Source organism: Corynebacterium renale (assembly GCF_002563965.1).
In the GTDB taxonomy this organism is placed as follows: Bacteria; Actinomycetota; Actinomycetes; order Mycobacteriales; family Mycobacteriaceae; genus Corynebacterium; species Corynebacterium renale.
Genome location: NZ_PDJF01000001.1, coordinates 1,205,630 through 1,436,315, shown reverse-complemented (window position 1 = coordinate 1,436,315; position 230,686 = coordinate 1,205,630). Strand labels below are relative to the sequence as shown.

Genomic DNA, 230,686 nt, shown 5'->3' with positions numbered 1-230,686 from the left:
CGCCAGCTGGGGCCGCATGCTGCAATCGGCGCAAGCCTCGCTTGGTTCGAATCCACAGCTTGCGGTGTGGCCCGGCCTAGCCATTGCTTGGGCGGTGCTCGGTTGCACTTTGCTTGGCGACGGCCTCCGGACCGCCCTCCACCCCACGGAAAGGAAGACCCGGCCATGACACCCATCCTAGAATTCGAGGACTTCCACGTGGCAGGCATCCTCGACGGTGTCTCTGTACATGTGAACCCGGGTGAAACGGTCGCACTGATCGGGGCCTCCGGTTCAGGAAAGTCGGTGCTAGCGCTCTCGGCGGTGGGGTTAGGTGTCGCAGCGCGCCGCCCCACAGAGGGTGCGCTGCGGATCTCCGGGCGCGATTTCAGCAACGCCACAGAAAAACAGTGGCGCACAGTTCGTGGGAAAGCGGTGTCCCTGGTTTTCCAGGAACCGATGACTGCGCTTGATCCTCTGATGAAGGTGGGTAAGCAGCTGCGGCTCGTCGTCAAGCAGAAAGAAAGAGTCTGCGCACTACTGAAATCTGTTGGGCTGCCTGAGCACGTGGAAAATTCTTTCCCGCATCAGCTCTCGGGTGGACAGCGGCAGCGCGTGCTCATAGCGATGGCCATCGCGCACAACCCGGACGTGATTATCGCCGACGAGCCCACGACCGCGCTCGACGCAACGGTGCAGGATTCCATCCTGAAACTTCTCGCGCGCGTGGTCCAGGAGCATGGTAGTGCGTTGCTCATGATCACCCATGACCTCTCCCTGATTAAAGACATGTGCGAGCGCACCTATGTCATGGACCGGGGCAGGGTCGTCGAAGAGGGACCCACGCGCGACATCATCACGAAGCCGCAGCATCAGACAACCCGCGAACTCATTGCCGCGGCCGCCCCGGCGCCCGATGCGCCGCACACCCCAACGAACGCGGACATCCTGTGGAAAGGTACCGACCTCACCCAAACTTTCGGACCAGTGCATGCCCTGCGAGGCGTCAACCTCACCCTACGAAAAGGCGAGAAACTGGGGATCGTCGGCGAATCCGGGTCGGGAAAATCGACCCTGCTCTCTTTGATCACCGGGCTTGCGCAACCAACGTCGGGGGCGATGACGCGGAAACCTGGGCTGCGGTGCCAGATGGTGTTCCAGGACCCGGCGACAGCGCTCAACCCCAGGATGCGCATTGGGGACTCCATTGCCGAAGCCATGGCCGCACCTGACCGAAATGAGGTGATACGGCTCCTCGAATCGGTAGGCCTGACCGCCGAGGATGCTTCCCGATTCCCGCACGAATTCTCCGGTGGCCAGCGGCAACGGATCTCTATCGCCCGGGCACTGGCCGGGAAACCGCACGTGCTCGTCGCCGATGAGGCGGTCAGTGCATTGGACGTCGTGAGGCGTGCCCAGATCGTGGACCTCCTCAACGAGGTCACCGCCGACACAGGCGTGGCCTTGGTCTTCGTGTCCCATGATCTTGCGACAATTCGCCAAACGTGCGATAACGTGGTTGTTCTACAGAACGGTTCCATCGTCGAGCGCGGGCGCGTCACCGACGTGTGGGACTCCCCACAGCAGCCGTACACCCAACAACTTTTGGGCTCAGTGCGGCACATATAGAAAGAGGACCTTATGGCAGGTGGACTTGCTGCGCTACTCGACGACGTTGCCGTACTCGCACGAAAGGCGGCCGTCACGCTTGACGACGTCGCCGCGTTGACAGGCCAAACAGCCACCAGGTCAACGGCACTCATCATCGACGACGCAGCCGTGACCCCGTCCCTTGTCCAGGGAGCCTCCCCCGCCCGCGAACTCCCCGTCATCTGGCGCATCACCAAGGGCTCGCTGCGCAACAAGCTGCTGATCGTCCTGCCGATTATTCTCCTGCTCGCGTGGCTTGCCCCGTGGGTGATGTCCCCCATCCTTATGGTCGGCGGCGCCTACCTAGCTTTCGAAGGCGCCGAAAAGATTTGGGAATACGTCTCCGGCAAGGGGCACGGCGAACACCGCGACGAAGAAGGCCCAGCGGCCGAGGGGGAGCAAGCAGAGCCGTATAACGAGGACAAGATGGTGAAAAACGCCATCACCACGGACCTCATCCTGTCCGCAGAGATCATGGTCATCTCCTTCAACGCGGTATCCGACCAGCCCTTCTGGACCCGCCTGCTCACACTGATTGCGGTGGGCGTCATCGTCACGGTAGGCGTGTACGGCGTAGTAGGCCTCCTGATCAAGATCGACGACATGGGCCTTTCCCTGATCAAGAAGAACAACAACGAAGGCGGAGCCGCAGCATTCGGCCGATTCATGGTCAAAGGCATGCCCTACGTACTGACCACGCTGTCCGTCATCGGCACCGCGGCGATGCTGTGGGTCGGCGGGCACATCCTCATCTCGGGGGCATCGGACCTGGGCTGGCATTGGCCGGCAGATGTTCTGCACTCTTTCGCAGAGCTAGGGGGCGACAACGGGTTCATGACCTGGCTGCTCGACACCGTGGGGTCCGCAATCGTTGGCCTTATCGTGGGCTTAATCATCACCGCCATCGTCATGGCCGTACACAAGGTCAAAGCTAGCTCCCAGGTGGAGCAGCACTAGCAGAGCAGTACCTGGCCCACCTCTTCATACCGTGGGCCACCGCCACGCCCCTGCCCCAGGTAGGAGGCCATAATCGCGATGTAATTGGCGGTGAACGTGGGCCCTTCGTAGACGGATAGGGCGTGGGCGGCGTCGCGAAGCACTAACTCCGATTCATAGTTGCGCGGGTCTCTGGCCCGCGCAACAGTCATATGCGGACGGCGCTTGCTGTCCGGATGCGAACTCGTGCCATCCGAATACGGCAACGCGGCGCGCGCCATCATCTCCCCCACATCCTTCGACCGGCCACCGACCCCCAGCCACAGGGTGCGTCCCGAAAAACAGCCCGCACCTTTCAGAGAAATATCTAGCGGCCCCATCGTGGCGGCATAGAGCAGGTGGTGGCACACGTCGTCGATGCAGTCATCCGGCTGTTCACCGTAGAAACTCAAAGTGATGTGCCAGTTATCGGGATCCGTCCACCGGAGAGCCCGGTCATGGCTGTGGTGGATAGGCCGCAGCGCAGTGACAGCGTGCTCGCGGACCTCATCGGGTATCGGTAGTGCGGCAAACAGTCTCACAGGCTCAAGTTCTAGCACGGGCGCGCGCACTATGCTCGGCGATATAGTTACCCTGGATATCAAGTTCAGTATTAAATTCAGCCCCCACACAAGGAGAATCGTCCCGTGGCACACACTCTCGCCGACATCGTCGTCGTCGGTTCCATCAACGCAGACTTGACCGCACGCGTCGCCCGCCATCCCAAACCGGGTGAGACACTCCTGGGCAGTGGTGGGACCATTACCGCTGGTGGAAAGGGCGCAAACCAGGCTGTTGCGGCGGCACTCCAGGGTGCGTCTGTCGCGCTAGTCGGGGCCGTGGGTTCTGACGCGTACGCCGCACCGGCGTTGACGCACGTGCGTTCCTCCGGCGTGAACCAGGATTACATCGCTCAGACGCAAGAGACCACGGGCCTTGCTGTGATTACGGTGTCCGACGACGGCGAAAACTTCATCATCGTGATTCCAGGGGCGAACGCGACCGTCGATAAGCGATACGTGGAAGGCCACGAAGACCTCATCGCGGGTGCAAAGATTGTGCTGCTACAAGGCGAGATTCCGGCCGATGGTTTCGCAGCGGCTGTGGCTTTGGCGCGCAAGCACGGGGTGCGCGTGATTACAAACTTGGCGCCCGTCATTGAGGTAGACCGTGAGGCGCTGCTGGCGGCTGATCCGATCATGGCCAATGAACACGAGGCGGGGCTCATCCTCGAACAGTTGGGTACCCCCATCGACTCCGAAGACCCGCACGAACTCGCCACCGCCCTCTTGAATTCCGGTTTTCATTCAGTGGTCCTCACCCTTGGATCCAAGGGCGCCCTAGTGGCGTGCGATGGCGAACTCACCGACATCCCCACCCCGAAGGTGGAGGCTGTGGATACCACCGGCGCTGGCGACAGTTTTGCGGGCGCCTTCTGCGCGCGTGTCGTTGCAGGTGATAGCGATATTGCGGCCGCTTCGCACGCAGCTCGCGTCGGCGCGTTCGCCACCACCAAGGCGGGCGCACAGGCATCCTACCCGTCGCGTGACGACGTCCTCCCGGCGCTCAGCGAATAACTGGAAGGGGTGTGCCCCCGACACATGATTCTTTAGACATCAGTTGTCTTACCGCCGTTCGACACACACTCTTTGGACGGGTAAAGTAGCACCATGAAAGGCCCGCTGCTTTTAAAGGCCACCGTAGGCTCCCCGTTGGTGGGGGTGCCCAGCGAATACGTGGTTAATGAAATGTGGGAATGGGTAGCTGTGGGCCAAGATTTATTTTTGGTTTTGTACATAGCTCACGGAAGGACTTACCCCGTTCATGACCACCGTGTCCCCTACTTCTGCTCGCAGTCAAGAAAAGGCCTGGGAAGGATTTGCGCCCGGCCACTGGCAGGAAGCCATCGACGTCCGCGACTTCATCCAGCGCAACTACACCCCCTACGAAGGCGATGCAGAATTTCTCTCCGGCCCCACCGACAAGACACTGCGCGTGTGGGACCACCTAGAGAAGAACTACCTCTCTGTTGAACGTGAGCGTCGCGTTTATGACGTCGATACCCACACCCCCGCCGATATTGACGCTTTCGGCGCAGGTTTCATCTCTGACGATGATGACGTGATCGTCGGTCTGCAAACCGATACTCCACTCAAGCGCGCGATGATGCCTTTCGGTGGCTGGCGCATGGTCCAAACCGCCATCAAGGAAGCTGGCAAGGAGCCCGAGGAGCAGGTCAAGGAGATCTTCACCCGCTACCGCAAGACGCATAACGACGCCGTCTTCGACATCTACACCCCACGTATCCGTGCGGCACGCTCCTCCCACATCATCACCGGCCTCCCCGACGCCTACGGCCGCGGACGCATCATCGGCGACTACCGCCGCGTTGCTCTCTACGGCGTGGACGCCCTCATCGCGGAGAAACAGGCAGCCAAGGATGCGGTGGCTGACCAGCCGTTCTCCGAGCACTGGGCACGCTACCGTGAGGAGCACGCAGAACAGATTAAAGCCCTCAAGAAACTGAAGACGATGGCCGAATTCTACGGATTCGACATCTCCGAACCGGCACGCACCGCCCAGGAAGCTGTCCAGTGGACCTACTTTGCCTACCTCGGCGCAGTGAAGTCCCAGGACGGTGCTGCGATGTCGATTGGCCGCCTGTCCGCATTCTTCGACATCTACTTCGAACGTGACCTTGCAGCCGGCATCATCACTGAGGAAGACGCTCAGGAAATCATCGACGCGTTGGTCATCAAACTGCGCATCGTCCGCTTCCTGCGCACCATCGACTACGACCAGATTTTCTCTGGCGACCCGTACTGGGCAACCTGGTCCGACGCCGGCTTCTCCGAAGACGGCCGCACCCAGGTCACCAAGACGTCCTTCCGCCTCCTGCAGACCCTGCGCAACCTGGGCCCTGCCCCGGAGCCGAACATTACGATCTTCTGGGACCCGAACCTGCCACAGGGATACAAGGACTTCTGCGCTGCAATCTCCATTGAGACGTCAGCGGTCCAGTACGAATCCGACAAGCAGATTCGTGACCAGTGGGGCGACGACGCCGCCATCGCATGCTGCGTCTCCCCGATGAAGGTGGGCAAGCAGATGCAATTCTTCGGCGCCCGCGTCAACGCTGCCAAGTCCCTGCTCTACGCCATCAACGGTGGACGCGACGAAGTCACCGGCAAGCAAGTCACTGAAGAAGGCTTGTTCGAGCCGATTAAGGGCGACGGCCCGCTGGACTTCGACGAAGTATGGCAGAAGTACGAGGAAATGTTGGACTGGGTCGTTGGCACCTATGTGGAGGCCTTGAACATCATCCACTACTGCCACGACAAATACGCGTACGAGGCCATCGAGATGGCACTGCACGATTCTGACATCATCCGCACAATGGGCTGCGGCATCGCAGGTCTTTCCATCGTCGCGGACTCCCTCTCCGCAATTAAGTACGCGAAGGTCACCCCCGTCCGCGATGAGACCGGCCTGGTCGTGAATTACATCACCGAAGGCGACTTCCCCGTCTACGGCAACGACGACGACCGCGCGGACGACATCGCCGCCACGATCGTCCACACCGTGATGGCCAAGATCAAGGAGATCCCGCTCTACCGGGACGCGATCCCCACCCAGTCCGTGCTGACGATTACTTCAAACGTGGTCTACGGCAAGGCGACCGGCGCCTTCCCATCTGGCCACGAGGCCGGCACCCCGTTTGCACCTGGTGCTAACCCGGAGAACGGCGCGGATAACCACGGCATGGTCGCTTCGATGCTGTCGGTGGGCAAGTTGGACTACCACGATGCTTTGGACGGCATCTCGCTAACCAACACGATCACCCCGTCTGGTCTGGGCCGCGACAAGAATGAACAGGTCAGCAACCTGGTCGGCGTCCTCGACGCAGGCTTCATCATGGACATTCCAGAAGAGAACTAAACACACCAACCCCTTAAGGAGATACACAATGAGCACCAAAACTTTCGACGAGCGCCTGAACGACATGAAGACCGCACGCGCTTCCCGCAACCAGGACTCTGGCCTGTACCACGCCAACATCAACGTCCTCGACGAGAACACCCTCAACGATGCGATGGAGCACCCAGAGAACTACCCGAACCTGACCGTTCGCGTGTCCGGTTACGCTGTGAACTTCGTGAAGCTGACTAAGGAACAGCAGCGCGACGTCATCTCCCGCACCTTCCACCAGGGCCGCTAACTATATGGCTGCTGATGGTGTCAGCGGCGTCGTCACCCTCTCCCCGGAAGCCGGCGAGAGGGTGCGCGGCGTTGCGCAAGGTTTGGGCTACGAGTCCGACGCAGACGATATGACCCGCCCCGAGCTCATGGAAGCTCGCCGCACGGGTGATGTCGCCCTAGTCCACTCGTGGGAATTGGTCACAGCTGTCGACGGCCCGGGTACCCGGATGACAGTATTCCTGTCTGGCTGCCCGTTGCGGTGCCTGTATTGCCACAATCCAGACACCATGGAGATGAAAACCGGCACCCTGGAAACCATCGAAGATGTAACCAAGAAAGTCAAGCGGTATAAGCGTATCTTCGCAGCGTCCGGAGGCGGGCTCACGATCTCCGGCGGGGAACCACTGTTCCAGATCGCGTTTACCCGCCGGCTGCTCAAGAACGTGCACGACGCCGGCATCCACACCACGATCGATACGTCCGGCAATCTGGGCTCCCGGCTCACGGACGACGACCTGGAGAACATCGACTTGGTGCTTCTCGACGTCAAATCCGGCGACCCCGACACGTACCGCAAGGTCACCAGCCGTGAGCTGCAACCCACGATCGATTTCGGCGACCGCCTCCACAAGCTGGGCAAGCCGGTGTGGGTGCGCTTCGTCCTAGTACCCGGGCTGACGGATGATCCGGACAACGTCGATAAGGTCGCCGACATCGTGTCCCGGTGGAAGGGCACGGTTGAGCGCGTAGAGGTCCTCCCCTTCCATAACATGGCCGCAGATAAGTGGGCTGAGTTGGGTTTGAACTACACGTTGGAGGACGTGCAACCGCCGTCGAAGGAGTCTGTAGAGGCCGTGCGCCAGGTCTTCCGCGACCGCGGATTCGAGGTCCGTTAGGGGGCGTGCGTGCTAGCGTGAGTGTATGAATATCACTTCGCTTCACGACGACATCGTGGCCGCCTCCCAGGCCGTGCGTGACCACAATCCGCTGGTCCAGTGCATCACAAACACTGTGGTGCAGCAATTTACAGCAAACGTTCTGCTGGCGATCGGGGCTTCGCCAGCGATGGTCGACCTGCCCGGCGAGGCAGGTCCTTTCGCTGAGGTCGCCGACGGCCTCCTGATTAATCCCGGTACTCCGAGTTCAGAGCAATTCTTGGGCATGCGTGAGGCAGCGACCCGCGCGGCTGCGACCGGTACCCCGTTCGTCGTCGACCCGGTCGCGGTCGGTGGCTTGAAGCTGCGTACCGCAGTGGTCTCTGACATCCTGGTCGAAGGCCCTACCGCGGTGCGCGGTAATGCTTCGGAGATCGGCGTGATTACCCAGGCCACAGCCGGAGGGCGTGGCGTTGATTCCCAGAACGCGGTGGCCGACGTGCTCGCTAGTGCCAAGGAGTACGTGGCAGAGACCAGCCAGCCGCTGACCATTTCGGGGCCGTCGGATGCAATCGTGCACCCCGAGGGCGCAGTGTGGGTCGATGGTGGCCACGAACTACTCACCAAGGTGATTGGCACCGGGTGTTCCTTAGGCGCGATGTGTGCGGCGTACCTCGGGGCGGCAACGCACGCCGGCGTGGGCGAACTTCCAGCGCTGGTGGGCGCGCATGCGCACCTGAAAGCAGCCGGCACAGTTGCCGCCCAGAAGGCGCAGGCTCCGGGCTCTTTTGCGGTGGCTCTGCTAGATGCGCTGTACGAGCTTAAACCAGAAGAGATCGTCAGTACTGTGACGATCCGGGAGGCCTAACGTGGCTGTGGATTACACGTGCTACCTCATCACCGACCCCGATCTTGCGGGTGGGCGTGAGCGCGTTGTCGACGTCGTGGAGCAGGCTGTCGCTGGTGGCGTCACGGTAGTGCAATTGCGGGACAAGACCGCCCCTGACGAGGCCATCGAGGCCCAAGCTCGCGAAATCCTGCGGCGTGTGGACGTGCCGCTGATCATCAACGACCGCGTAGAAGTCGCCGCCCGCTTAGGCGTGGGCGTGCATGTAGGCCAGGGAGATATGCCCTTAGACCAGGTACGCAATCTCGTGGGACCGAACGTGCCGATTGGGCTATCGGTAGGAAATATGGCAGAGCTTGCCACCATCACGGACGTCATCCCTGACGTCATCGGCATCGGACCGGTATGGGATACGGCTACGAAGAAGGACGCCCCCGCCGGTATCGGGGTTGCGGGCCTGCAGGATGTTGCCAATGCAGCCCACGAACGTGGGATTGCTTCGGTGGCGATAGGCGGGGTGAACCAGGGTAACGTCGCAAAGCTGGCAGGCACTGGCGTGGCGGGATTTTGTGTGGTTTCTGCAATCATGGCCGCGCCTGACCCGGCGCGTGCAGCTGCCGAACTGCGGGCGGCTTTCGAAGGCGCCTAGGCCCGCGGCAGGGTCGGGGGGTCGAGGGCGTCCAAAATCTTGCCCAGCGAGGTACCGAGGGCGCCAGCTTCTTCGGGGGTGAGCGGGTCAAAGATGTAGGAGCGGGCGCACTCCACGTGGCCGGGAGCGGCCTGGTCCAGGAATTCCTGGCCTGCAGGAAGTAGGACGGCGATGTTGGTGCGGCGGTCGGTCTCTGATTGTTCGCGGGATACCCAACCGCGCTTTTCTAGTCGGGCGACGGTGTGGGAAAGCCGCGAAGGGCTCATGTCGGCGACGGCGGCGAGGTCGCTCATGGTCAGGCGCGCGTCCGGGGCTAGGGAGATTTGGGCGAGGACGAAGTAGTCGCTTAAGGAAACCCCGGAGTCCTTTTTCAACTGTTCGTCGAGGCGGGTGGTCAGCCATTGGGTAACACCCCACATGTTTAACCAGGTTTGGGTTTCCTCTGGGTTAAGCCACCGCGTATCTGCCATGAGACGTAGTCTAATCACCTGCTCCATAACCGGTTAAATGAGACGAAGAATTATCGTCTCCTGGCCAGCCCCCTAACCAGCCCACACCTGGTCGAAGGTTTAAGCTATAGTTATGCAAGCCTTAGTAACTTATGACGTCGTGGGAATCGGCCTGGGGCCCTTCGGTTTGGGGCTGGCCGCACTGACTCAACCACTCGTCGATTCCGGCGAGATCACTGCAGCTTTTTATGACCAACGCGATGGCTTCTGCTGGCATCCCGGCATGATGTTCGACGAAGCCACGATTCAGGTGCCCTTTCTCGCCGACTTGGTCACGTTGGCTGACCCCACCAGCCCTTACAGTTTTCTGAACTACCTCAAGTTGTCAGGGCGGATGCACCGCTTCTATATCCGCGAAGACTTCTACCCCCTGCGCCGCGAATACTCCGACTACTGCGCGTGGGTAGACGGCAAGCTCTCCACCACACACTGGAATACTCAGGTCACCGCGGTAAAACCGGCTCCCCAGGCGCTTGTCGACGACTCGGGCGCCAGGTGGGTCGTCGAATTCCACGATAAGACCGCTGTCGCTGCGCGCCACCTGGTCAGCGCGGTAGGAACCACTCCGTTCGTTCCGGAAGACCTAGCAGGGGCCGTGAGCCAGCCACATGTTGTGCACTCGGAGGACTTTTTGGAACACCGGGACGAGCTGCTGGAGCTGGATTCGGTGACGATCGTAGGCTCCGGGCAGTCCGCCGCAGAGATTTTCCAGGACCTTTTGCCGATTGCGGTCGAGCAAGAAAAGCAGCTGAACTGGGTGACCCGTTCACCTCGGTTCTTCCCTATGGAGTACACGAAGTTGACGTTGGAAATGACGTCGCCGGAGTACGCGCAGTACTTCGCTTCCTTGCCGGAAAGCCAACGTGACCAGCTCAACCGTGAGAACCGCGGGCTGTACAAGGGCATCTCGGAAGATTTGATCAACGATATTTATGACGCCCTTTACCGGCTCAGCATCTCCCACGATGTCGAAGCCCACACCACGCTCAAGGCCGGCGTTTCTGTGAGTTACGAAGACTTCCACGACGGAGCACACACGGTGCGCCTGCACCACGGTGAGACCGGCACCGAAAGCACCCTGGATACCCAAGGCCTGGTGCTGGCTACCGGGTACCGCGCCCCGCAGATACCTGCTTACCTGGAGGATGCGCGCGACCTCATCAACTTGGATTCGCAGGGCCGCTACGACGTAGCCGGAGACTTCAGCGTGGATGATGCTCACTCCATGTTCGTTCTCAACGCGGAGGAGCACGTATTCTCTCTCAACGCCCCGGACCTGGGTATGGGACCGTGGCGCAACTCGATTATCGTGAAGCAGATCACCGGCCGAGAGGTCTACCCAATTGAGCGGGCATTCGCGTTCCAGCACTTCGGAGGCCTGAAATAAAGTGGCACGCCTCTTCAGTACCGCCGGTAATTTACGCGTCCGCCCGCTCGTATCCAGTGACCGGGATACTCTGCACCGATGGGTGACGGACCCGCACGCGAAGTTTTGGGGTGAACTGGATTCCACGCCTGACGACGTCGCACGTGAAATCGCCCGCCTGGCCACCGCACCGGATGAGGCCGGGTGGATTATTGAACGCGCAGGCACCCCGCTTGCTCTTATCGAGGTCTACGATCCCGCGAATTCCCCGCTGGCCACGCACGTCAATCTGCAACCGGGCGACATCGGAATGCACCTGCTCTGCGCACCTCCTACCGGTGCCCGGGAAAAGGGGTTGACCTCAGCGCTCATGGCGGCCACCCTGGCGTGGATTTTCGCGATTCCACGTGTGGCCGGCGATTCGGTGGCCGGTGCAGTTATCGGCGGATCTATCCCCCAGCGCGTCATCGTGGAACCAGACGTGCGCAACACCAAGATTCATGCCAAGAATGCGCTTGGGGGCTTTCGGGTTCTACCCGGGTGCGAATCCGTTGACTTAGGCGACAAACACGCGCGCCTAGAGGCGGTGAGTGCGTCTGGTTTCGTGGCGAGCGTGTTGGGGGCGCAGGCGGGCGTCGAGAAGCAGGGCAATGACGGCGGCCACCTTATTGCCCCGGGTGCGCAGCGGGCGCACCGCGATCTGCTGGCCAAAGCATTGCGCGAGTTCATCCACGAACGCCTCATCGGCGTCTCCCCTGCTGGTGAGGGCCGTTTCCGCACGGAGCTGGGCGGTTTCACCATCGAGTTCACCGCGACAGTCCACCCGTTGGAGCATTACCGGATTGACCCGGATTCGATCACTGCCGTTGACGGTTCGCTGCCGGACTTAGTGGACCTTATCGCACGCGGATCGCAGCAACTAGGAATTCCACCGGAATTCGTGCACACGTATGTGGAAGAAATCGCGTCCACCCTCGCAGGTCGCGCGCGGGTGGAGTCAATGGAGCGCCCCACCGTCACTGAGCTTGTCGACGCCGCCACCTTCTTAAGTCCCGGCGACTATCTCAACTTCCTGGAATCGGCCATGTTCGAGGGCCACCCCGGATTCGTGGCTAATTCAGGGCGCGCCGGCATGAGCGAAGAACAAATGCGCGCCTACGTCCCAGAGGTTGGGTCTTCAACAGTACTAGTGTGGGTTGCTGCGCGACGCTCGATGACCACCCTCGCGGCCGTATCCGGGTTGGACGCGGACGCCCTGATCAGCGAACACATTCCCGGGTGGGAAGACACACTCCGCCGCCTAGACCTCGACCCTGCGGATTACGTGCCGCTGCCCTTGCACCCATGGCAGTGGGAAAACAAGGTGCTCACCGCTTTCGCGGCCAGCATCCTGCGCAAGGACCTGGTCTACCTGGGCACCGGCCCCGACGTGATGCACCCGCAGCAGTCGCTACGCACGTTCTTCAACCTGACCCGACCGGAAGCACCATACGTGAAGACTGCAATTGCGGTGCGCAACATGGGATTTACCCGTGGCCTCTCACCGGAGTACATGCGTGTCACCCCGGCAATCAACGAGTGGTTGGGCCGGTACCTCGACGAGGATGAAGACTACCTGCGCTGCAACGTTCGGCTGCTCAAGGAAATCGCGTCGATTGGGTTCACCGGCGACATTTACCACCGCAGCACCGAAGCCGGCGTGGCGGAAAAGGGTCCGCACCACAAGATGATCGCTGGGCTGTGGCGCGAGTCCCCTATCCCGATGTTGGGCGAGGGATCCCTTGCCGTCACCCTGGCCGCCGTACTCCACGTGGATGCGGATGGAAATTCCCTGGCCGCCGAATGGATTCGCCGCAGCGGTCTGGGCGCACAGCAGTGGGTCCGCCAATTGTTGCGTGTCTACCTGCGCCCCAATGTGCGCGCGCTGGCCGAATACGACATCGCATTTATGCCGCACGCTGAAAACACGATCCTGGAGCTGCACGATAACGCCCCGGTGGGTGCCTTCTTCAAGGATTTGGGCGAGGAGGTCGCCGTGGTGCGCGCCTCCATCGAATTACCGGAGGAGGTTTCACGTATCCAGGCGGACTTCGGTTCCTTCACCGACGAAACCCGCGCCCTATCCATCCACACCGATATTTTCGACGGCGTACTCCGCCACCTCGGCGGAATCCTGGCCGATGCTGGGCTGCTTGACGACGCCACCTTCTGGGCCTTGGTGCGTGAATGTATTGAAGAATACTGGGACGATTATCCCGACTCCGGGCGTCACCTCCCCCTGCTGGCAGAGGATTTCGAGCACTCCTGCCTCAACCGCCTGCAGCTGCGTAACCCGCACACGATGGTGAACCTGGCGGACCAGAATTCTTCCCTGTTGTATGCGGGCCGGATTGCTAATCCTGCCGCCGCACCACACCACGGGGAACAATAACGGGCCCTTGGCCCTTGGGGTCCTCCCATACGTCAGCATCCAACCCGTAGGTTTCTTCCAGAACCTGCGGGTTCAGTGCTTCGTCAGGGTGGCCTTCGGCGATGACGGTTCCAGACTTCATGACCACCAAGTGGTCTGAGTATTGGCCGGCCATCATGAGGTCATGCAAAACCATGACCACGGCTTTGCCATTGCGGGCCTGGTCGCGGGCCAATCCCAGCATTTCTATCGCGTGGGCGGGGTCGAGGAAGGTGGTCGGTTCGTCGAGAAGCAAGACTGGAGTGTCTTGGGCTAGCGTCATGGCCAGCCAGACGCGCTGGCGCTGCCCGCCGGATAGCGCGGCGATGTCGTTCTGAAGGAGCGCGGCGACGTCGGTTGCGGTGCAGGAGTTCTCGATTGCGTGTTTGTCCGCCTGGCTCAGGCCTTGGAAACGGCCACGGTGCGGGTGACGTCCACGCGCGATGAGTTCACCCACGGTGAGGCCTTCGGGCGCCATGGGATGCTGCGGTAGTAACGCAATGCGCAGCGCCGCTTCCCTAGCATTCAAGCTGTGCAAAGGCTCGCCGTGGATGGTTACTTCCCCACTACGTGGCGAAAGTAGGTGAGACATAGTTTTCAGCAGCGTGGACTTGCCACACCCATTGGGGCCGATCAGCGTGGTGACCGTGCCGGCGTAGGCTTTAACGCTCACGCCGTGGAGGATGTCAGGCCCCTTATCGTAGCCTGCGGCCACGTTGTGGACTTCGAGGACGGGCTGGCTCATAAGTTGTGTCCCTTCTTGTGTGTACGCGCCCAGACCAAGATTGCCAGGGCGACGCCGCCGATCAGTGCAGTCACCGATCCGACAGGCGCATTCACCGGCAGTGCTGCCGCGATGACTGCGCACGTGGTCAGCAATGCGGCACCCGCCGCCGCCGAGACCACCGGGCTGGGGACCGGAGTGCGGGCGATAAGACGCGCCACGTGCGGTGCCAGCAACGCGACGAACCCGATCGGGCCCACCGCAGAGACCACCACGGCTGATACGCCCGTGGCCGCGACGAGCAGGAGTGTGCGCTGCCGGCGAATATTCACCCCGAGCATGGCAGCCGATGCGTCGTCGTGAGCAAGCAATGGCAGGTCACGCCCACACCACAGGCCGATGGCGATGAAAGGTGCTAGCCCTACGAGGAGCGGCACAATCGCGTCCATACGCACGAATCCGGTGGAGCCCGCGAGCCAGGTTTGGGCGTCGGCGGCGCGGAGCAGATCAGCTTTGAGTATCAGATAGCTGACCACAGCTTGCAGCATCATGGACAGCGCAAAACCCATAAGCACGATCCGGTTGCTGGTACCCACCCCGCCAAGCAGCGTGAGCACAAAGACCACCACGCCGGCGCCGATGAGCGCGAGTACCGCCCGCCACCAGAACGTGGGCATACCTTCCGTGAAGCCGGGCCGCCACGTAACTGTGCCCATGACCACGAGCACCGCAGCACCCGAGGTCACACCCAAAATATCCGGCGAGGCTAAGGGATTGCGCGCCATCGTCTGCGTCCACGAACCTGCAATACCGAGCGCCGCCCCGACGACAACGGTGGCAAGTGCCACCGGGATGCGTAAGTCCCAAATCACGCTAATTTCCTGCCGGGTGCCACCGCCGGTGAGCACATCGAAGACGTGGGCAGGACTCATCTTCACTGTGCCTTGGCCCAAGAGAATGACGTACGCCGACACGGCTAAGGCCGTTAATAGGACGGTGGCTAAGACGATGGCACGCACACGTGCGCGCCGCTGGCGGGCCAGTAGAGTTATCGTTTCCATCCCACACCCCTATGTACCGCGTAGATCAGTAGTGGCGCACCAATGATGGCCAGGACAATCGACATTTCCAATTCTCCGGGGCGCATCACGACGCGGCCGATGACGTCGGCAAGCAAGACCAGGTTCGCGCCCAGCAGTGCCGTCGGCGCCAGCAGCCGGGCCACCGAAGGGCCGCAGAACCGGCGCATGAGGTGCGGTGCAGCGAAACCGACGAAAGCCAGCGGGCCCGTCGCGGCGGTCGCAGTGCCAGCCAGGATGATGACGCCGGCAGCTGCCAACCTGCGCGCAACCACCGGGGAGCTGCCAAGCGCACGCGATGTTTCCTCCCCCATCGCCAAGAGGTCCAAGGGGCGGGCAGCCAGAATCGCGCACACTGCCCCCACGGCCAGGCCCATGCCCGCAAGCGCGACGTCTTCGGTCCCCCGACCAAACGTAGAGCCCACGGTCCAGCGCCGCATCGCATCAAGTACGTCGGTGGAAAACAACCCGATCAGGGTTGCCCCTGCGCGCAACGACGCATCAATGCCCACCCCCACCAGAATCAGGGTCAGGGGTTGGGTGGATCTGCGCGCGACAGCGAGCACAACCACCGCTGCGAAAGTCGCACCCAGCAAGGCGAATACCGTGCGCATGCCAAGTGTGGTCGCCCACCCTGTCACCATGCCACACGCCACCATGAAAGAAGCACCCGAGGTAATCCCGATGAAACCGGGATCGGCTAGTGGGTTACGCGTCCACGCCTGCGCTAGGAGGCCGGCGACAGCTAGCGAAGCCCCGGCGAAGGCTGCGAGGAAGGTGCGTGGGATGCGCAGGTTCCAGACGATGCCGTGCAGTTCGGCGTCGTCAGCCGAAAACAGTGCGTTCCAGATTCCTGCGGGCGCGACGAGGCGTGAACCGATAAACAGTGACCCCACCAGCAGCAGGACCAAAAATAGGGAAAGCCCCACCACCAGTCGGGGTGGAGCTTGACGTACCTGCATTAAGCCAGTTGCTCAGCGAACTTGTCCGCAGCCCACGGGATGGTCACCGGGTTTGGCATGCTCATCGCGTTTCCGACGTCGGTGTGGAAGTAGCGCACGCGCCCGTCCTTGACAATCTCCAGGTTCTGGAAGGTAGCGTCTTTCTTCAGCTCATCGACGGCACCGTTGTAGTCGAGGACGAAGAGGTAGTCCACGTTATTCAGGTCCGCGTAGTTCTCTGGCGAGTAGTCGACGAAGAACTGGGAGCCGTCGCCCTGCAATTCCTTCGGGATGACAAAACCTAGGTTCTCCACGAACTGGCCACGCCCATCACCGGAGGTGTAGAGGCCGAACTTGCCTGCGTACGGCATGCCGATGGCCACGCGCTTGCCCTGCAATTCAGGGTGGTCTTTCTTAAACTTTTCGAAGACAGCCTTGGTGTCAGCGATGAGCTGCTCGCCCTCTTTTTGCTTATCGACGGCACCCGCAATCTGAGTAACCTGCTCATCCCAAGGGATCTGCCAATCTTCGTAGCCCTCTGGCTTGACGGTCGTCGGCGCAATGGCTTCCAGCGAGCTCTTAGCTTCGGAATCCACGGCCTGGTTCACGGCCACAATGGTGTCCGGGTTTTGCGCCGTGACCTGCTCGAGGATGTCGGCGGTGAAACCGTTGGCCACGTTGTAGATGACGGTCGGCGTGCTATCGCCGAGCAGGTCCTTGGCCCAGGGTCCGACACCGGAGGGGTCGCCGTCACCTTCGGCACCCCAGGTAGCCAAGGCGACCGGGGTGACGTCGAGAGCAAGGAGTGTGTCTGCGTCACCGTAACCTAGGCTGACCACGCGTTCTTTGCCGGTGCTTGCGGCGGTGTCGGTGTCGCCGTCACCGCGTGAGCAGCCGGTGAGTACTAGTGCAGATGCGGTAAGCGCCGCGACGGCGGCTGTAAGACGGCGTGGTAAGAAAGCCATATGAGTGCTCCCAGGTTCTATACGAAAGTTCGATACTTGAAGCAAGCCTAATACCCCGGTATCCTATTAGGCAAGCCTTTCCTTTGAGTTCCTCAATGTCCGTTAAACATGTGAGTAGGTGGTTTCTTGAGCCCGCACGCGTTGCATCCCATCACCCTGGTGTCTAACGTCCAACTGCAACCGCGCCTCCATCGCCTGACTTTCACGTCCGAGCATTTCGCCGACTATCCCCTGACCGGCCCGGACGAATTTTTTGGGCTCGTCATGCCAAAGAAGGGCACAGAATTTCAGCCTTTTGAGGTAGACGGCATAAACATCCGCGCCGCTGTCGCCGCAATGCCGGAGCAGACCCGCCCGGATTTACGCTGGTACACGATCCGCCGCTTCGATCACGGTGCCCGCCGCATGGACGTGGACGTGGTCACCCATGGCGATTCCGGCCCTGGCTCCCGGTGGATCAGACAAGCTAAGCCTGGAGATGTTGCCGGCATGTTCACCTGTAACGCCCTCTGGGTGCCGCCAACGGATTCGCAGCTCCTCGTCGCGGACGCCTCCGCCCTCCCGGCCCTGCGCCACATCCTGGAATACCAAGAAGCCAACGCACCCCACGCGTTGGAAGAAACCCTAGTGACCGCCGTCGTAACAGCGCACGAAGAAGTCGAACATGGACTAGTAGACCGGTGGGCTGACAAGGTTGCCGGATTCAATGTTGTGGAAACCTCCAAGACTCTGGAGGCGGCCGCAGTCGCAGACTTTTTGCGTCAGCAGTACAGCCACCAGATTCCGCGTTCGGTATGGGTTTCTGGGGAGGGTGACCTGACCAAATCCGTGCGGCGCGTGGCGGTCAAGGAATGGGGCCTGGACCCCAAGGATGTTATTTGGGTTCCGTTCTGGTTCCATGGGCGCGCCCGCCCGTGACGTAGAGTGCCCAGCCTCACGGGGATAAAAATTTAGGTCTTCGTCGATAAGCAATCGACGAAGACCTTTTTCTAGCTCAACCGCTTAATGGCGTCTATGACGAGGTCCCAGAACTTGCGGTGATCCAACTTCGTGGCCGCGGATGTGTGGCAGTCATCTGGCGCTGGGGCGCGCAGGTCCGCAACAGTCATGCCGACGGTGAGTTCGCCGCGCAGTTCGACGTCGAGAGGCATCTTCTGCGTCTGCACCACGGACGGGTCGATGAGGTACGCGATGGTGCACGGGTCGTGGACGGGTGGGTCGTCGAAGCCTTGGGCTTCCTTGTACGCGTCGCGGAAGAACCCGAAAAGACCGACGACCATGTGCGCAATGTCGGTGTCGAGCGCCTTGATTTCTTCCTCAATCTCCTTGGTGGCAAGCGCCTGGTGCGTCAAGTCAAGGCCGACCATGACGAGCGGCCACTTCTCGTTGAACACCATGTGTGCGGCCTCTGGATCGACCATGATGTTGAACTCGGCGGTCGCCGACCAGTTCGCGGTATGGTAGCCACCGCCCATGAGGACGACTTCCTGGACGCGGTCGACAATACGCGGTTCCAGGCGAGCTGCCAGGGCAATGTTGGTCAGTGGCCCGGTCGGGACAAGCGTGACGGTTCCGGGTTCTTCGTTCATGATCGTGTCGATGATGAACTGCACGGCATGCAGGTCCTGGACCTCTACCTCCGGGTCTGGGAGGGTGTAGCCGTGAATCTCCATTCCGGTCTCGCCGTGAATGTCCGGGGCTACCTCAACCTCGCGCACAAGTGGGCGGGTTGCGCCGGCGTAGAGGGGGACGTCGTGAAGCCCAGCTACGGTCATGACCTGCTGAGCATTGCGGGTGACCTTGCTCAAGGTTTGGTTGCCGCCAACGGTAGTCACACCAAGGAGTTCAATCTCGGGACTACCTGCAGCGAGCAGGATGGCGACGGCGTCGTCGTGGCCAGGATCGCAGTCGAGGATGATTTTGCGAGCCATAATCACTTCACTTCCTTACTAGTAGGGTCTGGGTCCCAGGATAGGGATTTTTATGCAGCCTCGGCAGGTGCCTTGGTGTCGTCCAAAGAATCGGGGTTTGGGATGAACATGGAGGTAACGAACGCAAGGGCCACGATCACGGCGCCGGTAATCATCGCGCCGGTGTAGCCGCCAGCGGTGGCACCGTCGGGGCCGGAAATGCCTGTGAGTACGGCAAACAGAATCGCAAAGGAAACGCCCGCACCCAGGTTGAAAGCGGCGGCGTTCATACCCGGCAGGTACCCCTGGTTATCGGCGGGGCTTAAGACCACGCCCAAACCGTTGAGCATGATGTTGGAGATACCCGCGTACGTCACACCCACGAACAGGGAGACGAACAATAACCACCAGCCGGTCGGGTTGCCCACCACAAAGATGCCGATAAGCAGGCCAATCGCCGTACCGATCAGGCCGATCTGCAGCACGGTCTTGTAGCCCAGCTTCGCGGCCATCGTACCGGCAATCGGGCCAAAGACTAGGCCGGCCAGGGCGTACGGGGTCAACGTGAACCAGGAGACCTGATCGGCGGCCATGCCCGCACCCACGGCCTCATCTTGGCCCAGGTTCGGGATCAGGCCGTTCATGACGGCGAATACGCCGGTCATGGTGAGAAGCGTCGTCGACAAGAGTGCCCAAGTGCGGCGCTGCTTCATATACGCAACTGGGACCAGTGGGTGCGCAACCTTCTTCTCCACGTTCCAGAAGACAGCAACGCCACCGAAGCCCACGATGAGCAGGATAATAACCAGCAGCCAGTTCGCCGCCCCGAGCTTGCCTGCCTCGTTGAACGCGGTGAGCAGCGCGGCGAGCGCGATGACGGCAGGTACAACGCCTTTCCAGTCCATCGGTGGGGTTTCCGTGGCGGTGGATTCCTGGGTGCCGAAGCGGATGGTCAGCACCGCTGCCGCAGCCAGGACCGCCATGACCCAGAACAGGGAACGGAAGCCCCAGTTCTGTGCCAACCAGCCACCGGCGAGGGCGTCTACGCCCGCGATACCACCGTTGACCGAAGTCACGATCGACATGAGGAGCGCATACTGCTTCTCATTGGGCACCTGCTGACGAAGCATGATCAACGCCATGGGGACCGTCGGTCCCGCCACACCCTGGATGACGCGGCCGATAAACAGCACAGTCACGTTTGGGGCGAGAGCTGCAACGATACAGCCGATCAGCATGACGGCCATCATGCCGGTGAGCACTTTACGACGCCCAATCAGGTCAGCCCAACGTGGAAGGAACAAAGAAAAGAGGGCAGCTCCGGTAAAGAATGCGGTCTGGGTGACGCCGATTTGGGCGTCCGTGGTCTCGAGTTCACGAGCCATGGTGGCAAGCGCTGGTGAGAGCATCGACGCGTTGAGCTGGAACGCGAAGACGGCCACCATGAGTGCGAGCACCAGACTAGTGGCCGCGCCAGCTGAAATGCGCGGCCCATCGGCTGGTGCTCCAGCCTGGGAGGTTTCCGGGGAGGTCATGAAACTAACCTTTCTTCAAAACAAGAGGAGGCTGCGCATGCACGTGAGATGCATGCGCAGCCTCGATGCCGTGTGCACCTCGGATGGTGCGGGCTGGGTGCCCCAGGAAGCGCATCAACCGAAAGTTCATGCCCTCAGCTTAACGCACTACACGACTAGCGCCAGAACCAAAAGTGATATTTTTAGGCTTTCTCCCCCTGAAAGGCACCCCCAACCGGGCGCGTTACTGTACCCGGGTAGGTTCCGAAGCGGACTTCTCCGCTGGCGCAACTGCGGCGGGCCGGGGCTTTTCCAGCGGACGGGAACGCATCACTGCGGCATAAATTGCGCCGGTGATATTGTGCAGGACCGCCGCGACGGCACCGGGAATTGCAGCCTCGGGGCTGAAGAATCGGCCCGCCATCGCAGACGCCAGGCCAGCGGACTGGGTGCCAATTTCTACTGCCATAGTGCGGTTAGAGGCTTCCGGTAAGCGGAACAGTTTGCCGGTGAAATAGCCCAAGACGTATCCCAGGAGATTGTGCAGCAAGACAGCAACAAAGACGATGAGCCCAACCTGCGCCAAGCGCTCAGCGTTCGCGCCGACAGCGCCGAAGACCACGCCACCGATACCGATGATGGAGATCCACGGCAGAGCTGGTTCGATCCTTGTGACGAAGCGATCCGCGTAGAAGCGCAGGATCAGGCCGGCGATAACGGGCAGCAGGACGGTTTCCAGGAGGGACCACGCCATGTCCGCGCCGTTGACCTCAGTGCGTTGGCCGGCCAGCCACAGCATAAGCAGGGGCGTCATCAGCGGGGAAACCATCGTAGAAACGGAGGTCATGGCGACCGACAGGGCGACGTCGCCACGCGCCAGGTAAGTAATCACGTTCGAGGCCGTACCGCCGGGGACAGAGCCCAGCATGAGTAGACCAACAGCAAGCCCAGGCCCGAGCCCCAGCAGCCAACCGACGAACAGCGCCAGACACGGCATGATCACGAACTGCGCAAGAACACCAAGGAACACGGGTAGTGGGCGCTGCGCGATGACCTTAAAGTCGGGAATCGTCAGGGTCAGCCCCATGGCGAACATGATGCCCATGAGGAAATAGGTGGTGTAGTTCGTCAGCGGGATAAACGTCGCAGGCGACATAAATGCAAGGCCGGTACCCGCGAGGATGAACAGGGGGAAGCCGAGGACGACCAGCGTGGAGGATTTATCTTTTTCTGCGGTTGCGGGAGACTTGAGTGCGCCCGCGTCTGGAATCTGAGAGGACATGATTGATCTTTACGGAATATATGGAAAGAAGGATTCAACAGTCCGCCATGGTTATGCGGGCGACACCGAGAGCACGACATGGGTCCTCGCACTAGCGATGTGGACAAAACTATAGCGCGCATAGGAATAATCAACAAAGCGAACCTCTGGACCCCGACGAACCGGTTAGGCTAGAGCCCATGGCTATTGAACGAATTTCTGCCCCGAACATGGAATTAAGCCCACATGGTGGTCAACTTCTTTCCGTACCCGGCCACAGCGCGGACCTGCTCTACCTCTCCCCCTCCGCTGATCCCGAGCACGGCGCGATACGTGGTGGGATGCCGATCATCGCCCCCTGGTTTGGCGGTTTGCTGGATCTAGAACCTTCGCATGGGTGGGCTCGTCGCCGGCCGTGGAAGTTGGATGTGCGCGATAACGGCGTGATCGCAACGTGCACCTGGCGCGGTTTAGCACTGGCCATGACCGTGGAGGCGAAGGCCCCGACCGGCGTCAATGGCGCTTTTTCGGTCGTGCTCAGCGCCACGAATAAGACCGATTCGCCCAAGATGCTGCAGCTGGCGATGCACCCGTACTTCCGCGTTTCTGATGCGACGACGGTGATGGTCACCCAGAGCGAGCACGCTACCGGCTTTAATGGTTCGCTTTACGACGAAATCTGGTCCCTTCCCAACCCGGAAGCCGATAGTGAAACGGCCCGCCCAGACGCTATCGCCACGATCACGGACCCCGGGTTGGGCCGTGCGATCCACATTCGCTACATCGGGGCTGACCATACCGTCGTGTGGAATCCCGGGGCGGATGCCGCCCGCAAGATGGTTGATTTGCCCGATGAGGATTGGAAGAAGTTCGTGTGTGTGGAGCCCGCATTTTTGGGCCCCGAGCTGCAGGGCGGCCTGCTGGGGCCGGGCCAGCAGGTCCGGCTGATTATGTTGGCACAGGAATCGCCGCTGCAGTAGGCGTCGAGAAGCGGGCTCGTACTAGGCGCCCTTCTTGACCGTCATGGTCCAGGAAGCGTCGTCGAGCTGTTCAAAGTCGGTGACGGTGTGACCGTCCTCGGCTGCCCAGCGTGGAATAGCCTCGGTGGCCTGGGTGCAGTCGAACTTGATGATGAGTTCGTCGCCGGGGTCCAGTTCCTTCATGATCGTCTTGGTGTCGATGAGTGGGAACGGGCACACAGCACCCATGGAGTCCAGATAGTAGGTGTGCGGGGCCACCTGCTTGGCCTTGGTGGTCTTAGGGTTGTCCAAGGTGATGACGCCGACCGCACTGGTAATCGCGGGGCCCGTCTGCGGTGTGGCCTGCGGTGTAGTGGCAATACGTGCCGGCGCACCTGGATCTGCCTGGGGTTCCGGCGCATCGTGGACCGTGGGCTTGAGCCACAGCTTGCCACCAGCCCACACACCGAAGGCGATGAACGCCAAGGCGATCCAGCCCTGGAAGCTAAACAGCGAGGTCTGCACCATACCGTTACCGACGGTGCAGCCACCGGCTGCTGCGGCGCCGACCCCCATCATCGTGCCACCAGCAACCGAGCGCACGGCCTGCACTGCGGACGGGACGCGGACGCGAAATTCGCCGGTGGCCTTCGCTGCGATGAACGCGCCGACCAGGATGCCCAGGACGAGCATGACGCCCCAATCCACGCGGGCTCCCTCACCGGTGGTGACGTAGGTTGTCAGGTTGGCGGTCGGCGAGGTGATGCCGAGGCCGTCATTGCGCCCGGTGGCCGCAGAAAGCGGCCAGGCAATCACGCCGAGTACACCGATGAGTACCGCCGCGAGGTAAACATGCAGGGGCCGCTTCCATCCTGAGTACAAGGACGCAGGCTTAGGCGACGATGCTTCCTTCTTGAGGAAGCGGTTCGCGGCCACCAGCGTGGCAAGACTCAACGCAATGGTGAAGATCCACGGGGAAAGCCCGGTGGCCTGTGGCAAGGTGGTCCACCCAGTGTCCCAGGAGCGCAAGGCCGAATTCAGCCAGTCCAGGGCACCACCTTTCATTGCCGCAGCGGAGAGACCGTAAAAGACAAGCGCAATCCACGAGCCGACAAGGCCTTCCGCGGAGCGGTACCAGGTACCGGATGCGCAGCCACCGGCCAGAATGATGCCCATGCCGAAGATGGTGCCACCGATGACCACTGCCAGCGGGCGGAAGGTGGTGTCTTCGGGGCTGATGATGCCCGTCTGTGTCAATGCTGTTAAACCAATCGCATGGACGGAGATGACGATGAGCAGGGCAATGAATGTCCGCCACGTCTTGTTCAGGAAGATGTCGCGTAAGAATCCGGTGACGCAGAATCGTCCGCGCTGCATGACGACGCCCAAGAGTGCGCCGACAACTAAGCCACTGAGAAGCATGGCCAGTCTCTCCAATCTGGTAGTTGGTAGGTTTCGCGCACACACTAACACCCGTAGACAATTCGGTCTAGAATCGTTGGACCGAATTGTCTACTACGTACCCCTGGCCGGGCTTTTCACCCCAAACCATGCTGAATATTTATAGGGTGCATAATAGACAGATCTGTCAACTTCACAGACCCTAAACCCCAACCCGAAAGGACTATAAGGAACTGCTGTGACCGAAGAAGCAATGCCCAAGCAGCCACACCCGTGGCGATTGTTCACCGCGTTCAACGCTCCCGGCCCCCGCTGGCCCGGCGCGCTACGTGCTGCAACGTCCCTAGCAATCCCCGGCATCTTGGCCCTGAGCTTGGGCTACGGCTCCCACCTGCTGCTCATCGCGGCGGGTTGTTTCACCGTCATCTATGGTGAGGGCCACCCGTACCGAACCCGGTGGCGTGTCATGCTCACCGCCGGTCTGCTCATTGCGCTGGGCGCGTTCGGAGGCGCTTTCGCTGGTTCGTTGGCGCTACCCCGTATCGCGGAGGGCGCCTCGCACTGGTGGCTGCTGGTGCCGGCGCTGTTCACAGTGCTCGCGGCGACGGTGGGCGCGTTTGTGCAAAACGCTTTGCGTCTCCCGCCACCGGGATCGTTCTTCATCGTCATGGTTGCCGGCGGTTCCACGATGACTGCACGCCTGGGTATTGACCCGATTGAGGTGGCGGGCTGGTCCCTGCTTGGCGTGTGCTCGGGCATGGTGTGTGGCATGGTGCCGTACTTCTACGCCCCGCATTCCCCGGAGAAGCAGGCGGTGCGCACGCTGGATAAGGCGGTCGCAGACTTTGCGGCTGCCCCGCTGCCTGCTGTGGCGAAGAACCACCAGGCGGAGTCGGCGCTCCAGTCCGCGTGGTGGGCGCTTGCCGACGCCGGCATCATTTCCGGTGGCCGGGTAGTACGCCCCCAACACCGCGATTTGGTCCACCGCACGGTCGCCGCGCAGCACAAGCTAGCGATGCTCAGCAAGGCTGCGCGCCAGGGTGATGACGCCACAATCCAGGAAATCCAGCAACGGATCTCTGACTCTCCGTTGGATATCGACTTGGAGCGCAGCGCCATCCCGCACTCACGCCCGACTGTCCTGTACCGCATCTACCGTTCACTATCCCTGTATTCGCATGCCACAATGACCGCGCTGCGTGTGTTCGTGGCGACGACCCTGGCTGGCGTCGTCGGCATTGCCCTCGGATTAGGGCGCCCGGACTGGGCGATCGTGTCTGCGCTCCTGGTGCTGCAGTGGGGGCCAGACCGCATCCCGGGTACGATCCGCGGTGTGCACCGCTTTGTGGGATCAATCGCCGGTGTTGGCCTGTATGCGCTTATCGACGTCATCAACCTGGGCCCCTGGTTCATCCTGGGCGCGCTGGTGATCTGCCAATTCTTCGCTGAAGTCTTCGTGGTGCGCAACTATGCGTTCTGCGTTATCTTCACTACCCCACTTGCTTTACTCATGGGTGGGTCTACCGAAAATCCGCTGCCTGAAGTAGTCGGTGACCGCATCGCCGAGGTCGTCTTAGCCACTGTGTTCTCCATGGCGCTGTTGTGGGTATTCATCCCGAACGCGGAGCCACGCCACCACCAACGATTAGTGCACCGCTCGTATGCTGCGATGGGTACCTTGCTGGGCAGCCTGCTGACGATGAGCCCGCGCGAGGCGATTGCTCAGCGCCGCGACCTGCAGTACGAACTCCTCGCGGAGCGGCGCGCCGCCCAATCACTTGCGGTCAATAACCCGGACGTTGCGGCCCGGCAGTGGTCGCAGCACCTTGATATACAACATGCCGGGTACAACATCCTGGATGAATGTACCCGGCTCAATGATCGTGAATTCACGATGGAAGAGATTATGGAGATGGCCCGCGAGGTGCGTTCCACCGCCCGCTAAACCTTAGTGTTGTGGTGGCGGAGGGGTGTCGTCGTACTCCTTGCCCTCGACGTGGATCGGCCCCGGCGTGGAAGCGTCGGGGTCTTCTGCTGCCACGGCTTCTGCTTCCTCACGAGCTTCCGCGTGTTCTGTGTACCACTCGGACAGCTCGGGGTCCTCGGACTCGTAGCGTGACTTCGCTCCAGCGCCTTCTTCGGGATCTACCCCTTCGGCACCGAAGACGAAGTCGTCGCCGTGTTCTTCAATACCTCGACGCACACCCTGCGCAATCGCGCTCTTAGCGTAATGGCGGCGGATCATGTACGGGTCGTTGCGCAGGTCAACGAACCAGCACCACATCACGCCCAGCAGAATAATCGCGAATGGTAGCGCGGAAGCCACCATGATTGCCTGCAGGCCAGATAGTGCGTTTTGCCCGCCGATGAGAAGCAGTGCCAGGGACACGGAACCAAGGGCCACACCCCAAGTGACTGTTGCCCATCGGGAGGGCTCGGGGCGGCCGTGCTGGCTCATTGTTCCCATCACGAGGGTGGCGGAGTCCGCTGCCGTCGTGAAGAAAATCAGGACTGCCAGCAATGTGATGACCTGCATCACCGAAGCGAGTGGCAGTTCGCCGAGTAGGTCGAACATGACGTTCTCGCCAGAGCCCTTGATCTCTAGGCCGAAATCGTTGAGCACCTGGTAGATGGCAGTGCCACCGAAAATCACGTACCAGACCACGGAGATAAGGCCCGGCCCGAGGATAACGGTGAAGGTGAATTCGCGGATAGTGCGGCCACGGGAAATCTTCGCGATGAACATGCCCACGAATGGTGACCAGGAAATCCACCACGCCCAGTACATGGTGGTCCAGGCGGTCATGATCTCAGCGGTCTCTTCACCCTGCGACGGCGAGATTGCAAACATGTCTGGGAAGGTGCTCAAGTAATGCACCAACGACGTTGGAATCAGGTCAAGGACGAAGAGGGTGGGGCCGGTTACCAGCACGAACAGAGCCAGGAAGATAACCAGGAACATGTTCATGTTGGAGAGGATGCGCAGGCCCTTCTTCACACCTGAGACCGCAGAGTAGATGAACACGCAGGTCAAGATCGTAACCGCACCGATTAAGAATTTGTTTCCGGCAACAGACCAACCCGTGACAATCTCCGTACCGGCCTGAATCTGCAGCGCGCCAATGCCCAAGGAGGTTGCAGTACCGAACAGGGTGACCAGGACAGCGAAGACGTCGATAATCTTGCCCAACAAACGGTTCGGACCATCCGGGAATACGGGTTCAAAAAGCCCTGAGATCAAGGGCAACCGGCCGCGACGGTAACTGGCGTACGCAATCGCACCGCCGACGAGAGCATAGATGCCCCACGTAAACAGGGTCTGGTGCAGCAGTGCCTGCGACATTGCGGGCAACACGTTCGCTGAATCGCCACTCGGCGCGTCGGAAGCCGGGGGTGCGTCGATGAAGTGCTGCATCGGCTCCATCGGACCGTAGAAGATCAGGCCGATGCCCAGGCCTGCGGCGAACAGCATGGAAATCCATGTGGCACGCGAATAGTCGGGTTCCTCATCGTCTTCGCCGAGTTTGATATTGCCTGTCGGGGCAAGTGCGATGACGAACATGAACACCATAATCAGCAGGATCAATGCGGTAAAGAACCAACCAAAATTACTGGTCACGCCCTCGCGCATAGTGGTGCCAACATCAAGCAGGTTCTGCGGCGCGATAACCGCCCACGCCAGCACACCCAAGGAGGCCGCTAGGGCGATGCCGAACACAATCCAGCTGGTCTTGTACACCACCCCGGTTTTCTCCACCCCGATACCGGGGATGAGACCCGGGTGGGTGGTACGCCTGCCAGACGTAGCTTGGCCAACGAAACGCATGCCACGGGCCATGGTGGGGTTGGCGGGCTTGCGCCGATACTCCACGGTGACGGGCGCGCGCTCCGCGTCCGCGTTAGGCTCACCCTTGGAAGGTTTCCTTTGTTTATGTTTCTGGGGTTGGTTCTTATCCACGGGTACAGACACCTTCCCTTTCTTGTAACTGACGTGAGTACAGCGGACAAGAATAACATGCTAAGCCTGTGCGCTGCAGGTTTATGAATTTTTTCGCCACCCCCTTTCTCTGGTTCGCCTGGGCTTACACCGATTTTTAAGGTTCGTTCCAGTTGCTTTTACAACAGTTTCCGGGCACGATGAACGTTCCGCTCTTGTTTTCTACGATGCACCCCGCGGCAGTGCGCAGAAATGGATTTTCGCTGTGGCAAAGAAGCCCCGAAAACAACTGTCCGATACTTATCCCACCAGCAGCCAGTACCCGCATAATCTGCACCCGGGTCTTGTCCCAGGCATTAGTGTGGACCAGCAGCGCAACACCTTTGGCCTGGATAAACCGGTGTTTGCGGTGACCGCAACACTGATTGTTGGCTTTATTCTCTGGGGTGTGATTTCCCCTGAGTCCGTCTCCTCGGTGGCCTCCGCCAGTTTTGATTGGGCGATGCTCAACGCCGGCTGGTTATTCAACATCGTCATGATTGCCGGCATCATTATCATGGTTGTTCTGGCGTTTTCCCGCTATGGGCGGGTGAAGTTGGGCACGGATGATGAGGAGCCAGAATTCTCCCGGTTCAGTTGGATCGCCATGATGTTCGGCGCCGGTATCGGCGTGGGTATCTTCTTCTTCGGCCCATCGGAACCGCTGTCTCACTTCCTGACCCCTCCCCCACACACGGTGGAGGCCGGTACTCGCGAGGCGGTGCACCAGGCGATGGCGCAGTCGCACTTCCACTGGGGTCTCTCGGCCTGGGCACTGTACGCGCTGGTCGGAGGAGCGCTGGCGTATAGCTCTTATCGACGTGGTCGTGTCTCCCTCTTTTCGTCCGTGTTCCGGAGCATCTTCGGTGCCCGAACGGAAGGTGTTGCTGGCCGGCTAGTGGATATCACCGCGATTATCGCCACGGTCTTCGGCACCGCGGCTACCTTGGGCCTTTCTGCGATTCAGATTGGCCAGGGCGTGGAAATTGTCTCCGGCGTAGGTCCGCTGGGCAATAACGCGCTGATCATCATTATGTCGGTGCTGACCATTGGGTTTATCATCTCCGCGGTCTCCGGTGTTTCACGTGGCGTGCGCTACTTGTCCAACCTGAACATCTCCTTGACCTTGGGTGTAGTGCTCTTCGTATTCATCGTTGGCCCCACACTTTTCCTGCTTAACCTCATCCCGTCGGGTCTGCTGCACTACGCCGACCAATTGCTGGCAATGATGGGTAAGTCCATGTCCTGGGGCCCGGAGGCTGTGGAATTCCAGGCCGCGTGGACCGCATTTTATTGGGCGTGGTGGATTTCGTGGACCCCGTTCGTCGGTATGTTCATTGCACGTATCTCTCGTGGCCGCACTTTGCGCGAGTTCGCCTTGACGACGATGGCTGTACCCACGTTCATCCTGGCTATCGCTTTTACCGTGTTCGGTGGCACCGCGATTTCGCTGTCTGCAGACGGCACAGCAGGTTTCGATGGCTCCGCCACGCCTGAGCAGGTGCTCTTTGCGATGTTCGACACGCTTCCCCTGAGCTCGGTCATGCCGTTCGTCCTGATTTTCATCCTGGCGGTCTTCTTTATCACCTCGGCGGACTCTGCCTCGGTGGTTATGGGCACGCTTTCTTCTAAGGGCGATACGGCGCCGTCGAAGGTAGTGGTGGTGTTCTGGGGCCTATGCATGATGGGCATTTCTGTGGTCATGCTGCTAGCCGGCGGAGAAAATGCCCTGTCCGGCCTGCAGTCTCTGACCATCCTCATCGCACTACCGTTCTCTGTGGTGCTGCTGGTGATGATCGTGGCATTCCTCAAGGATTTGAGCACAGATCCGGCAGCGATTAGGCGCACTTATGCTCGCGCGGCCGTCGAGAATGCCGTGATGACCGGCCTGGAGCGCCACGGCGACGACTTTGAGCTTGCGGTCCGCAAGTCCAAGGAAGGCGAAGGCGCCGGTAAGGACTTCGACTCCACCGACGAAACGTTGACCGACTGGTACCAGCGCACCGACGAGGAAGGGAACGACGTGGACTACGACTACTCGTCCGGCACCTGGGGCGACGGCTACGTCCCCGAAGAGTCGGAGGAAAAATAGCCCTTCCTTTTCCGGGGCAGCTCCGCTAGGTTCTTTATATGCATGAACTTCGCGGGGCTTCCCGCATTTATGGGCTCGACCTGGCACGCGGCCTAGCTATCATCGGGATGATCGTCGCGCACACCGGCCCGCACGTCGCGCCTTTTAACGAGATCTCGGCAGGCTACCCCTCCACCCTGTTCGCGGTTCTGTGCGGCATAACCATCACGCGTATGCACATGCGTGCCGACGCCTCCGGCGGAACAGACCTAGCCCACCTACGGTTCCGAAACGTGGTTCGCGGTCTGCTTCTGATGGGCCTGGGCATGATTCTTACTCCGCTGACCAGCATCGCCGTAGTCCTCGGCCCGATTGGCTTGCTGTATATGGTCTTGGGTTACCTCACCCGGCTGCGGATGCGCTGGCTGGTAACCACCGCACTGGTCCTGTTAGCTGTGCAGTGGTTGGTCGGAAGTATGGTCACCACCGGCTTCTTTGTGCTCGCCCTGACAGCAACCGCATCAGTGTATCCGCCGTTGGCGTGGCTGGCGTACGGGATCCTCGGGGTGATCGTGTTCCGCACTTTCTCCTTCCTGCGCACGAAGGCTGCAGCCTGGTGGACCGTCGCGATTGTTGCGCTGGCAGTCAGTGCGGCGTGGCTGCGGGTAGTGCTTCTCGACGACTTCTCCTCCGCCACAGATCCCGAGGGCTATTCCGGGGCCGCCGGTTTTTCGGCCTTACACGGGATGAGCATCATCCCCCATTCTGGAGGCCTACTGGATATCGCGGTGACGGCCACGGTTGCGGTAGCGGTGTTCTTGGTCTGCATGTGGGTCTGCCGTATTCCCTCCGCGACCCGCATTACACTACCCCTGCATTCTTTCGGTTCGATGGCCTTGACCGTCTACATCGTGCACGCGCTGACGCTCTTTCCCCTCTTTGCTTTTGGTTACACGAGCAGCCCGCAACCGGACTTTTCGGCTGAAAAGACCTCCAGCTTCTCGGACCCACGCTCAGTGATGAGCCCGTCCGAATGGTTAGCCCAGTTTGAGCACATTGAAACCTGGCCGGAGATGATTGCAGCTGAAGAGGAAGCGTGGAATAAGGTCTACGAAGATCCTGCGAACGATTACTTCGAGAAAGATCTATCCACACCGACGAATCCCGTGGGCATAGGGCTGATCGTGGCAGGCCTAATTTTTGCGCCGCTGTGGAAGAGCCGGTTCCGCCGGGGCCCAGCCGAATGGGCGCTTGCGATGAGCGTGGCACGGCTCACCTCTGTTAGAGCGGACGCTGGTACGAGTACGCCAGATACTGCAAAATAGCTTTGACCCGCCGGTTCGGTTCTGCTGCGTCAAAACCGAGCTTCTGGAAGATCGAGGCAATGTGCTTAGAAACGCCCGCTTCAGATAGGTACAGCTCCGCTGCAATATCAGGATTCGACTTGCCCTGGGCCATCGCTTCGAGCACTTCGCGCTCGCGGTCGGTCAGCATTTCTATAGCGCGGCCCTGGTGGTCGTGGCGAGCTAAGCTTTCAGCAATCTCCGGACCGAGGATGACCTGCCGGTTAGCTACCGCGCGCAGGGTTTCTAGAAACTCGGCAATATTTGCCACAGAATCTTTAAGCACATAACCCACCCCGCCGGCACCGGCGCTCCCATACGTCAGTTCAAGTGCACTGCGCGCATTAGGTTCCTTTGCAGGTGGGGCGTTCATCAACACGAATGACTATCACCTTGACAACCCTCAATCCGTGGGAGGGCCATTAGTGATTGTCAGCGCCATCATTATCGGTACCGTTCTTCTTATTGTGGCGCAGTCGCTCAGCGTGCCGGTATTCAAGAGGATCTTCCATAGCACAAACGCGATCCGCGCCTAACGTTGTGCAAGACCACGAAAGCCCAGGCCCTTTTCAGGACCTGGGCTTTCGGGTTCGCAGACGCGTTACTTCTTTTCTTCGTCCGTGGACAAGGCTGCCACGAATGCTTCCTGCGGGACGGTGACCGACCCGATGGACTTCATGCGCTTCTTACCGGCCTTCTGCTTTTCCAGCAGCTTGCGCTTACGGGAAATATCGCCGCCGTAGCACTTGGAGAGCACGTCCTTGCGCAGCGCACGGATGTTCTCACGGGCGATAATTTTGGAACCGATTGCAGCCTGAATCGGCACCTCAAACTGCTGGCGAGGGATAAGTTCGCGCAGCTTCTTGGTCATCTTGTTGCCGTACCACTGGGCGTTATCGCGGTGCACGATCGCAGAAAATGCGTCGACCGGATCGCCCTGGAGGAGGATATCCACCTTGACCAGGTCAGCGGTTTGCTCACCGGAGATTTCGTAGTTGAGCGACGCGTAGCCCTTAGTGCGCGACTTCAAGATATCGAAGAAGTCGAAGATGATCTCGCCCAACGGCATGGTGTAGCGCAATTCCACGCGGTCCTCGGAGAGGTAATCCATGTTCTTCATTTCGCCGCGGCGGGATTGACACAGTTCCATTGTTGGACCGACGAATTCGCTGGGCACGATCAGAGACATGTCGACGATCGGTTCGTAGACTTCCTGCAGTTTTCCGCCGGGCCAGTCCGAGGGATTGTGCACGATTTTCTCCGAACCGTCTTCGGCTACCACGCGGTAGGTCACCGATGGCGCGGTGGAAATCAGGTCGAGGTCAAATTCGCGCTCCAGACGAGCGCGCGTGATTTCCATGTGCAGCAAGCCCAGGAAGCCACAGCGGAAACCGAAGCCCAAAGCTACAGAGGTTTCCGGTTCGTAGGTCAGGGAGGCGTCGTTAAGCTGTAACTTTTCCAGCGCATCCCGCAGTGCCGGGAAGTCCTCCTGCGAGATTGGAAATAGGCCGGAGTACACCATCGGCACGGGGTCAGCGTAGCCTTCGAGCGGTTCCTCGGCGCCGCCCTTTGTCCAGGTGACGGTATCACCGACGCGTGTTTCGCGGACATCCTTTGCGCCGGTGATGAGGTAGCCCACCTCGCCCGGGCCCAGGCCCTTGACCGGTTTCGGGGTCGGGCTCACGATGCCTACTTCGAGGAGTTCGTGGTCCGTACCGGTGGACATCATGCGCGCTTTTTGGCGTGGCTTCAGGGTGCCGTCAACCATGCGGACGTAGGTGACTACGCCACGGTAGACGTCGTAGACGGAGTCAAAAATCAGGGCACGCGCGGGGCCTTCAGCGCCGTACGCGGAGGTCGGCGCAGGAATCATTTCGCAGACCTTGTCCAGCAGCTCAGGCACGCCTTCACCAGTTTTGCCGGATACACGCAGAACGTCCTCTGTTTCACAGCCGATGATGTTGGCGATTTCCAGGGAATACTTCTCCGGATCCGCAGCTGGTAGGTCAATTTTGTTGAGGACCGGAATAATCTCCAAGTCCTTATCCATCGCCAGGTATAAGTTCGCAAGGGTCTGCGCCTCGATGCCCTGGGCGGCGTCGACAAGCAAAATTGCACCCTCGCAGGCTTCTAGAGCACGGCTGACCTCGTAGGTAAAGTCAACGTGGCCGGGGGTATCAATCATCTGAAGGACGAACTGATCGCCGGCGTCGGTGGTCCAGGGCAGGCGCACGTTCTGCGCCTTAATGGTGATGCCGCGTTCACGCTCAATATCCATGTTGTCCAGGTATTGATCCCGCATGTCGCGTTCAGAGACGACGTTGGACAGCTGGAGGATACGGTCGGCGAGTGTGGACTTGCCGTGGTCGATGTGAGCGATGATGCAGAAATTACGGATCTGCGCTGGATCCGTAAACGTGGTTTCCGCAAAATTGGTGGCCTTGCTGGGCATAAAGTAAGAACCCCTTTTCCTGACTAATCGTAAACACCCTACCATCTATTAGACTGCCTTCCATGACGCCCAAGCCACCACTTCACGACGAGCCGCCGGCACCCTGGCCCACCCGCCTAAAAAACAACCTCATCGGGCATATCCGGACCCGCCCGATAGATGCCGCGATGAACACTCTGACTGCGCGTTTGGGTTTAAGCCCGGAGAACACATTTACTGACGACGAAGTGGCGTCCTACCGGTGGATCGAAACCTCGTCAATGAGCAGGCCCCTTTACTACGCCCCCGCGATGGACGGCCAACCCGAACCCGGCGAAGTGATCACCTTGTACGCGGACCTCACCGGTAACGGCCCGGCCGAGCATTCCGCCCTCGTCGTGGGCCACCGGCGCGCCTTCCTGCTGTGCCTGGTCATCTCCCCCGACCCGGCACACGCCAACGACGACAACTGGTTGGCCATCGGCGCCGGCGACTGGGACCACACCGGAAATCCCGGATGGATTCGCTTGGACCAGGTGCTCGGCTTAAGTATTCGCGATATTCGGCGCCACGGCGCCGTATTCACGCGCCAGCAGTTTCACCGGGTAGCCAGCCGGCTCCGACACAACTACGGGTGGAGCTAGGAAGGATTGGTTTTTAGGGCGTGTGGCTGGTAAGGTTTGGCGAGTTGTCTATGCAGGTTCACTGTGTGGTGCCCCGCGGCTAGCAAGACCTTGGGTTAGCCCACATCACACGCCAAAAGGTGGCTGGCATAGGGTCCGAAACTACAACCTAAGAGGTATTTAACGATGGCAAACATCAAGCAGCAGAAGAAGCGCGTCCTTACTAACGAAAAGCGTCGTCTCCGCAACAAGGCTGTCCGTTCCCACGTCCGCACCGAGATCCGCAAGTTCCGCGAGCTCGTTGAGGCTGGCGACAAGACCGCTGCAGAGGCACAGCTGCGCGTAGCATCGCGTGCTCTGGACAAGTCCGTCACCAAGGGCGTCTTCCACCGCAACAACGCGGCTAACAAGAAGTCCAAGATGGCTACTGCTTTCAACAAGATGGCATAAGACCATTCGGTTGTTCACAGGCCGCCTTCCTTTTCGTCAAGGAGGCGGCCTTTGTGTATTCGGGGAGCGCCTAGGTGCAGACCGGGGTGGGTTAAGTAAAGAAAAGTGTGTCCGGCAGCGTCGAAGCTTGCCTCATGCACTGGCTTTCGTTTACTGCGTCACTCAGGCGCGTCTCGGCCATTCGCTGACTGTGTCACGTGATATGAAAAAGACATTCTGCCAGTTAAGGCAAGTTAAACCGCCAGGTGAATATTTCCAGATTTTCACAGAATGTCTTTTTAATCTCATTGCCAGGCCCATGTTCCCTGGCTGCGGGCACCACGCTTTCTGAAGATAAGGGGTGTTGTAGTTCCTTGTTGCTGGCTGGACACGCGAGTAGGTGAATCGTTTATAGCTCACGGGGAACACGGCAGTGCTCTGGGCTTATTCCGAAGTGGAGAAACACGTTTCTTTACTTAAGCCCTCAGCGCCCCTAGAAAAACTCCCCTACCCCACGGACCAGCAGGACAACGCCCATGACGAGGAAGAATACGCCGGCGCCCACGTCGATCCAGGAACCGTAGCCTAGCACGCGCTGGCGCACCACCTTCGCCGAGAGCAGTACCGAGATAAGCAGGAAGTACAGCAGCGAAGGGAAAAACAGGGCGGCCACGATAATCGCCGTCTGCCCCAGGCTTGGCGAAGCCGGCAGGACCGGCGCGACGATAGCAGTCAGGAAGAGCACAATCTTTGGATTCGCCAGGTTTGTGAACAACCCAGTACGGAACGCCTTGGCGGGGGTACCCAGGACCGAGGTGACGTCGTCGCCCTCACCCAGCGGCGTGTGCCGATTCTTCCAACCGCTACGCAGCATGGAATAACCCATATACAGGATGAACAGGCCACCGAACACTTCCACGAAGCCAATTAGCTGCGGGTACACGGTGAACAAGGCTGCCGCGCCGGCGACGGTCAGGATTTCCCACATCAGCACCCCGATATGGATGCCTAACGACGCCGCTACCGCATGCACGCGACTACGCGTAGCGGTTCGGATGATCAGCATCACGTCTGGGCCTGGCGACGCCACGCCCACGAGGTTGAGCGCCGCGACAGAAAGCAGGGCGCTCGGTGTCATGAAAGGCGCTCCACCAGGTCATCTCGGCCGAACATTTTGGCGGTGTCGATGGAATTCGGTTGGCCGGCTCGGGGGTCAGCGCCGGCGTCGAGAAGCACATCCACGATGGCGTCTTCCTTCTTGAAGATCACACCGGCAAGCGGGGTCTGGTTGCGGTCGTTAGTCTTATCGACGTCCGCGCCACGCTCAATAAGCCCCTTGACCAGGTCTAACTGCCCGGCGTAGGCAGCGAGCATGAGGAACGTGTTGCCGTCCTGGTTAGTCAGATCCACGTTCACGCCCTGGTCGATGTAGTCCAGCAAAGTGGTGTCGCCGGTGCGGGCGAAGTTGAAGAGCTTGGTGATCAGTTCTTGGACGTCTTCGGGAAGTTCGTTGGAAGTGCTCATAGAAAAGGTATCTTAGCCTGCCATCTCCGCAATGGCGCGCACTGCTGCTTCCAACGCGTATTCGGGTTCACCGCCTTGGCCTTTGACCGCAGCGTCGAGGTCTGCCATGAGGATGACAGCGCGGCTGACGTTCTCCCCGCTCCACCGGCGGGCAATTGGGGCGGTCTTTTCAATAACGAAAGGGTGCCCACCCACCTGGCTGGCCAACGCACGCCCGTCGACACGCCCACGCAGCGAATACAGACGCGCGATAAGAGAAATCTTGTTGCTCAGCGCCGCTGCGATGGCGACCGGGGATTCACCGAGCTGGAGGGCCCGGCGCGCGGCTGAAACCGCCCGGCCGGTCTGACCGGAGACTGCCCAGTCGGCGATGTCGAAGGAGGAGACTTCGGCAACACCCGAGTAGTAGGCGCGCACGTCGCTGACGGTGATGTCGCCGTCGACGTCGCTGTCCAATTGTTCGACGGCAGAGGCGAGTTCGCGGAGGTCAGAGCCCACGCCTTCAAGTAGGGCGTGGACGACGTCCGGGGTGACGTTGCGGCCGTGGCTGTTGAATTCGGCGCGCACCCATCCAGGCAAGTCTTTGGGGCGTAGTGGCGAGGCGTCGTAGAACTGGCCAAGTTTCTTCAGCGGGGCGACGAGGCGTTTGGCTCGCCCGCCGCCAGTGTGTTGGATGATGACCACGATTCCGGGGGCCGGATCTTTAGCTGCTTCCAGAGTCAGGTCAGCGCCTTCTTTACCTGTGGTGTCCGCAACATTGATAGCTACGACGCGGTCCTCGCTAAACAGGGAGGGGCTCATAACTTCGATCAATTCAGACGGGCTGAGATCGGAGGCGTTCATCGAGGTCACGGTGAGTGCTTGCGGGTCTGGCGATTGTTCCCGCACGGCGGCGATGATGGCGTCCTTGTGGCGTTGCCGGAGGAATTCGTCGCCACCAATAATCACGTGCACCTGTTGCATGCCCACTATCGTGCCACATCGATATACCAAGCGCCGTCGGCAGTCTGGGAGAGTTTCGAGTCCGGGCTGATGATAGGAATTCCGCCCGCAGTCTTTGTAGGCTTCTCGACGCCCACTTCAACCACCCACACTTTTATACCGGGCGGGGCGTCCTTGGAAACCTGGTCGAGCGTAGCAACGACCCCCACATCCTCAGGACGCAGCTGCACAGGATGCAACCCGCTTGTGAGCTGCCGCCATCCCAGTGTGGCCAGGAAGATAACGCTGATCGCACCCGCTGTCCCGAGAACTATGCGGGTGCGATCAGTCCCGAAGAGATAGAGGACCCAGCCGTAGACTACGAGCACCCACAAGGCGGTTGCCGCGACCGGTTGGTGCAGCTCCGCTACGGAGTGCGCCACAGTGTAGATCCACCACGTGCACGGGTACGTGGGCCACAACACCACCGATTCGAGGCCGCCGGGCAGTAGCATGAGGATCACCGCGCACATGCCCAGCACGGTCACAGGGGTGACGGCTGCAGCAACCAGCACGTTAGCGAATACGCCAGTCAGCGGTACGTGACCTGCCATCGCAGCGACGACGGGTGCGGTGGCGGCGTCGGCAGCAAGAGCCACCGCAACAGCTGCCGTAAGAATATCCGGCCACCCGAACGCCCCGAGTGCGCGATACATCAGCGGGAAAAGCACCACGATCCCCACCGTCGCCGCGACAGAAAGCGCGAAACCCCACTGCACCGCTAGCTGGCAGTCCCACAACACTAATCCGATGACGGCAAGACAGACACCGTGGATAGGTTGCATGCGGGTGGAATACACCACAGCGAGGAGCCCGACAGCCCCCATTACGGCCGCGCGCAGGACCGACGGTTCCACACCGATGAGGACGACGAATCCACCCAACGCCACCGCCGCGCCAGCTAATTGGGCGCGGGGCCCGCAGCCTACGGCGCGTAGCACGAGCGCGACCGCGGTAGTCACCACCGTCACGTTTGCCCCGCTCACCGCGCTCAGATGTGAAAGGCCGGTATCGATATACGCCTGTTTTTCTGCGGCGGATTGCAAAGAAGTATCGCCAAGAACCATGCCCGGCAGCAGACCCTGGGCAAAATCCGGGGCGTGGGCAACCACGACCCCCTGAAACTGCTCCCGGACGCTTGCTGCCCATCCCGCCAGGCCTTCCGGAGGTTGGAGAACCTGAATATCCCCGCGGACAGTGAAAGTTTCCAGGCCAGGGCGCTCACTAGGCTTGGCTGCACCCGCTACGCGCACCACCGCGCCTGGTTCAAGACCCGTGGCGTCCTTGACGAATACCGGGATGGTGCCCGGATGGTCGTCGATAGCCACGCGGACTAACCAGCCATGCCGCCCTTCGCGAGGTTGCCCGCCGACCGTACCCACCGCGCTCCCGGACCACCGGTAAGCCTGCGCACGCGCCATGCGCATCACCGCGACCACGGCTGCACTCGCACCGGCAGCGGTACTCAACCAGACCTGGCCGGTTTTGCCGAACCACAGCCACACCGCCACGTTAAGTACTAGAATTACAGCCGCAACCAGCGAAAAGCCGCATAATACGCACCACGTGCACGCCCACACGAGCACCGCTGCGGGGACGAGCCTGAGATCACTCATAGCGTGACGGAATCTTTGATTGCTGCGAACTTGGCCGGGCCGATACCGGACACGTTGAGCAGGTCATCCACCGTGCGGAATCCGCCGTTTTGCTCCCGGTACGTGATGATCGCCTGGGCGGTGGCAGCGCCCACGCCCTTCAAGGTTTCCAGTTCAGCGGCTGTCGCGGTGTTCAAGGAAACTCCTCCCCCGCTCCCGCCTCCGCTCCCGCCTCCGGGGGCGGGCTCGCCAGGTGGTAGGGCTGGTTCTACCGGGGCTTCCCCGACCCGGTAAACCACGATTTGTTCCCCGTCGACCAGTTTGCGTGCCTGGTTCAGGGCGTGGAAGTCGGCGTCAGGAAGCGGTCGGGCTTGCTCCAGGGCGTGAAAAATACGATCACCGGGAGCTAGGGTGACCAGGCCAGGATTTTCTACGTGTCCGATGACTGAGACCACCACGGTCTCTTCCCCGCTTGCTGGCGGAGATGTTCCCGCTGACAAAGAGGCGCCAGCGCTGCTGACCAGTGCGGTGTCGATGGGCTCCTCGCCGGGAGAAGTCATAAAGAACCAGCCGACGACCGCTACCGCAAGGCCTGCCAGGAGCCCTGCTGCGATCCGCCCTTGCTTAGCGCCCACTCCAATTCGGGGTGCGGTATAGCTGACGGTTAGGAGGTCTTCTTGGCCTGTTGGGGCGGTGAGGTCGCGGAGTCTGTCCAGTGGTAATGGTGCCATGCCCTCACGCTAGACATTTCGGCCATGTCGGCGAGCGGAAGCGCGAAAAATCTGTGGATAATGGTACGAAGACCCTAGTTATCCACAGGTAGGTCGTCTGGGTGGGTAGAAAATACTACGGAAATTCCCAATGCGCCGGTCCCGGTGTGTACAGCGAGCACATCAGTAAGTGGCACGCGCATGTAGCTGGTGCCTGATGGCATGGCTGATTCCAGAATGTCTTGGAGGTGGTGAGCAGATTCCGGCGCGAAAGCATCTTGAATGGCTACAAAAGCGGGTTCGCCACCAGCGCGTTCCACGATCATTTCAACAAGCCGGGAGAAGGCCTTGGTTTGGGTGCGGGTTTTGGCCGCAAGTTCCAGCTTGCCGTCGTGAATGGTCATAATCGGCTTGGTTGCCAGAGCGGCAGACACCATGGCGGTCGTTGCGGAAATCCGCCCGGATTTGCGCAGATCATCAATCTTGTTGAGGTAAAGCCACGTTTGGGAGCGGTCGAGCGTGTCCCGGGCCATGGCGTAGACCTCGTCTAGCGTGGCGCCGTCGGCGGCGATTTTGGCGGCGGCCATAGCTGCTGCGCCCATGGTCATGCCGGCCGTCCCGCTGTCTATGACGCGCACGGATCCGTCGAAGATAGCAGCCGCGGTGTCTGCGGCAGACCAGGTTGAGGACAGTTCACGGGAGAGGTGCAACGCCACAACGCCTTCGTCGCCGCCGCGTTCGAGTTGGCGGGCATAGGCGGCGCACAGTTCCAGCGCAGACAGCCCAGAGGTAGATCGCCCCTCTTCACCGTCCATGACGTGGAGGTCAATGACGGTAATACCCAGGTCTTCTGCAAGTTGTGCCGGAAGCCCGGAGGAAGAGTCTGTGACCACACGTACTGGCATTATGCCCCCAGGTTCCACCCGTCGAGGTACCACTGGGCAGGTGCACTTTCGAAGGTGGGTGCTACGGACTCAGCACCATCGCGCAGGGAGGCCTCTAGTGCTTCACGGTTAAAGGCCGGACGCGCCGTCAGCTGCGCAAACCGGGTATTCCCCATACCGGAGAGCAGCGGAATCTGCCCGTGGTCTAGCCCCAACAGTGCCGAAGTCAGAGCAATGATTGTGCCCGAATGAGCGACGATGAGAAGGGCGCCGGAATCCCAGCCATCTTCGGTGGCCATGTATTCCTCGACGACCGGCAGCGCGCGGCGTGCCACATCGACGCGAGATTCGCCGCCTGGTGGTGCCCAGGTGGCGTCGTGACGCCAGATTGCCCGCTGGCCAGGGTAGGTGGAGTCAACCTCGGTGTGTGCCATACCTTGCCACGTGCCCAGGTTAGTTTCGCGGAGGCGTTCGTCTAACTGGACCTCAAGGTCAAGATGCTTCGCGACGATCCGTGCGGTGTCGGCCGCCCGCATGAGATCAGACGAGACGATGCGGGAGACACGTGGGGTGTGCTGCGCGAGAAGTTCGCCGACGGCGTTGGCTTGGTTGCGCCCGACGTCGGAAAGCACACTATCCAGGTGGCCTTGCATCCGGCCGCTAGCGTTGTAGTCCGTCTGCCCGTGGCGGAGCAGCAGTATCTGGCGGGGTTTCACGGGAGTCTACAGCTCGCCTTCGATGGGGCTGCCTTGGGCGAGTGGGATGTCGTCGATGCTGTCGACTGTGCGGGTGTCAACAGTTTCTTCCCATTCGCCGGGGCGCTGTTGCTCGGGGATGCCCTCAACTTCGATGAGCGGGCAGTCACGGTAGAGGCGGTCGAGGCCGTAGAATTCGCGTTCTTGTTCGCGTTGGACGTGGACGACAAGTCCGCCGTAGTCGAGGAGGACCCACCGGTTTTCGCGGTTGCCTTCGCGGCGTAGTGGTTCTTCGCCGGCCGCGGTGAGGTCGTCTTCGATTTCTTCAACGATGGCGCGTACTTGGCGTTCGTTGGATGCAGAGACGATCACGAAGGCGTCGGCAATGGCCATGACGTTGGAAACGTCGATGGCTACGATATTTTCGCCCTTGCGTTCGTCGGCAGCACGTGCCGCGATGCCTGCCAGGGTGCTGGATTTCTCCGAAACAGTCACACAGTTCCTTTATTGTTTGTGCCCGGGCTCATCAGTTTTCCTGCCCGGGTATGCGTCATTAGTCAGTGACAGTCTAGCGCTCCGCATTCGCACTGTACAACCGATGTTTGGCTATGTACTGGACCACACCGTCGGGGACCAAGTACCACACCGGTCGGCCTTGGGCGGCGCGGTTGCGGATGTCGGTGGATGAGATGGCGAGCGCGGGGACATCAATCAGCGTGACACGTTCGCGGGTGACTTCGGGCAGGATTTCTTCGCTTAATCCGTATCCGGGGCGAGTGACGCCTACGAAGTGGGCTTGCTCGAACATTGCTTCCCAGTCGCGCCAGGTGACGATGCTGGAGATGGCATCAGCACCGGTGATAAAGAAGAGTTCGGCGTCTGGGTACAGAGCCTGTATGTCGCGCAGGGTATCCACGGTGTAGGTGTCTCCCCCGCGGTCGATGTCTACGCGGGAAACCGTAAACCGCGGGTTAGAGGCGGTGGCGATGACCGTCATGAGGTACCGGTGTTCGGCGGGGCTGACGTGCCGGTCCGCTTTTTGCCAGGGTTGTCCGGTCGGTACGAAGATGACACGGTCAAGGTTGAACCGGTCGGCTGCTTCGCTGGCAGCGACGAGGTGGCCGTGGTGAATTGGGTCGAAAGTTCCGCCCATGATTCCGATTCGTGGCGTACTCACGATGTCCACTCCTCTAGCGTGTCGACGACCACCTGATCCGATTCTCGCGGGGTGGTGAAGTATTCAGCGTGCACTCCTGATGCGTTGGCCAAGGCCTCAAGGGCGTGACCGAGAGTGGCATCGCACACGAAGTCCCCTGGGATGCAGTAATTCAGGCGTGGGACATCCCATGCTGCTTCTGTAGTGGGCAGGCCGGGGATGTGTATTCCGGTCCACCCTGCAAGTGCACCATTTCCGTTTGCGCCCCCGACGCGAGATTCGCCGGGGCGCAGCAGTGGGTTTCCTACGTACACCACACCACGGAGGCGTCCGTGGGTGCGGTCGCGGATGGTTTTTTCTTGCATTTGGGCAAGCACGGCCCCTTGGGAGTACCCGATAATGACGTAATTGGGCCGGCAACCAGTCGCTTCGACAGCGTCAACCTGGGCAACCAAACCTGCTGCTCCGCGTTCTAGGGAGCGTCGCGTGGCTTCGAGGGAATACGCCAGGTAGCCTTCTGCGGGCCGGTTGCGTATCACCTCGCCGATGCGTAGCGCCGCGCTGGATAGTTCTACCTCTTCTTCGCCCTCGAAGAGAGTGGGTAGTTGCATATCTGCTGGGTAGGCGTCTGCGTCGAGCGGGAGAATGCGGGTTCTAGGACCCCAGCGGACTGTGTCTACGAGGGCGCGCAGGTTTTCGCCTTCGTAACCGTTAGAGTATCCGGCGCTGGTCTGGCGTGGCAGGATATCTTTTCCGTCAGTGTTTTGGTCAGAACCACGGGCCACCAGGACTACCGTCTGGGCGCACGTGTGAGTTCGCTCTATTTCGGGGGATGCCGCGGACGCCGCTGCGACGCCACCGGTCCCCACTCCCGCTGCGACAAGGAATGCAGCCGAAAGAGCTGTTATGTGACGGATCATGGGCGCGTCTGCCCCGTGCCCTCGAGGATCCATTTGGTGCTGGTCAGCTCTGGGAGCGCCATGGGCCCACGGGCGTGTAGCTTCTGCGTAGAAATGCCGATTTCTGCGCCCATACCGTACTGCTCACCGTCGGTGAAGGCTGTAGAGGCGTTGATCATGACAGCAGCGGCGTCAACTTCCTGGGCGAAGGTGCGGCAGACCTCGTAGTCGGAGGCTACGACTGCTTCTGTATGCCCGGAGCTGTATTCGCGTATGTGCTCGATTGCACCGCTGAGCCCGTCGACCAGAGCCACTGCAATATCCATAGACAGGTATTCTTCTGCCCAGTCTTCTTCAGTAGCAGGCACTACCCGGGAAAACGCGGATAACTGCTGTACGTCACCGTGGATGGTCACGCCCTTTGACTGCAGCGCGGAAACGATGGAGTACTGAGAACTCAGCGGAAGTGCTGCATCCAGCAGGAGGGTCTCGGTCGCGTTGCACACAGAGGGGCGGCGGACCTTGCCGTTAATCACGATCTTGGTAGCCATAGCCACGTCAGCGGAAGCGTCCACATAGACGTGGCAGTTGCCTGTACCGGTCTCGATTGTAGGGACAGTGGCATTTTCGACCACCGCGTTAATCAGGGCAGCCGAGCCACGTGGAATGACTACGTCTACGAAGCCTCGGGCGGTAATCAGGTCCTGAACAGAGTCGTGCGATTCTGAAGGAAGCAGCTGCACCACTTCGCGTGGTAAACCATGTTTTTCTACGACATCCTGCATGATGCGCACTAGTGCCGTATTGGATTCCGCTGCGGATTTCGAGCCTCGCAAAAGAGCCACGTTGCCGGATTTCAGGGCGAGCGCGAAGGCGTCGACAGTAACGTTGGGGCGCGCCTCATAGACCATGCCCATGACCCCGAGCGGTACGCGTACCTGTTTCATCGTAATGCCGTTATCCATGGTCCGCCCGCGCAAGACTTCGCCGACCGGGTCGGCGAGAGTAGCTACCTGCCGGGTGCCGTCGGCAATGCCGGCAATGCGGGCTTCATCAAGCAAGAGCCTATCGACGAGCGACTCCCCCATTCCGGCCGCGCGCCCAGCGGCGACATCGCGCGCGTTTGCAGCGATGATCTCTTCTTGACGCGCAATCAGCGAATCTGCCACTGCGTGCAGAACCGCGTTCTTTTCGGGGGTGGTCAAAGTGGCGACAATGGGCGCAACCTGCTTGGCTGCACGGGCAAGTACCAGTACCTGTGAAGTCATAAAAAGCAGTGTAGGACATCGGTCGGACACGGGTGTTCGAATACGTACCCCCGGAGCTCAGCCCCGATGTCTGGGGCCCACCCTATAGTTGTGTTCATGCCTGATAGCCCTGTATCTGCTTCACTGTCGATTATCACGCCTACCAGTAGGGATGACTATTTTGCGCGCCTTGCGCAAACGATCGCACGCGCGCAGCTCGACGCCCCGCTTGATCATCCGGTAACGATTGTGTGTGCTCCTGGCGCCCGTGATGACCTCATTGCAGGTTTAGTACAGCACGCCTCCGCTCAGGGCATTGCCCGGCCGCTCATTGGAGTCCAGGTATTCACAGTGGAGGGTTATATTCTTCACCGCGCAGGCGAATTGCATCCTCGGACAATGCTGCAGCGCCGACAGTTAACACCGTATGTGTTGCGCGCGCTCGCGGAGCACCCGGCGGCTGAACCATTACGGCAGAAGAAGCTGGATTCAGAACCAGCCACGCGCAGTGCAGTCATCAGCGCAGTTGCAGAGCTAACCCGTTTACCTGAAAGTGTTCGTCATGAGACGCACGGTCGCGAACTGCCGGGAATCGTCGCGGACATTGCAGACAGTGTCCTCACAGAGTCCAAAGCAGACTTCTTCACGCCTGCGCATGCGTGCGTGCACGCAGCGACCTCAGACGGAACTTTCCGGATTGTGGCAGGTGTGGTGGCGGATTCGCCGCAGCAGGAAGAGTGGCTCAGCCAGATTGCGGACGTTAGGGTGTCCGCCCCGCAGCACTCCCAGGGAGAGGTGAGCGCGCACACGTATGTTCACGACGAAGATGAGGTCGTGGCGGTGCTGCGCACGATTCGAAAGAAGTTGGCGGGTTACGGCGGAAAGGATCCTGTGCCGGCGCATCGGATGGCCGTCGCGCTTGCCGATGTCACGTACCTGCCTACAGTTTCGCGCATATTCACCGCTGCTGGATTGCCGTTCCGCGCACTCGCCGATGGCACCTTAGCCACACATCCAGTGGTCCAGGCGGTACGTTTACTCACCCAATCGCGTCCAGGGAATGTGTCTAGACGTGCAATTGCGGATGCCCTCGGTTCGGGGGTCGTGCAGTGCCCGGTGTCGTTATCAGCTTTTGATTCCCTTACTCGCGGCTGGACAAAGGCTTCAACACTCGCGGATCTTCGCGCAGTGGGCGGCCAAAATAATGCAGCATCAGAGATACGTTACGGGGAGCTCGCTGAATGGTGGAGCGAACTCAATGATGCGACACTTCAGGTGGCGAATTCCGCAACGTGGTCCGATTTAGCCACGAACGTGCGGGCCCTGTGCGAGCGCTTCATCAATGCAGGTCAGCACCAGTCTGGATTAACCGCACTTGTCGATGCCACCGAGTCTTGGTCACGGTGGGACGGAGTGACGGCGCCTCCAACCCACCACGACCTCACGGAATTACTCACAGAGTTCGCAGGGAACCCGGATGCTTCAACCGCAGTTGATACTGGCCCCCTACGCGTAGGCACGCTGGACGAAGTCGTAGGCCGTGACCTCGACATTTTGTTCATTGTGGGTGCACATTCGGCAGCGCTTCCCCCGGCGCGTACCCCTGATCCGTGTATCACCGACGGCCAGCGTGGCACTACCGCAAAGGAAGCGCTCGTTGCATTCGAGGAGGTATGGAATGCCGCGTTGGCGAGTGCCGATCAAGTGAAGATCTCTGCCCCCAGAACGCTTATCGACGGCACCGTATGTCACATATCGGGGTGGGTACAGCACATCACCGACGATATTCCAGTGCGCTACGGCCTCGATTCGGCGATCCGGGCAGAGGGTACGGCGTTTATCCCCTACAACGATGCTGAGGCACGGTGGGTGAAAACGTGGATTAAGGGCGACCAGGATTGCGATGGTCGCATGAATCAGATTCAAAGCCTCCGCGTGTCAGGCGCCGCCGCAAACAATCCGGGCGCGCAGTTCAACGGTTTCCTTGGCCCCGAAGCAGGACGCAAGGCAGCAGAGAGCTTCTTTAGTAGGGAAATTTCTGCTTCTGCTTTGGAGTCTTACCTGCGTTCCCCACTGGTGTTTTATATAGAGCGGATTGCTGGCGCTCGTCTTCTCGAGGACCCGGACCCGGCGGTCGATATCGAAGCCCGCGACCGAGGCACTATTTATCACTCTGTACTTGAGGAATGGACTCGCCGCGTGTGGTTGGATGCACAGCCACGTCCGACCTCACACGTAGACATTGATTGGACCCGTGCACTAAACATTCTGAACGACATTATCTCGGACCACCTGGACACGGTGCCACATGGTAGGTATAGCGCTGCTTCATGGTCCGCATTCGAACGAGATGTGCGTGAGGTGTGCCACCGCTGGTTCGCAGTGGACAAGGCGCAAGCAATGCAAGGATGGGTCCCACTCGCAGCCGAGGCTGCTTTTGGGACTCTGAACAGGAATGATGGCACGAGGCCTTCGGGGCGCATGGAGATTACAGACCTCGATGGCAACCCCCGACAGGTGCGCTTCCACGGTTCGATTGACCGGATTGAATACAACCCGCAGACCAATACTCTGCGCTTGGTGGATTACAAGACGGGCAGAGCGAAACCCAAGCAAGATTCCATAAAACAAAGCCCGATTGGTGACGTGAACAAGGGGTGGGAGTTGCAGTTGGCACTCTACGGCCACGTCGTGCGCACCGTCTTGGACGGTGCTGCAGAAGATGGACTTCTTCCTGAAGTAGAGGCACTGAAGGGCGCGAACCCCATTTTGGAGACACGGTACTGGTTCATCACAGACAATCCACCGACACCTGATGAAGTCACCCAAGCAGCCGAGGCCGGCGAAGATACGGATGCACTAATCCAGCAGGCAGGCACCCAATATTCACAGCTCACAGACGACCTGATTCATTCTGCAGTGACGGAAATATATCAGCACGTGCAGCAAGGCCATTTTATGGCCTATCCGGATTGGTTCACCGACCGCTTTGGGCCAACGGAAAAGATGCTTGCGTTAGGCGCCGGCCAGATGAGGAGGGCACAGCACCATTTCGCCGAGTACATGCAGTTTGATCTTGCCCGCCATGTCCGACCTCAAGAGGACGCTGATTCCCAGGATTCCACCACGACAGGAGACGTACGATGAGCACATTGATTGACGCGGCTTCGCGTGATGAGATTACCTACGAGGTTGACCGGTCCCTATTCGTCGAAGCAGGTGCTGGTTCGGGAAAGACACATCAGCTCGTGCAACGGTTGCTCACACTGCTTATCGACCGTGAAGAGCCAATCCAATCCATCGCTGCGATTACGTTTACCAAGAAAGCTGCCGGCGAATTGAAAGACCGCCTACGCAGCCATTTAACAGAGATCGCAGCGCAAGGGCGTACGGAAATTCTCACCGGCCAATTCCGCGAATTCGGGGACACGGACCGCGCAAAGAAAGTCGCTCTCGATGCCCTCACGGGCTTGCCCAGTGCTGCCATTGACACCATTCACGCTTTCTGTTTGCGTCTGCTCAAACTGTATCCATTGGAAGCGTGCGTCTCCCCCGGCGCGGAAGCAGTATCCGGCATGGAGGAGGCCGTTGCGGGTGCTCAGCGCTCTGATGAGCTAGCGGAGATAATAATGGACCTCATTGCAGGTGATACGTCTTCCCTGCCAGCGGAGATTCTCGAAGCTAGCGGATTGACCGTCGAGAAGCTGCAGGCTGCCGTGGCACACTTAGACGCGCACGATTTCACCCTGCGCCACTACGGCGAGATATACCAGAAGTTCGATGAGCATTGGGGCGAGCTCACTCCGACAATGAATGCACCCATCCCCGCAGGTCAACTGGCTGACCGCGAATACCTGAACACCGTTGTGATCAAGCTACAGGACATTCTGCAGCAGTGTACGAACCCGGACGACGCCTTGTACGTCCGTCTCGAAACCCTGGTGGGAATAATCCGCCAGACTAGCCGCGCTGCGGGCCCCGGGGCTAATATCGCTCCGCCGGAATACAAACTCGGTAGCGCCGGCTCGAAACCGAATTGGGGACGACCGGGCAAGGAGGTTCGCGACGAAGTCAAAGAAATATTAGACGAATGGGCGCAGCGTTACGCTTCTCCCACCGTGGCAGCCGCCGCGACGATCCGCCGTTTCCTGGCTGCCTATGCGGTAGATCATGCGCGTGCACGAGCCCGCACAGGCACGTTGGAGCACTATGACCAGCTGTATTTGGCAGAGGAATTGGTTCGCGATACAGCCATCGCTCGGCACATCGGCGAGCAATTTAGGTACGTGCTCATCGATGAATTCCAGGACACCGACCCCACCCAGCTGTCCATGGTTCGTTCCATCGTTGAAGCTACAGGAAATCGCCCGGGCCATGTGTTTACCGTCGGCGATCCGAAGCAGTCGATTTACCGGTTCCGGCGGGCGGATGTGAATTCCTATTTACGTGCCCGCGCCCAGACCCCTGCCGCCGATATCGTGCAGTTGCAGACGAATTTCCGCAGCCGCAGTGGCGTTCTTTCTGTGATTAATGCGGTGTTCCGAGAAGCATTCGCCAACGAGTGCGCCGATATTGAATTCGCGGAGCTTGTTCCGCGCCCGAATAACGACGGTGGCAGCGTGGAGTTTTACCGCCACCCAGATGTGGAGGAGACAAGCCCCGCCGCAGAGGCTGCTGACATCCTCACCGCGATCACCACTGCCCTGGCTCAGGGCATCCCGTTGGAGGACATTGCCGTGCTGTGCACAACGCACGCGGTCGCACGCGATGGCATGGAGCTACTCTCTCAGCATGGTATTCCGTATGTTTCAGAGGGGTCATCGATGGGCTACCAAGAACCGGACATAGAGGACTTACACACGCTCATCCGTGCGATCGCTGATCCGTCGAATACCTTCACCCGCGCCGCAGCCCTGCGCACTTCCCTACTGGGTGTACCTGACTCAGAACTTTCCGGGGACACTTCTTCACAGCTTATCGACGACCTCCGGCAAGAAACCCGAGGCCTCTCCGCTGACCAAGTGTTAGAGCACGTTGCTCAGCGCACGGATCTGCGTGCTGGTATCGCTTACCGAAACGCTGATACGGAGAACCGTTTACACCGGCTGGATTGGGTGATAGCCCAAGCCCGTGAATTCGCTCGTACTACGGGCGGAGGCTTGCGTGCTTACCTGCGCTGGGTCGACGGGATTATTGATAATCGGGATTCGGGTGCTACACCGAGCTGGTCCACGGACAGACCCGGCGTTCGATTCCTGACGATGCATGGTGCGAAGGGCCGGGAATTCAAGGCCGTGATCCTGGCTGGAATGTGTCGCTCGCACACCCCACGCGCTGATAGCGTGCTTTTCGATTCCGGTACAGGGATCGCCGAGTTCAGCCTAGGTGGGGTAGCTACGCCGAAGTATAAAGAATGCGCAGATTATGAGAAGGAAGAGCTGCAGAAGGAAGATGTGCGCCTGCTGTATGTGGCGGCAACGCGTGCCGAAGACTTTTTAGCCGTCCCGCTGGAGATCGGGAAAAAGAAAGACGGCAAATTTTACAAAACTCGTGGGAAGGTTCTTGCAGAGACCGTCGAGGCCCTCGCCTACAACACAGCGGCGGGCGACCAACCACAGATCTCGCACGTAGAAGCCCCAACGTTGATCAACGAGCTGGACATCGACTACGCCCACATCCAGGCCAACAAGGAGATTTTGGATGCCGCGCAAAGTGCAGCCTCGAAGCGGGTCCGCGTATCGGCCACGTCCCAGGCACACCTCGATAACCCGGCCACACGTGAGGCTGCCCAGCGCTACGAGCCGGTCGCTGCCATCCCCCGCGAAGCCCACGGCACGGAGTTCGGGACGGCGGTACATGCGGTCATGGAGTTGGCGGGCACCGCACCTGTGGAGGAGCTCGCGGAGACGCAAGCTTCCCTCTTTGAGCTCGAAGCAGACGAAGTCTTGGCGCTGTGCCAGGCCTATCTCAACAGCGACATAGTCACACAAGCCTTCGCCACCGAGCACCACCGCGAAGTACCCGTTTTCGGGACTCTCGACGGCCAAGTGATCGAAGGCGTGGTAGACCTCCTCTACCGGGAGGGCGACCATTGGGTCATCGCTGACTACAAGACGGATGTATCCGCCACTGCCCAGGTCGTTGCTGAATACTTCACCCAGTTAGAGTTTTACGCACGGATCTTGCAAGGCCACTTGGACGCCCCAATTGCCCGCCTTGAACTGCTCTTCTCACGGGAGGTGCGCAGGAGTGAAGTAGCGCAGTAAAAACCGTGATTTAGGTTTCGGAGCCGAGCTAATACGTTGGATCTCCATACGTTCACAGAAGCTGTTTATTAGCTTGGGCTAACCTGCGAAATGATTCTCAAACAACGTATAGTTCTCTCATTGGAATTAGCGTTGTGAAGATTTCTTTTCATTGAAGAAAATGGTTGCCTTGAGCGAAGTAAATGCACCAACGAAGCAAACCGTTGCTTTTGTCGGGCTTGGTTATATTGGCCTGCCTACTGCCGTAGTTCTTGCCCAACACGGTGTTGAAGTTACCGGTGTGGACATCAACCCGGAGACAGTGGACGCTGCTAACAGCGGCAACGTCAACATCGTTGAACCAGGTCTTGAAACTGGTCTGAAGAAAGCTCTTGAATCTGGCCACTTCAAAGCTACGACGGACATGGTCCACGCTGACGCTTACATCGTCGCGGTTCCCACGCCCTTCGATGAAAACCACAATGTGGACATGAAGTACATCTACTCGGCTGTAGAATCCATCGCGCCCCAACTCCAAGGTGACGAACTTGTCATCCTGGAGTCCACCTCCCCTCCCGGTACCACGGCCAAGATGGCAAAACGCATCCTTGAGTTACGCCCTGATCTTGTCGCCGACGGCGCCGAAAATCCTAACAACGCCCCCGTCCTCTACTTCGCGCACTGCCCGAAACGCATCCTGCCGGGCAACGCTATGGAGGAACTGAAGACGAATGACCGCATCATCGGTGGCCAGACACCAGAGGCAACTCGTCGTGCCACCGAGATTTATCGTTCCTTCTGCTCCGGCGAGTTGTTGCCTACCGACGACAAAACCGCCGAAATGGCCAAGCTGACCGAGAATTCGTTCCGTGATGTGAACATCGCTTTTGCCAACGAGCTCTCACTAATCTGCGACGGTCTGGGCATTGACGTGTGGGAGCTCATTGAGCTGGCTAACCACCATCCGCGCGTGAACATCCTGCAGCCTGGTCCTGGTGTTGGCGGCCACTGCATCGCAGTTGATCCGTGGTTCATCGTGGCTGCCGACAAGGAAAACGCAAAAATCATTAAGACTGCCCGCGAGATCAATGACGGCAAACCTGAGTGGGTTGTCAACAAAGTTGCCGAGGCAATCGAATCCACTAAGGCAAAGAGCGTGGCAGTCTTGGGCCTGGCGTTTAAGGCTAATATCGACGACCTGCGCGAATCCCCATCCCTGCACATTGCGGAGATGGTTGCGCAACGTTTCCCATCCGTCAATGTACTTGCTGTAGAACCAAATGTTGCAGAGCTGCCAGCCGCGCTGGCTGGGTACTCTAACGTTTCTCTCACGGACACTGCCGAAGCCATTGAAAAAGCACCTGTGGTCCTCCTACTCGTCGATCATGACGAGTTCAAGGACGTCCGTGCAGCACAGCTACAGGGTAAAAAGATTGTCGATACCAAGGGGCTGTGGAAGTAGCTCCACAGAGCTAGCCTTAGTATCCCGCCTCCACATCGACTTCGGTGGCCATCTTCTCCCCTGCCTCGAAGAGCCGAGCATTCTCCACAGTCAGCGGGCCCACGGTGCGTTTCATGTTCGGCACCGTGTTGGCCACGTGCGGGGTAATCAGGCAATTGTCCAAGGACCATAGCGGGTGATCGTCGGGAAGTGGTTCTGGATCGGTGACGTCGAGGCCAGCACCCGCGATCTCACCGTTGCGCAACGCGTCCACTAGAGCGTCCGTATCCACCAGCGGGCCACGCCCCGTATTCACCACAATCGCGGAAGGCTTCATCGCGGCCAGCACATCGGCGCCAACAATATGCTTCGTTTGCTTTGTCAACGGCGCCAAGGCCACCACAATGTCTGCCTCCGTAAAGGCGGGATCATCCGCGCCGGAAAGGTCGTTGAAGGCCACGGTGCGTTCCGCGCCGTCCACTGGGGTACCCGAGTTGTTCACGGCGACTACGCGGACGTCGAAAGGCGCAAGCATACGGATCAATTCTTTGCCGATACCGCCAGCACCCAGGATTGTCACCTGGGCTCCTCCTTTAAGGAACGCCTTCTTCTCCTGCAACTGACTGTTCAGGTCCCAGGTGGCTTTCCGAATCGTGGGCACAAACTGATGCCGCACGCCCAGGATCAAAGCCAAGGTGGATTCGGCGACCGTGTCGGCATAGAGGCCGGCGGCGTTCGCCCACCGCACGTCAGAGGTAAGCACGCCCTGGGCGGCCAGGCCGTCAAGACCGGCGAAGGCGGTCTGTACGAATTTGATTGACGGCGGCAGTTCGGGGAATCCGTCGGCGTAGCCGGTGAAGATGAGGAAGTCGGCGTCGTGAAGCGAATCTACATAGTCGTGGCCTGCTTCGGTGACGTCGCGGACTACGGTGTCCCACGGCTCGGGGAGCATGGTGAATTTCATTAGTAACCTGCTTTCACATCGATTTCGGTAGGCATCTTCTCGCCATGGGCGCACGCGCGGGCGTTCTCGACCACCTGAGGTGCTAAGAGATGCTTGGCGACGCGACCCGTCGCCGCGATATGCGGGGTAATAATCGCGTTCGGCAGCGCGTATAGCGGGTGGCCACTTGGGAGCGGCTCCGGGTCTGTGACATCCATGCCGGCGGCCGCGATCTGCTTGGTACGCAGGGCTTGGACCAGTGCCTCGGTATCTACCGTCTCCCCGCGGCCCACATTGATCACGATCGCATGATCGGGCAGCGCCGCGAAGAAAGAAGCGTCCATGAAGCCGCGTGTCTCTTCGGTCAGAGGCAGGGAGTTAATCACGATATCTGTTTGCGGCCAGAGCTCGGCGGCATCGGCTTGGCGGACGGTACGTTCCGCGCCCTCGACCGGATTGCCCGAACGGTTCACAGCCACGAAACGGCACCCAAACGGGGAGAGCATACGCATGATTTCTTGCCCGATGCCACCCGCCCCCACGATGGCCACCGTCTTGCGTCCCGTTAACCCGAAAAGCCATTGTTGGCGGGCGTCTAGCTCCCAACGGTTGGCAAAAGCTTCTTCGACAGACGCGGCCTTGACCTCATGCATCGCGGAAAGCAATAATGTCACCGCAATTTCTGCAACGGGGGTTGCGTACACGCCAGCAGTGTTTGCCCATCGCACGGAACCATCAAACACTCCGGCAGCAGCAAGCTTTTCGACGCCCGTGAACGCGAACTGCACAAACTGAATATTGTCCGGAAGGTCCGGCACATCGTGTGGCCCGCCATTGTAAATGAGGAAATCAGCAGCGCCGAGGTCGTGGACCAGTTCGAAGCCTTCGTCTGCGAGCTGTTCCACAGTTTCCGGCCAAGGGTTGGGATAAAAGGCGTATTTCATGCCACAACCCTACCGGCCTTGCTCAGGCTTGGGTGGCCGAGTTGCTCAAATAATCGGCGTGCACCACCGGGCGTTGTTGATCAACGGGCAACTCATGGGTGTGCTTACCGAGCATGGTTTCTAAGACGGTGGAGTCGTATGCTACTTCGCCGCGGCCGACGATCTGGCCTGCTGGGCCCAAGATGTCCACAATCTGGCCGGCGTGGAAATCGCCACCTAGCTCCGTGATGCCCACCGCCAACAGCGAAGTTCCGCCTCTGGTAACAGCTTTCATCGCACCCTCATCGATGCGCAGCCACCCACCGGTGTCCGCCGCGTAGAGGGCCCAGAATTTCCACGCCGAAAGCCGGTTTTCCTCCGGGTGGAACACGGTACCTACGCCAGCGTTCGTCAACGCTGGGCCAATAGAACTTGCCGACGTCAACAGCACCGGAATACCGCCGCGCGAAGCTAAACGCGCCGCCGATACTTTCGACGCCATTCCACCCGTCCCCACTGCGCCACCTTCGCCGGCGACAACTCCCTCGAGGTCGGCAGCGTCGCGGACCTCGGAAATAAACTTCGCGTCAGGGTCTGCGGGGTTGCGGTCATAGAGGCCGTCGACGTCGGAAAGCAATACCAGTGCATCGGCTGAAACAAGGTGGGCCACCAGTGCCGAAAGGCGGTCGTTATCGCCGAAGTTCAACTCCGAGGTTGCGACCGTGTCATTTTCATTAATCACCGGGACAGCACCCAGCTGACGTAAGCGATCGATAGTGCGCTGGGCGTTGCGGGCACGTGCACGGTCGCCAATGTCACCAGCGGTGAGCAGCACCTGGCCCATCACCCGGCCATAGCGTGCAAAAGAACGGCCCCACTCATACGCGAGATTGAGCTGGCCCACCGCCGCAGCAGCCTGCTTCGAGGCCAAACTGCGGGGACGACGATCCATGCCCAGGGGCTGCATGCCCGCGGCCACCGCACCCGAAGACACTACGATCACGTCCGAACCACGCCCCATGCGGGACTGCAGAGCATCCACAATGTGGTTTATCCGCTCCGCGTCTGCGGCAAAAGAATCCGGATTGGTTACTGATGAAGAACCCAACTTCACCACGATGCGCTTCGCGCTGGCCAGGTGCTCGCGCAGCTGGGACTCGTGCCCAAACGCGGGGCCGTTGGCACTCGTCAAACCACCGGAGAGCATTCCCGACTTCGTATTCGTAGTATCAGCCACGAGTTACCCCTCCCAGCGGATGCGGCTAGCTTCTTCATTCTCCTCGTACTGGTCTTCGTCAATGAGACCACGGCGCACCTGCGACGCGCGCTTGCGCTCCGCGGCCGTAGCACGCGTCGAACGCTCCAGGCGTGGGTCGGTGCCGCGTGCGGTGAGGGTGACGTCGTCGCCAAGCGAAGTCAGTGGCTCCCAGTCGAAGCCAATACCACCGATGAATACGGTGTCGCCCTCGCGGGCACCCGCGTCGAAGAGTGCTTTCTCCACCCCGGCTTTGGCCAGGCGATCGGCCAGGTAGCCGACGGCCTCATCATTTTCGAAGTCCGTCTGGTTAATCCAGCGTTCTACCTTGCGGCCTTCCACAATGTAGGCCCCACTGCCCTCCGGATCCGGGAACACGGTGAACTCTGGCGCATTCTTCGCGTCAACAGCACGTGGACGCAATACCTGCGGCTCTGGCTGTGCCTCCTCCGCGGGGGCTTTCTTGCGATGCTCCTGAACAATCTCCATGAGCGCGTACTTCAGCGGATCCAAACCCTTGCGCGCTACGGCGGAGATCGTGAAGATTGGCCAGCCGTACTTTTCCTTCAGCTCCGGGGTCACAAACTCCGCGAGCTCCTCCGCTTCGAGGACGTCCGCCTTGTTCAACACGATGACGCGAGGACGCTCGCGCAGATCGCCCAGACCGGTGTCTTCCTGCAGCTGATCTTGGTAGGCGTCGAGTTCGGCCTCGAGTGCTTCAATATCAGACAGCGGGTCGCGGCCGGGTTCCATCGTCGCGCAATCCACCACATGCACAAGCACTGCAGTGCGCTCAATATGGCGCAGGAATTCCAGGCCTAAGCCCTTGCCCTGCGACGCACCCGGAATCAGGCCTGGTACGTCGGCCATGGTGAAAACGTCATCGCCGACCGATACCACACCGAGGTTCGGCTGCAGGGTAGTAAATGGGTAATCGCCAATCTTCGGTTTCGCTGCCGACAACACAGAGATCAGCGAGGACTTACCCGCCGACGGGAAGCCCACAAGGCCCACGTCTGCCATGGACTTCATCTCCAAGATGAGGTCCTTCTGCTCCCCTGGCTCGCCTTTCAGAGCAAAGCCTGGCGCCTTGCGGTGCGCATTTGCTAAAGCAGCATTGCCCAGGCCCCCGAAGCCGCCTTCTGCTGCAATGAAACGGGTACCGGGAACAGTGAGGTCCGCGAGCATCTCGCCCTTGTCATCACGGACCACGGTGCCGACAGGAATCTCCAAGACCAAGTCTTCACCGCGGTAACCATTGCGATTCGAGCCCGCACCGTTACCACCGCGCTGTGCTTTCACGTGCGGACGGAAGTGGAAGTCTAAGAGCGTGTGCACGTTCGTGGACACCTCGAGCACAATGTCACCACCGTGACCGCCATTGCCGCCGTCGGGCCCACCGAGCGGCTTAAACTTCTCTCGGTGCACCGACGCAGCCCCATGTCCACCGTCACCGGCGGTCAAGTGGAGCACTACGCGGTCAATAAAACGTGCCATAAGGAACCACTCCTAAGTGTGCTAAATACAGTGCTGCCAAGGATACCAACGAGGTGGTAGGTTCCGAGAACCTACCACCTGGCCTACCGTGGTTCTTCCGACTGCACGGTCTTGACCCGCTGGCCGGTTTCCGGGCGGTGGAGGAAGAACGTGGCAACCGCGGCGACGGTCAAGAGGATAGCCCCGATGAGGAAAGCGCTACCACCACCGTGCCCAATCGCTTCTTGGGTGTTGCCGCCACGATGGCTAACGACGTCGAACACCGCAATCATCACCGCGGTACCCGCCGCACCGGCAAGCTGCATGAGCGTGTTCATGATCGCCGAGCCATGGCTGTAAATATCAGCCGGAAGTGACCCCAGTGCCGTGGTCATGAGCGGTGTAAGAACCATAGCAAGCCCGAAGGAAAAGACGGCGTACATGACCATTATTGTGGCGACGCTCGTGGTGTGGTCGGCAGTTGCCATCCAATACAGTGATCCAGCGCCGATGATCGTGCCGGGGATGACCAGCGGCCGGGGCCCGATACGGTCGAACAGCGCGCCTGACACCGGGGAAAATACTGTCTCCACGAGGCCTCCGGGAAGGTTAGCTAGCCCCGCCAGCAGGACCGAAGCCAGCAGCGCGCCCTGCAAGTACAACGGCAACGTGTTAGAGATACCCAACATCGTGCCCTGGAAAAGCAAGATGACGATAACCGCCACCACGAAGTTGCGTACCGTCAACGGCTTGAGGTTCAACAACGCACGCCCCGAGGAGCGCAGCGCCAACTGGCGCCACACGAATAGAGCCAAGCCCACGGCACCAATGCCCAAAACGATCCAAGCGACCGCGGCGCCATCTGTTCCACCGATGATTGCTCCGACGGAAGACAGGCCGTAGACCAGCCCGCCGAATGCGAAAGCGGACAAGATGACCGAGAGGACGTCGAGAGGCGACTTCTTCATCTGCCCAATATTGGTGAGCTTCCAGGCCCCGAGCAGGCCTGCGACGGTAACCAGAGCGGCCATAATCCAGAACGTCATGTGCCATGTGGACACGGACATGACTGCGCCGGCGAACGTCGGGCCCAAGGCTGGGCCGACCGCCATCACGATGGAGATTACGCCCATCACCGTGCCGCGGCGCGCGGACGGGACGATTGTCATCACGACCGTCATTTGGAGAGGCATCACGATTGCTGTGCCCACCGCCTGGAGAACGCGCCCGACCAGCATGATGGTAAACGACGGCGAAAGCGCCGCCACCGCCGAACCTGCCAGGAAGAACACGGCGGCGGTGAGGTACACCTGCCGGGTGGTGAAGCGGTCGAGGATCCAGCCGGTGGTAGGCATCATGATCGCCATGGTCAGCATCACGCCGGTGAGCGCCCACTGCGCCGTCGCCGCGCCAATGCCGAATTCCGCCATGATGTCCGGCAGAGCCACCGCGAGGGCAGTTTCGTTGAGCATCATGATGAACGTAGTAAAGACCAGGATGCCGATGATCAGGATCGCCTGGCCGGAAATCTTCTGATCCTGTGGCGACTGGTGGTCGGGCTGCGGTGAGTGCGCTGCGGACATAGTGGAAAATCCTAAAAACAAAAAAGAATTACCGCTGTTGAGAGACCACAGCGGTAATTACAATATGGCGGGAAAACCCGATTTCTATACGGTAATACTTTTAAAGCACCGTAGTTGACTTGTCAACTCTTATTAAATCGAGCTTTGTTCCCCACTTTCCGGGAGGCAGTTTGCCAGCAGTAGTCCGCCTGCGAGTAAACCATAGGCAATCATGCCGGCCGCTCCGAGTGTCTGCTGCACCTGCGGGCTATTTAGGCTCGCATTGAGTTGCGCAACCCACGACGCCAACTGTGGACTAAAGATTCCAAGATCTTGTTGCAGCTGAGTGTTGGCATTCTGAATCTGCTGCGAAATCTGCGCCTGAATCGCGTCCAGACCTGGAATGTGGATAGTAGATGCCAGGCCCAGCGGGATGAGTGCAAGCAGTGGTACGCCGACGCCAAGTCCAGTTGCCAGGCACTTGTCGCTTATCGACGATCCATCCGGCTGCGGAACCGGCAACGGTGTTACGGTCACTGTAATGGTGGTCTGCTGTGGCTCCCCCTCTGGTGATTGTGCTGTCACGACCACGCTGTAAGAACCTGGAGTTGTGTCTGCCGGCGGATTCATCGTCACCGTGCCATCGGCACCAACGGCGACCCAATCGGAACCTTCCGTTTTGCTCACATTTGCGCCGCTGACGAGTCCACGTTGCGGCGTGAGGATTCGTGCCCCACCTGCAATCACGGTAACCTCAGTCGTCCCATAATCCAGAGGAACGTCTTGAACAGGCGCTTCAGGTTCCGGCTCCGGCACAACGAAGGTAACCCTGCTCAAATGCGGTTGCCCTTCAGGGGACTGCGCCACAATCTCCACTGGATAACGCCCAGCGGCAGTTCCAGCAGGCGGGGTCGCGGTGATTTCGCCCGTGGCAGGATCAACTTTCACCCAGTCTGGACCGGACTGCATAGTCACGGTCGCCGTCTCCACTGGAGGTGTTAGCGGCTCAAGCACCTTTTGTGCACCTGGCTCAATATCGACAATGTTGGTTCCATAGTCCAGCGGAGTATTCTGCTTCAGCTTCTCTTCGGGGTTGACCACGATGGTCAATCGAGTTTTCTGAGGCTGCCCCTCTGGCGATTGTGCCACCACAACTACTTCATGACGCCCCTTGGGCTGGTCACCAGGAGTTGTAATTGTAATTTCTCCGGTGTCCTCATCGACTACGACCCAGTCGAGGTCAGAATCCACCTTGACCTTCGTACCTTGTACCGGTGGTGTCTCAGGTGCCAAAGACTTGACCTCGGCAGGAGCGACCTCAACTATGTTTGTACCGTAATCTAGCGGCGTAGTTTGCTGTTCCACCTCCACTGGGGTGACGATTACGGTCAGACGAGTCCGTTGTGGTTCACCGTCCGGGGACGTAGTTACTACAACGACATTGTGGCGGCCGGCAGGTTCTGTTGCTGGCGGGTTCGCTGTCACTGTGCCGTGGGTGGGATCGACTGTCACCCAGTCCGGTCCGGATTCTTTTGTGACCGTCGCTTCTGAAGCGGGTGCAGCGTTCGGCTCAACGGTTTTCTCGGTGCCTGGCTGCACGTCGATAATGTTCGTCCCGTAGTCCAGTGGAACATCTGGCTCGGGAGTGCCCACTACAGTCGCCGTCACAGTTATATATACACCTTCAGCTGGGTAGGCGTACACAACTGGATACTGGCCAGGAGTATTGATATCAACCTTGGACGTATCCACGGTGAGCCCTGCTGCTTCACGAGTCGTTGGCACGGCAGCGTAGTTATCTTCTGGTCCGCCACGCTTCATTACCTTAGAAACGCCTTGCCACTGATCGTAGCCGGCATACCCTTGAGGAATGCTGAAGTCTTGCGCTCCGAGCATCTGAACAAATGACACCCAAATCGGGGCTACTTCCTCGGGGACAGTTTGCCCTTCAGGAATAGAGGCACTCGGGATGGGAACGTCGTTGTTTGGGGTATCGAACGCGTTCGACTGTATACCGCCGGATGTGAAGGAGTAAGCGTCGGCAAGTTTACCTGCCGCATAGCCATCAAAACGAGTGGTGTATCCAAGGTGGTTGACCGCTAGGCGCAGCGGGTACGTATCTACGTAATAAATGCCAGAGTTATAGAACGTGCCTGAAGTCGCTTCCTGGTAACGGTCAAATTCTGCGTGCCCTAAGTTATTAACCCGCAGGTGCTCAGGCTGTACCTTAGGTACTGCAGCTTTGAGTGCATCGGGTGCCTCAAGAAGGGTGTTGGTATAACCGTCATCACCCTTCGTATATTCCACGACGCGAACCCGGTACGGAAGTGCGGTATCGAGTTTTTCAACGCCATCCTCGGTTCTCTCGGCGCGAGCCGGATACAAGTTCACCCGTTGTGCACCGAAGCGGGTAAAGGTATTCCAGTCTGCGCGCTCAGCAACAAGGGCAGCGTTATTCCACGAACCTTCCGCGACTCCAACTCCCATTCCAGGTTTCACGGCAGAGATATCCAGTGGAAGACGCAGGTTGAAGGACTTCCCTTTAGGAAGCACGCCATTGGCGAACCCGATGCCTTTGAGCTGCGACCAATCAAAGTTAGGGTGCTGCTCTTTAAGCTGCATTCCTTGGGTCCAGTGAGCGAGAGCAGCGATATTGTTTTTCTCAGGGTCAAGGCCAGTGAAAAATAAGAGGTTATCGGGATCGATCCCGGAAGCGTGTGCTGCATCTACTATCTCCCGCGGGTAGAATTCCTCACCTGCGGTGAACTGGAGTTTTGCGTCTTTGAGCTTATCCAGATGAAATAGCTGATATCCGGACTGGTATTCGTCGGTTTCTGCCTGCAGGCTCAGAATAAGTGCGAGGGCTTTAACGTTGTCCATGTCAAGAACCGAGCGATCGCGAATTTGCCCTGCGCGCCAGCTATTAGCGTCGATCGAAGTCGTGATTTCGCCGGCCCCATTCTTAGCTTCGAAATAGACCCGTGCGGTTCCAATACGCTGAGCGTTGTTATCGAACCATCCTGGAGCCTCTTGCTCTCCATACCCGGAGAAAATAGCTTGCGTTCGATCAAAAACAACCTCTGTTCCCCGATGCCCAACGTTATCTTTTTCAGTGGTGGGATCTACAAAGCGGAAAGTTGCGTTTTCTGGCGGAAGCGCCTGCACTGGTTCAGCATGACCTGCTTCTGCACCGGCCTCTACCGCATATGCAGACGCAGCTGACTCCTCCACCGCAACGGCTGCCCCGCTAACCAGACTGGTCGCGACAAGAGCGCTGAGCACTCTACGACCGATCTTCTTCGTGCGGCCGCATGTTTTAGCCATGAGAAACTCCTCAGATAGAACAATATTTCTTTATATCAATCTATCCATACATAGGAGTTTCCACAAACTAATTATTTGTTTATCCATTCAATCTATTTGATGTGAATTTCAGGGCTTCTTAAGTTCAGAGGGTCGTTGCAACACTTTCCCTAAGGAGTGTGGCAATGACTACCAGTTATGGGCCTTATCATTCGTTATCCGAGTCTGATCGTGTACGACTAATCGCGTTAGTGACACGCGGTCGCAGCGTGCGTTCCTCCGCCTATGAAATCGGCTGTAACTACGGACATGCGTTAAATTTTTGCCACGCCCACAAACTCATCGAACCACGCAAGAGACAACGACCACTTAATCACAACACCCCGGTTATCAAAGAGTTCCTGACACGTGTTCGACATGGACAATCAGTCCACGCCGCGGCAGTTCAATGCGGAATCAATGACACTGCTGCGTATGCGATTGCAATGGATGCCGGCTGTCATATCCGCTTAAGCAGGTACCAGCGCAGGGTTCGGCAGACTCAACTTCGTGTGGAATACCTCCGGCTACGTTTAGCAAGTGTGCCTTCTGGTGATGCTGGGCGTGCACTCGGTATTGAGAGATCGATGAGGCAAGATTTCGAACGCGGTCTGTTTAAAACAAACGGCTCACGCAAAGAGTTCGTCGGTGTTGGTATCGATGCCATCACGTATAAAAGACTTATGATCACGCTGCGCCAACGCCATGATCTCGTTGACTCTGGACGATTGCGTCCACCGGCATTGCCACATGGGGTTGATCCATACAAACCTATTAGCGCTCGCTATATCTGCTTCGAAGAACGAGTACTTATTGCTGATTTGCTGCGTGAGCATACCTCGGTTCGTGAAATCAGTCGCCGACTTGGGCGAAGTGCTTCATCAATTGCTCGAGAAATTAGACGCAATCGCAGTGCGGAAGGCCCGTATCGTGCAGAAACTGCTCAGTTGAAAGCGTGCGCACGTCGGCTGCGTCCTAAACTACCCAAGTTATTAGCAGATAAACGATTATGGGAGTACGTGTGTAATGGGTTGCGGGCACAATGGTCGCCTGAACAGATTGCTCATCGACTCCCTGTTGATTTTCCCGATGACAAGGACATGCGTATTAGCCACGAAACTATCTACGATGCTTTCTACCTGCAGTCGAAAGGTAAGCTCAGTGAGCTAGGTTTGACACTGCCTCGGGGTAGGAAGAAACGCAAGAAACGACTCCCCCGGGTTGACACTCCTACTCAGCAACGATTCGTTGATGACATGATCATGATCGATGAACGACCTGAAGAAGTCGCTGAGCGTATTTTGCCTGGACACTGGGAAGGGGACCTCATTTTAGGCAAAAATAACAAATCAGCAGTGATCACTTTGGTGGAACGTGTCAGCAGGTTCGTCGTGTTAGGTCACCTGCCTGGGCGCCATAGCAGTGATGAGGTACTTGCAGCGTTAAAGAAAACAGTTGGCACGATCGACGAAGCGATGTGGTCATCGATTACCTGGGATCAGGGAAGCGAGATGGCTGGTCATAAGGCTTTTACGATGGCTACAGATATACCCATTTATTTCTGTCATCCTGGTTCACCATGGGAACGTGGAAGTAACGAGAATACTAACGGGCGACTCCGGCGGAATCTTCCGAAAAGTAGTGATTTGTCAGTCTACAGCGCACATGATCTTGAAATGATTGCCAATATCCACAACCACACACCACGTAAAGCATTGCAATGGAAGACTCCGGCGGAAGTTATGGCAGAGGCTCTGGCACAAACCGGTAGCATTAGACGGGATTAATCGTCGTTGTTGCAACGACCCCTAGAATTCAAGAGCTTCGCTAGACAACAAAAAACCGCGCCCCCACTTGGGGACGCGGCTTAGTAAAAACCGTGTTATGCGGTTGCAGCCTCGGTGGACTCTTCAACCTCAACGATGTTGACCACGCGACGGTTCTTCTTCACTGCGAACTGGACGTTGCCAGACTTCAGAGCGAACAAGGTGTCGTCACCACCACGGCCAACGTTCTCGCCTGGGTGGAACTTGGTGCCGCGCTGGCGGACCAGGATCTCACCTGCGTTAACGAGCTGGCCACCGAAACGCTTGACGCCTAGACGCTTGGCGTTCGAATCGCGACCGTTGCTAGTGCTGGATGCACCCTTCTTGGTTGCCATTTGTTTCCCTCCCTACAAGGAAAATATGAATCGAAGCCTTGCGGCTATTACTTAATACCGGTGATCTTCAGTACGGTGACTGGCTGACGGTGGCCCTGGCGGCGCTTGTAACCAGTCTTGTTCTTGTACTTCATGATCTTGATCTTGCGAGCCTTGGTCTGCTCAACGATTTCCGCGTTCACGGAAACACCTTCGAGCTCAGAAGCCTTAGCCTTGACGGTTGCACCATCAGCGAGCAGAACCGGGGTGAGAGCCACGGCGTCGCCTGGCTCACCCTCGATCTTCTCGACCTTGACGAGGTCACCTTCGGCAACCTTGTACTGCCTTCCGCCGGTCTTGACGATCGCGTACATCGGAGGGCTACCCCTTATCTAAATCTCGGTCTCAACCCCCACAAAGGGTTGATATGGACAAGTTCTTACACAGTGTTTGTGGAGCTATCCCGAGGCTGGCTTGCACATGGCGTGCCACCTGGCGCAACAACCGTGAAGAACGGTGCCGCGAACTAGCCCCAAAACAGCGACTGTCCAAGACTACCCCACGGCACCGCCAAAACACAAACTCCCTACAGCGCTAGTTACTGCGGCGGCGAACAACACGCCGACGCCGTCCACGACGCTGCGGAGCCTCCTCCTTCTGCGTGGAAGACTCAGGTACCTGCTGCGCCGAACCCTGCGAGCTTCGGCTCCCGCGCGAACGACGAGCACCGCGGCCACGGGACTGCTCGCCCCGCTTCGCTGTACGACGCACGACACGGCGACGGCCACGACGGCGTCCACGCGTTATGCCCTCGTCCTCGGGTTCGCCGGAGTCCAGGGAGGCGTCGTCACGCTCTGTGGGCTTTTCTTCGAAGTCCTCCTTGCGCGGACGATGATCCGACTTGGAGTTTCCGCGCGTCTTGCGGCGGCGGCGTGGCGAAGCTTCAAAATCGTCGAGCGCAGACTGGTAGTCGCGTCCCGACGGCTCGTCAGGGTCCTCTTCCTCCGCCTTCTCCAGCGCGCTGGACACTATGTCCGCAATATCACTGGAGTCTTCATGAGTGTCACGGCGCGAGCGGTTGCTGCGACGTTGCCCTCGGCGACCCCTGCGCGAACGTCCGCCACGGTCTTCACCGGATTCGCGGTTGTCGCGCTCGTCAGTGGCTTCCTCTTCCTTTTCTGACTCTTCCTCACCATCGGTGACAATGACACTAGCTGCCAGATCCTCCAGTTCCTTCTTACTGGAGCGCTTACGCTGTGGATTGTCGGACTTTTCACGCTTGCTCTTGCTCTCGGCGTCAGCGTCCGCATATTCCTGCGTGCCTTCCTTTTCCACGGGATCCTCGTGGATGACGACGCCACGGCCATCGCAGCATTCGCACGTAGTGGAGAAGGATTCCAGGAGGCCAGTGCCCAGACGCTTGCGCGTGAGCTGCACTAGGCCCAAAGAGGTAACTTCGGAAACCTGGTGGCGGGTACGGTCCCGACCCAGGGCCTCCTTGAGCCGGCGCAGCACTAGGTCCCGGTTTTCGGGCAGCACCATGTCGATGAAGTCGATGACAACCATGCCACCAATATCGCGCAGACGTAGCTGGCGAACGATCTCCTCGGCAGCCTCCAGGTTGTTGCGCGTGACGGTCTCTTCCAAGTTGCCTCCGGAGCCAGTGAATCGGCCGGTGTTGACGTCGATCACGGTCATGGCCTCGGTACGGTCGATGACCAAGGAACCGCCAGAGGTCAGCCACACCATGCGTGAGAGCGCCTTGTGAATCTGCTCGTCGATGCGGTACGTAGCGAAAGCGTCTTCGCCGTCGTGGGCGGACCGGTCGTACTTCTCCACGCGGTCCAAGAGGTCTGGTGCCACGGAGGAGACGTAGGATCGCACGGTGTTCCAGGCTTTCTCGCCGTCGACAACTAGCGACGAGAAGTCCTCATTGAACACGTCGCGAATAACCTTGACCAGCATGTCTGGCTCTTCGTAGAGGGTCACGGTGTCGTGCCCCTTCGGGTTCTTTGCCTTCCGGGCGCGCTCCTGGATGTCCTCCCACACGGCATGCAAGCGAGCCACATCGCCGCCGATTGCCTCCGCGGAGACTCCCTCGGCGGCGGTGCGGATGATGGAGCCGCCGTCGTCAGGCATGACCTGCTTCAGGATATCCTTCAGGCGCTTGCGCTCCGGGGCGGGCAGCTTGCGGGAAATGCCCGCGGTCTTGCCGCCGGGCACGTAGACCAAGAAGCGCCCTGCTAACGAAATCTGGGTGGTCAGACGCGCACCCTTATGCCCGATCGGATCTTTGGATACCTGCACGATGACCTGGTCACCGGACTTCAGCGACTTCTCGATGCGCCGTCCCGAGCCCTTGAACTGCGGCTTGCGCCAATCTACGTCACCGGCGTACAGAACACCGTTACGGCCCTGTCCGATGTCGATGAACGCAGCTTCCATGGAGGGCAGCACGTTTTGGACGCGGCCCAAGTAGATGTTTCCGATCATCGAGGCCTGTGCCTCAGAGGTGACAAAGTGCTCCACGAGCATGTCGTCTTCGAGCACTCCGACCTGCGTCACGTTGCCCACATGGTCGGTGCGCTCACGCTCGCGGACAACCATCACGCGCTTGACTGACTCCCGGCGCGCCAAGAACTCTGCTTGGCTCACGATGCGACGCTCCTTGCGTACTTCCTCGCGACGCTCATTACGGCGGCGCCGGCGCGCCTCCAAACGGGTCGAGCCCTTCAAAGCAACCGGCTCATCAATCTGCTTCTCGACGACCTCCGGCTCCTCAGCCTGCTCTGGAGCAGGCTGCGCAGCGTTGTCCTGCGGTACGTCCTGGTTGCCGCGCCCACGGCGCGTTCCCCGGCGGCCCCGGCGACGTGGCCTCGAGACCGTCTCATCTTCGGAATCAGTAGCCTGCGGCGCCTGGAATACTGGAGTATCTACCGCCTGCGCCTCTATCTCCTCGGCTTGGGTTACTTCCTGGCTGCCCTGGTTTTCGGCTTCCTCGGCCAGTTCCCGCTCCACCTTCTCTTCGATCTGGTGGATTTCATTTTTCACGTTGGCCTCAACGCGACGGCGGATTTTCTCCACATCCTGCGGAGTCGTTTCTTCCTGCTGCGGCTCGTCTGCCTTTTCCGCTGGCTTCTCCTCCGCCTTCTTCGTTACCTTCTTGGCGGTTTTCTTTGTCGTCTTCTTGGCCGGCTTCTTAGCTGGTTTTTTCTTTGGCTTCTCGCTGTCGGAGGATAGGGCGTCGAGAAGCTGTTCTTGTTCCTCCACCGACAATGTGGACTGCGCGACCTTCTTTAACCCCAGCTCGGCGAGCTGTTCCACCACAATTCGGGAGGTGGTGCCCAGTTGCTTAGCAAGCGCATGAACGCGGGTCTTCGGTTTTAATTCGCTGCGGTCTATGGGTTGGATAGTGGGCTTTTCCGCCACTGCGTGCTCCTTTTAAGTATGTGCAGCCCGCTGGAGCCCGGGCGCACGCCAAAAGAGGATGCAGCCACACAGGCGCAGGCTGGATGAAATTTTTCAAAACTGTGTCACTTCAAAGTGCACCGGGAAATGCATCAGTGCTCCGCCCATTGTTGCACAGCCGAAGAAAACCATTGACACCGGCATACGCCCCGCCTACCGTTCCTGCTATGACCAAGCGCACACTATACCGCCAGTTTTCCCGGCCGATTGCACTTTTGTGGGGCCTGGCCGCTGCGGTGATTTACCTAAGCATTCTGCACGGCTACTGGTACGTGGGCCTCATACTCTGGGTTGTTCTCTTAGCTTGGTCAGCAAAGAACATGCAGTCGCCCTACTACACCAATGAGATTCCAGAGCTTCGCGGGTGGCATAAGTACTTACCTGTGCTCATACCTTCGGTGATGATTTTCGGGGTACCGCTACTTCGCAACCTCCCCGGCCCAGACTGGCTGGTTACTATCACACTTCCTGCATTGGCTTTAGTAATCACAACGGTGGTCGCGTACTCCATAAACTCCGCTTCACCGCGCAGGGATTTCCCGCCCCTAGATCCAGCGGAGCCGTCCGAAGAGCAGTTGGCCTCGGCACGCGAGCACACCCCTCTCCTAGCCGCGTTGAGCGACCTGGAAGCCATCGAACCCGTGCGTATTCGCCTCTGGGGTCTGGCACGGAGCACCGGAAGGGACGTCGAGAAGCTTGCCTCCGACGCCTCCGCAATCGCCCAGGCCGGCCTAATTACCCTGTCCACTTTGGATGCCGGCCCGCGGAAGAAGGACTGGCTTGTTGCGCTTTCTGCACATGGGCTCGGCGCTCTTGCTACACTGCAGAACTATGATTCACAACACAACAGAACTTAAACTTAACGACGGACACACCATGCCCCAGCTCGGGTTCGGAACATTCCTCGTTGACCCCGACGAAGCCCACCGCGTTGTCACCGACGCACTCGAAGCCGGATACCGGCACATCGACACCGCCGCCTTCTACGGCAACGAAGAAGGCGTCGGCGCAGCTATCCGCGATTCTGGGATCCCCCGCGAGGAAATCTTTGTCACCACCAAGCTATGGAACGACCGCCACGATGACGCCCCAGATGCCCTGAACGAATCCCTCACTAAGCTCGGCCTGGATTACGTTGACCTCTACCTCATCCACTGGCCAGTCCCTAAACAGGACAAGTACCTTGGGGCCTGGGATTCACTGATCCAGTTGCGCGAAAAGGACCTGACCTGCTCCATCGGGGTGTGCAACTTCCTCCCCGAACACATTGACCGCCTCGTCGCCGAATCTGGCGTGGCACCCGCAGTGAATCAGGTGGAGCTTCATCCGTGGATACAGCAGAAGGATACGGTCGCAACGAACCAACGCCATGGGGTTGCCACCGAGGCATGGGCACCACTGGGCCAGTTCAAGTACGACTTCACCCAGTTCCCCGCCCTCGTCGACACTGCCAAGGCCCACAACGCCACCGAAGCCCAGGTCGTGCTGCGCTGGCACCTACAAAACGGCACCATCGTTTTCCCCAAGTCGCGCGTGCGCGAGCGCATGGAGGAAAACTTGGGCGCTCTGGACTTCACACTTTCCGACGAAGAAATGGCCGCAATCAACTCCCTGGACCGTGGAGAAGATGGCCGGTTAGGCTTCCATCCCAACGAACGCAGCTAACCGAAAACACGTGAAAGCGGGCCACCCCTTTGTGGGGGTGGCCCGCTTTCGTGTGCCGTTCTACCGACCGTTCACCAGAGCGTTGTGTTAAGCGACGGTGTATTCAGCACACTCTGCAGTGCTGCCAGTGATGGTGATAGAAGCGTTCGTGCACATGAGGTCTTTGTTGTGTGCACATTCGAGGCGGTGGCAAGCGCCGACCTGACCTTCTGCTGGGCGGTTGCTGCGAGCATCCAGGGTGGTGAAGGTGCCACACGCTGCCTTGTTCGCATCGCCTGCGATGGTGATTGCGAGAGCGGTGCAGCCGCCGTTATTGAAAGCGCATTCAGTAGTAGCGCAGCTTGCGATCTTGGTTGCAGTAGCCATTGGTGTGCTCCTTGTTAGTGATTGGCCGGGAGGTGTTTTCCTTCCCTGTTGACATTCACTATATGGATACTTAATGTTGCCAACAAGCAAGGTAAACCTACCGTGACCTGCACAAATATGGACATGATAATGTTGCGTAATTACTTTTCAAAAACAGGTTTAATGCAACCTAGCTGGTTTTCTTTGGTCTTCCTAACATGGACCACCGATAGCCTCCGAGGGCTTGAATGCGCCCGAATATCCGATGAATATAAATAGGAAATTATGCATCTTCCAGCCCTAAAACGGAGAAAAGCCGCGCCCCAGACGGGGCACGGCCAGTGCTTAAAGCGAAGCGCTTTAGAGATTCGGGAACCAGATTCCGATTTCGCGAGCTGCGGATTCCTCAGAGTCGGAACCGTGGACCACATTCTCACCAACGGTCAAGCCGAAGTCACCACGGATGGTGCCTGGGGTTGCCTTGGAGACTGGATCGGTACCGCCAGCTAGCTGACGCCAAGCTTCGATTGCGCGCTCGCCCTCGACAACGCCCGCAACGAGTGGTGCGGAGGTGATGAAGTCTACGAGCTCCCCAAAGAATGGCTTGTCCTTGTGCTCTTCATAGTGCTTCTCAGCGGTCTCACGGTCGGTGACGCGCAGGTCCAGGGCAGCAAGCTTCAGGCCCTTAGCTTCGATGCGGGAGATAATTTCACCGACGAGGCCACGCTTGACACCGTCTGGCTTAATCAGAATAAGAGTACGTTGAGTCATGGTGAACACCATACCGGAAGTTTTAACGTGGCGAGAACCCAACAAAACGGCCATCATAGAACCATGGATTACACCCAAGACAAGCATGGAAACCCAGTCACGGTAGAGCACTTCCCCGAGGAAAATCTCTATGCCGCGTTATACCGCGGTTCTGCATCACACGACTACGCCTCCGCCGTGCACTACAAGGACCACGACGGCGAACGCATCTTCTACAGCGTCCAAACCCCTGACGAATTCGCGGGCCGTGGCCTCGCCGGCATCGCTACAGAATTCGCGCTACGCGACACCGCCGAAGCGGGCTTGCGCGTCGTTCCCGTGTGCCCGTACGTGGTCAACTATGTAGCCAAGCATGAGTTCGCCGGTGAACTCCGTGAAGCAGACGAACACGACCGCGAATGGGTCTCACTGAATTAGATACAAGACGCGAGTACCGTGGCGGCCATGAGTACTTTTCTTGATCAACAGTTCCCCGAAACCTACAAGAAGTTCCTTGCAGCAGCAGGCACCATCAACGATGTCGCCGCAGAAGCAGGCTTGAGCCCTGAGCTCATTGAGTTAGTGATGGTTCGGATCAGCCAGATCAACGGCTGCCCTACCTGCCTATCCGTCCACGGCCCGCAGGCCCGCGAGGTTGGCATCTCCCAGTTGAAGCTTGACGTCCTACCAGCGTGGCATAACGCCGAAATCTACTCCGAGGAAGAGCGCGCCGCACTCCAACTGGCGGAAGCCCTCAACGGTTCCGAGCGTGGCCCAGTGGATGTGGCTGCGCGGGAGGCTGCTGCGAAGGTATTCAACGAAAAGCAAATCGCCGCCCTGCAGTGGGCGGCGGTCACCATTGAAGCTTTCAACAAAATTTCTATTGCGTCCGGCCATCCGGTGCGCAAGTAAGTTACATGTGCTGCGTGGTAAGCAGGCCACGCTCCATGCGCGCCACCAGTCTGGAGCGCAGGTGCATCAAGTACCACCAGACTGCGCAGAAGATAATCGCAATGATTCCCATTGAAGGGTGGACAAAGAATCCACCCAGGGAAATGACTTGAAGCACGAGGGCTGCGGGCAGCCCCCACGAGAACCGCTGCAGAAACGCCAGAACTAGGTGGACCACAGCGACTGCGATGACAAACGTCGCGTTGCCCGCTGTCCAGTAGGCTCCCGAATCAATACGCCCAATGACGGTAAGCACAAGGCCCATAGTGATGGCTTCCATCACGAGAGTGCCAGAGGCCACGCCACGGAAACCCTTGAGTGGATCCTTTTCCGGGGCGTGCCCTGGCCCGAGGGGCCCGTATTCTGGTTCGGGCTTACGTGGCGTGTTTGTCACGCGGGGTCCTTTCCAAAGAGGGTGCGGGCTTCACCGGCTGTGACCACAGATCCTGTGATAATGATTCCGGAACCGGACTGGATGTCGGCATCTTCGGCTAACTCTACAGCAGTTTCGATGGCTGCCGGCAGGTCGTCGTCGACATGCACTCGTTCTTCGCCGAAAATATCGCGGGCGAGTTCGGCCAGTTCGTAGGCGTCTAGGGCACGCGGCGAACTATTTTGGGTACACACGATCTCAGAGACGTGCGGCTCCAGCTCGCGGAGAATTCCAGTGACGTCCTTGTCGCCGAGGATTCCTACGACAGCGATAAGGCGCTGGAAATCGAAGTCACGCTCGAGCGCCTCCCCAAGCGCATGCATCCCGTGGGGGTTGTGGGCAGCGTCGATGAACGTAGTCGGGGTTGCGCGCACGCGCTCAAGGCGGCCTGGGTTAACCAGTTGGGCGAATCCGCGTCGAACGGTTTCGACATCGAGTTGCCGTCCGGGTCCTGCACCGAAGAATGCCTCCACGGCGGCCAGCGCGGTGGCAGCGTTTTCTGCCTGGTGCACGCCTGAGGCGGGCAGGAAGATCTCGGTGTACTCGCCGGCCAGGCCGCGCAGAGTAAGTTGCTGGCCACCGACGGCAACACGTGATTCCACCACGCCGTACTCGCTTCCAAAGCGGGCAACCTGCGCGTCTACGGAGACTGCGCGCTCCAAAAGCACCTGCATGGCCTCCGGCTCTTGGGAGCCAACGATTGCGACGTTGTCCGGCGGGGAAAGGAGGTCTTCTTTATCCCAGCGGGATTTAATGATGCCAGCCTTCTCCCCCGCAATCTCTGCGAGAGTGTCGCCGAGGTAATCAGTGTGGTCCATCCCGATGGGAGTGATCACGGCGATGTCAGCATCGATGACATTTGTAGCATCCCAGGTACCACCCATGCCGGTCTCTACGACTGCGACATCGACGGGCGCGTCCGCGAAGGCTGCGTACGCCATCGCTGTGAGGACTTCAAACTTGCTCATCGGGACATCAGATTGGGCGTCGACCATCTCGACGTACGGCTTAATCTCTTCCCATGTGTCCGCGTAGACGCGTGGGTGGACCGGGAGGCCGTCGATAGCAATGCGCTCCGTAGCCCACTGCAGGTGCGGGCTTGTGGTACGCCCGGTGCGGCGGTGGAAGGCGCGCAGCAGCGATTCGATCATGCGCACCGTCGAAGTCTTGCCGTTTGTACCAGCGACGTGAATCGCCTGGTAGTTGCGGTGCGGGGACCCCAGAATGTCCAACAGCTTCTCGATGCGCTCGAGGCTCGGATCAATCTTCGTCTCCGGCCAGCGCTGGTCGAGTTCCGCTTCCGTGGCTGCCAGGCGCTGCATGTCCTCCGGAGTGACGGGATCCTCAATCGGAGCATCCAAGTCACCTTTGTCCGCGCCCATGTCGATGGGCAGGCTCAAGCCGGTTTCGTCGAGGCGTACTTCCTCTTTACTCACCGAGTGCCTCCAAGCGGGCAGTCAGGCGCTCAAATTCTTCCTGGGCTACCTGCTGACGGTTCTTAATGTCGTTGACCACGTGCTCCGGGGCCTTGCCCACGAAGTTCGGGTTGCCCAGCTTGTTCGCTGCATTGTCCAATTCCTTCTGGGCAGCCGCTAGGTCCTTTTCTAGGCGCTTGCGTTCTGCTTGCTTATCGACGGTCCCCGAGGTGTCCAACGCCACCTCAATCGTGGCCTGACTCAAGCGAATCTCCAGGGAAGCGGAAGCCTCGAAGTCTTCAGCTGGAACCTCGGCGCGGGCCAGCGAACGGATTACGTTCTCCTGGGCTTCGAGGTCAGCGGCAGCGAAGTCGATGCGTGCCGGCACTTTCTGGGAAGGCTTCACACCCTGGTCGGAACGGAAGCGGCGCAGTTCGGTGACAAGTTTTTCTACGTCAGCGATACGCCGAGCTGCGCGCTCGTCTGCCGCTGCCCCACCGTTGGTGTCTTCCTGGGTTGGCCAAGGAGCAATCGTGACGGACTCCTTACCGGTGAGCGCGGTCCACAGAACCTCGGTAACGAACGGCATCGCCGGGTGCAGTAGACGCAACACAACGTCGAGGACACGGCCTAGAACGATCTGAGTGTTGCGGCCACGCTCATCCATACCATCGCGTGGAATCTGGGTCTTGGCAATCTCCAAGTACCAGTCGCAGAACTCGCCCCAGGTAAAGGAATACAGCTCCTCATTTGCGCGGGAGAAGTGGTATTCGTCCAGGTAACCGTCGACCTTTGCGCGTACTTCTTCCACGCGGTCCAGGATCCAGCGGTCAGCGTCCGTCAAGTCCTCACGGGCCGGCAGCTCGCCCACCTGCGCGCCATTCATCAACGCGAAGCGTGCCGCGTTGAACAGCTTGGTGGCAAAGTTGCGGGAACTCTGCGCATGGTCCTCACCGACGGGCAGGTCCACGCCTGGGTTCGCGCCACGGGCCAGGGTAAAGCGCAGTGCGTCGGCACCGTAGCGTTCGACCCAGTCCATCGGGTTGATGCCGTTGCCCAGGGACTTACTCATCTTGCGGCCGTGCTCATCGCGGACCAAGCCGTGGAGGAAGAGATCAGTGAACGGAATCTGGGGTCGGCCATCCTTGCCTTCGCCCAGGATCTCCGGGGTGTGCTTGGCAGCAAAGGTGCCGAACATCATCATGCGGGCAACCCAGAAGAACAGAATGTCGTATGCGGTCACCAGGACAGAAGTTGGGTAGAACTTCTCTAGTTCAGGGGTCTTGTCGGGCCAACCCATCGTGGAGAACGGCCACAGCGCAGAGCTAAACCAGGTGTCCAAGACGTCCGGGTCCTGTTCGTAGCCGGCTGGCGGTTCTTCGTCAGGGCCACAGCAGACCACTTCCCCGTCCGGGCCGTACCAGATTGGGATGCGGTGGCCCCACCACAGCTGGCGCGAAATTGTCCAGTCATGCATGTTGTCTACCCAGTCGAAGTAACGGGGTTCCAGGGACTTCGGGTGGATAGTCGTATCGCCTTCGCGGACGGCGTCGCCAGCCATCTTGGCTAGCTCGTCGACCCTTACGAACCACTGCAGCGAAAGACGCGGCTCGATTGGTTCGCCGGAGCGCTCCGAGTGGCCCACCGAGTGGACGTACGGGCGAATCTCCTTGACGATGCGCCCTTGCTCGCGAAGCGCTTCGCGCAATGCTTCGCGTGCTTCCTCGCGGGTGAGGCCGTCAAACTTGGTGCCGGTGTCGGCGATGCGGCCGGACTCGTCAATAACCTGTGGCATGTCCAAGTTGTGGCGTAGGCCCATTGCGTAGTCGTTCGGGTCGTGGGCTGGGGTGATCTTCACCGCGCCGGTACCGAATTCGGGGTCCACGTAGTCATCAGCGATGATCTGGATTGTCAGATCGTCACGGAATGGGTGCGGCAGCGTCTTGCCCACCATGTCCGTGTAGCGTTCGTCATCTGGGTGGACGGCGATGGCGACGTCGCCAAGCATCGTCTCAATACGGGTCGTGGCCACGATCATGTGCGGCTCATCGTCGTTGAGGGAACCGTAGCGGAAGCTGACCAGCTCGCCCTCAACGTCCTTGTACACCACCTCGATATCAGAGACCGCGGTGCGCAAGTTTGGCGACCAATTCACCAGGCGATTGGCGCGGTAGATCATGCCTTCGTCGTAAAGCTGCTTAAAGATCGTCTGCACTGCGCGCGACAAGCCCTCGTCGAGGGTGAAGCGCTCACGGGACCAGTCGACGGAATCGCCGATGGCACGCATCTGCTGCAGAATCGTGCCCCCGTACTCTTCCTTCCACTCCCAGACCTTGGAAATGAATTCCTCGCGACCATAATCGTGGCGGTCCTTGCCCTCAGTTTCCTTTAGGCGTGACTCCACCTTTGTCTGCGTTGCGATGCCCGCGTGGTCCATGCCCGGCAACCACAGGACCTCGAAGCCCTGCATCCGCTTACGACGTGCGATCGCGTCCATCAGCGTGTGGTCCAAAGCATGACCCATGTGCAACTGGCCCGTCACGTTCGGCGGAGGAAGCACGATGGAGAACGGTGGCTTCTTGCTCGCCGTATCAGCCGTGAAATAGCCGCGATCCAGCCACTGCTGGTACAGCTTGGCCTCATGCTCATGAGGATCCCACGACTTGGGCAAATTATTTACACGATCAGTTGCAGCATCTTGATTAGTCACGCGCACTATCATAACCGCCATAGAGTTCGCGGGGAGATAGCACCTTTGTCTGGGGGTAGGCGTAGCATAAATGCGCTATTACATTGTGTGCGGTGAATAAGGAGAGAAGTGTCAGAAGAGGTTTATAAGCCCACAGTCGCAAAAAATGATCCGAAATGGATTTCCGTCGTCGGCTCGTCACGACGCTACAACCGCAACAAGATTCTCGCGGTTCTGCTCATCGTGCTCGCCATGTCGCTCATCCAGGTCAGCTCCGTCAACGTGGCTTTAAGCTCCATCGGGCACGCCACCGGCGCCACCCCTGCTGAAATCCAGTGGGTTCTGGCCGGATACGCCCTCGCTATTGGCATCGCGCTTGTGCCTTCCGGACGTCTGGGTGACATCTTCGGCCGCGCCGAGCTCTTCATGATCGGGCTGGCCGCCTTCACGCTGGCATCCACCGCCTGTGGCCTTGTTTCTGATGCCTTGTGGCTCAACATCCTCCGCATCGTCCAGGGTCTGGCCGCAGGCGTGTTTTCGCCCCAGGTCACCGGCATTATTCAGCAATACTTCTCCGGGCAGGCACGCGCGAAGGCATTCTCACTCTTCGGCTTTGTTATTTCGGTATCGGTTGCCCTCGGCCCTGTCCTCACGGGCCTCCTTATCACCTGGTTCGGCGGCGACCTCGGGTGGCGCTCCTCATTCCTGATCAACCTTCCACTCGGCCTCATCGGGCTCATCGCGGGTGCTTTCTGGTTGCCGTTTAATGCCGAAGGGAAACGTCGCAAAGCGGGCAAGGGATCACACCTCGTGGCAAAGATGGACCTCGACCCCGTGGGCATGGTCACCCTGATCCTCGCCGTCCTGTGCATTATGCTGCCTTTCGCCTCCCACGGCAGCGCCTGGCGCTGGGGCCTCTTGCCCATCGCGGTGGTCCTCGGCGTGGGCTTCGTGTGGTGGGAAAACCGGTACGCCAAGCACGGCAAGCAACCTATGGTTGACCTGCGCTTGTTCACACTCACGAGCTTCAGTTACAACGTGGCCGTCGGCCTGTTGCAATTCCTGGGTATCACGTCCGTATTCGCACTCGTTGCGATTTACGTCCAGCAGGGACTGCTCATGAGCGCGATGATCGCCGGCCTGATTGGTCTACCTAACGCGCTGACCAGTGCTATCGCCGCACTGTGGAGCGGCAAGTATGCCATCGTACGTGGCCGCGGGCTCCAGGTATTCGCTGTGACAATGATGATGCTCGGTGTCCTCATCGCGGGATTCTGCGCACTCCTTGTACCCAAGGGCTACTCGCCGTGGTTCATGTCCATCGGCTTCGCGGTACAAGGTATCGGACAAGGCATGATGAGCTCCGTCAACCAGACCCAAGCCATGCTCGACGTCCCACCCGCATTAGGCGGCGTAGCTGGCGGTGTCACCCAAACTGTGCAGCGTATCGCCACCGCAATCGGAAACACGATCACCACGGGCGTGCTCTTCGCCATCGTGGGCACCCAGAGTTCCGTGGAAGCATGGTCGAAGGCACTCTTCGCCTCCTACCTCATCATCGCCATCATCATGGCACTGTGCGTCTGCGTTGCCGTCGCCTACTGGCGCGTCGGCCGCAAGGACACCTCCGTGCGCCGGTTCGGGTCCGCGCAACGGGGCTAGCGCGCAGCGCCTAAAAACGTAGCGCAAGCAAGGCCGGGCCCACACCTTCAGCGGTGTGAGCCCGGCCTTTTTCTACGCGAGATTACTTCAGCAGGTCAGCAACTGCATCGCGTTCAGCCTGCAGTTCCTCAACGTTGGCCTGAATGCGGGCCTTCTGGAAATCGCTGAGCTCAAGGCCTTCGACAATCTTCCACTCCCCGCCCTCGGCGTAAGTAGGTTGGCCGACGATGAGGCCTTCGGGGATTCCGTATGCTCCGGTGGATGGGACTGCAGCGGAGACCCACTTGGTGGTGCCGTTAATCCAATCGTGCATGTGGTCAACCGCTGCGGAGGCTGCCGACGCCGCCGAGGACGAACCGCGAACGTCGATAATCTCCGCACCACGCTTTGCCACGCGTGGGATGAACTCATCGGTGTACCAGGAGTCGTCAATAAGCTCGGAGACCTTTTTGCCGTTCACGGTTGCGTAAGTGACGTCCGGGAACTGGGTAGCGGAGTGATTACCCCACACGACGACGTTTTCGAAGTCGGTGGTCAGGCAGTCTAGCTTGCCAGCCAGCTGGGACAGTGCACGGTTGTGGTCCAGGCGCATCATCGCAGTAAAGCGATCCGCTGGCACGTCCGGCGCGGCGTGCTGCGCGATGAGAGCATTCGTGTTCGCGGGGTTGCCTACGACCAGCACGCGGATATCATCAGCGGCGTGTGCGTTAATAGCTGCACCTTGCGGACCAAAAATCTTGCCGTTGGCGGCTAGGAGGTCAGAGCGTTCCTCACCCTTACCGCGTGGCTTCGCACCGACGAGGAATGCGGCGTTAGCGCCGTCGAAAGCCGTGTTGGCGTCGTCCGTAATGGTGATATTGCGCAGCAGCGGGAACGCGGAGTCCTGCAGCTCCATGGCCACGCCCTCGGCAGCGCGTGTGGCCTGCGGGATTTCCAGGAGGGAAAGCTCGACTGGGGTGTCTTTGCCGTAAACATCGCCGTTAGCAATGCGCCACAGCAGCGAATACGAGATATTGCCTGCTGCGCCGGTAACGGTAATCTTCTTTGCGGTCTGTGCCATGTGGTGCAACCTCTTTCATAAGTCTCAGCTGGGCTACAAGGCCCTATAGGTTCCGCCAGAGCAATCAGATAACTCAGACGTATAACAACTACGAGGATACTCCCGATTAAGTCCGGTTACTAGACCCGTTAAATCACCCCCGAAACGACATTTCCCTACCCCCAAATACCCGTTTATGCACGGTTTTGCCCTTTTCACCCCCAAAAACAAAGCAAACACCGTACTCTTACACATGTATCTTGCTGTGATAGCACATTTCGAAAGGCATAGTAGGTAGTAATGGCACAGGCTCAGACCCCCGACAACGCAAACACGGTGACGCAGGACGATGTCATCCGCGTTGCATTGGAGGCGTTTTCGCAACGGTCCTACTCGGACGCGAAGCTCGAGCGTATCGCACAGCAATCGGGCATGTCTAAACGCATGATCCACTACTACTTCGGCGACAAAAAGGGCCTGTACCAACAAGTGCTCCAAGAGGCTCTGGAACGCCTCCACCCCACCGAAGCGGAACTCCAGGTAGACACCGCAATCCCGGTAGAAGGCGTGCGCCACATCGTGGAAGCAATCTACAACCGCTACGTGCACCATCCTGAAGCTGTGGCCTTGATTCAGCGCGAAGCTACCGACCACGTGCTTGACCTCGAGAGCATCCCGGCAGTTTTTGACCAGTCACGCATCATTTTGCCGCTGGATAAACTGCTGATGCTGGGCCAGGATGCGGGCGCTTTCCGCCCAGGTATTTCCGCTTACGATATTTATTACATGGTCACGTCTCTGTGCACGTCGCGGGTCACCAGCGCCAGGCTCTTTGACAATATCTTCGGGATCAACCAGCTCGATGCGGAGAACACGGACGGTTTGCGCCGGATGGTCGTCGATAGTGTGCTGACGTTCCTCACCGCCAACCTCCCCGACTCCGAATACGAGTCTTACCTGAGCTTCTCGCTCCACCACCCCGACGAGACTGACAACGACGTCAACTCCATCTACCACGACCCCGAGGCGGCGATCGGCGATTTCGCCGCCTCCATCTACGAAGACTAAGCGGTCTTCTCCGCCGCCTCCTCGACGACGGACATTTCTTCTTCCCCACGCACCATCGCCGCAGTCACGGTCAGCGTGCCACCTTCTTCCCGGTCGGGGATATCGAACATGACGGGAACCAGCAGTTCCTCCATGATGGCGCGCAGCCCTCGGGCACCCGTACCGCGGTCGAGCGCCTTATCTGCAATCGCCTGCAGGGCTTCATCCGTGAACTCCAGCTCCACGCCATCCATCTCAAAGAGACGTTGATACTGCCGGACCAGCGCATTCTTCGGCTCAGTGAGCACACGGACCAATGACTCCTGGTCCAGGTTCTCCACCGTAGCCACGATGGGAAGGCGCCCAATAAATTCTGGAATCAGACCGAACTTCACCAGGTCTTCAGGCTGCACCTGGCTGAAGATGTCGGTGGCATCGCGCTCGGCGGCGGAATCAATCTCGGCACCAAAGCCCAGACCACGCTTTCCGACGCGCTCCTGAATCACCTTATCCAGCCCCGCGAAAGCACCGGCAACAATGAACAGCACATTCGAGGTATCCAGCTGGATGAATTCCTGGTTCGGGTGCTTGCGCCCGCCCTGCGGCGGAATGGAAGCCACGGTGCCTTCCAAGATTTTCAGCAACGCCTGCTGCACGCCCTCGCCGGACACGTCGCGAGTGATGGACGGGTTCTCCGACTTGCGGGAAATCTTGTCCACCTCGTCCACATAGATGATGCCACGCTGGGCGCGCTGCACATCAAAGTCTGCGGCTTGGAGGAGTTTGAGCAGGATGTTTTCTACGTCCTCGCCCACGTAGCCGGCCTCGGTCAAGGAGGTGGCGTCAGCAATAGCGAAGGGAACGTCGAGCATGCGAGCAAGGGTTTGCGCCAAGTAGGTCTTGCCCGAGCCCGTGGGGCCCAGCAGGAGGATGTTGGACTTAGCAATTTCCACATCATCCTCGTGGCGCATCGCCAGGGAGCCTTCGGACTCTTTAATGCGCTTGTAGTGGTTGTACACCGCGACCGCGAGAGTGCGCTTGGCCGGGTCCTGCCCAATCACGTACTGGTCTAAGAAAGCAGCAATTTCGGATGGCTTGGGAAGTTTCTTTTCCTCAGTGCCCGAGGTTTCGGTAGCAGCTCCGATTTCCTCTTCAATGATCTCGTTGCAGAGCTCAATGCATTCGTCGCAAATGTAGACACCGCCGCCGGCGATGAGTTTTTTCACCTGCTTCTGACTCTTGCCACAGAAGGAACACTTCAGAAGATCCGCGCTTTCTTGCATACGTGCCATATGTCGGAGAGTACCTGCCCTACTGTCTTGAAAGTCCGTCAACGCGCCAAACGTGGCGCGCCAATGCCTCCGGCAAATCTTACCCACCAAAATTGCTGCGGTCGAACCTGGTGGTGGCTACACTTTAGGCAAAGTTTTCATAGCTGAAAAGGAGTTTTCCCATGCCAATTATTCACGCCTCTATCGCTGCAGGCCGCACCGACGACCAGGTGGAAAAGTTCGTCGAAGGAGTTGTCAAAGTAGCCTCCGAAACGTTGAACGCGCCGGAGTCGGCGGTGACCGTCATCGTGAACCAGATTCCCCACAACCACCTGGCCACCAATGGTGTTTTAAAGTCCAAGCAGTAGGTTTAACACGGCTTAACTTTCTTGCTATTGTGGGGGCATGACTCGTAGCGTCCCCACTTTCTACGACGAACCCGGTGCATACCCCATCGTCTATTTCTCCAGTGTCTCGGAGAACACCCGGAGGTTCGTCGACAAGCTTGCCCACCCCGCTGTGCGCATCCCGCTACACCCGCGTACCGACGGCATGATCCGGGTCCACCACCCGTACATACTCATCGTGCCCGCCTATGGCGGTGGCAGCCCCGGCGGCGCTGTGCCCAAGCAAGTGATCGCGTTCCTCAATGATCCCACTAATCGCCGCTTCATCCGTGGCGTCATCACCGGCGGGAACACAAATTTTGGGGAGCATTACTGCATCGCCGGGCCGATCATCGCCCACAAATGTGGAGTCCCTGAGCTGCATCGATTCGAGCTTCTGGGCACTCCCGCAGACGTCATGCGAGTCAACAGTCTTATTTCCACCACCTTGGAAAGGACAGCATGACAACGTTCACCCAGTCGGTCACCCCTCCCGGTTACCGCCGCAACCCCACCGCCCCAATCCGGCCCGTGAACTGGAACCGTCTCCAGGACGAAAAAGACCTGGAGGTCTGGAACCGCCTCACCGCCAACTTCTGGCTCCCGGAGAAAGTCCCGCTCTCCAATGATCTAGGGTCTTGGAAGGATCTCACGGTCGATGAACGGCAGCTGACCATGCGGGTCTTCACCGGACTTACCCTGCTGGATACCGTGCAGGCCAGCGTCGGGGAGATCAGCCAGATCCAGGACGCCCAAACAGAACACGAGGAAGCGATTTACGCGAACATCGCGTTCATGCAGGCGGTCCACGCCCGCAGCTACTCGTCGGTGTTCTCCACGCTGACGTCCACCCCGGAGATTGACGCCGCGTACCAGTGGGCCGTCGATAATGAGCTCCTTCAGGTCCGCGCGAAGGCAGTACTGCGCTACTACTACGGTGAGGATCCACTTCGCCGCAAGGTGGCGTCGACGCTACTGTCTTCGCTGTTGCTCTACGCCGGGTTCTACCTGCCTTTATATTTCTCCACCCGCGGCCAGCTGACCAACACTGCCGACATGATCCGCCTCATCCTGCGCGACAAGGCCGTCCACGGCTACTACTCCGGCTACAAGTACCAGCGTGGGCTGGAAAAACTCAACGACGCCGGCCGCGCGGAAATGGAGGAGTTCACGTACGGCTTCGTCAGCGAGCTCTACGACATGGAGATGGCGTACTCCGGGGACCTCTATGCAGGTTCTGGGCTTATCGACGGCGTGGCCACCTTCGTGCGCTACAACGCGAATAAGGCGCTCATGAACTTGGGCTACCAGCCACTCTTTACCGGCGAGGATGGTCTGAGCGTGGACGTGGAGCCGAACATCATCGCGGCGTTGACGCCGAATTCGGATGAAAACCACGATTTCTTCTCCGGCTCGGGTTCCTCCTACATCATCGGAGTCTCCGAGGAGACTGAGGATTCGGACTGGGATTTCTAATACCCGCCCCAGGCCAGGGTTGCCCATCTTTGCTTGAGGCTTCTTCACCCCTGGCCTGGGGCTATAACTTCAGAAAGGTTGCATTGTGACTTATCAGATTTCCGTTCTCGTGGGTAGCTTGCGTGCTGGGTCGTATGCCCGAATGATCGCAAACGCCACCCTGGAGCTTTTCCCTGCAGACTTCCACACGGAGATTGTAGAGATTGGCCACCTGCCGCTCTACAACTTCGACTACGACGACCCCGAGTCGCCCCTTGAACTGCCCGCGGAGTACACCGAGTTCCGATCCCGGATCGCTGGCAGTGATGGCGTACTGTTTGTCACCCCAGAGAACAACCGGACTATCCCGGCGTGTTTGAAGAATGCGGTGGACATCGGATCGAAGCCAAATAATGATGTGGCGTGGAAAGGCCTCCCCGCTGGGATTATCAGCCATTCCGTAGGCCGCATGGGTGGTTACAGTTCCCAAAAGAATCTGCGCCTGGCATTGTCCTACTTTGACATGCCGATGCTGGGCCAGCCCGAGGTTTTCCTAGGCCAGTCCCCGACCTTGGTGGGCCCGGATGGGTTCACCGTGGAGAAGACTAAGGACTTCGTAGCCGACTACGTGGCTCGGTTCGCTGACTTGGTCCGAGGGGAAGCCCGCGCTCGTTAGTTACTTTCTGCGTGCGTGGCGTGCCCGGGCCGCACGCTCTGTGCGGTACTGAGCAATAGTCATCGCCTCCCACTTCCCCTGCGGCGACAACGGGCCAGTAGCCAACCCGACTTCAAACGTGCCATCAGTATGCAACCACATCGTGGTCCCTGTCTCCGGATCAAGAACATAATGCAACCCACCATGAGTTTTATGATTATGGTCACTCGAACACAGGTCCACCATGTTGTTAGCTGACGTGGGCCCACCTTCGGCATACTCCACCCGGTGATCCTTCTGACACCTATGGGCCGGTGTCATACACCCCGGTAGCCCGCAGGTCCCATCACGGCCTTCTAAGTAGGCCTTAATACCAGCACTCGGGGTATACGAGTTCGACACCACGTCCTTATAGTCAGCCAGATCCCGGGTAGCGGTCACTTTGCCTAGGAGTTCATCACGTAAGGCACCGGTCATCCACCCGATACCCGATACCCACGCGGGAGCATCAGGGATGTCCTGGGCTTGGTAGACGTTTAACGTCAAGTTCACGGTGATGTTGTCAAAGAGCAGCTTATGGAAAGCCTCTTGCCTAGAGCAACTGTAGCGTGCTGCTATTTTCCGGATTGCCTCCTCCAAAATCAGCCCATCAGGTTTGGTCAACTCCGCACGAAGGTTGGCTATACCGTCGCCGTCTTGGTCGTCTTCGCCTGGGAGGTCTAAATCAAAAGGTGGCAGTTCTTCCCGGGTGGGTTCTTCCTTAAGGTGGGGGTTGGTTGCTACCAGGATGGTGGTGAGTTTCTTGCGCAGTGCGGTGTAATCAGGGAACGCTTGCCTGGGCATGGTGGGGGTCAGAAGTTTTTCTAACTGGTGGTCGATCGCGTCGAAGGTATCTGCCTCTGCTGCTTCGAAGACCGATGCCAGCATGCCGATGTGTTCTGTGTCTAGCAGGTGAAGTTGGCGTTGCAAATCAAGCACCCTAGGTAGTCGGTAGAGGATGTCCATGCCGACAATGAGGATGCGTTTGGCACGGCCTTCACTGAAGTTAGTGACTGCTTTGAGACGTTTGAGTACGTCGCGTAAGGGTTCGTGGCCTTTGGGCATGAGGTGTTCTAGGGCCATGAATTCTATGCGTCTGGCGTCTTCGAGGAGGACGGCGGTTTTATCTGTTTGGTCGCTGCGGCAGAAGAATGCTGGCGGGTTAACTCCAGGCCGGCGGCGGATGTGGCGTGGTAAGTCGGTAAGTTGCATTGGTCCCCCATGTTTCTGGCCCACCCCCTGGGGCCATCTGTGGTGTTGTATGGTTATACACCCCACCATACAAGATTAGAACATGCGTGTCAATTTAAATTCATACTACCTGCCCCTTAGCCATATCGACGTTCATACATTCGATATAGGAAGATAAAAAATCATCGTCGCCGTGTACGCCGCTGTGGCTGAAGTCCCCGGAACATCAGCGACCACCATTCGCTTGCCGTACGTCTTAGCAGCGCTACTGAGTGCACCGCGGGCTGAAGTCTACGTAGTCCAGAGGTTTGTTTATCCGGAAAACGTAAACCACGCACCCGGCCAGGTTCCATGAAGGTTGCTAGGTGCGTGGTTTGAAGTACTGCGTAATTAGAAGCCGCAGAGCTTACGTGTCGCGGCGCTCAGCTCGTCCAGCCGAGCGTCGGCAGCCTCCCAATCGGGAGAACCGTTTACCGGCCGTACTACTTCGAGGTAGCACTTGAGTTTTGGTTCGGTGCCGGAAGGGCGGATGATCACGCGGTCGTCGGCAGCCGTGCGGATGAGGATGCCGTCGGTGCCCGGGGTTTCGCCGTAGCCGTCGCGCAGGTCCGCGTACTCCACGACCTCGCTACCAGCTAGTTCGGCAGGCTTCCCGGAGCGCAGGCGTTCCATCGCGCCGCTGATCTGGGATGGATCCTCGAGCCGGAACGTCAGCGGCTGGGTACGGTACAGGCCATGCTCGCGGGCGAGCTCATCGAAGCGATCCAGGACTGTTTTGCCCTCGGCCTTCAGCGCGCTGACCAGCGTAGCAACCACCACAGCCGCAGAGATACCATCCTTATCGCGCACGTGCTTCGGGTCGACGCAGTGGCCGATGGCTTCCTCATAGCCGTACACCAGGCCAGGAGTGCGGCCGATCCACTTGAAGCCTGTGAGCGTGGTGGCAGCGCCGTGCCCATGTGCACGCGCAATTTCGGAGAGCAGACGCCCGGAGACGATGGACGTCGCAAGTACGCCCTCGCTGCGGGTCCGAGCGATGTAGTCACCGATGAGCGCACCGGTCTCGTCGCCAGAAAGCTTGAGCCAACCCTGCGCCACCGGCGTTCCGGCGCTGGCCCCATCCCGTGCGGGGACGGCTAGCGCACAGCGGTCGGCATCGGGGTCGAGCGCAATGATGAGGTCCGCGTCGACGTCCACAGCGGTAGCAACCGCTAGGTCCAGGGCACCGTCCTCCTCGGGGTTCGGGAAGGCCACAGTGGGGAAATCGGGGTCCGGCTCGAACTGCTTCTCGACGACCGTGACGTCCCCAAAACCTGCATCTTTCAAGGTATCGAGCGCGAGTTGCCCGCCCACTCCATGCATTGGTGTGAGCACGATCTTGAGGTCACCGGCTGGTTTTCCCAGCGGGGCGGTGGCAGCACGGTAGGCCTCGCGGGTGTCCACGAGTTCGAAGTGGGCGCTGCGCGCGATCGATGCCGCAGCTGGGGCTTCCGCGATGCAGGCCGCGATTTCCTTGTCTGCTGGTGGGACGATCTGCACGCCGGCAGCGTCGCCGGTTGCAATGCGCCCACCCAGGTAGACCTTGTATCCGTTGTCCTTGGCTGGGTTGTGGGAGGCGGTCACCATGATGCCGGCATCGGCATCAAGGTGGCGCACGCTAAACGAGGTCAATGGGGTTGGCTGACCCAACGGTAGGAGGAGTGCCTCTCCCCCGGCCGCAGCGACGACCTCAGCAGCAGCCTCCGCGAAGGTAAAGGAACCGTGGCGGGCATCGCATCCGATGACTACGCGCGGACGTTCGACCTGGCGCAGCAGCCACTGTACAAGACCGTACGTGGCGCGGATGACCACAGCTTGGTTCATCCGGGATTCGCCGGGGCCGATCTCCCCGCGTAGACCGGCGGTACCAAACTGGAGAGGCCCAGCGAACGCTTCGGCGAGCGCGTCTTCGTCGTCCATGATGGCTTGTAACTGTTCGCGGGTGACAGGGTCTGGGTCACCATCCAGCCAGGCTAGCGCCTTGTCGTGGAGTTCGCGGTTCATTACTTGTCCCCCCCTTCGAGGACCTTCGCAGAGCTGGACAGCCCCAGGCGGTTGGCACCAGCTGCGATCATTGCTGTGGCGGTCTCGGCGTCGCGGATGCCACCGGAAGCCTTCACGCCCAGGCGGTCACCGACGGTCTTGCGCATGAGTTCCACGGCGTGGGTGCTTGCGCCACCTGCGGGGTGGAATCCGGTAGAGGTTTTCACGAAGTCGGCCCCTGCCTTCTCGGAGGCTTCACAGGCGGCCACGATTTCGCCGTCGTTAAGCACTGCGGTTTCGAGGATGACCTTGAGCACCTTGTCGCCCACAGCCTCCTTGACTGCCTGGATATCGGCTGCGACGGCATCCCACTTGCCTTCTTTGACCAGGCCCAGGTTGATGACCATATCGATTTCATCGGCACCATCAGCGACGGCGCGAGCTGCCTCAGCAGCCTTGACCTCTGTTGCTACGGCGCCGGATGGGAAGCCACAGACAGCGGCAACGTGCAACTTTTCCGGAACCTCGATGGGCAGACGCGACGGCGAGACACACACCGAGTACGTACCCAGCTCAGCGGCCTCTTCAATGAGCTTATCGACGTCCGCACCCGTTGCTTCCGGGGTGAGCAAAGTATGGTCGATCATGTAGGCGACATCGGAACGGTTAAGTAACTGTGACATGTGAATTCTCCTTAAAGTTTTATTCGGCGTGCTTCATACCTGCGGTCAGCGCCGCGTAGATGACTGCACCGATGACTGCAATGACCGCCAAGATGGCCATGACCGTGGGGTACGTTCCTGAACCGGAAGCCAGGAATCCTGGAACGCCAAGGTTAAGGTCTACGAGCTTCGCGCTGTAAGCGATGCCCAGCGGGACGGCGACATTGATGGTGAGGTTGTAGAAGCCAATCGCGATACCGGACTTCTCAGCTGGAATGTCGCCGATAGCGGTCGCGACCAGTGGCGCGTAGAGGAGTGCGAAACCGCAGGCAAAGAGCAGGGAGCTTAAGACGAAGACCCAGGTACCCACGTTCATTGCGAAGGCCAGCAACAGAAGGGCTGCGGTAATGGAACCAACGGCGGTGAAAATCGCGGGGCGGGTGGGCAAGAACTTGCCGATCTTGCCAGACAGAGCACCAACGATGATCGCACCGGTGTAACCAGGGATCAGCAGCACGGATGCGCCATCAGCGGTCAAACCATGAACTTCCTGGGCCATCGCTGGGAAGAGGACCACGTACCCCAACTGGACTGAGTAGACCACGAAGACCAACAGCAGTGCAGTGACATACGCACGATTCTTGAAGAATTCCGCGTTGACCAGCGGCTGCTTCGCGTGCGTGACGTGGTAGACAAACAGTGCTAGGGCCACGATTGCCGGCAGCAACCACCAGATGTTAAAGGCCTGCATGAACATAATCACGGTGGTAGCCAATACTGCGATGAGCAGCAGGCCGTACCAGTCAACGTGCCCGGAGGTCAGGTTATCTTCCTTCGGGACCGTCTTCATGATGATCGGCACCGCGATAATCAGCACCAGTGGGATCAAGAACATGGCCGTCCACGAAATGTGCGTGGCAATATAACCAGAGGTCAGGGCGCCGAACAGGGTGGCGGCCTGGAACGCAGACGTCGAGAAGCCCAAGTACGTCTTCTGATCCTTCTCCGAAAGGTGCTTGGTCACATAAATGACGTACAGCGTCTCCGCGGCAGCCAGGCCGGTGGTCTGCACGATGCGGCCGAATAGGACAAGCGCCCACACATTCTGGCCAAAGTAACCAATCATCGAGCCAATGACAGTGAGCACGATGCCGATGAGCATCAGCTTTCTGATCGGGACGACGTCGGCAAGCGCGGCATACACCACCGCACCAATGCCGATGATCACACCAGCCAGCGAAGCCTGCAGAGAAACCTCGTTGAGTGAAAGGTTCAAGGCCTCGCCCATTGGGGCTGTCATGAACTTGAAGCCATTGTCAATGATCAGGGAGAACACGAAGGTAAACAGGATAATTGGCACTGCTGCCTTCGGGTTCGCGGCCCGGGCGACAAGACCGGGCTTACCGTTAGTCTGCGTCATGGTTCCTACTCCTCTTCGCGCTTAGACCGCTGCCAGTGGCAGGGCCAGCTCCATCATCTGGGTGAAAGCGCTCTGGCGTTCTTCGGCGGAGGCCTTCTCGCCCGAACCGATGACGTCAGAAACGGTGAAGATACCCATGGCATCAACGCCGGCCTCGGCGGCGACGGCGTACAGGCCTGCGGATTCCATCTCCACGCCCAGGACACCCATGGCGGTCCAGCGGGCGTTCACATCATCCTGGAAGTTGTAGAACACGTCCGAAGACAAGATGTTGCCCACGTGGATGTCCACGTTCTGTTCTTGCGCCTGCTTGTAGGTGGCTTCGATGAGCTTCCACGACGCGGTCGGTGCGTAGGTTCCCGGCAGGTTGTACTGCTCCAGGAAGCGGGAATCGGTGCTGGCGCTGGAGCCGACGATGATGTCAAAAAGCTTCATGTCCGGCTGCAGGCCCGCGCACGAACCGACGCGGATGAGCTTCTTCGCCCCGAAGAAGTGGATGAGCTCGTAGGCGTACAGGCTGATCGACGGGATACCCATGCCCGAGCCCATGACAGATACCGGTTGGCCCTGGTAGGTGCCGGTGAAGCCGAGCATGTTACGCACGGCGTTGAACTGGACGGGGTTTTCCAGGTAGGTCTCGGCGATGAACTTGGCGCGCAGTGGGTCGCCAGGCATCAGGACAGTCTCTGCGATGGGGCCGGTGGGAACGATGTGAGGGGTGGACTGCTTCGGTGTTTCCAAGTTGTGCATGGCGCACTCCTTTTCGCTCTGGTGTGGCGGCACCTGGCCTGGAGTCACGCTGAAGGCTGGTGCCTTGGTTGTACAAGTACCAGCCTAACCCCCTATGGAACATATGTCAATACTTACTTTTCCATTTGTTATTTCCCCACATTTACACGTTCCCGCTTTTCCGCATCTGGCGCTGTTCATGCAGCTGCAGCACACGCACGGCCGTCGGCCGATCAATGACCAGATCTGTGGCCATCCCCATCCACAAGGCCGTCTCAATCGCCGCCGCTTTATGCAAACTCCCCGCAACCAGCACCCTGCGCGGACGGCTACGCAACTCATCCACATGGATCCCCACGGTGAGCGCATTGGTCTCCGGATCTGCAATCTCACCCTCGTAGGTATAAAAGCGCGAGCACACATCCCCCACCGCCCGGCCGAGCAGACGGTCTGCTGCGTCTTCGGACAAATACCCCAAATTAAGCAACAGACTCTCCCGGCGCGCCGACCCCACCGTAAACACCGCCAGATCCGTTTCCCGGCCCTGCTGGAGGACGTCGGCAATATGCGAATCCTGCTCCACGATGTCCTTGGTCTCTTGGCGATCAAAAATCACAGGCAACGGCAGCGCGAGCGCCGGAGCGTTGAATGCCATGCAGAACTGATTAATCGTCTCAAAATCATTCGTGGCCAGGTGCGAACGCGACGATCCCCCTTTCAGCTGCACAATCTGGCGCGCCTTCACCGTCGTATGCCGCAGGTTTCGGGCAACCGCCAGCAGCGTCTTCCCCCACGACACACCAATGGACATGCCATCTTCCACAATCTCCTCAAGGTAGCGGGCACCGGCAATACCTAAATCCTCATTCGTGGCATCCACCCCCACCGGGACATGAATCATATGCACCGCACGCAACCCGAAAGCCTCCATCAACGTGGAGGTCACCTGCGAGCCTTCCTCCTGCGGGTCGTGGATTTCCACAGTCACAAAACCGCGATCCTTGGCATGCTGAATAAGCTTCGCCACCGTAGGACGCGAAATCCCCATCTGGGCGGCAACTTCCGCCTGACTCAATTCCTGCCGGTAGTACAATTTTGCAGCCTGCAAGGACTGCACATCGCGCTGATCCATACCTGCAACCCTAGCGCCCACCCCAGACGCCGCCTGAAACCCCACCCTACCAGCGCATGAATAAAATTCGGGTGGAAAGTTGCCAACCATTCTTTGGGTAGGCCAAAATCATGGGCGCTTAAAAAGTTTCACGGTTTTCTCATCCCGGAGCCCCGGCTATAAGAAAGCGGCGTGATGCGTACGCCGCCGCAACCGTACCCCGCATTAAGAAAGGCTCCGAGGATGGATATACGCACCCTCATCGACAATTCCCGCATGTCCGGGTACCAGTGGCTCATCATCATCTTGGCCCTGTTCCTCAACGCGCTCGATGGTTTTGACCTCGTCGCGATGTCTTTTACCGCAAACCCGGTCACCCAAGAGTTCGGGCTCTCCGGCCTCCAACTTGGTTCTTTATTCTCTGCAGCGTTGCTCGGCGTGGGCGTCGGTTCCGTAGCTCTGGGCCCAGCAGCTGACCGCTGGGGGCGCCGCACCATGATTATCGTCGCTGGAGTCATCGACCTGGCCGGCCTCTTTGCCACCACCTTTGCCCACTCCTTCCCCGAACTGTTGGCATTCCGGTTTATCACCGGCATCGGTGTCGGCGGCATTCTCGCCTGCGTCACCGTGGTCACCAGCGAGTTCTCTAACCTGCGTTACCGGGGACTTGCCATGAGCATTTACGCTTCCGGGTACGGCATCGGCGCAGCACTCTGCGGCACGTGGGCGGCCCACGCGATTCCGGAATACGGATGGCGTTCCATCTACCTCACCGGCGCGGGCCTGACCTTGCTCGCGCTTGTTCTCACCGTGGCCATCCTTCCGGAATCCACCGACTACTTGCGCACCCGTCAACCTAAGAACTGGGAGGCGCGCACGGCTGCCATCGCTCGACGCCTCGGATTGCCCGAACAGTCCGCAACCCCAGTCACCCTCCCCGAGCAGACCAGCTCCGAAAAGAAAAAAGCAAGCATTTTCGGTGGCGGCTACCTGGGCGTGACCTTGCGTATCTGGGCTGCGTTCAGCCTGATCACGTTCGGCTTTAACTTCGCCAACTCGTGGACCCCTAAATTGCTCACCGAAACCGGCATGACGGAAAACCAGGGCATCATCGGCGGCATCGCACTGTCCTTTGGCGGCACCATCGGTTCCCTCATCTATGGTGCGCTCACCACCAAGTTGGATGCCCGTCGCACGCTCATCGGCTTCTCGACGCTCTCTGCCATCATCCTCGTGGTGTTCATCTTCAGCACGTCTATTCCGGCTATCGCGTTCGTCGCCGGCGTGGGCGTAGGAATGCTCCTTAACGGTTGCGTGACCGGCATGTACACCGTCACCCCGGCCGCTTACGCACCCCACCTGCGCGCAACTGGGGTGGGTGCAGCGATCGGCGCGTCCCGTCTCGGTGCCGTCGTGGCGCCGACCATCATTGGCGCACTTTACGACGCCGGCTGGTCCCCCACCAGCCTGTACATCACCGCCGCGATTGTCGTCGTGTTCGCCGGTGTCGCCCTCTTCGGCATGAAGCCCGCACACCGCGTCGTCGTGAGTGAGCCAGCCCGCGAGGCCGTTGCTGCTTAGCTTTCCGCTTCCCTCTCGCCCCGCCACGTGCGGGGCTTTTTCTTTTGCAACACCGGCCGAAGAAACTGCTCAAAGCGCACGCGATACGGTTGCCAATGGCATTAATGACGCCATGCCTAAGCCCCACGCCTACCTGGGCCAGCACGTACTTGCGTCGCTCCCGGGTTGTGCGGTGGGAACCCGCTGTGGCCCAGTCCTATCGTCTGTGTTCTCGGTCACGGTGACACTCTTTGGCAAAGACTCGCACGGATCGATGTCGGAACTTGGCGTGGACCGGGTCGTGCTCGCTTCGACCATCACGACACGTTTGCAGACGGTTCTTTCGCGCGAGGTTGAGGTCAAAGAAACCGCAGTATTCACCGACGGCGCAATCCATGCCGGAACGAAGCCCAATATAAACCCGGATTCCGCTGAACTTCTCATCAGCACCCGCGCTTACGACGCAGCCGTGGGAGCACACCTGCAGAAATCAATCGAACGTCCGATTCGAATGCGACTGGGTCGCGCGCCCTGGGAACCAGAGTTCGCGTACTACGACACCTACCCGCTCACCGGCAACAACATCGAAGCCACGGACACCGTGTGCGGCTTCGATATCGGCCACGTCAAGATCGCACACATCGGCAATATTTTCGGCATCATCGGCTCACTGCTCATTGCATTAGCATTCGCACCCGGAGCAGGGTCTATGTTGCTGGTTGGCCGTGCGCTTTAGGGTTTGAGCGCGGGCTTTATCACGCCGTCGACAATGTCTCTTCTGAAGACCTATTGGGAAGGCAAAGCCCGTCAGCGTGCAGTGTCCATATGGTCAATGGGCTCCTGGACGGCTCCGGGCTGGCGGCACTGTTCGGTTGCGCAATAGCCGCAACCGAACTGGTACGGCGTTCCATCTCCATCATCTGCGCGATTGTTTCTGTTCTTTCAATCCTGCTCATGTGCCAAATCCCCGAGGACGCATTCAACGCTGGTTCGGATTCTAAGCTGGACTGGCCAGGCATTATCACCCTCGCGCTCTCGGTAGTTTCCCGCTAATTATATTCACCCAGGGTTCCGCTATAGGATGGACCTACTGGATTATGTGGGTCATCATCGCCATGTACCTGGTTTCAACTACCGAATTCATCCAGGTTGAATTGAAGTCTTCCGCCCCGCTGGTCGATTTCAAGATCTTCTCCAACGCAGTGTTCTCGGGTGCTACGCTCTCGAGCTTCCTGATCAACGCGACCGCCGGCCTGATCCCAGCGTCGCTGTGGGTCCTACAAGGCGCTGTTGGCATGATCCCGCAAAGGCCGGCTACATCGCCATTGGCTACGCGATATTCATCTTGGCATTCATTCGCGTCGGAGAGAAGCTCCTGCAGCGCTTTGGTCCTAAGAAGCCAATGATGTGAGGCGCCCTGGTTGTTATCGTCTGGATTGTTCTGCTCATGGACACGAATGTGATGCAGTCCACGAACGCAGCCCTGTTTGTATTGCCTGATTCTCAGGCTGATGCCGGTTCAGGTGTGTACAAGATGGCATCCTCCCTGGGTGCAGCGTTCGGTAACGCTATCCCAACCGATATTTTCACGGCCTTCCAAAATTCCGGCAGCAGGTTCCTCAGTGCGGCAGTGGAGTTCACCGTCAATCAGGAAAATGTAGCTGTCCGCGAAGCCGGCATGCTCGGCCTTGGCGCAATCCGGATCACGGCGATCATCGCACTGTCCTCGATTATTATCTTCGTCTCGTACAACGCTGGTAATAAGTAGTCGGATAAGGCTCCGACCAAGGCAAACGAACTCTTATCAAAGAAGTAATCGCAGCAGTCGAATCCAAGATTGCAAAAGCTCAAGAAGAAGCCCGCGTGGCTCACCGGAAGTCGCTAGCAACACAAAAGGCTGTTGAAGCCTAAAAGGTTTAAACTCTACTTTTTTGAAGTTGTAAACGCGCTTCCCTACCGGATGCGCGCTTACCTTCCGTCTATGAGAAGAGGTGGTGCCAGCATACCATTACTTCATCAATCAGCACCGTGGTCTGTAGACTTAAAAGACCAGTCAAAGGAGCTTTATGGACCCTTGGATTAACCCGGACAGCTTTGAATTTTCCACTCCGGTGGCAGGTGGTAGAGTCCACGGCTACTGCTACGAGGTCGGCACCTACCACTACAACTGGCATGACGACGTCGAACTTTTCATGATCGTTACCGGCACAGCCGAAGTGGCAACTCGTGGCGAACGCATCGTGGTCAAACCTGGGGAACCCGTCATACTTAACTCGAACCAAGGGCACGCCACACTTGCCCTCGAACCGGGGACTACGGCGGGTGTGATTCATCTTGGTCCTGGGGTTTTCGGCGCAGAGCTCCCAAGTTTTGCCACCAAAACCCACTTTTCTACGTACGCCTTGCGGGCTCGATGCGCCCGTTTGCTCATTCGAGGTGGCGATTCCTATTCCGACCACTTACGCACAGCCGGTGATGCCGCGCTGCTGGGAGCGGAAATCCTCGAAACTTTCCCCATTGAAGGTCGCTCAGAATCAATTCACTCAGAATACGACCTGCGCGAGGTATGCACCTACATAGAGAAGCATTTCCGTACGCGTCTCACGCTTGCCGAAATCGCGCGCGTTGCCGGTTACTCCGAGGCCTACCTTTCAACACTGTTTACCCAAACTATGGGGATGACCTGCTTCGACTACATCAACCGGGTACGTCTGCGCGAAGCTACCCGTGCATTGGCGCACACAGATGAGCGAATTATCGACGTCGCCCTAGATTCCGGATTCGGCGATGCTAAAGCCTTGAGCACCACATTCAAAAAAGCGTTCGGCCTGACCCCTAGCGCGTATCGGGAAGCTGCTGCTGCCCAACCAGAAGCCAGAAAAGTTGATCCTGGGTTCAAGAAACAGTACGTACATCGCTGGCGTGACGATATTTACAGCCAACTGGCCCAGTGGAATTCCAGCCGAGAAGAAAGTGCGGCAGACCTAGCCGCCCGTTTAGCGTTCATGCTGCGCACAGACGAGGGATAAATTTTTACTGTCCCGGCTATAAATGGCAGGGGTTTATCTTCCACCGCAGGTCACATGCGGTGGAATTTTTATTTTTCAGTCCGCACAAGGAGCAGAAACAGGTGTCACAAACCCTGATGTGAAGACCGAAAGTGCCAAAAAATACCCTCGCGCCAGGCTGCCATGAGAAAGAAAAATAGGAGGTGAACTACCACTTATCCCCGTGTTAGGAGAACACTGTGACCACTACCAGTGCCGATCGCGCACAGATTGTAGACATCATCGCTCAATTCACCGATATGGTGTCGAAAAAACTCCCCGTCGATGTGGAGCACCGTCTCGAAAAACTTCGCGCTGACGAATCGAATCCCCGCGCGCTCATGATCTACGACACCATGCGCCACAACCAGGAACTCGCAGCTAACCTCAACCGCCCATCGTGCCAGGATACCGGGCTTGTCCAAATGTTCGCCCGCGTCGGCAGCGATTACCCGCTTCGCGACGAACTCCACGCAATGCTGAAAGAGGCCGTCGGCACTGCAACACAGACCGCCCCGCTGCGACACAACACCGTGGAAACCTTCCAAGAAAAGAACACAGGTACCAACACTGGTTCCGAATCCCCCTGGGTGTACTGGGAGATTGAAGAAGGCAGCGACACCCTCGAACTTGATGTTTATCTTGCAGGCGGCGGTTGCTCCTTGCCTGGCCAAGGCAAAACCCTCATGCCTGGTGAGGGCTACGAAGGTGCAGTGAAGTTCGTTCTGGACGTTATGACGTCCTACGGGCTGAACGCCTGCCCACCACTACTCATCGGCGTCGGCATCGGCACGTCCATCGATTCCGCAGCGTACATGTCTAAAAAGGCCCTCATGCGCCCTGCCGATTCTGAAAATCCTAACGAGCTCGTTGCCGGATTGGAACACGATCTGGAAGAAGCTATCAATTCCTTGGGCTTGGGTCCTCAAGGTTTGGGCGGCGGGAAGTCCGTCATGGGCGTCAATATCGAAAACTCGGCACGCCATCCTTCCGTACTATCCGTCGCGCTCAACACTGGGTGCTGGTCACACCGCCGTGGGACCATTCTTATCCAGCCCGACGGTACGTTTACCTCTCCCACCCACGAAGACTTCGCGCTGCGCTAAACCTGCAATACCCGAAAGGACAGACTAATGACTACTACTTCCAGCTCCCCAGCCGATATCGCCAATAAGGACATGGTCAACAACGAACTTGTGCAACGGGTGCACGCAGATATCGCACGCCTGGCTGAACAGGTAGGCGCGAAAACCCTCACCACCCCAATTTCGCGAGAAGACCTCGAAGACATTCAGGTAGGCGACATTATTTTCCTTGACGGGCACATCACCACCTGCCGCGATGTAGCCCACCGTCGTCTCGTTGAATACGGGCGCAAACTTCCTGTCGACGTCCGTGACGGCGCCATTTTGCACGCCGGACCCATCACTCGCGCAAGTGATACCGCTGCGTCCGGTTATGAGATGGTGTCTGTGGGTCCCACCACAAGTATGCGTATGGAGAAGTTTGAATATGACTTCATTAAAGAAACCGGCGTACGCCTGATCGTCGGTAAGGGTGGCATGGGCCCTAATACTGAACGTGGCTGCGCAGAATTTGGGGCACTGCACTGCGTCTTCCCTGCAGGCAACGCAGTGATAGCAGCTACCGAGGTAGAAGAGATTGAATCCGTCCATTGGACTGACCTGGGTATGCCCGAATCTTTGTGGACCAGCCGAGTAAAAGGTTTCGGGCCCCTCATTGTGTCTATCGACGCTCACGGCAACAACATCTTCGAGCAGCAAAAGGTGATCTACAACGAGCGCAAAGAAAAGGCATTGGAATCTTTGTATGAAAAAGTGCGGTTCATCAAGTGAGTACGCGCACGCATCACTCAGCCCCTCCCCCTGTGGAGATACAGGGGCGTGAGGGAGAAGTAAAACCAGGACGCCTCGTTGCCGCACTCGCCGTAGGTGTGATTGTGTGGCTGCTACCCACCCCGGAAGGGTTGGCAGATAATGCGTGGCACCTCTTTGCGATCTTCGCTGCAACAATCGTGGCGATTATTCTTAGCGCTGCACCGATGGGTTCGCTATCCATTGTGTCCATCGCTGTCTGCGCAGCTACCGGAGTTCTTGTCACGGACGCGGAAAGTGGTCCGTCGGAAGCCATCGGCGCTGCATTAAGCGGTTTTTCCAACGGCACCATCTGGCTAATCGTCTCAGCGTTTTTTATCGCACGCGCTGTCATCGCCTCGGGCCTTGGCACGCGCTTGGGATACTTGTTCGTCCGTCTTTTCGGGCGCTCTACTTTAGGGCTTGCTTACGGTTTCGGTTTGGCTGACCTCGCTACCTCGCCGGCTATCCCTTCAAACACAGCTCGCGCAGGCGGAATTGTCTTTCCAATCATGCAGTCGGTGCTCAAAACGGAAGGCACAGTCGACGGGGACCCAGCCACCTATCGCAGAATGGCTTCCTTCCTGGCGATTGCCACTTATAACTTGGATTTAGCTGCGTCAGTGATATTTTTTACTGGCGCCGCCCCCAACGCGATGGGTACAAAACTTGCCGCTGAAATGGGTGCTGATACCCCGACGTGGGGTGGTTGGTTACTGCTGGCCGTGGTTCCCGGTTTGGTTGGTTTTATCCTGACTCCGCTCGTTTTGTACGTGCTCTACAAACCTGAGGTCACAAAAACGCCGGAGGCTCCCCGGCAGGCAATGCAGGCGCTCGAAAAACTAGGCCCAATGAAGTCTGCGGAGAAAATCACGCTGACGGTTTTTATCACGATTATTGTCTTGTGGGTTTTTGGTGGCTCTATCTTGAACGCCACGACTGTCGCTTTCATTGGCCTGGCATTGCTTCTAGTCACCGGGGTCTTATCCTGGGATGACATTAAATCGGAGAAATCTGCGTGGGACACCCTGGTCTGGTTCGCAGCACTAGTGATGATGGGAACCTACCTGAACAAGACCGGTTTCATCGCTTGGATTGGGAATTTGGTAAAAGACCCGCTTGCGGCGCTAGGCCCTACCCTGGCGTTGGTAGTCATCGTGGTGGTGTACGCATTCTCTCACTACCTCTTCGCCTCAGGTACCGCGCACACGGCAGCAATGTTTAGTGTCTTTCTTGGCACTGGGATCGCAGTCGGACTCCCTGCGCTGCCACTGGTCGTGGTGCTGGGTGCCTTGCCTACGCTGATGGGTTGCCTGACCCATTACGGTAACGGACCTGCCCCGTTGTACTTCGGTACCGGGTACGTTCCTGTAGCTACGTGGTGGAAGTTGGGCGCTGTACTAGGTGTCATGCACGTTGTTATTTGGTTGACAGTCGGCCCGGCTTGGTGGGGTATTATCGGAGCACTATAGTCGCCGCATCCTGGGCATAAAGTGTACCGTGGGTCACATGACTACTCCGACACAATTGCTTATCGACGGCACCTGGCGCGACAGCTCCAACAACGAAACATTTGACGTCTACAACCCTGCCACCGAGGAGAAGATTGCCTCGGTGGCTTCTGCTACCAGCGCTGATGCGAAGGCCGCACTGGATGCTGCAGTCGCCGCACAAGAAGAATGGGCCGCGACATCCCCGCGCGAGCGCGCTGACATTTTGTACCGCGCCTACGACATCGTCACCGAACGCTCCGAGGAATTCGCCCGCCTCATGACCCAGGAAATGGGCAAACCACTTTCCGAAGCCCGCGGCGAAGTCACCTACGGCGCGAACTACCTGCGCTGGTTCGCCGAGGAAGCCACCCGCCTCTACGGCCGCTTCTCCTCCAACCCGGAGGGCACACAAACAATGATTACCCGCATCAAGCCGGTAGGACCCTGCCTTTTGATTACCCCGTGGAACTTCCCGCTGGCGATGGCCACCCGCAAGGTTGCGCCCGCCATCGCCGCCGGCTGCACGATGGTCCTCAAGCCTGCGAAGCTCACCCCACTGACGGCGCTTCTCTTCGCCGACGTCATGCGCGAGGCCGGCCTCCCCGACGGCGTGCTCAACGTTGTGCCGTCGAACTCGGCGAGCTCCATCTCCGAGCCATTGCTTTCCGACGACCGCCTGCGCAAAGTCTCCTTCACCGGTTCCACCGCAGTAGGCCGCACGCTGTTGGAACAAGCCTCCGGGAACGTCGTGCGCACCTCGATGGAGCTCGGTGGCAACGCACCGTTTATCGTACTGCCGGACGCCGACATCGACGCCGCAGTCGACGGCGCGATGGCGGCGAAGATGCGCAACATCGGCGAAGCGTGCACTGCTGCGAACCGATTCTTGGTTCACGAATCCATCGCCGAGGAGTTTTCCACCAAACTAGCCGACCGTTTTAAGCAACTCACGGTAGGAAATGGCCTCGAGGACGGCGTCGATGTAGGCCCGCTGATCCAACCGGACGCAGTGGAAAACTGCCAGGCGCTCGTCTCTGATGCTGTGGAACGCGGCGCACGTATCCTCGTCGGTGGCGGCGCCCCGGAGGGCAACGGCTACTTCTTTAACCCCACCGTTCTCGTGGACGTCCCCACCGATGCGCGCGTCTTCACCGAGGAAATCTTCGGCCCCATCGCCCCAATCTTCAGCTTCAGCACCGAAGACGAGGCTATCGCCCTGGCCAACGATACCGAATACGGCCTGGCCTGCTATTTCTACACCGCCAGCTGGGATACTGCCCTGCGTCTGACCGACCGTCTCGAGTACGGGCTTGCAGGCTGGAACGCTGGCGCAATATCTAACGCCGCCGCACCGTTCGGTGGTGTGAAGCAGTCTGGCATGGGCCGCGAAGGTGGCGCCGAAGGCATCGAGGAATACACCGAGGTCCAGTACCTGGCAATCCCACACAACTAACGCGGCAGCAGTTCACGCAGCTGGGTCATCCACCTCCCCAGCTGCTTTTCTGTACCCCCGCCTAAGCCCACCACGATTCCCGCACGTGACGCCGGCGACGACCAGTACGTAGAAAAACCACGCACCGCCATCCCGCGAGCTGCTGCCCGTGCCAGCACGCTTTCTTCCTCGCCCACGGAGCTCAGCTCCACGATTAGATTCAGTCCCCCGTCCATCGGGACAGCGCGGCTGCCAAAAATCTCCAGAGCTATGTCGCGGCGCCGCCGGTACGCCGACCGCATCCGCGTGATATGTCTACTCAACCCGTCCTCGGCCATGAAATTGGCTAACGCGACCTGCGCAAGCCCTGACACTGGGGCGAGGTGGGGCCGGAGGGCGTCGATAAGCGAAGGCGGCACCACGACATACCCCAACCCCAGCGCCGGCGACAGCGTCTTGGCGAAAGATCCTATCGACGCCACCTCCGGAGAAATTGCCATCAACGACGGCAGCGGTTCACCTTGGAAGCGTAGCTCCGCGTCGAAATCGTCCTCGATGACCAACGTGTTGTGGGTGCGCGCCCAATCCACCAACTCAATGCGCTCAGGCGCTGGCATAACGTGCCCGTGCGGGAACTGGTGCGACGGCGTCACCAGCACGGCATTCGCGCTGGTCCAATCCGTGACCACCGAATGCCCACCGCGGCGCACCACGCCAACCAGCGACGGGTACGTAGGATCTTCCACACCGACGGTGACGTTCTGGCCCAACGCCGCCACGAGAGCGCTTACCCCGTGACGCGAACCAGCCGTGATGAACACGCGCCGCGGATCCACGGCCACACCCCGGGCGCGCCGAATGTGGTCGGCGACAAGTTCGCGCAGCCGCGGAATACCTTCGCGGGGTACGTACGAGGGCGGCTCCGCCGCTGCCTGCCGCCACGCCGCCCGCCACGTTGTCGACGCCAAAACCGACGTGTCTGGGTGCCCGGGCCGAAGATCGATGCGCGGGGCGCGCCGCTGCTCCGGGGGCAGGGTGCGCGGCACTTCCTCAGCGGCCCCGGCAAGAACTGCGCGCATCGCGGGATGGACCCAAGTACCGGCGGGGCTGGTCTCCACGTAACCTTCACCTTCAAGCTGCTCGTACGCTGCAACAACAGTGGCCCGGGAGACTCCGAGTTCTGCGGCCATCGTGCGAGTGGAGGCAATCCGGTCGCCCGGGCGAAGAACCCCGCTGGCGATGTCGTCCCGGATGCGGCCAACGATTTGGCCGGGCAGGTTCCCTTGACTGCGGTCCACATGACCCCCATGGTGGTCTGAAAAGTTGAATACTTCGTGGCCTTAATCCTAGACCACGCACTGTGGCAATCTAGACCGCATGACTGAACACAATCTTTCGCACCTCGAAGGCGGCGTCATCATGGACGTCGTCACCCCGGAACAAGCACGCATCGCTGAAGCAGCCGGCGCAACCGCCGTCATGGCACTCGAGCGCGTCCCAGCAGACATCCGCGCGCAGGGTGGCGTTGCCCGCATGTCAGACCCGAAGCTGATCGCCTCCATCCAGGAAGCAGTCTCTATCCCAGTCATGGCCAAGTGCCGTATCGGGCACTTCGTCGAGGCTCAAATCCTGGAGCACCTAGGCATCGACGTGATCGACGAATCCGAAGTCCTCTCCCCTGCGGACTTCGCCCACCACGTAGACAAGCGCACCTTTAAAACCGCCTTCGTCTGTGGTGCTACCAACCTCGGTGAGGCCCTGCGCCGAATCAATGAGGGTGCAGCGATGATCCGTTCCAAGGGTGAGGCTGGCACCGGCGACGTCTCCGAGGCAACCCGCCACATCCGCAAGATTCGCGCAGAAATCGGCGAGGTCCACGGCCTCTACCAGAACAACCCCGAAGAACTCTTCGCAAAGTCGAAGGAACTGGCCGTCCCCTACGAGCTTCTCGAATCCGTCGCACGCGAAGGCAAGCTGCCCGTGCCGCTGCTGACTGCCGGTGGCATCGCCACGCCTGCCGACGCTGCCATGATGATGCAGCTCGGCGCAGACGGCGTGTTCGTGGGCTCCGGCATTTTCACGTCCGGCAATCCAGAAAAGCGCGCCGCTGCAATCGTGAAGGCAACCAAGAATTACACCGATCCCGCTGTCATCACCGAGGTGTCCACCGACCTGGGCAAGGCGATGGTCGGCATCACTGTCGACGAACTGCCTGCACCTCACCGCATGGCTGAACGTGGCTGGTAAATCTGCCTAGCTTTCGACCCCGCGCACTCCCTCAAGGAGCGCGGGGTCCACGTCTATCCCCACCCGGTAGGTACTTACTTGCCCGTCGGCTTCCAAGATCATCCATTGCACTTGGTCAAGCGACGATAGGCCGGCGCGGCGGACGTCGCGAAGCACCTGTGACCGGTGCATGTGGGCGTGGTGAAGTTCTTCCTCCCGAATGAGACCGTCTTTGACAATCACAACAGGCTGTTGAACTAAGGTGCGGCCACGGCGCGAACCGGTAATAGCCCCGAAGATTACCTCCATAACCATGAGCGTGGTCAGGCCAATCACACCCGCGGCTAGTGACGGCGGATGCCCAATAATCACACGCCCAGCGACCGCGCCGAACATCAGGCACGTGATCGCGTCGACGGTTGTCCACGAACGCAGAACCCGCACGCCGAACACGCGGACTAGCCCGAGGAAGACGATGTAGATGCCCACCGCAGACGCGATCACAACGGGGATGCGCCACAGTTCAATGCCTAACTGCGCGGTCAGTGCTGCCTGCCACCCTTGTTCTGGAGTAATCACAAGCAGTCATTGTAGGTTATGAAAAAACCGCGCCGGAAGCAGTATGCTTCTCGACGCGGCCTAACCCCTCTTAGCCGTTGAGCTTACGGTAATCGAAGACTTGGTCAATGATTCCGTAGTCGGCAGCCTCCTGGGCGGTAAGGATCTTGTCGCGGTCGGTATCGATGCGAATCTGCTCAGCAGTCTTACCGGTGTGACGCGCCAACGTTTCTTCCATCTGGCGACGCATGCGCTCAATCTCCGCGGCCTGGATTTCAAGGTCCGAAACCTGGCCCTGCGTGCCCTGTGTTGCAGGCTGGTGGATCAAGACACGCGCGTTCGGCAGCGCTGCACGCTTGCCAGGAGTGCCGGCCGCCAGCAGGACTGCTGCTGCGGACGCTGCCTGGCCCAGGCAGACGGTCTGGACATCAGGGCGAACGTACTGCATGGTGTCGTAGATCGCTGTCATGGCAGTGAACGAACCACCCGGACTATTGATGTACATCGTGATGTCGCGGTCTGGATCCTGCGCCTCGAGCACCAGGAGCTGCGCCATGATGTCGTTAGCGGAGGTGTCGTCAACCTGGGTGCCCAGGAAGATGATGCGCTCGTCGAAAAGCTTGGCGTACGGGTCAGAGGTCTTCTGGCCGTAGCTGGTCTGCTCCACGAACTGAGGCAGGACGTAGCGGGAAGTAGGCATCTGGAAGTTGTTCATAATCGTATTCTCCTCTACTGCCTAGTTAGTTACTTTGCCGTCTTCGGCGAACTCAATGACGTGGTCAACCAGGCCGTAATCCTTCGCCTGCTGTGCGGTGAACCAGCGGTCGCGGTCAGAGTCCTTGACGATCTGCTCATACGGCTGGCCGGAGTGCTCAGCGATGAGTTCCGCCATCTCACGCTTGGTTGCGGAGAACTGTTCAGCCTGAATTGCGATGTCCGCTGCAGTACCGCCCACACCGGCGGAAGGCTGGTGCATCATGATGCGCGCGTGTGGAAGTGCAAAACGCTTGCCTGGGGTACCTGCGGTGAGCAGGAACTGTCCCATGGAAGCGGCCAAGCCCATGCCGTAGGTGCGGATGTCGCATGGGGAGTAGCGCATGGTGTCGTAAATAGCCATGCCAGCGGTCACGGACCCGCCGGGGCTGTTGATGTAGAGGGAAATATCCCGGGTGGGGTCCTCTGCGGTGAGCAGGAGGATCTGTGCGCACAACTTGTTTGCGATCTCATCATCTACCTGAGATCCCAGGAAAATGATGCGCTCGCGCAGCAGGCGTTCGTAAACACTATCTCCAGGCTGTGGCATGCCTTCGGCTGCCATTCGCGGCTGTGTGGTCACCGTTTCTACTCCTTTTAGTTTCTAGCTGTATTCGTATTCCACAACCCTACCTGCAGTAGGTGGCGCGTGGGGGTGTGTTCGCTGTGAGCGTTCAACTGCATTTCGTGGGTGCAGAAAACCCCGGGTACCTCCTGGTATCCGGGGTTTCGCAGACTTAATTAGTCTTCTGCTTCAGTCTCGGCTTCTTCTTCCTCGCCGAAGAACTCGGAAGGATCGACCTCATTGCCGGCGTCGTCCTTGACCTGGGTGCGGCAGATGGCGGTTGCCAATGCCTTACCGCGGCGGACGTCTGCGAACAGGTTACCAATCTGGCCAGCCTGGGAAATCTGCTGGATGAACTGGTTTGGATCCATGCCGTAGGACTGAGCGGTGAACATGATGTGGTCCGTCAGCTCCTGCTGGGAAACCTCAGGCTCTTCCTGCTCTGCAAGCGCGTCCAAGAACAGCTGGGTACGGACAGCCTGCTCAGCAGCTTCGCGCTGGTCCTTGTCGAACTCTTCACGGGTGGTGCCCTGCGCCTCAAGAACAGAGTTCAGCGCGGCGTCGTCGTGAGCCATCTGGCCAAGCAGCTGGTGCAGCTGTGCGTGGACCTGCTCTTCAACAACACCCTGTGGGAATTCGAAGGAAGCCTGCTCGAGAGCCTGCTTCAGGACCTCGTCGCGGATAGCGGCAGCCTGCTCGGTCTTCTTGGTCTCTTCGACGCGCTTCTTGGTGTCTTCGCGCAGTTCTTCAACGGTGTCGAACTGGGAAGCCATCTGAACGAACTCTTCGTCGAGCTCAGGAAGCTTACGTTCCTTGGTCTGCTGGACGTGAACCTTGACGGTTGCCTCTTCGTCCTTGTGCTCGCCGTGGGCGATGGTGGTGGTGAACTCACCATCCTCGTCGGTCTTCATGCCACGCAGCGCGGTGTCCAGACCCTTGAACAGGTCATCGGAGCCAACTTCGTAGGACAGGCCGACGGTGGAAGCGTCTTCAATCTTCTCATCGTTGATGAAAGTCTCAAGATCGATGATTGCGTAGTCGCCGGTCTTCAGCTTGCGCTTGGTGTCCTTCAACTCAGAGAAACGAGCGCGGAGATCATCAAGAGCCTCGTCGACGGCCTCGTCAGAGATTTCCAGTGCAGGAACCTCTACCTTGATGGTGGAGAAGTCTGGGATTTCAATCTCTGGACGGATGTCCATCTCTGCGGTGAATTCAATCTCTTCACCGTCTTCAATCTTGGTAATCTGCAGGTCAGGCTGACCCAGAACGGTCAGGCCCTCTTCCAGGACAGCAGCCTCGTACTTGCTAGGAACTACGTCGTTTACAACCTGCTCCAGAACCGGGCCACGGCCAAAGCGGGCATCGATAAGCTGACGCGGAGCCTTACCCTTGCGGAAACCCGGGATGGTGACCTGTTGCGCGATAGCTGCGTACGCCTTGTCGAAGTCACCCTTCAACTCATCAAACGGAACGTTGACGGTGAGCTTGACACGAGTGTCATTCAGCTTTTCGACGGAACTCTTCACGAGGTCACTCTCCTGAACATTCTTTGTCTAAAAATAAGTACGTCGGGGCGACAGGATTTGAACCTGCGACCCCCTGCTCCCAAAGCAGGTGCGCTACCAAACTGCGCCACGCCCCGTACAGTCAATCCAGGCATACCGAACAACTTAGACACGCTAAGCACGCTGCGGCATGTTGAACAACCTGGCGACTATATTAAACATACCCGGCCATTAAACGCAAAACTGCTGCACAATAACTATTTTTGAGCCACCTTATGCTCACCAAATCCGCCTCCTCGGTCACTGACTACGGATTAACACAACAAATTAGGGTGCGCTAACCTCTAGGTCATGAATTCTCATCGGCCCCCTACGCAGCCCATGCACCCAGCCGTCGCTGCTGCCACCCCGCGCTGGCGGATGGCATTAATCACGGTCGTGACGTGGGCCCAAGCGCTTTCTCAAGTGTGGTTGTTCATTCTCATTGGCCAATCCTTTCACGCAGATTTCAACCTCTCTGCAGCCCTCATCGCAGTCGCTCTCGCCGCCGTCGCCGGTGGCCTGAGCATCTGGTGCACAGATCAAACGTCCGCTCTTACCCGGACGGAATTGCGGCGTTTGGTCGTCGAGAAGCTGTTTTCTGTCGGTGCGGTCAAAGTAGTTGCAGACCAAGGCAGCCTGTTTAACCTGGCTACGAAATCGATCTCATCGGCGACCCGCTACCGCGGTGGATTCTTAGGCCCGATCGTCGGCGCAATGACCACTCCCCTCATCGTGTTGGCAGCATTAGCGATCTTCGTGGACTGGCTCACCGCGCTGTGCATGCTCGTGTGCCTGCTTATCATCCCCTTCATCGTGCAGGGGTTCCGCAAATCCACGAAGTCTGTGGGCGGCCAATACCATCGGACGCAAGCACAACTGACCGGCCGCTTCCTCGAATCCATCGGCGCACTCGACATGCTCGTCTACAACCGCGCTGCCGAGCGCATCGCCGAGGGCATTGCCGAAGACGGTGAAAAGAACCGGAAATCGGTCATGAAAATGCTGGCCTTAAACCAGCTCCTTATCTTCGTCGTCGACGCCGCATTCTCTCTCGCCGTGATCTTGGTGGCTGCGGCTGTCTCTCTCGCGCGGGTGCATTCAGGGGCTATTGATGCAGGCCAGGCAGTCACCCTGGTACTTGCATCTCTTATGGTGACTGGACCGGTCAACGTCATCGGCCAGTTCTTCTACATCGGCATCGGCGGACGGGCCGCAGTAAGTGCGCTGAGCGGATTCCTACGCACCCCGAACCACACATCCCATGTCCAGCTTGGCGGCGAAGGCATTGAGGTTTCCCACGTAACCGGCGGCTGGCCAGGCGCTGAGCCCATCGTCAAGAACGTATCCCTCTACGTGGCACCCGGGGAGCGGGTGGCCCTCGTCGGCAAGTCTGGCGTCGGCAAATCCACCTTGTCCGCGCTTATCCAAGGGCACCTCACCCCGGTCGAGGGGTCGGTTCGCGTCGGGGGTGAGATGGCTGTCGTCGAGCAACAGACCTTCCTCTTCCACGGAACCGTGCGCGATAACCTCCTCATCGCCGCCCCGGACGCCAGCGACGAACGGCTGCTCGCAGCACTTGAGATCGCTGGCTTACTGGATGAAATCACGCTGGATACACCCGTCGGCGAACGCGGGCGCCTCCTTTCAGGTGGCCAGGCACAGCGGTTGTCCATCGCGCGGGCATGGCTGACCGACCGCCCTGTGTTGCTTCTCGACGAACCGACCTCCCAAGTCGACCTCGCGGGCGAAGCACGCATCCTCGAAGCCCTGAATAGCCTGGCCTGCGACCGCGCGGTTCTGATGATCGCGCACCGCCCCGATGCCATCTTGTCCGCCGACCGTGTGGAGGAACTTTCATGAACCGTCTCCAATTAACCCGGTGGCTCTTCTCACACATCCGGGACCTTATTCCTGCCTTTTGGATATCCAGCCTCGCCCGCATCCTGGGGCAACTCGCGGGGGTCGGACTGCTCGTCGCGGCCGTTCTCGCAGTGAGTACGCCGTGGTCGCTGTGGGCCGCAGTTCTGGTCATCGCAGTCATTGCGCTCGTTAAAGCCGGGCTGCGTTACCTGGAACATTATTCCGGGCACTGGCTCGCATTCACCGCGCTGAAGCGGTTGCGTGCACTTTTCTTCACCCGCCTTATCCCCCAGGCTCCACAGGCAACATCGGGTAAAGCGTCGGCAGAGCTGACCGGCCGGGCGGTCGAGGACATCAACAAGATTGAGGTTTTCTTCGCCCACACGTTCCCGCCTGTTATTAGTGCGATTACTGTCCCGATCATCGTGGTCGTGACTTTCGGTTTTACAACGTCCTGGCCGCTGGCCCTGATCATGGCTATCTTCTTAGCCGTTATCATTGCCCTGCCATTCCTCTGGATGCCAGTTACATTCGCTACTGCCCGTAAGGTCGCGGCCGCCGAGTCCGGTGTGACCACGCACGTCGGCGACGACATCGCCGGCATCCGCGAAATCCTCACCTTCCACGCCCAAGACGCACGCTTGGAAGGCCTACGCGTAGCAGACGAACGTCTCACCACAGCAGGCCGGACTACTTCGCTACTTACGACGGTGCGTGAAGTCATTACCGTCGCACTGCAATTAGGGCTCCTGGTCTCTCTCATGTCGTACGACGCTCCCTGGGAGCACCGCCTACTAGCCTTAGCCATTGCCGTAGCACTTGCCCTGCCCACCCGCTCCGTCGACGACTTTGCCAACGGACTCGACGCCGCCTTCGCTTCCGCCGAACGTATCTACCAGGTCATTGAAGGAACACCCGCTGTCACCGACGGTCCCGGTGCTGAATTCACCGACGACACCGTCACTTTCGACGACGTCACCCTCAGCTATGACGGCGCCCCACGCAATGCCCTCGAATCCGTGACCGCGGTGTGCCCTGCTGGCCAATGGACCGCCTTGGTTGGGGTTTCTGGCTCCGGCAAATCTTCGCTAGCAGCCTTGTTACTACGCGGCTGGGACCCACAATCCGGCGAGGTTCGTATCGGCGACGTGCCTGTGACTCAGGCAACCCTGGACCAGTTGCGTAGTCACGTAGCTATCGTTTCGCAACGCGCGGTCACAATCAGTGGGACCGTCGCCGAAAACCTCCGTTTAGGTAACCCCGACGCTAGCGACGCGCAGCTCACCCAAGCACTCCAGGTTGTTGATTTGGACGTTGACTTAGGCCAGCGCATCGGACGTGGTTCCACGCTTTCCGGCGGGCAGCTTCAGCGCCTGACTTTGGCGCGGGCGCTCGTCGTGCAGCCACGCATCCTGGTCTTGGACGAAGCCCTCAGCCAGCTCGACGCAAAGACAGCAGCCACCGTGCGTACAAACGTGGAGCACATGGGCCTTACGGTCCTTGAGATCACCCACCGCACCGACCTCCTCCCCGAGGACACCCGCGTGTACGTCTTGGACAATGGGGCGGTCGTGGAACACGGAAACGTGGCTACGCTGCGTGGTGCCGGAGGACCATTCGACGCCCTGGAAGCTAGGGTCCGCGAATAGGGATTAAACGAAGAAAAATACCGGGCCTTCCCACATGAGAAGGCCCGGTATTTCTTTGGAGGGAATGACGGGAATCGAACCCGCGTCTTCAGCTTGGAAGGCTGAGGTATTAGCCACTATACGACATTCCCACAACCGCTTTCGCGTACCCGGATACTGTAGCCGAAGGGACGTCGATAAGGCAAACAGCCAGGCCTGGCGGGAACTTTTCACTGCCCACCACCGTTGAATACATATAAGTAGTGAAAGCCCCGCATAGAAAGTGCATAACAATGACAGTCTTGCTCATACTTGTGTTCATCGGCTTAGTAGTCTTTGGCGTCAACCGCATGCAAGGCGGTGGCGGAAATTCAAAACGCAAGGAAGCTGAAGCCCTCGCCGACGCTCAGGCGGACGCACGCCGCTGGATTGAACGCCTCGGCCACAACGTGCTCACCATGTCGGGCACAGATGCGGCGTCCACACAGGCGCTTGCCGACGCCTCCGAGCGTTACAACGCCGCGTCGTCTGCAATGAGCACCGCACAAACTGTGAAGCAAGTTCGGTTGGCGCGTGAATCTGCACTCGAGGGCCTGCACTACGTCAACGCTGCCCGCGAAATCATGGGCATGCCTGCCGGCCCGGAGCTTCCCCCGTTGGAAGGTCAGCGCGCAGCCGGCAAGGTCACCGAGACCCGCACGATTGAGCAAAATGGAGAAACCATTACCGCTTCCCCAGTAGCGTCGGATGAAACTCCAAACTACTACCCGGGCGGACGCGTGGCTGGTCGCCCGGTTCCTGCTGGTTGGTACTCCACCCCATGGTGGGCCCCTGCCCTGGCGACAGGCGTGTGGACCGCGGGGTCGGTCATGATGTTCTCTAGCCTCTTCGCCGGCATGTCTGGTGTCGGCTACTCCGGTGACGCTTTCGCATCCGGCTACGGCAATGGTTACCAAGATGGCCTCGAAGCTGCCGGTGGCGAAGGCGCGGAAGGCTTCGATGGCGGTGAGGGTTTCGACGGCGGCGCCGGCGATGCCGGAGACATGGGCGGCATGGAAGACGGCGGCTTTGATGGATTCGGCGATTTCGGTGGCGGAGACTTCGGTAACGCCTTCGATTTCGACTTCGACTTCTAGCCCCTAAGACCCCCGGCACCCAAAAGCCCGGTACATCACCGCGATGTACCGGGCTACATTCTGCGCCCCCAAAGGCTGCGCTTAAGCCTCAGGTGCTTCTGGGACGGTCGGGGCGATGCCGGTGCGCTCGTAATCAGCGAGGATGTCGATGCGACGCTGGTGGCGTGGTTCCTTCGACCATTCCTGATCCAAGAATGCGTCCACAATCGCCAGGATTTCTTCCTCAGAGTGCTGGCGGGCACCAATACCGATCAGCTGGGCGTTGTTGTGCTCACGGGCAAGGCGCGCGGTGGCCTCGTTCCACGCGAGCGCGCAGCGGGCGCCCTCCACCTTGTTAGCTGCAATCTGTTCACCGTTGCCGGAACCACCGAGGACGATGCCCAGGGAACCAGGATCGTTGACGGTGCACTGCGCCGCCTCGATGCAGAATGCGGGGTAATCGTCCTGCGCGTCGTAGACATGGGCACCGCAGTCAATTGCCTGGTGCCCGTTCTTGGTTAGGTGTTCTTTGATCAGGTTCTTCGCTTCAAAGCCTGCGTGATCGGCTCCGAGGTACACGCGCATGGTCTCCACCTTCAATGCAAATTAAAAACTGGTACGTCAGTGGACCAGTCTAGCCGGCGGGTGCCCCCGGTGCAGCGGGAACCTGAACGATAGGGTTTTAGAACTGTGGGTTTTCGGTGCGGGTGCGCTTGAGCTCGAAGAAGTAAGGGTACTCGGAGAGCTTCACTGCGGCGTCAAAGATTTCTCCAGCTTCTTCACCTTCAGGCACACGGGTAATGACAGGCCCGAAGAAGGCGACGTCGCCAAGCTTCACGACGGGCGTGCCCACTTCATCACCGACGGCATCCATCGCACCCTGGTGGTAGGCACGCAGGCGATCATCGTGTTCGTCGGTGTTTGCGTAGTCAGCGTAGGAAGCATCTAGGCCTACTTCCTCCAGGGCGCGGGCGATGACGTCGTCGTAAGCACCGAAATCCTTCTTGCCGGACTCGCCGCCTGGGTGCACGATGGTGCCCATCGCGGTGTAGAGCTCGTCGATCTTCTCCGGTTCCTGGTCTTTCACGGCGGCGAAGACGCGTGCAGGGCCCCAGTTGGCCTTCATCATCTCCATGTAACCAGGATCCAAGTCGCGGCCTTCGTTGAGCACGGACAGGGACATCGGGACCCAGTTGACGGTGATATCGCGGACCTTTTCTACCTCTTTAATCCAGCGGGATGTCTGCCAGCAGAAGGGGCAGGAAACGTCGAACCAGAAAGTGACGGGGGTAGCCATAGTTTCTCCTAAAATTGTGGGCCTGTTCTTTACGCGCCTACCCTACCGAGTTCTATGGTGGAAGGTATTACTTCTAATACACCTATCCTTTAAGGAGGAGTATGAGCTCCATTAACCTCACCCGCGAAGAGGCTGCGCACAGGGCTTCTCTGCTTTCGGTCCAGCACTATGACGTCTCACTAGATTTGTCGCGCGCCGAGGACCCGAGCGTGAATATTTTCCCGACCACGGTGTCAATTTTGTTGAAAGTTCACAAAACTGGCTCGACGTTCATCGACTTCCGCGGCTCAGCCGTCCACGAAGTGCTTCTCGACGGCACCGACATCACTGCCGACGCCATCACCACCGAGGGATGCTGCTACGTCGAAGACGAAGGCATCGCCCTGAACAACCTGACCCCCGGCGAACATACGCTGAAAATTTCCGCCGACGGCATTTACTCCCGCACCGGCGAGGGGCTCCACCGCTTCGTCGACCCCGCCGATGGGAAGACATACCTGTACACCCAATTCGAAACCGCGGATGCCAAGCGCATGTACCCGTGCTTCGACCAGCCGAATTTGAAGGCCACCTATGATTTCACGATCGCCACGCCACAGGGGTGGACTGTCATCGGAAACGGCGTGCAGACCACAGAACAGCGCGGGTCGAATAGCGTGCACACCTCCAGGATCGATTACCCGCTTTCTTCTTATCTCGTTGCCGTGTGTGCGGGCCCCTACGTGGGCGTCCACGACACCTGGAGCGGCACGCTGACCCACCACCCGGAAACCCCGGAAGGCGAACCGGAAGCCGTAGAGGTTCCCCTTGGCCTCTACACCCGGGAGTCCATCGCGAAGCACCTGGATGCGCAGCGCCTCTTCACCGAAACGAAGCAGGGCTTCGACTACTACCACGAACACTTTGGCGTGGCGTACCCCTTTAGCAAGTATGACCAAATCTTCGTCCCAGAATTCAACGCGGGCGCAATGGAAAACGCCGGCGCGGTAACCATCCGCGACGAATACGTCTTCAGCTCCAAGGCCACCCACTACCGCTACGAGCGCCGCGCGGACACCATCCTCCACGAACTGGCGCACATGTGGTTCGGCGACCTGGTCACCATGAATTGGTGGAACGACTTGTGGCTCAACGAATCGTTTGCCACCTGGGCCGCCGCCATGGCACAAAGCGAGAACACCCAGTACAACACCGCGTGGGTCACCTTTGCCAATGTCGAGAAGGCGTGGGCCTACCAGCAGGACCAGCTGCCCACCACGCACCCAGTGTCCACGGACGCCTCCGACATTGAGACCGTGGAGCAAAACTTCGACGGCATCACCTACGCAAAGGGCGCAAGCGTCCTCAAGCAGCTGCAGGCTTACGTGGGCCGCGAGGAATTCTTCGCCGGGGCACGCCGCTACTTTGCGCAGCACCTGTGGGGCAACGCTCGTTTTGAGGACCTGGTGTCGGCGCTGGAAGCGTCGTCAGGCAGGGACCTTTCCCAGTGGGCGGACCAGTGGCTTTTGACCACGGGAATCTCCGAACTAGCCCCCGACTTCGAGGTCACGGACGGCACGTATTCCTCGTTTGCGATTACCCAGAAGAGCGACGTGCTCCGCGACCACCGCGTCCGCGTGGGCGTCTACGCTCTGCGTGGCGAGAAGGTCGTGCGCACCTTCTCCGCGGAGACCGACGTCACCGGGGAACGCACCGAGGTCCCGGCGCTCGTCGGCGTCGAAGCAGGCGACATGGTCCTGGTCAACGACGATGACCTCACCTACTGCATCATGCACTTAGACGACGCCTCCGCGCGCTTCATGCTAGAGAACCTGCACCGCGTCGAAGACCCCATGGCACGCACTATCTGCTGGTCCGCAGCATGGGAGGCCGTTCGCTCGGGCACACTGCCCGCCCGCGAATACGTCCGGCTCGTGGCCAAAGCCGCCGCCGCAGAGACTGAACTTGGCGTCCTGGAGCAGGTCCTCGCCCAAGGCACGAAAGCGCTGCGCTCCTACTGCGCGCCACAGTGGGCACAGTCCGAGGGCACTCAACTGCTTATCGACGCCTACCTCTCCGGCGCCACCACAGGTTCCGAAGAGGCGCGCCTCATCTTCACTAAGGCCCTGCTGCACATGCCACTGCGTGATAACGCCCTGGACTTCGTGCGTTCCGTCGCAGATGGCCAAGACAAGGACCTGCAGTGGCAGGCGCTCACCGCGCTTATTGCCGATGGTGCGATCGACGACCCACACGCGGCCGTCGCAAAGCTTGCCGAGACCGACCACTCCTCCACTGGCGCCCTATCCGCCCTGCGCGCGAAGGCCGCAATCCCTACCACCGAACACACCGCGGTGGCCTGGAACCAAGTCACGGAAGGCACCCTCTCCAACCTGGAGGCGCGTTCCACGATGGAGGGCATCGTCTGGCCGACCCGCGTGCCACACACCTTCCTGGACAAGTTCGCCGGCCTCTACTTTGAGGTCGCCGAAGACGTGTGGGACCGATTCTCCAACGAGATGGCAGTACGCACCCTGAATGGCCTCTACCCGCACTGGGACGTGAGCGAGGAAGGGCTGGATTCGGCCGACGCATTGCTCTCCCGCGAGCTTTCCGGAGGCCTACGCCGCCTGATTGCCGAAAACCGCGACCGCGTAGCCCGCGCCCTGCGCCTACGCGAAGTAGACGCAAAGTCGGACTAGTTCGCGTATAAACAAAGGATAGGAATCTGAAACGCACCCACTAGAATCAATCTGCGCTTCGTAGCCTAACTAGTGGGGGCGGTTCAGGCGAAGAACTTTGCTAGCACTTTCCCGGAAATCCAATATTCCCTCAACACATCCGGATTTACTTATCCCTTCGCTTGCACCGTACTCAAATCTGATAAACCAGTACCCGCTTAAGCAAAGTGCCAGAGCTTAACAAAAAGTGCACGGAGACTGACCCGAAGTCTCACATTAGTCTGCAGACTACACGTTTCTTTATTTAGGAATTCGTCAGGGAGAAACAGGACATCTTAATCCAAGGTCCAGCCTGCATCACGGAACCAACCTCGGGGAACGAGTGAAGAACCATCAGAACCGCTTGTCACATCATGAACAATCGCATCACTAAGCCGGCAATTAACATAGTGCGCAACCGACCCCTCACTCAGTTCTAAAGACGAAGAATGAATTGTTGAATCAGAAAAGAATAAAAATACCTGAGATTTGAAAACCCACATGTCCGCAATGGAACATTCTTTAAAGGTGAGCGAAGGTCTCCATTCAGAAGCATTGAGGGGCTTCGGAAAACATAAAAATCTCAGAATAATCTGATGCCCGTGAGAAAATGTACACTGAGCAAATTCGACACATTTCGAGGAGGTGACTGACGAGAGGAGCAGGTCACTCTTAAACGTACAGCGCGTGAAACTTACATCGTCAAAATGAATATTCGACAAAACCAAAGGGGAAGTGAATATTATTTCCTTAAATTCTAGTTTTGAAATTCCATTCGACCTTACAAGTGCTGAATTGTCCGCCGCCCTGATGTTCTCGGTTATAGAATTCAAAGCGTGCTTTTCCACAAATTCATGCATTGCGGGATCAATCAAGTTGTCAGACAACAAATGACTGGAAGAGGATAATAGCTTCAAAGCAACCTGGTTATATCTCTTCATTAAATCCAAATTCCAACGGGAAGACCTCGAACAGGTGTCGCCAGCTTCCCAGCTTTCATTCACACGGTTGCTGAGAATTTCAGAGGCAATTTCCAACTCCTCGAAAGATTTCATACCTAGGATACATTCGGCAACTTCTTTTCCTTTTTCAAGCACGCGCACACCTAGTTATACTTTTCACCGATAAAAGAAAAACAATAGTCGAGTTTAAAAATACGGCATTCACACCAGTCTTATAATAAACTAGAAAAGATATCCAAACCTCTTCGTTTCTCGCATTCGCGCTGGGCAAATGTTCACTACTATCTCTGAATCTTGCTTACAAAAAGCATTTACAAGCCCTATTTCGGCCGTGTCAGTCTCACCATTTCTTCCTGGAACGCCTTTGAACCATTCCCTATTTTCTGTCAAGTAAATTTGTCTAAGTGTCACTGGTTTCGCATATTCTTCACAACTCACATTCCTAACACAGGCGACAAATTTAATCTCTGTTTCCCAGCCTTCGGCGCCTTCTTCTCGGGGTATAAAATAACGTGAAGCCGACGCACCAAAGGCCGCTTCAGCCATGTCCCATCGCGTGAATCCATGTTTATATTCCGCCTTATCTGCGCCAAATCCTACTCCGGGAACGTCATTTTGGTCATAATATCCTCTCCTAACAATATACGGATCACCTTGATTTTGATTCCCGGAATAAATTATGTCGGCTGTCCCATTAGAACGAAGCCCGTGAGCGGTTATTGTGTTCTCCGTAGCACGGCCATCGAACAAAATGTGGTCTGATACCGACGACTTTGTCTTAGGGCTACGGCTATCTCTTTTGATGTAAGCTATTCCGTCATTTGTGGCCCAAGCTGCCCCGCTTTCAAAACGTTGCAATACGCTATCGCCAAATGCTGAAGTTGATAGCAACGGAAGCCCAAGGCCTTCGATACCGCCCAAATGGTTCCATAACCTGACGAGCTCACCGTTCAGCTCACGCGCCCCTATGCCAGCACCCCAAAGAATCATTGCGTCATGCTCAAAATCAACATGATGAGCCCGACCAGGAATGTAAGGCAACTCATCTGTTGTAGGCCAACCGAGTCGCCCGCTCTCTCGTCCTAACGCATTCCACACACGTTGCGTTGCCAAATACATGAAGCGGGTTTGCCGATCATCACGCCACGAAATTGTCCCGTTAGAAAAATTGTTGTATCGATACCGCTCTCCTTCTTTTAGTTCATTAGAAATAGGTATCCTAATAGGGTGATGTGAACCCCCTAACTCATCGTAACGTTGTTTGATGTCGCCCCACACAGCCCCGCCTGTCAGCGGATTATTGTAGTTGTCTCCCCCTTGAAATGTTTGCATCTGACTTACAGGAAAGTTTAGCGGAATAGGCGCGGACGTAGGATAGCCTAAGGGGCCCGCTTCCCATCCCAATGTTCCCCATTGCCTCATCCCGTCCAGGGTGACCGCATGCGCACCAGTGTCAGGATGCCAGTAAATGGACCCACCGTAGAATTCGGTCCTTTTACCAATACCATCGGGGTTAGTCATCTCATTAGATTTCGGCGGTCCTAGCCAAGAAAGTTGACCACCTGTCGCGCGATAAGCTTCTAGAATTGCGCCACATACCTGATATCTCGTAGGCCACATCATTTCGCACGATGAGGCGCGAGAAGTTCTTAAACGGGACGGCTCACGGGACTCCTGGATTTCCAACCTGTCGGCAGTCGTAGAATCAATCCCACTTGGCATTGAGAATAAATCGGAGCGCATTTCCCCTTCCACATAAGATTTTTTTGGAGGAGGGAGTTTCTCAACCGTATGCGCCGAATCGGAGATCTGGCGTTCATACTGATTCACAATCTCGGGATGCGCTTGACTGTAATCCAGTAGCCGATCGTACATCGACGGTTCAGACCTGTCGGTGACATAGTCACCAACGGATAAATCTAATTCGTCAGAAACGATCTTGTTACTCTGAGCTACGGCCATGGGATTATTCAGGATGACAAGTGCTGTCAAAGAAACTACTACAGCCAACCTGGAGAAGACGCTGCTCGATGTGCACCGAAATGGACTTTTTGTTATCTTGACCACACTGTCATACTAACCTGAGCAGTCTCCAGGCATCGAATCGTGTCTCTGACAAAGCGTCTATCCTGTATAAACCGTTCAAGGCTACCCTTTAGTTGCCGCGACCAGACACACACGATACTAGTGAGATCACGCAATCTCTATGCCTTCACCATCTAGTAACGAATTAACGTCGCGACGCTGCCCACATCGTCAACGCATACCTATGCAACTACGCACCTAACAATCCGAGAATGATCTCCACACAGCACGATAGTCATGAGAAGAACGTAACCTCGTCCCTGTGGCAGCATTGATAGAGATAACGCTAATTAGACGACGTCGGTAATCACCTTAATGCGAACCGTATCGGAACGAAGGACATCTTCCGAATACTCCACCAATTCGCCATTTTTCGTTTCGGAAACGCGAGTAATGTTCAGAACCGGCAGATTGCGCGAAATTCCCAATTGCTGCTGTTCCCATTAAGACGCAATAGACGGGATAATCGTTTCCGCCTTGCGCACCGGCGCTTTACCCCATTTGTCATCCAGGAGTTTGTGAATATCGCCGTCGAGCTTGTATTCCTCCAAGCCCGGAACCAGGTCTGCGGGATAGTAACTGTTCTGCACAATGAGTGGGACGCTATCGACGGTACGCACCCGAACCACGTTGTAGACCGCAGCTTCTGGTTCTAGGTTGAGTGCACGGGAAATGCGCGCGGTAGCCTGCACTGTCTGCTGGGACGTCACGATGGTTTTAACCTCATGGCCCATTGCTTCTAGCTGCGGGAAAATGCCATGAACACGGGTCAGCTCCACGGTCGGCGGGACCGCGCGTACGAAAGTTCCGCCAGTGCGGCCACGCTTGCGGTCGATGCAGCCTTCCATCTGCAAGATGTCTAGCGCATGACGGACCGTCATGCGGGCTACGCCGAATCTTTCGACGAGTTCACGCTCGTTAGGCAAACGCTCCCCTGGGGCATATTCACCATTTTCAATCCACGAGCGGACTTCATCCGCGATAATGACGTACGCAGGGCTTTTCCTAGGATTCTGACCGGACACGAAAATCACCTTACCAACTAATCACTTTATTTGCATATATCGCTATTGGAACCACAATACCTGCACAATTAAGCCAACTAGAAGTAGTCCTTTTTAAGAGTGTCCAACACAGGCGCAATTCACCTAATGTTCATATTATGTTTAAGTAAACAACACAGAAACGGAAATCGCATGCCCGCCTAGCTCGATTTCAGAAGCAAACGGACATAAAACACGTGCGGCGCCTAACATGGCGCCGCACGATGTGATTAAAGCCCTAGATTAAGTTCACCGGCTCTATACCGTTGCCCCGGAATCGCGTCAAGAAGTGTGCGTGTGTAATCACTCTGTGGATTCTCAAAGACATCGGCCGTAGCGCCATGCTCTACATGCTGGCCACGGTACATCACCGACACGGTGTCCGAGATCTGCCTGACCACAGACAGGTCGTGAGAAATAAACAGGTAGGTCACCCCCGATTCGCGCTGGAAATCGTCGAGAAGCTGCAGGATCTGCGCCTGCACTGTCACATCGAGGGCGGACACCGCCTCGTCGAGGACCAAAACCTCGGGCTCGATAATCATCGCGCGCGCAATCGCCACGCGCTGACGCTGCCCACCCGAGAGCTCTGCCGGCCGGCGGGCACCTGCATCCAGCGGCAAGGCCACCAGATCCAAGTATTTTTCCACCTTTGCCGCAATCTCGGGCTTTTTCAGCTGTGTCAGGTTTACCAGGGGCTCCGCGATGCTTTGCGCGATCGTGCGACGCGGATCCAGCGAAGAATACGGATTCTGGTACACCAACTGAATCGTGGAACGGAACTTCCGTATTTCTTCTTTAGACAAAGCAGTAACATCCGTGCCGGCAATGGTCACTGAACCAGACGTCGGCCGGGTGAAACCACTAATCATGCGGCCGGTTGTCGTCTTACCCGAGCCGGATTCGCCTACGATTGCGTGGGTAGTTCCGCGGGCCACGGTGAAACTCATGTCCTGGACGGCCGTGAAGTCCCCGAATTCTTTGTGTAAGTTGCGGACATCGACCAGCGGGGCGTCGTGAAGCGCCTGCACTGGCGCAGTACGCTGCACCTTCGGAGTGGACAGCGAGGGGGCGTCCGCGAGCAGCTTGCGCGAGTACTCCGCCTGCGGGTTCGTGAGAACCGACGCCGCCAGCCCGGATTCCTGCACCTGGCCCTGCTGCATCACGACGACGTGATCCGCCCGGTCACCGGCAACCGCCAAATCATGCGTGATGAACAGGATCCCCAGCCCCAGCTTGTGGCGCATGTCGTCGAGCAAGTCCAGGATGACTTTCTGAACGGTTACGTCCAGCGCGCTCGTCGGCTCATCCGCAATGATGACCTGGGGTTCCAAGCTCATTGCAGCCGCGATGAGCGCGCGCTGCTTCATGCCACCGGATAATTCGTGCGGATACTGGTCGTAGCGGCGCGCTGGGTCATCGATGCCCACCTGGTCCAAGAGCTCCAGGACACGCGCCTTACGCTCAGCCGCGCTCCCCCGGCGCGCGATCGCCAGCCCCTCCCCGACCGAAGCACCAATCGTTTTGAGCGGGTTCAAAGAATTGTTCGGGTCTTGCGGAATAAGGGCAATATCTGTCCCACGCAGCCTGCGCCACTGTTTATTGGATAGGTTGGTCACGTCCTTGCCAAGCAGCGTGATTGCGCCTTGTTCGATGGTGGCGTTTCCAGGCAGTAAGCCTAGTGCAGCCAGTGCGGTGGTGGATTTACCAGAACCTGATTCGCCAACCACAGCAGTCATTTCACCGGCGTAAACATCTAGGCTCACGCCGCGCACCGCTGCCACCGGGTCCCCTCCGCGTGTGGGCTGGTAGGTGACTTCAAGGTCACGGATGCTCAGTTGTGGCTCGCCGTGCAAGGTCTTCGAGGCTGCTGGGCGTGGGCGGCCCAGTTGGGTTGCTACACCTTCTAAATAATCCATGGTTACTGCCCCTTTCGAAGTGCGGTAGCGAGGTGGTTGGTGGACATCACAACAGCGACGATGACAACGCCGGGCAGTACCGTCAGCCACCACGAGGTGGCTACGTAGTCGCGGCCGTCGGCGATGAGCAGACCCCACTCCGGGATTGGTGGCGGAGTGCCGTAGCCCAGGAAGCCCAGGGTTGCCAGTTGGAGGATGGCAGAACCGAACTGGACTGCAGCCAGCGCGAGAACGGGGGTCAGCGAGTTCGGAATGATGTGCCGGGTGAGCACTTTCCATGCCGTCGCCCCGGAGCCGTAGGCCGCTTCCACGAAGTCGCTCTCCACGACCGAGATCACCTGGGAGCGCGAAAGGCGAGCAAACGTTGCAATCGAGGTAATACCTACGGCGAACGCGGCGTTCAAGGTACCGAAGCCCAGCACAATAATGATGGACAGGCTCAGCAGCAGCGCAGGGATGGATAGGAGGACATCAACAATGCGCATAATCACCGCATCGATCCACGGGTGCGGGCGACGTTGCGTGCCGGCAATCACGCCGAGAATTGTGCCCCCGACCAGGCCGATAGCCACCGCAAGGATTGCTGCCGACAGCGACTGGCGTGCGCCGTAAATCACGCGCGAATACAGGTCGCGGCCCACGGAATCCGTGCCGAACCAGTGCTCCCAGCTCGGCGCCTGCAGTGGCACGAAGCTTCCTGAAATCGGGTCCCTGCTGGTCAAAAGGCCAGGCAAGAGCGCTGCCAGGAGCGCAACCCCCATGATCACGGCCGCGAGGATGGTGCCGGGAGTCCACACAGAGGTTGCTTGACGACGCCCCTTCCGGCCCGGGCGCGTAGGTGTTACAAGGTGGGCGCTCATGCCTGAACCTCCTGAGTAGTCTTCACTGCCGCCGGTGCCGCCGCAGCGGTCTTCTTCGTGGCGCGCAGGCGGGGATCAATGACCGGGTACAGCAGGTCAACGATGAGGTTGATGATCACGTACGTCGTTGCCGCAAAAACCACGACAGCGAGCAGAACTGGGGTGTCTCGGTAGGCCACGGCGTCGACAGTGAGCGAACCGACGCCCTGGAGTCCGAAGACGGCTTCCGTCACCACTGCCCCGCCGACGAGTTCGCCGAAAAGCAAACCGGCCATCGTTACGGCTGGAAGCAGCGCGTTGCGCATGATGTTGCGGAAGAATACCCAGCTGCGGCTTGCACCGCGCGCAACCACCGTGTGCGTGTATGGGGCATTCTTCGCCTCATCCACGGCTCGGATAAGAACCTGCGCCAGCGGTGCCGAAATCGGGACGATCAAGGTGAGCGCTGGGAGGATGAACGCCTGCGCTGGCGTCGGCTCGATAACGGGGACCCACCCCAGCTGGAAGGACACGACCTGGATCAAGATGATGCCCACCCAGAAGCTGGGCAGCGAAATCATGAGCGCCGGGGTGGAACGGATCAGCGTGGTCAACCAGTTCCAGCGGGAGAAATACGCTGCCGTTGCAATGGCGCCCGCCACGATCAGCGCCAAGACGAAAGCGATAGCAGCAAGCGTGATCGTCGTAGGCAGCGCGTCGGCCATGAGCGCCGAAACCGGGGTGCCCGATTCGATGGAATACCCAAAATTACCGGTCAAGAAACCGCCCAGCACCGCGAAGTACTGAACGATCAGCGGTTCGTCTGCGCCTAGTTCGTCGCGGATAGCTTGAATTTCCTGCAAGCTCAGCCCCAAGTCGGGGCTGGAATAACGGGCCATCACGCCGTCGGACGGCAATGCCGACAGCAGGAAGAACGCCAACGTGAACGTAATAAACAGTACGACGACCGCTTGCCCGATACGTACCAGAACATCTTTAGACGTCATTTACTGTGCCTCCTTGAGGTCATGGTCAATCCAGGCCTCATAGAATGAGGGCCGCCCAACCGTCTCCGGGCCGAAGCCCTTCAGGTACGGAGCGATGCCGTAGACAATCGGCTCTTCAAATAGCGGCAAGACGTACGCCTGCTGCGTCAAGTAATCCTGGACCTGGCCGGAAAGCTCCGCGCGGCGCTTCTCATCTGGGCTCGAGGCAATACCCTGCAGCAGATCATCCAAGTGCTGATCGGCCACCGTGCCGTCGAAGCCGTTGAGCAAATCGTTGCGGTTATCCGAGTGGTAGAGCGACTTGATGACGTCATAGTCCGCGCGCGCCACCATCGAATGGCGCAACGGAATCTTCTCAAAATCTAGGGAGTCCGCGTTCTGCGTGGCGTTGTCACCAGGGTTCAACGTGATCTCCACACCAATGCGGCGCAGGTGCTCCTGAATCTTCGTAATTACCTCACGCGAACGTGGCTGCGGCAACGCTTCGTTGACGTTAAGGCTCAAGCGCAAGCCATCCTTGACGCGGATTCCATCCGGGCCAGGTACCCAGCCGGCTTCGTCGAGAAGCTTCTTCGAACGCTCCGGGTCATACGCGTAGGCCTCCGCCGGTTGCTCCTTGTAGCCCTGGCCTTTGCGGGCCATGGACGACGTGGCCATCACGTAAGAATCAGAGAACAAGGTGTACAAGATCTCTTCGCGATCAATGCCGTGAATAATTGCCTGACGCACCCGAATATCTGAGACCTTCGGATTCCGGAAACGGAACATCAACTGGTTATTCATGCCGTTCGTCGGGGCGGCCAAGACCTCGTACCCGGCGTTTTCCAGGTGCTTTTCTTCTGGAGCATCAATCTGGCGGGCAATGTCAGCCTGGCCGGCAACCAGGCCACCGATTCGCACCGACTGCTCCTGCGCGACAACAAGGCGAATCTCATCGAGACGCGCAGGGCCCTGGTGTTCACGTGCTGGTGGTGCCCAGGCGTAATCCTCGCGGGCCTGCAAGACCAGGGAGGTCCCTAGTTCCTCCTCCACGATGGTAAATGGGCCGGAGCCGCTGATCTCAGTGGCGGCGCCGGGTGCAAAGCCCTGGTTGTTCTTGGCGATGGTGGCGTCGGAAAGCAATCCAGCGTTGTAGGAGCTGACTGCCTGGGCGAAACCCGGAGCCGGCGCGGAGAAGTGGAAACGCACCGTATCGGGGCTTAAGACCTCGCCGCGCTCATAATTTGTAATCTGCTCACTCGACGTCAGTGTGCGCGACTTATCGCCCAAGCCGTACAAGTCGATGTTATTTACCACGTTCTGCGCGGTCAGCGGGCTGCCATCGGAGTAGGTGACATCCGTGCGAATCGTGAAGGTGTACTCGGTAGCATCCGCGTTCACTTCCGGGAGCTCCGTGGCGATCCATGGGCTGAGTTCCAGGGTCTCCGGGTCCTGGTAGAGCAGGCGGTCCGTTATCTGGTTCACGATGACGCCGTTCGGGTAAAAACCTGCCGCAGGCGGGTACAAGGTGTTAAAGGTTTGGGGCTCTAAATAGGTGATGGAATCCCAGGTGCCGTCGGCGGGCGTGTGGCCTGCCCCTTCTTCCTGGGCTGCGCAGGCAACGAGCCCCGCGCTCACCGCCACCGCTGCTAGCACCGCGCCTGCGCGCCGCGCCGCTCTGGAAAGACTATGTTTCATGGTTTATTTTCAGTTCTCCGCGTTGTCTCTGAGTTGTCTCTGAGTTCTTGACGGACCCCATCAGACCGGATAGGTAGTACGTATTTGCTGGTGAGGTCACTCTTATTAGTTTGTTGAAATGTGAAGCGCCATGAACATAACACTAATAGACCGACCGGTACAAATATGGCAGACCACATGGTTCATACGTCGCGGGTTATTATGGTGACCATGTGTGAAAATAAGCCGTCCATAGCCATCGTCGGAGCTGGCCCCCGTGGCATCTCCATCATCGAGCGAATCGCCGCCTACGCGCCGACTGAACCTTTAAGCATCTATCTCATTGATGACGCCCAGCTTGGCGCCGGACGCATCTGGGAAACCACCCAGACCCCACTGCTGTGCATGAATACCCTGGCCGGCGCAGTGACCCTCTTCACCGAACCCGGCGCAACGGTCAACGCCCCCGTCGTCGAAGGCCCCATCCAATACGAGTGGATTCGCCTTATCCTAGGCAAAGATCGTGACACGATGAGCCCCGCCAAGGTGGAGCTCTTTGACCGTTTCCGCCCAGATACAGACGCCCTCATCGCCGAATTCGGCCCCGAGCTGGAAGCAACCCGCCCGGAATCCAATCCCAGCCGCGCACTCTACGGTGCCTATCTACGCTGGGTGTATGCGGTAGCCCAGGGCCTACTTCCAGAAAACGTGGAACTGATTGAGGTGCCCCACCGCGCCGTGGGCATCACTGAAGTAGACGACCATGACGTGATCACGCTTTCCGACGGCTCCTCCCTCCATGCCGACGCCACAGTGTTAGCCACAGGCTGGGTCCGCCCCGGCGATACGCCCGAAGAGCAGCAGCTCGCTGCACTTACACAGGCCCACCCCGAGTTCACGTGGGTACGCCCCAACAACCCAGTAGAGCAGGACTTTTCCACCATCCAGCCGGGCCAAGACGTCATCGTGCGCGGGCTAGGAATGGGCTTTTTCGACGCCCTCACGCTGCTCACCCAGGGCCGCGGCGGCACCTTTGAGGAGGCTGATACCCGCTCCGGGTTGGTCTACCACCCCTCCGGGAAGGAACCGCACGTCTACGTCACATCCGGTCGCGGCTACCCGTACCTACCAAAGTCTGAATATAAGTCGCTTCCTCCGACAGCGGACCTCACGCGACTGCACAAGGTGATCACGGAACTGTCCGACCGCACCGAACTAGCCAGCATCGACTTCGGCACAGAGGTCCTCCCCGCCGTTATCCGCGACGCCCACGAGGCCTACTATCGCACTCTCGATCGGGTATCCCCTGGTGTTATCAACCTAGACGAGGTCGTGCGCGCTATCGACGAAGGCGATGCGGATAGTATCCAAGACCGCCTCGCAGACATCGTCCCCGCCGAGCACTTCTTCGACCTAACCTCCTGGCTAGACAAGCTGGACGGCGTTGAAGGATCCGCCGCCGAGGTCACCGAGCACATCGCCACCAGCTTGGCAGCGGACATCACAGAAGCCGTTGCAGCCTGGGATTCCCCACTCAAAGCCGGTCTCTGGTCGATCTCCGCCTCGCGGAAACCCGTATCTATCCTGGGCGCGCGCGGGGTCTACACCGCCGAATCCCGCCGCGGCCCACTGAAGCGCATGATGGGCCTAGGCCAGATGGTCGGCTCCGGACCTCCCCTGTTCAGGACCCGGGAACTTTTGGCGCTTGTCGACGCCGGCCTGGTCACCCTCCTCGGCGGACGCCCCACCCTCGCCGCCGACGAATCCGGCTTCCACGTCAGTACCGCACAGGTGAAAGACACCGTGGACGCTACCGCGCTGATCGATGCCTGGATGCATAGCCCAACAACCGCACGCCCAGCCGATCCGCTATCCGTATCTATTGAGGACGCCGGTCGCGCACGCACGTTCAACAACGTGACCACCGACGGGGCGCTCGCCCCCTCCGGGTCCCCGGAAATTAACCCGCAGACCCGCGCCCTCGTACGCGCCGACGGCACCGAGGACCCCCGGGTCCACCTCGTGGGGATCCCCACCGGCACCGGCGGCCAAATGCCCGACGTCACCATCTCCCCTATGCCGGGCACCGATCCCCTCATGCTGCAGGAAACGGACCAAGTGGCCGCTTCCCTGCTGCGCGTAGCTACCCGCTAGCGGTCAGCTAGCTCAATGCGGGGCCGCACCAGCACGTCCGTGAGCTGGGTCGTCGGCCCCGCATCGACGACGGTCCGGATGGCACGCGCCACCTCTACCGGGTCGATGTAGTGGTCAGAATTGTATTCCTGCCCTTCGCGGAGACCTTGCAGCATCGGCGTGTCTGTGGGGCCAGGTGCGACCGTCGATACGCGCACCCCCGCATGCGCCTCTTCCTTGCGCAAAGCATCAGCAAGCGCGTACAGGGCGTGCTTTGTGGCTGCGTACACCACGTTTCCCGGATGCGCCCCGCGACCTGCCCCAGAATTGATGTAAATAACAGTGCCCTGCGCGGCGCGCAGACGAGGCAAAAGTACGCGGGTTAACTCGGCCGGGGCAGTCACGTTGAGGTCGAACATGTCCCGCCACATGCTCGGATGGGCATCCTCTACCCGCGTCTGGTCGGCAACCGCCGCCGCGTGGACCAACACATCAACGTGATCTTCTGCAATATGGTGCAGCAGCTGCGAGGCCGGCTGGTCCAAGAGGTCGGCCACCATATCCACGCGGAGGGCCGTCACATTCTCATGGGTACGTTCCAGGGAATCCAACGTCTCCTGGTTACGGCCCAAGGCGTACACCTTGTGGTCGCGGGCAAGGTCGGCAACAATGTGCTTGCCCATCCCACCGGTCGCGCCAGTGACTACTGCAATCTTTAAGGGTGTATTTAGCTGTGTCATGCCCACCCAGTGTAGGGCTAAATGCGGTCTAAGGCCTGCTCCAGATCAGCGAGCAAATCCTCAACATCCTCGATGCCTACTGAGATGCGTACTAACTCGCGCGGGACCTCCAACGCAGAACCCACAGCAGACTGGTGCGTCATCGACGTCGGATGCTCCAGCAGGGACTCCACCCCGCCCAAAGATTCAGCAAGACAGAACAATTCCGTCGCCTCACAGAATGCTTTCGCCTTCTCTTCGGTTTCCAACTCGATGGATACCATCCCGCCGAAACCGCTCATCTGGCGGACGGCAATATCGTGGCCCTGATGACTCTTCAGGCCCGGGTAGTACACCTTCTTCACTTTCGGGTACTCCGCAAAGAATTCGGCCACCGCCTGCGCGTTCGCGCAGTGCCGATCCATGCGCACACCCAACGTCTTAATGCCGCGGTACACCAGGTACGCATCAAACGGGGATGGCACAGCGCCCACCCCGCCCTGGAGGAAGAGCAGCTCCGCGTCCAGTTCGGCGTCGTTGAGCACAAGGACACCACCCACGACGTCCGAATGCCCGCCCAGGTACTTCGTCGTGGAATGCAACACAACGTCCGCCCCCAAATCCAATGGGCGCTGCAGGTACGGGGAAGCAAACGTGTTATCCACGACCAACTTCGCCGGATGGTCCCCCATCGCATCCTTGACCGCACGTATATCGGTGATGGAAAGCAGCGGGTTCGTCGGCGTCTCCAACCAGACGACAGCCGTGTTATCCTGCAGCGAAGCTGCGACGTTCTCCGGGTTCGTGGTATCTACCACAGTGTGCTCGACGCCCCACTGGCTGAAGGTGACGTCGATAAGCCGGAAAGTGCCACCGTATGCATCATCACCGAGGACAATGTGCGAGCCCGGGCGCAGAAGGGCGCGCAAAATTGTGTCCGTAGCCGCCATGCCGGACGCGTAGGCGCGGCCAAAAGCGCCGCCCTCCAGCGAAGCGACCGCCTGCTCCAACGCCGTGAACGTGGGGTTTCCCACGCGCCCATACTCGAAACCGCCGCGCAACTGGTTCACACCGTCCTGCGCGTACGTGGTCGAAGCGTAAATCGGGACGTTGATCGCCCCCGTCTGCCCGTCCGGGGTGTAACCAGCGTGGATGGCACGGGTGTTCAGGCCGCCGCTGCGCTCAGCCTGGGCTTTCAAAGCAGCTTCACGACGAGCCGTAATCCCAGCATCCGCACGGTCAAAGTCAGTCTGGTGGGTGTGGTCATTCGACATAGGAGGCCTCCTTAGCGTGAAACAAATCGCACCAACCCTATCCCACAACAGACTAAGCGGTCCATTTGTGCGGGGAATTAAATTCATGCTGGGCGTATTGGCGGCCCCTGCGAAGATGTGGGCTTGTCGCTACTCTGGGAGAAGTTATGAATAGTATGCAAACCTTATTTTTCGCTCAAGAAAATTCAGACGGGGCTATCACTGAGCAAGTCAGTGACGCTACCCAAGAGGCCGTGCAATCGGTCACCAACTGGTGGGAATCAGACCTCGCCCGCGAGTGGCTGCTGACCAAGCCACTGCTTATCCTCATCACGGTCCTCATCGCGTCCGTGGCCCACTGGGCGCTGCGGCGTCTCATCGACCGGCTCGCCGAAAGCAAATTCACCAAGGTCAAAGAACGGCTTACCAACCGGAAACATGCGCCAGACGCCACAGAGCACGACTACGACCCTATGGCTCAAACCCAGGCCAAGCGGCGTCAATCGCGAATCCGCACGCTAGCGGCAGTCAGTAAATCCGCGGTAGCGATCTTCATCTGGGTCATGGCCGGCCTGTCCATCCTGTCCACAATCGGCGTGAACATCGCACCACTTATCGCATCCGCCGGTGTTGTCGGTGTTGCCCTTGGTTTCGGCGCACAATCCCTGGTCAAGGACTTCCTCAGCGGCATCTTCATGCTCATCGAAGACCAATACGGCGTCGGTGACACGATTGACGTGGGAGAAGACATCGTCGGCGACGTCGAAGACATCTCCCTGCGCATCACCACCATCCGCGACGTGGACGGTACCCTCTGGTACATCCGCAACGGCGAAATCCTCCGCGTGGGCAACTTCTCTGACCGCTACGCAATTGCCCGCCTCCAAATCCCAGTGGGCCTGCGCAACGACCCTGAGAAAACCCAGAAGGTCCTCTTGGACTCCGCGAAGGAAGCAGCCAAGAGCCCAGAAATCAAGGACTTCATCCTCAGCGAGCCCGAGCTCAACGGTGTCTCCGACTTCAACGCAGACTCCCTCTCCTACCGCATCAGCGTTACCACGCTGCCGGGCCAGCAGTGGGCTGTCCAGCGTTTCATGAACGGGCACATCCTGGCCGACATGCAGGCCAACGGAATTACCGTCCCTTACCCCAACGGCATCGGCATTGTCACTGGCAAAGAAGAAGCATAAAAAAGGGTAACCTGGGTGCCCATGCACCCACAGTCTTTATACGAGCACCTCGGCGACGACGTCTTCCAGGCGTTAGTCGCCGGTTTTTATGCCCGCGTCAAAGAAGACGACCTCATCGGCCCCATGTACCCGGACGACGACTGGGACGGCGCCGAATGGCGGCTCAAAGCATTCCTCACCCAATACTGGGGCGGGCCACGCGACTACTCCGAGCAACGCGGCCACCCCCGACTACGCATGCGGCACCAGCCATTCCCCATTACCCGCGACGCCGCCCTCCGCTGGCTGGAGATCATGGAAGCATCCATGGCTGATATCCCCGCAGACAAGCTTCCCGACGAAGCCCGCGCCGCCCTCCTCGACCACATGCAACGTGTCGCCGGGATGGTCATCAACACTGCCGGTTAAAACAGCGACAGCTTAGTGGAGTGATAGACGCTACCGAACGGCGCATCGAGGCGTGTCCACCGCCCCACAGTGGATACGCGCAGGAAACGAGGCACATCCATAGGCGCCGACCACCCCGGAATTAAGCCCAGCGAGCTGCACGCGAAGATCATACGCATAGGCACCTCCGCGGCTTTGTCACCACCTTTGACCGTGAGAACTGTCTGGTCGAGAAGGCTGCGTGGTGGCCCCAACGGGCCCGAAAACTGGCGGGCCAAATCCTGGCCCTGCTGCGAGAGGCGGGCTGCAACGTCCACGGGGATCTCGTCGAGAAGCGTGAAACCCGACGCCGGGGGCAAAGCCCCAGGCCACGAAGGATCCATCGGGGTGCCCAGATCAAGCTGTTGCGCGGTGGGTTCAGGCGATTCCACCCGCTGCAATTCCTGGGCCAAGCGCGACGCCGACACCACTGCCCCGTCGCGGGAGACCGCGCCACGGATGCGACGGCTAGCGACCACGTTAAAGGGGGTTGTCACGAAGACATCGATCGCGTCCCCTTCCAGACGCTGGAACCTGGCGTAGGCGGAAGCGTCGACACGCACCGCACGGTTAGCCAAAGTCCGCAGACCCGGCGCGCCGGCGGTGACAGTCAGGAACTCACCTGCCATCTGTTACTGCGCGTCCTGAGCAGAGTCTGCAACCTGGGTAAGGACCTTCTTCTCATCGCTTGTAATCGCGCGCGGCGCAGCCTTCTCCACATCGACGGCCACCTGCACGGTCTCCACCACACACGCGACGCGACCCTGGTGATCCTTAATCTCCTGGCGCGTGGTCAACGAGGTACGGCCAACCTCAACGACCTGAGATTCCACCGTGGCGTAATTCTGCGCACTAGGCAGCAGAGGCTTCATGAAGTCCACATCCAAATGGCGGACGACGAACGCAGGCACCTCCAAACCATGGGCTGAGAAACTATCGTTCGCCCACTGCAGGCGCGCTTCCTGCGCGACCTCAATGTAGTTAGCGTTCATCAGGTGCCCGTAACGGTCAAAGTCCGACCACCGCAACGGGATAGTTGCCACGTGGACGTGTTCGTTATTACCGGTCGGGAAGGTCATGAAAAACTCTCTTTCGCATGTGAGACAACGCCACCGACGGCGACGGAGGCTACTCGGGTGGCGATTAGTGCCCCATCATATACGTGTGGATACAAAAATGAGCGCTCTCCCCACACGGGGTAGAACGCTCACTGTTTCAGCCAAGCACGCTTACTTTAGCGGCTGAGCTTGCGGTGCGTGACGCGGGAAGGCTTCGCAGCTTCCTCGCCAAGACGCTCCACCTTGTTCTTCTCGTAGTCGCCGAAGTTGCCCTCGAACCAGAACCATTTGCCCTCTTCCACGTTGCCTTCCCAGGCCAGAATGTGGGTACAGGTGCGGTCCAGGAACCAGCGGTCGTGCGAAATAACCACAGCACAACCTGGGAACTTCTGCAGCGCGTTCTCCAGGGAACCCAGTGTTTCAACATCCAAGTCGTTGGTCGGCTCGTCAAGGAGGATCAAGTTGCCGCCCTGCTTGAGAGTCAGCGCGAGGTTCAGGCGGTTACGCTCACCACCGGACAGAACTTTCGACGGCTTCTGCTGATCAGCGCCCTTGAATCCGAAGGCGGACAGGTACGCACGCGAAGGCATTTCGTTCTGGCCGACGTGAATGTAATCCAGGCCGTCGGACACAACTTCCCAGACAGTCTTCTCTGGGTCGATGTTTTCGCGGTTCTGGTCCACGTAGCTGATCTGGACGGTCTCACCGACGGACACGGTGCCGGCGTCCGGCTCCTCCAGACCCACGATGGTCTTAAACAGCGTGGACTTACCCACACCGTTCGGGCCGATAACGCCCACGATGCCGTTACGCGGCAGGGTGAAGGAAAGATCCTTGATCAGAACGCGGCCGTCGAAGCCCTTGTGCAGGTTCTCCACCTCCACGACCTTGTTGCCCAGGCGTGGTGGGGTTGGGATCTGGATTTCTTCGAAGTCCAGCTTCTTGTACTTCTCGGCCTCTGCAGCCATCTCCTCGTAGCGTTCCAGACGAGCCTTGTTCTTCGCCTGACGTGCCTTTGGGGAAGACTGGACCCAGGCGAGTTCGTCGCGCAGGCGCTTCTGCAGCTTCTTATCCTTCTGGCCCGCGACCTCGAGGCGCTCGGCCTTCTTCTCCAGGTAGGTGGAGTAGTTACCCTCGTAGGGGTACAGCTGGCCGCGGTCAACCTCACAGATCCACTCTGCAACGTTGTCTAGGAAGTAACGGTCGTGGGTCACGGCCAGGACAGCACCCTTGTAGTCCTGCAAGTGCTTCTCGAGCCAGAGCACCGACTCGGCATCCAAGTGGTTCGTAGGCTCGTCGAGAAGCAACAAGTCCGGCTCGGACAGCAGCAACTTCGCCAGCGCTACGCGGCGGCGCTCACCACCGGACAGGTTGGTTACTGGGGCATCCGAAGGAGGGCAGCGCAGCGCTTCCATCGCCTGCTCAATCTTGGAGTCAACCTCCCACGCGTCGGCGGCGTCGAGAGCTTCCTGCAGCTTGCCCATCTCTTCCATGAGCTCGTCGGTGTAGTTGGTCGCCATCTCTTCAGCGATCTCTTCGAAACGCTGCTTCTTCTCGAAGATGTCGCCCAAGCCCTCTTCGACGTTGCCACGCACAGTCTTCTCCTCATTCAGAGGAGGCTCCTGCAAAAGGATTCCGACGGTAGCACCCGGGTCCAGGAAGGCTTCACCATTCGACGGCTGGTCCAGCCCAGCCATCAGCTTCAGAAGCGACGACTTACCGGCGCCGTTCGGGCCGACAACACCAATCTTGGCGCCTGGGTAAAAGGCCATGGTGACGTTGTCCAAGATGACTTTGTCGCCGATTGCCTTGCGCACATTCTTCATCGTGTAGATGAATTCTGCCATGTTTCCCCTCTTGTTTAACTCGGAGATAAGCCCACACCACGTGGACTTTTCAATTCATGTAGAGAGGTTACCGTAAGCAGAACATTCGTGGTAGCCACGCGCAGTTCGCCACGGCACACGGCACGTCGCAGCGCGACACCGCGAAGCGCGGCGCGGCACGGTGCGCAGATGCGACGGAGTGCGCCTTCCCCCGAATGCGCACTCCGCTGCAGAGCCTGTTGCGATCTCTGTTGCCTCCCCCGAAAGACAACACTTTTAGAACGGAGCTTCTTCACCATCCTCGGCCACGGCTGCCCCCGATGAACTGGTTGCACCGGCTCCCACACCAACGAGTTCACGCGCTTGGTCTTCCTGCACGGTGCCACTCTGCGATGCGGAGTCGTAGCCCCCAAACTGGGAATCTGGTTCCTGTTGTTCAGGTGGTGCCGTGAGATCCTTGTCAATCAACTCCTTATTGATGTTGATGACTGGCATTTCAACACCGTTATCTCCCACAGACTGCGTCACAATGGATTGGGCGCTATTGATCATGTGGCGGCTAAGGTCCATGCCCACGGAACGCGCACGGATGCGGATGGTACTGCGGTTTTGATTGGATTCCGGATCCTTCCACGAATCCGTGACCAGCACGCCCTGCACGATAACCGGCATGCCGCGTTTCAAACTGCCACGGCAGTTGTACGCGAGATCGCCCCAGGCGTCTACATCGATGTAGAGCTGGTCGGTGTAGCTCCATTGGGTGTCGCTGCCCTGCGCTTTATACGGCCGATTGGTGGCTACCCGCATGCGAGCAACGAATGCCCCGTTTCCTGTCCGCGTGAGGTACGGGTCCGCGGTGAGATTCCCCGAAATAGTGATGGGATGGTTAGACATAGTCCCCCTCCTGAAAAGTGTCGTGTCATGTCATCTTCCTCGTGCACGTGACTGTGCTGTGAGGAAGTAATTCCATCGTGGCCCAAGCCCCGACCAAAGTGGTGGGAAAGTTTTTGTGCCTGTGTATAACCCCCTATTTTTGGCTGGACCTGCATCACACCTGTGGATAACTTTGCGTTCATCCCAACCTGGAGCCGCATTGTGTGTCCTTTATGGAGGTGGCGCTACAGTGTATGATGTCCAAAAACGTGGGAGGCGCTGATGAAACAACGTCGTCGCGGGGCTGAACTCGAGCAAGCCCTCATGCAGGCAGCATGGAAAGAACTCATCGAAAGTGGTTATTCCAACATGACCATGGATGCGGTAGCTACTCGGGCACACACCTCGCGTGCTGTGCTCTATCGCCGTTGGTCAGACAAAGATGAGCTGGTGCGTGCCACCATCGATTATTTCCTGCAGTCCAACACTCTCAACCCCCAGGACACAGGTTCGCTGCGCGGGGACTTACTGGACTTTTACAAGCTAGCCAACTCCTTCGCTGATGATTCCTTCACGCTTCTTCGACTCCACCTCTCCGGAGTCGATATGGAGCCAGAGGACAGCGCCATCGCCGCAATTCTGCCCACCACCGCTTTCACTATTTATCGTCGGTGCATTGAACGCGCGATTGACCGAGGCGAAATACCGCCGGGGGAGGATTCCCGGTACAGGGCGCGTGCAGGAATTTCGGTACTTCGCGACGCCATGATTACCCACCGCGGCCCTGTGCCGGAGAATGTGCTCGAGGACATTATCGACGACGTCACCATCCCCCTCATTAAGCAAGACCACCCGCATTAACACTGCGCGCGTGTGTGCGGGTGGTCGTAGTGGCCTTATTCTCAGGGCGCATCCCTGTTATTCGCCGCGCCCTTGATTCATTTGGGCGAGCCACTGATTGTATGCGTCCATCTCATCATCGCCTTCGGCGTCCGCGTGGGCGTCGTATTCCTTTTCCTGACGCTTGTCGTCTTTACGCCATTGGTAGAAGAGGACGCCGAATACAACGACTAGCGGGAAGGACCCGGAAGCCCAGGCGATTCCGCCTCCGACTTTCTGGTCTTGCAGTAGGTCTGGGTTCCACGGGTGCCCGAGCTGCGAGTAGAAGTCGTAGGCGATGATGTCCGTCAATTGCATGAGGTAGACACCGAAGAAGAGGTGGAATGGCATGGAGAAGACCAGCCACATGAGCCGCACCATGGGGCTGCGCCGATTCGGGACGGGGTCCACGCCGATCATGTCCCAGAAGTAGATGTAGCCGGAGATCAGGAACAGGAAGTTCATGCCCACGTGTCCGCCGTGGTCCTGAACCAAGATTGGGTACAGCGGCGTGATGTACAGGAAGTAGAAGAAGGCGACGAACTGGATGGTGTTCACAGCGGGGTGCGTGATGAACGCGATCAACCGATTGGAGCACAGGGCCTGCACCCATTCGTGCATACCCGGAGTCCCCGGAGGTCCTGGGGGGACGACTTTCATAATCAGCGTCAACGGCGCGCCGAGTACCAGGAATACGGGAACCACCATGGTCAGACCCATGTGGACGACCATGTGCATGGAGAACAGGGCCATCATGTTCATGCCCATACCGGAGCTCATCATGACCGCAAGGGTGAAGCAGCCAAGCAGGAACCAGAAGGTCCGCATGGCCGGCCATTCTTCGCCGCGGCGACGCAACTTCACCACGCCATAGATGTACAGCGCGGCCAACACGATTGCGATGGCGGAAAACATGATGTCGAAGCGCCACATCGTCCACACGTTCCAGAACGTAGGTGCCTCGTAGAGGTCAAACCCGACCTTGATGGCCATGGGGCTCAAGTTGGGGTCGCGTGGCGGTGGCGGCGGGGTGCGCCCCATTGTGATTGCGATGCCCGTCACCGCTGCCATGATGGCCACTTCGACGATTGCTACTCGACGGAACGTGCCCGCGTCCCCACGCTTGAGTTGTGGGATCGCAAGCGAGCGGTGCACGTAGCCGAATACGCCGAGAACCACGACGCCCACCATCTTCGCCACAATGATCAGGCCATACGTACTGGTCAACCAGTCTTGCGGCTCGACGCGGATGAGTGCGTTGACGATGCCGGACGCAGCCATCACGATGATGGAAATGAGTGCCAGCGTGGAGTAGCGACGCACCGCCGTAGCCATACCGGGCCCAAGCCGGCGGCAGTGCGCGATGAGCGCCATGAGGCCGCCAACCCAGATGACCAGGAATACCAGGTGCCACAAGTAGGAATTGGTGCCGTAGTCATGGTCGCCACCGGACGCGGAGTGGCCTTCCATACCCAATGGGATGACGGACAGTATCGCGCCCACGAAAAGCAATGGCTGGCTCGACCACTTGTGGCTAAACAAGCCAGCGATGCCCACTACCCCGGCAATGAGCGCCACCCACAACCATGCCAAAGCAGTAGAAACCTGCGAGATCGCCACGGACCACATATCCGGTTGCAGGGTACGCGCGAACGGAGTTCCCGACACATCCGACAGTGTCAGCGGAATCATGAGCAGCGCAATCAACGCATACGCGATAAGCGCTACGGAGCCTGTGCGGGCGGCAAGGTGGCCGTCGACAGTTAACCTGGCCTGCAGGATCTTCCCATTGTCCTCGCCAGGCAGCCGTGGTGAAATCAAGAACGCAGACGCCAAGAATGAACCGACGGCAAGCGACACAACCATCCAGCTGGCGGCGCGGAAAAATGGCAGGCCAGCTGTAGTAAACCTACCCGGATCAGGGATGCCCAAGGCAGCGAGCGAATCAGAAAGGAAACCCCACGAAATACCCGCGCCCACCACACCTGCGATGAGCGCGTACAAAATATACAAAGGCCATGAAGACTTCACAGAAGGCTTCTCGACGTCCGAGGTTACCTTCGACCCCTGCACGCCCTTATCCGCTACCTGTTCAACCATATGGGACAGCCTACTTGCCACCCCGGACACCAGAAAACAGTGTTGTTCGAACACCGGAGAGCAGGTCATATCCAAGCCCACAAAGCGATGGGTTAAGATATGAGCGCTAATGCAATCATGCACTAGCATTGCCCCCATAGCTCAGTGGATTAGAGCAACCGGCTTCTACCCGGTGTGTCGCGGGTTCGAATCCTGCTGGGGGCGCTTTTATTTTTACACCAAAAGTAAGCGGCCGTAACTACTTCAGGCCACTCACATCCACCTGGATTCCAGCCTCGTTAGCTTCATTAGGTAGTAGATTCTCCACCACCGCTAGCTGGCCTTCGCCAGCAACCTGGAAAGTCGCTGTTCCTGGAATCGTGGTGGCCGCAGCGCGCGGGCCAACGAGTATTTCGTAGGAAACCTTGACCGTAGTGCTGGTTAGCCGCTCTACTGCGACAATTTCTTCCTGCAGCAACGGCGCCGGCGCCGTAACCGGAGTTCCGTGTGTAAAAAAGACGACGCCCTGGCGCTGCGAATTACCTGGCCCTACCCCGCCGGCGATGACAGACCAACTCAGTTCGGCGCATGCATCGAAGTGGTCGTCGATAATGTCGAAGGTAAGCTGCTGCTCACCCCCATCGACAATAGGAAGTTGCGATGCAGCATACAGGGGGTTCGACAGGGATGCATCGCACTGCGGTTCATCCGATTCGACAGGGGCGTCGCCCTGCGCGGACGATTCAGATTCCGCGGCACTTAGATTCGTGCCGGTAACGCGTGGGGCGGGAGCCGGCTGATTATCTGGCGCGCCCCCACAACCGGAGAGCGCGAACATCCCGGCTGCAAGCCCTCCCACCACCCACTTAGCCGTTCCCATCGTCACCACGCCCTTCGCACCATTAACCAACTCTTGTCACGGTAACAAAACGGCGTAGCCCAAGGATTTAAGCAGCCACTTTTACCCGGATTACCGAATCCCACGGGTCGTTGAATTCGAGGGTGCGGCCGTCGTCACGCGTGGCAATACCGTGGTCTTTAAGCCGCTCCGCTAGGGCGCCGCGTGTGTCCTCAGTAGGGACGTCAATGTCTACCCGACCCAAGCCGTACGTAGCTGCGCGCGGCCCGGCACCTGCGGAGTTAAACACGTTGAGCCCGATATGGTGGTGGTATCCGCCTGCGGAAACGAAGACGACAGTGTCCAGTTCACCGGTCACTTCGAAGCCCATGATGCCGGCGTAGAAATCTCGAGCCTGGGCTACGTTTCCCACCTGTAGGTGCACGTGCCCGAGCGTCGAGCGTGCTGTGCCCAAAGCTGCTTCGTCGAGGTGATCGTGCAGGTACTGGTTCGGATCCATCGCGAGGGTGGCTTGGGTGTACAGGCCGTTATCCTCCTTGCGCCACTGCTCCTTGGGGCGATCAATGTAGAGTTCCACGCCATTTCCTTCGGGGTCTCCAAAGTAAAAAGCCTGCGAATAGATGTGGTCGCCGGTTCCCTGGAAGGAGCGCGGGTAGCGGCGGGCCACGTTGTACACCGCTGCCGCGAGGCTGGCGTGGTCGTGGTAGACGATTGCTGTATGAAAAAGTCCGGCGCCGCGCGGATCAAAAGGCGGCAGGTCAGCAACCTGTTTAAGGATTACAGAAGGCTCCCCGCCATTGCCTAGAACGGCGGTGGCACCGTCGTGCGAAATGACGTCGAGAAGCATTCCTTCGTGATAAAAATTCAACACGGTGTCGAGGTCGCGCACGAGGAGTTCGACGGCCCCCATGGCGGTTTCTGGGGCGAGGAGATCCTCGGCAGGCCGTGGCTTGAGGGAGCTTGGGTGTGGGTTCTGCGGGAAAATCGGCATTGCATTCCTTCATTTGAAGTTTCAAGTACTTACACCCTACAACGCTTCTGAAGGTTCACCTATTCCGGCCCCGCAAGACCCCTTCACCCACCTCGCGCGGACAATTTAATTCAGACCTTTTATGCGCCAAAAGCCCTGGTCAAAGCCGCTATGGAAAAATCGCACCTATAGACAGCTCTGTTCAGATTTCTACGCGCTGTGCTACCTTTCAAAACCAACGTAACGCAGAGCCCTGCAACGTACATCTTGAAGAAAAGGACACCGCCATGTGCGCAACAGCACTGGCCGCCTCGGACAAGATTGCGGGTGACTCTGCAATCTTTTCGCGGCAGGCCATGAACACACAGAAATGGGCACGCCTCGCGCTCTCATTCGAGGTCATCCCGCCCCGCAACCCCGACGACCGTTCCAAAATGGACCACGTCGTGGAAACCCTGACCGCTTACAATCCCGACTACATCGCCGTCACTTCCTCCCTGCGCTCCCGTTGGCTGGAAGGCACAAGCGCCCTGGTCAAGCACCTCACTGAACACTCGCGCGTCCGCCCACTGGCCCACTTGGCCTGCACCGCGGGCACCGAAGCGGAAATCCGCGACGGGGTTCAGGAGCTTATCGACGCCGGCGTGCGCGGCTTCCTCGCCCTCCGCGGGGATCTCCCCGAGGGCTTGGACCGACTGCCGGAGGGTTACCTGCAACACGCAACGGACCTGGTGGCGTCGATACGCGAGCTAGAAAGCGAGCAGGCCTGCCGCTTCGCCGGCGGCAACCTGGCCGTCGGGGTGGCGTGCTACCCGGCCGGACACGCTGAATCAGAGAACTGGGAAGAAGACATCCGCATCCTGAAATTGAAGCAGGATACGGGCGCAGACTTCGCCATTACCCAGATGTACTTCGACGTCGAGCAATTCGCCCGGATGCTCACCGACGCCCGCGCAGCAGGGGTGACCATCCCGCTCATCCCGGGGATCATGCCAGTGACTTCGCTGGCCCGGGCTGAGAAGATGGCCCAGCTCTCCGGGTTCGAACTCCCCTCCCACATCCGCGCAGCCCTCGAAGCTGCCGGCCCGGAGAACGAGTACGAGGTCGGTATGGAGCTCACGGCTCAGCTTGCGGCGCAATCCCTGGCTGCCGGAGCCGGCGGGCTGCACATCTACACGCACAACCATGTGGATGTGACCGTCGATCTGCTCGACCGCATCACCACCTAAACCTTTCCCATACTTTCACCGCTTGCACCGGGAGCCCCCGCGAAAAGCTACCTCAACTGCTGCATATCCAGTGGCGCGCACGCGTCTGAGCAGCACCTATTCAAGGAGATTTCCCATGACTTTCCCACAGGTCACCATTGAGGGCTACCCCCGCGTCGGAGCCCACCGCGAACTCAAGAAAGCCCTCGAAGCATACTGGGCGGGCCGTATCGACGAAGCCGAGTTCACCAAGCAGGCGCATGAACTTCGCCTAGCCAACTACGACAAGTTGAAGAACCTGGGCCTGACCGAGGACTACGCCATCCCAGCCGACGTAGCGTACTACGACCAAGTTCTGGAAACCGCCCTGACCACGGGCGTTCTCCAGGCGAAGGACCTGACCGAAGAGTTCACCCTCGCCCGCGGCAACGCGCAGACCGCACCGCTGGAAATGACCAAGTGGTTCGACTCCAACTACCACTACCTGGTGCCAGAGATCGCCGACCAGGAATTTACCCCGAATCCTGAGCGCATTGTCGCCCTCTTCGAGGAAGCGCGCGCTGCCGGCCACACCGTCCGCCCCTACCTCGTCGGCCCGATCACTGTCCTGGCCCTGGCAAAGGGGGACGACCGTTTCTCCCGCGCCGCTGACCTGGCTGCCGCTTATGCAACGGTTCTTGAAGCCCTCGACGCTGCCGGCGCGCAGTGGGTTCAGCTGGCTGAGCCTGCACTCGTTGCAGACCACGACCTTCCCGACGCCGAGCTCGCAGAGCTGGCTTCCCAGGTCTACGGCACCCTGCTCAGCGCAGAAAAGCGCCCACAGGTGCTGGTTACCAGCCCATTCGGTGCACTCCACGCAGGCCTGGATGCGCTCGCTGCAGCTGCCCCGGAGGCACTGCACGTCGACCTCTCCCCTGCCACTCTGCGCACAGAGCCTGATTACCCTGCGCGCGTCGCCGCGGCAGTTCGCCCTGAGACGGTGCTCGTTGCTGGGCTTATCGACGGCCGCAACATCTGGCGCGCCAACCTCACCGAACGCGCCAGCATTCTGGACGGCCTCCGCGAGAAGCACGACAACGTTGCAATCTCTACCACCACGTCCCTGCTGCACGTCCCGCACACCTTGGAACTGGAATCTAATCTCCCGGCTGAGGTGAAGCCATGGCTGGCTTTCGCTGATGAGAAGATTGGTGAACTCGTTGCGCTACATACCCGCGACAAGGATGCTTTCGCCCGCGCTGACCAGGTAGTTCGCGATCGCGCAGAATCTACCCTCACCACCAACCGTGAGGTACAGGCTCGCGTGGCCGGCCTGACTTCCCAGGGCGTGCAACGCCAACCGGCTTTCGATGAGCGCAAGAAGGCCCAGCAGGAGAAGCTGCACCTTCCGACTCTGCCAACCACCACCATTGGTTCCTTCCCACAGACCCAGGAGATCCGCCAGGCGCGTAAGGAATTCCGTGCCGGCGAGATCACCGAAGAGCAGTACACCGAGCGCCTGAAGCAGGAAGTTGCCGACGTCATCGCACTGCAGGAAAAACTGGGCATCGACGTTCTGGTACACGGCGAGCCTGAGCGTAACGACATGGTCCAGTACTTCGCAGAGCTTCTCGACGGTTTCATCTCCACGGAGAACGCCTGGGTCCAGTCGTACGGCTCCCGGTGCGTGCGTCCGCCGATCATCTACGGCGACGTTTCCCGTCCCGCAGCCATGACTACTGAGTGGTCCGGTTACGCGCAGTCGCTGACCAACAAGCCGGTCAAGGGCATGCTCACCGGCCCAGTGACCATCCTGGCATGGTCCTTCAAGCGTGACGACATCTCATGGGCAGAATCCGCTAACCAGATCGCCGTCGCTCTCGCTGATGAGGTCCGTGACCTGGAGGCCGCGAACATTGACATCATCCAGATCGACGAGCCTGCCCTGCGCGAACTGTTGCCGCTGCGCGCAGACAAGCAGAAGGAATACCTGGACTGGTCCGTGCAGTCCTTCCGCCTCGTCGCAGTGGAAGCCAAGCCGACCACGCAGATTCACACCCACCTGTGTTACTCGGAGTTCGGCGAGATCATCGACGCCATCGCTGGCCTCGATGCGGATGTGACCTCCATCGAGGCTGCGCGCTCCAACATGGAACTGCTCACCGACCTTAACGACAACTTCCACTCCGACATCGGACCTGGCGTGTGGGACATCCACTCCCCACGTATCCCGTCCGTGGAAGAACTCGTCACCTTGATTAAGGCGGCGCTGCGCCACGTTCCCGCAGAGCGGCTGTGGGTCAACCCAGACTGTGGTTTGAAGACCCGCGGGTACGCAGAAACCACGGCGTCGTTGGAGAACCTGGTTGCTGCACGTAACCAGGTAGCAGAACAACTCTAAACCTCACGGGATTAAGGAGGGCAGCGGTTTTTACCGCTGCCCTCCTTTCCTTATATATGGGTTCCATCTCCGTGCTCGAAGATCAGGGATGTATTGGTTTCTGAAACCTCGGGGCGCGAGCTAATCACTTCGGAGACAAAGTGCCGCACCGCCTGGGCCCCGGTGCCTTTCATGTGCACGACAAAGTCCACGTCGCCGGCGAGAAAGTACACGTGCTCCACGCCCGGCAGGGTGCGCAGGAAGGTATAGAACGAGGTGAGACCAGCACGCGCAGAGGATTGGAGGCGGATTTTCACCAGGGCTTCCACCCCGTCAGCTGTTACCGCAGGGGCGGTTTCTGTGGTGAACCGGGTAATCACTTTAGCGTCGATAAGCGCCTTTAAGCGGCGGTGAGCTGTGGATTCGCTGACCCGAACCCTGGTGGCCAGCTCTGCGATGGGAAGGCGTGCATTGTTTTTGAGTTCGCGAAGTATGGAGCGATCTACCTCATCGAGCGGACGATTCATGCACCCTCCCAGCGCTTCATAACGGTTTCTTGCAATCTAACCCGATACGCGGCGGATTCCAGCACTTTGCTAGCCAGGACACATTTTTTAGGCGATAGTAGGTGAATCACAATCACACTTTTTTAAAGGAGGGACACATGGCAAAAGCACTCGTCGTAGGCGCTGGCATGACCGGCCTATCTACCGCGTGGTACCTGCAGGAATACGGATACGAGGTAGAGGTGCTCGACCGCATCGGCGTGGCCGCCGGATCCTCGTGGGGCAACGCCGGCTGGCTCGCGCCCGGCAAGACCATCCCACTGTCGAACGCCGGACTGTGGGCATACGGGCCGACCGCGCTCCTCGACCGTGACGCCGCCCTCAACGTCCCTACCCGCATCGACCCCAACCTGTGGGTGTTCGTCGCCCAGTTCATGGCACGCGCAAACCAGCGTTCATGGGACAAAACCATGGCCGCGCTGACCCCGGCGGACAAGGCCGCACTGGGAGCCTTCGATGAGCTTATCGACGGCGGCGTCGACGCAGTCACCCACGAAGGTCCCTTCATCGTCGGCTTCGAGAAGCCAAAAGAAGCCAAGGGATTCCTCGACGAAGTCGAAGGTGCCATCCGCCACGGCCAAGACATCCCGTTTGAGGAAATCTCCAACGCCGACGCCCTCGAATACGCGCCCATGCTCAGCGACCGCATCCAATCCATCTACAAGATGGGCGGTCAGCGCTACATCGAACCCATGATCTTCTGCGAAGCCATCGCAGACTCGATCCGCCAGCGTGGCGGCACCATCACCACCGGCGCCGAAGTCACCGAAGTCCGCTCGACCCGCAAACCTGCAGTCAAGCTAGCTACCGGCGAATGGCTGCCTGCCGACGTCGTCGTGATCGCTACCGGTGCGTGGATGCCAAGTTTGGCCAAAGACCTCGGTGTGCGCACCCGCGTCCAAGCCGGCCGCGGTTACTCCTTCACCGTCGCCACGGAGAAGGAAGCCAAATACTCCGTCTACTTGCCAGCAACGCGCGTGGCGTGTACCCCGGCGCCGTCGCGAGGCCGCTTCCAGATCGCCGGCACCATGGAATTCCGTGGCCCCGACGAGCCCTTCCAGCCGCGTCGCGTGGAATCCATCATCAAGGCCACCAAACCGATGTTTAAGGGCATCGACTGGACCGATATCGAAGACGAGTGGGTAGGCTCCCGTCCAGTCACCCCGGACGGCCTGCCACTAGTCGGCCAGACGAAGGTTCCCAACGTATACACCTGCGGTGGCCACGGCATGTGGGGCATCATCCTCGGCCCCATTTCCGGCAAGATGCTGGCCAAACAGATCGCCACCGGCGAAGTCGACGACATCATCAAGCCGTTCGACCCGCTGCGCTAAACGGTAGGGCGCGGAGCGGTTTAATCCCCCGCGCCCTCATATTCTTTGACGATCTCGCCGGCGACCTCGGCAATTTCCTTGACCGCGTGGTAGAAGGAACCCATCTCGTTCCACACCCCATCCTCGGAGAAAAGGCCCACCGGTTCGTCGCTAAACGTGTGAAAATCGTCTTGCCACTGGGTTTCGTAATACTCAATTAACGGCGCTAAAGTCTGCCACCCGTCACGCAGCTGGTCGGCCACTAGGGCTAGCCGTGCGTTTGTATCCGTGATGCGTTCTAGGCGCGCATTGTTGGCCTGCACTCTTTCGGGAAGTTCCATAAAAATCAAGAATACTGGCCTGGTCCGCGTGCTAGCGTGAGACCATGAAACGTCACACAGCATTGTCACGCATTACCTGGGCAGCAACCGCAGTAACCTGCGCAGGGGCTCTTCTGCTGAGCGGATGCGCCGGCACAGATTCCACCCCGTCAGAAACCACCACCGCAGCGACAACGAGCACCACCACGCAAGCCACCGAAGCCCGCACCAACGCCGACATCATCGAAGCACAGGAACCCGGCACCACCTTTGCCGTGCACAGTCCTGAAACCGTGGACTTCGTGGCAACAGCACTCCAGGAAGCTGGTGTGCCAGAAGACGCGATCGCAGGCTTCCGCTCCTGGGCAGAAAGCTACGCGGAGGCCATCCCCTACGACGCCATTGACGATCCGCAGAATTACCAGACGGGCGTGGCCGTCGAAGCCCTCCAACAGGAAAACCCCCGCTTGGTCAACTGCCGCATGCTGACCTACCTGCTGGCCGGGCACACGATAGACGTCGCACAGCCGGAAGGCGCCGACACCTCCGGCCTGTTCATGGACCACGAGCAGATGGACCGCGAACCCGCCCTGTTCACCGGCGCCGACCGGGACAGGTACAACGCCATCTACGGGCGCATCGCCGCCAGCCACGAACCCAACGAAGCAGAACTGGCTAGCACCATCACCGAATACCAGGCCGAGCACGGCATCACGTTTGCCGAAGACAAAATCCTGCCTATCGACGTCTACCTGCACGACACCCTGGACCTCGAAGCCTTCCTCTTCATCGGACACACCGGCCTAGCTATCCCCTACCAGGGCAAGTACCTCTTCCTGGAAAAATTATCCTTCGAAGAACCATTCCAGGCCACCTGGTACGACCTTCCGCAGGATATTGTCACGGTTGTGCGCGACCGCTACGATGACTCCGAAGCGACAAAAGGTGCCGCCCCGATTGTCACGGTAAGCGGCACCTATTTCCCCGGAAACTAGTTCAGTAACTAGCCCAACAACTAGCCCAGTAGCGTCTGCCCGACGAAGGTATCCCCCTCGCGGATACCCGGCGGGCAGATGAACATGCCCGTCGCGGTGTGCTGGAGATACTCGGTGAGCTGGTCACCAGCCATCTTGGACAAGATGTTGATGAAGTTCACCTGCGGGTCACGCACGAACGCGATGAAGAACAAACCAGCATCGAGGCGCCCCAGGTCCGTGAGGCCCTCGGTGTAGTTGTACCCGCGGCGCAGCATGTGCGCCCCGCCGTTATTGTCCGGGTGGACCACTGCCAGGTGCGAGTCTTCGGCAATGTCCTCGGTGGAAAAGTCCGGGTGCGTGAACTCTTCTCCGCCGGATAGCGGTGCGCCCTCAATTTTGTTGCGCCCGATGATGGTTTCCTGTTCGTTGAGCACCAGCTCGTCCCATACTTCCATCATCATGTGAATCTTGCGGAAGCACAGGTAGGAGCCACCGGCGGCCCAATCGCCTTGGTCGTCGCCGGGCTGGATCCACACGTGGCCGTCGAGAAGCTCAGCGGGATCCTCCCCTTTCAGACTGCCGGTGCCATCCTTGAAACCGAAGAGGTTGCGTGGCGTTTGCTGGTCTTTCGACGTCGACGAGGTGCGCCCATAACCCAACTGCATCCAGCGCACCGACGCGGTGCCGAACGCGATGCGCTTGAACTGGTGCATCGCGTGCAAAACCACCATCGGGTCCTCGGCGCAAATCTGAACGACGAGGTCGCCGTGGGACTTCGCCGGATCGATTTTCTCCGCAGCCATCCGTGGAATGCCAGCGGCCAAAATCTCCGGGCACTTGTCCGCGATCCCGTACCGGTCACCCTTCTCGGGGTGGTTGAACAGGGTTGCGCCGAAACCGAACGTGATGGTCAGCGCGGCCGGTGCAAGGTCCATGGCTTCGCCGGTGTCGTCCGGAGGGACGTCGTCGCGCGCTTTTGGATCGTTGACCAGCTCACCGGCCTGCATGCGCTCAGCGGCGAGGGTCCACTTCTCCAGCAGGTCGATGAGGTCTGCGCGGCGGTCGGCCACCATGTCGAAGGCGACCATAATCATCTGCTGCTGTGCCGGCGTGACGATGCCCGACTGGTGTTCGCCCCGGAAATCCACGGCGCCCATGAAGACATCCTCCGCCTGTGCCTGGGAACGGCCCAGGCCGAAACCGCCCGCCGCTACACCGGCAAGGGCGCCCAGACCTGCGCCACCTAACAGGAGTTGACGGCGATTTACCTGGGGGCTCATGACAAGACAGCCTCGGTGAGCTTAGCCAGTGGGACGCGCAGGGCATCGACGTAGTCGGAGAGCTGGCGACGCTGCGCTTCGTCCAGCTTCTCGTAGGAGACGTAGCCCTCGCCTTCCTTGTACTGGTCGAGTTCCTTCTCCAGGGCGGTGAAGCGGGCCTCGATGGTATCAGCCAGCTCTGGATCCTTCTGCTTCGCAATCTCCTGGACGTTGCCGTACGCCACGCGTGCGCCCTCGACGTTCGCCTGGAAGTCGTACAGGTCAGTGTGGCTGAAGGCCTCTTCTTCTCCGGTGATCTTGGTGGTGGCTACCTCTTCGAGAAGGCCAATTGCACCGTTAGAAATGTCGGAAAGCGTGATCTCGAAGTCATCGGCGTACACCAGGTCATAGAGTTGCTGGGTGTCCTCGACAAGCTTGTCGGCAAGCTTCTGGCGCTTAGCCTCGTCCCAACCGGTGAAACCTTCTGGGCGCCACAGATCCTTTTCGATTGGGTGCCAGCCGGTCCACTCGCGGTTAGCGGTGTCGTCAGCCTCTTGGTAATCGGCTTCACGTTCGTCCAGAGCTGGGTCGATGTCGCCGAAAGCCTCAGCAGTGGGCTCGATGCGCTCGTAGTACATACGCGCCGGCGCGTAGGCTGCGCGTGCGGCGTCGTCGTTGCCGGCTGCGTAATCCTTAGCGAAGGCCTGGGTTGCTTCAAGCAGCTGACCAGCCTGGTCGCGCACGTAGGCGGTGTAGTTGACAACCGCCTGGTCGATGAGTTCCTGTTCATCAGCGCTGACGGCCTCGCCGGAGCCCTGGGTCACGGTGAACGGGCGAACGTCGACAAGCGATCCCACCATGTTCTTCTTGCACGCAGTGTAGTAGTTGCCAGGCTGCAGGAGCAGAGTGTAATCGGTGGTGGTACCTGGGCCCAGGTTCTCACGTTCGCCGACGATACGCAGCTTATCCTCGGCCAAGATTTCGAACTCGTTGCGCACGGTGCCGGCATTCTTCAATGTGAAGGCCACACGCCCTGATTCGACCTCATTCACATCGATGCCACAGGTGGTGTCGGTAATTTCCACCGGGATAGCCTCGCCGGATGCGGCCTCGGTGCTGGCGGGCTCGTTAGCCACGCAGCCAGACAGGACCAGCGGTGCAACTACAGGGAGCAAAACTAGGGAGAGATGACGCTTGCGCATGGTGAGCGTTCCTTTCAAAAATGTGGCCGACCTTAGGCCGGTTGTTGGGCAGGAGCAGTGGGGGCGGCAGTTGCTTCACGACGTTTCCGGGGACCCTTCTTCACGTTCCAGAAGAAGAGCACCAGCATGATGCACAGGTACACTGCCCAGCCCGCCAATTGGAGGTGAGTTGGCGAAAGATTGAACTGGAAGATTGCTTCCAGCAAGACGAACCACCAGGCATCCGGGTGCAATCCCGGAATGTGGCCGTCGAAATACGGCGAAAGGTCGTAAACCCAATTCCCCCAACCCGGAAGCACGCTCGCCTCCTGGAGGTCGCCAATGCCGTAGCTCAAGATGCCGGCGGCAACGAAGATGAGGAAGAAGGCGGTGACTTGGAAGAAGAGGCGCAGATTGATGGCTACCGCGCCCCGGTAGATCAGCCAGCCGATGACGATGGCAACGACCAGACCGGTGATAACACCCAAGGTCGGCGCAACGAAACCACCTTGCGCGGTGGCCTTGACTGTGGCCCACACGAAGACGGCGGTTTCCAGGCCTTCGCGCCCTACAGAGATGATGGCGATCCAGACCAAAGCCCAGCCGCTCGAACCGTCCGCGATGGCAGCACCGGCCTGATCTTTCAGACCTGCTACGAGGGCAGATGAGCTTTTGCCCATCCACACGATCATCCAAGTGACCATGCCTACAGCCACGAGGGAAAGGACCCCGCCAAGGATCTCTTGGGCCTGGAAGGTCAAGGTGTATGGGCCCCATGTCATAAACGCGCCCGCGGCCAGCGGCAGAATGGCGGCGACGACAACGCCGAGCCAGAGCTTGGGCAGGACATCCCGGCGCCCAGCCTTCGTGAGGAATGCGACGAGCACGCCCACGATGAGGGCTGCTTCGACGCCTTCACGTAAGGCGATGAGAAAGTTTGCCAAGAACACGGTTCCGGCCTTTCAACGATAAAGATTCATACATCCGGTCCGTTGACCGGCACCTCTAAGACTACGCTTAGGCTCACCTTTCCCAAATATTACCTTTGCAAGGCCAGCCTAACCTTATGATTTAAACTGGCTTAAGATTTTTAATTACCCCTTTCCTACCCCCGCACACCGCCACCGAACCGTATCGGACCACGCTGCTAGCATGAACCACAACTTCCCGTACATCTGCCGAGAGGACCACTCATGAGCCTGCCCGCACCTGCCACCGACCGCTACGCCCTCATCACCGGAGCGAGCCAAGGCATCGGAGAGGCCATGGCTCGCGACCTCGCACTCGCCGGACACAATCTCATCCTGGTGGCTCGCCGCCGCGAAGTCCTCGAAGCGCTGGCCCACGAGCTCCATGAGGCGCATGGCGTTGAGGTCCTCGTCATGGCCCACGACCTCTCCAACCCCGAGGAGGTCACAGCACTTATTAGCGCCATCGCGGACCGCACCATCCACATCCTGATTAATTCAGCGGGCATTGCCAGCTTCGGGAAGTTCGCTGATGCGGACTGGAATTACGAAAAAGACCAGTTCAACCTGAATGCCACCGCCGTCTTCCGGCTCACCAAGGCAGTGGTCAACCCCATGATCGAGCGCGGCGTCGGAGCAATATGCAACGTGGGATCTGCCGCCGGCAACGTCCCCATCCCAAACAACGCCACATACGTATTCACTAAAGCCGGGGTCAACGCTTTCACCGAGGCCCTCCACTACGAGCTCAAAGGAACCGGCGTGACCTGCACATTGCTCGCTCCCGGCCCCGTGCGCGACGCCGTGGTCGCCGAAGAAGACAAATCCATCGTGGACAAAGTAGTCCCCGATGCCCTATGGACCACCTACGAATCCTGCTCCAAGGAAACTTTGGAGGCCATGGCAGAAGGCAAGCGCCGCATCGTACCTGGGCCAATCGGCAAGTTTATGAACGTGACCTCACAAATCCTGCCCACAGCAGCACTCTCCCCACTCATGGGGTGGGTGTACTCGAAGATGTCTTAAACGCCGTACTCCACGGCTTCACCCGCGGCCAGGGATTCCTGCACGTCTAGGACCCGCTGGTTCGCGCTTCCCACAAACGGGCGTGGGTTCCCGGGGTCGCGCTCCTCGGCGATGTAGGGGCCGTCGATAAGCACATCAAGTTCGCCGAGTAATTCCCGGCGCTCGTCGGTGAACAGCTGCAGGGTTTCCCACAGGTATCCTGTGTACGCCCACACCGTTTTACCTGGTAGTTCGCGCCGAATCCGGCGAACCAAAGGCAGCAGATGGCGTGCGGAAAGCATCGGCTCCCCGCCCACCAAGGTCAGCCCCGCTACGTGATTGCGCCCCAGGTCCGCCATGATGCGCTCCTCTAAACCGGGCGTGTACGGGGTCCCATAGCTGCGTTTTTGCGCAGCTTTGTTGTAGCAGTCCAGGCAGTTGAACGGGCAGTAAGACACGTACAGGGAGCAGCGCACGCCCTCGCCGTCGAGAACTTGGAACGGCTTATAGTCGGCGACCATAAATTCGGGGGTTTGTGCCCAGGTGCGGGAGCGGTCGTCGGTACGCGCGATCGTGGCCAGCCGCTCCGGCGGTGTGTGTGGCGCCCGGAAACGACGGTGCACGTCCAGGTCACATGTGCTTGACACGAGAAGCAATCTCCTCCTGCTTACCCGCCACGACCGGGCGTTTCATCGGCGCGCCCAAGTACCCGCAGAGACGGCGCACCACGGAGGCCTTTTCCTCATCCCGATTGCCGCAGCGCGGGCAGAAGTAGCCGTCCTTATCGCAGCCGAATTCGCCTTCAAAATCGCACACGAAGCACGCATCCACTGGCGAGTTCACCCCGAAATAACCCGCATTATCGAAGGCCTCATCCCACAACGCCTCAAACGCGGACGGGTTGACTTGCAGGTTCGGTGCTTCCACGTAGTACATGAACCCGCCGGGCGCCAACGCCATGTAGGAGGACTCGAAGTGAATCTTCGAAAACGGGTCGGTGTCCACATACGAAGGGAAGTGGAAAGAATTTTCGTAGTAGCCGCGGTCGTTGACGCCAGGAATCGTGCCGAAGCGGGCACGGTCAATGGCATCGAAACGGTCGCACAGGCTTTCCGACGGCGTCGAGTACACCGACACGTACGCATGGAAGTCAGCCTGCGCCTGGTCGACGGCCGCGTTGATGCGCGCCATAATTTCGAGCGCACGTTCGCGCAGCTCAGGCATTTCCTGCCAGCGCACCTGACCCGTCATCGCGACCATGGCGTTGTGAATACCGATGTAGCCGACACTGATCGAGGAACGCTTCTCATTGTCGCCGGTATACCAATCGCGCACGCTGGTCTTGCCTTCAGGATTACCCATTCCGCCCTGGGTGTACATCACAGGAGCGTTTTCCATATCAGCGCTTAAGACTACGTCTTCGCGGATTTTTAACGCGCGCAAGGTGATGTCCAAGGCTTCGTCGAGAGTCGCCCAGAAGGTGGCCCAATCCCCTTCTGCCTGGATGCCAAGGCGGGGCAGGTTGATGCTGACCACGCCCAGGTTGTTGCGCCCAACGACCTGCGATGTGCCGTCCTTATCCTCCCAATAGTGCAGGAAGGAACGGCAGCCCATCGGGGTAATCAATTCACCGTTCTTTAGCTCGCGGATGCGCGGCACGGAAATCAGATCCGGATAGATACGCTTACGGGAGGTCTCCATGGCCAGCTGCTTGAGGTCGTAGTTTGGATCCTCGGGGGCGTGGTTGACGCCTTCATCAACGAAGTAGAGCAGCTTCGGGAAGATAGCGGTCTCCCCGCTCATCCCCTTCTCACGCACGCGCAGCATCGCCTCTTGGATTTCACGGCCGCACCATGAAGTACTCATACCGAAGGACACCGACGTAAACGGGGTCTGCGCCGCGGCCGTGGTCAGTGTGTTGACCTGGTATTCGAAGGCCTGCATTGCGTCATAAATGTCCTTGTGCGTTTTCTTCTTGGCGAAGGCTTCGACCTCAGCGGCGCTGTCGAGCACCTCGGCGTAGAGCGCACGGTTTTTCTCCAAGGTCATTTCGGCGTACGGCTCGAGTAGGCGATCGATCTCGTGGATGGAGATGCCGCCATATTGCTCGCCGGAGATTGCGCCGAGCAGCTGCACCAGGAGGGTCGCGGCCACGCCGATGGACCGCGGCTTCTCGATCCGCGCATTCCCCAACACAAACCCGTTCTCCAACATGTACTCAAAGTCCGGAAGCGAGCAGTTGGGCAACGCCCCAAATGGGGAACGGTCCAGGTCATGCAGGTGAATCAGGCCCTTGATGTGCGCGCGGCGGATGTCCTCCGGGTACATCTCTAAGCCCTTGGCCTTGGTCACAGCCCCTGCCAGGATTTCACGCTGGGTGGTAAAAGTGCGCGAATCCTTGTTTCCGTTTTCGCTCATGACGGCTTCATCTTTATTCACGACGCGCTCAATGGCATGCGTAACATCGGTAGAATCCGCGATGACCTGCGACTGCCGAGACTTGTACTCTCTAAACGCCGCGAGCACCGTCGGCGATTCCGCGAGGGCATTCTCCACTATGTGGAAGAGGTCAGCGGAAGGCAGTGGCTGCGGCGCGGCTTCCACTTGCTTTACGACGGCCGCCACAATTTCATTTTTCGGAGCGTGAAAATGAACGCCAAAGACCCTTTCGGCCGAGCTGAGATCGTTGAGAATTTTAGCCGGGCGGAAATCTACAGTGCGGCCATCCTTCTTCACAATTTTCAGCTCAGTGGTCATGCTGGCATCCTCCCTGCTCTCCGATGAGTACTTTTCGTGCTGTCCTGAGGTGCAACTTTAGGTGGTAATTACATACTTGTCATTGGCGCAGGAAAGATATGATTTAACCTAAAGGCTATAGGTGGACTGAGTCTCCTATCGAGCGGGGACAATAAACCTATGGACACAACATGTAGTACCCCCTTTCGGGGTGATACCCGATTATTGGTGGTTTGCCGTCTCTCGGCGACACCCTGCAAGACGGCCCTCCAGGCTGATATACCGAATATATCCCCTGCGCCTATGCTGGAACCATGTCTGAGACGAAACCAAAAAATGACCGCATTGTCTGGATTGACCTCGAAATGACAGGGCTCGACACCGAGCGCCACGTTATCGTCGAAGTCGCAGCCCTTATCACCGACGCAAACCTCAACATTCTCGGAGACGGGGTCGACGTCGTCGTCCACGCCACCGACGAACAACTTGCCGAAATGGACGACTTTGTCACCTCCATGCACCAAAGCAACGGCCTACTCGACGACATCAAGTCCTCCCCCACATCCATCGAGGAAGCAGAACAAAAGGTACTGGACCTCATCGCGGAGCACTGCGACCCGGAACACCCCGCACCACTGGCCGGCAACTCCATCGCCACCGACCGCACGTTCATCCGCAAGTACATGCCACGCCTCGACGAGGCGCTCCACTACCGGATGATCGACGTCTCCACCATTAAAGAATTGACCAAGCGCTGGTACTCCAAGGCTTATTTCAACCAGCCGGAAAAAGGGATGGCGCACCGCGCCCTAGCAGACATTGTGGAGTCAATTCAGGAGCTGGATTACTACCGACGCGCCGTCTTCGTCGACGAACCCGGCCCGAGCAGCAGCGAATCCAAGGAAGCTGCACGCCAAGCAACGGCTTCCTACCAGCAGTTTTTGCATTAACTGGCTTATAGGCTAAGGTAGTTCTCGCTGCATTCGTTGAAGAGTGCTGCGATGGTGACTGTAGTTCAGTTGGTAGAGCACCAGGTTGTGATCCTGGGTGTCGCGGGTTCGAGCCCCGTCAGTCACCCCTATGTGATCAGTCGGGACATACTTGACAGTATCCGTCGCGACATGGTTGACAGTGAGCACCGTGAATTAAGAACATTGTTCTTGATCCACGGTGCTCTTGTTTTTCATCGTTGCGTGTTCTTTAACATGTTGGGTTGATACCGACGATTGGTGTCAGTAATGTCCCGCCTGATGTGTCAACTGCCACTGGTTTCCGCCGGTTGTTAGAAAGTGTCAACTATGTCCTGACACACAACCCTGTCCGGGGCACTTTCTAACTCGCCCTCTAGCCTGGCGTTGCGTCGGCTGTTTCAAGTTTTTCCGACGGCATCGTGGCCATATTGCCCGGCAAAAATTCCGTACATTACCATCACCTGCGCACAGGTTAACTCCCCTCGAAGTGCCGCGCGGGCAGCGCCTCGGCGCGTACAGCCCTGTGAGGCAGGCCTATACGCTGTATGCTAACGAGGAAGCAGACTGGACAGCTTGAAGGCTGCCTGGCCTGAGATTGTTGTCCTGGGGCTACCTGCGCGATACGCGTGGCTTTTCGGCCTGCTGGGCGACGCTGGGTCGGGCTCGGCGCCTACTTCTACCGCCTCGATTGTGTACGCCTGCCCAATCGCCACGGCAGCATTGTCTTCCAGACAGGCTGCTCGTACTCAGGGGCAACTACAACGTCCGTTTCACCATCAAGGGGAGGTTGTACGGCGGCGCGTACTCTTCATCCCAAAACGCGGGCGTGCGAGTTCACCACGGAGCGCAGGAGTGCGAGGTTGGTGGATTCACGGGCGACGGCGATGTAAACGAACCGATTGTTGTCGAGCATCCTGATGAGGTGAAGCTGGTCAGTCAGGGTCAGCAGCATGTCCTCGAGGTTGGAGGAAATATTCAGGGCAGAGATGGTCTTGAGCTTAGCTTTGACCATTTCGGAGTTGTAGGCAGAGGCGACGTCGAGGTCGAAGTCGGGGCGCCGTGAGATAGACGCCATGGACATACCCGTGTCGAGGTCTACGATGGAGCCGCCGATGAAGCCGTCAACGTCGTCGGCGATACTATTGAGGAGGTTGTTAAGGTCGTCTTGGAGCGACATGTCTTCTTCCTTATCCTTTTCTTACGTACGATTATGAATAAGCCAAGCGATAGCTCGGATATTGCAATAATACCCTTATATACTCCTCCTACACTTCCTAAGGTAGGTTTTGTATAAACGTTCAAGTTGGTTGGTGTGAGGAGGTACTGGTGACTCGGCATCGTCACGTGGATGGGAACACTGGACTGCGGGAACGCTTGGATACGGCTTTCATTGGGTCACCGTCAGCACATGAGGTGTTATTCGTCGGCGACCCAGGAATAGGTAAGACGACGGCGGTGCGAACTCTAGCGACGCATGAGCCGATCAACACAGAGGCGGCTATGTCGGTACCTGATGGGGAGAAGACGACGGTGACCGTGGGCATCGACTTTGGGCTGTGGGAAGACAGCCCATTCGGGGTAGTAGGTTTGTTTGGCTCACCGGGACATGAGCGGTTTTCGCGGAGCAGGTCGATGTTGGCTAATCCGAGTGCCGGTGTAGTGCTGTGGGTGTACGGAGATGACAGCGATGAGGGGCTGGTCAATCAGGTGCGTTACTGGGCGCAGGCGGTGGAATCGCTAGCCTCGCGGGGGGTTGTGGCGATCAATTTTGCTACAGAAGGCGCGCTCGATCGGGCGCGGTCCGCGATGGCTGAGTTGGGCTTAGAGCAAGTCCCGGTGATGACTGCCGATCCACGTTTCAACGCGGATGTGGTGACGGTGGCGAGTGCGGCGATTGAGCGTTCAATGAGCGCGCAGGAAGACGAGGAATAGACGTGAGTGATCGTGCTGCCAGGCATCGGAAGATCCGAGGCCAGAATTTTGATACCAATGAGATTGCGCGGGCGACGATGCCGTACCTATCACGGATCCGAGCCGACAATGCCGGAGTGTATTCGATTCTGCTGGGTACGGGCGATGGGTTACACATCTGTTCGCTAGGGCTGGCAACTCCGGAGGATGCGGCGGCGATGGCGGCGTTGAATTCGTCAATGCTGGGAGTCGCGGACTCGCAGGTGCGGCTTTTAGACCCCGATGCAGATGCCAACAGTACGGCGGATGCGGTGGTCTCAGTGGCGCTTCCTGACGGTGTACTCGTGCTCTCATCGATTGTGTATCCCCCGTTGGACCACCTGGTGCTGGCTGTCTCCGCGCGAGATACACAATTAGGCGTGGTGATCCACGAGACACGCGAGGCCAGCCACCAACTGGCTTCGTGGCTTGATGAGAATTAAGACGAGACCAAACTTGATAATATTTCGGTACGCGAACTCTCCCACTCGGTATTAACGTATAGTACACGGACACACGTGATCGGGATTCCTTGACTATCACCAAGCTCTATCACCGTTCTGGGATGAGCCAGACAAAGGTTGACGCAAAAATAGGTTTTGCGAGGCCAACTATTGCAAAGCTTTTGCAACATGCAAAGGTTCGCCGGTATGTCTCCATCGAGGTGCATGAACCGCAAGAGGCTGATGAACATATCGTTTAGCAGCTGACACAACGCTACAATCTGCACGGCGTACGCATCGTACACCCGACAGACCAAACGTGTGATCAGTCACTCCAAAGATGAAGGCCGGTACAACGTTCACGTTGTACCGGCCTTCAGTGTTTCCCGTTAGCGTCCAATAAGACGCGGGACCACGGGATCACCATCACCCAACAAAGCCTTCAGATTGCCTTGCCTCTCGACGACACTTGTCACCGCTTTCATCTGCTTCTTCTCCCGAGAACCACCAGCTCCCATCGGTGCACCACCAGCCATCATCGGGTGGCCACCACGCACCCCCTGAGAGGCGGAACCCTGGGATGCTGAAGCGGAACCGAAACCAGATGTACCGGCGCCTCCGCCGGGTGTGCCGGGGCCTGTCATGCTTACACCTAATCCACGACCAAGAGCACCGGCATGACTACCGGCAGCAGCCCCACCAAAACCGGTGCCACCAAACCCTGAACGCGGGGAACCAACACCACCGGCGCCTGTTGCGCCGTGCAACCCACTTACTCCAGCAGCCCCCGACGTCGCATTACCTCGAAGAGCGCCGGCGTGGCCCAAACTACCGATCCTGCTGGTTCCCGGGCCAACGTTGCCACGCAGCGTCCCGCCCTGACCGATTCCTCCGATTCCGGCCGCTCCCATGCCACCGTTTCCCAGGACACCAGAACCAGGTAAAGAACCCACATTCGCAGCCGTACTTGGCGACGTCCCGGACACAGGACCCAAGCTCCCCGGAATACCCGGTGTCATTCCACCTAATGACGGCACCGCCGCGGACTGCGCTGCTGGTGCAAGCGACGCGATCTCCGTTAAGGCCCCACCACCAGTGATACGAGGCGGCTCCGCAGCCGCGCGCAAGAACTGTGCCGATTCCGGTGCAGCACGCATAACATGCTCAATTTCTGCCTGACTCGTCGGAGTCATCGCAGCTAAAGCCTCACGGAAAGAATTCACAGCCACAGCATCAGTCTTCGCCTCAGCAACTCCACCGTTTCCGTTGTTCTGCGTTGGGGCACCAATAAGAGTCTCAACCGGTGGGCGGGAAAACTCAGCAAATACCGACCACAACGGCGGCCACGCCTGGAGCAATGCTTGTTCAGCAGCAATACGCTCAGCAGGAACCGGGATAAGTGCTAACGCTGCATGTGCTGCCCGAACGTATTGGCTACCCCACCCGTGTGCTGCCTGCATACCGACAAGCCCACTGCGCACACCCGCACCATTGAGACTGAAGTTATGAGCAAGTTTTGCCACATCAGCCAGGGTTTCTGACGCACGGTCAAATTGTGGGCCGGTGTTGACAGTGTTGACATCTCCAGCAAGCTGGGTGAACCTAGCTGCAAGATCAGCCATACCGGCGTTGATTTCTTCCCAGGATTGTTGGCCAGAGGTCATTGCTGCCGTATCCGTGGTTAAGAATTGTTGCTCGAGCTCACCGAAAGATAACGGCGGAATAATCACCGCTGGTGTTATCCCGAAAGGATGCGCGGTAATAGGTGGCGCCTTCTCAAAGGAGATGGCTTCAGCATTAGCGTCAAAGCCAACGTCCGCGTGTCCAAGGACAGCTTTAAACAGGTTTTCCTGCAGGAACGCAACCTGGGTATTCCGTCCGAGCGTTTGCGAAACCCAGTTAACGTAGGCACTGAACTTCTCCAAGAGACCTCGAGCAGATGATTGGTGCTTCTCCAATACGTCACTATGGACTCGCCCATAGTGGTCAAGACCAGACACCCGTGAAAATCGAGCAAGACCATTTCCTCGCGTCGAATAAACATTGCCGTCCAGATCTTCGCTCGTGGCATTGAGCCTCTGGACCGTATCAGCCACAAATTGCTGATCTACTTCAAAATTCATTATCCCCCCAATTCGGAAATCAATTTTTCAAGGGTGCTAACCGCGCGCGGACAGTATTTTTTCGGCTGCGGAGGCCACTGCATTTCACCCAAGCTCGGCTCGTAACTTAGGCGTAAAGCGCCGCGCGTAGTTGGTATAGACGCTGTACAGGCTTGACTTGATTCTTCGAAATAATGAGCGTACATAGCCGGATACTTTGCGGAAACGCTATCGTGTAGGACTTCGCCCTCTTTTGTCACCGACTCTTTGGGTGCCATATCCATCGCCACGTAATACCTATAGGCTGGCAAATTCTCTTTCGGGCCCTTATCCCTAAAACTGCAGACAGAGGCATTGGCAAAGCCGCCTTTGTCAGACATATCAAGGCTCAAACGAGAATCCAACACCTCTTCCAAGAACTGCACGGGAATTTCCTTGCATACCACTGGGACATCTAACGAAAAGTCCAGGGCAGGATATTCCCCCACAACGAGTGGTTCTTTCAAGAAATCTGGCGATTTCTTCTCGCCTTTCCCGGCACCGGCTACCGGAGACACACTGACCGCTGCCTGCGCCTCATCGGTTCCACCTTCCGAACCACCAGGAGAACACCCAGTTAAGCCCACAGACAACGCAGCCACGATTGCGGCCACGCATACACGTAGTGTTTTCACGCTTCCCTCCCACGCGATCAAAGAACGGGGACTTTCCCCATAGTTATTCGACGTGGAATCCCCCTAATTCGGTTCCCCCAACGCCCCTCGTGCAACCAACGCGCACATGTACTGCTTACCGTAGCAGAACTTACACCTGTTGCCTAGACTTTTCACGCGAGGAAAAGTTGAGCTAAGCATAGGAAACGGCCCCTTACCTCGTTTAAGGAAAGGGACCGGAAGGACGTCGAGAAGCGCTTAAGCGTTGCCAGCCTTCCAGGTCTCCCAGTCGATGTTCCAGTCGCCGAGACCATCCGCCCCGTTCAAGACCCCGCCGACAGTGTTCTGCACCAGCACCGGATCGCCCCGCTTGACGGTATTCTGGAACCACTGGGCGGCTTCCGTCGTCACGTTCACGCAACCATGGGAAGTATTAGTATTCCCCTGCTGTGCCACTGACCAAGGCGCAGCATGGACATAGATTCCCGAATAAGACATTTGGGTGGCGTAATCAACCTCAGTGCGGTAACCACCCTCCGCAATGGAATACCCAAACGTGGAAGAGTCCATGATAAGGGAATCGTACTTATCGCCGATGATGTAGTAGCCATTCGGAGTGGCCCAGCGTTCCACATCGCGGCCCAATGACACCGGGATGGTGCGCAAAACTTCGTCGCCACGCTTGACGGTCATGGTTTTGGTGGCGTCATCAATGATCGTGCGCACATCGTCACCGATGGTGAACGATGTCGCGTTATCAGAGGAACCGTAGACACCATTGCCCAAGTCCTTACCGTAAATATCAGCCTTAACGCTCACCTTAGTTCCGGGCTGCCAAAATTCGGCTGGACGCCACCGCACCTCGTAAGGGCTCAGCCAGTAGAAGGCGCCCTCCACGGCAGGTTCAGTCTTAACCGTCAGCGCAGCTTCAGCAGCTTTGCGATCCTGCACAATGTCGCCGAAACGGAAACCAATCGTCTGGGCCACCCCCACCGTGATGCCCTCCAGCGGGCTTAGCGCAACACCCATCTGCGCAGTAGGGGCAATAGTGTTAAAAGTGGCCTTCGTCGTCGTGCCGTTCTCATCCGTCGCGGTCACGGTGTAGGTGCGGTTATACCCCAGGGTTTCAGCGGACGTCCACGATTTCTTGTCGGAGGACAACTCCGACTCCACCTTGTAGCCTTCTTCATTCACCATGGTGACATCGCGTAAGGCCACGTCTTGAGTGCGCACAGTCACGGGATCCTTTGGATTAACACCGGTGGCATTATTACGCACCGACACCTCAGGTGCCGGCTTAGGTTCAGGAGTCTCCTGGGCAGCTTCCGTTTCCCGGGCAGTCGACATGTCAATAGTGCACGCCGTCGCGCCTAAACCAGCAACGATGACCACCGCAAGAGCAGCCACCGCCGAGCGCCAGCCACGCACAAACGTGCGCCCCGTTGAGTTGTGGCGAGCCTTATTCCGCATCCTTCACCTCATCTACGAACAACTTTTGTCCACACTAGTTAGTCAATCGCAGGCTGTGCCGGCCTTGTTAGCGTGTCCACAACTTCGTAACCAATTCGTTATACCTTCACAACACGATTGACCTCATCCCCATTCCCGCCACAGCACCCCAGATGATTCAGCGACAACCCCAGCTAAATCTCAACCGTCACGACGCGCACGCCTCAGGCGGCCAACCAACCTACGTTCTCACACTGCAAAATAGTGCAATGACCTGCCGATTTTGCAACAACAAGGCTTAGTTGTAAAGTATTCATCGTTGCAGCGAGCGCCTAGCGCTTCAGAAAGCAGCAAGCGCCATTAGCTCAGATGGTAGAGCAACTGACTCTTAATCAGTGGGTCCGGGGTTCGATCCCCTGATGGCGCACCATATCACCCCCGCCGGGTTTTCTCGGCGGGGGTTTTGCGTTTCCCCACTCGGCGGGGTGCGGCGAGGCTGTGGCCCCTCAACCCGCACACCATTCAAACTCAGCACCACCCAGCCCCCGCCCCACCCCTAACGAAATATAATAAGAAAGGCATACCTTACCTATTTCCGCAGGTCAGTACGCTTGTCTTACTTCCTATAACTCCGATAGCCTTAAGTGTTATCAGTGGGTGATGCCCGTTTCACCCCCAGATGGACCGAGAGGTCGGAGTATAGATGAACACGACAACTTCCTCCGCACCCCAAAACGCTGCTAGCGCTGGCCTGAAGCGACGCACATTCCTGCAATGGAGCGCCGCCGCCGGTGCGACGACAGCCCTCGTGGGAGCCGGAACCCAGTTCCTCGGAATGCCTAGCGCACGTGCCGAAGGAGAAACACCAGACCCCAAGGACGACAAATTTGTCATGTCCGCCTGCAACGTCAATTGTGGCTCACGCTGCCCAGTTCTCCTGCAGGTCCGCGACGGACAAATCATTCGCGTCTTGCCTGAGCAGACTGGTGATAATGAAATCGGCAGCCAGCAGATTCGCGCTTGTGTCCGTGGGCGTTCCATCCGCCACCGCATCTACAACCCGGACCGGTTGAAGACTCCCCTGAAGCGTAAGCCAGGCACCAAACGTGGTGACGGTGAATGGGAAGAAATCTCGTGGGACCAAGCTCTTGACGAGATCGCCGACAAGATGAAGCATATCTTGGACGCTTACGGCAACGAGGCTATCTACATCGCCTACAGCACCGGCGCCATCGGCGGCACCGTTGCTCAGGGATACTCCCCTAATGGCACAGCGTTTACTCGCCTCATGAGCCTGCTCGGCGGCTACTTGAATTTCTACGCGGATTACTCCACAGCGCAGATTACGTCCTCCTACCCGTTCCACTATGGCGAATGGGTGTCCAGTAACTCGTTCGATGACGTGAAGAATTCCAAGCTGCAGGTCATGTTTGGTAACAACCCGCTGGAGACCCGTATGTCCGGCGGTGGCGAGACGTTTGTCACCCAGAAGATCAAACAAGATTATGGCGTCAAGACCATCATCATCGACCCACGATTCTCCGAAACGGCGGTAGGCCTTGGCGACGAATGGGTTGCACTGCGCCCCGGCACCGATGCTGCGCTGATTGCGGGCATGATTCACGTCATGCTCGAAGAAAACCTGCACGACCAGGAATTCTTGGACAAGTACACCGTCGGGTTCGACGAGCATACTCTCCCCAAGGAAGCAGCGAAGAATTCCTCGTACCGGTCCTACATCGAAGGTAAAGGCCCCGATGGCATCGAAAAGACACCGGAGTGGGCTGCACGAATCACCGGTGTTTCCGCACAGAAGATTCGCCAGCTAGCCCGAGAAATCGCAACCGCAAAACCATGCGCGATCACCCAGGGCTGGGGCCCGCAGCGTCATGCCAATGGCGAGAATCAGGCGCGCGCGATCTTCATGTTGGCTGCGGTCATCGGCCAGATTGGTATTCCCGGCGGTGGCACAGGTGCCCGGGAGGCGTCGGCAAGCTTGCCTATGACCTACCCGTTCAATACCGAATACACCAACCCCATCGAGACCTCCATCCCTGTCTTTGGTTGGACTGACGCTGTGGAACGTGGCGAAGAAATGACCGCTATCCACGATGGTGTCAAGGGCAAAGACAAGCTCGACGTGCCGATTAAGATGCTGTGGTGCCACGGCGGTAACTCGTTGACGAATCAGCATGGCGACTTAAACCGCACCGTGAAGCTGCTTCGCGACGACTCCAAGGCGGAACTCATCGTGGTCAATGACATTCAAATGACCACCTCGGCACGGTACGCCGACTACGTCCTTCCGGATGCGTCGACAGCCGAACAGGATGACTACATCATGCAGGGTTCGGCAGGCAACCTGGAATACGGTATCTTCGCTTCCCAAGCGGTCACCCCACTGTACAACTGCCGCCCCATCTACGACGTGGTCTCTGACCTGGCAGAACGATTTGGTATTCGCGACAAGTTTACCGGCGGGAAAACACAGCAGGAGTGGATTAAAGAAACCCTCGACCAGTCCCGCAAGGATATTCCGGAGTTGCCGTCCTACGAAGACTTCAAGGAAAAAGGAATTTTCAAGCGCACCGGCGAATCGGTTATCCCACTGAAGGAATTCCGTGAGGATCCCGAAGCCAACCCGCTCGAGACTCCGTCCGGCAAAATCGAAATCTATTCGCAGCAACTCCACGATCTCAACGAAAAGTGGGAATTCGACGAATCTCTGCCCGGCAACCGCATCACCGCCCTGCCCGAATACGTGGCCACCTGGGAAGGCGCCGAAGAAGCAGCCAAGAACTCGGACTACCCGCTGCAGTGCATCGGCCACCACACTAAAGGCCGTACCCACTCCAGTTACGGCAACGTGGACTGGCTCCGCGACGACGCGCACCCACAGGTCCTGTGGATCAACGTCCTCGACGCGAAGGACCGCGGCATCGAAAACGATGACCTGGTCTACGCGTTCAACGACCGTGGTCGCATCCGCTCCATCGCACGCGTCACTCCGCGTATCGCACCCGGTGTGATTTCAGTGCCGCAGGGCTCCTGGTTCGATCCGAACAAGCAAGGCGTCGACGAAGGCGCATCCGTGAACACTCTTACCAGCTGGAACCCATCCCCATTGGGCAAAGGCAACGCGCAGCACACCGTGCTCGTGCAGGTAGAGAAGGCATAAGAGGAAGTTATAAACGATGAGCAAACCAGATAGCTACCTAGGTTTTTACTTCAACCAAGACCTGTGCAACGGATGCAAGGCCTGCCAGATTGCGTGCAAAGACAAGCACGACACCCCCATTGGCGTCAATTGGCGTCGCGTGGTGGAATACGCTGGCGGTAACTGGCACGTAGCCAACGGCGTATTCGAGCAGAACGCCTTCACCTACTACACGTCGATGGCCTGCAACCACTGCGTAGACCCCCAGTGTGTCAAGGCCTGCCCAACCACCGCTATGCACCAAGGTCCCGACGGTATCGTTGCAGTCGACCATGACAAGTGCGTCGGTTGCCGCTACTGCGAATGGGCCTGCCCTTATGGCGCACCTCAGTTCAATGAAGAAATCGGCATGATGACCAAGTGCGACATGTGCGCCGACTACCGCTCCGAGGGCAAAAATCCCGCATGCGTGGACGCCTGCCCGTCGCGTGCCTTGGATTGGGGCCCCATTGAGGAATTACGTGCAAAATATGGCCGGGTAGACGATGTTGCCCCACTGCCTGACCCCACGATTACGCATCCGAACCTGGTAGTCACCCCGCACCGCGATGCGCAACGCTGGGACCAAGGATCCGGTGAAGTCATCAACAAAATGGAAGTAAACGGCCATTAATCGCCTCGTGCGTTTCCGTCAAGAAACGCACGGCCTCAAGCACGAAAGGAGCGACCGGTACCGTGAACTTACACGAATGGCCGCTAACACTGTTTACACTGCTGGCCCAAATGGCAGTGGGTGCCTTCATCGTCCTGGGCTTAATCCAGGTCATCGGACGCACCAAATTTAATACCTCCGCAATCGACCGCATCGCCGACCCCGCACTGTACGCCATCGGCCCAATCATGATCTGCGCCTTCCTGGCATCGATGTTCCACTTGGGCAATCCGTTGCATGCACCAAACGTGCTACGCGGGTGGGATCACTCAGTACTGAGCCAGGAAATCATCATGGGCATTGGCTTCGCCGGCCTGGGCTTTGCCTTCGCCGCCTGCCAGTACTTTGGGTGGTTGACCCCGAAGTGGCGTTCCGCGCTGGCGGTCGTGACCGCCGTGTGGGGACTCTTCTTCGTCTACGTCATGGCTAGCCTGTACATGCTGCCGACAATCCCCGCCTGGAACCACTGGACCACCCCGGCCCAGTTCTACATCACCGCTTTCACCACCGGTGCCTTGGCGATGGGCGTGGCGCTTAGCTCCTACCCGTTCCTCAAGGACAGCAAGCTGGTCAACAAGCTCATGCCTCGCAACGCGGTCCACTCTGTGGAGGAAGAGCGTGACGTCGCCCGCATTATCCCGCAGGCGCTGAAGTGGATCGGCATCATCGTCGTGACCCTGCTTCCGCTGGAACTCTTGGTCATCCTCTTCTACTACATGCGCCCCGAGGGTTCGAACCCACCGCAGTTCGAGTTCAACCTGACAGCGTTTGTCATCCGGCTGGCATTGCTTATCATCGGCGCCCTGATCATGGCGTTCTACCTGGTATTCCAGGCGCAGTCTGATCAGAAGAAGACCCTGATTATGGTGACCACGGCGTACATCCTGATCACTATCTCTGGACTGCTTGGCCGTTTCATCTTCTACGGAGGCATCGACCGTGTCGGCATCTGACCTACCCGATCGATTCGACGAGGACACCGCCCAGCGCATCGCCGCAGCTGGGCGGGTCCTCTCCGCCCTGTACCTCGGAGCACCCGATGAACAGCTGCGGGCAGCACTCCAGGACCCAGAGATGCTGGAGGTGTGGCCGCTTCACGACGACCTCACCGACCGCGGCCTAGCCCTTCTCAAAGAAGCACCCGCTTCCGCCGCGGACGAAGCCCACGATCACCTCTACCTCTTCACCGGAATTGGTCGCCCCCTAGCCGTGCCGTATGAGTCCCCATACTTTTCCTATGACCACCTCGTCATGGATGAAGACACTTTCGCCGTCCGGGACACGTACCGCAAGCACGGGTTCGCAGTACCCCACGACAACATTCCCGACGATCACATCGGGTATGAAATCGCGTTCATCACTGAACTCGCGGGACAGAATAAACCCGGCGCGCCTGCAGTGGTTCAGAACTTCGTCGAGAAGCACTTAGGGCGCTTCGCCCACCTAGTCACCGACGCGATGCGCGAGCACGCGACAAGCAGCACATACCGCGCTCTGGCTGACCTCACCGACGGGTGGTTAAGCCATGTGAAGGCTTAATCTTCGGCCGCTTTGCGCTGCTCGGCGCTGATCACCGGAACGTGGTATTCGTCGCTGAGCACTAGGTCATGGAGCTGGTCTTCGGGATCGTACAAACTGATCTCGAGGCCAGCTTTGCGCATTTTTAACAGGGTGCTGGCCAGGAAGTGGCGGGAGATGTCGTCGACGGTGATAACGCGGGTGACGTCCAAAACCAGCTTGCTTGCGGTGAAGTCGTGCTGGGAGATCCGGTACAAGATTTGCTCCGCTGCAGAGAAGTTGATGGTTCCCTGCAGGGTGATGATCATGGTGTCGTCGTACTGCTGCATGCTACGCACCGCATGGACTCCCATCCGGTGCGGGTTCATCAGGTGCAGGCCCATTTCCTCGGAGAATTTTTCAAAAATCTTCAGGCCGCGGACGGAATTCCCTTGCGGGTCCAAGCGCGGGGAAAATGTGGCGATTCCGAGCTGGCCAGGCAGGGTTCCGATAAGACCGCCGGCAACACCCGATTTCGCCGGGATTCCCACGCGGGCCATCCACCGGCCGGCGCCGTCGTACATACCCGAAGAACTCATCACCGACATGGCTAGGCGGCACGCCTCGGCGTCGAGAACGACCTCGCCGGTCAGGGGATTCACCCCGCCGTTTCCCAGCGTGGCGGTCATAGCAGCCAGGTCACGGGCGGTGACCATGATGGAACACTGCATCGTATACGACAGGACTGCGTCGTGCGCTTGGTCTGAAATCATGCCGTAGCTACGCAGCATGTGCGCCAGTGACAGGTTGCGGTCAGCGCCTTTCAGTTCGGAATAGGAAAGGTCGGCGTCCATGCGTAGCTGCCGGCCGGCCAGGCGCGAGAACAGGTCGACGATAATGTCCACTCGGTCTTCCACCGTGGAATCGGGACCATTGATTAGCTGGTTAACCACGATCGCCCCTGCGTTAATCATCGGGTTCATCGGGCGTTTATCCTGGTCTAGCGAAAGTTCGTTGAACTTCTCCCCCGACGGCTCCAGCCCACGATTTCGTGCACTGCGTCAAGCCCATGCTCTTGGAGCGCAAGGGCGTAGACGAAGGGCTTGGAAATTGATTGGATCGAGAACTCGTCGTCACAATCTCCAGCCGAGTACGTGTGACCCGAGACGGTAGTCAAAGCGATACCCAACTTCGACGGATCAGCCGCAGCGAGTTCGTCGATATAGTCTGCCACTTCCCCGCCGTCCTGGTCGCGGACCTCCTCGAGAAGGCGACGCAAATAGGCAGGGATTGGGTTCGCAATGTGTTCCGTCATACGTTCAGACTACCTATACTGAAACGCGATGAATGAACAGCACACTTCGGTGACCATCTACGACATCGCCGCAGAGGCAGGGGTCTCAGCCTCAACGGTGTCTCGTGCTTTGCGACGCCCCGAGCGCGTCTCCATCGCCACCGCCGAAAAGGTGCGCGCCGCCGCCGACAAGCTGGGGTACAAAGCCGAAGGCACCCAACACCGGCCGCCCATGCACCGCACCCTCAATATCGGGATGGTGCTGGCCGACATTACTAATCCGTTCTTCCAAGAAGTCTTACGCGGTGCCGAACACGCTGCTCGCCAACAGGGTATGAATGTGCTCGCCGTCAACGTTGATGAAGGCGTCGAAAGATCCAAACAAGCCCTGACCTCCTTGCACGGGCACGTTGACGGGCTGCTGCTGGCGTCGTCACGCCTGGATAATTCCACAATCGAGCAGACCTCGCGTGCAATCCCTACCGTGGTTATCAACCGGCCCGTACCCGGGGTGGCGAGCGTGCTCGTGGACAACTACGGGGGCACCGTCAAAGCCGCCGAACACCTCATGGCGAACGGAGCGCATTCAATCACGTACTTCTCTGGGCCCCAAAACTCGTGGGCAGACTCTATGCGCTGGCGAGCCCTCCTGGACACCACGGGACACCCCAACACCGCAGCAGGCACCGACCATCCGTTGACCTTGGCCGCGCCGCCACGTTTAGTCCGTGACGTCACTACCCGGAAAATTCAGGTGGAATCCCCCACAATCCTGGGCGGGCGCATCGGATTCTCCAGCTGGTTGGAGCACCCGACGGACGCGGTCGTGTGCTTCAACGATCTCGTCGCAATCGGTTTTATGCAACAAGCACGTGAGGCAGGATACCGGGTGCCCGCGGACGTCATGGTCGTGGGTTTCGATAACACCGAATTAACCACCCTGGTTACCCCCAGTATCACTACTGTGGCTGGTCCGCTGCGCTCCGTCGGACGAGTCGCGGCAGCAAATCTTATGGCAATGACCTTGGGTACGCAGAAAATTCTGACGCGGCCACGCATCCTGCCGACGCGCCTGATTGCCAGGGAATCCACGCGCACATAGGTAAAATACAGTCTTTACCGTTATAGTGTCGTCCATGAGTTTTAACAATGAAACTGGTAACCAGCACCAGAACAACCCCTTCGCGGAAGCACCGCAGCCAGCTGCTGCTCAGACACCTGCTACCCAGCCCTACAACGCACCTGCTTATGCTCAGCAGCCGGCGCAGATTGTCGTACAAGCTCCTAAGTCCAAGATTATCGCTGCTGTCCTCGCGTTCTTCTTGGGCACGCTCGGCGTTCACAACTACTACCTCGGATACAACTGGCGTGGCCTCGCCCAGTTGGGTCTGCTCATCATCTCTTGGCTCACGGTCTTCTTCATCATCGGTTGGGTTGGGCTTGCGATTCTCTACCTCTGGATCTTTGCCGACATCATCCAAATCCTCTGCGGCGTCGGAGGCTACAAAACCGACCGTCAAGGTCTCCCTCTGAACTAACTGACTCCAACGTACAAAGCCTTAAAGCTTTGTACGTTTTTTGTTTTACTATAACGCTATGCCACATACTTCACGCCCCGACGGTGACGATTCCAGCGTAAACCCGTTCGACGAGACTGACGCACTGTCAAATCCTTTTGACAAGCCATTCCATCCAGAGCCAGATTCAGACCCCCGTCTGGCCAATCCATTTTCTCCTGAGGAAAGTACCTCAGCTCATCAACTAAATCGAGGCAACTCCGCCTTGGACCCCATGAGCCAAGCGAGAAAACCAGAGCAATCAAGCCGGCCGCTTGCTGGCCAGCAATCCCAGCAACAGCACCAGTGCGCTGACGACGAACAATTCCGATCAACCACCGGAGACGAAAAAAACAGAACTCTCGCCGGTATTCTCGGACTGGTCTTCGGAGCCTTCGGTGTGCACAATTTCTACGTCGGTTTTAAAAGAAAAGCGCTCGTCCAGGTAGGCCTTGCGCTGTTCACCGCCCTCTTTATGAACAATGCCGCCGGCAACCTTCTCTACCTTGGCCTTATAGTGTGGTCATTCCTCGATGCCATCTGCATCTTCCTTAAAAAAGGCCAATACAAAGACCCGAGCGTGCATGATGGCTCGAAGTTAGTAATTAACCCTTTCGAGGAATAACCCCAGAAGAATTAACACAACCTCCGCCACGCTACATCACGAGCGAAAGGCGGAGGTTGTAGATCAATACCGGAGGCGTCGATAAGCGGAAAACTAACCCACGAAAATGCTCAGGATCATAACGACTGCTAGGCCCACAACCGAGTTGCACAGCTGCAGCAGGCCCCAGGTCTTCAGCGTGTCCTTCACGGAGATACCGAAGTAGCCCTTGAACAGCCAGAAGGAAGCGTCGTTGACGTGGGTGAACGTGTTGGAACCGGCGGCCGTCGCCATGACCAGAAGCGCCGGATTGACACCAATCAGTTCGCCGCCAGGGCCCATGAGCGCAGCAGAGATGATGCCGGCTGCTGTCATTGCGGAGACCACGCCTTGGCCCGTCGCTAAGCGGATGAGGACCGTGATGAGCCACGCCATGATGTACGGGCTAATCGACGTCGCCCCCATCAAGCTGCCGATGTAATCACCGATACCGGTATCGATGATGACCTCTTTCAACGCACCACCAGCGCCGATGACTAGGACCACCATCGCGATACCTTTGACGCCTTCTTCGAAGGAGCTCATTCCCCAACCGATGCCACGGCCCGGGCGGATAGCGAAGAAGTACAAAGCGGCCAGCAGCGCAATCGACAGGGACATGACCGACGAACCGAAGAAGTTCACAATTGCGTGCGCCGTGGAGCCCTCCACCAGCCACACGTTCGCGATCGTCGTGCCGATCATCAACATTGCCGGGATAAGTGGAACAAAGATAGAAATGCCGAAAGAAGGACGCTTCTCGACGGGCACTTCCTCATCATTGCTGAGCAGTTCAGGAATCGCGTAATCCAAGTTGCCCATGAAACGCGGCAGCACCCAGCCGGTGATCGCCACGGTCGGGATGGCAACGATGATCCCGTAAATGTAGACCATCCCGATGTCGGCACCGTAGGCGTCGACAAGTGCAACTGGGCCAGGCTGCGGCGGGAAGAGGGAGTGCGCCGTGGTCGTCGCGGCAACCGCCGGGATGGCGATCTTCATGAACGGCACCTTCGCCTCCTTGGCCACCGCAATAATCAGCGGCGCCATGATAATGAAGGCAACTTCGTAGAACATGGCCAGTCCGAAAATAGTGCCGGCCAGCACCATGGCCAGCTTGACCTTGCCCACACCGAACTTGGCAATCAACGTATCGGCGATCTGGGCGGCCGCCCCAGAGTCCACCATCAGCTTTCCGATCACCGCGCCAAACACGACGATGATCGCAAGCGAACCCAATGTGGAACCGAAGCCCTTCTGGATGGTGTCCAAAAGGTCCAAAAGCGGGAAGCCTTCGAGGACACCAATGACACCTGCCGCCAGCAGGAGCGCAATCATGGCGTTAATTTTCCACTTAATGTTCAGCAAGAGCATGAGCCCAATGCCGATGGCTACCCACACGATGTGCAGGAAGCCAAGATCGTTGACGGCCTCCACAGGAACCTCCTTCAGGTCTGCCACCCCACCACTATTCGAAGGAGGTAGCCCACTAGGAAACAAAAGGTGATACCTAGGTACCCTAAGGGCACCTTTTGACGCACGCAATAGTTTGGCAACTTCGTGCAACCAGCCCCTCCTAGAAGAACGACACCTGCGAAAACGTCTAAAACGATGGCAACTTTTGGCAACTTCTGGCCTTTTCGCAGACCTAGAACCAAGATGGAATCATGAGTTCATCACACGCTGCCCACCCAGACAGACTGCTCCCCGCAGAACCAGGGACGCGCGAGATTGCACGGCGCCTCCTCGACCACGTTGAAGACCTGCCCATCATTTCCCCACACGGGCACCTCGACCCGGCAATGTTCACCGCCAACGAGGCCTTCCCTAACCCCACCGCGCTACTCATCAGCCCGGACCACTACCTGACCCGAGTCCTCCACAGCCACGGTGTGCCTCTCGACGCGCTTGGCGTCGGCGGCCACGAGTGCGACCCCCTCGAGGCCTGGTGGCTGTTCTACAAGCATTGGCACCTCTACGCCGGCACAGCTACCGGCTATTGGGTCGAGCAGGAATTTGAGCACGTCTTCGGCATCAACCCCGACCGCCTCGGCGCTGGTGACCGCGCAGAGTCGGACGCCCTCTACGCTGAACTCCAGGCAATTTTGGAGCGCCCGGACTTCCGCCCGCGTGCACTCGCCGAAGAATTCGGCCTTGAAGTCCTGGCTACCACCGACGACCCCCTCGACGACCTCGCACACCACAAGGCACTCGCGGAGGACCCCACGTTCAGCCCCCGCGTCCTGCCGACCTTCCGCCCCGACGCGTACACCAAGATGTACCTTCCCGCTTTCGCGGACAACGTCACCAAACTTATCGACGTCGCCGGTGGCGGCAAAACTGGCTACGCAGGTTACTTAGAGGCAATGCGCACCCGTCGTCAGTACTTCATTGACCACGGCGCCACCTCCTCTGACCACGGCACTCACACCACGAACTCGCAACCGCTCGACGACGCGGAAGCTTCCGCCCTCCTGGAGAAGGGCCTACGCGGCGAAGCCACGCGCGCCGAAGCAGAGGCTTTCGAGGCGAACATGACCTACCGTTTCGCTGAAATGGCCCAAGACGACGGCCTCGTCATGACCATCCACCCCGGCGTCTACCGCAACCACTCCGCCAGCGCCTTCGAACGCTACGGCGCGGACGTCGGCGCTGATATCCCATTCCAGATGGAATTCACCCGGGGCCTCCAACCACTTCTGTCCGACTTCGGCGAGAATAAAGATTTCCACTTCGTCATGTTCACCATCGACGAAACCGTCTACTCGCGGGAAGTGGCACCACTGGCCGGCTACTACCCAGCCGCATACGTCGGCGCACCGTGGTGGTTCATCGACGAAATCGACGCGATGAACCGCTTCCGTTCCGCCACGACCGGCACCACCGGATTCTCGCGGTACTCCGGATTCATCGACGATACTCGCGCCTACTGCTCGATTCCGGCTCGCCACAACACGTCACGCCGCGTCGAAGCCGGCTACCTCGCACGGCTGGTCGCAGAGCACCGACTCACCGAAGACCGGGCCAGCGAAATTATCGTAGACCTCATCGACGCGTCCCCAAGGAGGGTTTTCAAACTATGAGCACCACACCACTCAACCGCAGCACCGCACCCGTTGCGCCCGCGGCCCCGGTACGCCTCGTCCACCTCGGATTGGGCGCATTCCACCGCGCCCACCAAGTCTGGTACACAGTTCGCGCGGAAGCAGATTCGAAGAACCCGGAATGGGGCTACTGCTCATTCACTGGACGTTCCCCTCGCATGAGCGATCTGCTCGGCAGCCAGGACGGGTTATACACCCTGGTCACCCGCTCCGAGGACGGCGACAGCCCCGAAATTATCGAGGGCATCGTTGAAACCCAACCGGCTGACAATTCCGCCCGCCTCATAGAACTGCTGGCTGACCCGGCCACGGCCGTGGTGACGCTAACCGTCACCGAAGCTGGCTACCACCTCACCGAAGACCTCAGCCTAGACACTGCCGACGAGCACGTCGCCGCCGACATCAAGGCCCTACGCAGCGGCGATACTGCACCTGAATTGGCAACCGCGGCAGGCCGGATTGTTGCGGGGCTGCGCGCCCGACGCGCCGCCGAAGGTGGCGGCATTGCGATCATGAGCTGCGACAACATCTCCGCGAATGGGCAAACCACCCGCGCGTCTATCCTGGGCATGGCCCAAGAAGTCGATGCGAATCTCGCCGACTGGATCAAGCAGGAGGTCACCTTCCCCTCCACCTCGATCGACCGCATCACCCCGGCTACCGAGGACGAACTCATCACCGAGGTCGCTCAGGAAACCGGCTTCGCCGACAAGGCACCGGTCGTCGCGGAACCATTCACGTCGTGGGTCATCGAAGGAGAATTCCCGGCTGGGCGCCCCGAATGGGAAAACGCCGGAGTCGAATTCGTCGGCGACATCGAACCATTCGAGCGCCGCAAACTGTGGCTCCTCAACGGTTCCCACTCGCTGATGGCCTACTACGGCCAGCTGCGTGGCCACGACACTGTCGCCGAAGCAATCGCCGACCCCGTGGTCCGGGAGGCCGTCGAGAAGCTGTGGGATGAAGCCGCAGCCCACCTAACCGCCGAGGAACTAGCTGTACCCGAGTACCGCCAGCAGCTCATCGAACGCTTCGAGAACCCCCGCATCCGCCACAACCTGGCACAAATCGCCATCGACGGCGGAACCAAGCAGCGCATGCGGGCCGTCCCCATCATGAAGGCTGAACTCGAAGCCGGACGCGACGGCGCCGGCGCAGCCCTATCCATCGCAGGCTGGATCACCTACGTCCAGGAAACCGAGGACATCGCCGACACCCGCGCCGACGAGCTCAAGGAAGCACGCCAAGCCGAGGACCCCGTCAAGGCACTCGTGGCCGCCCTCGACGAAACCCTGGCTGCCAACGACGCAGCACTTGAAACAATCCGCGACGCACACGCTCGTGTCGCCGAAACCCGCTAAGTAGCACAAGGAGTTCACCTATGAAAAAAACCATGGCACGCGTCGTCGTGATGGGAGTATCCGGCTCAGGAAAAACCACAACGGGTGAACTCCTTGCCGCCCGCCTCGGGCTTACCTACATGGACGGCGACGCCCTGCACCCGCAGGCCAATATCGACAAGATGTCCGCCGGCATCCCGCTAACCGACGACGACCGCTGGCCCTGGCTCGCCCACGTGGGAGCACTCCTCGCCGAATTCCCCGGCGGGGCAGTTGTCGGTTGCTCAGCGCTGAAACGCTCCTACCGAGACTTGATCCGGTCCTACGCTCCCGACGTCGTCTTCGTCCATGTTCACGGCACCCCCGAACTCCTAGCCAGCCGGATGGGGCACCGGGAAGGCCACTTCATGCCAACATCACTCCTCAACAGCCAATTAGCAACACTGGAGCCCCTGGAAGAGGATGAAAATGGCGTGGTCATCGACATTGATGCGCCCGCGCACGAAGTCGCAACCAACGCCGCGAACTGGGTCCTAGGCCTACACGGTTAAATCCGTTGCACCGATACAATGGGGCCATGAAAACCCTCATTGTTGTTGACGTACAAAACGATTTCTGCCCCGGCGGCAGTCTCGCCACTGACGCAGGCGACAACGTCGCCGAGGGCATAGCGGCCATCATGGATAGCTACGACATCGTGCTGGCCACCCAGGACTGGCACATCGACCCCGGCGACCACTTCTCTCCCACCCCCAACTTTGTCACCTCGTGGCCAGTGCACTGCGTCGCCGAATCACACGGCGCAGACTTCCACCCCGCAATCCCCACAGCGCTTATCGACGCCACCTTCCGGAAGGGCCAATACAATTCCGCCTACTCCGGTTTCGAAGGTTCTACCGAAGACGGACACACACTCGCAGAATACCTCCGCGACAACAACATCACAGAGGTCGATGTTGCAGGAATAGCCACCGACCACTGCGTGCGCGCCACCGTCAAAGATGCCCTCAAAGAAGGTTTCAACGTCCGGGTCCTCGCGCACCTGTGCTCACCCGTCGACGGGAATAAGGCACTCGAGGTACTCGCCGAACTCGAAGAGTTAGGTGCCGAGATCGCGGTCAAACACTAACTTTTGGGTCGAATAAAAAAGGTGCCTCACGCTTTTAGTGAGGCACCTTGACGTTTAGCCGGTGATTTTACTTCTGCGCGGAAAGAAGACGCTGCAGTTCCTTCAAATCCTTGTTCTTGCGGCGGCCACGCACAATAGCAATGACAACGATGCCCGCAATCGCAGCGCCAACACCCGCCAAGACCTTCTGCACCTGCGGGTCCTGCAGCTTCGAAGTAACCTGGTTCTTTGCATCCTCTGCGAGGTTTGCAGGCTTGGTACGGTCTGCAATCTGGTCTAAGGTCCCAGCCAGCTGACGGCGGGTGCGTTCAATATCGCGCTCAATATCGTTGATGTCTCGTGCCACGATTATCTCCCTATACTAAGATTTTGAAAACTATTTGGCCAGTGTAGCAAGCTCGGACTCAATCAGGTCACGCAGCTGGGCCTGATCCATGGACTCCAATTCGGCTGAACCCACAAAAACGGTAGGAACAGATTGCAAGCCAGCTGCGATAGCCGCCTTGGTGTCTTTTTCAACAGCTTCCTGCAAATCCTTGGCACCAATCCGGGACTCGAACAACGCTATATCAGGCACGCCGGCGACGGTAGCGACGTCGACAAGCTCCTCCACTGTCCACTCGGGGTGCTCCCCCATCCCGAACCTGGAGAATGCTTCCTTCTCAAACTCGGTGTATTTACCTTGCTCCCCGGCGGCGCGCAGGGCGGTGGATGCGCGTTCGGAATCCTTGCCCAGGATGGCAACGTCGTAGAGGTCAACGCGGGCGTCACCGGCGTCCACGTACTCCTGGATAACCGGCATCATGTCGTGGGAAAACACGGCGCAGTAGGGGCAACGCAGATCTGCAAACTTCACCACACGCACTGGGGCATCTGCCTGACCGACGCTTGCGGTAGCCGTCAGTTCTGGAGCCGCAAGCTCTGGGGTGGAGTTCGCCCCAGAGGTCTCCGAGGTAGCTGCCGAACTCGATGTGACCGCCGTCGAATCTGCGCTCGAACCAGACTCGTCGGCGGAACACGCAACCAAGCTACCTGCGAGGGCAATACCGACTATACCTGCAAGAGCACGTTTGATATCAAAGCTGACCATGCCCACATCCTACGTCATCGCGCCCCGCCATTGGGCCGGAGAAGGCTATAGTCGGTGCCATGGCAGAAACAGTACGTTTGGAAAAGGGCGATAAGGCCCCAGAATTTACCCTGACCGCCGACGACGGCTCCACCATTTCCCTCGCAGATTACGCAGGCCAACGCGTTATCGTGTACTTCTACCCTCGGGCCAACACCCCGGGCTGCACCACCGAAGCGTGTGATTTCCGCGACTCTTTGACAGAACTGAACGATGCTGGCATCACCGTCCTTGGAATCTCCCCCGATAAGGTTGAAGCCCTGCAGAAATTCAAGGCCGACCACGACCTTAATTTCGCCCTCCTGTCTAACCCCGACAAGGACGTCCTCAAGGCTTATGGTGCTTTTGGGGAGAAGAACAATTACGGGAAGATTGTAGAAGGCGTCATCCGTTCCACCTTCCTTATTGAGCCAGATGGCACCATCGGCGAAGCAAAGTACAACGTGAAGGCCACCGGCCACGTTGCTCGTTTCATTCGCGACCTCGCCTAACACCCCGTGAAACAGTGCGCCGCCCTCATCACCTGTGAGGGCGGTTTTTAAAATTCACCTACAACATGGGCGACCGCATAGTCCTGGTCGTGGCTGATGGAAAGACTCACGTGTTTCGGTTCGACCAACTGTGCCACCTCACCGGCGAGCCGGAAAGCTACTCGACCCCACTGGTCAGCCACGACCGTAATCTCCGAAAAATCCACTCGATCCGCCGCAATCACCGGGGGCCGCCCGTACAGCGATTGGGACCACGCCTTGATAAACGCTTCCTTCGCTGCCCACCGCCCCGCCAAGTGCTCTTGGCGTCGAGCACCTGTGTAACGTGCCGCGAGCCGCAGTTCGTGCGCGGAAAACACGGACTCGAATGTGCTCCCTGGGGTTTCCAGTTGGGCCGCGAAACTAGAAATGTGCACAATATCGATCCCGGTAAAAAACATAAGTCCCATTATCCACAAGCTGAAATCATCGCGGGCTTAAAAGGGCTAGTTATACACAGGCTGCCAAAAAAGTTCTTGCCCACCACCAGGAAGCCTCCTTAGTGTGAAAGCACATCACTGAAAGGGGGAAGCATGGACAGCGTTCTCGACGAACTCGACGCCGCGCTCACGCACATTGAGCAGCGACTGTCTGAACCCTCCGCGCTGCTCTTTGAACAATATCAGGACCATTTCGTGGCCCTAGAGAAAATACTGAAGAAAGTACCGCTTATCGACGCCCACATCGCTGCCAGCGCCGACATGGCAGATGCCGGGCGGTTCTACAAGTCTGGAAACACTGCCACGTGGCTTGTAAAAGCATTGGATATTTCCCGTGCAGAAGCAAACGCCCGGTTACGGCGCGCCGTCGAACTACACGGCGACCCCACGAAGGGTTCTGATCCCGAGGAGGAGGCCAGGACGCAAGCACGCCGCCTGGCAGCGCAACGAGGCAACCTCAGCATGGAAAAACTCGACCGCATCGAAAGGGAACTCGCCGAGCTTAATCCCGACACCGAAAAATCCGCTGAAGTCCTCTTCCGCGAATTAGTTGGGGTGGCAAATACGATGACACCCGACGAACTGACTATGTACGCCCGTGAACAGGTTCGTACCCAGAACAGAGGGAATCCGGATCCACTCCAGCCGTGGCGCAGGCGTACGGCCTGGATTTCTGAACCAGACCCTAACGGCGGCGTTCGTTTTGGCGGATATCTGCCGCCTGGTCCTGCGGCCTTGTTGTACCTTGCTTTGGGTTTGAATCGCAGGCCGGCCTCGGAAGATCCGAAGAACCCGAGACCGCACGGTTGCGATCCACTTGATAAGGATGACAAACGGACACCGGCGCAGCGCCGCGCGGATGCGTTCATCGAACTTCTCAAAGCTGCGGCGCACCAGGAGAACACGGCGCGTGGCGGATTGGCTTCGCTGGTCATTTCGGTCAGCGCGAAAGATCTGGTCGAAGGCCCAGAAAATGGGTACTTCCCTACCAACACACCAGTGGAGCTGACCGCCTGGGACATTCTGGGCTTGGGGTTAAGCCAGCATGGGTTTGGGGTTCTGCACGACCCGAACACCGGAAATCCTCTGATAGCGGGACGCATGGAACGGTCTGCCACACTTGAGCAGAGGATGGCACTCTTTGCAGAACAACTCGTGTGTGGAACGCCAGGGTGTTCACACGCAGCGTATGAGTGCCATGCCCACCACATCGTGGATTGGATCAGCGGTGGGCGCACCGACATAGAAAACCTCATCCTGGTATGCCCGCCCCACCATCGCGAAAATGATGATCCCCGGTCGGCCCCTCACAGGGGATTCCACGACCGAGATTCCAGAGGCCGGCCGGGCTACCGCACGCACAAAGAAGCCCCCGTCGAGCACAATGACTCGGCGAAGGCTAGTCGCTCAGGTGGCGCGAAAGTCCGCGCCACCGACTGGGGGTGGGCTACAAAGTAGTGCCTACGGAACCAACTTTCCGTCCACCAGACGGGAGGACTCGCTGAGGAGCACTGCGGCTTCGCGTTCCTTCCGGCCTGGTCCTGCCCCAAGATTGCGTTCGAGTGGTCGCTGGTAAAGATCGTGACCACCATGCATGGCATCATCGAGGCGACGCTGCCCGTCGCGCTCACGTTCGCGTGCTGTTTCCTGCCACGCGTTCGCCGCTTCTGCCCCGCGCTGGCTGCGCAGGGCCGTGATAAAGGCGGCGGGGTGAACGAGGGCGACGAGGGCGGAGACATGGCCGAAGCCCAGCGACGTCACCAGACCGGCCTTGAGGTTTCCTGCCGCGAGACGTTTGCGAAGCCACACCATGTGGGAGTCCTGCGCAAGCGCTGGATCCACGCAGTCAAGACTGCGGTTTGGCGGAATGATTCCGGTACGCAACACCTGGGTTAATCCAACGAGTTGGAATGCTGCGGCGCCACCCTTAGCGTGACCGGTCAGCGTCTTCTGCGAGACAACAAATAACGGTTTACCTGGGGTTCGCCCGAGTTCGGCAGCGATGCGTTCGTGTAGGTCAGACTCGTTCGGGTCGTTGGCGTTCGTTGAGGTGTCGTGCTTAGAAATCACCGCAATGTCGTCCGCGGAGACACCGACTTCTGCCAAGGCGTGCGCCAGCCGCGATTCAGTACTGCCCCGTGCAGCAGACAGCGCACCTAGACCGGGGGCTGGGATGGACGTGTGTGCGCCGTCGGCAAAGGACTCCGCGAAACCAACGACCGCTAACACCGGCAAACCGAGGTCTGCTGCAACCGTGGCCCTGGCAAGAACTATGGTGCCACCGCCTTCGGACTCCACGAAGCCTGCGCGGCGCCTGTCGTTAGCTCGTGAGAAGTACCGGTGATCGATGCCACGCGCCTCGAGGGCGGCGGAGTCCGCGGTTGCGGCCATGTTGCCGAAGCCGGTGATTCCTTCGACCCCGAGGTCGTCGTAGCCACCCGTGACAACTACGTCTGCCTTACCGAGGCGAATCTTGTCCATGCCTTCTTCAATCGATACCGCTGCGGTCGCGCACGCTGCGACGGGGTGCACCATCTGCCCATAACCACCCACGTAATCCTGCATGACGTGGGCTGCGATGACATTCGGGAGGGCTTCCTGGAGGACGTCGTTGGCGCGGGGTTCGTCGAGAAGCCTGTCCACATAGATCCCACGCAGGGATTCCATGCCACCCATGCCGGTGCCCTGTGTTGAGCTGACGCGTGCCGGGTGCACATGGGCAAGCAGTTCGGCGGGGCTGAATCCGGAGCTGATGAACGCATCCACGGTGCACACCAGGTTCCACAAGGCCACGCGGTCCAGGTTTTCACACATATCGGCAGGGATGCCGTAGCGTGCTGGGTCGAAGCCTTCTGGGATTTGGCCTCCGACGAAGCGGGTCATGGCCATGCGTCGCGGTACGCGCACAGCGGAGCCTTGCTGCCTGGTGACCAGCCACTCCCCTGATAGTTCTGCCGGATCAGCGGGGGCAATCACCGTGGTTGCAGGCTCGGAATCGCGGAATGTTTCCGCCACGCCTCGGTCAGCCACTGTGAAGGTGAGATCGTGGTCGAGGTAGATTGTGGTCAACTCTGGGGCCAGGTTATCGACCATTCCGAAATCGTCATGGTAGCGACGCACCCCAATGCGTTGCCAGACCTCGTCGTGGAAGCGGTCGTAGATCTCCGTTTCGGGGATCTCGTTGCCGTCGGCGTCAATCCAGCCTGGGGTGCGCCCTGTAGTGTCCCACGTGATGAGCCCCATGGACCACGCCAGTTCCGCAACGCCACCAGCCGAAAGCTGGCCACCGAGTTCTACGTCGTAACGGGTGCGGCTCGAACCGAGTGGGGACAGTTCGCCGGCGCCGACAATGACAACCATGTCCTCCAACTTTTGGGTCACGCCGTCGAACTCTGGTGTTGTCTGTGGAAGTGGACGTGCGGGGGCCGGGAGGGCGTCGAGAAGCTCCCGCTCAATAGCCTCTTCACCGGCGGTAACGTGCACTGAACGTGCTAGGCCAGGCAGGTCGATGTCAGCTTCACCCAAACCGCCGGTGAGATCCACCGTGACTGGCCCGGTGGCTGCTTCCATGCGCACCTCAGGTAGTGCGGCCGCAATGAGCTCGGCAGCGATCTCGTCTGTGGAGTATGTGCGGACACCGAGCTTCTCGACGGCTTCCACAAGCGGGTCATTCCCGCCCATGAGACCGGTGCCGCGCACCCAGCCGATCAGTGCGTGCACCAAGCTGGTGCGCTGCCCCCACACGGGTTCGGCGTGCCAGCGTGTGACGAAGGCGTCGAGGGCAGCCTTCGCCTCGCCGTAGGCGCCATCCCCGCCGAAACGACCGCGGTTCGGGGAACCGGGAAGAACCACGTGCATGCGGTGCCCAATGTGCGTGTCTGCCCCCAGGGAAGACAGGCCCGTAACCAGGCGTTCTACCGACCACACGAGGAGACGCATCTGGTTTTCCGCTACTGGGCCGGCGTCGGCAGCCGTGCCGGAAACCGGGGGCGCGGCAAAGGGGAAGACCAAGGTCGGCACCATCGCCGGCTTAGTCACCACGGACTCGGCTCCGACTGTGGTGGTTTGTTCGGAACCAATCCAGGAAATCAGGGAGTCGACGTCGCTAAACGACGCCAAGTTGGCAGCCACAATCCACAAGACTGCCCCACCCCTGGCGTGTTTCCGGTACAGATCTTTGTAGAACTCGAGGCGATCGTGGTTGAGGGAATTCGTCGTAGCAATAACCGTCGCACCGCCAGCGAGTAAGCGTGCGGTCACGGAGGCCGCGATGGAGTTCGGGGACGCACCCGTCACGACAGCGATGTCGCCTGCGAATTCGCCAGGCGTGGTATCGCGCGCTTGTTCTGCAAGATGTGTGAGGCCGTAGTATTCGGCCATCGCAGCGACAGCATCGCCGGTTCCCGTGACGTCGACTTCGCTTTCGTCACACAGTCCCAGGCCGACCTGTGCAACGTCCTCGCGGGCAGAGGCCCAGCGGTCGTCGAGAAGCACCGCGCGACGCGCGTCAAAACGCGGGGTGACGGTGTGCGCCCACTGCGGCCCGAGTTCTGCTGCGACCAAATCTTCGAGTTCTGTATCCGGAATCTCCGCGACTGGCGCAGGGGCTTCCACTCCGAGGGTTCGCAGAAGGTGACGGGCGGTCGAGGCCAAAACACCGTCCTCGCCGGTGATGGTCGCTGCGAATTCGTCTAATGCTGCGGAGTCAACCTGCTGGCCACCGCCGCTATTGGCCTGCGCTTTGGCCACGCTCATTCCATGTTCGGCGGCGACAGCGTTCACGGCTGCGTCGATAGTCGAATCGAGGTCACCATCGAATACCGCCAATTCCCCGCCGCGCAAGGACGCCCCTTCGCGAGTCCCCATCACCAAAGCGGCGATCACATGCGTGACCCACCCTGGCCCAAGGCCCCACGCGGATTCAATCCGTTGTGCAACATAGCCTGGTTTCTTGCCAGCCGGGCCGGTGAGACGGCGCAGTGCGTCAGCGACCGTCTCTTTCAGGACCGGCCCGAATGCCTGGTAGCCGCGGGCAAGACTCGTGACCTGCTCACGCAACTGCGGCAGTGGTGCGTCGGCGGCGCCGTCGATAGCACCGACGCCGAATTCCACACCAAGGTCCAACAGGAGTTGGTTACGCCGCGAAGAGACTCCCTCCACCAGGCTTTCGACGTTGTCAGTGTCGCCCATCTGGTCTGGGCGCACCTTGGTCCACAGTGCAATGAGCATGGTGACGGCGTCAGCGGCGGTAAACGTCAGATCGGGAGTATCCCCGGTTGCACCTGAAGCGGGCGCAGGCGCCGGCTCGGGTGTGGTCGCCACTGGTGCAGGCTCCGTATGCGTTTCTACGGGAGCTTCTGCAGGGGTGTCCTCAAGGGGTTCCTCACGCAGCGCTTCATCCTCCGCGAAAACGAGGGCACGGTCGCGTTCCACGTTAAAAATTTCGGCCGTCGCGCCCGCATACTGCGGGAGGCGCAGCGTTTGACCGAACATGTTGGCCAAGGTTGGCGAAGAACCAACTCCGATTTCCACCACGCGGTCTACCGGAAGGTGGCTCAAGACGAGTGCTTGGGTTTCAATCCAACGCACAGGCGACGCGAACTGCCACGCCAGGAGTTCTACCAGCATCGTCCGCGCCGTCGCCGTGCGGTGCTTGCCGAAGCGCTCGGGATCCTGGAGCAGCTCGCGGATTAGTGGCGAGTCCACAACCTCGAGCATGGCGCCCAAGAAGTCGTCGGTGAGTTCAAAGGGCCGTGCCACCAGGTTTGGGATATAGCGGTGGGCTAGCACGCTCTCGTTGACATCGTCGGGCAGCAGTGAGTCGAGGTGTTTGCGGAATGCGGGCACGCCGTCGCGAAGCTGAGAGGAGTGGAACGGAACGTCAATGCCCGGGATGGGGATGAAGGCACGCAAACCCGGCGCGCGGCGTTCAGCATCCTCGCGCAGGGCGTGCAGCCCGGCGCGCGTTCCAGCGACGGCGTATTGGACACCGTCGATGTTGTAATTAACGATCTCCAAGAATTCGCCGGTGCGCTGGGAAATAGTGGCGACGTGCTCGAAGACGTCGTCGGCGCTGAGCCCCATTTTGTTGGGGCGCAGGGCGGCGAGCCCATAGTTGGAGTTACCGTTGACGTCACGTTCGACAAGCCTGTCCATAGTCAGGCCACGCCGGTACACGATTTCCAGGACTGCCTCGAGAGACAGGACCTGGGCGTAGGCGGCAAGCGCATTGTATTCGCCGACGGAGTGGCCAGCGAAGTAGGCACCCTGGACCAAGACACCGGCTTCTTCCAGCTCGGCGACCTGCGCCACGCCTAGGGTGGCCATGGCTACTTGGGTAAATTGCGTGAGGTAGAGAACACCGTCTGGGTGGTGGAAACGCTCACCATTGACCACGACTTCGGCCGGGTTGTTGGCCACAATGTCAACGATGGAAAAGCCCAGCGCCTTGCGGGTGTGTGCATCAGCGCGATCCCATACTTCGCGGGCTGCCGCGGAACGGGCGCGCGCCTCCATCCCCATGCCGGGGCTCTGGATACCTTGGCCGGGGAATCCGTAGAACGTGGTGGGCTCTGCCATGGTGGCGGTCCCCGTGAGGACCACGGAACCGTCGACGGTTGCGGTTACCGTGCGGACTTCGCCCCTGCCCGTACGGGTGTCGACGCCCGTGCGGTCAACGGTGAAGCGGACCTCCTGGCCAGGGAACACTGGAGCCACCATCTGCGCAGAGAATTCCGCAATCTGGCCACCACCGAGCTGGGCGGCTACTTCGGCAACCGCAGACGTCCACATGCCGTGCACGATGACCCCAGGCAGTCCGGCGAGTTGTGCCGCCACCACAGAGGTGTGGATGGGATTGTGATCACCGGTGACCGCCGCGAAAGCATCCATCGTCTGTGGCGCGATGACCGTGAGTTCACCACGCTGTGACGATGGAGTGCTGCGGATGTCGCGCGCCGGTTCTGCTGTGGGGAGGTGTTCTGTGCCGACCCGCCCACGGATCATGAACCGCTCGCTCAATGTGGCTACCGGTTCGCCCGCGCGTGTAAGTTCCGCGCAGACTGCCACGATACGGCCGGCTTCGGTATCGGTCACGCACGCAGAATCGGCGGTCACGGTGTAACGCCCAGGCGTAATGTCTGCGTGCACGCTTACTGTGTGGTCGAGGTGCACCAGGGAAAGCATGCCCTCTACGACCGCTTCACCTGCGGTGGATTGTGCAGCGCTCACAGCGGCGAAAATGGCAGGCCACGCCAACCCTACGAGGACGTCGGGGGCTAGCTGACCATCTGCAGTAGATGCCTGGTAATCAGCAATATCGGCCGCCTGTAACTCGGCCTCATGACGGAACCCAGTAGCATCTTCTTCCGGCTTTAGTCCTCCGGCTGCCAGCAGAGTCAGGTCCTTCATTGCGGAGGTCGCAGCTTCAGCGGAGACTCGAGGCACGAAAGCGGGGTCAGAAGAAACCTCAAAATCAATCGTGAGGGTGCGCCCGTAGTCGAGGCACCACGTCGCCGTGACGGTGTCACTGTCGGAGGCTCCACGCAGGACCGCGCCACTTGGGTGCGTAGCGTTGTTTCCCGCACGCTGCCATTGCCCACCGAGCGCACGCACGGCGTTTGGGCGGTGGCGGCCGGCCCAGGAGACCGTAGGGGCGTCGAGAAGCATGTCGACAGCGGTGCGGGAATCTTCCACAGGCTCCTGCCCCACCGTAGCGACGATGGCGTCGTTAAAGCGGGCAAAAATGTCTGCTACTGGCTCGTCTGCCCGAGTAATCCCCGCGACGGCGACCGGGCCCGGGATGATGCACACCTGGTCGGCGTCGTATTTCGGGTCGTGGGCTTGCCACAGGGAGTCCGAACGCCACCGGCGCCGCACATCCGCGTCAATGACGGGCACGAAGTTGGCAGGCTTGCCGGGCGCGGACACACGCGCAATGAACCACTGAGCGTCCGAGGAGGTCAGAAGATCTGTCGTTGCGGCCGGGTAGGCCTCGAGCAGCTTCGCGACGACCTCCCGGGGCGCGACCTCCGCCTGGGAATAATCCAGGACCGGCTCAAATGTCCCGTGGTCGCTATCCGTGAGGCGGGCTTCGGTGCGCTTGAGCATGTCCACGAAGCGATCACGCCACGTCACGTCCACCCACTGCGTCCAATGCTGGCCATCCGGGCCGGCAAGTTCAAGGTAGCGGTCCAGCCACTGCTGGTAGGTCATGGAGGCCGGATCACCGAAATACGGCTTGCAGGTCTTGTTGATGGCGGTGATTATTTCGGCGCGCCGGGCTTCCACGGCTTCTGCGTCGCCGGCGACCTCGTCGAGGAGGCGTCCTGCGCGGGCGAAGGAATTGTTGATTTCGTAAATATCAGCGCCGAGCTGGGATAACCCAGAAGCCATGTCGCCTAGCGCGCCGCCGGCGGGAATCCAGTCGCCGCCACCGCGGGTGTTGACTAGGGCTTCCTTCACCGAGGGCGACGCGGTGGATTCTTGGGCTGCCATGGCGACGGTGCCCAACATGATGGCGTCGACCGGCATCGCGGGCATGCCGTAGGCCTGCGCCCAGGAACCGGTCACGTAAGCGGCGCCAACCTCCGGTGTACCGATGCCGCCGCCTACGGTGAGCACCACGTTCTCGTGGGCGCGGATCTCCGCATACGTATCCAGGAGCAAGCCATCGAGGTCCTCCCACGAATGGTGCCCTCCAGCCATGCCGCCCTCAACCTGCAAGATGATCGGAATCTCGGGGATGCGGGCGGCAACGCGGAGCACCGCACGGATGTCGTTTGCAGCACCCGGCTTGAAGGCTACCCAGGGGAAACCGTCCGCGCGGAGGCTTTTAACTAGCGCGACTGCCTCCTCTGTTTCTGGCATGCCGGCGGAGATGGTGATGCCGTCGATTGGTGCACCCGTGGCGCGGGCCTTGGGCACGAGGCGGGAGCCTTCAATGTGCATGCGCCACTGCTCTGGATTTAAGAACATAGCGTTGAACTGGGCTGCGGCACCGTCCTCGAGTAATTTCTCCAGTTGAGCTAGGTGCTCCTCCAAAATCGCTGGGGTAACCTGGCCGCCTCCCGCAAGTTCGGCCCAGTGCCCAGCATTAGCGGCCGCCGCCACGATGTGGGGATCAACCGTAGACGGAGTCATACCGGGCAGCATGGTCACGCTGCGGCCGGTCAGCTCAGTGAAACGGGTGCGCACTGCCGGCTGGCCAGCGTGGTCAACAATGCTTGGCGCCCAGTCGGACCATGGCCGGGGTCGCGCTGGAGCAGCACCAGGGCGGAAGAGTAGGTCTTGGCCGGCGTCGGTTCCGGCAGCGATTACGCCGACGCCGCGGCCTGCTACAACCTTCTCAGTGGCGGTGGCCATACCGGTGTCGGGTCCTAGGTCGAGGATCCAGTCCGCTGTGTTTCCTGCGAGTTCGGCAGGCCAGTCAACGGGGCGCGTCATAACTGCCTCAGCCAAGCCTCGGGCCCATTTTTCGTCAAGACCACACGTGGCCGCCCACTCAACGACCTGGTCCACGCCATCAGAGAGAAGAGGGTGGTGGAACGCCGCTGCGATCGGCAGCTCTTCTACCTCCACTTCCCCGTCAGCGGAGGCGAGTGCCTCGGCGACCGCTGTAGTATCCGCAGGACGGCCCACAACTACCCACGACTGGCGTCCGTTCCGCAGGCCCACGGCGGCTCCTTCGCCGCTGGCGCCAGCCGACAGTGCAAGAGCGCTACGCAGCGCCTCTTCTGCAACGCCGCGCACCAAAACCATGGGGGCGCCGTCGGAAGACGCGCGCAACCCGTGAATACGCGAATACCGCGACACCGCAGCCCCGATAAGCTGTGCGAGAGCAAGCGTCCGCGCAGCGTCGCGGTGCCCCACCCAATCCGCTGCGAGCACGCCCTGGGAATGTCCGTACACTCCCGACGCCGTGCTGAGGTCAAGGCCCTGCTGTTCAAGGCTAACGACGGTCGCCAGCTGCGTCAGCGTAATCCCGGGGACACTGACCGCAGGTTCAGTGAGCCACGCTTGCGGGCCTTCTTCGCGGTCTGCCCAGTCCAGCGGGGAGAAACCGCGGGGACGCGCCGCCCGAAGTTCGCCTGCGACAGGCGCGAGGAGGTCTTCAGCGCCGGCGAGCATGTCTGCAACGTGACGTCGATAAGCGCCCACGGCTACCCGCTGCAACCCTGTCAACCACAGGAATCCCTGCCCTGCGAATGCGACGGCGTATGTGTGCCGCCCGGGTTCTGCCGGCGCTCCGAGCGCGTTGGCGAGCGTCTGTGGTGCGATGGTGTATTCGGTGCTTTCAGTCACAGGCTTCAAGGCTCCTCGTGATGGTTCCAAAGTTTCCTGGGTGAAACTATGCCACAGGTGCTTTCCAAAAACACATTTCGACACAAGCCCGCCAAACGCACGAACACCCCGCCACTGAATTTTCTTCAGCAACGGGGTGTGCACTTTCGTCGTGCGCCCGGTGAGACTTGAACTCACACGTCCGAAGACACTGGAACCTAAATCCAGCGCGTCTGCCAATTCCGCCACGGGCGCGCGAATTCACATAGTACAGCAGTAAACCCGTATTGCGAAACTTCCCCGCTTCACGACGCTCACCTGCCGGCTTTTTAGCGTTTCACCCCCTGATGCATATTTTCTTGTCTCCCAAGTTCGGGTAGGCTGTGTGCTTGTGAGTGATGTGACTGAAGATTTCGCGGACCAGGACTTCCCTGGTGGGGAGGCTTCTCGTCGCAAACGCCCCAAGGTGCGCCCATCGCACATTATTTTCTTGGGTATTGCGGTCCTATGCACCATCCTCTTGGCGTACTGGCAGTGGACCCGCTTCCAATCGGGATCGGGCAGTTTCCAGAACTTGGGTTATGCCCTCCAATGGCCACTATTTGGAGCTTTCTTTGTTTTCGCATACCGCAAATTCTTAGAGTACGAAAACAAGATGATTGACGCCCAGGAAAGTGCTGATGACCCAGACTTCCTCTACCAATTAGACGAGCTGGAGTTTGCGACCGGCCCAACCGAGATTGACCCGAATTTCTTGCCGGAGCGGCCCACCTTGGACGTCGAGGAGTTTAACCAGCTTAATGCCCAGCACCGCGGCAATGTGGACCCGCGCTAACGCTCACCCAGTAAAACGGATAACAAGGAGTTTGGTGAAGTGACTACCCCTCAACAGCCTGCAGGTTCCTCTGCTAATGCTAAGCCGCGAATTCACCCGGAACGGCAACGTCGTGTAGCAAATGCGCTGAAGATCTTCTCCGTTCTTGCCTGGGTGACGGGTGTGTTCCTGTTGCTGCTGGTCACACAGATGATTATGAAGTACGTGCTCGGCATGGATACGTCCCCGTGGGGCACGTGGGTAGCCATCGCCCACGGCTGGATTTACATGGCTTTCTTGCTGTCCACTATCAACTTGGGTTTGCGAGCTCGGTGGGATTTCGGAAAGTCCATCATTACCGCCCTCGGAGGCGTGGTCCCATTCCTCTCCTTCTACGTAGAGAACCAGCGCCGTAAAGAGGTCAAGGCCCAGTTCCAGCTGGACTAATGGAAAATATACGAAAAGCCACACTAGGTGGAGCACCCGGTGTGGCTTGTGTCGTTTTAGATCAGCGCCTCGATGGTTGGTACCAGCCCCGCTAAGGCCTTGCCACGGTGAGACAATTCATCCTTGTGCTCAGGCGTAAGCTCCGCGGAGGACTTCCCGGGGTGCTCGACCGGGCTGAAGATGGGGTCGTACCCAAACCCGCCGTCCCCCTGAGGCGCGCGCAGCAGGGTGCCTTCCCAGCGGCCCTCGGACAGGGTTTCCTGACCATTCGGGGTGACCAGGGCGCACACGGACACGAACGCTGCCCCGCGGCGCTCATCAGGAGCGTCCTTGACTTGGTCCAGGACAAGTTCCAGATTGAACTGGTCAGAGGCGTTCGAACCGCCCCATCGTGCGGAAAGCACGCCGGGCATACCCTGCAATTCGTCGACCACGAGCCCGGAATCATCGGCCACGCATGGCAACCCGGATGCCGCTGCCCCGGCGCGTGCCTTAATGAGGGCGTTCTCGGCGAAGGTCCGGCCTGTTTCTCGCGGTTCCGGGTAGGCGGGAACGTCCTTGAGGGATACCAGTTCCACGCTGTCCAGCCCTCGGGCGTCGAGGATGCGTTGTAGTTCGGCTAGTTTCTTTGCGTTGCCGGAGGCTACGAGGAGCTGCATTACTTCACGTCCTCGGCGAGCGCCGCCTTCTGCGCTGCGATGAGTTCGCGGCAGCCCTTCTCCGCGTAGTCCAGGAAGGTGGACAGGGTCTTGCGGTCAAAGGTTCCTTCCTCACCGGTGCCCTGGATTTCTACGAACTCGCCGGATTCGTTCATGACCACGTTCATGTCAACCTCTGCGCCGGCATCTTCGACATACGGCAGGTCGAGGCAGACGCGGCCGTCGATAAGCCCAACAGATACTGCCGCTACAGGTTCCTTCAGCGGATTTCCGGGGACCACGCCGCGCTCTTGGAGGACGGCAATCGCGTCGGCGAGCGCAACATACGCGCCGGTGATGGCGGCGGTGCGGGTCCCGCCGTCGGCTTGGAGGACGTCGCAGTCGAGCTGGATCGTGTTTTCGCCAAGTTCCTTGAGGTCGACGGCGGCCCGCAGCGCCCGGCCGACGAGGCGGGAAATTTCGTGGGTGCGGCCCTTTACCTTGCCAGCCATGGATTCGCGGCGGTTACGTTCCGCAGTCGCTGCGGGCAGCATGGCGTATTCGGCGGTGAGCCAGCCTTCACCGGAGTCTTTCTTAAAACGTGGGACGCCCTCTTCAACAGAGGCGGTGCACATGACGCGGGTGTTTCCGAATTCGACGAGGACGGATCCTGCCGGGTTGGTGGTGAAGCCGCGGGTGATGCGCACGGGGCGCATTTCGTCGAAAGCGCGACCGTCGGGACGTGGGGCTGGGGTGTTTTCAGTCATGCGCCCTACTGTACAACCCAGGCTGTGCAACCCGGTGTGGTGCACGTCCCGTGAGGCTAGAGTACGTACTCTGACCTGGGGTGGCCGAACTCGATGGGGCCATCAAATTCTTCGGCGGCGGCGTCGACAGCTTCCTGCGGGTCAATCCATGGTGGGACGTGGACGACAACGAGTCGTTTTGCTCCAGCCTTGCGGGCGAGGGCGCCGGCTTCGTGCCCGCAGAGGTGCATACCGCGGACTTTCCCTTCGCAGGTGTTGCCCCATGTTGCTTCAGCGAGCAAAAGGTCTACTCCCCGCGCAGCGTCCACGAGGTTGTCCGTCCAGGCGGAGTCGCCGGTGTATGCCAGGCTAGCCCCGGTACTTGGCTCCTCAACGCGAATCGCGTAGGCCTCCACTGGGTGAACTGCTTCGTACGGGGTGACAAGGAGCTTTTCGACGATTTCCTGCCGGCCGTGCTCCCACGCGGCGAACGCGAACGTGTCGGAGAAATCGTCGACCCCGTCCGGCTGCTCATCGGAGCTGATGCGGCCGAGGTGAACCGGGGTTGTGGACGGGCCGTGCAATAAGTTCCGGCCTTTCGCCGCAGCGTCCGGGTGGTAGCGCCGCCACACGAGCAGTGAGGGAAAATCGAGGCAGTGGTCCGCGTGCAGGTGGCTAAACAGCACGTGGGCTTGGGAGGGGTCACCTATATTTTGCAGCTCAGCTAAGGTTCCGGGGCCCAGGTCCATGATGACTCCCGGGGTGTCGGCGTCCGGCTGGATGAAGTATCCGGATGCTGCGTTGCCTGGGGCGGCCAAGCTCCCAGAGCTTCCTAGAATAGTGACCTTCATACGTATAGAGTGCCACGAGTCCCATAGTTTTTCTAAACTCAACTTTTGGTTACCAACTAATGTTTGCCCCTCAATGCTGGTAGCTCTCGTGGCCTGGCTCGGGCGAGCCGTCTAGCTGTGGTGTTGGTGTACCTCGCCGATTCCTGGGCCGAGGAAGCGGGAGGCAAGGCGGTGGAATACTTCTGGATCGCCGGTCGTCTCGACGCTCCGGTGCGCGGGTTTGTCGGCTGGTGCGAACATGTCGGAGTCTTGGAGGGCGCGCATCACGTCTTTCGTCGCCTCTTCCGCGGAGGAAACCAGGGTGACGTGATCACCGACAGCCAGCTGGATGACGCCGGTGAGAAGTGGGTAGTGGGTGCACCCGAGGACAAGGGTGTCCACGCCGGCGTCGACAAGCGGGGCTGTATATTCTTTGGCCAATTTCAGGATGTCCGGGCCAGAGGTAATTCCGCGTTCTACGTACGGCACAAATTCTGGGCAGGCGGCCGCGCTGACTTCAATCCCTGGGGCAACGGAGAAGAGGTCCTGGTAGGCGCCTGAGTTGATGGTTCCCTGCGTGCCAATGACACCGATGCGTCCGTTTCGAGTGGTGGCCATGGCGCGCCGCACGGCGGGATGGATGACTTCAATGACGGGGATGTCGTAGCGTTCGCGTGCGTCGCGCAGGAATGCGGCGGATGCCGTGTTGCAGGCAATGACCAACATTTTGGCCCCGCCTTCGACGAGGTCGTCGGCGATGCGGGTGGCGTGTTCGCGCACGACTGCGATGGGCAGGGGCCCGTATGGACCGTGGGCAGTATCTCCGATGTAGCGGATCGATTCGCCGGGGAGCTGGTCCATAATGGTGCGCGCTACGGTTAACCCGCCGAGTCCGGAATCAAAAATCCCAATGGGTGCATCTGCCTGAATAGTCACGCCCCTTATCCTAACCCCGGCGCCCTGACCCTGGTGCGTGGCGGTTCCTCAGCGGACGTCCTGTGCACGACCTGCCTATGGTGTCCTACACTGACTGATTATGGAACGCTCAAAGGCTGAAGAATATGTCGATGGCCTTAGCCCGACGGCTCAGGATTATCTGAAAACCATTTGGTCTGCCACCGAGTGGGGCGAACCCCCGCTGGGTAGCAAGAAGTTGGCGGACCGTTTTGGGACGTCGACAGCCAACGCTACGGAGACCGTCAAGCGTCTGGCCACGCAAGGGTTGGTGGATTATCAGGCGTATCAGCCGGTGACCTTGACGGAGAAAGGTCGCGCCTTAGCTATTGAGATGGTGCGCCGCCACCGCCTTATTGAAACGTTCTTGATGACCACCTTGGATTACAGCTGGGATGAGGTCCACGAGGAGGCCGAGCGCCTCGAGCACGCGGTGACCCCGCGCATGGTTGAGCGCATTGATGCACTTCTCGGGCATCCTACGCATGATCCTCATGGTGATCCGATTCCTGACGCCGAGGGCAATACCGCTCACACGGCGTCTGCACGCCGCTTGGAGGACGCGCCGGTGGATACCCCGGTGGTGGTTCTGCGCGTGTCGGATGTGGAGCCAGAAGACTTACGTGCCGCTGATGAGATGGGCATTTTCCCGGGCACATTAATTGAGCTGACCAATACGAACCCGTTGACCGCGCTTATCGACGACCATTCGGTGGCCCTCCCCGCAGCGATAGCGCACGCGGTGTGGGTCGTGCGCCCCGGCGAAGATTAGAGCGTTTCCCGCTTTACCCCCTGCCCTGCGGCATTGTTATTGTCGCAGGGCTTTGGTGCGTTTACGTTCTTGAAGGGCGGGCGGGTCGTCGGACGTGATGATGGCGCCGGCGGCGATCCCGCCGATGGCCCCAAACAGGTGGCCCTGCCACGAAACTCCTGCCATGCCAGGTAGTACGCCCCAAATCAGCCCGGAGTACATGACACCGAGTGTGATTCCCACGGCAAGCTGTCCTGCGCTGCGGTTGAAAATCCCGCGGACGATCAGGTAGGCCAGCCATCCGTACACGAGGATGGACGCGCCGAAGTGGTTGGTGCCGGCACCGCCGAAGAACCAGATGCCCAGCCCACCGACTGCGACGACGAACGCGGTGACTTCCCACCAGACGCGTGCCCCGGAGCGCCCAATCAGGAAGGCGAAAATCGCCCCGGGCACGGTGTTGGAGGTCAGGTGCGCGAAGTCGGCGTGAATCCACGGGGCGGTGAGGATGTGCCACAGCGAGGAGACGTCAAGCGGTTGGATGCCGAACTGATACAGCATTCCGCCCACGAGCACGTTGAGGATGTGGAGCGCCCAGATAATCGCTACGAAAGCGCCCGCATACGCTAGCCCTGTTGAGGTGCCACCGGTTGTTCGGCGCGCGGGCTCCGAGTTATAGGCGGGATACTGGGGATATGCGTTCATGAGCTCAGGCCTTAGTTTTTTGGGGGCGTAGTTGGTTGAAGGTGGTCAATCCTAGCCCAGGCTGGGCTCCGAGGACGGCCGCTGCAATGGCTTCTTCGACGACGTCTGCTGCAGCTGCGCACAAGGCGGTCAGGGAGACGGTGTCGAGGCCTTCGTGAGTATCCGCAGTAGAGAGGCTAAAAAGCGTGTCCCCGTCCATGGGACTGTGCGCGGGCCGGATAGCTCGCGCAAGTCCGTCATGGCCGACCATCGCAATTCTTCCGGCTTGGCCGGGGTCCAGTGGGGCATTGGTAGCAATCACGCCGATTGTCGTGTTGAGGCCTGGATGCTCAGGAAGCGCAGCATAGGACTCTGGATCCACGCACTGAGTGGGGTCAGCCCACAGTCTCCCCTGCTTATCGACGACACTACCTTGCGGATTGGCCACAATCCCTGCAGCGATAACGTACTCTCCTGCTTCAGTGCCAACGCAGGTGGACGCTTGCCCGAAACCTCCCCGTATTTTCCCGGCTGTCGCCCCTACCCCGGCACCAACGCTGGTGTGCGTGGGCGCATTCGTGGCCGCTGTGAAACTGTTTTTAAGAGCGCGGGCACCGTCCGCCTGACTAGGCGTCTCCTGCCCGACGAGAAGGTCGAAGATCACGGCTGCTGGAACGATGGGGACTGTAATTCCTGGTGCCGCCGGAAAACCGTGCCCGCGGTCTGCGAGCTCTCGCATCACACCATCGGCGGCTGCCAGACCAAAGGCGGAGCCACCACACAAGGTCACTGCATGAACATGCGTGACTGTGTTCTCTGGGCGCAGCAGGTCGGTCTCGCGGGTGCCAGGGCCACCGCCACGCACATCCACTGCCGCTAACGCACCGTCGGGGCTCGTGGGACGTACGACTGTAACACCCGTTGACGTTCCTGACCAATGCCCGACTGCAATCCCGGGGCAATCAGTGAGCAATCCCGGCATCTAGGAGTCCAGGAGGGCGTCGAGAAGCGAATCTTGGTTGTAGGCCAACCATTCCACGAGTTGCTCGGCATCGCCCATGAGTCGGACGTCGTCGGCCATGGATGTTCCTGCCGAGACGTAGAGACGAAGGTCGTTGAGGGCGCTCAACCAGCTGTGCGCTTCCTCCTCGGTGATGGAGACGTGCACGCCGCCGTCGGGCCCCATCGCCATGATGATGGACTGCAGATTAGTGATTTTTTCTTTGCAGATATCGGGTTCGTGAATGCTGCGCAGCAGAGCATTGTCGCCTTCGAATTCTTCATCTTGGGCGCGTTCGAAATTCGGGAGCAGGCGCGCCAGTGCGGGGTCCTCGGGGGCTTCTTTGTGGCCCGAGGTCAGCCCGGTGAGCTCTGCTAGTTCGTCCTTCGGCGCGGATTGGACGCGGTGGATGAGTGCCTCACTCACGGTTGCCGCCAGGTTGCCCAAGACCTCCCGCTCGATGGGCTCGAGCGTGGTCACGTACTTCGGTGCCCGCATGAGGCCTTTTTTCTTCGTCCACGGTTGCATGAAATAAGTCTCCTACCCTGCCTGTTGCATAGTCGCCCACAGGCCGGCAACCTGGAGCTTCTTTACGTCGCCTTCGACCTTGTCCCGCTCACCGGAACTGACGATTGCTTTGCCTTCGGTGTGGACCTGCATCATGAGTTCCTGCGCGCGTTTGCGGCTGTAGCCAAGAACACGCTCGAAGACGTAGGTCACGTAACTCATCAGGTTGACGGGGTCATCCCAGACGATGCACACCCACGGAATGTTTTCAGCCGGGGCGACGTCCAGGGCAATGTCTTCTTCAAGTTCGGGGCTGGCCATGGGGGAACCCATGCGCGGGGCTGCCCCTGAGTTCATCGCTGCATTCATTCCTGCGTTCATGGTGCCCAAGCCTAGTCAAGGCGGGACGCACGTGGGGGTGTCGGCGTATATCTTGCTGACCAAAATTGTGTTGTGGGTCTACACTGTTTCGGTATGACAGCACCGACTTCGTCCTCCCTGCCGGCGAACCGTTCGACAGCCCTGCTGACGGACATGTACGAGCTCACCATGCTCCAAGCAGCGCTTCGCGACGGCACCGCCCACCGGTCCTGCACTTTTGAAGTGTTCGCCCGCAAGCTGCCTAACGAGCGTCGGTTCGGAGTCGTCGGGGGCACCGCGCGCGTGCTGCGCGCTATCACGGATTTCCGATTCACCGAAGACCAGCTGAAGTCCCTGGATTTTTTGGACGAAGCCACGATCGAATTCCTGCGGGATTATCGTTTTAGCGGCGATGTGCACGGGTACGTGGAAGGGGACCTCTACTTCCCGTACTCCCCTATCTTGTCTGTGCGTGGCACTTTCGCCGAGTGCGTGGTCCTAGAGACCGTCATCCTTTCCATCATGAATGCGGACTCCGCGGTCGCATCTGCTGCCGCGCGCATGGTTGTGGCCGCCGACGGCCGACCAATTGTTGAGATGGGTTCGCGTCGCACGCACGAATATGCGGCTGTGACCGCGTCACGCGCTGCCTACTTAGGTGGTTTTGTGGGCACCTCAAATCTCGAGGCCGGCTATCGGTATGGCATCCCCGTGTCGGGCACGGCAGCCCACGCCTGGACTCTCTTGCACGTTGATGAATCCGGACAACCGGATGAGCGCGCAGCGTTCGAGTCCCAGGTTGCAACACTCGGTAAAGACACCACCCTGCTGGTAGATACGTACGACATCACCCAAGGCGTCACCACCGCCATTGAGGTAGCCGGCACTGACCTCGCCGCCGTCCGGATTGACTCCGGAGATCTAGGCGTGATGACGCGTCGCGTACGCCGCCAGCTAGATTCTCTGGGCGCATACAACACCAAGATTGTGGTCTCCTCCGACCTGGACGAGTTCACAATCGCTGGACTGCGCGGGGAGCCGGTAGATTCCTTCGGCGTTGGTACCTCTGTCGTGACCGGCTCTGGAGCGCCCACGCCTGGCATGGTGTACAAGCTAGTAGAAGTTGACGGCCATCCCGTCGCAAAGCGGTCGCGCAACAAGGAGATGCAAGCGGGCGCTAAGCGGGGCCTGCGCGCCTACCGCGCCACCGGGACTGCGATCGAAGAGATTGTGGTGCCTTTCGACGCGCCCGCGCCGGAGCTCGGTGCAGCGCACCTGGAGGAGCGCACGCACCTGCTCATCGAGGATGGCAAGCTGGTCGAGGGCCTGCCTACTCTGGAGGAATCCCGGTCTTTCCTCGCGGACCAACTGGTCACCCTACCGTGGGAGGGTTTGGCACTGTCACGGGACGAGCCCGCCTTGGGCACCCGATTTGTCGGTTTCCCACCGAGTGGCCAAAACTAGGGTGTATGAGTTCTTCTGATGAACTGACAACGTCCGACCTTTTAGCAGCAGCGGTCGAGGCGCTCGGGGGATCCCGCCGCGACGGCCAATCTCGCATGGCTGACGCGGTGGACAAGGCCATCGCCACGCAGCGGCATCTTGCCGTCCAGGCCGGCACGGGCACGGGTAAATCCTTGGCCTATTTGGTGCCGGCGATTAAGCACGCGATTGAAACGGATACCACCGTGGTGGTCTCCACCGCCACAATCGCGCTCCAGCGCCAGCTCGTTGGCCGGGACTTGCCACGCCTGGCGGAAGCCATCGCCCCACTCGTGGGCCGCGAACCTACGTTCGCGCTGCAGAAAGGGCGCTCCAACTACGTCTGCCTCAACAAGCTCGCAGCAGACGAACCCCAGGAAGCACTGGGCGTAGATAGCGAGGATGAGGCCGTCTCGGAGACCCAACTCAGTTGGCTAGGCGCGCAGATTAAGCGCGTATACGACTGGGCACAGGAGACGGAAACCGGCGATCGGGATGACCTCGAGCCTGGTGTCCCGGAGTCGGTGTGGCGTCACGTGTCCGTGTCCTCCCGCGAGTGCGTGGGAGCCTCCCGCTGCGCCTACGGCGAAGACTGCTTCGCGGAGAAAGCTCGCGCCGCAACGCGAGAGGTCGACGTTGTGGTGACCAACCATGCTCTGCTTGCCATCGACGCGCTCAGTGACGCAACGATCCTTCCCGAGCATGACGTCGTCATCATCGACGAGGCCCATGAACTCGACGATCGCATCACCTCCGTCTCTACCGCGCAAATCACCGCGCAGTCCCTGAAGCTCGCGGCTAAACGTGGCGGCAAGTTGGGTGCCGATGGGCGTGATGAAGAACTCGTGGCCGCAGCCGAAGCGTGGGACAACCACGCTCCTACCCTTCCTGATGGCCGGTGGACCTCCATCGACGATCACACCCGCACCCTTCTGGTGACGCTTCGCGACGCCATCTGGTCCTTACGTGCCGCGACGAACAAAAGCCCCGACGGCGAACTGGCCAACGACCCCGAAACTTTCGCCGAGCGGCAGAGCCTTTCTACTCACCTCATGGACCTCCACGACGCAATCGTGCGCATCCTCGAGGTCATGGAGATTGAGGACCCCGCCAAGCAGACGGACGTGGCGTGGCTCGTTGTCGACGAGCGTCGTGGCGCAACCTTGACCGTTGCGCCCCTTTCGGTCGCGGGGTTGCTGAACACGCATCTTTTCGCTGAAAACACCGTGATTCTGGCCTCGGCGACGCTGAGTTTGGGCGGTAACTTCAACGCCATGGCCGCCTCGTGGGGCCTGCCGAAGGGGTCGTGGGATTCCTTGGACGTGGGCACGCCGTTTGACCCACGTAAATCGGGGATCTTGTACGTGGCCCGACACCTTCCGCTGCCGGGCCGCGACGGCATCGCCCCGGAAACCCTCGATGAAATCTATGAGCTCATCATGGCTGCCGGGGGCCGCACCCTAGGACTGTTTTCTTCCCGACGCGCCGCCGTACAGGCCGCTGAAGCGTTGCGCCCTCGGCTGCCCATGGATGTCCTGCTCCAAGGAGACGATTCCATCAGTTCCTTGGTGTCCCAATTTGCCGCTGACGAAAACACCTGCCTCTTCGGCACCCTGACTTTGTGGCAGGGCGTTGACGTACCTGGCCCCTCGCTGAGCCAAGTGATCATCGATCGCATTCCGTTCCCGCGCCCCGATGACCCCCTCCAGCAGGCCCGCAGCGAGGCCGCGAACGCAGAAGGCCGTTCCGGGTTCATGGAGGTTTCGGCAACCCACGCAGCACTTCTTATGGCACAGGGCGCGGGCCGACTGCTCCGCGCTACCGACGACCGCGGCGTGGTCTCCGTTTTGGATCAGCGCCTTGTCACCAAACGCTACGGGAGTTTCCTGCGCGATTCCATGCCCAACTTCTGGCCCACCCAAGACCCCACGGTTGTACGCGGGGCCCTGAAACGCTTGGTGGCTACCCCTTAGGCGGTTCCGGTAGCGCGACCACCGTGGCTGTATCGGGCGCGATTTCTGTAAACCCGGCGTCCACTACCGTCACCGCGCCGTCTTTGGCGCACAGGTGCGTGAAATGGTCGTGGTCTACCAGCCGGACGGACGTCGCAAAGCTAGTGCGCGCCCACCCCAGCACCCAGTCCGCAGGTTGCGCTGCGGCGAGCAGCATGGCACCGTGCCCGACCTGGGCTGCGATCTTCCCGGTTGTCATGCTTAACGATGCATCCACATACACCACCGGCCGCCCCGACGGCGCTGGTCCGGGTTCATCGGCAGGCAGTTGCGTCCCTTTAATCTGCAATTTGGAAATCTCGTGTGGGACTTCCGAAACAGCGGAAGGAATGAAAGCCCGTGCGTGGTCCCCTACCGTCACTCCTGGCAGCGCTTGTACTGCGCGCCACGGACTGTTGCGGGCGCGACGCGTTACTTTCCGAATGCTGTGGTCGTACCACGCCAGCAGGTGATCCTGCCAGGCACCCGGTCGACCGGCCTGGGGCGCCAGGCACACCCCGACGACAGCCGCGGCTGCGGCCTCATAGAGATCTGTCGCCACCGGCGGATCGGCCTTCGGAATGTTGAGGACGATCTGCATCGCCTGCACGGTCTCCGGATGCTCCGGATCCTCGTAGCGCTGGTGATAGTCGTCGCTCGTGCGCGATACCAGCAAGGCGTGCGCCGCAAGGATAGCTTCGAGTTCCTCCGGGGAGAATTCCCCGGTCACTGCAGAGCAACCTTGCGGGCCGTGCCATCCTCCGAATCGGAGGCGTCGATCTCGTCGCGTGGGATGCCCAGAATGTAGAGGACCTCATCGAGGAACGGGTGGTTCACCGAAGTGTCTGCAACCTCACGCAGCGCCGGCTTTGCGTTGAAGGCAATGCCCAAGCCCGCAGCAGAAATCATGTCAATGTCATTTGCGCCATCCCCGACCGCTACCGTCTGGTACATCTTCAAACCCTGATCAGTGGCGAACTCACGGAGGAATTCAGCTTTCGCCGCGCGGTCGACTACCTTGCCCAGCACCTTGCCTGTGAGTTTGCCGTCGACGATCTCCAGTTCGTTGGCGCGCACGTAATCCAGTCCAAGGTCCTCGGCAAGGCCTTCGAGAACTTGATTAAACCCGCCGGATACGACCGCCACGGTGTAACCCATGCGCTTCAAGGTACGGACTGTGGTCCGGGCGCCCGGAGTCAGCTCAATAGAATCGGCGACTTCCTTGATGACATTCTCATCCAGCCCTGCGAGAGCCTGGACGCGTTCACGCAGTGATTCTTCGAAATCAATCTCTCCGCGCATAGCCCGCTCAGTCACCGCAGCCACTTCCTCTTCGCGGCCGGCGTGGGCAGCCAGCATCTCGATGACCTCGCCGGTGATGAGGGTGGAATCGCAGTCAAAGCACACCAAGCGCTTAGAACGGCGCAGCAGTCCGGCACGCTCCATCGCGATGTCCACCTTGAGTTCTTTAGTCAGAACTGCCAAATCCGCGCGGAGGTCCTGAGCCCCACCCGGAGCGGCATCGGCCACAGTGATGGATAGTTCCAGGCCGGTGACTGGGTACTCAGAAATTCCGCGGATACGGTCAATATTTGCCCCGTGCGCTGCAAGGGCCGCACCGACGCGGGAGACGTCGACTGCTTCCACTGGGTTACCAAGCATCACGACGACGTGGGTAGAACGCGGACGTGAGGTCGTCTGCATATCTACTAGTTCGACGGTAACTTGCTGATTCAGAGACTGGAGCGCTTGTGCTAAACCTCCGTGCAAGGAAGCGAGCTTGTCGGGGTGGACGCCAGCGAAGGCGGCTAAGGATAGGCGCCCACGGAAGTCAGATTGTTCGACGTCGAGAAGCTGACTGTTGTGGGCGGCGAGTTGGTCGAAGAACGCCGCGGAAACGCCTGGCACGTTGGGGCCCGTGCTCGTGATGACGGCTGGAACTAATCCCTCCTGGAGGGGGACGGTTTCTCCGAGCGTCTCTGCTTCGTATGGGTCGTGGTTTTCAATGTTTGCGTTGGTCACGCTTATCCATTCTTCCAATTCGTTATGGTGGGGGTGGTGTGTGGGGTTGTCGGGGCGCGAAGAAGGCCACACTCGGTGTGAGTGTGGCCTTCTTGTTATGTGTTCACGAGTTCAGGGTGAAGCTGCGTGGCGCTTCGTTGCGAACTTAGGAGTTCTTTGGTGTGAGCTCCGGCAGGTCGTGCCCTCCACCAACGTGTGCTTCGCGACGCATGCGCTCCACCATGTGTGGGTAGTGCAGCTCGAACGCTGGGCGCTCCGAGCGGATGCGTGGCAGGGAGGTGAAGTTGTGGCGTGGAGGTGGGCAGCTGGTTGCCCACTCGAGGGAGTTGCCGTAACCCCATGGGTCGTCCACGGTGACAACTTCGCCGTAGCGCCAGGACTTGAAGACGTTCCAGACGAATGGAATGACCGAGAAGCCCAGCAGGAAGGAGAAGATGGTGGAGATCTGGTTCAGGGTGGTGAAGCCGTCGGAGTCCAGGTAGTCAGCGTAACGACGTGGCATACCCATGTTGCCCAACCAGTGCTGGACCATGAAGGTGCCGTGGAAGCCGATGAAGGTCAGCCAGAAGTGAATCTTGCCTAGGCGCTCGTCGAGCATGCGACCGGTCATCTTCGGAAACCAGAAGTAGACGCCGGAGAAGGATGCGAACACAACCGTACCGAACAGGGTGTAGTGGAAGTGCGCGATCAGGAAGTAGGAGTCTGCCAGGTGGAAGTCCAGTGGTGGGGATGCCAACATGATGCCGGTGAGACCACCGAAGAGGAAGGTCGCCATGAAGCCCACCGCGAAGATCATTGGAGTCTCCCAGGTGATGTGGCCCTTCCACATGGTTCCAACCCAGTTGAAGAACTTCACGCCGGTAGGAACGGCGATGAGGAACGTCATGAAGGAGAAGAACGGAAGCAGAACTGCACCGGTGACGAACATGTGGTGTGCCCACACAGCCATGGACAGCGCACCAATGGACAGGGTCGCGAAGACCAGGCCGACGTAGCCGAACATTGGCTTACGGGAGAACACTGGGATGACTTCGGAGATAACACCGAAGAAAGGCAGTGCCAGGACGTACACCTCGGGGTGGCCGAAGAACCAGAAGAGGTGCTGCCACAGGATCGTGCCGCCGTTGCCTGGGGCGTAGATGTGGCCACCAAGCTTGCGGTCGTACAGGACGCCGAGAGCCGCTGCGGTCAGCAGTGGGAAAATCAGCAGTGCCAGGATGGAGGTGACGAAGATGTTCCACGCAAAGATCGGCATGCGGAACATGGTCATTCCCGGTGCGCGGAGGCACAGGATGGTGGTGAGCATGTTGATTGCGGAAGCAATTGTGCCCACACCGGTTGCACCGACGCCCACGATCCAGAAGTCCGCGCCCACGCCTGGAGTGTGGATTGCGTCAGACAATGGGGAGTACATGGTCCAGCCGAAGTCCGCTGCACCACCTGGGGTGAGGAATCCGGCCAGCATTGCAACGCCACCGACGGTGGTGATCCAAAAACCAAAGGCGTTCAGACGTGGGAATGCCACGTCAGGTGCGCCGATTTGAAGCGGCAGAACGTAGTTAGCGAAGCCCCACACGATTGGGGTGCCGAACAGCAGCAGCATCACTGTGCCGTGCATGGTGAACAGCTGGTTGAACTGCTCGTTAGAAAGGAACTGCAGGCCCGGAGTAAAAAGCTCCGCGCGGATGAGCAGCGCCATAAGGCCACCGAGGAAGAAGAAGCAGAAGCTCATGATGATGTACATGATGCCCAGCTGCTTATGGTCGGTGGTTGTCAACATATGCCAGGCTTGGGAACCCTTACGGCCATGCCCGGTCGGTGTGGGACGTGCGGGCTCGACGTGCTCGTCTAGCCGTGGTGCCACAGCAGTCATACGATCCTCCTGAACTCAAAGGTGATTCACACGTTTCTTTCCTGGGAATTACCCAAAAGAAAACACGCATAAATAACCCAACATTGCGTACCGCTAATCATAGGGCATAACTCCCCCCTTTTTCTAGCCAGCAATCTCACAGGACAACCTTCCGTTTTTAGCCTTGCGCTGTGGATTTGCATATTGCACCGCCATCCATAGAGCAGCAAAACTAATTACTGAAACAACCAAGCCCTATAGGTCCTGTATGGTTCGCCACGCCGGTGAATCTAATCCACTGACAGGCGCCTCCCAGCTGGTATGCACAACCGCACCATATTTCAGCACAGTACGTAACTGGCGTGCCCAGTGTGAAAGTTGTTCCCAATTTAACGCCCTCGACACGCCCCTCCCCTTCCCCACCTGCCCCCGTCGTAGTTCGATAGAAAGTATGACGCCCCGGTTGAAGTTTCCAACCAGGGCGTCGCACCGCGTTTACTTTTTTTAAGGGACCGTTTAGAAGTCCCAGTCGTCGTCAGTTGTTTCTTCTGCCTTGCCGATCACATACGAGGAACCGGACCCCGAGAAGAAGTCGTGATTCTCATCCGCGTTCGGGGACAGTGCCGACAAGATTGCCGGGGAAACGCGGGTCTCATCAGCCGGGAAGAGGGCCTCGTACCCAAGGTTGTTCAAAGCCTTGTTCGCGTTGTAGCGCAAGAACCGCTTGACATCTTCAGTCCAACCGACCGGATCATAAAGATCCTCGGTGTACTTGGTTTCATTGTCATAGAGTTCCATGAGCAGGTTGAAGGTCCAGTTCTTGAGCTCTTCTTGACGCTCGGGGGATTCCTTCTTCACAGCCTGCTGGTACTTGTAGCCGATGTAGTAGCCGTGAACGGCTTCGTCACGGATGATGAGGCGGATGACGTCGGCAGTGTTGGTCAGCTTGGCATGAGCAGACCAGTACATCGGCAGGTAGAAGCCGGAGTAGAAGAGGAAGGATTCCAACAAAGTGGATGCAACCTTGCGCTTCAGCGGATCATTACCGTCGTAGTAGGCAAGAATGATCTTGGCCTTGCGCTGCAGGTTTTCATTCTCTTCTGACCAGCGGAATGCCTCGTTAATCTCCGGGGTGGAGGCCAAGGTCATGAAGATGTTGGAGTAGGACTTCGCGTGCACCGACTCCATGAAGGCAATATTTGTCAGCACTGCTTCCTCATGCAGAGTTTCTGCGTCTGGCAGCAACGCAACCGCTCCGACGGTGCCTTGAATCGTATCGAGCAGCGTAAGTCCGGTGAAGACGCGCATAGTTGCGGTCTTTTCGGCGTCGTTAAGCGTGCCCCATGACTTGATGTCGTTGGACACCGGCACCTTCTCTGGCAGCCAGAAATTTCCGGTCAAGCGATCCCATACCTCAAGGTCCTTGTCATCTGGGATTTCATTCCAGTTGATGGCCTTAATTGGCTTCGGGTCGTGGAGATATTTTTCGCGCAAATCTTCGCCACTGATATTCGACATGCCCCCTACCCTAGCCCAAGCAGGAGCGACGAGCCCACCGCCCCGGGACAACGTCACAGAACGCCGAATCAGACCATCAAGCCACCTATTTAAACCCCGCGAAGTCATTGGAATTATCATTAAGTTAAAGTAGGACGAAAATAATCGACGGAGGTAAGTGTGCCGCAATCCACAAAACTCGATGCCGTTCTAGAAATCGTGGGAAGCAAGCTCGTCCCGGGCCAGTTGCCAGCGGGAACCGTATTCACGCTCCAAGACATCATGACGAAGTTCAACATCTCCCGCACCGTCGCCCGCGAAGTCATGCGCGCTCTGGAACACATGGGGCTCGTCGCAGCATCCCGCAGAGTCGGACTTACCGTCCAGCCGGAAGAATCCTGGGACCCCTTCAATCCCATGCTCATCCGTTGGCGTCTCGCACACACGGAAACCCGGTCAGCGCAGTTGGCCTCCTTGCTTGAGTTGCGTCGCGCCGTCGAACCAGCCGCTGCCCGGTGCGCGGCCACTGTCGCCTCGGACGACGCACGTTCGGAATTGAGTCGCCTCGCCCGCTTCCTTGACTCGGAAGGTCATGCAGGCCGTGGCGCCGAGCAGGACTTTTTGCATGCCGACATTGAGTTCCACTCCCTGGTCCTGCGCAGTTCCGGAAACGCATTCTATGCTGCGCTCGCACCAGCTGTAGTTTCTGTGATGCAGGGACGAACCGAGTTGGGTTTACAACCCCGCATCCCGGACGAAGCCGCGCTGGTAGGGCACGTGGAATTAGCTGAGGCTATCGCTGCAGCCGACCCTGCGGGAGCAGAAAAAGCTGCGCGCGCAATCGTCCAAGAGGCTACTGAAGCGCTCTCGTAGCCCGCTCACCCAAAAGGCCACCCCACTGACCTGTGCAGTGGGGTGGCCTTTAGCTTTGGCTTCTACAGCATGCAGCTGACGCAACCTTCGATCTCGGTGCCTTGGAGGGCTACCTGACGCAGGCGGATGTAGTACAAGGTCTTGATACCCTTGCGCCACGCGTAAATCTGCGCCTTGTTGATGTCGCGGGTGGTGGCAGTGTCCTTAAAGAACAGGGTTAGGGACAGGCCTTGGTCTACGTACTTCGTTGCCACCGCGTAGGTGTCAACGATCTTCTGGTAGCCGATTTCATACGCGTCCTCGAAGTATTCGAGGTTCTCGTTGTCCATGTGCGGCGCCGGGTAGTAGACGCGCCCAATCTTGCCTTCCTTACGGATCTCAATCTTGGAAGCGATCGGGTGGATTGAGGACGTCGAGTGGTTGATGTAGGAAATCGAACCAGTCGGCGGAACAGCCTGGAGGTATCGGTTGTAGATGCCGTGTTCCATGACATCCGCCTTGAGCTGAGCCCAGTCCTCTGCAGTTGGGGTGTAGATCGATGAGGCGTCGAAGATGCCCTTTACTTTTTCGGTCTTTGGCGCGAAATCTGCAGGATCGAAACGGTCAAAGTAGCTGCCGTCGGCATACTCGGAGGTTTCGAAGCCGGCGAACTTTTCTCCACGCTCCTGGGCAATCTTGTTGGAGGCGCGCAGGCAGGCGTACAGCACTGCGGCGAAGTACGCGTTGGTGAAGTCCAAGCCTTCTTCGGAACCGTAGTGAATATGTTCGCGGCCAAGGTAGCCGTGGAGGTTCATCTGCCCAAGCCCGATGGCGTGGGCAGCTTCGTTGCCCTTGCGAATCGACGGCACGGAGTCGATGGACGTCTGCTCGGAGACTGCGGTGAGGCCCCGGATAGTGGTTTCGATGGTCTTCGAGAAATCCGGGGAATCCATGGTCATCGCGATGTTGAGCGAGCCGAGGTTGCAGGAAATGTCCTCGCCGATGTGGCTGTACGTCAGGTCATCGTTGAACTCGGACGCGGAGTTAACCTGCAGAATCTCAGAGCACAGGTTGGACATGTTCACGCGGCCTTCGATGGGGTTGGCCGTGTTAACGGTGTCTTCGTACATGATGTACGGGTACCCGGACTCGAACTGGATTTCGGCCAGGGTCTGGAAGAAATCACGCGCGTCGATCTTGGTCTTTCGGATGCGTGGGTCTTCGACCATGTCGCGGTAGAGCTCAGTGACGGAGATGTCACCGAATGGTTTTCCGTAGACGCGCTCCACATCGTATGGGGAGAACAAGTACATCGGTTCCTTGTTCCGCGCCAGCTCGAAAGTGATGTCCGGGATAACGACGCCCAGGGAAAGGGTCTTAATACGGATCTTCTCATCAGCGTTTTCACGCTTGGTGTCGAGGAAGTTCAGGATGTCCGGGTGGTGCGCGTTCAAGTAGACGGCGCCAGCGCCCTGGCGTGCACCCAATTGGTTAGCGTAGGAGAACGCGTCTTCCAGCAGCTTCATCACAGGGATGACACCGGAGGACTGGTTTTCGATGTGCTTGATCGGTGCGCCAGCTTCACGCAGGTTGCTCAGCAGCAGTGCGACGCCACCACCACGCTTGGACAGCTGTAGTGCGGAGTTAATGGAACGACCGATGGATTCCATGTTGTCTTCGATACGCAGCAAGAAGCAGGACACCGGTTCCCCGCGCTGAGCTTTACCTTCGTTCAGGAAGGTAGGGGTCGCGGGCTGGAAGCGACCGGTCATGATTTCGTCGACCAGGTTTTCAGCGAGGGAGGTGTCGCCGTCGGCAAGCGCGAGCGCCACCATGACTACGCGGTCTTCGAATCGTTCGAGGTAGCGGCGACCGTCGAAAGTCTTGAGGGTGTAAGACGTGTAGTACTTGTATGCGCCCAGGAAGGATTGGAAGCGGAACTTGAACGCGTATGCACGCTGCGACAGGCTCTTGATGAACTCGAAGTCGTACTTATCCAGGACGGACTTGTCGTAATAATTGTTGCTGACCAGGTAGTCGAGTTTTTCCTGCAGGCTGTGGAAAAACACAGTGTTCTGGTTGACGTGCTGCAGGAAGAACTGGTTGGCGGCCTCGCGGTCTTTGTCGAACTGAATCTGATTGTTTTCGTCGTACAGGTTCAGCATCGCATTGAGTGCGTGGTAATCCAGCTGGTCTTCCTGGTTGACGGGTTCTGCCACGCTGCGTCCGTGTTCGGTCATAGGGTGTCCTTTGCTACTGCGTGAATGTGGGGGTTGTAATTACACATCTGTATTCAATTATGTGTGGCCTTCATGGCCTTGACCTGTGGTTTATATACTGGCTCCGGTCCGGGCGCTATCTTAGCGCGTGGGTCCGACAGCCGCTGATGGTGCAGGTTCGAGGCCTAGGGCGACGGCGTTCTCTTCCAAACCTTGGCGCAGGATTCGCACGTCTTCGTCGTTGCCCATGAGTTCGAACCGGTAGACGTACGGAACTTTGCATTTCCGTGAAATCAGATCTCCGGCAACTCCGTAGTCGGCCCCGAAGTTAGTGTTGCCACCGGCGACGACACATCGGATGAGGCTGCGGTTGTGCTCGTTGTTCAGGAATCGGATGACCTGCACTGGAACGGGGCGCACGTTCTCGTGGTTGAGGGACACCCCGCCACCATAGGTCGGGCAGATGAGCACGTAGGGCTCATTGACGATCAGTGGTTCATCTTTCTTGTAGAGCGGAATTCGCTTGGCCGGAAGGCCGAGCTTCTCGACGAACCTGTGAGTGTTTTCCGTCGCTGACGAAAAATACACGACGAGCACTTTCCTTCATTCCCTTCGCCACGGATGGCCCGTATAAAAGCACGCTGTGGTGCGTTTGCCGATTTTTAGGTGGTACATATCGCAAGACCCCGAACCGTTGCAGTGTTCGGGGCTGTAAAAGTAGGTGCGGGTAAGTCCGCTTAGGCAGCTGCCAGCGCGTGGAGGCGCTCTGGGCGGAAGCCTGACCAGTGTTCGCCGTCAACTTCGACGACTGGGGCCGCGAGGTAGCCAAGCGCCATGACGTAGTCGCGGGCGGCATCGTCGACGGAGATGTCTACGAGGTTGTAATCCAGTCCAGCCTTGTCGAGCTCGCGAGTGGTCATGGTGCACTGCATGCAAGCGGGCTTCGTGTAGACCGTGATTGCCATTGGATTCCTGCCTCTTCCTACGCCTGTGTTCGCAGCACAATCGCGCTGCGGTTTAAGTAACTGGTGTTGTTTATGGTGCGCATGAGACTTAAAAAGCCTGCACCTCAGCGGGAACTTTTCAGTGTTGACCACCCGAAAGTTCCGATACCAAGACACTATACTTTGGGTAACTTTTCCGCAAGCGATACTACATATAGTGCCACCGCGCATAATAAAGCCAGCACGACACCCCTTCGAGGCCCACATGTAGCCCTCGAACCACACCGCTGGTATTTCCTCGCCCGAAACCCATCCTGCAGGTTTCCATAGGCGCGTGACAAAGCTCACTAGCCACGAAAAATGGCTCGTTTCTCGAGCAGCTGAAAAAGACCAGTTCACGCACTACCCTCGAGCGTGTTCAAAAATTTCACGCCTCCTGAAAGTGGTTTTCGTACACTACCGCGCAAGCCCGCGGGGTTTCGCGCATACGAAAAAGCGCCACCCCGCACGAATGGCGGGATGGCGCTTTAGCCCAAGGATGCTGCCTTTCGGCTTAGCCCTGGCGAGCCTTGAAGCGTGGCTCCTTCTTGTTGATCACAAAGACCTTGCCGTGGCGACGCACAACCTGGGCGCCCGGCTTGTTCTTCAGCGACCGAAGCGACTTGCGGACCTTCATCGGGCGCTCCTTTCTTTATGCGCTGTATAGTTTCGCAGACGCGTGCCCTAGAACGGACACGGTCATGACACGAGGGAAAATGATACCGGAACGGGTATACAAACGCAAAGCGCTCCCCCACATCCAGGTTTCTATGCGCTAGGATAGCGCGCCTGGAATTGGCCTTCCACCTCTTCTAATGATTTGCCTGAAGTTTCCGGCACCCAGCGGGCCACGAAGATTACTGCAGCCACGCCCAGAGCAGCGAAGATGGCAAAAGTGGTCGAGGCGGAGGTAGCGCTTACCAGCGGGAGGAAGAACTGCGCTACCGCCCAGTTCGCTACCCACAAGCCCAGGCCTGCGACGCCCATGCCGATGCCTCGGATCGCGGTGGGCACAAGTTCGGAGATCAGGAGCCACGTTGTCAATGAAACCGCTGCTTGCTGGAAGGCGATGAACAAACCCATAAGCCCGAGCGCTGCCATCGCCATCGCAACGGAACCGCTGGCCAGTGGGTACACCAATGCCAGAATAATGAGCGCGCTGATATTCCCGGTCAGCCCCACAAGCAGGAGCCTGCGCCTGCCCACGCGGTCCACAATTTTCAGCCCGACGTAGCACGCCACCACGGATACCACACCAATAATCATCGAGGTGTACACCGAGTTTGTCGTGGACAGGCCCACTTTATTCATCAGCGTTGGCGCGAAGTACACGATGGCGTTCACACCTGTGATTTGTTGCGTCACGCCGAGCCCAATCGCGGTCATGAGCGCCGCTCGGATCCAGGGAGTCTTCAAGGTTGCGGCTTGCTCCGCCACGCTTATCGACGTCCCCCCTTCCCCGTGCTCGCCCGACCCGGAGTCTTCCTGGATGCCCAAGTCTGCAAGTGTCATGCCGGCGCGCTGCGCAGAAGCACGAGCTCGCTCAAATTGGCCACGCTCGGCGTACCAGACGGCAGTGTCGGGAAGGAACGCCATGCCGATGGCCAGGACCGCGCCTGGGATTGCGGCGCAGGCAAGCATGAGGCGCCAGTTTTCGGTTGGCGCGAGCGCCGAATTAACGCAGTAGGCAAGTAGTTGCCCCACCACGATCATCAGCGTGTTGAGCGAGACCAGCTTCCCGCGCACCCGAGGCGGGACTTTCTCAGAAATGTACATCGGAACCACGATGGATACTGCTCCGACCGCCAGGCCCAGTGTAAAGCGGGCCGACGCCAGGCCAGCGGGGCCGTCGACAAGCGCGCACCACAGTGATCCGCCAATAAAGATCAGCCCTCCTACGATGAGTGTCCAGCGCCTGCCGATGAGGTCGGCAATTCTTCCGCCACCGAGGGCACCAAGTGCGGCGCCGATGAGCAAAGTGGAGGTCACCCACCCTTCCTGGGCGGGGCTGAGCCCAAATTCGGGTGATAGGAAAAGCAGCGCACCGGACATGACGCCGGTGTCGTAGCCGAAAAGTAGGCCTCCAAAAGCGGCGATGGCCGCTACAGTTGTTATATACCGTTGAGTGCGACGAGATTGTGATTTCATATGCGCTCAAGTATTCATCAAGGAAAAGGATTGCACGTGTCGGACAATTCACGCGAGCTTCAAGAAAAGGTAGTATCTTCGCTGCGCACCGCTGCCTGTATCGATCCAGAGCATGAGGTGACCAAGCGCACTCAATTCCTCATCGATTACCTGCGTGTCACTGGTGCAAAGGGGTACGTACTGGGCATTTCGGGCGGCCAAGATTCCACCCTCGCGGGGATGCTGGCGCAACGTGCCGTCGTCAAGCTTCGCGAAAGCGGCGTTCCTGCAGAGTTCTGGGCGATGCGCCTGCCGTATGGTGTGCAAGGCGATGAGGACGATGCCCAGCGCGCCCTCGACGTCATTGCCCCTGATCACCGGGTAACCGTCAATATTAAGGACGCCTCCGACGCGATGACGCACGGCACCGCTGAAGCTTTGGGGCTGCGAGAGCTTTCTGACTTCAATGCGGGTAATATTCGTGCCCGCCAGCGTATGATCGCGCAGTACGCCCTGGCCGGCGAGCGTGGCCTTTTGGTTATAGGCACGGATCATGCGGCGGAGAACCTCACCGGATTCTTTACCAAGCATGGCGATGGCGCAGCCGACCTCACCCCCCTTTCAGGGTTAAATAAGCGCCAGGGCGCAGCCCTCCTAGAGTTCTTAGGTGCGCCGAGTTGGACGTGGGAAAAAGTCCCCACCGCCGATCTCGAACTTGAGCGCCCCGCGCTTGCCGACGAAGAGGCCCTCGGCGTCCGCTACCGCGATATCGATGATTACCTCGAAGGCCGTGATGTCACCCAGCCCGCCCGCGCACGCATCGAGGAATTGTGGCGCCGCGGTGAACACAAGCGCCACCTCCCCGCATCCCCCGATGACTCGTGGTGGCGGCCCAACCGTTAACTCAGAAGATCGAGGGTTGCGCGAGCCGCCCTTTCCAGTTCCATGCCATAACTTGGTCCGTGCGTGTAGGCGTGCACGGCAAGCGGGTGGAGTTGGTGCACGGGTATCGTGCGCTCCCACCCTTTCGGCAGGGGACGCACGCGAGCGTACCCACGATAGATTTCTTCAAGATACGACGCTCCGAAAAGTGCGAGCATCGCGAGGTCTGTGTGCGGGTGGCCGCCATGAGCAGCGGGATCGATGAAGGCCGGGCCCTCTTCCCCGAAGAGAAGGTTTCCCGCCCAGAGGTCGCCATGGATGCGGGCAGGAGTGACGTCCCAGTTCGTTGCGGTGATTGCTGCGCACGCTTTTTCCACGATGTCTAGGTCCCGCAGGTTGCCGAGCTGTGCAGCTTTCCACGCAAAGGGTAGGACACGCTGCTGTACGTAGAAGTGCGCCCAGTTGTCCGTAGGCGTGCAGTCTTGCGGTTGGGTGCCAATGTAGTTCGGGTCATCCCACCCCGCCGGAGGCTGGCCGAACGCCTCGGCGCCAGCAGCGTGAATGCGTGCGAGTTCTTCGCCTGCCTGGCGGGCGGCTTCGGGGCAGGGTCGGCCGGGTGACACGCGCTGCGTCACGATGGTGTTGTCGCTGACCTCAACCACTCGCACAACGGCGTTGCTGGCCTCGCCGAGCCACCGCAGTCCAGCGGCTTCGGCGCGCGCCGATAGTGGCTCACGAGGGCTTTTACTGAAAGTGTCCACCACAACTAACTCTATTTCTGCAATGTGAAGGCGCGACCACTGACCTCTGCCGGTTGGATGCGCACGAAAGTATCCTTCGGCGTCGGGATCCACGTACGCATCTCCAGGGATTCTGCGTGCGCGATGTCTGCTTGCTTCTCGACGACCGCCGCCTGACCACGCACGATAACAGACCAGGCGTTGGTCGTGGAGAAATCGTCAACCTCAAAAAGAACATCTGGGTTGAGGGTGAGGCTGAAAAGTTTGTCCCCTGCGGTGGTGTGGATATAAATGTCACTTTCCTCATCGACGGCGTAGTTGATGGGGAAAATATCGATGTCTTCGCTGCGGTGTACAACGAGGCGCCCGATGTTCAGGGTGCGTAGCTTGTCTAGGGATTCTGCGCGGGTGAGTTCGGTAATCGGTGAAGTAGTCATGTTTCCAAGTATGGCATGAACCTCCGACATATGCCCTGACCTCTAGGTATTACCTAAGTCAAAGTAGAGGTTCCCGTGATTCTGACAGCCTGAATTAAAAGAATGCCCACAGCCCGGGCAGGCGCGCCGCCCGGTGTAGGCGCGGTAATCCATGCGGTAGCCACACGAGCCGCACATCACGGCTTCCTGGTCGAGTGGCATGGGTGCAAAAGTATGATTCCGCAGGGCGTTGTGGCAGAGGTAGCAGGCGAAGAATTCCTGGCAGGCTGCGCATTTGTTTGCCACGACGTCTGCATCAGAGTGCCAGTGGGCACACCTGCCGGCGTGGTCTGTATTGATTCCGATGATGGGCACGAGAGGCATGCCTCTACAGTAGAGTTATTCCTTACCTGAATGCCGAATACCGCCGGCCTGGTTAGGCGGGCGGTATTCGTTAAAGTGGAGCTAACGGGATTCGAACCCGTGACCCCCACACTGCCAGTGTGGTGCGCTACCAACTGCGCCATAGCCCCATGAGGTACTTCCGATACTCTAGCGGGTGCTTAGATTTTCACCAAATCGCCAGTTCACGGAAGTACTCGGCTTGAGCAGCGTTAGCGGCGGTACTGCTCCACCCAGTCGTTGGAGACCTGAATTTCCTTGCCATCGATGAAGACGCGTGGGGAGGATACTTCGCCAGTTTCCTTCTGCAGGACGTCGGCGTTTGCCTTGGCTACTTCGGCGGCCTTGTCCATGTACTTTTCGGAGTCGATCGCGTCGATGACTGCACCGTCAACACCAAGTTCCTTAGCGGCGTCAACATAGTCGCCCTTGTCCCATCCACGGACATTGGTCTGGTTTTCCATGAGCATGGCGCGCATGTTCCAGAAATCGGAGGCGCCGCCTTCTTCGAGAGCCGCAAGGACAGCCGCGAGCGCCTGGTGGGACGGGCCTGTGGTGTTGCTCTTATCCTGGAACTGGTCCATGAAGCCCAGTGGGGCGATCTCCACGTCCAAGTCACCCTTCTCAGCGGCATCCTTCAGGGCTGGCCCATCCGCTGCTGCGAGTTCTGCACAGTGCGGGCACATGAAGTCTTCGTAGACGCGAGCCTTGGGTGTGGATCCGTCGGCGTTTTCGCTGGTGAGGTGGACGCGGCCGTCGACAAGCTCAGCCTGGAAGGATACATCTTCCCATTCACGGGACTTTCCACCCTTGTTGCTGATGACAACACCGGCGATGACGACGATAGCAATCACGACGACCGCAATGATTGCCCACATAAAGCCCTTGCCACTTTGGTTCGGGTTCTTGACAGAGTTGCTCACGAGAAGACCTTCACTTTGTTGATGTTTTGACTTTCCGGAATTCTACAGCACCGGCGCGTCAAACAATAGTTGGCGCAGCGTACACTTCTCTCAATGGACACTGTGAAAAACACCTGCATCGTGGGCGCTGGGGCCGCGCTCGGTGCTGTGGTGCGAGCAGCGATCCTCAATGTGGCACCCGACCACGCTCTTGGCATGATACTGCTCATCAATGTGGTGGGTTGCGCCGCGATGGGTGCGCTGGCTCCCGGCTTGGCGTGGGGTAAGGGCTTTTTGGGTGGGTTCACCACGTTTTCAACCTTTATGTCCGCAGCTGGTGCGTTAGAACCGCTTCCCGCGTTTACGTATATCGCCGCCACCGTCGTGGGGTGTGTGGGTTCCTGGTGCCTCGGTCATGCTTTACGACGCCCCTCCGGACCATGATCGCCCTCCTCGCAATCGGCGCCGGCGGTTTTATCGGTGGCGCCGCCCGATATCTCCTATCGGTCTGGCCAGGCGGACGGCTGGGAACGTGGCTGGCTAACACAGTTGCCTGCGCTCTCCTTGGCGCCGCAGTCCTGGTGAGCGGTCCGATGTATGCGTTGGTGGCGGTCGGGTGCGCTGGGGCGTTGTCCACGTGGTCGACCTTGGCCGCTGAGATAGGTGGACTGCTTGTGGAACGCCGTTGGCTTCGCGCTGCCGGGTACACTATAGCCACAATCGTGGCTGGTTGGACGGCCTTAATGGTTCTTGTTTCCGCGCTTACATAAGGGAAAAGGCCGCACCGAATTGCGGTGCGGCCTTCCGGTCGTGCCTGTTTAGTCTTCTGCGATAGCGTCGAGAGCTGGTGTCTTCGCTGCCCGGTGTGCTGGCCAGATTGCGGCGAGCACACCCACAATTGCGGCGCCGACCATGATCCAGAGGATTTCCATCCACGGGATACTAATCTGGCTCAGGCCTTCCCCGGCGAGAACTTTCAGGAAAGCCCATCCCAGTCCCACGCCAATGACGATGCCCATCACGGCACCGAAGAGCGAGATTTGGACGGCTTCCAGCGTGATCATGGTGCGTACTTGACGACGTTGCATGCCGACTGCGCGCAGCATACCAATTTCACGGCGACGTTCAATCACGTTGAGGGTCAGCGTATTCAGGATGCCCAGGACTGCGATAATCACGGCCAGCGCCAGTAATCCGTAGAGGATGTTGAGCATCTGGTCGATCGCTTGGGTTGCCACACCAGCCATGTCTGAAGCGCTGAGTACCTGGACCACGAGTAGGTCCTTGACGGCTTGTTCCAAAGTGGTGCGCAGCTGCTCAAGGTCAGCGCCTTCAACGGCGTTGATGGCGACTGTCGATAAGCGTGCTGCTTCATTCGGCGTGACTTCCCGCATGGTATCCGCGGCTATGTAGAGGCGCCCCTGGCTCCCTGCAGAATACGTGCCGAGCAGTGGGACCGACACCTGTCCGGTCACGCCGCGCACGGTGTATTCTTCGCCCACGGTCCAGCCGCGTTCTTTGGCAAAAGAGTCCTCTGCGATAAAGCCCGGTTTGCTCAGATCGAGTTCCCCGGAAATTTTATCGACCTGGTAAATCTCGCGGGGATCGTTGTCCAAAACCAAGGACATGACGCCGCCCATCGCAGTGGAGTCCACACTATCGGCGGTGATGGGAGCGCTCCACATACGCGTTGCAGTGCCAACACCTTCGGCGTCTGCCACGCGCTCGTAGGTTTCCGCAGGAAGTGGGAAACCGCCCGTGGTCGGACCTGTGAGCACGTAGTCGGCGCTCATGGTGTCTTCGATGGCTTCGGACGCAGTGTCCTTCATCGTGGTTCCCAACATGCCGATGACGGTCACCAAAGCGACGCCCAAGGTAAGCGCGAACGCAGTCGTTGCGGTTCGGCGTGGGTTGCGCTGCGAATTCGTTGCTGCGAGGCGGCCCACTGCCCCGAAGGGTGCGCCGATGACGCGGCCCACTGTGGGGACAATAGGCAGGCTGAAAGCAGGTCCGGCCAGGAAGAATCCGATGATAACTGCCACTGCGCCCACGCCAATCAGAGTGGCACGGGTCCCCGTAGCGCTATCTTCCATGAGTACCCCGGCTGTTGCAGCGGCGATGCCGATGGCCAGAACAAGAACGCCAACGATCGTGCGTCCTTTGAGTGACGTTGCCGTCGAGTTTTCCTGGGAGCGCATCGCTTCGACCGGCTGTACTTCACCTGCACGGCGGGCTGGCAGCCACGCGCTGACGACGGTCACGATAGTGCCGAGGACTAACGGAACTACGACGGAGGCCGTCGTCAAGCCTAAGCCACTTCCCGGAAGTGCCATGTTCTGGGACGCCAACCACGCCTTAATCCCGGCAACGAGTCCCATGCCGGCAAGCACGCCGAGGGCGGAACCGATGAGGCCGGTAATAAAGGATTCGAATACTACGGAACGCGTAATCTGCTTACGGCTGGCACCCAGGGCGCGCAGCAGTGCGAATTCCTTGGTGCGTTGCGCAACAATCATGCTAAACGTGTTAGCGATGAGGAAGGTACCCACCAGCAGCGCAATAAGACCAAAACCGATGAGGAAGTAATTCACGAAGCTGAGTAGCTCAGCCATCTGCTTACTGGTGTCCTCGATGAGGACCTCCCCTGTGACGGCATCGACTGCGTAGTTTTCTACCAGGTGGTCTCGCAGTGCAGTATCGCTGTCCTCGCCCTCGGATGCTGCCCGTAGGAACAAGGATTGGGTGGCCCCGTCCGTCGTGTAGCGCTCCACATATGCCGATTCACTGACCTTGACGCTTGTGCCCTGACCGCCTTCGAAATCAGGCTCAAAAAGGCCTACGACGGTCATCTCATGGCGCGCCTGCGGGTCGACGACAATGAGCCGGTCCCCCACCGCTACGCCAGCGTTATCAGCGGCGCGCTTATTCATGACCAGCTGATCCGCACCATCCGGCGCATTACCCTCGACAATTGTGTCAGGTTGGCTGACCTTATCCTGCGGGTCATACCAGATACTCAAACTGACCTGGCCGGCCTGGATGGCTTCTTGCTTGTCATTGCCAAGAACAACCGTCTGGCAGTCCGCAATGTTAGCCGCAGCAACGTCCTTGTCTCCCGAGATCGCTTCCCGATCCGCAGGTGAAATAAATGCTTGCCCCTCAGCCGGCTTTGCGACGACATCCACCCCGGCAAACGATGTTGCCAAAGCAGATTCGTAGGACTTCGACAGCGTATTGGTGAAGATGAACGCACCTGAAATGAACGCCGTGCCGAGGACTACAGCGAGGACGGTGAGCGCGAGGCGAAGTTTGTGTGCAGCAATGTTGCGCAAGCTCACTTTGCGCATTGTTGAATTCTTTGATGCCATTATGCGCCTGCACCCTCGATACCCGTCATGACGGCCAAGATGTCTTGCGTCGAGGGGCTGCGCAGCTCGTTATGGATTTGTCCGTCTTTGAGGAAGATGACGCGATCGGCGTACGCGGCAGCTGTTGCGTCATGGGTGACAATGACAACCGTCTGACCGTCGTGATCTACCGCAGTGCGAAGGATGCTTAAAACTTCCTTCGACGAGTTGGAGTCGAGGTTACCTGTGGGCTCATCACCGAAAATAATTTCCGGACGCGAGACGAGTGCACGGGCACATGCGACGCGTTGTTGTTGACCTCCGGAAAGTTCGGCAGGTCGATGCGACAACCGCTCAGACAGCCCAAGACGCGTGGTGATCTCATTACACCAATCCTTATCAACGGACTTACCTGCGATATCCGACGGGAGGGTGATATTCTCGAGAGCCGTCAGTGTGGGGACCAGGTTGAATGACTGGAAAATGAAACCCAGACGGTCACGACGTAGCTGAGTCATCTCTTTATCCCCGAGCTGAGAGAGATCGGTCTCCCCGATAAAGGATTGACCAGCCGAGGCGGCGTCGAGGCCTGCCATGCAGTGCATAAGCGTTGATTTGCCTGACCCCGATGGGCCCATGATCGCGGTAAATTCACCGCGATTAAAATCGACGGTCACGCCGGCAAGAGCTGTGACTTGTGTATCGCCCTCCCCGTAGTATTTTGCGAGGTTTACCGCGCGAGCTGCTGGGGTCTGCTTTAGGACTGCGTTAGAGGCAACATCAGCTGCCTGCATAACCCCATTATCTTCGGCGCTGTGTTGGCCCATGTGGTCTCCTTGGATACGTAGTTCATTCGGGCACCGGGGTCACCGCGGACGGGACCCGTGCTTAACTATGCAGAGTTTACCTATAAGGAGCGATAATCCCCACCTGGTCATGCGAATCCAAGACCGTAGATGTCGGATTTAATGGGAATCTCAACCCATAGCGGTTGTAGTTCGATTCAAAAGCCCCGTATGCATTCGATGGGCGCACTGGTTGGCATACAGCAAAGTGGCCTGGGCAAGTAATAACAACCCACCCAGGCCACAACACAAAAACAGAATAATGGAAAAATAAACGAGGTGGTCCCCGGGTAACACGCTTTACAAGTCACCCGGGGACCACCCTTATATTGTATGTAATTTTTAGTGTTGGCGGCGACCTACTCTCCCACACGCTCCCGCATGCAGTACCATCAGCGATTAACAGGCTTAGCTACCGGGTTCGAAAAGGGACCGGGCGTACCCCTGCCACAATAACCACCAACACACTCAATAAACACAACCCCGAAAGGGACCATGCCCACAACACCACGTGTTGTGTCAAACACTGCACAGTGGACGCAAACACCCAACAAATCTTTGGGCTCGTTACAAACTTACTTGTGTGTTACGTTCGGCCAATTAGTACCAGTCACCTCCAACACTTACATGCCTTCCAGCCCTGGCCTATCAACCCCATCATCTCTAGGGAACCTCAAAAGAAACCTCATCTCGAAACAGGCTTCCCGCTTAGATGCTTTCAGCGGTTATCCCTCCCGTACGTAGCCAACCAGCCCTGCTCCTGGCGGAACAACTGGCACACCAGAGGTACGTCCAACCCGGTCCTCTCGTACTAGGGTCAGCCTTCCACAAGTTTCTACGCGCGCGGCGGATAGAGACCGAACTGTCTCACGACGTTCTAAACCCAGCTCGCGTGCCGCTTTAATGGGCGAACAGCCCAACCCTTGGGACCTACTCCAGCCCCAGGATGCGACGAGCCGACATCGAGGTGCCAAACCATCCCGTCGATATGGACTCTTGGGGAAGATCAGCCTGTTATCCCCGGGGTACCTTTTATCCGTTGAGCGACACCACATCCACAAGTAGGTGCCGGATCACTAGTCCCGACTTTCGTCCCTGCTCGAGCCGTCACTCTCACAGTCAAGCTCCCTTATACACTTACACTCAACACCTGATTACCAACCAAGCTGAGGGAACCTTTGGGCGCCTCCGTTACCATTTAGGAGGCAACCGCCCCAGTTAAACTACCCACCAGGCACTGTCCCCAACCCAGATCATGGGCCAAGGTTAGATGCCCAGTCCGATCAGAGTGGTATTTCACCAACGACTCCACAACACCTAGCGATGCTGCATCAACGTCTCCCACCTATCCTACACAAACCGAACCAAACACCAATACCAAGCTATAGTGAAGGTCCCGGGGTCTTTTCGTCCTGCCGCGCGTAACGAGCATCTTTACTCGTACTGCAATTTCACCGGGCCTGTGGTTGAGACAGCAGGGAAGTCGTTACGCCATTCGTGCAGGTCGGAACTTACCCGACAAGGAATTTCGCTACCTTAGGATGGTTATAGTTACCACCGCCGTTTACTGGGGCTTAAATTCTCCGCTTCGACCACAAAGTGATCTAACAGGTCCTCTTAACCTTCCAGCACCGGGCAGGCGTCAGTCCGTATACATCAACTTAACCGTCTTCGCACGGACCTGTGTTTTTAGTAAACAGTCGCTTCCCTCTATCCTCTGCGACCACCACCAGCAAAAACAGTGCAAGACCATTCCACCAGCAGTGGTCCCCCTTCTCCCGAAGTTACGGGGGCATTTTGCCGAATTCCTTAACCACAGTTCACCCGAACGCCTTAGTATTCTCTACCTGACCACCTGTGTCGGTTTAGGGTACGGGCCGATAATGCACTCGCTAGAGGCTTTTCTCGACAGTACAGGATCATCACCATCAACCAAAAAATGGTCTACGCATCACGCCTCACCCACAATACAGGACGGATTTACCTACCCTGCGGGCCACACGCTTACACCCCACACCAACCGGGGGCGTGACTACCTCACTGCGTCACCCCATCACTTGACTACTACCAACTCAGGTCCCAACCACACACCACCAACACACACAAAGTATGCGCTGACAGCATGTGGGAGGTTAGTATCATCAGCCTCGTCACTGGGCGCACATTATCGGGTACGGGAATATCAACCCGTTAACCATCGACTACGCCTGTCGGCCTCGCCTTAGGCCCCGACTCACCCTGGGAAGACGAACTTGACCCAGGAACCCTTAGTCATCCGGCGAACATGATTCTCACATGTTAATCGTTACTCATGCCTGCATTCTCACTCGCACACAGTCCACCACTCCTTACAGTATGGCTTCACCCCATGCACGACGCTCCCCTACCCATAATCAAAAAATTATGCCGCGGTTTCGGCGGTATGCTTCAGCCCCACTACATTGTCGGCGCAGAACCACTCGACCAGTGAGCTATTACGCACTCTTTCAAGGATGGCTGCTTCTAAGCCAACCTCCTGGCTGTCTTCGCGATCCCACATCCTTTTCCACTTAGCACACCCTTAGGGGCCTTAACCAACGATCTGGGCTGTTTCCCTCTCGACTCGACGGAGCTTATCCCCCGCAGTCTCACTGCCACACAACACTTCACCGGCATTCGGAGTTTGGCTGACATTGCTAAGATGATAGTCCCGCTCAACCAACCAGTAGCTCTACCTCCGGCAAGCTAACATGTGACGCTGCACCTAAATGCATTTCGGGGAGAACCAGCTATCACGGAGTTTGATTAGCCTTTCACCCCTACCCACAACTCATCCCCTCAGTTTTCAACCTAAGTGGGTTCGCGCCTCCACAACCTCTTACAATTGCTTCACACTGGCCATGGGTAGATCACTCCGCTTCGGGTCCAGGACATGCCACTACACAACACCCTTAATTAGGATTCGCTTTCGCTACGACTACCCCACAACGGGTTAACCTCGCGACATGCCGCTGACTCGCAGGCTCATTCTTCAAAAGGCACGCCATCACCCACATACGGGGCTCTGACGGATTGTAAGCACACGGTTTCAGGTACTATTTCACTCCCCTCCCGGGGTACTTTTCACCATTCCCTCACGGTACTATCCGCTATCGGTCACACTGAGTATTCAGGCTTACCGGGTGGTCCCGGCAGATTCACAGCAGACTCCACGAACCCGCTGCTACTCGGGAACACAATCACCACACCACACAACACATTCATGTACAGGACTCTCACCTACTACGGTCGGCCATCCCAAACCAGTTCCACTTGCGTCATATGACATGCGGGTGGGTCTGGCAGAACCCACAACAATTATCTCCCACAACCCCCTACACGCAACCCCTGCCAGGTATCACACGCATAAAGTTTAGCCATCATCCGCTATCGCTCGCCACTACACACGGAATCATATATTATTTTCTTCTCCTGTAGGTACTGAGATGTTTCACTTCCCTACGTAACCCCCACAACCACTATGAATTCATGGAAGGGTGACCACCAATAACAGTAGCCGGGTTTCCCCATTCGGACATCCTCGGATCAACGCTCCATTGACAACTCCCCGAGGCTTAACGCAGCCTTGCACGTCCTTCATCGGCTCAGCATACCAAGGCATCCACCGTGTGCCCTTACAACAAACACACAAGAACACCACCACAACCATCAAAAGACTGTGGTTAGTATCTAGTTACAATTCAACTTGCCACAAAAAATAAAGATGCTCGCGTCCACTATACAGTTCTCACACAACACCACCACACACCAAAAACAACACAACCAACAGTGTGTCATCCCAGCCTATGATGCACATGTTTCACACAACCACAAAGGGTTGCATGAGACACCCAACAGCATGCCAACGTTTATTCCTGCCACCATATGGTTACACGCACCACAAGAGGGGGTGTGATCCACCAGTAAAACAATTAATAAAAAATACTCCATAGAAAGGAGGTGATCCAGCCGCACCTTCCGGTACGGCTACCTTGTTACGACTTCGTCCCAATCGCCGATCCCACCTTCGACCACTCCCCCCAGAAAACTGGTTGGGCCATGGGCTTCGGGTGTTACCAACTTTCATGACGTGACGGGCGGTGTGTACAAGGCCCGGGAACGTATTCACCGCAGCGTTGCTGATCTGCGATTACTAGCGACTCCGACTTCATGGGGTCGAGTTGCAGACCCCAATCCGAACTAAGGCCGGCTTTCAGCGATTAGCATCTCCTCACGAAGTAGCACACGCGTTGTACCGACCATTGTAGCATGTGTGAAGCCCTGGACATAAGGGGCATGATGATTTGACGTCATCCCCACCTTCCTCCGAGTTAACCCCGGCAGTCTCTCATGAGTCCCCACCACAACGTGCTGGCAACATAAGACAAGGGTTGCGCTCGTTACGGGACTTAACCCAACATCTCACGACACGAGCTGACGACAACCATGCACCACCTGTACACCAACCACAAAGGGAAAGACCATCTCTGGCCCGGTCTGGTGTATGTCAAACCCAGGTAAGGTTCTTCGCGTTGCATCGAATTAATCCACATGCTCCGCCGCTTGTGCGGGCCCCCGTCAATTCCTTTGAGTTTTAGCCTTGCGGCCGTACTCCCCAGGCGGGGCGCTTAATGCGTTAGCTACGGCACAAAACCCGTGGAAGGGTCTCACACCTAGCGCCCACCGTTTACGGCATGGACTACCAGGGTATCTAATCCTGTTCGCTACCCATGCTTTCGCTCCTCAGTGTCAGTAACTGCCCAGAGACCTGCCTTCGCCATCGGTGTTCCTCCTGATATCTGCGCATTCCACCGCTACACCAGGAATTCCAGTCTCCCCTACAGTACTCAAGTTATGCCCGTATCGCCTGCACGCCCGGAGTTAAGCCCCGGAATTTCACAGACGACGCGACAAACCACCTACGAGCTCTTTACGCCCAGTAAATCCGGACAACGCTCGCACCCTACGTATTACCGCGGCTGCTGGCACGTAGTTAGCCGGTGCTTCTTCTCTAGGTACCGTCACAAAAGCTTCGTCCCTAGCGAAAGAGGTTTACAACCCGAAGGCCGTCATCCCTCACGCGGCGTCGCTGCATCAGGCTTGCGCCCATTGTGCAATATTCCCCACTGCTGCCTCCCGTAGGAGTCTGGGCCGTATCTCAGTCCCAATGTGGCCGTCCACCCTCTCAGGCCGGCTACCCGTCGACGCCTTGGTAGGCCATTACCCCACCAACAAGCTGATAGGCCGCGAGCTCATCCCGTACCGCAAAAGCTTTCCACCACCGACACTAAACGATGGTCCTATCCGGTATTAGACCCAGTTTCCCAGGCTTATCCCAAAGTACAGGGCAGATCACCCACGTGTTACTCACCCGTTCGCCACTCGAGTACCACTGCAAGCAGTGGCCTTTCCGTTCGACTTGCATGTGTTAAGCACGCCGCCAGCGTTCGTCCTGAGCCAGGATCAAACTCTCCACAAAAGAAAAAATTCAATCAGAAAAAATCCTCAAGCAAGAAAGCCTGAAAAACCTGACAAACAAAAACTAGCAAAACAACCACACCAATCTTATCCACACACGGGGGTGCATGAACAAGAAACCAATGTGGTCAAACATAGTTAGGCACACCATGATCATATTTAACGAGCCACAGGTGTTAACCCACACCACACACTCGACCAGTCACACCCCAACACCACCAGTCATACGAACCAGTACGTGTCAGGCGCAATGTAACCAGTAACAAAAATAATAAAAGTACATTGGCACACTATTGAGTTCTCACACAACCACAACACACACCACCAACACTCACAAGTTTCAAGAGCGCCAATCAGTGCGATTGCAATGTCCCAGGAGCCTACCACACACGATTACAAACAAGCAAACGTGAAGTAAACCCCCAGCATGTTCACCAACCATCACCCACACACACTGTGTTGTGGTGACCTCGTCGGCAACGAGACATAAACTTACACACACCCCGGAAACAACACAAACCCGCAGGTAAACCCACGGGTTTGAACGTCGTTAGTATTATTCAACTGCTTCTCGGCGGATATCCGCCCCGAGCGAGCGCAGGATCTCCACGAACTTTGGGTATCCCCTATCGATGTGGAATACATCGTGGACGCGGCTTTGGCCCTCCGCACACAAAGCAGCGAGTACTAGGCCCGCGCCGGCTCGGATGTCCGAGCTCCACACATCGGTGGAAGACAGCTTCTCCTGGCCACGAAGAACTACGTGATGGCCGTCGACTGTTGCATCCGCACCGAGTCGCAGCATTTCATCGACGAACCTGAATCGGGATTCAAAGACGTTTTCTGTAATGACCGAGGTCCCCTGAGAAACCGCGGCAAGCCCGATCGCCATTGGTTGAAGGTCCGTTGGAAAGCCCGGAAACGGAAGGGTTTGGAAGTCAACGGACTTGGGGCGGCCAGCCATCCGGACGCGGAACCCGTTGTCATACGTTTCAACTGAAGCACCCGCGACCTTGAGTTTCTCCAGTGGTAGGTGCAGGTGTCGCGGCGCGATGCCACCGACGGTTATGTCTCCACGCGTCATGGCTGCTGCATATGCCCACGTACCAGCCACGATGCGGTCGCCGATGACGTCATGTTCAGTGGGATTGAGCTTTTCCACACCTTCGATCGTGATGGTGGAGCTGCCTGCGCCTTCAATCTTTGCGCCCATCTCAGAAAGCATGGTGCACAAATCTACGATTTCTGGTTCACGGGCTGCGTTGTCCAGGGTGGTGGTGCCGTCGGCAAGCACTGCAGCGGTAAGGATGTTTTCTGTCGCACCTACCGATGGAAAGTCCAAGACGATGTGGGCACCCTGGAGAGATTCTGCCTCGGTGACCACCGCACCGTGCTTGATCTTTGTGGTCGCGCCGAGCTTCTCAAGTCCGGATTGATGCATGTCGAGCGGCCGCGAACCGATTGCGTCGCCGCCCGGGAGTGCAACAACTGCCCTACCGCAACGCGCAGTCAAAGGACCCAGGACGCAGACTGAGGCGCGGAATTGGCGGACAGCATCGAAGTCTGCGTTGGGGGAAAGTTCCGCCGGGGTGTCGATAGTGACGGTTTCCCCGTCGACCTCAACGGTGCAGCCCAAGCCCTCGAGGACTTTCTGCATGAGGGGGACGTCGAGAATTTCGGGGCAATTGCGTAATACTGTGCGCCCTTCGGCGAGAAGTGCCGCTGCCATGAGCTTAAGCACCGAATTTTTGGCACCGTTGACCCGCACTACGCCTTCGAGACGGGCCCCACCTTGAACAACAAACGTATCTTTCACGCCTCTTAGGTTAACCAAAAAGCTGCCAGCCCGCGCAGGCTGGCAGCTCATAGAGTGTGCGCCGTGAGCACTCATGCTTATCGACGCCCCAAGGCACGACTTAAGGCAGCACCCCAATGCGTCGCGCCGCGTTGACGGCCTCATAACGGGTGTGCGCACCGAGCTTGCGCATTACTGAACGCAGGTAACTCTTGACGGTTTCAGCTCCGATGCCCATCTCTTCTGCGGCCTCCACATTCGTGTGACCAAGCGCGACGCAGGAAAGAACGTCGAGTTCGCGGGCGGACAAGCGCGTGGTCTGCTTGACCGGAACCGGGGAAATGAGCTGGTCACAGAGGCGCTCCAGCTCGGAACGTAGGTTTTCGTCGTCAACCTTATTTGTTAGCATGCGCAACTTCGAGTGAGTAGCGCGCACCTGCTCCCACTCAGCGCCGTTGAGCAACCGGCCCCCGCGATTGTTTCCCGACTTTCCACCGGCGGTGCGCATTGCGGAGTTGACCGCCAAATCCTGCTCGAGGGTGCGCGCGGTCATGGTGACCTCTTCGATGACCTTGTCGCCAAGGCGCACTGGGGAATGCACGCCGACATAAAGGACGCCGCGGATTTCACGCTGCACGATAACCGGTACGGCGACGAGGGAATAAAGCCCTTCGTCCTGGATGATCTTGTCATTTTCGTGCGAAATTACTGAGGCGCGGGCATAGTCGGCCACACCTACCGCCCGTCGAGTGCTCACCACACGGCCGCCGACGCCCACGCCGGGATCGATAATCAGGTTATGTAGCGCGGGAGTTCGCAGGCCCACCCACTGAGTAATTTGCAGTCGGTTGTCGGCGAGCAATGTCGCATACATGGTGACAGGGATACCTGTCGATGTCTTCAGCGTGGTCAGCGCTGCCCGAACGGCATCGTCGTCTTCGTTCATCCGATGTGTCTCCACCATGGGGCCCTCCTTGGCGTGCGGCCGGACCCGAACTCCCAGACGAGTTCGTAACAGCACGCAATTGTTTTCACCTCAACAACACAGCGTGTTGCATTTTAAGAACACGAGTGGACAGTCTAGCCGGCGGAGCGGGGGTAGAAAAATCCCCCCACTTCCTGTTAGCAGCCTGAAAAGCAAAAACGTACGGGCGTTGCCGGGGGTAGACCTAAAGTAATACCTTTTACGGCCAAGGCAAACGCGCTTTTCCTGCGATTATGCAGCACACGCGCACGTTACCTACAACTTTTTATCGACGCTCCAGCACAAGGTGACATCGGCCCAGATTTATATTCACGAACTACACCGCATGGCGACGTCGTAAAGCTAAAAAGATCATCCGACAGTGAACTTTCCAGCAATAGACTGACCAGTCTTGCGCAGATGTACCTACCTGTCTACGATGGGCCTTATGTCGCGCACTCTTCGCGCACGAACAAACGATTCACCCAAGGAGAATTTATGGCTTTGTACAACAACATCACCGAGACCATTGGTGGCACACCACTGGTCCGCCTTTCCAAGCTCACCAAGGACCTCCCTGGCGAGGTTCTTGTGAAGGTTGAGTCCTTCAACCCAGCAAACTCCGTTAAAGACCGCATTGGCCTGGCAATCATCAAGGCTGCCGAGGAATCCGGCGAACTCAAGCCAGGTGGCACCATCGTTGAGGCAACCTCCGGCAACACCGGCATCGCACTTGCTATGGTCGGCGCAGCTCGTGGCTATAACGTAGTGCTGACCATGCCAGAGACCATGTCCGCTGAGCGCCGCGTCATGCTGCGCGCTTACGGTGCAGAAATCATCCTGACCCCAGGCGCAGCGGGTATGCAAGGCGCTGTGGACAAGGCAAACGAAATCGTCGCTGAACGCGAAGGCGCAATCCTGGCCCGCCAGTTCGGCAACCCGGCGAACCCGGAAATTCACCGCAAGACCACCGCAGAAGAGATCTGGCAGGATACCGACGGCAACGTCGACATCTTCGTCGCAGGTTTCGGCACCGGCGGCACCGTCACGGGTGTGGGCCAGGTCCTCAAGGAGCGCAACCCAGAGGTCAAGGTCTACGCAGTCGAGCCAGCTTCCTCCCCACTGCTGACCGAAGGCAAGGCCGGCCCACACAAGATTCAGGGCATCGGCGCAAACTTCATCCCAGAGGTTCTGGACCGCACCGTTCTGGATGACGTCTTCACCGTCTCCAACGAAGACGCCGTTGCATACTCCCGCAAGCTAGGCACCGAAGAAGGCATCCTGGGCGGCATCTCCACCGGATCCAACATCAAGGTTGCACTCGAGCTCGCCGCAAAGCCAGAGAACGAGGGCAAGACCATCGTCACCGTCGTGTGCGACTTTGGTGAGCGTTACGTCTCCACCATCCTGTACGAGGACATCCGCGACTAATTTCCCGGATACGCAGTCCCGAGGCGGCACCATGTCCGCCCCGGGACTTTTTTAATATTCAACTTTCGAGTCTTCCGTGGCGTCCTGCAGTTCGGCCAATCATGCAGAGCCACGCACGTTTCCCCAGGGAATTCACGCCGTCACCCCTCCGGACGTGTTTCCTGGTGACGGTAGCGACGACCAGCGGCTGCGCCACCTCCCCTGACCGCTGTTAGAATCCTCGGTATGTTTGCCGTGTTCAAAATGATCCGTGAAGATTTAGAAAATGCCCGCAACCATGATCCCGCGGCGCGCGGCAACGTGGAAAATGCAATCGTGTATTCGGGGCTGCACGCAATTTGGATTCACCGGTGTGCGCATTGGCTGTGGAAGCGCGACATCAAGGGGGTAGCCCGCATCTTGGCGCAGGTTGCACGCTGGCTCACGGGTATCGAGATTCACCCTGGCGCAACCATCGGGCGGCGTTTCTTCATTGACCATGGCATGGGTGTAGTCATTGGCGAAACCGCCGAGATTGGCGACGGCGTGATGATTTACCACGGCGTCACGCTAGGCGGCCAGGTGCTCACTCAAACGAAACGTCACCCGACAATTGGCAACAATGTGACTATCGGCGCCGGTGCCAAAGTCCTGGGCCCCATCACCATCGGCGATAACAGCGCTATTGGCGCTAACGCGGTTGTGACGAAGGATATCGGCCCTGATTGCATCGCTGTGGGCATCCCAGCCAAATGCCGACCGCGCGCCTCCGACGAGCAGATTAAGCTCGTAGACCCCGATTTCTATGTGATTTAACCCGCCATTTCATTTCAGGCTTTTCGACGCCCACCCCACCCGCCACGCCCCGCTTCAGGGAGCGTGGCTTTATTCTTTGGAAAGCAAAGCGCCACGCTGCCCGGTGCGCGCGAATAGCCCCTGTTTTGACGCTTAAACCGCGCTTGCCCCGCGTTTGACTCCCACACCGTCCACCCAAAACAAAAACCAGCGTCTCCGTGATGGAGACGCTGGTCTATTTGTGGCCAGAGCCGGGATCGAACCGGCGACCCCACACTTTTCAGGCGTGTGCTCTACCAACTGAGCTATCTGGCCAGAAGCACCTAAGCACTTCAGCGACCCTGACGGGACTTGAACCCGCGACCTCCGCCGTGACAGGGCGGCGCGCTAACCAACTGCGCCACAGGGCCTTATTCTATTATGTACTAGGAAGCATGACGCTGTCCTTTGCACGAGTTCATACTTTACACAGAACTTCTGACACTAAGCAAATCTGCCCGTGACGTGGTCTTTTATCAGCCTTTTACGGCGCAGCTGAGTTAAGTAAAGAAAGGCATGTCTCCCATCCGGGAGCTACTCCACCTAACGAACTAAAGCCGGCAACTATTATTCCCAGGGAGTTGTAAATGCGCCGCGTTCTCACGCACCGGCCTGACAGCAAAGAACCACAACCCCGAGTCCACAGCATGTGCGGTGCCGGTAGCCACCACACCGCACACCCTCAGAAGAGGTATGGGCTTGGCAGTGATATGAAAAAGACATTCTGCAATTACCTGGAAAAATCCACCTGCAGGTTTAACGCTACTTAACCACCAGAATGTCTTTTTCGTATCACGCGCTACACCCTGGCCCATAGCGGAGACACGCCCGCTTGGGTAGGAATGCAAAAAATCCCAAGGCTTTTACCTCGGGATTTTTATTGGCGACCCTGACGGGACTTGAACCCGCGACCTCCGCCGTGACAGGGCGGCGCGCTAACCAACTGCGCCACAGGGCCTGGAGTACCCCCAACGGGATTCGAACCCGTGTCGCTGCCGTGAAAGGGCAGTGTCCTAGGCCTCTAGACGATGGGGGCTGGACCACAGCGATGCTCGCTGCGAACCTGTTTGAGTACTTTACGGTACGCCCTAAAAAGAAACAAATTGACAGGTCAGGATACACTTTAACCATGGTTACTAGCGCTACTCCACAATCCAGCCACGACGACGCACAAGGCCCAGCCGAGCAGTCCCCTACTTCGTGCTGCAAGGATCAGCGCGCCCATCACGGCTACACGGACGAGAAAGCACGCTACCTGGCCCGCCTGAAGCGCATAGAGGGCCAAGTACGCGGTATCCACAGGATGCTGAATGAAGACGAGTACTGCATCGACATCGTCACGCAGATTAGCGCGGCGACGTCGGCGTTGCGCAATGTTGCCGTGGCACTGATGGATGACCACCTTCACCATTGCGTCACGAATGCCGTCGCAAGTAATTCCGGTGAAGGAGACGCGAAGATTGAAGAGGCGATGGCAGCTATCCAGAGACTCATGAAGGCGTAAGCCGACGGCGAATAGCAGAAGCCCCAGACCATGTGGCCTGGGGCTTCATAATTGTGGGCCCTGCGGGGATCGAACCCGCGACCTGCGGATTAAAAGTCCGTAGCTCTACCAACTGAGCTAAAGGCCCAACGGGGAAGAGTGTAGCCGGTTGCTGCCCTAAATGAAAAACCGGCTACATAATTCCCAGTGTGCGCGGATTAGTTGAGGCGCATTGTTCCGTTTTCCGCCAGGTTGATGTGGAAGTTGAAAGCGGTGCCCAGATCGTGCGGGGTGTGGATATTCTTACCCTTGAGCGCGCGCTCGTAGTATTCCTCGAGCTGCGGGCGGTAATCCGGGTGCGCGATGGAGATCATCTTTTTGACTCGGTCACGTGGCGCCAGGCCGCGGAGGTCGGCGTACCCGTACTCGGTGATGACGACCATGACGTCGTGCTCGGTGTGGTCGATGTGCGTGGCGAAAGGAACGATGGTGGAGATTGCTCCGCCCTTGGCCTCGGATCCGGAGATGAAGGAAGAGACCAGCGCGTTTCGGGTGAAGTCGCCCGAGCCACCGATACCGTTCATGACGCGGGTTCCGGAAACGTTGGTGGAGTTGATGTTGCCGTAAATGTCGGCCTCGATCATGCCGTTTGTAGCGATCAGACCAATGCGGCGCACAACCTCTGGGTGGTTGGAGATCTGCTGTGGGCGCAGGATGATGTGCTCGCGGTAGCGGGCAGCTTCGGCGTTCATCTTCTCCGCGTATTCAGGGGAAAGGGAGAAGGAGGTTGCGGAAGCGACGCTCATCTTGCCAGCGTCGATGAGGTCAACCATGCCGTCCTGGATAACCTCGGTGTATGCCTGGATATTCTCAAACTTGGAATCAAGCAGGCCTGCCATCACGGCGTTCGGGACGTTGCCCACACCGGACTGCATGACGTACTGGTCGTAAGCAAGGCGACCGGCCTGCACCTCGGCTTCGAGGAAGTCGAGGAAGTTGCCGGCGATCTTCTCGGAGATTTCGTCGGCAGGCTTGAACGGTGCATTGCGGTCAGCTTCGTTGGTCTTGACGATCGCAACAATCTTGTTCGGGTCGACCTCAATGTAGGGCTTACCGATGCGGTCACCGGCGTTCTGGATTGGGATTGGCACACGGTTTGGCAGGTGCGGCATCATCCAGATGTCGTGCATGCCTTCGAGGTCGAGCGACTGCCACTCGTTAATCTCGATGATGATCTTGTCTGCCGCGTCCATGTATTCCACGTTGTTGCCCACTGCGGAGGAAGGAACTACGTAGCCTTCTTCGGTGATGCGTACGGCCTCAATAATGGCCACGTCAACGGGGAGGAAGCCCTGCTGGACGTACATGCCCATGTGGGAGAGGTGGATGTCGGAGTACTTGATGTCGCCAGCGTTGATGGAGTTACGCAAGGTGGGGTCGGACTGGTAGGGGGCGCGCCAGTTGATGGCACCGGCCTCTGCGAGGACGCCGTCGCAATCCGGGGCGGTCGAAGCGCCGGTCAGAACGTCAATCTTGAATTCGTTGCCAGCAGCATGCTCAGCCTTAGCCTTGTTGGCGATTGCGGTGGGCAAAGCCTTGGGGTAGCCGGCGCCCGTGAAGCCGGACATGCCGACGGAATCACCGTTGTTAATGAACTGCGCTGCTTCTTCGGCGGACATGACCTTGGATGCAAGGCCTGCGTGTGCAATGCGTTCAGACATATTTCCTCCTGCGTTTCGTGAGTGTCGCGGCGAGCGCAGCCCGCCACCAGTACGGTCATCCCGTATTCTACAGATAAAGTACTGTGATGTACCCCGAGAGTAATCAAAATGCGTAATCCATGCCACACAGTTTGAGTGAGGGGGCAAAACGGGGAACAATGGCCGGCGTGACTTTAACTGCAACAACGCCGGTTACCATGGGCTCGTTAGCCCTCCGCTCCCCCGTTGTGCTTGCACCCATGGCGGGGGTAACCACGATGGCTTTTCGACGTCTCTGCCGGGAAATTGAACTCGAGCTCACTGGGACCGTGTCGGGCCTTTATGTCTGCGAGATGGTGACTGCGCGCGCCCTCGTTGAAGGAAACGACAAAACTCTGAAGATGGCTCGGTTCCATGAATCGGAAAGCCCGCGTTCGCTGCAGTTGTACACCACAACGCCGGA

Annotated in this window: 195 protein-coding genes, 12 tRNA genes, 3 rRNA genes and 2 pseudogenes (2 of these 212 cut by a window edge); 88 read left to right on the top strand and 124 right to left on the bottom strand. The window is 58.9% G+C overall.

Annotated features, from left to right (window positions below; all coding sequences use genetic code 11):
- The 3 genes in view from ATK06_RS06725 to ATK06_RS06715 are tightly spaced (at most 12 nt apart) and all read left to right on the top strand, a layout consistent with a single transcriptional unit that may run on beyond the window.
- Nucleotides 1-169, top strand: the 3' end of a protein-coding gene (locus ATK06_RS06725; protein ID WP_048379538.1) for an ABC transporter permease. The gene continues 656 nt to the left of window position 1, outside the view; the window shows 169 of its 825 coding nt (coding positions 657-825); its start codon lies off the left edge, out of view; it ends in the stop codon at nt 167-169.
- A complete protein-coding gene (locus ATK06_RS06720; protein ID WP_098389065.1) occupies nt 166-1,608 on the top strand; it encodes an ATP-binding cassette domain-containing protein in 1,443 nt (480 codons plus the stop codon). Before ATK06_RS06725 ends, ATK06_RS06720 begins: the two co-directional genes overlap by 4 nt.
- A 12-nt stretch (nt 1,609-1,620) precedes the next feature.
- Nucleotides 1,621-2,586, top strand: coding sequence for a DUF808 domain-containing protein (locus ATK06_RS06715; protein WP_098389064.1), 966 nt, complete (start codon nt 1,621-1,623; stop codon nt 2,584-2,586).
- On the opposite strand, the gene thpR is transcribed toward ATK06_RS06715, so the two are convergent.
- The gene (gene thpR / locus ATK06_RS06710; RefSeq protein ID WP_231913524.1) at nt 2,583-3,146 is read right to left on the bottom strand and encodes an RNA 2',3'-cyclic phosphodiesterase; all 564 of its coding nucleotides are present in this window, start codon (nt 3,144-3,146) and stop codon (nt 2,583-2,585) included. The two genes, ATK06_RS06715 and thpR, sit on opposite strands and share 4 nt — an antisense overlap.
- 105 nt (nt 3,147-3,251) lie before the next feature.
- Here thpR and ATK06_RS06705 point away from each other — a divergent pair, with 105 nt between their 5' ends.
- The 6 genes from ATK06_RS06705 to thiE all read left to right on the top strand — a co-directional run bounded on the left by ATK06_RS06705 (nt 3,252) and on the right by thiE (nt 9,175).
- Complete coding sequence (locus ATK06_RS06705; RefSeq protein ID WP_098389062.1) at nt 3,252-4,181, top strand: ribokinase; 930 nt, start codon at nt 3,252-3,254, stop codon at nt 4,179-4,181.
- A gap of 247 nt (nt 4,182-4,428) precedes the next feature.
- A complete protein-coding gene (locus ATK06_RS06700) occupies nt 4,429-6,543 on the top strand; it encodes a pyruvate formate lyase family protein (RefSeq protein WP_098389061.1) in 2,115 nt (704 codons plus the stop codon).
- Between the two features lie 28 nt (nt 6,544-6,571).
- Complete coding sequence (gene grcA2 / locus ATK06_RS06695; protein WP_048379541.1) at nt 6,572-6,823, top strand: autonomous glycyl radical cofactor GrcA2; 252 nt, start codon at nt 6,572-6,574, stop codon at nt 6,821-6,823.
- Nucleotides 6,824-6,827: 4 nt separating this feature from the next.
- Nucleotides 6,828-7,700 (top strand): pyruvate formate-lyase-activating protein, encoded by an 873-nt coding sequence (gene pflA / locus ATK06_RS06690; protein ID WP_048379543.1) that lies wholly within the window; start codon nt 6,828-6,830, stop codon nt 7,698-7,700.
- Between the two features lie 25 nt (nt 7,701-7,725).
- Nucleotides 7,726-8,547: a hydroxyethylthiazole kinase gene (gene thiM, locus ATK06_RS06685; RefSeq protein WP_098389060.1), complete on the top strand. Its 822-nt coding sequence runs from the start codon at nt 7,726-7,728 to the stop codon at nt 8,545-8,547.
- A gap of 1 nt (nt 8,548) precedes the next feature.
- Nucleotides 8,549-9,175, top strand: coding sequence for a thiamine phosphate synthase (gene thiE / locus ATK06_RS06680; RefSeq protein ID WP_048379545.1), 627 nt, complete (start codon nt 8,549-8,551; stop codon nt 9,173-9,175).
- Here the strand turns inward: thiE and ATK06_RS06675 are convergent.
- A complete protein-coding gene (locus ATK06_RS06675) occupies nt 9,172-9,645 on the bottom strand; it encodes a MarR family winged helix-turn-helix transcriptional regulator (RefSeq protein ID WP_083985911.1) in 474 nt (157 codons plus the stop codon). The genes thiE and ATK06_RS06675 overlap by 4 nt on opposite strands.
- Nucleotides 9,646-9,757: 112 nt before the next feature.
- Here ATK06_RS06675 and ATK06_RS06670 point away from each other — a divergent pair, with 112 nt between their 5' ends.
- Nucleotides 9,758-11,071, top strand: coding sequence for a lysine N(6)-hydroxylase/L-ornithine N(5)-oxygenase family protein (locus ATK06_RS06670; RefSeq protein ID WP_048379549.1), 1,314 nt, complete (start codon nt 9,758-9,760; stop codon nt 11,069-11,071).
- Nucleotide 11,072: 1 nt separating this feature from the next.
- Entirely contained in the window at nt 11,073-13,481 is a 2,409-nt protein-coding gene (locus ATK06_RS06665; RefSeq protein ID WP_098389059.1) for a GNAT family N-acetyltransferase, read from the top strand.
- Here the strand turns inward: ATK06_RS06665 and ATK06_RS06660 are convergent.
- Genes ATK06_RS06660 through ATK06_RS06645 form a run of 4 tightly spaced genes read right to left on the bottom strand, consistent with a single transcriptional unit; the run spans nt 13,444 to nt 17,208 of the window.
- The gene (locus ATK06_RS06660) at nt 13,444-14,244 is read right to left on the bottom strand and encodes an ABC transporter ATP-binding protein (RefSeq protein WP_048379551.1); all 801 of its coding nucleotides are present in this window, start codon (nt 14,242-14,244) and stop codon (nt 13,444-13,446) included. The genes ATK06_RS06665 and ATK06_RS06660 overlap by 38 nt on opposite strands.
- Nucleotides 14,241-15,284, bottom strand: coding sequence for a FecCD family ABC transporter permease (locus ATK06_RS06655; protein WP_098389058.1), 1,044 nt, complete (start codon nt 15,282-15,284; stop codon nt 14,241-14,243). Before ATK06_RS06655 ends, ATK06_RS06660 begins: the two co-directional genes overlap by 4 nt.
- Complete coding sequence (locus ATK06_RS06650; protein WP_048379553.1) at nt 15,272-16,264, bottom strand: FecCD family ABC transporter permease; 993 nt, start codon at nt 16,262-16,264, stop codon at nt 15,272-15,274. Before ATK06_RS06650 ends, ATK06_RS06655 begins: the two co-directional genes overlap by 13 nt.
- Nucleotides 16,264-17,208, bottom strand: coding sequence for an iron-siderophore ABC transporter substrate-binding protein (locus ATK06_RS06645; protein ID WP_048379555.1), 945 nt, complete (start codon nt 17,206-17,208; stop codon nt 16,264-16,266). The genes ATK06_RS06650 and ATK06_RS06645 overlap by 1 nt, the downstream gene beginning before the upstream one ends.
- Before the next feature lie 126 nt (nt 17,209-17,334).
- On the opposite strand from ATK06_RS06645, the gene ATK06_RS06640 reads away from it, so the two are divergent.
- Nucleotides 17,335-18,126, top strand: a complete 792-nt coding sequence (locus tag ATK06_RS06640) for a siderophore-interacting protein (RefSeq protein ID WP_098389057.1) — start codon at nt 17,335-17,337, stop codon at nt 18,124-18,126.
- Nucleotides 18,127-18,197: 71 nt separating this feature from the next.
- On the opposite strand, the gene uriH is transcribed toward ATK06_RS06640, so the two are convergent.
- The 3 genes from uriH to ATK06_RS06625 all read right to left on the bottom strand — a co-directional run bounded on the left by uriH (nt 18,198) and on the right by ATK06_RS06625 (nt 21,914).
- The gene (gene uriH / locus ATK06_RS06635; RefSeq protein ID WP_048379560.1) at nt 18,198-19,139 is read right to left on the bottom strand and encodes a uridine-preferring nucleoside hydrolase UriH; all 942 of its coding nucleotides are present in this window, start codon (nt 19,137-19,139) and stop codon (nt 18,198-18,200) included.
- Between the two features lie 50 nt (nt 19,140-19,189).
- A complete protein-coding gene (gene uriT / locus ATK06_RS06630; protein ID WP_083985913.1) occupies nt 19,190-20,653 on the bottom strand; it encodes a uridine transporter UriT in 1,464 nt (487 codons plus the stop codon).
- Between the two features lie 223 nt (nt 20,654-20,876).
- Nucleotides 20,877-21,914, bottom strand: coding sequence for a bile acid:sodium symporter family protein (locus ATK06_RS06625; RefSeq protein ID WP_098389056.1), 1,038 nt, complete (start codon nt 21,912-21,914; stop codon nt 20,877-20,879).
- Between the two features lie 179 nt (nt 21,915-22,093).
- Between ATK06_RS06625 and ATK06_RS06620 the strand changes: the two genes are divergently transcribed.
- Nucleotides 22,094-22,873: an aldose epimerase family protein gene (locus ATK06_RS06620; protein ID WP_053072669.1), complete on the top strand. Its 780-nt coding sequence runs from the start codon at nt 22,094-22,096 to the stop codon at nt 22,871-22,873.
- 21 nt (nt 22,874-22,894) lie between these two features.
- Here ATK06_RS06620 and ATK06_RS06615 read toward each other — a convergent pair whose 3' ends face one another.
- On the bottom strand, nt 22,895-24,274 hold the full coding sequence (locus ATK06_RS06615; RefSeq protein WP_098389055.1) for a YeeE/YedE thiosulfate transporter family protein: 1,380 nt from the start codon (nt 24,272-24,274) through the stop codon (nt 22,895-22,897).
- Nucleotides 24,275-24,491: 217 nt separating this feature from the next.
- Here ATK06_RS06615 and ATK06_RS06610 point away from each other — a divergent pair, with 217 nt between their 5' ends.
- Entirely contained in the window at nt 24,492-26,198 is a 1,707-nt protein-coding gene (locus tag ATK06_RS06610) for an FUSC family protein (RefSeq protein WP_231913525.1), read from the top strand.
- 3 nt (nt 26,199-26,201) lie between these two features.
- On the opposite strand, the gene ATK06_RS06605 is transcribed toward ATK06_RS06610, so the two are convergent.
- Entirely contained in the window at nt 26,202-28,211 is a 2,010-nt protein-coding gene (locus ATK06_RS06605) for a BCCT family transporter (RefSeq protein WP_231913526.1), read from the bottom strand.
- Nucleotides 28,212-28,455: 244 nt separating this feature from the next.
- Between ATK06_RS06605 and ATK06_RS06600 the strand changes: the two genes are divergently transcribed.
- Together ATK06_RS06600 and ATK06_RS06595 are read left to right on the top strand one after the other, a co-directional pair.
- Nucleotides 28,456-30,321 (top strand): BCCT family transporter, encoded by a 1,866-nt coding sequence (locus ATK06_RS06600; protein WP_231913527.1) that lies wholly within the window; start codon nt 28,456-28,458, stop codon nt 30,319-30,321.
- Nucleotides 30,322-30,359: 38 nt separating this feature from the next.
- On the top strand, nt 30,360-31,625 hold the full coding sequence (locus ATK06_RS06595) for a DUF418 domain-containing protein (protein ID WP_098389054.1): 1,266 nt from the start codon (nt 30,360-30,362) through the stop codon (nt 31,623-31,625).
- Here the strand turns inward: ATK06_RS06595 and ATK06_RS06590 are convergent.
- Together ATK06_RS06590 and lepA are read right to left on the bottom strand one after the other, a co-directional pair.
- Complete coding sequence (locus ATK06_RS06590; protein ID WP_231913581.1) at nt 31,582-32,016, bottom strand: response regulator transcription factor; 435 nt, start codon at nt 32,014-32,016, stop codon at nt 31,582-31,584. The two genes, ATK06_RS06595 and ATK06_RS06590, sit on opposite strands and share 44 nt — an antisense overlap.
- A 228-nt stretch (nt 32,017-32,244) precedes the next feature.
- Nucleotides 32,245-34,095, bottom strand: a complete 1,851-nt coding sequence (gene lepA / locus ATK06_RS06585; RefSeq protein WP_098389053.1) for a translation elongation factor 4 — start codon at nt 34,093-34,095, stop codon at nt 32,245-32,247.
- Nucleotides 34,096-34,157: 62 nt separating this feature from the next.
- Between lepA and ATK06_RS06580 the strand changes: the two genes are divergently transcribed.
- Complete coding sequence (locus ATK06_RS06580; protein ID WP_115243740.1) at nt 34,158-34,718, top strand: hypothetical protein; 561 nt, start codon at nt 34,158-34,160, stop codon at nt 34,716-34,718.
- A gap of 165 nt (nt 34,719-34,883) precedes the next feature.
- The gene (rpsT, locus tag ATK06_RS06575) at nt 34,884-35,147 is read left to right on the top strand and encodes a 30S ribosomal protein S20 (RefSeq protein WP_048379567.1); all 264 of its coding nucleotides are present in this window, start codon (nt 34,884-34,886) and stop codon (nt 35,145-35,147) included.
- Nucleotides 35,148-35,619: 472 nt separating this feature from the next.
- On the opposite strand, the gene ATK06_RS06570 is transcribed toward rpsT, so the two are convergent.
- From ATK06_RS06570 to ATK06_RS06520, 11 genes are all read right to left on the bottom strand, one after another.
- Entirely contained in the window at nt 35,620-36,264 is a 645-nt protein-coding gene (locus tag ATK06_RS06570) for a LysE family translocator (protein ID WP_048379569.1), read from the bottom strand.
- Complete coding sequence (locus ATK06_RS06565) at nt 36,261-36,650, bottom strand: ankyrin repeat domain-containing protein (RefSeq protein WP_048379571.1); 390 nt, start codon at nt 36,648-36,650, stop codon at nt 36,261-36,263. Before ATK06_RS06565 ends, ATK06_RS06570 begins: the two co-directional genes overlap by 4 nt.
- A gap of 12 nt (nt 36,651-36,662) precedes the next feature.
- Nucleotides 36,663-37,613, bottom strand: a complete 951-nt coding sequence (holA, locus tag ATK06_RS06560) for a DNA polymerase III subunit delta (RefSeq protein ID WP_098389413.1) — start codon at nt 37,611-37,613, stop codon at nt 36,663-36,665.
- Nucleotides 37,614-37,618: 5 nt separating this feature from the next.
- Complete coding sequence (locus ATK06_RS06555; protein WP_098389051.1) at nt 37,619-39,247, bottom strand: ComEC/Rec2 family competence protein; 1,629 nt, start codon at nt 39,245-39,247, stop codon at nt 37,619-37,621.
- Complete coding sequence (locus ATK06_RS06550) at nt 39,244-39,957, bottom strand: ComEA family DNA-binding protein (protein WP_048379572.1); 714 nt, start codon at nt 39,955-39,957, stop codon at nt 39,244-39,246. Before ATK06_RS06550 ends, ATK06_RS06555 begins: the two co-directional genes overlap by 4 nt.
- A gap of 74 nt (nt 39,958-40,031) precedes the next feature.
- Nucleotides 40,032-40,841, bottom strand: coding sequence for a DegV family protein (locus ATK06_RS06545; RefSeq protein ID WP_048379730.1), 810 nt, complete (start codon nt 40,839-40,841; stop codon nt 40,032-40,034).
- Nucleotides 40,841-41,536, bottom strand: a complete 696-nt coding sequence (locus tag ATK06_RS06540) for a histidine phosphatase family protein (protein WP_098389050.1) — start codon at nt 41,534-41,536, stop codon at nt 40,841-40,843. The genes ATK06_RS06545 and ATK06_RS06540 overlap by 1 nt, the downstream gene beginning before the upstream one ends.
- A 6-nt stretch (nt 41,537-41,542) precedes the next feature.
- Nucleotides 41,543-42,010, bottom strand: coding sequence for a ribosome silencing factor (gene rsfS / locus ATK06_RS06535; protein WP_048379574.1), 468 nt, complete (start codon nt 42,008-42,010; stop codon nt 41,543-41,545).
- A 73-nt stretch (nt 42,011-42,083) separates the two neighbouring features.
- The gene (gene nadD / locus ATK06_RS06530; protein WP_419760977.1) at nt 42,084-42,692 is read right to left on the bottom strand and encodes a nicotinate-nucleotide adenylyltransferase; all 609 of its coding nucleotides are present in this window, start codon (nt 42,690-42,692) and stop codon (nt 42,084-42,086) included.
- Nucleotides 42,689-43,591: a lipase family protein gene (locus ATK06_RS06525; RefSeq protein ID WP_098389049.1), complete on the bottom strand. Its 903-nt coding sequence runs from the start codon at nt 43,589-43,591 to the stop codon at nt 42,689-42,691. Before ATK06_RS06525 ends, nadD begins: the two co-directional genes overlap by 4 nt.
- Nucleotides 43,588-44,838 carry a glutamate-5-semialdehyde dehydrogenase gene (locus ATK06_RS06520; RefSeq protein WP_048379577.1) on the bottom strand — a complete coding sequence of 417 codons (1,251 nt, stop codon included), beginning with the start codon at nt 44,836-44,838 and terminating at the stop codon, nt 43,588-43,590. The genes ATK06_RS06525 and ATK06_RS06520 overlap by 4 nt, the downstream gene beginning before the upstream one ends.
- 96 nt (nt 44,839-44,934) lie before the next feature.
- On the opposite strand from ATK06_RS06520, the gene ATK06_RS06515 reads away from it, so the two are divergent.
- The 3 genes from ATK06_RS06515 (at nt 44,935) to wecC (ending at nt 52,524) form a co-directional block, all read left to right on the top strand.
- Nucleotides 44,935-47,964, top strand: coding sequence for a PD-(D/E)XK nuclease family protein (locus ATK06_RS06515; protein WP_169916258.1), 3,030 nt, complete (start codon nt 44,935-44,937; stop codon nt 47,962-47,964).
- On the top strand, nt 47,961-51,083 hold the full coding sequence (locus ATK06_RS06510; protein WP_048379581.1) for a UvrD-helicase domain-containing protein: 3,123 nt from the start codon (nt 47,961-47,963) through the stop codon (nt 51,081-51,083). The genes ATK06_RS06515 and ATK06_RS06510 overlap by 4 nt, the downstream gene beginning before the upstream one ends.
- Before the next feature lie 169 nt (nt 51,084-51,252).
- On the top strand, nt 51,253-52,524 hold the full coding sequence (wecC, locus tag ATK06_RS06505; RefSeq protein ID WP_231913528.1) for a UDP-N-acetyl-D-mannosamine dehydrogenase: 1,272 nt from the start codon (nt 51,253-51,255) through the stop codon (nt 52,522-52,524).
- 16 nt (nt 52,525-52,540) lie between these two features.
- Here the strand turns inward: wecC and ATK06_RS06500 are convergent, their stop codons facing one another.
- From ATK06_RS06500 to ATK06_RS06475, 6 genes are all read right to left on the bottom strand, one after another.
- On the bottom strand, nt 52,541-53,467 hold the full coding sequence (locus tag ATK06_RS06500; RefSeq protein ID WP_098389046.1) for a D-isomer specific 2-hydroxyacid dehydrogenase family protein: 927 nt from the start codon (nt 53,465-53,467) through the stop codon (nt 52,541-52,543).
- Nucleotides 53,467-54,390, bottom strand: coding sequence for a D-isomer specific 2-hydroxyacid dehydrogenase family protein (locus ATK06_RS06495; protein WP_048379583.1), 924 nt, complete (start codon nt 54,388-54,390; stop codon nt 53,467-53,469). The genes ATK06_RS06500 and ATK06_RS06495 overlap by 1 nt, the downstream gene beginning before the upstream one ends.
- 22 nt (nt 54,391-54,412) lie before the next feature.
- Nucleotides 54,413-55,576, bottom strand: a complete 1,164-nt coding sequence (gene proB / locus ATK06_RS06490; protein WP_048379585.1) for a glutamate 5-kinase — start codon at nt 55,574-55,576, stop codon at nt 54,413-54,415.
- Nucleotides 55,577-55,609: 33 nt separating this feature from the next.
- The gene (gene obgE, locus ATK06_RS06485) at nt 55,610-57,121 is read right to left on the bottom strand and encodes a GTPase ObgE (RefSeq protein ID WP_048379587.1); all 1,512 of its coding nucleotides are present in this window, start codon (nt 57,119-57,121) and stop codon (nt 55,610-55,612) included.
- A gap of 83 nt (nt 57,122-57,204) precedes the next feature.
- A complete protein-coding gene (locus ATK06_RS06480; protein ID WP_098389045.1) occupies nt 57,205-58,683 on the bottom strand; it encodes an MDR family MFS transporter in 1,479 nt (492 codons plus the stop codon).
- A gap of 132 nt (nt 58,684-58,815) precedes the next feature.
- On the bottom strand, nt 58,816-61,986 hold the full coding sequence (locus ATK06_RS06475) for a Rib/alpha-like domain-containing protein (protein ID WP_098389044.1): 3,171 nt from the start codon (nt 61,984-61,986) through the stop codon (nt 58,816-58,818).
- 164 nt (nt 61,987-62,150) lie between these two features.
- Here ATK06_RS06475 and ATK06_RS06470 point away from each other — a divergent pair, with 164 nt between their 5' ends.
- Nucleotides 62,151-63,791, top strand: a complete 1,641-nt coding sequence (locus ATK06_RS06470; RefSeq protein WP_048379854.1) for an IS30 family transposase — start codon at nt 62,151-62,153, stop codon at nt 63,789-63,791.
- A gap of 95 nt (nt 63,792-63,886) precedes the next feature.
- Here ATK06_RS06470 and rpmA read toward each other — a convergent pair whose 3' ends face one another.
- The 3 genes from rpmA to ATK06_RS06455 all read right to left on the bottom strand — a co-directional run bounded on the left by rpmA (nt 63,887) and on the right by ATK06_RS06455 (nt 67,573).
- Nucleotides 63,887-64,165 carry a 50S ribosomal protein L27 gene (gene rpmA, locus ATK06_RS06465; protein ID WP_048379815.1) on the bottom strand — a complete coding sequence of 93 codons (279 nt, stop codon included), beginning with the start codon at nt 64,163-64,165 and terminating at the stop codon, nt 63,887-63,889.
- Between the two features lie 47 nt (nt 64,166-64,212).
- Nucleotides 64,213-64,518: a 50S ribosomal protein L21 gene (gene rplU, locus ATK06_RS06460; RefSeq protein ID WP_048379817.1), complete on the bottom strand. Its 306-nt coding sequence runs from the start codon at nt 64,516-64,518 to the stop codon at nt 64,213-64,215.
- 220 nt (nt 64,519-64,738) lie between these two features.
- Nucleotides 64,739-67,573, bottom strand: coding sequence for a translation initiation factor IF-2 N-terminal domain-containing protein (locus ATK06_RS06455; protein ID WP_098389043.1), 2,835 nt, complete (start codon nt 67,571-67,573; stop codon nt 64,739-64,741).
- Nucleotides 67,574-67,779: 206 nt separating this feature from the next.
- Here ATK06_RS06455 and ATK06_RS06450 point away from each other — a divergent pair, with 206 nt between their 5' ends.
- Complete coding sequence (locus ATK06_RS06450; RefSeq protein ID WP_098389042.1) at nt 67,780-68,469, top strand: hypothetical protein; 690 nt, start codon at nt 67,780-67,782, stop codon at nt 68,467-68,469.
- The gene (locus ATK06_RS06445; RefSeq protein WP_098389041.1) at nt 68,444-69,277 is read left to right on the top strand and encodes an aldo/keto reductase; all 834 of its coding nucleotides are present in this window, start codon (nt 68,444-68,446) and stop codon (nt 69,275-69,277) included. Before ATK06_RS06450 ends, ATK06_RS06445 begins: the two co-directional genes overlap by 26 nt.
- An 87-nt stretch (nt 69,278-69,364) precedes the next feature.
- Here ATK06_RS06445 and ATK06_RS06440 read toward each other — a convergent pair whose 3' ends face one another.
- Nucleotides 69,365-69,643 carry a DUF1540 domain-containing protein gene (locus ATK06_RS06440; RefSeq protein ID WP_048379822.1) on the bottom strand — a complete coding sequence of 93 codons (279 nt, stop codon included), beginning with the start codon at nt 69,641-69,643 and terminating at the stop codon, nt 69,365-69,367.
- Nucleotides 69,644-69,982: 339 nt separating this feature from the next.
- Nucleotides 69,983-70,393 (bottom strand): nucleoside-diphosphate kinase, encoded by a 411-nt coding sequence (gene ndk / locus ATK06_RS06435; protein WP_048379846.1) that lies wholly within the window; start codon nt 70,391-70,393, stop codon nt 69,983-69,985.
- A 63-nt stretch (nt 70,394-70,456) separates the two neighbouring features.
- Between ndk and ATK06_RS06430 the strand changes: the two genes are divergently transcribed.
- Entirely contained in the window at nt 70,457-70,810 is a 354-nt protein-coding gene (locus ATK06_RS06430) for a GNAT family N-acetyltransferase (RefSeq protein ID WP_053072706.1), read from the top strand.
- 27 nt (nt 70,811-70,837) lie between these two features.
- A complete protein-coding gene (locus ATK06_RS06425) occupies nt 70,838-71,284 on the top strand; it encodes a carboxymuconolactone decarboxylase family protein (RefSeq protein WP_048379824.1) in 447 nt (148 codons plus the stop codon).
- A gap of 1 nt (nt 71,285) precedes the next feature.
- Here ATK06_RS06425 and ATK06_RS06420 read toward each other — a convergent pair whose 3' ends face one another.
- The 3 genes from ATK06_RS06420 to ATK06_RS06410 are packed head-to-tail and all read right to left on the bottom strand — an operon-like array spanning nt 71,286 to nt 75,881.
- Entirely contained in the window at nt 71,286-71,717 is a 432-nt protein-coding gene (locus ATK06_RS06420; RefSeq protein ID WP_098389040.1) for a DUF4233 domain-containing protein, read from the bottom strand.
- Entirely contained in the window at nt 71,714-73,138 is a 1,425-nt protein-coding gene (folC, locus tag ATK06_RS06415; protein WP_083985964.1) for a bifunctional tetrahydrofolate synthase/dihydrofolate synthase, read from the bottom strand. Before folC ends, ATK06_RS06420 begins: the two co-directional genes overlap by 4 nt.
- A 46-nt stretch (nt 73,139-73,184) precedes the next feature.
- On the bottom strand, nt 73,185-75,881 hold the full coding sequence (locus ATK06_RS06410; protein ID WP_408608295.1) for a valine--tRNA ligase: 2,697 nt from the start codon (nt 75,879-75,881) through the stop codon (nt 73,185-73,187).
- 108 nt (nt 75,882-75,989) lie between these two features.
- Here ATK06_RS06410 and ATK06_RS06405 point away from each other — a divergent pair, with 108 nt between their 5' ends.
- On the top strand, nt 75,990-77,522 hold the full coding sequence (locus ATK06_RS06405; protein ID WP_053072708.1) for an MFS transporter: 1,533 nt from the start codon (nt 75,990-75,992) through the stop codon (nt 77,520-77,522).
- An 82-nt stretch (nt 77,523-77,604) separates the two neighbouring features.
- Here ATK06_RS06405 and ATK06_RS06400 read toward each other — a convergent pair whose 3' ends face one another.
- Entirely contained in the window at nt 77,605-78,582 is a 978-nt protein-coding gene (locus ATK06_RS06400) for a malate dehydrogenase (RefSeq protein ID WP_048379829.1), read from the bottom strand.
- Nucleotides 78,583-78,861: 279 nt separating this feature from the next.
- Between ATK06_RS06400 and ATK06_RS06395 the strand changes: the two genes are divergently transcribed.
- Nucleotides 78,862-79,629 (top strand): TetR/AcrR family transcriptional regulator, encoded by a 768-nt coding sequence (locus ATK06_RS06395; RefSeq protein ID WP_048379831.1) that lies wholly within the window; start codon nt 78,862-78,864, stop codon nt 79,627-79,629.
- Here ATK06_RS06395 and clpX read toward each other — a convergent pair.
- Entirely contained in the window at nt 79,626-80,900 is a 1,275-nt protein-coding gene (gene clpX, locus ATK06_RS06390) for an ATP-dependent Clp protease ATP-binding subunit ClpX (RefSeq protein ID WP_098389039.1), read from the bottom strand. The two genes, ATK06_RS06395 and clpX, sit on opposite strands and share 4 nt — an antisense overlap.
- 161 nt (nt 80,901-81,061) lie before the next feature.
- Between clpX and ATK06_RS06385 the strand changes: the two genes are divergently transcribed.
- The 4 genes from ATK06_RS06385 to ATK06_RS06370 all read left to right on the top strand — a co-directional run bounded on the left by ATK06_RS06385 (nt 81,062) and on the right by ATK06_RS06370 (nt 83,396).
- On the top strand, nt 81,062-81,247 hold the full coding sequence (locus tag ATK06_RS06385; RefSeq protein WP_048379833.1) for a tautomerase family protein: 186 nt from the start codon (nt 81,062-81,064) through the stop codon (nt 81,245-81,247).
- 37 nt (nt 81,248-81,284) lie between these two features.
- Nucleotides 81,285-81,731, top strand: coding sequence for a class Ib ribonucleoside-diphosphate reductase assembly flavoprotein NrdI (gene nrdI, locus ATK06_RS06380; RefSeq protein ID WP_048379835.1), 447 nt, complete (start codon nt 81,285-81,287; stop codon nt 81,729-81,731).
- Entirely contained in the window at nt 81,728-82,741 is a 1,014-nt protein-coding gene (nrdF, locus tag ATK06_RS06375; RefSeq protein WP_098389038.1) for a class 1b ribonucleoside-diphosphate reductase subunit beta, read from the top strand. The genes nrdI (ATK06_RS06380) and nrdF (ATK06_RS06375) overlap by 4 nt, the downstream gene beginning before the upstream one ends.
- Nucleotides 82,742-82,823: 82 nt before the next feature.
- Nucleotides 82,824-83,396: an NADPH-dependent FMN reductase gene (locus ATK06_RS06370; protein WP_098389037.1), complete on the top strand. Its 573-nt coding sequence runs from the start codon at nt 82,824-82,826 to the stop codon at nt 83,394-83,396.
- Here the strand turns inward: ATK06_RS06370 and ATK06_RS06365 are convergent, their stop codons facing one another.
- The 6 genes from ATK06_RS06365 to ATK06_RS06340 all read right to left on the bottom strand — a co-directional run bounded on the left by ATK06_RS06365 (nt 83,397) and on the right by ATK06_RS06340 (nt 90,570).
- A complete protein-coding gene (locus ATK06_RS06365) occupies nt 83,397-84,626 on the bottom strand; it encodes an HNH endonuclease signature motif containing protein (protein ID WP_098389036.1) in 1,230 nt (409 codons plus the stop codon).
- A 369-nt stretch (nt 84,627-84,995) separates the two neighbouring features.
- Nucleotides 84,996-86,648 carry a phospho-sugar mutase gene (locus ATK06_RS06360; protein WP_098389035.1) on the bottom strand — a complete coding sequence of 551 codons (1,653 nt, stop codon included), beginning with the start codon at nt 86,646-86,648 and terminating at the stop codon, nt 84,996-84,998.
- Nucleotides 86,648-87,310 (bottom strand): deoxyribose-phosphate aldolase, encoded by a 663-nt coding sequence (gene deoC / locus ATK06_RS06355; RefSeq protein ID WP_098389034.1) that lies wholly within the window; start codon nt 87,308-87,310, stop codon nt 86,648-86,650. The genes ATK06_RS06360 and deoC overlap by 1 nt, the downstream gene beginning before the upstream one ends.
- Nucleotides 87,311-87,329: 19 nt before the next feature.
- Nucleotides 87,330-88,709, bottom strand: a complete 1,380-nt coding sequence (locus ATK06_RS06350) for an MFS transporter (protein ID WP_098389033.1) — start codon at nt 88,707-88,709, stop codon at nt 87,330-87,332.
- A gap of 21 nt (nt 88,710-88,730) precedes the next feature.
- Nucleotides 88,731-89,459, bottom strand: a complete 729-nt coding sequence (deoD, locus tag ATK06_RS06345) for a purine-nucleoside phosphorylase (protein WP_048380038.1) — start codon at nt 89,457-89,459, stop codon at nt 88,731-88,733.
- A 142-nt stretch (nt 89,460-89,601) separates the two neighbouring features.
- Nucleotides 89,602-90,570, bottom strand: a complete 969-nt coding sequence (locus tag ATK06_RS06340) for a sugar-binding transcriptional regulator (protein WP_048380040.1) — start codon at nt 90,568-90,570, stop codon at nt 89,602-89,604.
- Nucleotides 90,571-90,792: 222 nt separating this feature from the next.
- On the opposite strand from ATK06_RS06340, the gene ATK06_RS06335 reads away from it, so the two are divergent.
- The 10 genes from ATK06_RS06335 (at nt 90,793) to ATK06_RS06290 (ending at nt 99,976) form a co-directional block, all read left to right on the top strand.
- Nucleotides 90,793-92,130 (top strand): MFS transporter, encoded by a 1,338-nt coding sequence (locus ATK06_RS06335; protein ID WP_098389032.1) that lies wholly within the window; start codon nt 90,793-90,795, stop codon nt 92,128-92,130.
- A 112-nt stretch (nt 92,131-92,242) separates the two neighbouring features.
- Nucleotides 92,243-92,845, top strand: a complete 603-nt coding sequence (locus tag ATK06_RS06330) for a peptidase dimerization domain-containing protein (protein ID WP_083985978.1) — start codon at nt 92,243-92,245, stop codon at nt 92,843-92,845.
- 89 nt (nt 92,846-92,934) lie between these two features.
- Nucleotides 92,935-93,162 (top strand): hypothetical protein, encoded by a 228-nt coding sequence (locus ATK06_RS06325; protein ID WP_053072736.1) that lies wholly within the window; start codon nt 92,935-92,937, stop codon nt 93,160-93,162.
- Nucleotides 93,163-93,206: 44 nt separating this feature from the next.
- A complete protein-coding gene (locus tag ATK06_RS11445) occupies nt 93,207-93,515 on the top strand; it encodes a hypothetical protein (protein WP_143341401.1) in 309 nt (102 codons plus the stop codon).
- A gap of 41 nt (nt 93,516-93,556) precedes the next feature.
- Nucleotides 93,557-93,877 carry a hypothetical protein gene (locus ATK06_RS06315; protein WP_053072740.1) on the top strand — a complete coding sequence of 107 codons (321 nt, stop codon included), beginning with the start codon at nt 93,557-93,559 and terminating at the stop codon, nt 93,875-93,877.
- Between the two features lie 298 nt (nt 93,878-94,175).
- Entirely contained in the window at nt 94,176-95,138 is a 963-nt protein-coding gene (locus ATK06_RS06310) for a helix-turn-helix transcriptional regulator (protein ID WP_048380041.1), read from the top strand.
- 218 nt (nt 95,139-95,356) lie between these two features.
- Nucleotides 95,357-96,262 carry a L(+)-tartrate dehydratase subunit alpha gene (gene ttdA / locus ATK06_RS06305; protein WP_083985980.1) on the top strand — a complete coding sequence of 302 codons (906 nt, stop codon included), beginning with the start codon at nt 95,357-95,359 and terminating at the stop codon, nt 96,260-96,262.
- A gap of 27 nt (nt 96,263-96,289) precedes the next feature.
- Nucleotides 96,290-97,012, top strand: a complete 723-nt coding sequence (gene ttdB, locus ATK06_RS06300) for a L(+)-tartrate dehydratase subunit beta (protein WP_231913529.1) — start codon at nt 96,290-96,292, stop codon at nt 97,010-97,012.
- A gap of 32 nt (nt 97,013-97,044) precedes the next feature.
- The gene (locus tag ATK06_RS06295) at nt 97,045-98,502 is read left to right on the top strand and encodes an anion permease (RefSeq protein ID WP_231913530.1); all 1,458 of its coding nucleotides are present in this window, start codon (nt 97,045-97,047) and stop codon (nt 98,500-98,502) included.
- 37 nt (nt 98,503-98,539) lie between these two features.
- Nucleotides 98,540-99,976, top strand: coding sequence for an NAD-dependent succinate-semialdehyde dehydrogenase (locus ATK06_RS06290; RefSeq protein WP_048380043.1), 1,437 nt, complete (start codon nt 98,540-98,542; stop codon nt 99,974-99,976).
- On the opposite strand, the gene pdxR is transcribed toward ATK06_RS06290, so the two are convergent.
- A complete protein-coding gene (gene pdxR / locus ATK06_RS06285; protein WP_098389030.1) occupies nt 99,973-101,253 on the bottom strand; it encodes a MocR-like pyridoxine biosynthesis transcription factor PdxR in 1,281 nt (426 codons plus the stop codon). The two genes, ATK06_RS06290 and pdxR, sit on opposite strands and share 4 nt — an antisense overlap.
- A 79-nt stretch (nt 101,254-101,332) precedes the next feature.
- On the opposite strand from pdxR, the gene pdxS reads away from it, so the two are divergent.
- Nucleotides 101,333-102,202, top strand: coding sequence for a pyridoxal 5'-phosphate synthase lyase subunit PdxS (gene pdxS, locus ATK06_RS06280; protein WP_098389029.1), 870 nt, complete (start codon nt 101,333-101,335; stop codon nt 102,200-102,202).
- Nucleotides 102,203-102,208: 6 nt separating this feature from the next.
- On the opposite strand, the gene ATK06_RS06275 is transcribed toward pdxS, so the two are convergent.
- The 5 genes from ATK06_RS06275 to ATK06_RS06255 all read right to left on the bottom strand — a co-directional run bounded on the left by ATK06_RS06275 (nt 102,209) and on the right by ATK06_RS06255 (nt 105,699).
- Nucleotides 102,209-102,760, bottom strand: coding sequence for a DUF421 domain-containing protein (locus tag ATK06_RS06275; RefSeq protein WP_048380049.1), 552 nt, complete (start codon nt 102,758-102,760; stop codon nt 102,209-102,211).
- A gap of 70 nt (nt 102,761-102,830) precedes the next feature.
- Nucleotides 102,831-103,457: an ATP-dependent Clp protease proteolytic subunit gene (locus ATK06_RS06270; protein ID WP_098389028.1), complete on the bottom strand. Its 627-nt coding sequence runs from the start codon at nt 103,455-103,457 to the stop codon at nt 102,831-102,833.
- A gap of 18 nt (nt 103,458-103,475) precedes the next feature.
- Entirely contained in the window at nt 103,476-104,075 is a 600-nt protein-coding gene (locus tag ATK06_RS06265; protein ID WP_048380051.1) for an ATP-dependent Clp protease proteolytic subunit, read from the bottom strand.
- Between the two features lie 158 nt (nt 104,076-104,233).
- Complete coding sequence (gene tig, locus ATK06_RS06260) at nt 104,234-105,583, bottom strand: trigger factor (protein ID WP_098389026.1); 1,350 nt, start codon at nt 105,581-105,583, stop codon at nt 104,234-104,236.
- A 42-nt stretch (nt 105,584-105,625) separates the two neighbouring features.
- Nucleotides 105,626-105,699: transfer RNA gene (locus ATK06_RS06255), tRNA-Pro, on the bottom strand.
- A gap of 214 nt (nt 105,700-105,913) precedes the next feature.
- Here ATK06_RS06255 and ATK06_RS06250 point away from each other — a divergent pair.
- Both ATK06_RS06250 and ATK06_RS06245 read left to right on the top strand, forming a co-directional pair.
- Nucleotides 105,914-107,464, top strand: coding sequence for an ABC transporter ATP-binding protein/permease (locus tag ATK06_RS06250; protein ID WP_083985984.1), 1,551 nt, complete (start codon nt 105,914-105,916; stop codon nt 107,462-107,464).
- The gene (locus ATK06_RS06245) at nt 107,461-109,113 is read left to right on the top strand and encodes an ABC transporter ATP-binding protein (RefSeq protein ID WP_098389025.1); all 1,653 of its coding nucleotides are present in this window, start codon (nt 107,461-107,463) and stop codon (nt 109,111-109,113) included. The genes ATK06_RS06250 and ATK06_RS06245 overlap by 4 nt, the downstream gene beginning before the upstream one ends.
- Nucleotides 109,114-109,169: 56 nt before the next feature.
- On the opposite strand, the gene ATK06_RS06240 is transcribed toward ATK06_RS06245, so the two are convergent.
- Nucleotides 109,170-109,244: transfer RNA gene (locus ATK06_RS06240), tRNA-Gly, on the bottom strand.
- A gap of 141 nt (nt 109,245-109,385) precedes the next feature.
- Here ATK06_RS06240 and ATK06_RS06235 point away from each other — a divergent pair.
- Nucleotides 109,386-110,228 (top strand): hypothetical protein, encoded by an 843-nt coding sequence (locus ATK06_RS06235; protein WP_048380058.1) that lies wholly within the window; start codon nt 109,386-109,388, stop codon nt 110,226-110,228.
- A gap of 81 nt (nt 110,229-110,309) precedes the next feature.
- Here ATK06_RS06235 and ATK06_RS06230 read toward each other — a convergent pair whose 3' ends face one another.
- Together ATK06_RS06230 and ATK06_RS06225 are read right to left on the bottom strand one after the other, a co-directional pair.
- On the bottom strand, nt 110,310-110,792 hold the full coding sequence (locus ATK06_RS06230; protein ID WP_048380060.1) for a ribose-5-phosphate isomerase: 483 nt from the start codon (nt 110,790-110,792) through the stop codon (nt 110,310-110,312).
- A gap of 97 nt (nt 110,793-110,889) precedes the next feature.
- Nucleotides 110,890-111,504, bottom strand: coding sequence for a mycothiol-dependent nitroreductase Rv2466c family protein (locus ATK06_RS06225; protein ID WP_048380062.1), 615 nt, complete (start codon nt 111,502-111,504; stop codon nt 110,890-110,892).
- A gap of 101 nt (nt 111,505-111,605) precedes the next feature.
- Here ATK06_RS06225 and pepN point away from each other — a divergent pair, with 101 nt between their 5' ends.
- The gene (pepN, locus tag ATK06_RS06220; RefSeq protein WP_098389024.1) at nt 111,606-114,185 is read left to right on the top strand and encodes an aminopeptidase N; all 2,580 of its coding nucleotides are present in this window, start codon (nt 111,606-111,608) and stop codon (nt 114,183-114,185) included.
- A 314-nt stretch (nt 114,186-114,499) separates the two neighbouring features.
- On the opposite strand, the gene ATK06_RS11085 is transcribed toward pepN, so the two are convergent.
- The 7 genes and pseudogenes from ATK06_RS11085 to ATK06_RS06185 all read right to left on the bottom strand — a co-directional run bounded on the left by ATK06_RS11085 (nt 114,500) and on the right by ATK06_RS06185 (nt 123,735).
- Nucleotides 114,500-115,300, bottom strand: coding sequence for a hypothetical protein (locus tag ATK06_RS11085; RefSeq protein ID WP_143341400.1), 801 nt, complete (start codon nt 115,298-115,300; stop codon nt 114,500-114,502).
- An 87-nt stretch (nt 115,301-115,387) separates the two neighbouring features.
- Nucleotides 115,388-117,157: an LGFP repeat-containing protein gene (locus ATK06_RS06215; RefSeq protein ID WP_231913531.1), complete on the bottom strand. Its 1,770-nt coding sequence runs from the start codon at nt 117,155-117,157 to the stop codon at nt 115,388-115,390.
- Between the two features lie 383 nt (nt 117,158-117,540).
- Nucleotides 117,541-118,275: pseudogene (locus ATK06_RS06205) on the bottom strand (GntR family transcriptional regulator).
- A 248-nt stretch (nt 118,276-118,523) separates the two neighbouring features.
- A complete protein-coding gene (locus ATK06_RS06200) occupies nt 118,524-120,212 on the bottom strand; it encodes a dipeptide ABC transporter ATP-binding protein (RefSeq protein WP_098389021.1) in 1,689 nt (562 codons plus the stop codon).
- Nucleotides 120,213-120,214: 2 nt separating this feature from the next.
- A complete protein-coding gene (locus ATK06_RS06195) occupies nt 120,215-121,072 on the bottom strand; it encodes an ABC transporter permease (protein WP_048380067.1) in 858 nt (285 codons plus the stop codon).
- Entirely contained in the window at nt 121,069-122,058 is a 990-nt protein-coding gene (locus ATK06_RS06190; RefSeq protein ID WP_048380069.1) for an ABC transporter permease, read from the bottom strand. Before ATK06_RS06190 ends, ATK06_RS06195 begins: the two co-directional genes overlap by 4 nt.
- Nucleotides 122,059-123,735: a TIGR04028 family ABC transporter substrate-binding protein gene (locus tag ATK06_RS06185; RefSeq protein ID WP_098389020.1), complete on the bottom strand. Its 1,677-nt coding sequence runs from the start codon at nt 123,733-123,735 to the stop codon at nt 122,059-122,061.
- Between the two features lie 210 nt (nt 123,736-123,945).
- On the opposite strand from ATK06_RS06185, the gene ATK06_RS06180 reads away from it, so the two are divergent.
- Entirely contained in the window at nt 123,946-125,868 is a 1,923-nt protein-coding gene (locus tag ATK06_RS06180) for an FAD/NAD(P)-binding protein (protein ID WP_098389409.1), read from the top strand.
- Here the strand turns inward: ATK06_RS06180 and ATK06_RS06175 are convergent.
- Entirely contained in the window at nt 125,865-126,587 is a 723-nt protein-coding gene (locus tag ATK06_RS06175) for an SDR family oxidoreductase (RefSeq protein WP_048380079.1), read from the bottom strand. The genes ATK06_RS06180 and ATK06_RS06175 overlap by 4 nt on opposite strands.
- 17 nt (nt 126,588-126,604) lie before the next feature.
- Nucleotides 126,605-127,840 (bottom strand): cystathionine gamma-synthase, encoded by a 1,236-nt coding sequence (locus ATK06_RS06170; protein WP_098389019.1) that lies wholly within the window; start codon nt 127,838-127,840, stop codon nt 126,605-126,607.
- A 155-nt stretch (nt 127,841-127,995) separates the two neighbouring features.
- Between ATK06_RS06170 and ATK06_RS06165 the strand changes: the two genes are divergently transcribed.
- Together ATK06_RS06165 and ATK06_RS06160 are read left to right on the top strand one after the other, a co-directional pair.
- Nucleotides 127,996-129,009, top strand: a complete 1,014-nt coding sequence (locus tag ATK06_RS06165) for a mechanosensitive ion channel family protein (RefSeq protein ID WP_231913532.1) — start codon at nt 127,996-127,998, stop codon at nt 129,007-129,009.
- A gap of 21 nt (nt 129,010-129,030) precedes the next feature.
- The gene (locus ATK06_RS06160; RefSeq protein ID WP_048380086.1) at nt 129,031-129,417 is read left to right on the top strand and encodes a globin domain-containing protein; all 387 of its coding nucleotides are present in this window, start codon (nt 129,031-129,033) and stop codon (nt 129,415-129,417) included.
- Here the strand turns inward: ATK06_RS06160 and ATK06_RS06155 are convergent.
- The 4 genes from ATK06_RS06155 to ATK06_RS06140 form a co-directional block, all read right to left on the bottom strand.
- Nucleotides 129,414-130,064 carry a DUF8185 domain-containing protein gene (locus tag ATK06_RS06155; RefSeq protein WP_053072743.1) on the bottom strand — a complete coding sequence of 217 codons (651 nt, stop codon included), beginning with the start codon at nt 130,062-130,064 and terminating at the stop codon, nt 129,414-129,416. The genes ATK06_RS06160 and ATK06_RS06155 overlap by 4 nt on opposite strands.
- 3 nt (nt 130,065-130,067) lie before the next feature.
- Entirely contained in the window at nt 130,068-130,514 is a 447-nt protein-coding gene (locus tag ATK06_RS06150) for an acyl-CoA thioesterase (RefSeq protein WP_048380088.1), read from the bottom strand.
- A gap of 155 nt (nt 130,515-130,669) precedes the next feature.
- Nucleotides 130,670-132,340 carry an energy-dependent translational throttle protein EttA gene (gene ettA / locus ATK06_RS06145; RefSeq protein WP_048380090.1) on the bottom strand — a complete coding sequence of 557 codons (1,671 nt, stop codon included), beginning with the start codon at nt 132,338-132,340 and terminating at the stop codon, nt 130,670-130,672.
- 255 nt (nt 132,341-132,595) lie between these two features.
- Nucleotides 132,596-133,213, bottom strand: a complete 618-nt coding sequence (locus ATK06_RS06140; protein ID WP_053072744.1) for a single-stranded DNA-binding protein — start codon at nt 133,211-133,213, stop codon at nt 132,596-132,598.
- A gap of 261 nt (nt 133,214-133,474) precedes the next feature.
- Between ATK06_RS06140 and ATK06_RS06135 the strand changes: the two genes are divergently transcribed.
- Nucleotides 133,475-134,053 (top strand): TetR/AcrR family transcriptional regulator, encoded by a 579-nt coding sequence (locus ATK06_RS06135; protein ID WP_048380091.1) that lies wholly within the window; start codon nt 133,475-133,477, stop codon nt 134,051-134,053.
- Between the two features lie 57 nt (nt 134,054-134,110).
- Here ATK06_RS06135 and ATK06_RS06130 read toward each other — a convergent pair whose 3' ends face one another.
- Complete coding sequence (locus ATK06_RS06130) at nt 134,111-136,171, bottom strand: bifunctional copper resistance protein CopD/cytochrome c oxidase assembly protein (protein ID WP_098389018.1); 2,061 nt, start codon at nt 136,169-136,171, stop codon at nt 134,111-134,113.
- 130 nt (nt 136,172-136,301) lie between these two features.
- Here ATK06_RS06130 and ATK06_RS06125 point away from each other — a divergent pair.
- Nucleotides 136,302-136,375: transfer RNA gene (locus ATK06_RS06125), tRNA-Arg, on the top strand.
- 34 nt (nt 136,376-136,409) lie between these two features.
- Here the strand turns inward: ATK06_RS06125 and ATK06_RS06120 are convergent.
- Both ATK06_RS06120 and ATK06_RS06115 read right to left on the bottom strand, forming a co-directional pair.
- On the bottom strand, nt 136,410-137,030 hold the full coding sequence (locus ATK06_RS06120; RefSeq protein WP_048380093.1) for an LppP/LprE family lipoprotein: 621 nt from the start codon (nt 137,028-137,030) through the stop codon (nt 136,410-136,412).
- Between the two features lie 67 nt (nt 137,031-137,097).
- Entirely contained in the window at nt 137,098-138,000 is a 903-nt protein-coding gene (locus ATK06_RS06115) for a VOC family protein (RefSeq protein WP_048380095.1), read from the bottom strand.
- Between the two features lie 335 nt (nt 138,001-138,335).
- Between ATK06_RS06115 and ATK06_RS06110 the strand changes: the two genes are divergently transcribed.
- Complete coding sequence (locus ATK06_RS06110) at nt 138,336-139,208, top strand: methylenetetrahydrofolate reductase (RefSeq protein ID WP_048380235.1); 873 nt, start codon at nt 138,336-138,338, stop codon at nt 139,206-139,208.
- Between the two features lie 115 nt (nt 139,209-139,323).
- Complete coding sequence (gene metE, locus ATK06_RS06105; protein ID WP_048380097.1) at nt 139,324-141,567, top strand: 5-methyltetrahydropteroyltriglutamate--homocysteine S-methyltransferase; 2,244 nt, start codon at nt 139,324-139,326, stop codon at nt 141,565-141,567.
- A 50-nt stretch (nt 141,568-141,617) separates the two neighbouring features.
- On the opposite strand, the gene ATK06_RS06100 is transcribed toward metE, so the two are convergent.
- Entirely contained in the window at nt 141,618-142,073 is a 456-nt protein-coding gene (locus ATK06_RS06100) for an Lrp/AsnC family transcriptional regulator (RefSeq protein ID WP_048380099.1), read from the bottom strand.
- Nucleotides 142,074-142,210: 137 nt separating this feature from the next.
- Here ATK06_RS06100 and ATK06_RS06095 point away from each other — a divergent pair, with 137 nt between their 5' ends.
- Nucleotides 142,211-143,446: an NAD(P)/FAD-dependent oxidoreductase gene (locus ATK06_RS06095; RefSeq protein ID WP_098389016.1), complete on the top strand. Its 1,236-nt coding sequence runs from the start codon at nt 142,211-142,213 to the stop codon at nt 143,444-143,446.
- A gap of 20 nt (nt 143,447-143,466) precedes the next feature.
- Here ATK06_RS06095 and ATK06_RS06090 read toward each other — a convergent pair whose 3' ends face one another.
- Nucleotides 143,467-143,766, bottom strand: coding sequence for a DUF4298 domain-containing protein (locus ATK06_RS06090; RefSeq protein ID WP_048380101.1), 300 nt, complete (start codon nt 143,764-143,766; stop codon nt 143,467-143,469).
- Nucleotides 143,767-143,810: 44 nt separating this feature from the next.
- Between ATK06_RS06090 and ATK06_RS06085 the strand changes: the two genes are divergently transcribed.
- Complete coding sequence (locus ATK06_RS06085; protein ID WP_098389015.1) at nt 143,811-144,740, top strand: DUF4300 family protein; 930 nt, start codon at nt 143,811-143,813, stop codon at nt 144,738-144,740.
- A 20-nt stretch (nt 144,741-144,760) separates the two neighbouring features.
- On the opposite strand, the gene efeB is transcribed toward ATK06_RS06085, so the two are convergent.
- Genes efeB through efeU form a run of 3 tightly spaced genes read right to left on the bottom strand, consistent with a single transcriptional unit; the run spans nt 144,761 to nt 148,112 of the window.
- Complete coding sequence (gene efeB, locus ATK06_RS06080; RefSeq protein WP_048380106.1) at nt 144,761-146,002, bottom strand: iron uptake transporter deferrochelatase/peroxidase subunit; 1,242 nt, start codon at nt 146,000-146,002, stop codon at nt 144,761-144,763.
- On the bottom strand, nt 145,999-147,183 hold the full coding sequence (gene efeO / locus ATK06_RS06075; RefSeq protein ID WP_048380108.1) for an iron uptake system protein EfeO: 1,185 nt from the start codon (nt 147,181-147,183) through the stop codon (nt 145,999-146,001). The genes efeB and efeO overlap by 4 nt, the downstream gene beginning before the upstream one ends.
- A gap of 32 nt (nt 147,184-147,215) precedes the next feature.
- Nucleotides 147,216-148,112: an iron uptake transporter permease EfeU gene (gene efeU / locus ATK06_RS06070; protein ID WP_098389014.1), complete on the bottom strand. Its 897-nt coding sequence runs from the start codon at nt 148,110-148,112 to the stop codon at nt 147,216-147,218.
- Nucleotides 148,113-148,355: 243 nt separating this feature from the next.
- On the opposite strand from efeU, the gene cmrA reads away from it, so the two are divergent.
- Nucleotides 148,356-149,156, top strand: a complete 801-nt coding sequence (cmrA, locus tag ATK06_RS06065; RefSeq protein WP_048380110.1) for a mycolate reductase — start codon at nt 148,356-148,358, stop codon at nt 149,154-149,156.
- Here cmrA and nrdG read toward each other — a convergent pair.
- Both nrdG and nrdD read right to left on the bottom strand, forming a co-directional pair.
- A complete protein-coding gene (gene nrdG / locus ATK06_RS06060) occupies nt 149,153-149,782 on the bottom strand; it encodes an anaerobic ribonucleoside-triphosphate reductase activating protein (RefSeq protein ID WP_231913533.1) in 630 nt (209 codons plus the stop codon). The genes cmrA and nrdG overlap by 4 nt on opposite strands.
- The gene (gene nrdD, locus ATK06_RS06055; RefSeq protein WP_048380113.1) at nt 149,766-151,892 is read right to left on the bottom strand and encodes an anaerobic ribonucleoside-triphosphate reductase; all 2,127 of its coding nucleotides are present in this window, start codon (nt 151,890-151,892) and stop codon (nt 149,766-149,768) included. Before nrdD ends, nrdG begins: the two co-directional genes overlap by 17 nt.
- A gap of 293 nt (nt 151,893-152,185) precedes the next feature.
- Here nrdD and orn point away from each other — a divergent pair, with 293 nt between their 5' ends.
- A complete protein-coding gene (gene orn / locus ATK06_RS06050; protein ID WP_048380114.1) occupies nt 152,186-152,821 on the top strand; it encodes an oligoribonuclease in 636 nt (211 codons plus the stop codon).
- Nucleotides 152,822-152,875: 54 nt separating this feature from the next.
- A tRNA-His gene (locus ATK06_RS06045) sits at nt 152,876-152,948 on the top strand.
- 702 nt (nt 152,949-153,650) lie between these two features.
- On the opposite strand, the gene ATK06_RS06040 is transcribed toward ATK06_RS06045, so the two are convergent.
- Complete coding sequence (locus tag ATK06_RS06040; protein WP_048380116.1) at nt 153,651-154,019, bottom strand: roadblock/LC7 domain-containing protein; 369 nt, start codon at nt 154,017-154,019, stop codon at nt 153,651-153,653.
- Between the two features lie 149 nt (nt 154,020-154,168).
- Between ATK06_RS06040 and ATK06_RS06035 the strand changes: the two genes are divergently transcribed.
- Nucleotides 154,169-154,774 (top strand): hypothetical protein, encoded by a 606-nt coding sequence (locus ATK06_RS06035; RefSeq protein WP_098389013.1) that lies wholly within the window; start codon nt 154,169-154,171, stop codon nt 154,772-154,774.
- Nucleotides 154,775-154,776: 2 nt separating this feature from the next.
- Complete coding sequence (locus tag ATK06_RS06030) at nt 154,777-155,235, top strand: roadblock/LC7 domain-containing protein (protein ID WP_048380122.1); 459 nt, start codon at nt 154,777-154,779, stop codon at nt 155,233-155,235.
- 389 nt (nt 155,236-155,624) lie between these two features.
- Here the strand turns inward: ATK06_RS06030 and ATK06_RS06025 are convergent, their stop codons facing one another.
- The 3 genes from ATK06_RS06025 to ATK06_RS06015 all read right to left on the bottom strand — a co-directional run bounded on the left by ATK06_RS06025 (nt 155,625) and on the right by ATK06_RS06015 (nt 159,460).
- The gene (locus tag ATK06_RS06025) at nt 155,625-157,358 is read right to left on the bottom strand and encodes a hypothetical protein (protein WP_143341399.1); all 1,734 of its coding nucleotides are present in this window, start codon (nt 157,356-157,358) and stop codon (nt 155,625-155,627) included.
- Entirely contained in the window at nt 157,358-158,011 is a 654-nt protein-coding gene (locus ATK06_RS11080) for a hypothetical protein (protein WP_143341398.1), read from the bottom strand. The genes ATK06_RS06025 and ATK06_RS11080 overlap by 1 nt, the downstream gene beginning before the upstream one ends.
- A gap of 237 nt (nt 158,012-158,248) precedes the next feature.
- Entirely contained in the window at nt 158,249-159,460 is a 1,212-nt protein-coding gene (locus tag ATK06_RS06015; protein ID WP_098389010.1) for a L,D-transpeptidase, read from the bottom strand.
- A 333-nt stretch (nt 159,461-159,793) separates the two neighbouring features.
- Here ATK06_RS06015 and ATK06_RS06010 point away from each other — a divergent pair.
- From ATK06_RS06010 to ATK06_RS05990, 5 genes are all read left to right on the top strand, one after another.
- Nucleotides 159,794-159,869: transfer RNA gene (locus ATK06_RS06010), tRNA-Lys, on the top strand.
- 273 nt (nt 159,870-160,142) lie between these two features.
- A complete protein-coding gene (locus ATK06_RS06005; protein WP_098389009.1) occupies nt 160,143-162,617 on the top strand; it encodes a DMSO/selenate family reductase complex A subunit in 2,475 nt (824 codons plus the stop codon).
- Nucleotides 162,618-162,633: 16 nt separating this feature from the next.
- A complete protein-coding gene (locus ATK06_RS06000) occupies nt 162,634-163,269 on the top strand; it encodes a DMSO/selenate family reductase complex B subunit (RefSeq protein WP_098389008.1) in 636 nt (211 codons plus the stop codon).
- Nucleotides 163,270-163,331: 62 nt separating this feature from the next.
- Nucleotides 163,332-164,261 (top strand): dimethyl sulfoxide reductase anchor subunit family protein, encoded by a 930-nt coding sequence (locus ATK06_RS05995; protein ID WP_098389007.1) that lies wholly within the window; start codon nt 163,332-163,334, stop codon nt 164,259-164,261.
- Nucleotides 164,248-164,847: a TorD/DmsD family molecular chaperone gene (locus ATK06_RS05990; RefSeq protein ID WP_231913534.1), complete on the top strand. Its 600-nt coding sequence runs from the start codon at nt 164,248-164,250 to the stop codon at nt 164,845-164,847. Before ATK06_RS05995 ends, ATK06_RS05990 begins: the two co-directional genes overlap by 14 nt.
- On the opposite strand, the pseudogene ATK06_RS05985 reads toward ATK06_RS05990, so the two are convergent.
- Nucleotides 164,844-166,120, bottom strand: a pseudogene (locus ATK06_RS05985) (glutaminase). The gene ATK06_RS05990 and the pseudogene ATK06_RS05985 sit on opposite strands and share 4 nt — an antisense overlap.
- A 28-nt stretch (nt 166,121-166,148) precedes the next feature.
- Here ATK06_RS05985 and ATK06_RS05980 point away from each other — a divergent pair.
- The 3 genes from ATK06_RS05980 to ATK06_RS05970 are packed head-to-tail and all read left to right on the top strand — an operon-like array spanning nt 166,149 to nt 168,280.
- On the top strand, nt 166,149-167,201 hold the full coding sequence (locus tag ATK06_RS05980) for a LacI family DNA-binding transcriptional regulator (RefSeq protein ID WP_048380134.1): 1,053 nt from the start codon (nt 166,149-166,151) through the stop codon (nt 167,199-167,201).
- Between the two features lie 34 nt (nt 167,202-167,235).
- Entirely contained in the window at nt 167,236-167,637 is a 402-nt protein-coding gene (locus ATK06_RS05975; RefSeq protein ID WP_098389006.1) for a TM2 domain-containing protein, read from the top strand.
- A 58-nt stretch (nt 167,638-167,695) separates the two neighbouring features.
- Nucleotides 167,696-168,280: a TM2 domain-containing protein gene (locus ATK06_RS05970; protein ID WP_111704104.1), complete on the top strand. Its 585-nt coding sequence runs from the start codon at nt 167,696-167,698 to the stop codon at nt 168,278-168,280.
- A gap of 93 nt (nt 168,281-168,373) precedes the next feature.
- Here ATK06_RS05970 and gntP read toward each other — a convergent pair whose 3' ends face one another.
- On the bottom strand, nt 168,374-169,759 hold the full coding sequence (gene gntP / locus ATK06_RS05965) for a gluconate permease GntP (protein WP_231913535.1): 1,386 nt from the start codon (nt 169,757-169,759) through the stop codon (nt 168,374-168,376).
- Between the two features lie 206 nt (nt 169,760-169,965).
- Here gntP and uxaC point away from each other — a divergent pair, with 206 nt between their 5' ends.
- From uxaC to ATK06_RS05945, 4 genes are read left to right on the top strand one after another with little or no spacing between them, the layout of a single operon-like run.
- Nucleotides 169,966-171,381 (top strand): glucuronate isomerase, encoded by a 1,416-nt coding sequence (gene uxaC / locus ATK06_RS05960; protein ID WP_048380138.1) that lies wholly within the window; start codon nt 169,966-169,968, stop codon nt 171,379-171,381.
- Nucleotides 171,378-172,763 (top strand): mannitol dehydrogenase family protein, encoded by a 1,386-nt coding sequence (locus tag ATK06_RS05955; protein ID WP_048380141.1) that lies wholly within the window; start codon nt 171,378-171,380, stop codon nt 172,761-172,763. Before uxaC ends, ATK06_RS05955 begins: the two co-directional genes overlap by 4 nt.
- A 20-nt stretch (nt 172,764-172,783) precedes the next feature.
- Nucleotides 172,784-173,293, top strand: a complete 510-nt coding sequence (locus ATK06_RS05950; protein ID WP_048380143.1) for a gluconokinase — start codon at nt 172,784-172,786, stop codon at nt 173,291-173,293.
- 26 nt (nt 173,294-173,319) lie between these two features.
- Nucleotides 173,320-173,871, top strand: coding sequence for an isochorismatase family protein (locus ATK06_RS05945; protein ID WP_048380146.1), 552 nt, complete (start codon nt 173,320-173,322; stop codon nt 173,869-173,871).
- Between the two features lie 67 nt (nt 173,872-173,938).
- Here the strand turns inward: ATK06_RS05945 and ATK06_RS05940 are convergent, their stop codons facing one another.
- Together ATK06_RS05940 and ATK06_RS05935 are read right to left on the bottom strand one after the other, a co-directional pair.
- Nucleotides 173,939-174,217: a DUF3618 domain-containing protein gene (locus ATK06_RS05940; RefSeq protein WP_048380148.1), complete on the bottom strand. Its 279-nt coding sequence runs from the start codon at nt 174,215-174,217 to the stop codon at nt 173,939-173,941.
- A 30-nt stretch (nt 174,218-174,247) separates the two neighbouring features.
- Nucleotides 174,248-174,961, bottom strand: coding sequence for a DsbA family protein (locus ATK06_RS05935; RefSeq protein ID WP_053072749.1), 714 nt, complete (start codon nt 174,959-174,961; stop codon nt 174,248-174,250).
- 59 nt (nt 174,962-175,020) lie between these two features.
- On the opposite strand from ATK06_RS05935, the gene bcp reads away from it, so the two are divergent.
- Complete coding sequence (bcp, locus tag ATK06_RS05930) at nt 175,021-175,491, top strand: thioredoxin-dependent thiol peroxidase (RefSeq protein ID WP_048380151.1); 471 nt, start codon at nt 175,021-175,023, stop codon at nt 175,489-175,491.
- 47 nt (nt 175,492-175,538) lie between these two features.
- Here bcp and acpS read toward each other — a convergent pair whose 3' ends face one another.
- The gene (gene acpS / locus ATK06_RS05925) at nt 175,539-175,931 is read right to left on the bottom strand and encodes a holo-ACP synthase AcpS (protein WP_098389004.1); all 393 of its coding nucleotides are present in this window, start codon (nt 175,929-175,931) and stop codon (nt 175,539-175,541) included.
- Between the two features lie 132 nt (nt 175,932-176,063).
- On the opposite strand from acpS, the gene ATK06_RS05920 reads away from it, so the two are divergent.
- Entirely contained in the window at nt 176,064-177,428 is a 1,365-nt protein-coding gene (locus tag ATK06_RS05920) for an HNH endonuclease signature motif containing protein (protein ID WP_053072751.1), read from the top strand.
- 3 nt (nt 177,429-177,431) lie between these two features.
- Here the strand turns inward: ATK06_RS05920 and ATK06_RS05915 are convergent, their stop codons facing one another.
- Nucleotides 177,432-186,248: a type I polyketide synthase gene (locus ATK06_RS05915; protein WP_169916304.1), complete on the bottom strand. Its 8,817-nt coding sequence runs from the start codon at nt 186,246-186,248 to the stop codon at nt 177,432-177,434.
- Nucleotides 186,249-186,424: 176 nt separating this feature from the next.
- Nucleotides 186,425-186,506, bottom strand: a tRNA-Leu gene (locus ATK06_RS05910).
- Between the two features lie 136 nt (nt 186,507-186,642).
- Between ATK06_RS05910 and ATK06_RS05905 the strand changes: the two genes are divergently transcribed.
- Together ATK06_RS05905 and ATK06_RS05900 are read left to right on the top strand one after the other, a co-directional pair.
- Nucleotides 186,643-187,086: a hypothetical protein gene (locus ATK06_RS05905; RefSeq protein ID WP_231913536.1), complete on the top strand. Its 444-nt coding sequence runs from the start codon at nt 186,643-186,645 to the stop codon at nt 187,084-187,086.
- Between the two features lie 39 nt (nt 187,087-187,125).
- Nucleotides 187,126-187,512, top strand: a complete 387-nt coding sequence (locus tag ATK06_RS05900) for a DUF3817 domain-containing protein (RefSeq protein WP_048380154.1) — start codon at nt 187,126-187,128, stop codon at nt 187,510-187,512.
- A 56-nt stretch (nt 187,513-187,568) separates the two neighbouring features.
- Here the strand turns inward: ATK06_RS05900 and rdgB are convergent, their stop codons facing one another.
- The 4 genes from rdgB to murI all read right to left on the bottom strand — a co-directional run bounded on the left by rdgB (nt 187,569) and on the right by murI (nt 190,662).
- A complete protein-coding gene (rdgB, locus tag ATK06_RS05895) occupies nt 187,569-188,171 on the bottom strand; it encodes an RdgB/HAM1 family non-canonical purine NTP pyrophosphatase (protein ID WP_048380156.1) in 603 nt (200 codons plus the stop codon).
- Nucleotides 188,171-188,917 carry a ribonuclease PH gene (gene rph, locus ATK06_RS05890; RefSeq protein ID WP_048380158.1) on the bottom strand — a complete coding sequence of 249 codons (747 nt, stop codon included), beginning with the start codon at nt 188,915-188,917 and terminating at the stop codon, nt 188,171-188,173. Before rph ends, rdgB begins: the two co-directional genes overlap by 1 nt.
- A gap of 56 nt (nt 188,918-188,973) precedes the next feature.
- A complete protein-coding gene (locus tag ATK06_RS05885; protein WP_048380160.1) occupies nt 188,974-189,747 on the bottom strand; it encodes an MBL fold metallo-hydrolase in 774 nt (257 codons plus the stop codon).
- 111 nt (nt 189,748-189,858) lie between these two features.
- Nucleotides 189,859-190,662, bottom strand: coding sequence for a glutamate racemase (gene murI, locus ATK06_RS05880; RefSeq protein ID WP_231913537.1), 804 nt, complete (start codon nt 190,660-190,662; stop codon nt 189,859-189,861).
- A gap of 100 nt (nt 190,663-190,762) precedes the next feature.
- Here murI and ATK06_RS05875 point away from each other — a divergent pair, with 100 nt between their 5' ends.
- Nucleotides 190,763-191,452, top strand: a complete 690-nt coding sequence (locus ATK06_RS05875) for a metal-dependent transcriptional regulator (protein WP_048380164.1) — start codon at nt 190,763-190,765, stop codon at nt 191,450-191,452.
- A gap of 36 nt (nt 191,453-191,488) precedes the next feature.
- Here the strand turns inward: ATK06_RS05875 and ATK06_RS05870 are convergent, their stop codons facing one another.
- The 4 genes from ATK06_RS05870 to clpS are packed head-to-tail and all read right to left on the bottom strand — an operon-like array spanning nt 191,489 to nt 194,003.
- Nucleotides 191,489-192,136, bottom strand: a complete 648-nt coding sequence (locus ATK06_RS05870; protein ID WP_048380165.1) for a rhomboid family intramembrane serine protease — start codon at nt 192,134-192,136, stop codon at nt 191,489-191,491.
- A 4-nt stretch (nt 192,137-192,140) separates the two neighbouring features.
- A complete protein-coding gene (locus ATK06_RS05865) occupies nt 192,141-193,097 on the bottom strand; it encodes a P1 family peptidase (protein WP_098389003.1) in 957 nt (318 codons plus the stop codon).
- Nucleotides 193,098-193,643 carry a DUF2017 domain-containing protein gene (locus ATK06_RS05860; protein WP_098389002.1) on the bottom strand — a complete coding sequence of 182 codons (546 nt, stop codon included), beginning with the start codon at nt 193,641-193,643 and terminating at the stop codon, nt 193,098-193,100. It lies immediately after the preceding gene.
- A 12-nt stretch (nt 193,644-193,655) separates the two neighbouring features.
- Nucleotides 193,656-194,003, bottom strand: a complete 348-nt coding sequence (clpS, locus tag ATK06_RS05855) for an ATP-dependent Clp protease adapter ClpS (protein WP_231913538.1) — start codon at nt 194,001-194,003, stop codon at nt 193,656-193,658.
- A 93-nt stretch (nt 194,004-194,096) separates the two neighbouring features.
- On the opposite strand from clpS, the gene ATK06_RS05850 reads away from it, so the two are divergent.
- Nucleotides 194,097-195,446, top strand: coding sequence for a nicotinate phosphoribosyltransferase (locus tag ATK06_RS05850; RefSeq protein ID WP_098389001.1), 1,350 nt, complete (start codon nt 194,097-194,099; stop codon nt 195,444-195,446).
- Nucleotides 195,447-195,451: 5 nt separating this feature from the next.
- Nucleotides 195,452-197,437, top strand: a complete 1,986-nt coding sequence (locus ATK06_RS05845) for an ATP-dependent DNA helicase (RefSeq protein WP_048380169.1) — start codon at nt 195,452-195,454, stop codon at nt 197,435-197,437.
- Here the strand turns inward: ATK06_RS05845 and ATK06_RS05840 are convergent.
- The 4 genes from ATK06_RS05840 to nrdF (ATK06_RS05825) all read right to left on the bottom strand — a co-directional run bounded on the left by ATK06_RS05840 (nt 197,427) and on the right by nrdF (ATK06_RS05825) (nt 202,847).
- Nucleotides 197,427-198,185, bottom strand: coding sequence for an aminoacyl-tRNA hydrolase (locus ATK06_RS05840; RefSeq protein ID WP_231913539.1), 759 nt, complete (start codon nt 198,183-198,185; stop codon nt 197,427-197,429). The genes ATK06_RS05845 and ATK06_RS05840 overlap by 11 nt on opposite strands.
- Nucleotides 198,182-199,477: a phosphoserine phosphatase SerB gene (gene serB / locus ATK06_RS05835; protein ID WP_231913540.1), complete on the bottom strand. Its 1,296-nt coding sequence runs from the start codon at nt 199,475-199,477 to the stop codon at nt 198,182-198,184. The genes ATK06_RS05840 and serB overlap by 4 nt, the downstream gene beginning before the upstream one ends.
- A gap of 145 nt (nt 199,478-199,622) precedes the next feature.
- A complete protein-coding gene (gene ctaD, locus ATK06_RS05830; RefSeq protein WP_048380171.1) occupies nt 199,623-201,350 on the bottom strand; it encodes an aa3-type cytochrome oxidase subunit I in 1,728 nt (575 codons plus the stop codon).
- A 495-nt stretch (nt 201,351-201,845) separates the two neighbouring features.
- Complete coding sequence (gene nrdF / locus ATK06_RS05825) at nt 201,846-202,847, bottom strand: class 1b ribonucleoside-diphosphate reductase subunit beta (protein ID WP_048380173.1); 1,002 nt, start codon at nt 202,845-202,847, stop codon at nt 201,846-201,848.
- Between the two features lie 159 nt (nt 202,848-203,006).
- Here nrdF (ATK06_RS05825) and ATK06_RS05820 point away from each other — a divergent pair, with 159 nt between their 5' ends.
- The gene (locus ATK06_RS05820; protein ID WP_231913541.1) at nt 203,007-203,699 is read left to right on the top strand and encodes a FadR/GntR family transcriptional regulator; all 693 of its coding nucleotides are present in this window, start codon (nt 203,007-203,009) and stop codon (nt 203,697-203,699) included.
- Between the two features lie 62 nt (nt 203,700-203,761).
- Here ATK06_RS05820 and nrdE read toward each other — a convergent pair whose 3' ends face one another.
- From nrdE to ATK06_RS05795, 5 genes are all read right to left on the bottom strand, one after another.
- Complete coding sequence (nrdE, locus tag ATK06_RS05815) at nt 203,762-205,918, bottom strand: class 1b ribonucleoside-diphosphate reductase subunit alpha (RefSeq protein ID WP_048380175.1); 2,157 nt, start codon at nt 205,916-205,918, stop codon at nt 203,762-203,764.
- A gap of 120 nt (nt 205,919-206,038) precedes the next feature.
- Nucleotides 206,039-206,494 carry a class Ib ribonucleoside-diphosphate reductase assembly flavoprotein NrdI gene (gene nrdI / locus ATK06_RS05810; RefSeq protein WP_098389000.1) on the bottom strand — a complete coding sequence of 152 codons (456 nt, stop codon included), beginning with the start codon at nt 206,492-206,494 and terminating at the stop codon, nt 206,039-206,041.
- 140 nt (nt 206,495-206,634) lie between these two features.
- The gene (gene nrdH, locus ATK06_RS05805) at nt 206,635-206,862 is read right to left on the bottom strand and encodes a glutaredoxin-like protein NrdH (RefSeq protein ID WP_048380177.1); all 228 of its coding nucleotides are present in this window, start codon (nt 206,860-206,862) and stop codon (nt 206,635-206,637) included.
- Between the two features lie 532 nt (nt 206,863-207,394).
- A complete protein-coding gene (gene ykgO, locus ATK06_RS05800; RefSeq protein WP_018341343.1) occupies nt 207,395-207,517 on the bottom strand; it encodes a type B 50S ribosomal protein L36 in 123 nt (40 codons plus the stop codon).
- 131 nt (nt 207,518-207,648) lie between these two features.
- Complete coding sequence (locus ATK06_RS05795) at nt 207,649-209,028, bottom strand: sugar porter family MFS transporter (protein WP_098388999.1); 1,380 nt, start codon at nt 209,026-209,028, stop codon at nt 207,649-207,651.
- Between the two features lie 36 nt (nt 209,029-209,064).
- Between ATK06_RS05795 and nadE the strand changes: the two genes are divergently transcribed.
- Nucleotides 209,065-209,910 (top strand): ammonia-dependent NAD(+) synthetase, encoded by an 846-nt coding sequence (gene nadE, locus ATK06_RS05790; RefSeq protein WP_282957055.1) that lies wholly within the window; start codon nt 209,065-209,067, stop codon nt 209,908-209,910.
- On the opposite strand, the gene ATK06_RS05785 is transcribed toward nadE, so the two are convergent.
- The 5 genes from ATK06_RS05785 to ATK06_RS05765 form a co-directional block, all read right to left on the bottom strand.
- On the bottom strand, nt 209,907-210,650 hold the full coding sequence (locus tag ATK06_RS05785; protein WP_098389406.1) for a fructosamine kinase family protein: 744 nt from the start codon (nt 210,648-210,650) through the stop codon (nt 209,907-209,909). The genes nadE and ATK06_RS05785 overlap by 4 nt on opposite strands.
- Nucleotides 210,651-210,661: 11 nt before the next feature.
- Nucleotides 210,662-211,066 (bottom strand): pyridoxamine 5'-phosphate oxidase family protein, encoded by a 405-nt coding sequence (locus ATK06_RS05780; RefSeq protein ID WP_098388997.1) that lies wholly within the window; start codon nt 211,064-211,066, stop codon nt 210,662-210,664.
- 42 nt (nt 211,067-211,108) lie between these two features.
- On the bottom strand, nt 211,109-211,429 hold the full coding sequence (locus tag ATK06_RS05775) for a CHY zinc finger protein (RefSeq protein ID WP_083985995.1): 321 nt from the start codon (nt 211,427-211,429) through the stop codon (nt 211,109-211,111).
- Between the two features lie 76 nt (nt 211,430-211,505).
- Nucleotides 211,506-211,578 (bottom strand) — tRNA-Ala (locus ATK06_RS05770).
- Between the two features lie 81 nt (nt 211,579-211,659).
- On the bottom strand, nt 211,660-212,370 hold the full coding sequence (locus ATK06_RS05765) for a DsbA family protein (RefSeq protein WP_098388996.1): 711 nt from the start codon (nt 212,368-212,370) through the stop codon (nt 211,660-211,662).
- A 93-nt stretch (nt 212,371-212,463) separates the two neighbouring features.
- On the opposite strand from ATK06_RS05765, the gene ATK06_RS05760 reads away from it, so the two are divergent.
- Nucleotides 212,464-212,793: a fluoride efflux transporter family protein gene (locus tag ATK06_RS05760; protein WP_098388995.1), complete on the top strand. Its 330-nt coding sequence runs from the start codon at nt 212,464-212,466 to the stop codon at nt 212,791-212,793.
- Entirely contained in the window at nt 212,790-213,119 is a 330-nt protein-coding gene (locus ATK06_RS05755) for a FluC/FEX family fluoride channel (protein WP_048380183.1), read from the top strand. Before ATK06_RS05760 ends, ATK06_RS05755 begins: the two co-directional genes overlap by 4 nt.
- Before the next feature lie 48 nt (nt 213,120-213,167).
- Here ATK06_RS05755 and ATK06_RS05750 read toward each other — a convergent pair whose 3' ends face one another.
- The 7 genes from ATK06_RS05750 to ramA form a co-directional block, all read right to left on the bottom strand.
- Nucleotides 213,168-215,696 carry an ABC transporter permease gene (locus ATK06_RS05750; RefSeq protein ID WP_231913585.1) on the bottom strand — a complete coding sequence of 843 codons (2,529 nt, stop codon included), beginning with the start codon at nt 215,694-215,696 and terminating at the stop codon, nt 213,168-213,170.
- A 20-nt stretch (nt 215,697-215,716) separates the two neighbouring features.
- Nucleotides 215,717-216,490: an ABC transporter ATP-binding protein gene (locus ATK06_RS05745; protein ID WP_231913586.1), complete on the bottom strand. Its 774-nt coding sequence runs from the start codon at nt 216,488-216,490 to the stop codon at nt 215,717-215,719.
- 397 nt (nt 216,491-216,887) lie between these two features.
- Nucleotides 216,888-217,005: ribosomal RNA gene (rrf, locus tag ATK06_RS05740) — 5S ribosomal RNA — on the bottom strand.
- Between the two features lie 115 nt (nt 217,006-217,120).
- Nucleotides 217,121-220,209, bottom strand: a 23S ribosomal RNA gene (locus ATK06_RS05735).
- A 303-nt stretch (nt 220,210-220,512) separates the two neighbouring features.
- Nucleotides 220,513-222,038 (bottom strand): 16S ribosomal RNA (locus ATK06_RS05730).
- The 16S, 23S and 5S rRNA genes sit together here, the layout of an rRNA operon.
- Nucleotides 222,039-222,593: 555 nt before the next feature.
- Complete coding sequence (gene murA / locus ATK06_RS05725; RefSeq protein ID WP_048380710.1) at nt 222,594-223,853, bottom strand: UDP-N-acetylglucosamine 1-carboxyvinyltransferase; 1,260 nt, start codon at nt 223,851-223,853, stop codon at nt 222,594-222,596.
- A 100-nt stretch (nt 223,854-223,953) separates the two neighbouring features.
- The gene (ramA, locus tag ATK06_RS05720) at nt 223,954-224,796 is read right to left on the bottom strand and encodes an acetate metabolism transcriptional regulator RamA (RefSeq protein ID WP_408608297.1); all 843 of its coding nucleotides are present in this window, start codon (nt 224,794-224,796) and stop codon (nt 223,954-223,956) included.
- Nucleotides 224,797-225,294: 498 nt separating this feature from the next.
- Here ramA and cysK point away from each other — a divergent pair, with 498 nt between their 5' ends.
- A complete protein-coding gene (gene cysK / locus ATK06_RS05715; RefSeq protein WP_048380712.1) occupies nt 225,295-226,227 on the top strand; it encodes a cysteine synthase A in 933 nt (310 codons plus the stop codon).
- Nucleotides 226,228-226,452: 225 nt separating this feature from the next.
- A complete protein-coding gene (gene epsC, locus ATK06_RS05710) occupies nt 226,453-227,022 on the top strand; it encodes a serine O-acetyltransferase EpsC (protein ID WP_048380714.1) in 570 nt (189 codons plus the stop codon).
- A gap of 221 nt (nt 227,023-227,243) precedes the next feature.
- On the opposite strand, the gene ATK06_RS05705 is transcribed toward epsC, so the two are convergent.
- The 4 genes from ATK06_RS05705 to ATK06_RS05690 form a co-directional block, all read right to left on the bottom strand.
- Nucleotides 227,244-227,316: transfer RNA gene (locus ATK06_RS05705), tRNA-Phe, on the bottom strand.
- A 21-nt stretch (nt 227,317-227,337) separates the two neighbouring features.
- Nucleotides 227,338-227,411, bottom strand: a tRNA-Asp gene (locus ATK06_RS05700).
- A gap of 510 nt (nt 227,412-227,921) precedes the next feature.
- Nucleotides 227,922-227,998: transfer RNA gene (locus tag ATK06_RS05695), tRNA-Asp, on the bottom strand.
- Between the two features lie 5 nt (nt 227,999-228,003).
- Nucleotides 228,004-228,076, bottom strand: a tRNA-Glu gene (locus ATK06_RS05690).
- Nucleotides 228,077-228,169: 93 nt separating this feature from the next.
- Here ATK06_RS05690 and ATK06_RS05685 point away from each other — a divergent pair.
- Nucleotides 228,170-228,544, top strand: a complete 375-nt coding sequence (locus ATK06_RS05685) for a metal-sensitive transcriptional regulator (RefSeq protein ID WP_048381058.1) — start codon at nt 228,170-228,172, stop codon at nt 228,542-228,544.
- A 54-nt stretch (nt 228,545-228,598) separates the two neighbouring features.
- On the opposite strand, the gene ATK06_RS05680 is transcribed toward ATK06_RS05685, so the two are convergent.
- Together ATK06_RS05680 and scpC are read right to left on the bottom strand one after the other, a co-directional pair.
- Nucleotides 228,599-228,671: transfer RNA gene (locus ATK06_RS05680), tRNA-Lys, on the bottom strand.
- Between the two features lie 70 nt (nt 228,672-228,741).
- Nucleotides 228,742-230,244, bottom strand: a complete 1,503-nt coding sequence (scpC, locus tag ATK06_RS05675; protein ID WP_048380716.1) for a succinyl-CoA:acetate CoA-transferase ScpC — start codon at nt 230,242-230,244, stop codon at nt 228,742-228,744.
- Nucleotides 230,245-230,402: 158 nt separating this feature from the next.
- On the opposite strand from scpC, the gene dusB reads away from it, so the two are divergent.
- On the top strand, nt 230,403-230,686 hold the 5' portion of the coding sequence (dusB, locus tag ATK06_RS05670) for a tRNA dihydrouridine synthase DusB (RefSeq protein WP_098388992.1). It continues 889 nt past the right edge of the window; only the first 284 of its 1,173 coding nucleotides appear in the window; it begins with the start codon at nt 230,403-230,405; the stop codon falls past the right edge of the window.

Coding starts and splice junctions, on each gene's coding strand:
- ATK06_RS05795 (WP_098388999.1), bottom strand. CDS start 209,028: ATGAAATCACAATCTCGTCGCACTCAACGGTATATAACAACTGTAGCG.
- thiM (WP_098389060.1), top strand. CDS start 7,726: ATGAATATCACTTCGCTTCACGACGACATCGTGGCCGCCTCCCAGGCC.
- ATK06_RS06620 (WP_053072669.1), top strand. CDS start 22,094: ATGGCTATTGAACGAATTTCTGCCCCGAACATGGAATTAAGCCCACAT.
- ATK06_RS06015 (WP_098389010.1), bottom strand. CDS start 159,460: ATGCGGAATAAGGCTCGCCACAACTCAACGGGGCGCACGTTTGTGCGT.
- nrdH (WP_048380177.1), bottom strand. CDS start 206,862: ATGGCAATCACGGTCTACACGAAGCCCGCTTGCATGCAGTGCACCATG.
- deoC (WP_098389034.1), bottom strand. CDS start 87,310: ATGTCACAGTTACTTAACCGTTCCGATGTCGCCTACATGATCGACCAT.
- ATK06_RS05935 (WP_053072749.1), bottom strand. CDS start 174,961: ATGGTCAGCTTTGATATCAAACGTGCTCTTGCAGGTATAGTCGGTATT.
- ATK06_RS06495 (WP_048379583.1), bottom strand. CDS start 54,390: ATGAAATACGCCTTTTATCCCAACCCTTGGCCGGAAACTGTGGAACAG.
- ATK06_RS05975 (WP_098389006.1), top strand. CDS start 167,236: ATGAGTTTTAACAATGAAACTGGTAACCAGCACCAGAACAACCCCTTC.
- ATK06_RS06520 (WP_048379577.1), bottom strand. CDS start 44,838: ATGACTTCACAGGTACTGGTACTTGCCCGTGCAGCCAAGCAGGTTGCG.
- ATK06_RS06670 (WP_048379549.1), top strand. CDS start 9,758: ATGCAAGCCTTAGTAACTTATGACGTCGTGGGAATCGGCCTGGGGCCC.
- rdgB (WP_048380156.1), bottom strand. CDS start 188,171: ATGCAGCTCCTCGTAGCCTCCGGCAACGCAAAGAAACTAGCCGAACTA.
- ATK06_RS06445 (WP_098389041.1), top strand. CDS start 68,444: ATGATTCACAACACAACAGAACTTAAACTTAACGACGGACACACCATG.
- ATK06_RS06625 (WP_098389056.1), bottom strand. CDS start 21,914: ATGTCCTCTCAGATTCCAGACGCGGGCGCACTCAAGTCTCCCGCAACC.
- ATK06_RS06650 (WP_048379553.1), bottom strand. CDS start 16,264: ATGCAGGTACGTCAAGCTCCACCCCGACTGGTGGTGGGGCTTTCCCTA.
- ATK06_RS05980 (WP_048380134.1), top strand. CDS start 166,149: ATGAATGAACAGCACACTTCGGTGACCATCTACGACATCGCCGCAGAG.
- ATK06_RS06315 (WP_053072740.1), top strand. CDS start 93,557: ATGGACACGAATGTGATGCAGTCCACGAACGCAGCCCTGTTTGTATTG.
- ATK06_RS06290 (WP_048380043.1), top strand. CDS start 98,540: ATGACTACTCCGACACAATTGCTTATCGACGGCACCTGGCGCGACAGC.
- ttdB (WP_231913529.1), top strand. CDS start 96,290: ATGACTACTACTTCCAGCTCCCCAGCCGATATCGCCAATAAGGACATG.
- ATK06_RS06165 (WP_231913532.1), top strand. CDS start 127,996: ATGCAAACCTTATTTTTCGCTCAAGAAAATTCAGACGGGGCTATCACT.
- ATK06_RS06310 (WP_048380041.1), top strand. CDS start 94,176: ATGGACCCTTGGATTAACCCGGACAGCTTTGAATTTTCCACTCCGGTG.
- rph (WP_048380158.1), bottom strand. CDS start 188,917: ATGACTGAAAACACCCCAGCCCCACGTCCCGACGGTCGCGCTTTCGAC.
- ATK06_RS05955 (WP_048380141.1), top strand. CDS start 171,378: ATGAGCACCACACCACTCAACCGCAGCACCGCACCCGTTGCGCCCGCG.
- ATK06_RS06090 (WP_048380101.1), bottom strand. CDS start 143,766: ATGGAACTTCCCGAAAGAGTGCAGGCCAACAATGCGCGCCTAGAACGC.
- nrdF (WP_048380173.1), bottom strand. CDS start 202,847: ATGTCGAATATCAGTGGCGAAGATTTGCGCGAAAAATATCTCCACGAC.
- ATK06_RS06395 (WP_048379831.1), top strand. CDS start 78,862: ATGGCACAGGCTCAGACCCCCGACAACGCAAACACGGTGACGCAGGAC.
- ATK06_RS06120 (WP_048380093.1), bottom strand. CDS start 137,030: ATGGGAACGGCTAAGTGGGTGGTGGGAGGGCTTGCAGCCGGGATGTTC.
- ramA (WP_408608297.1), bottom strand. CDS start 224,796: ATGGTGGAGACACATCGGATGAACGAAGACGACGATGCCGTTCGGGCA.
- ctaD (WP_048380171.1), bottom strand. CDS start 201,350: ATGACTGCTGTGGCACCACGGCTAGACGAGCACGTCGAGCCCGCACGT.
- pflA (WP_048379543.1), top strand. CDS start 6,828: ATGGCTGCTGATGGTGTCAGCGGCGTCGTCACCCTCTCCCCGGAAGCC.
- ATK06_RS06135 (WP_048380091.1), top strand. CDS start 133,475: ATGAAACAACGTCGTCGCGGGGCTGAACTCGAGCAAGCCCTCATGCAG.
- ykgO (WP_018341343.1), bottom strand. CDS start 207,517: ATGAAGGTCCGCAAGTCGCTTCGGTCGCTGAAGAACAAGCCGGGCGCC.
- ATK06_RS06715 (WP_098389064.1), top strand. CDS start 1,621: ATGGCAGGTGGACTTGCTGCGCTACTCGACGACGTTGCCGTACTCGCA.
- rpsT (WP_048379567.1), top strand. CDS start 34,884: ATGGCAAACATCAAGCAGCAGAAGAAGCGCGTCCTTACTAACGAAAAG.
- ATK06_RS06720 (WP_098389065.1), top strand. CDS start 166: ATGACACCCATCCTAGAATTCGAGGACTTCCACGTGGCAGGCATCCTC.
- nrdI (WP_048379835.1), top strand. CDS start 81,285: ATGACTCGTAGCGTCCCCACTTTCTACGACGAACCCGGTGCATACCCC.
- ATK06_RS06565 (WP_048379571.1), bottom strand. CDS start 36,650: ATGAGCACTTCCAACGAACTTCCCGAAGACGTCCAAGAACTGATCACC.
- ATK06_RS06615 (WP_098389055.1), bottom strand. CDS start 24,274: ATGCTTCTCAGTGGCTTAGTTGTCGGCGCACTCTTGGGCGTCGTCATG.
- ATK06_RS06555 (WP_098389051.1), bottom strand. CDS start 39,247: ATGAGTGATCTCAGGCTCGTCCCCGCAGCGGTGCTCGTGTGGGCGTGC.
- ettA (WP_048380090.1), bottom strand. CDS start 132,340: ATGGCAGAATTCATCTACACGATGAAGAATGTGCGCAAGGCAATCGGC.
- cysK (WP_048380712.1), top strand. CDS start 225,295: ATGGCTTTGTACAACAACATCACCGAGACCATTGGTGGCACACCACTG.
- ATK06_RS06160 (WP_048380086.1), top strand. CDS start 129,031: ATGCACCCACAGTCTTTATACGAGCACCTCGGCGACGACGTCTTCCAG.
- ndk (WP_048379846.1), bottom strand. CDS start 70,393: ATGACTCAACGTACTCTTATTCTGATTAAGCCAGACGGTGTCAAGCGT.
- grcA2 (WP_048379541.1), top strand. CDS start 6,572: ATGAGCACCAAAACTTTCGACGAGCGCCTGAACGACATGAAGACCGCA.
- ATK06_RS06450 (WP_098389042.1), top strand. CDS start 67,780: ATGACCAAGCGCACACTATACCGCCAGTTTTCCCGGCCGATTGCACTT.
- ATK06_RS06580 (WP_115243740.1), top strand. CDS start 34,158: ATGACGCCCAAGCCACCACTTCACGACGAGCCGCCGGCACCCTGGCCC.
- deoD (WP_048380038.1), bottom strand. CDS start 89,459: ATGCACAACTTGGAAACACCGAAGCAGTCCACCCCTCACATCGTTCCC.
- clpX (WP_098389039.1), bottom strand. CDS start 80,900: ATGGCACGTATGCAAGAAAGCGCGGATCTTCTGAAGTGTTCCTTCTGT.
- uriT (WP_083985913.1), bottom strand. CDS start 20,653: ATGACCTCCCCGGAAACCTCCCAGGCTGGAGCACCAGCCGATGGGCCG.
- ATK06_RS06400 (WP_048379829.1), bottom strand. CDS start 78,582: ATGGCACAGACCGCAAAGAAGATTACCGTTACCGGCGCAGCAGGCAAT.
- bcp (WP_048380151.1), top strand. CDS start 175,021: ATGGCAGAAACAGTACGTTTGGAAAAGGGCGATAAGGCCCCAGAATTT.
- folC (WP_083985964.1), bottom strand. CDS start 73,138: ATGGGCGCGGACAAAGGTGACTTGGATGCTCCGATTGAGGATCCCGTC.
- ATK06_RS06110 (WP_048380235.1), top strand. CDS start 138,336: ATGAACACACAGAAATGGGCACGCCTCGCGCTCTCATTCGAGGTCATC.
- ATK06_RS06025 (WP_143341399.1), bottom strand. CDS start 157,358: ATGAATTTTGAAGTAGATCAGCAATTTGTGGCTGATACGGTCCAGAGG.
- ATK06_RS05845 (WP_048380169.1), top strand. CDS start 195,452: ATGAGTTCTTCTGATGAACTGACAACGTCCGACCTTTTAGCAGCAGCG.
- ATK06_RS05875 (WP_048380164.1), top strand. CDS start 190,763: ATGGAACGCTCAAAGGCTGAAGAATATGTCGATGGCCTTAGCCCGACG.
- ATK06_RS06195 (WP_048380067.1), bottom strand. CDS start 121,072: ATGAGCGCCCACCTTGTAACACCTACGCGCCCGGGCCGGAAGGGGCGT.
- ATK06_RS06340 (WP_048380040.1), bottom strand. CDS start 90,570: ATGGATCAGCGCGATGTGCAGTCCTTGCAGGCTGCAAAATTGTACTAC.
- nrdF (WP_098389038.1), top strand. CDS start 81,728: ATGACAACGTTCACCCAGTCGGTCACCCCTCCCGGTTACCGCCGCAAC.
- ATK06_RS06140 (WP_053072744.1), bottom strand. CDS start 133,213: ATGTCTAACCATCCCATCACTATTTCGGGGAATCTCACCGCGGACCCG.
- ATK06_RS06425 (WP_048379824.1), top strand. CDS start 70,838: ATGAGTACTTTTCTTGATCAACAGTTCCCCGAAACCTACAAGAAGTTC.
- ATK06_RS05945 (WP_048380146.1), top strand. CDS start 173,320: ATGAAAACCCTCATTGTTGTTGACGTACAAAACGATTTCTGCCCCGGC.
- uxaC (WP_048380138.1), top strand. CDS start 169,966: ATGAGTTCATCACACGCTGCCCACCCAGACAGACTGCTCCCCGCAGAA.
- ATK06_RS06590 (WP_231913581.1), bottom strand. CDS start 32,016: ATGAACGCCCCACCTGCAAAGGAACCTAATGCGCGCAGTGCACTTGAA.
- metE (WP_048380097.1), top strand. CDS start 139,324: ATGACTTTCCCACAGGTCACCATTGAGGGCTACCCCCGCGTCGGAGCC.
- ATK06_RS06130 (WP_098389018.1), bottom strand. CDS start 136,171: ATGGTTGAACAGGTAGCGGATAAGGGCGTGCAGGGGTCGAAGGTAACC.
- ATK06_RS06225 (WP_048380062.1), bottom strand. CDS start 111,504: ATGGCTACCCCCGTCACTTTCTGGTTCGACGTTTCCTGCCCCTTCTGC.
- ATK06_RS06005 (WP_098389009.1), top strand. CDS start 160,143: ATGAACACGACAACTTCCTCCGCACCCCAAAACGCTGCTAGCGCTGGC.
- ATK06_RS06660 (WP_048379551.1), bottom strand. CDS start 14,244: ATGAGCCAGCCCGTCCTCGAAGTCCACAACGTGGCCGCAGGCTACGAT.
- ATK06_RS06230 (WP_048380060.1), bottom strand. CDS start 110,792: ATGCGCGTGTACCTCGGAGCCGATCACGCAGGCTTTGAAGCGAAGAAC.
- ATK06_RS06440 (WP_048379822.1), bottom strand. CDS start 69,643: ATGGCTACTGCAACCAAGATCGCAAGCTGCGCTACTACTGAATGCGCT.
- ATK06_RS06595 (WP_098389054.1), top strand. CDS start 30,360: ATGCATGAACTTCGCGGGGCTTCCCGCATTTATGGGCTCGACCTGGCA.
- ATK06_RS06550 (WP_048379572.1), bottom strand. CDS start 39,957: ATGGCACCATTACCACTGGACAGACTCCGCGACCTCACCGCCCCAACA.
- ATK06_RS05865 (WP_098389003.1), bottom strand. CDS start 193,097: ATGCCGGGATTGCTCACTGATTGCCCCGGGATTGCAGTCGGGCATTGG.
- ATK06_RS06525 (WP_098389049.1), bottom strand. CDS start 43,591: ATGATCCGTCACATAACAGCTCTTTCGGCTGCATTCCTTGTCGCAGCG.
- ATK06_RS05920 (WP_053072751.1), top strand. CDS start 176,064: ATGGACAGCGTTCTCGACGAACTCGACGCCGCGCTCACGCACATTGAG.
- acpS (WP_098389004.1), bottom strand. CDS start 175,931: ATGTTTTTTACCGGGATCGATATTGTGCACATTTCTAGTTTCGCGGCC.
- ATK06_RS06700 (WP_098389061.1), top strand. CDS start 4,429: ATGACCACCGTGTCCCCTACTTCTGCTCGCAGTCAAGAAAAGGCCTGG.
- ATK06_RS06245 (WP_098389025.1), top strand. CDS start 107,461: ATGAACCGTCTCCAATTAACCCGGTGGCTCTTCTCACACATCCGGGAC.
- holA (WP_098389413.1), bottom strand. CDS start 37,613: ATGCAACAGGTGCACGTGATTATTGGTGGCGACGAATTCCTCCGGCAA.
- ATK06_RS06500 (WP_098389046.1), bottom strand. CDS start 53,467: ATGAAATTCACCATGCTCCCCGAGCCGTGGGACACCGTAGTCCGCGAC.
- ATK06_RS06675 (WP_083985911.1), bottom strand. CDS start 9,645: ATGGCAGATACGCGGTGGCTTAACCCAGAGGAAACCCAAACCTGGTTA.
- ATK06_RS06185 (WP_098389020.1), bottom strand. CDS start 123,735: ATGAAACATAGTCTTTCCAGAGCGGCGCGGCGCGCAGGCGCGGTGCTA.
- ATK06_RS06085 (WP_098389015.1), top strand. CDS start 143,811: ATGAAACGTCACACAGCATTGTCACGCATTACCTGGGCAGCAACCGCA.
- ATK06_RS06000 (WP_098389008.1), top strand. CDS start 162,634: ATGAGCAAACCAGATAGCTACCTAGGTTTTTACTTCAACCAAGACCTG.
- ATK06_RS06655 (WP_098389058.1), bottom strand. CDS start 15,284: ATGGAAACGATAACTCTACTGGCCCGCCAGCGGCGCGCACGTGTGCGT.
- ATK06_RS06170 (WP_098389019.1), bottom strand. CDS start 127,840: ATGTCGAATGACCACACCCACCAGACTGACTTTGACCGTGCGGATGCT.
- scpC (WP_048380716.1), bottom strand. CDS start 230,244: ATGTCTGAACGCATTGCACACGCAGGCCTTGCATCCAAGGTCATGTCC.
- uriH (WP_048379560.1), bottom strand. CDS start 19,139: ATGGCTCGCAAAATCATCCTCGACTGCGATCCTGGCCACGACGACGCC.
- ATK06_RS06175 (WP_048380079.1), bottom strand. CDS start 126,587: ATGACACAGCTAAATACACCCTTAAAGATTGCAGTAGTCACTGGCGCG.
- rpmA (WP_048379815.1), bottom strand. CDS start 64,165: ATGGCAACCAAGAAGGGTGCATCCAGCACTAGCAACGGTCGCGATTCG.
- ATK06_RS06515 (WP_169916258.1), top strand. CDS start 44,935: ATGCCTGATAGCCCTGTATCTGCTTCACTGTCGATTATCACGCCTACC.
- ATK06_RS05780 (WP_098388997.1), bottom strand. CDS start 211,066: ATGACTACTTCACCGATTACCGAACTCACCCGCGCAGAATCCCTAGAC.
- efeB (WP_048380106.1), bottom strand. CDS start 146,002: ATGAGCCCCCAGGTAAATCGCCGTCAACTCCTGTTAGGTGGCGCAGGT.
- ATK06_RS06325 (WP_053072736.1), top strand. CDS start 92,935: ATGGTCAATGGGCTCCTGGACGGCTCCGGGCTGGCGGCACTGTTCGGT.
- pepN (WP_098389024.1), top strand. CDS start 111,606: ATGAGCTCCATTAACCTCACCCGCGAAGAGGCTGCGCACAGGGCTTCT.
- nrdE (WP_048380175.1), bottom strand. CDS start 205,918: ATGACCGAACACGGACGCAGCGTGGCAGAACCCGTCAACCAGGAAGAC.
- epsC (WP_048380714.1), top strand. CDS start 226,453: ATGTTTGCCGTGTTCAAAATGATCCGTGAAGATTTAGAAAATGCCCGC.
- ATK06_RS06190 (WP_048380069.1), bottom strand. CDS start 122,058: ATGACGTCTAAAGATGTTCTGGTACGTATCGGGCAAGCGGTCGTCGTA.
- proB (WP_048379585.1), bottom strand. CDS start 55,576: ATGCTCTCCGGTGGTTTGACGAGTGCCAACGGCCCCGCGTTTGGGCAC.
- ATK06_RS06150 (WP_048380088.1), bottom strand. CDS start 130,514: ATGACCTTCCCGACCGGTAATAACGAACACGTCCACGTGGCAACTATC.
- ATK06_RS05860 (WP_098389002.1), bottom strand. CDS start 193,643: ATGCAACCGTGGACGAAGAAAAAAGGCCTCATGCGGGCACCGAAGTAC.
- ATK06_RS06180 (WP_098389409.1), top strand. CDS start 123,946: ATGTGTGAAAATAAGCCGTCCATAGCCATCGTCGGAGCTGGCCCCCGT.
- ATK06_RS05775 (WP_083985995.1), bottom strand. CDS start 211,429: ATGCCTCTCGTGCCCATCATCGGAATCAATACAGACCACGCCGGCAGG.
- ATK06_RS06570 (WP_048379569.1), bottom strand. CDS start 36,264: ATGACACCGAGCGCCCTGCTTTCTGTCGCGGCGCTCAACCTCGTGGGC.
- obgE (WP_048379587.1), bottom strand. CDS start 57,121: ATGGCACGTTTTATTGACCGCGTAGTGCTCCACTTGACCGCCGGTGAC.
- ATK06_RS05755 (WP_048380183.1), top strand. CDS start 212,790: ATGATCGCCCTCCTCGCAATCGGCGCCGGCGGTTTTATCGGTGGCGCC.
- ATK06_RS05885 (WP_048380160.1), bottom strand. CDS start 189,747: ATGAAGGTCACTATTCTAGGAAGCTCTGGGAGCTTGGCCGCCCCAGGC.
- ATK06_RS05950 (WP_048380143.1), top strand. CDS start 172,784: ATGAAAAAAACCATGGCACGCGTCGTCGTGATGGGAGTATCCGGCTCA.
- ATK06_RS06100 (WP_048380099.1), bottom strand. CDS start 142,073: ATGAATCGTCCGCTCGATGAGGTAGATCGCTCCATACTTCGCGAACTC.
- ATK06_RS05970 (WP_111704104.1), top strand. CDS start 167,696: ATGCCACATACTTCACGCCCCGACGGTGACGATTCCAGCGTAAACCCG.
- ATK06_RS05870 (WP_048380165.1), bottom strand. CDS start 192,136: ATGAACGCATATCCCCAGTATCCCGCCTATAACTCGGAGCCCGCGCGC.
- cmrA (WP_048380110.1), top strand. CDS start 148,356: ATGAGCCTGCCCGCACCTGCCACCGACCGCTACGCCCTCATCACCGGA.
- ATK06_RS06480 (WP_098389045.1), bottom strand. CDS start 58,683: ATGTCCGCAGCGCACTCACCGCAGCCCGACCACCAGTCGCCACAGGAT.
- ATK06_RS06365 (WP_098389036.1), bottom strand. CDS start 84,626: ATGCAACTTACCGACTTACCACGCCACATCCGCCGCCGGCCTGGAGTT.
- ATK06_RS06095 (WP_098389016.1), top strand. CDS start 142,211: ATGGCAAAAGCACTCGTCGTAGGCGCTGGCATGACCGGCCTATCTACC.
- ATK06_RS05760 (WP_098388995.1), top strand. CDS start 212,464: ATGGACACTGTGAAAAACACCTGCATCGTGGGCGCTGGGGCCGCGCTC.
- ATK06_RS06040 (WP_048380116.1), bottom strand. CDS start 154,019: ATGTCGCTCCAAGACGACCTTAACAACCTCCTCAATAGTATCGCCGAC.
- ATK06_RS06200 (WP_098389021.1), bottom strand. CDS start 120,212: ATGGATTATTTAGAAGGTGTAGCAACCCAACTGGGCCGCCCACGCCCA.
- orn (WP_048380114.1), top strand. CDS start 152,186: ATGTCTGAGACGAAACCAAAAAATGACCGCATTGTCTGGATTGACCTC.
- lepA (WP_098389053.1), bottom strand. CDS start 34,095: ATGCCCAGCAAGGCCACCAATTTTGCGGAAACCACGTTTACGGATCCA.
- ATK06_RS06430 (WP_053072706.1), top strand. CDS start 70,457: ATGGATTACACCCAAGACAAGCATGGAAACCCAGTCACGGTAGAGCAC.
- ATK06_RS06350 (WP_098389033.1), bottom strand. CDS start 88,709: ATGACGCAGACTAACGGTAAGCCCGGTCTTGTCGCCCGGGCCGCGAAC.
- ATK06_RS05750 (WP_231913585.1), bottom strand. CDS start 215,696: ATGCGCAAAGTGAGCTTGCGCAACATTGCTGCACACAAACTTCGCCTC.
- ATK06_RS06385 (WP_048379833.1), top strand. CDS start 81,062: ATGCCAATTATTCACGCCTCTATCGCTGCAGGCCGCACCGACGACCAG.
- clpS (WP_231913538.1), bottom strand. CDS start 194,003: ATGAACGCAGGAATGAATGCAGCGATGAACTCAGGGGCAGCCCCGCGC.
- ATK06_RS05685 (WP_048381058.1), top strand. CDS start 228,170: ATGGTTACTAGCGCTACTCCACAATCCAGCCACGACGACGCACAAGGC.
- ATK06_RS06235 (WP_048380058.1), top strand. CDS start 109,386: ATGACAGTCTTGCTCATACTTGTGTTCATCGGCTTAGTAGTCTTTGGC.
- rplU (WP_048379817.1), bottom strand. CDS start 64,518: ATGTACGCGATCGTCAAGACCGGCGGAAGGCAGTACAAGGTTGCCGAA.
- ATK06_RS11445 (WP_143341401.1), top strand. CDS start 93,207: ATGTGGGTCATCATCGCCATGTACCTGGTTTCAACTACCGAATTCATC.
- ATK06_RS05850 (WP_098389001.1), top strand. CDS start 194,097: ATGACAGCACCGACTTCGTCCTCCCTGCCGGCGAACCGTTCGACAGCC.
- pdxS (WP_098389029.1), top strand. CDS start 101,333: ATGACTGAACACAATCTTTCGCACCTCGAAGGCGGCGTCATCATGGAC.
- ATK06_RS06335 (WP_098389032.1), top strand. CDS start 90,793: ATGGATATACGCACCCTCATCGACAATTCCCGCATGTCCGGGTACCAG.
- ATK06_RS06545 (WP_048379730.1), bottom strand. CDS start 40,841: ATGCCAGTACGTGTGGTCACAGACTCTTCCTCCGGGCTTCCGGCACAA.
- ATK06_RS06645 (WP_048379555.1), bottom strand. CDS start 17,208: ATGGCTTTCTTACCACGCCGTCTTACAGCCGCCGTCGCGGCGCTTACC.
- efeO (WP_048380108.1), bottom strand. CDS start 147,183: ATGCGCAAGCGTCATCTCTCCCTAGTTTTGCTCCCTGTAGTTGCACCG.
- ATK06_RS06330 (WP_083985978.1), top strand. CDS start 92,243: ATGCCTAAGCCCCACGCCTACCTGGGCCAGCACGTACTTGCGTCGCTC.
- ATK06_RS06155 (WP_053072743.1), bottom strand. CDS start 130,064: ATGGCAGGTGAGTTCCTGACTGTCACCGCCGGCGCGCCGGGTCTGCGG.
- ATK06_RS06510 (WP_048379581.1), top strand. CDS start 47,961: ATGAGCACATTGATTGACGCGGCTTCGCGTGATGAGATTACCTACGAG.
- nrdD (WP_048380113.1), bottom strand. CDS start 151,892: ATGACCACTGAGCTGAAAATTGTGAAGAAGGATGGCCGCACTGTAGAT.
- ATK06_RS06360 (WP_098389035.1), bottom strand. CDS start 86,648: ATGAACCGCGAACTCCACGACAAGGCGCTAGCCTGGCTGGATGGTGAC.
- ATK06_RS06470 (WP_048379854.1), top strand. CDS start 62,151: ATGACTACCAGTTATGGGCCTTATCATTCGTTATCCGAGTCTGATCGT.
- ATK06_RS06250 (WP_083985984.1), top strand. CDS start 105,914: ATGAATTCTCATCGGCCCCCTACGCAGCCCATGCACCCAGCCGTCGCT.
- ATK06_RS05745 (WP_231913586.1), bottom strand. CDS start 216,490: ATGCAGGCAGCTGATGTTGCCTCTAACGCAGTCCTAAAGCAGACCCCA.
- ATK06_RS06115 (WP_048380095.1), bottom strand. CDS start 138,000: ATGCCGATTTTCCCGCAGAACCCACACCCAAGCTCCCTCAAGCCACGG.
- ATK06_RS06475 (WP_098389044.1), bottom strand. CDS start 61,986: ATGGCTAAAACATGCGGCCGCACGAAGAAGATCGGTCGTAGAGTGCTC.